Below are 223,969 nucleotides of genomic sequence, written 5' to 3'. Positions count from 1 at the left end.
GCCTCAAGTGGCAGTTGGCAGCATTGTACCGCCATGGTTGTTGAATGACAGTGCCATTTTGGAACTAAATGTGCGTGATATCCGCCCCAGGCGGACTTGGTGACTGAGGGAATACAGATGGTGCAAAATCTATCCAACTATATCAAATCAATGGAACTGGTTGAGACTACAGATCCAGATTTCCAGAGACCCTTGTACCGCAAGGAGGGATTCGACGGCATAGCCAGCTTCGGCGAGATCGACGCAAAACTGTCCGCATTCCTACAGTCCCAACGCTTAAAAACTAGTCTGACCCAGAGTGATTTCGCGACCCTGGCTGGTCTCGCTCGAGTGGTCTACAGCCGCTACGAACTGAACATTTCGCGACTGACCGTCTCTCGAATGATTCACCTTTCCGAGCTCCTTGGGTTCCTGCCGATGCAGATGATTCATGCCGCAGCACCTCATCTCTACGGTAAAAATCCTGAAGAGGCCGATGATCGGGTTGAACTCTTCAGACTCATTCATGACCTCCCGCATGACACCATACGCAGTTTGATCGGTATAGTTGGCCAACTGACGCCTAAGGATGTTCTTGAAGCTCGGCAAAAAGCGGAAGCGGAGGCCGAAGCAAAAAGCTGAGGCCGAACGCCAACGACTGACTAGAAAAGCGGCGAGAGTCAGCAGGAAAGGCCGTCCCCCCGGCCGGCCACCAGGTCGAAAATCATCCAAGGTCGATACCCCGACAGACGATTGAAGAACGGAAAGGGCCGTCAAGTGATGGCCATTTAGGAACGCGTCGTCCCTCACCCCGTTTTCCGATCGCTGTTCGCATTTGCACGCATCAGCGACATCAGCATCGGTCCCAGTCCGAACTCCCCTCCCCTCGCCCGGCGCGTGAGATCGCGGAGATATCCACCTGCCGAATTGATATGCCCTGCCCTCTCCAATATTGCAGCCATGGCAACCGCCGCGTTCTCCGGCCCCATCACCTCGCAAGCCTCCTGGTAAGCCGACGGGCTAACACCAAGCATTGATCGTACCACCACCGCGGCGCCCATCAGGTCGCGCCAATGGGAGATCGCGCCGCCGGGCCCGTAGTCCGAAATCTGCGGGCAGGCTTTCAGGACCATCGACAGCGGGAACGCCTTCATCTGTTCCGGCTTTGCCAACGGCTGAGCAACCGCTTTGGGTGCTACTTCCAGCTCGACGGCTCCGCCCTGCTCTTTTCCAGAGCTAGGTTCAAATTCATAGATGGATTCGGGTTTTGAATTCTGTATGTGGCAGCCATTTTGAACAGCATTGCCGTTCATATTTTGAGAATCTAACTGATTTTCCAGAAGGTTGAGGATTTCGGTGCGCAAAAGCTGCATCTCGTCGAGGATTGCCTCCACCTGGTGACGGTCAGGATTGCGGGGAAGTCGGCTGACAATGCCGACATACATGTCTTCGATGGCTTCCCAGTCGCCGTCGGCCCCCTCCTCCATCGCTGCTGAAATCAGCTTGCGCACATCACGCCGGCAGATAGTAAGTGCCTCTTTGGCTCGCCTGAACTGCAGGCGTTGGGCAGCGACTTCCTGTGCCAGGATTGCAAGTTCCGCAGCACGAGCCAAAAGTGGAGAAAGATCGAACCCAAAGGCTTGCTCGATATCGCCACCCTTGTCCCGGTGAGCGTAGCGCTTGCCGTTCGGACTATCCTTGCGCTGGATGAGCCCGGCTTCGACCAAGGCAGCCAAATGCCGCCGCAAGGTCGTTCCGGTAATGCCGTGCGCTCTGACAGACAGCTGGGCATTGGATGGAAAGACCACCAATCCACTATCGCAGTTGAGCTCGCTCTCTGGATAAAACGTCAGCAATGCGTCCAGCACAGTCAGCGCCCTGTCCTGGAGGCCAAGGCGTTCACGGGCCTCACAGGCGTCGCGAAACACTTTCCATTTTTCGACCGGGCGGTTTGGTTTCGTCTCGCACGTCTGGAGCTGCCTCTTTACAAGAGCAAGCACAGCCGGCCGCCGCCCAAAGGGCGTCGTCACATTTCCTGTCTGCATATTCCTTCACCTTTCTTCAGGCAAAAGAAATCCGCTCACCAAAACGATGCCAAAGACTCTTGACTGGGATTCATGGAAATGCGATTCTCATTCTTGCTTAGGGAATACGAGAAGGGCTTCCACGACTTCGGTCGTTTGGGGGCCTTTTTCTTTTTGCCGATTACTCTCCTTGTTGATCCAATTTGTTCCGGTAGGCTTGGTACAAGTCTCCCAGGCTGTCAGCGATGAAATCCCCGAAGCCCGCGGCATCCCGCGCTTTTAGGGCGAAGGTGTACGTTTTTGCGTCCGCCTTGATATAGGCTGATACGGCTTTGTCTTCTGACGACCACTTTTGGGTCCGAATCGCCTTAGGACTGCCCTGCTTCCCGACTGCCTTCAAGAAAGCCAGTAATGCATTGAAACGGTCGTCGCCGCCGTTTGCTTTGAAGTCGGCGGTCTCAATGAAGTGCAGTGCTTTCTCAAGAGTCGATGGACGCTCTAACAGGTTCTTGAGTTCGTACCAGCGATCCCTCCCGATGCCCTTGGCTGCACCGACGGCATCAAGCACCAGTTTGGGAATCGTCGAGACGGCCAGCATCTTCGAGAGCGTGGCCCGGTCTATAGACAAGGCGGAAAGCACAATCGCGTTGTCGCCATCGAACTGACGACGAGCAATCTCTGCAGCGAAGATTGCCTTCTCGATAAACGACAGGTTCGCCCGTGCGGAGTTCTCTTGACCCTGGGCGACCAGGTGATCGCTGTCTTTAAGATCTTTGACGACCGCACGCACTTTTCGTTCGAGCGCCTTGGCCGCACGAAGGCGTCTGTGCCCGAATACCACCATGTACCGCCCCGTGGCTGACGGGTGCGGCCGCACAAGGATAGGAGTGTCCTGCCCGCGATCTCGAATTGCTGACAGGAGCTCGTCGAAATCTGCCGGGTCGTCTTCGAGGCGGTCCCGAATGAACGAATCGTCGATTATAGCGGGATCCAGCTCGACAACAGTCTCTCCTTCTAGAAAGCGATCTGCTTGCGCGGCCATCTCGTCTAGAGAATGGATAAGCGACTTCGAGGCACCCTTGTTCGTATATTCGAGGATAGCCTTGGAGTTATCCGGCGCTTCCTCGCTCATGACGTTCATAAATGGGTTCTTCCGCGCCATCTTGTTATCCTCGGATCGTTAAGCGGTTGATTCGATAAAGAACCTTCTGGATTTTGACGGCGGTCAACACGTTACATTCTCCCCCATGCTCGATGGATAAGCCCCTGAATTTCGAAATTCACGGCATCCATACACTCGATGGCGCGGTCGTAAGTCCCCCGGGTAAAGTTAGATCGTTCTAACTCGTAAAGACTCCGCTTGGTCAATCCGGCGTCAGAGATCGCAGTCGTCTTTACCATCGGCGTCTTCAAAATTTCCTCGGCGAGCATTGATTGCATGAAGCCAAGCATTTGAACCTGAGGCACGTCTTGCGGCTCAAAACGGGTGATCAGGTAGCGTAGCCAGTCAAGCCTTACGTCAGCACCAGCCGCCTTGATGGTCTTCGTGATGTTGCCGAGCATCAGCAAAAACTGGCTCATGGACATCAAATCCAGCATTTGTGGGTGGACGGTAATCAGAACCGATGTTGAGGCGGTGAGGGCAGTCAACGAGAGATATCCTAGCTGCGGCGGACAATCGATGACCACAACATCGTAACGATCATCGACGTCCATGAGGGCCTTGCCAAGTCGAGTAAAAAACCGCTTCCCCTCGCTGCCGGCCTGCATCGCGAGCGGGGTATCGTATTCGTACTCCTGCAGCTCGAGATTCGCCGGGATGATGTCGAGGCCAGGGAAATTGGTTGGTAAGATCACATCAGCAATCGGCTTCCGCTCGTCGTATCGGATCGTATCGTAGAGCGACGGGTTTTGATCGAGTTCGGGCTGAAAGCCATGCAAAGCCGAAAGCGAAGCCTGCGGATCGAGGTCGATGGCAAGAACTCGATGGCCCGTAAGCGCAAGATGCTGGGCTAGGTGGGCAGCAGTCGTCGTTTTGCCGCTACCGCCCTTGAAGTTCACGACGGCAATGACCTGAAGCTTGTCGCCCGGCTTGCGCTGTGGGAGGTATCTCTTGGCTTCGCTCTTCCCCGTTTCCGCGAGGTACTGCCGCAGCTCCAACATCTGCTCAGCTGTGTAGTACTTCCTATTCCCCGACATTGTGGTCGGGACCGGTCCCTTACCGTCCAAATAAAGCCGTTTCAGATTGCTTGGCGTAACGCCGAGGTAGTGGGCGACCTCACCCACAGAAAACTGCCGCAAGGTTTTCTTCGCGCTCGGCGGGAAATTCTCCAGCCGCAGCTGGTTGAGCCTGCGAGAGATTTCCGCACCTTGCATCAGTATCTTGTCGTCAAATTCGAACGAAGGAAGTGAGAACGCGTTCATAGAGTCGTTGACCATTCTGTCGGTAAAATTACCGAAACTGAGGATATGCCGTCATTATCCCCGATTCTCTGATTCCAGCAAGGAAAATTAAGTTAACAAAACCTTAAGGCCCATGAGGGGTCAAAGACGCGATGTTTTGGCGACGCGCGGACAGCGAGTGAAGCATTTCGCCATCGGTTGACTGCCGTCAAAACTCTTAATTCTGTAGTGACGACAACAAGTTACGCACTATAGATGCTACCCACCCGCGCACGGGCTAACTACGGTCGCTGGGATCGCCAAGAAGACTGCCGCCCATGGTCGGTGTTTGCTGTTCCATTCGACGAGCGCAGCGGAAATATGCCGCCGTTAGCACTGACTTCGTTGACATCGCGGCCGCTTGATGGGGCAGGGGAGTTCCGGCACTGAGACCCTTGCCATCTTTTCGAAACCTTTGGAGTGGCGCAGACCGCGCCGGCCAGAGTATAGGGCCGAACCACCCCTCCTGCTCGATCTGCCAGGTTTCACCGCTACAGTAGACTGAGCAGGAAGAGAGCCCTAGGGGAGGGGGCGAGCTCCCATCGAGCGACCCGCGCCCGCTGGATTGGCAGGGATCGCAATCGTCTGTACGGCGACTAGGCCTTCAGAACCAGCCCCGTAAAACCACTAAAATGCTGTCAGCGCACCAAAGGTAGGCTTCCTCCAGTCGGCGGCACTGCCGCCGAACATGGCGTCGCCTCGGCCGGAAAACTCCATGACTGCAAAAATCTGCTCATTCATGTGGGGATCCTCTGTTCTCCGGGGCTGATCAAGCGGCGCTGTCGCCGCTGATCGATCTCAAGACGCATTTGGCCGCATAGCGTCCGGCCTCGTTCAAGTTGCGCTGCCAAGCCCCCTGCGCAGGGGACCAGCGGAACCCGTGAGATTTCAGGGTGCGCCGCGTCTGTTCGTCCGGCTTGCCGGGAAACAGCAACTGAATGCGGGCCATGTCGGTATTTTCCTTGACCGTGACGGCTCCTGCCTCCGTCTCGACGTCCTCGGCGCGGTCGCCGCGCTTCTTCATCGCAGCAAGCGATGCAAGGCGGGTTTGCATGCGGCGCAGTTCGGCGCGGGTGTTGGTGGTGGAAAAGCCGCGTCGGTTCTGCCACGGGGCAAGGGTAACGCCACGCGATGCCCTCTCCTCGTCCATGCCGGTTTCGGCCACCACACGGGCCAGAATGTCGGCTTCGCTCGCCTGATCCTTCTCCATCCGGCGAATGATGACATTCGCCCGTTTCATCCGGTCGATGGACAGTGCCAGGTCTTCGATCCGCGAGGCGATGCGCTGCATGGCTGCCGGATCGCCGGAGCGGATCGGCTCGTCATCGGTCCCGTGGGGAAACGCCTTGCGCTTCACTGCTTTTTTCGCAGTCGCGATATGGGCTGAGATGTCAGCACGGCGGGCGTCTGAAACTCGCATCCGCTTTTCATTGCGGGCGACGGGAAAACGGGCAGGTCCGGTGATAAACCAGTTCATGTAACGGCCTTCCGCTGCCCAATACTTGGCGGTGATCTCGACATGACGGCGGGCAAAGGCCTCCAATTCAGCGTCCGGCAGGGGCAGTTTTGCTTGCTCCCACAGCTCTACCATGTAGGCGGCAAAGCCGTTCAGGCGCTCTGCCAGCCATTCCAGTTCGGAAAGGGTGCGCCGCTCCGGAAAATGAGTAAGGGCATGGAAGCTATGTTCGATGTCCTTTGCCGCGATGGTCGCGGCAAAGGTTCCGGCGAGAATGGACAGGGTGCGGTCCTCGACAACAGCGATGATCATCGGACTACCCCCGCCATGACGGTTGGGTGAATGCGGGTGATGCGGGTCTGGAACCCGATCAAAGCGCCGCCCAGAACGACCCCATTGGGGGAATGCTCGTCTGCCTTGGCAAAGACCGGATCAAGAACCGGCTTGCAGACGTTCAGGCGGGCCGCTGCTTCCTCAATGCTGATCTGCGGCGGTAGGACATGCGAGCCGTCCAGACTGGCAAGAACCATCTTTCCAGCCAATGGCTGCGGGTAGCCATCAAAGACAGTGAAAGCGGTCAAGCCGTCCCGCAAACCCTCCTCATCGACGATAAGAACGTGGTTCGTGTCGAATGGCACCACCTCGACAAGCTGGCATCCAATCAGCCCGTAGGTCTGAGAGAACGCGCTTGGCGCGGCGACCTCTGCGGCTTGAATGGTCCCGGCTTCCGGGTCCAGCAGATAAACAGTTGCGGTTGTGGTCATAGTCTAGCCCTTTCTCCTATTCCGCGAAGCGGTCTTCTCATGCCCCTCGTGGGCAGGAGCCCCGCTCCTGCTCCCGAGCTCGCGCGGAGCAGCGGGGGAGAGGGTGGCAAGGGGATAAAAACGGAGGGGGTTCTCCCGCCCGAGGCAAAGCCGAAGGGGCGCCGCGTTAGCGGCGATCCTGCACGAAAGCGCGGCCTTAAGGCTGCGCGAAGGAAGGACGGGGAGACCGTTTTTTCCCCTTGTGAGGGAGAGGGGGCGGCGCTCCTCTTTCCCTCATCGATGAGATTGACAGGACGCCTCCGGCGTCACTGCTTCATGGTGACGTAGACCGTACAAATCATCCAGATGCTGGTCACTGTGAAGAGCTTTAGGAGAGCGGAGAGGCCGCCCCGATCAGGCGGGACGGCCTCCGTAGGCACATGACAGATAAGGGCTAGAGATCTGCCATGACCTGACCTGATCAGCCGGCAATATGGGTCGATCGGGCGAGGCTGTAAATGTTCCGAACCAATTTTTGCCCAAGATGCATGTGATTGAAGGCGAAGCCGCAGCGCAACCGATCGTCACCCGAATGGGCGGAGACAGCGGCCGCTGGCTCCGTGCAGAAGGCATAGAGCGGGGTCGCCAAGCGATGCGCCAAAGCAGCTATCCAGGGTAGACTTTCGAGGCACCATCTTTGATTGTCCCGGAGGAACAACGATGAAATTCCAGTATGGTTGGCGGCAATGGCAGGTTTCGGACTTGAGCAGTGGGTGAGTGATCTCGGACTTGAACGCGTTGACGACCCCAGCAGAGATCATTCGATCTATCGCAAACGGCTCGACGGAAAGATCATCGACCTCAAGGAACTGGATCTGCTTGTCGCGCGAAGGCTGCGTGACCTGCGAACCGATCGACAACTTGCGCAAGCCAAAGTCGCGACTCTCCTGGGCGTAAAGGAGGCAACCTACGCCCGCTATGAAAACGCCTCATCCTTGATGACCGTCGGACGCCTGCTCCACGTATTCGAGGTCCTCGATATTACTCCGGAAGAGTTCTTCGATCCTTTCATCAAAGAACGCCCCCCTCAATCCGAAGGCAACTCACAGGAAGCAGAGAGAAACAAGCTGATGGAAGAAACGGTGGGCCACCTGCAGAAGCTCGACGAAACGGCCTTGAAGATGGTGCATGACCTTGTGCTTGCCATGGAGCCCCGGACGATCGAGAAGCAGAAAGGGAATGGCGCGGCGAAAGCCGCGCCATAACTTGCACTCAATGGGTTGGCTCTGCTTTCCGCCGCGCGCCGGCCGCCATTGGCGAATAGCCGGCGCTCATGCGGCGTCCTTCCCCCCGTCTGGCGAAGCCATCGCTCGGATCGATCGGCGCCAGTCCGAGATCCGAGAAGGACAATGAAGAACATCGGAGCTTTCAGCATAGCGCCGCCCCTCCTTCAGGGGCGGGAAAGCGGGAATTCTCGACACGGTTTTGACGGAAGAAGGGAAGCCGCAGGAGGCTTAGCATAGCGCCGCGAAGCGGAAGCCGGGACCGACTCCCCCCGGCAAAACCGTTCCGCATCACCAGGCCAAAAGCAATGTCTAACCATCGGATGTGTGCCGGACCTGACTGCATTCAGTGAAGCGTCGGGGCAGGGTCCGACAGGAGCTTCACCGCGTTCTTCACGACCTTGCGAAGCTTTCGCCAATCAGGAAGGTCGCCTTCATTGACGCGTTCCTCGATCGCCGTCAGGATCCAGCCAACGCAGGCGATATCTTCGACAGCGCGGTATTTATCCGAGCGATGGAAGCAAGCGACAATACGAGGCCGGGCGCCTTCGTCGGTTTTGGGGATCTGCGCAACCAGGTCCTGCGCTTCGCGATAAGCATTGACTACTCTCTTACGTTCATCAGGACCGGCTTGCGTGATCATTCCGACAGTCCAAACCAGCGTTTTCGAAAGATCGACTACTTCGTCTATCATGGCGTGATCATCCTTCCCGTTGCAACGGATTCAGAAGGGTACCATCCTCTTACTAGACGCGCAAAGAGCAGATCTGCAGCTTTTGATCGCGTCGCTTGACGCCTTCATCTGGGAAAGTCCTGATTTGCCGACGGGCTCGTTCTGCGCTATATTCTTTCCTTAGGAGACCGCAAATGCTCTTGAAGAAGTTTGACGAGAACAAGGAAGCCCTGAAGCAGATCGGCCGCGAAGCGATTGCCGAGAGCCGTCGCTTGGGACTGCCGATCTCCGCTCGTGACCTCCAGAATGAGGCCGAGGATCAGGCAACATTTGAGCAGAGAAAGCGCATTTCTGCCGCCTGAGGTCGTCACTCTTTGTCCCAGCCAACCTGTATCGTTCTCGGCGGTCCCAACGGATCGGGCAAGTCATCGGCGTATGCCAAGCTGCAGCTCGACGGTGCTTGGGTCAACGCTGATGAGATTGCCAAACAGCTCACAGGATCCAGGGATGGCCGGGCAGCCGCCATGGCAGCGGGGAGGGCGGCTCTCATGAAGATCCGTGAGATGATCGAGACCCGGCAGTCGTTCGTCTTTGAGACCACCTTGAGCAGCCAACAGTCAATCAATCTGATGAGCCGAGCCCAGGCGACTGGGTACTATGTCGGCCTCTACTACGTCGCCCTGGATTCAGTTGAACTCAACATCGAACGTGTTCAGCGTCGGGTAGAGAAGGGCGGCCACGACATTCCGGAAGACATCATCCGACGGCGCCATGAAGGATCGCTGCGGATGCTGTCTAGCGCCCTCAGATACGCTGATGAGGCGCTGCTGATAGACAACAGCGGTATCGAGCCCCGGGAGATTTTCCGCGTCTGTGCTGGCGTGATCGTCGGGTCTGACGTTGATCGTCGCAATCCGCTGCACAGGCTTTTCGAAGGTCGGGTTATGGAAGCCTATGACGTCGTAAGGGTAGGGGAGACGTACCGTCTTCGAACCGCGATCGAGTAGGGGCTGGTGCCCTGGATGAAGGGTACCGTGTAACAGCGCAATAATACCCAACGCGCCGGCATTGGAAAGAGCCGCCCTAGTGGGGCGGCTCGGCGCTGATCAGCGCATCGAATGCGGCCTCTTCTTCGGCAAGCTTCGCTTTGGCCGCCGCCAGCTCGGCTGCGATCTGCTGACGCTCGGCCTGGTCGATGGACGCTGCAAGCTCGGCGCGCAGTTCGTTGATGTGGTCGTAAGTGGTCATCGTCAGCTCCTTTGAATGAAAACAAAGGTGCGGGACCGACAAGGGAGGGTTTGGGTCAGTGACCGCCGGAGGGGGCCTGCGGGGCGGGGGGGAGCCGATTTCGTAGTGCAGCGGCGAAATTGGGGGGACCGCGCATCATTGACGCGAACCCTCGCTTGTCGGTGTAATTGGATGATGTTGAGAGAGAATATACCTCTCCGTATGGCACCATCCTGTCCGGAACCAGTTGCACAACCCGTCGTTTTGGCGACGGAGGTTTCGGATGGCAGACCAAAGCAAGTTTTTCAGGCAGCTCGCTTCGAGTGACATGGTGCGCAAGGCAGCGCAGAGGCATGAGAGGCTTCAGCCGATACCGGACGACGATCGGATCCAGTCGCTACTTGAGCGGCTGTCTGAAGCCGAAAAGCGTTCGTCGACAAGCAGCGCGCAGGACCAGAATGCGCAGTGATCAGCTTGCAGGCCGCCGATCGGTTCACCATATAGAATCTTGATTGACACAGCGGGTCCTCCCAGCCGCCGCGTCGATCGTTCCCCTCTGGAGGCTTAGACCTTCACACCTCAAGGGCCGCGGCTTCCGCTGGCCCTTTTTCTTTGGCGACAGATAAATCAGCCGCAGGTGGCCCGAGTGACCAGTCCCGTGGCGGGATCAGTCTCGATCGTCACCCGATCCTCTCTGAAGTCCTGGGTTACCATGTCGCCGGGTTGGATCTGGCGAACAGTCTTTGCGCCAATCAGCTGCATCGCCTCGGCGTCTGTCGGCTTTTCCTTGCCGACCAACCCTTGCGCGGCTTCCGCTTTGCACGGACCTGCTGCCGAGGATGAAGCTCCATCCGCACTGCAACCAGATGAGGCCAAAGCCACACAGGCGGCGACCATAGGGAAGGAATAGAACGGCGACTTCATCGGGAACCTCCTTGCTCTGAAGCTCCTACAAGGAGTTCAGGATTGGCTTTTTCGTGTCGCTGCCATCATAGCGAGATGAGTTCACCTCCCGGCCGACACGGTAAAACTCGAGCTGGCTGTCGATCTGGTTTTCAAGGAGGAAAGCTTTCGCTTCAGCACCCTGAACACAGGCATCCAACCAGGTCTCATAGGCCGATGGATCCAGCATAACGGGCATTCGCGTATGAATGTGCGCAATGTGGTCGACGGCTGGCGCTGTGATGATCGTGCAGCTGGTGACGCCTAGCTTGTCGTTATGCGCCCATAGTCCGGCGAACGAGAAAGGCTTCCCCTCGGGGAGTTGCAACAGCCATGGATCTTTCTTGCCGTCCTCTTCGCTTGTGGTCCATTCGAAATAGCCATCAGCCGGGATGAGGCAGCGCTTCGACTTGAAGGGTTCGCGGAATGCCCCTGAAGAGTCAACGGTCTCGATCCTCGCATTGAACATTGCGGCCTTCGGCAACTCCTTGGCGAAGAACGGCACGAGCCACCAGCGCCCGCAGTCGATTTCGAGGTCACCGGCTTTGTCCTTGTGGGCGAAATGGACGTTCTGTGTCGGCGCGATGTTGTAGCGCGCCGGCATGTTCGACGGAGGCGGGGCCTCAGCGTGGATATTGTAAAGGGCGTGGATTTCGGCCCAGGTCATCGTATTCGTGAGGCGGCCACACATGCCACTGTCCCTTGCTGCTGATATCGACGCCGACGGCGTTGTAGCACATACAGCTATAACGCTTGGTGCCCACAATTGCGGTGAGAGGAGCAAATTTCAATGGGTGAAGCATGGACCATAGAGGTTCAAGAGCTGGCCTCATGAGTGGCCAGATTTAATTTAATCCACATCCATATACGGGCTTCAGGTTAAGTGGAGAAAGGGCTCAACCCGCAAATGTGAAAGTCAATTTTCTCTTTTATATCAATACGTTAGTAAAAATCGCATAAGCTAAATTATGGAACTTCGACACCGTCGAGAAGCACGTTGATTTCGCCATACTCCGAGAAGTCGACTCGATCCTGTGGGTGACTGACCTGCCACTGAACTTCCATCCAGCAGCGATTAGTGCCTCGGCAGTTGGATACGCCAAGTGGCGCCGTGGGAGCAACCGGTGGAAACGTCTAGCTTTCACATTGCGCAGTGTGAGAACGGGTTGCGGCGATGGTCCGGCTTAGGCAGCCAGGGTCTGACATTCGAGCGACGAATGCGGACGAAACGTGTTGTAGTCCTCCGCCCATTCGGCAATCGTGCTGCGGGCAGGATCAAGACGCAAGAAAAGGCCTTGGTGGAGCACTCATCGCGCATGCGGTCGTTGAAAATCTCGACATGGCCGTTTGCATAGACTCGTCCGGCGCGATGCAGTGCCATACGACATTGTGGTCTTTAGACCAAGCCAGGATCGCAAAAGACGTGAGTTCAGCGCCATTGTTGGAGACGATCATGCTGGGTTGCCGAGCCTCAGCCTCGACCTGATCTATTTCGTCCGCAGCGAGGGCCAGCAGTGGCTGTAAGTGACGTCAGAGGCGAAACGGACCCCTGAAACGAAAACGGGGCCACGATGATCGTGACCCCAAGTCTTTCGTGCGGACCCCGGCTTCGCTTGCGGTCAAGCCGCGCGACGGGTTCCAGAACCCGTCTTCAATCCGGTCTTGAACTGCGCCATCAGGTGATCCAGCGTGGTGGCCTCTTGGACGAGTTGTTGGATCGCAGCGCTTGACTCCTCAACCATCGCAGCATTCCTCTGCGTGTTCTTGTCGATGTGTCCGACGGCCTGATCGATCTCGGCCAGACCCTCTGCCTGTCTCTTGGCACCGTCGATAATCTTGCAGATCTCGCGGCTGATCGCCTGAACCTCGCCCGCGATCGTGCTCAAAGCCTCGCCAGCCTGGTCGACCAGCGACACCCCGTTTCGCACTTCTTGTCCGGACGCGTTGATAAGGGTCTTGATCTCTTTCGCGGCACTGGCGGATCGTTGAGCGAGTTCGCGGACCTCCTGTGCGACGACAGCGAAGCCCTTACCAGCCTCACCGGCACGCGCCGCTTCGACGCCGGCGTTCAGCGCCAGAAGATTGGTCTGGAAGGCAATCTCGTCGATGACGCCGATGATGTTTGAAATCGACTGCGACGACTGCTCGATACGGCTCATGGCAGAGACCGCGTCGGTTACGATCGTGCCGGATCGTTCCGCGCCCGTCCTCGCTTGGTTAACCAGCTTTCCGACCGAATCCGCAACAGACGCGGTTTCCTTCACGGTGGCCATCACGCTGGATAGCGCGCTTGCGGTTTCCTCGACCGACGCGGCCTGACGCTCGCTGCGAGCCGAGAGATCGTTGTTGGCCCGGCCGATCTGGCCCGTACCGTTGCGCAGAACTGAAGCCACCTGACCGACCTGAGAAACGACCACTTCGAGCTTCTGCACCGACGTGTTGAAGGACGTGCGCAACTCATCAAGCGGGCCAGAGAAGACGCTGTCGATGCGATAGGAGAGGTCCCCCTCCGCCAGCTTTTGCAGCGATTTGGCCAGTTCGGAAACGGCGTAGTCCACTGCCTCGGCTTCGCGCGCCTTTTCCGCTTCCCGATTGCGGCGGTCGGCCTCTGCAGCGGCATCGGTTCGCTTGACGTGATCGGCCATCTCCACGGCCTCGCGCTCGGCGGCAACCGCGTCGGCAACAGCCTGGTCGGACACATCGAATGCCTTGACGACAGCCGAGGTCAGAGCAATCAGGACGACGCTCTGGACGATCAGCACCACCGCATGCAGGACGACACGGGAGAAGTCTGAATCCCCCGGGAAGACCGCCAGCGGCATCGCAACATACAGAAGCAGATGGTGGACAGCGACGAGCGCGGCGTAGCCTATAATCGCCCTCCAATCGATCCAGGCGGCACAGATCGCCAGACTCGCGAAGAAATACATGTGGGTGTCGATCTGGAGCGGGGACCCCTGAAAGGCGAAGACGAGGATGGCCACTGTCGCCGCATTCGCCATTGAGGTCACCATCCGGGTGGTCGCGCCGGTCCGATCCCTTGTCCACAAGAGTGTGGCCGGCACCAACAGGGCGAGAGTGGCCAGGATCATGGTCCAGTCGACACCCTGCTCGCGGACGAGATTGCGGATAACGATCAGCGCAAAGTTGATCCAGAGCAGTCCGACGATGCCGTAGGAGATCCTGTCTCTGAGCTTCTTCAGTTCATTCATGTGCTCATTCCTTGCAGGCAACCAAGCGCCAGATCATGGTTGATGACGAGCAAAGCGCCCGCATCGAGAAGCCGCTCCGGAAAATCCGGAGCCTGCGAATAAGCGACCGACATCCAGGGGACGCTTCCAGCCCAGACAAACGCACCGTCAGCCCGGTCGATGACTGCCATCGAACCCGCCGCATGTGCTGCTGGTGAGGTTACAACGAGGACGAAGGGGCCGGACGGCCTTGCCGCTATGACAGCGACAACCGCAACCGCCAGCGAGAAGTAGACAGTGGGAATGAGTGACTTCATGGTGCCTACGTATGTTCGCGGTCGAGCGCTCAGGAAGCGCTCTCCCCGGCGTGTTCTCAGAACATCAGCTAAATCATATACATCTCTAAAATATAATTAACTGAAGGGCGAAACCCCCTCATTTTATGAGTAATTCCGGCCTGGCATAAGTCAATCAAAGCCCTCTGCGTCATCAGATGAAGCGAGGGGCTGATCAACCAACCAACCTTATTGTCTCACAAAACACTTGGCCACCAGACCGATTGCGATATGCCGTAGTCAATTCATTGCTGAGGACGACAAGACAGGTGTCAGGGACCATGGAGCAACGACTATATCGCGGTTCGCTTCTGGGAGACGCACTCGGCGCACAAAGCGAGCAGCACGAGGCCAATTCTCGGGAGGATTCACATTTCGATCAGCGAGAAACAACAGTGCTGAGCGTTCTCGGGGGTGGGCGAGTTACCGACACACCTCGGATGCGCACCTCGATCTCGGCGCGCATCCGGGAGAAGCTTACGGCTAGACGTCAGGCTGCTGATGGTCCCGGATCATCAAATCCGCCAGCCACAACGGAACTCATGCAGCGATGCCTATCAAGTCCGCCAGATATGACGCGCAGCATTGGTTTTCGCCCAGCCGTAAGCTCTTCTTGACCTAGCGCCTCTCGTTCACGCCGCGACGCTTCTGGCTGATACTCTACCTTTTCGAGCACAATCTTCTCCGTGACGCCGTTCATATTGACCAATGACATCGCCTGACCTTCGCGCAGTCCAAGAAGCGCCAGACCACGAAGCGTCGTGATGGGCAGGAACATGCCCACCGGCCCATGAGTCTGTCCGGTTGAGATAACACGCGTATCACTCTCGCCAGCTGCGACGCGGAAGCGTACCCGGCTGTTGATGCTTGCAATGTCACCCGGCAGGTCTTCTCGGAATACGACGATGGCCTTCTTCATCTTGTTCCGGATCAGGGGCATCAGCAGGCCAGTTTGGTCATGGTGGCGGTCACGCAGGACCTCCAGGATGGTGAAATCCTTGGTCGTCAGGATGATATTGTCGTTCGACATTTCGCAGTTCTCCGTCGCTCACCTTTGAGCGAATACATCGACAAGAATGGGAGATCCCCTGCGCGCATTCCGCGCAGGGTTGACTATCCTGCGATTAGGGAGCCTCCATTGATGGAGAGACGACGGAGCGCGTGAGCCATCATGCCACCTTGCTTGCTGCAAGGTTCTCCACGTGCTCGACATGAAGACGATGCACACGGCCGTCGCGTGCGACCCAGTCGATGGACTGGCCGGCAGAGAGACCAATGAGCGCAGCGCCAATTGGTGTGAGGATGGAAATCCTGCCAGCGGCAATATCGGCTTCTCCAGGAAACACGAGTGTCACCGTACGATCCTCGCCAAGATCACTGGTAAAGCGGACAGTCGATCCCATACGCACGACATTGGAGGCAATCTTGTAATTTTGCACGACGCGCGCACGATCGAGCTCGACCATAAGCTCCTCGGAGACTTCTGGATTGCGCAAAGCATGAGCTTCTGCGAGCCGCAAAAGCCTCTCGTAGTCTGTTTTTGTCAGGACGATCGCAGGCTTGCGATGACGCTTCGTGTCAGTGACCATAGTCTTGTTTCCTGTAAACAAGCGCAGCCGGGCGTTTGCCGCACAGCCGTAATTTAGATTATTGATGAATTATGCTTTGACGCCTGCTCCCGCTATGGGGGACGCGACCTATGCCCCACGACCTGGTCGTGACGCAACCGGGTCGGGGGTTACCTGCCTGCGATCAGGCACATCCGTTTGCGGATGATATGGTAGCAATTTGTCAGCATATCCCTAAGATGGGCGCAACGGATTCCGAAGTCAGGCAATGCCAGCAGTTCGCCCCAGAAACAGGCAAATAGTCGCTATCCGTAGGGTCGAGCCAAGCAGCAGGTGGCGCGCAGCTTTCTGATTCGATTGCTGAGGTTGCTATTCGTGACACATACCTATAGGCTCACTGAGTGGGCCAAGACCTCCCAGTTGACGGCATCCCCAGGCGCGTCAGTCGCTTCCTAGCCACGGTATCTGCCGTGGCGTTTTTTTGTTCGGGCCATCTCACGCTACAGCCAGAAATCCGGCTTAAGCCCCACCATAAAACGGCCTGTGCGCTATTCGTTCACGCAGATGGTCTGCCCCCTGAAAAGTGATCCTTCTTGAAGTATGGCTATTGAGCCGAGGAAGGACATTGAAATGGCAGGGAAAAGACACAAGGCAGAAGAGATCGTCACGAAGCTCCGTCAGGTTGACGTGTTGAATGCGCATGGAAAATCGATGGCGGAGGCGATCCGGTCGATAGGCGTGACGGAAGTTACATACTACCGGTGGCGGTCTGAATACGGCGGCTTGAAGGGTGACCAGGTGAAGCGGTTGAGAGACCTGTTGACCGGCCATGACCACCGCCGACGGCGCGCTGCGCTACGCATGGCTACGCGCGCCGCCGGCTATGTTAGAGCAAGATTCCCGATGTGCTACGGGCCGGAGTTCATCGCCAAGGCATTGCGGGAATGGATCGCGGCGGTGGGTGCCAAGACCGCCTACATCATGCCGGGCAGTCCGTGGGAAAACGGCTATTGCGAGAGCTTCAATTCGAAGCTCCGTGACGAACTGCTCAACGGTGAAATCTTCTACACGCTCAAGGAGGCAAAGATCGTCATCGAAAACTGGCGACGTCACTACAACACCGTGCGGCCGCACTCATCGCTGGGCTACAGGCCACCGTCTCCCGAAGCCTCTGTTTGGCCTCGCCAAAACGGACCGGCATCAACGCCAGCGGTGGCCAGCAGGCCAAGCATGCACTAACATTCCAACCGGATCACCCCATGGGGGCAGGCCAGGTTCCCGATGAGACGGATTTTAACCCTGATTTTGCACAGGTTTTCCGGCGCACCCTTGGCGGCGTGCGCCGGAATATCAGTGGTTGTGCCGCGGCGGCGTCTTCGAAATCTGACGGAATTCGTCCGCGTCCCTGATGGTCGCGCCGTCGGCGAGCTGGGTCACCGTCTGGCGATAGAGCCGCTGCCAGGGCGTCGGCTCGTACCAGGAAGCCGACGGCCTCAGGACGTGCTGGCGCCTGGCAAGCTGGTTCCAGGCATCGCGAGCACAGATCGCCTGACGGACAGGCGGCGATTCTCAGGCAAACGCTAACACGGCCTGCCATTTTCGCCGCGTGTATCAATCCAATGAGCCCGGTCCATTTGCAACACTTCGCGATCGGGAAACTCGCGGTTCCGTCGCCAGCTACTGCAATAAAGGTACTCCTCACTGACCACATCGAATGACCAGGCTGCCTGATCTGAGCATTCTAGCGCCCGTCGCTACCCTTCCTCTAGGCGCAGCAAACGAGCAGCATCGTCCCTAAGCCGTTTCAGCGCAATGACAACGTGCCCTTTCGTTGCAATTCTTTAGAGATGGCTTGCGCTGATCTCGATATCCAGCATTGGCTGACCAAACCCCGTCATCCCCGGACCAACGGTTAGATACAGGTCTTCTGCCCTGCTCTCCCTTTCCATTCATCTCGGTCGCACTAGGACCAGCGGCGTCGACAGTGGTGAAGTGGTCTATCTCAGCGGTGATCGGTCGATGCCCTGAGGGCTCGACTGAGGGCTGCGAAAATCGACGAAGACAGTGTCTTCAGGGCTGTTGATCGGTGGAGGAATGTTTCGCGTCGGCAGCTGGACCCCAAGGCGATCAATGACGCCCTCAAGCGGCGCGCCGAATTAGCTGGTTCAAGTCCGGGGGAATTTTTCCGCAATGACGTACGCTCTGGTTATCTGACCGAAGCGGCGAACTGCGGCATTCCTCTCCTTGAGGCCCTGGAGCAGTCGCGGCATCGATCCGTTCAGCGGGAGTCATAATACTACAACCACGCCCCACGAAGCATAGGGCGTGGTACCAGGCTAATCGAATAGCGACCTCCAGGCACGGCTTACCAGATGAGTAAATTGCAAGACCGCATCGCCGAACGATTGGCGGCCCTCGACCGTTCGCAGCTGGCTGGCCTCGATCTAGACAAGCGGGAAAAGTTCATAAAGACGGCAATTGGTCTGCTCTACGCCTGCGGCTGGCGGGCAGCCGAGCCCAAGGCAGTCGTCACCATGACAGATGACTGCAACAGAAGCGACGTGGCAGACGCCTCTATCATTCTATTAGACTGTTCTTATTTTCCCACTAAGATGCATAGGCGTGGGAAATTTAGCGCTGCTCCACACTGGCATGCCGTAAACCTGTTTTAAATCTCACTGATATATAACCCGACAATGACAAGAAGTCGGGCCATGCTGCGAGTGTACCTTTGACGGCAGACAATAAACGGGGCAAATCTATGCGTTTATCTCCATCAAAGCGTGAAGTCTCTGGATCGGACGAAAACAAATTCTCTCGATGAAAATCGCCAGTCTCCTCAATCAGCTCGGGATATCCATCGACCCGGCACGACAGCAGGCAATGGTGGATGCCTATATCCCCATCCTGCGACCAATCCTGATGCCCGCCTGCGGCTACTATCTCTTCGTCACCTGGGAGCACTGGCAGACGCAGACCGGCCCTATTCTGGTCGCGTTCTCCCTCATCAGTACGACGACGGCTCTCGGCTTTTACCTGTTTAACAAGCTTCTAGCAAACAACCGGACAATGTCCCTGGCCAAGCTCGAATTGCATAACCTGGCCATGCATCTGTTCATGTACCTCAACCTCGTTAGCTACCTGCTCGTCTACAATGAGGAGACGCGCTACATATACTTCGTGTTGCTCGCCTTCATTTTTGCAATCACCGGCGCCACGACACGCACGGTCATGATCAGCGTTCCCCTGACATTGGCCACCCTTTACTGGTTCTCCACATCTCTCCCTAAGGACCTCTACGCGGAGTATGTTTCCATTGTCGTTGCGACTGCCTTCGCTTCGGTGAGCATGACGGGGTTGCTCAGGCATGCGATCATTCGCCAAATCGACGCACGATTGCTGGCCGATGATCTAACGATCAAGGCGCGGGCCATAGCGGATGCCGATATGCTGACCGGGATCCCGAACAGACGCGCCATCTTCGAAAAGATCGACCGGCTGATCGAGGAGCGTACGCCATTCTGGCTTGGCATATTCGATCTCGACGGCTTCAAGGGCATCAACGATGTGTACGGCCACTCGATGGGCGACCGCCTGTTGCGCGCCTGCGTCGCGCGGGCTACGGAGCTACATTTCGAAGGGGCTATGATTGGCCGGATCGGTGGTGACGAGTTTGCCGTCGTCCTGATCGGCAACATCAAGGAATCGGAGGTCAGGGCGCTTGCAACCAGTTGGCTAAAGGCGATCACCGCCCCCTATATCATCGATAACCAGGAACTATCGGTCGGAGCTTCCGCGGGCTTCTCGCATTATCCAAACCTGGGAACGGCGAGCACACAGCTATACGAGCAGGCCGACTTCGCTCTTTACAAAGCTAAAGCCCGGTTCCGCGGCCAGTGCATCATTTTCGATACCACCGACAGCAAGGTGATGGAGGACGCGATCGCCATTGAACGGGAATTGCGCGAAGGCGACCTCGAGCAGGAGCTATTCCTGCTGTTCCAGCCACAATACTCGCCAACCAGACAGCGTGTCGTCAGCTTTGAAGCACTTGCCCGCTGGCAAAATCCAAGGCTCGGACTTGTCCGTCCAGACGATTTCATCCGCGTCGCCGAACGCTCTGGCTTCATTCAGAAGGTCACCGCCATCCTGTTCCGCAAGGGCCTGACAGAGTTGAAAAATTGGCCAGACGACATCAGTCTGTCCTTCAACCTGTCAGCACGGGACATTTCGGACCAGACCTTCGTTCTCTGGCTGCTCAGTCACATCATGAAGGAAGAAGTTTCGCCGAGCCGTCTGGAGTTCGAGATCACCGAAACTGCGGTAATGTCTGATCTGACGACGTCCAGCACTGTTCTCGCCAGGTTGAGAAGCAGCGGCTGCCGGGTGGCACTCGATGATTTCGGATCTGGCTATTCGAGCTTCCAGTACCTCGATCAGCTTCCGCTCGACAAGGTCAAGATCGACAGAAGCTTCATCCGCAAGGTCGGCCACAGCCTCACATCGCGCGAAATCGTTGCCGCGATCATTGCCCTATGCACCAAGCTCAACTTGCGCTGCGTGCTCGAAGGCGTCGAGACTGCAGAGGAGATGGCCGTGCTTGCGCCCCTCAAACCGGATCTCGTTCAAGGATACCTCTATGGCCGGCCGATGATCGCTGAGGATGCACGACAGCTTCTACAGAAACAGGATTCGGAGAATTTTGAAACCGCGAGTCAGGCTCAATAATTTCGAACTTGCTGCGGACAATACTCGAGGGCTATCTCAAATTGGCGTTCATCCTTTCACCACTTGCCCACCGCAGTGTCCCTTCCTTGATGACTACCTGTTCTGAACCTCCATCCAGCAGCGTTTCCTGCCTCGGCGGTGTGATATCCTAAGTAGCGCGATGGGCGCAATCGGTGGAAACGCGTAGTCCTCACATTTGAGCAGTCTGGAACCGGTCGTGGTTATGGTCCCGGCATTGGCAAGAGACTGGTATCCGAACCTCGAGTGTGAGTGACGTCAGAGGCGGGACGGAACCCTGAAACGAAAACGGGGCCACGATGATCGTGACCCCAAGTCTTTCGTGCGGACCCCGGCTTCGCTTGCGGTCAAGCCGCGCGACGGGTTCCAGAACCCGTCTTCAATCCGGTCTTGAACTGCGCCATTAGGTGATCCAGCGTGGTGGCCTTTTGGACGAGTTGTTGGATCGCAGCGCTTGACTCCTCAACCATCGCAGCATTCCTCTGCGTGTTCTTGTCGATGTGTCCGACGGCCTGATCGATCTCGGCCAGACCCTCTGCCTGTCTCTTGGCACCGTCGATAATCTTGCAGATCTCGCGGCTGATCGCCTGAACCTCGCCCGCGATCGTGCTCAAAGCCTCGCCAGCCTGGTCGACCAGCGACACCCCGTTTCGCACTTCTTGTCCGGACGCGTTGATAAGGGTCTTGATCTCTTTCACGGCACTGGCGGATCGTTGAGCGAGTTCGCGGACCTCCTGTGCGACGACAGCGAAGCCCTTACCAGCCTCACCGGCACGCGCCGCTTCGACGCCGGCGTTCAGCGCCAGAAGATTGGTCTGGAAGGCAATCTCATCGATGACGCCGATGATGTTTGAAATGGACTGCGACGACTGCTCAATACGGCTCATGGCAGATACCGCGTCAGTGACGATGGTGCCGGAACGCTCCGCGCCTGACCTTGCCTAGAGCACCGGGCTTACGCTGCACCACCGCCAGATAGTGACGCCAGTCATAGATGGTCTGTCCTGGCCGATCATGGGAGCCATCGATGACGCGACGGTGCTCGCAGACGATCTGGCCTTCTGCCGCGACGACAACCCGATCCGGGTAGACCCGGAGGCTTACCGGGCGATTGGCGAAGGATGCCGGAACGCTGTAGCGATTGCGCTCCAGATGCACGAGGCAGGTAGGCGTGACCCGTTTCGTATATTCGACGAACCCGTCGAACGGCCTGGAGAGCGGCATGAGAGCTGGGACTTCCTCGGCCCATATGTCGGCAATAGTGCCACGCATCTGACCGTGGGGCGTCTTGGCCCAGAACTACTTGCAACGCTGCTCGAGCCAGTCGTTCAGGGCCTCCAGTGATGGAAAGCGTGGGATCGGTTGAAAGAAGCGATGACGCGCATCCTGTACGTTCTTCTCTACCTGTCCCTTCTCCCAGCCGGAAGCCGGATTGCAGAACTCGGGCTCGAACACATAATGGCTGGCCATCGCCATGAAGCGGACGTTGAGGTCGCGCTCCTTGCCACGACCGACCTTGTCGATCGCCGTGCGCATGTTGTCGTATATGCCGCGACCAGGAATGCCACCGAAGACACGGAAGGCATGGTTATGGGCATCGAACAGCATCTCGTGCGTCTGCAGGAGGTATGACCGGACGATGAAGGCCCTGGAGTAGCTCAGCTTCGTGTGGGCGATCTGCAGCTTGGTGCGCTCATTGCCAATGATCGCCCAATCTTCCGACCAGTCGAACTGGAAGGCCTCGCCTGGTTCGAACGCCAAGGGCACAAATGTCCCGCGGCCCGTCGTCTGCAATTCCCTCTGACGATCATCGCGCCATTCCCGCGCAAAGGCAGCCACACGATTGTACGACCCCTCGTAGCCGAGGCTGACAAGATCAGCGTGTAGCTGCTTCATCGTCCGCTTCTGCTTGCGGCCTTTCTTAGACTCCGTCTTCAGCCAGGCCGATAGACGATCTGCAAACGGATCAAGCTTGCTCGGCCTCTCCGGCACGTTGAACTTCGGCTCCACGTCGCCGGCGCGCAGATATTTGCGGATGGTATTCCGGGACAAGCCGGTCCTGCGGCAAATCTCCCGGATCGATAGATGCTCTCGAAAATGCCAGCGTCGGATTACGCTCAGTAACGCCATGTCGATCACTCCAGAGCCCCCGCTGAAAACATGCGAGGGACGGTTGAAACATGGGTCAATTCTCAATGGAAATATCGGGCTGCGCCGGGTCAGCTCTCAGTGGAAATCAACACTAGGCGCACGTTATGGACTTCGTAGTCTCCGCTTCGTCGGTTGGAGGTTGTACACTGGAGAGATGATCTTAAAGAGACTGAGTTCAGTTCTGGCGCTGGTTAGAAGCTGTCGATCCGGACGACGGCATCGATCCACCTACTTTCGGTCCGCGTTATTCAAAGGCTTGTGCTTGCGCGGAGGTGCGCCGAACAAGGCTGCGTATTCGCGGCTGAACTGCGAAGCACTTTCATAGCCAACCGCAAAGGCGACGCTTGAGACTGTCCGCGCATCAAGAAGGAGCCTGCGTGCCTCGTGAAGCCGGACCATCTTGTGGTAGGCGCCGGGACTGAGATTGGTCACGGCTTTGAAGCGCCTGTGAAATGTCGTAACTCCCATACCCGCAATATCTGCCATTCTATCGATGCTTATCTTTTCACGGAAGTTGGCCTTGATCCAGTCGATGGCACGCTGAACCTGCACAGTCTGGCCGCCTATACGCAGCGCATCTCGCAGAAGATGGCCCTGCGGACCTTGGCCTATGCGATATAGCAGTTCCCGGGTGTACAGAGGGGCAAGATGCGTTGCATCTGCCGGCGTGTCCATCAAAGCGGTCAGACGCGTCAGGACATCGACACTCGCCCCTGACAGGGAGCCCACGGCGAAGGCAGGGTCCGCTTCCACCGGTAACGCGGGACGCATCTCAAGGGGGCCTTCACGGGCGAGGTCTGGTGACAGCCTGATCTCGATCCCAAGAAAGGGCTCTTCATTCGACGCCTGCAAAACCCGAGCATTCACCGGGACGTCCACCGACAGAATGAGAAAGTGCGCTGCGCCATAGGTGAGCGTTTTGCGGCCAATAGAGAGCTGCTTTTCTCCCTGAAGCACGAAATAGATCATCGGCTCATACATCAGCGCCTCGTAACCGGTCGTTCGCTCGGCCCTGCGAAGAGCGAGGTTCGGGATGAGGTTCGGGAATACCGCGTTTTTGCTTAGCCGGTCAGTTAAATTGCGCAGTTCTGGTAGGCTCATAGCGATGACTAATCACGGAAGATGAATAACAACGGCAGAATTGGCAGGATCGGGCAAGACGATGGCAGGATCTGGCTCATAGGTGCTTCCACATGCCCCCACATCCGTCGGTGTTACCACTGAAGGAGATGAACACCATGACCCATGTTGTTGAAACCCCCGCTTCGGACGAAACACCAAAAATTCTCAAAGGAATTGCCGCACAGATCGGCTACCCGATCCGTGCACCCCTGCTCAAGAGCCCAGAGGACTATGGTCTCAAGTATGACAGGGTTTCCTTTCTCTCGCTTGACGGAGTGCCGCTTGAGGCCTGGTTCATCCCATGCGAGGGATCAGACAAACTCATCATCGCCAATCACCCCCTTTGGTTCAACCGCTATGGTCTGCCTGCCCACCTCGAACCTTGGAAATCGATCGGCGGCCCTCTCAACGCATTCGAGGTAAACTACGTCCCGGACTACAAGATCCTGCACGACGAAGGATATAACGTGCTCGCCTATGACATGCGAAATCTCGGACAGAGCGGCAGCGCCAATGGTGGCATCAGCAGCGGAGGCCGTCTCGAAGCGCGAGATGTTTTGGGATCGATCCAGTATGCCCGAACGGATGCACGACTCAAAGGTATGACCATTGGGCTGTTCAGTCGCTGCCAAGGTTGCAATGCAACGATCTACGCCATGGCAGAGTCTCCTGATACGTTTGAAGGAATTCGCTGCATGGTGGCCCCACAGCCTCTGTCCGTACGCGTGGCCATCGAACAGCTTCTTGCAGCGATGGGACTGGATGAGCACATTGGGATCGTTGAGCAGGAGCTGATGGCGATCAACAGCTTCAGGCTGGACGAGATGTCTCCGGTACCATTCGCAAAACACGTCCGTATCCCAACACTTCTCTATCAGGTGAAGGACGACGCCTTGACAAGGCCGGCCGACATCCAGGGCATGTTTGACAACATCCCCATTCCGGAGAAGGAACTGATATGGATTGAGGGAACTTCGTCACGCTGGGACGGCTACCTATACTTCCAGCGGCAGCCCGACCGCATGATCGAATGGTTCAATCAGCACATGCAGTAAGCGACGTCTGAAGTCTGGCATGCTCCAGCCAGGATCCTGATTGCAAACGGCGCCTAAATGGCCTATCCGCATTATATACAGTCAAGCTGTATATAATGCGGAACCTTGGAGGTCGACAATGTCTGATGAAAACAAGGAAGTGGTTCGCCGCTTCAACATCGAAGTGATCCAAAATGGAAGCGAGGCGGCATTTCACGCCCTGATGTCTCCTGACTTCATAAATCACGCCGCTCCCCCAGGCATGCCGCAGGGTCCTGAGAGCATGTGGAACACGTTTGAGAAGGTGTTGCGTCCTGCGTTGTCGAACCTGAAGGTCGTGATCCATGAGCAGATTGCCGAGGCAGACAAGGTCACCACCCGAAAGACCATTAGCGGAATTCACTCTGGCACTCTGCTCGGCGTTCCGGCGACAGGACGAGAGCTGACTATCAGCGTCATCGACATCGTGCGCATTGAAGGCGGCAGATATGCGGAGCATTGGGGCTTGAACACACTGTCGAACGTGATCGCCACCCTGTCCAAAGGTTGATCGGTCCCGTTAGCACAGCCGCTCGATGATACGGATGGCCGCGTCGAGCGTTTGCCTGTCCTCTTCAGATAGACGCTCCTCGATCCGTTCGGCGATCTGCGCCGTTCGGGCTTGACGGGCGCGGGATAGTCGCGCGCGCCCCTGCTCAGTCAGGAAAAGAAGCTCGCTGCGCCGGTCCGCCGGATTGGGCATCTTACCGACTAGGCTCTCCGTGACTAGCTGACCGACAACCAGCCGCATGCTTTGGTGGCGGACGTTACGAAAGTCGGCCAGTTGCGCAACGCTCAGTGGCCCCTCCCGATCCAAGAGCGAAAGTGTTTCAGACTGCGAGGTTGTCGGTGTCTGTGCCCCGGATCTTATGCCTCGAATGAAGCTGCCGAGCGTGTGGCGGAGAGTTTCGGCAAGCACATGCGCATCTATCGGGTAATCGACGTTCGATTTCTTCATTTTCATTTTGTTGATCCGACTATTCGACAGACTCCCCAACCCTCTGCGACGCACGTGATGATTGCCTGAAGTGGACACTATAGGAACTAACGATTTCTGAGAAGGAACGCAGCCGATCAAAACGCCTTCCGCGACGGTTCACGGATATCTCTGGGCGTGAACTGCTGCGGATAGGGCGCTGGACAGCTCCAGATCTTCGTCACCAATTTTATCATTCCAATTTTCATGGTCTGCACGTTGCAGAAGCGGGAGATTGGTCTTCTGATCTAAGTGACGGTCGTTGATTTTCACTGAGAAGTGACCCGGTGGGGGTGCGGATAAAAAGTTGGACTGCTTCATAAGTTCAGGCCGAGGCTCTGACGATACTCGACCGGGCTGAGCGAGCCTAGCGATATCTTGATGCGCTTCTCGTTGTACCAGCGGATGTAAGCATCCACCTCGGTGACGAACTGTTCGATCGTGATGGTTTTCCAATCTCGTGGATAGAAGAGTTCCGTTTTCAACCGGCCGAAGAAGCCTTCGCATGCAGCGTTGTCTTGTGAGCAGCCCTTCCGGGACATTGAGCGAACCATCTGCGCGTTGCTGATCCGTGTTAGCCAGCCGGGCCAACGATAATGAGCTCCGCGATCGGAATGTATGATTGGCCGGTCCTCCCTGTTGGTCACGGTCCTGATGGCTGCATCCAGCATGGTATTGACGAGACCCGCATCTGGTTGCGTTCCAATCGCGAACTGATTACCATGCCGTCGAAGCAGTCGATGATGGGCGAGAGGCACACCTTCCCGGCCGGGATCTGGAACTCGGTGATATCCGTCAGCCATTTTACGTTCGGCGCTTTTGCATGGAAGTCGCGATTGATCAGGTTCTCGGGCGCCGGGCTGATTTCTCCCAGATATGATCCAAACCGCCGTCGACGCGGCCTGGCGACGACCAACTGCTCTTGCTTCATCAAACGCTGCACAACCTTTTCCGAGATTGTCACGTTCTGCCTGGCCAGCGACGCCTGCAATCGGCGATAGCCGTAGCAGCGACGGTTTGCTTCGAAGATTTCCGCAAGGCTGTGACGAATGGCGGCATACTTGTCTGCCAGACACATGCGGGCACGATGGTAGAAGTAGGAGCTTCGCGCAATTCGAAGCTGGGTCAGCAGTTCTGGCAAGCGATAAACTTCTTTAAGGGCGTCAACCAGCTGTGTCTTCTCCCGATTACTCAGGATCTGCAGATCGACGCCCAGGCCTTTTTTTAGGAGTTCATTAGCCTTCTTCAGGAGATCATGTTCGAGTTGCAACTGGCGGACATCACGCTGGAGGACTTCAAGCTCTCGCTCGAGCTCTTCACGTTCAGCCACCTTGGAGTTTGCTTTGCGGCGTTTCATGGATGATGGGGCCTCATGACCGAGAAGCTGGTTCTTCCAGCTGTACAAGGTCGGCCTTGAGACGCCCAGCCGGTCAGCTACCTGTTGAGCAGTTTCATCTCCACCGCATAGCCCGACGACACCAGCTTGCCGCACACCCTCGCTATAGCCCGGATGCCATGACCGACCGACCATCGATGTTCGCGTCTCCGGAAACGCCTCACGAACCCAAGCGGTCAGTGTTCCTCTTCCAGGATAGCCGAGCGCCCTCATCGTCGCGGAGATGCAACGATCATGGGTGCGAAAGTGCTCGAGTGCGGCCTGCTTTTGGGCCTCCGAGAATTTCGGTGCTCGAGCCACCGCCTGAACACGCAAGTCGCGGTTCTCGACGTACTCCCGGTACCAGCCCTTCAGGGCATTCTTGGTCGGATATCCCAGCTGGCGAATGGTCGCGTTCAGTCGCTTGCCCAGCCTGAGATACAGCTCGACCGCTCGAAGTCTGTCTGCGTGGGAATACATGAACTACCTCCTTGGTGGTCCAAGTTTTCGTCCGCACCCCCGGTATTTCCACCGAGATTTGACCCGCCTTTTAGATATGTTTCGGGTCTTGTGATTTGGTCAAGTCGCTGTTTTTCTCCTTTGTATTTTTTGGTTCGTGGGCGGAGCTGTTTTTGAAGCGAAAGCTATCGTTTCCGGTTTCGAGGATGTGGCAATGATGAGTGAGCCGGTCGAGCAGCGCGGTTGTCATCTTGGCGTCGCCGAATGGCCTGCCCCCATGGGGTGATCCGGTTGGAATGTTAGTGCATGCTTGGCCTGCTGGCCACCGCTGGCGTTGATGCCGGTCCGTTTTGGCGAGGCCAAACAGAGGCTTCGGGAGACGGTGGCCTGTAGCCCAGCGATGAGTGCGGCCGCACGGTGTTGTAGTGACGTCGCCAGTTTTCGATGACGATCTTTGCCTCCTTGAGCGTGTAGAAGATTTCACCGTTGAGCAGTTCGTCACGGAGCTTCGAATTGAAGCTCTCGCAATAGCCGTTTTCCCACGGACTGCCCGGCATGATGTAGGCGGTCTTGGCACCCACCGCCGCGATCCATTCCCGCAATGCCTTGGCGATGAACTCCGGCCCGTAGCATGTTGGGAATAACGTGCAATTGAAGGTTATGGCCGCCTGCGCAGCCCCAATTTGCGCAGCAGGTGGCCATAACCGGGTCTCAGGTCTCTATGGTGGTTTTGCGAACCACACCACAGAGGAGACCGGCTATGGCCAAGGTTGAGCATACTTTGGATGCCCGTGTTCTGGTAGGCATCGACATTTCCAAACACCGGCACGAGATACTGATCGCGGTTCCGGGCAAGATGCGTCGACGGCGCCTGACGATCACCAATAGCACCGATGACTTCCAACGGCTGATTGGGATCTTGCGGGAATACAACATGCCCGTCCGGGTCGGCTTTGAGGCGACCGGCAACTATCATCGCGTCCTGATGTATCACCTCGGTATTGCCGGGTTCGACCTGAAGCTCGTGTCCTCGATTGCTCTAGCCCGTACACGTGAAGCCCTGCACAACAGTTGGGACAAGAACGACCCGAAAGATGCCCAGGTCATTTTGCACATGCTGCAGATCGGCGCAGTGCAGATCTTCCAGGATCCGATGGTGGCCGGCACCAACGACATACAGGAATTGTCCAAGACACACGACGCCGTGTCACGAGCAAAGACCGAACTATGGCACCGCATCCTGACCCACTACCTGCCACTCTATTTCCCGGAAGCCGACCGGTTCCATCGCAGCTCACGAACAGATTGGTTCCTGGCGTTTCTCGAGATGTTCCCTTCTCCGCACATGATCAGCGCCATGACCAAGGAGCAGTTTATCCAGTCCGCTTGGGATGTGGTTGGACGCAAGGTGGAGAAGTCACTCATGTTATCAGATATTTACGAGACAGCGAAAGTGTCTGCCGGGTTGCCTGTGTCGCCGGATTCAGACGCAATCCGTATGTTCCGCATGATGCTGGCCGAGGGGAGAAGCCTGATCCGTCAGCGTAATTCCATCGAAGATCGTGCTGTCGAACTGCTCGGTCATCGACCCGATTATCAGTTGCTGCGCACCATCCCTGGCATCGGCCCAATCAATGCGCTCACCATCCTAGCCGAGACGGGCGATCTGCGCCGGTTCCGTCACCATCGTCAGTTTCTGAAGTTCTGTGGCATGGACCTGGCCACCGTCCAGTCCGGTATGTTTCGTGGTCGAAGCAAGATTTCCAAATATGGTAATGCCCGCTTGCGCCGCACTTTGTGGCTGGCAGGGCAGACTGCGGTCCTGAAGAAGGCCAACAGCTTCCGGGACAAATTCGAGCGCTACATCGCTCAGGATCGCCACAACCCGGATTTACGCCGCAAGGCTTATACGGCCATCGCCGCGAAGATGGCCCGCACCGTTCACGCCGTGATCAAATCCGGCGAACCCTATCGCCCCTTCTTTGAAGGGACGAGCCCAGGCGGAAGGACCCCTCTCTGTAGAGCCGTGGAGGCAGGTTCCTGACCTCGTAGATAATGTTCGGGCCTTCCGCTTGGGATTTAGGATCTCGTCTTAAGGACGGTGAGGGCGGCAACAAGACCGACCCTGTATTTGCTATGGAAGAGACCACATCTTGACGGCGGAGCCCGCCTGGGCAACTATTTTAAGGGTATCCGGTCGCTCGGATGCCCCGTGACCTGACGCCCCGAACTGCGTTTTGTTCCCAAGCTAGGACGTTGTCGGACCGAATATGCGTCGCGACGCCGCGCAGGATGAACAGGTCGGAAAGAACGTCGATGACATCGACGGCCTTCAGCTTTCTCTCGACCCTGATGGCAATGCATTCGCGCGTGAACTCGTCGATCACATTGAGCATGCGGATTTTCCTGCCATTGTGTGTGCGATCCTCGACGAAGTCGTAGGACCAGACATGGTTTGGATATTCCGGCCGAAGCCGGACACACGAGCTGTCGTTCAACCACAGCCGACCGCGTTTGGGTTGCCTGTGCGGCTCCTTCAGCCCCTCCCGCCGCCAGATGCGTTCGACCCGCTTGACGTTCACGATCCAGCCAGCCTGGTGCAGCATCGCAGTGATGCGACGATAACCATAGCGGCCATACTGGAGAGCGAGCGCCGTGATGTCGGCGGTCAACGCTGCTTCGTCATCCGGGGTCTTGGCGATCTTGCGCTGCGTCGAACGATGCTGACCGAGAACTCGGCAGGCCCGTCTCTCGGACACGCCCAGTTCCTCGATGACATGATCCACGCAGGCGCGGCGGCGGGCGGGGCTTAGAAGTTTCCCTTGGCGGCCTCGGCAAGGATCATCTTGTCCAGCGTGAGATCGGAAACGGCACGCCGGAGCCGGGCATTCTCGGCCTCCAGCTCTCTCAACCGCTTCACCTGGTCACCCTTCAAGCCGCCGTATTCAGACCGCCACCGGTAGTATGTAACTTCCGTCACGCCTATCGACCGGATCGCCTCCGCCATCGATTTTCCCTGCGCATTCAACACGTCAACCTGACGGAGCTTCGTGACGATCTCTTCTGCCTTGTGTCTTTTCCCTGCCATTTCAATGTCCTTCCTCGGCTCAATAGCCATACTTCAAGAAGGATCACTTTTCAGGGGGCAGACCAGGTGGAGACCTTGGTTACATAAGCATCTTGTCTCGGCGGGGTGAAGCTTTGGAGGGTGATACGCCGCTTTGCCAGCGGTCACGCGTATGCAAAATTTCCAAGTCATCAGATGGCGGCGGCTCGCGGAACTGGAAGGCGATGACGTCCTCGATCGAACCATGAAGCCAGCGGTCGTATTCGTCCGGATTGAGCAAAACCGGCATCCGGTCATTGAACGGCCTGATCTTCTCGTTGGCGGTCATGGTCATGCCGGCGAACACGGGGCCGAAGTCCGGGGTGTTCTTGCAGAAACCCGCCCAGGCCATCAGAGGCTGCCGGTTCCTCGAAAACCACGATCGGGTTTTTGACCCTTTGACACCGTCGGGATTTGCAAAATGCGTCAAGGGTATGAGGCACCGGTATCTTGGATCGACGACGATTCGATCCCAGAGCGGATTGGTGAGATCGGCAACGAGGCCTATTCGGCTCGGGGGCTCGCCCTCACGCCGCATGTCACGAGTTTGCCGCGGAAAGCCCCAAGGGATCGACTTCAACAGCCTTAACCCATCTTTCTCAAGGACGATTAGTCCGGGAGTGCCTTCGACAGTTTCGCTCGGCACCTCAATAGCCGGCGCCATGTCGACCGCGAAATGGGCAACAATCTCGTCCAGGCTTTTGGTGACTGCAAACAGGCGCGACACACAGGTCTCCTCAGTGGAAGTTTCTGGATTTGATTTTTAGATTATCGATATGGAGATCGGGGATATAGATCTCGCGCGCTTGCACGACGGGCTTGGGATTGTCCCGTGGATCCGGTCCTCCTCCGTGCTTGACCTGATCGCCACGACCATGGGGAAGCGGAAAGTCGCCGAGGCCGCCGTCGCGGTTCCCCACGCTTGCCAGGTCGGAGGAGAAATCGAACAGGCGCTGGGCAACAAGGTGAACAACCTCGCCTTCCCGTTGAATGCGTCCGTTGATGGCCATCATGCTCGCCGTCATTAGGACCCGCCGCTGACGTTCGAACAACGATGGCCAGACGACGGCATTGACGATGCCCGTCTCGTCTTCCAGCGTGAGGAACATGACGCCCTTCGCCGATCCCGGCCGCTGTCGCACGAGAACAAGGCCGGCCGTCCAAAGCCATCTCCCATCACGTTGTCCCATCGCCTCAGCGCAGGTGACGATCCCCTTGCGGTCGAGATCCTTTCGGAGAAACGATACCGGGTGGGCTCGCAGGGTGAGACCGGTGTGTGAGTAGTCCTCGACCACTTTCCTGCCCTCGGTCATCGACTTCAACGCTACTTCAGGCTCCTGCATCTCGGCGATCACCTTGGCTTCGCGCTCAGCGGCGGCCGCCCAGAGTTCCAGGGGTTCATCCCGAAGCGCCTTGATATCCCAAAGAGCCTGCCGCCGTTCCAATTGCAGCGACGGCAGAAAAGCATCAGCTTCGGCCAGCTTGACCAACGAAGACGGAGATACGCCGGAACGCCGCCACATGTCATCGGCCGAGACGAACGGCTGTTCGGCTCGCGCCAGGATAATGCGTGCGGCGTCGTTGGTCGGCAGGCCCTTGACGACGCGCATGCCGAGACGAACAGCAAACCGGTCGGAATTGCCGATCCGCTCCATCGTGCAGTCCCAACGCGAGCGGTTCACACAGACGGGTCGGACTTCCACACCATGGTTTCGAGCATCCTGGACGATCTGCGCAACACTGTAGAAACCCATCGGCTGGCTATTGAGCAACGCAGCACAAAAGACATCGGGGTGATGACATTTCACCCAAGAGCTCGCATAGGCGATCAGCGCAAAGCTTGCGGCGTGGCTTTCCGGAAAGCCATAGGAGCCAAAGCCTTCGAGCTGCGTGAATGTTTTTTCCGCGAATTCGCGGGTGTAGCCGTTCTTGACCATGCCCTCGACGAGCTTGTCCTTGAACTTCGACACCCCGCCCGTGAACTTGAACGTCGCCATCGCGCGCCTGAGCTGGTCGGCCTCGCCTGCCGTGAATCCGGCGCAGGTCATTGCGACCTTCATTGCGCTCTCCTGAAACAGCGGTACGCCGAGCGTCTTGCCAAGGACGGCCTCAAGCTCGGGCGTCGGGTACTCTACCTTCTCCTTGCCTTCGCGCCGCCTCAAATACGGATGCACCATATCCCCCTGGATGGGTCCCGGCCGAACGATGGCCACCTGCACGACGAGATCATAAAACGTCCGAGGTTTCAGGCGGGGCAGCATCGCCATCTGGGCGCGGCTTTCGATCTGGAACGTGCCGAGCGTATCGGCCTTGCGGATCATCGCGTAGGTGGCCGGGTCCTCCTGCTCGATATCCGCCAAGCCCATGGGGATATTCTTATGATCCCGCAGCAGTTCGAACGACTTCGCCATGCAGGTCAGCATGCCGAGCGCGAGCACGTCGACCTTCATGAATTTCAGCGCCTCGATGTCGTCCTTGTCCCATTCCACCACCTGGCGGTCCTTCATGGTCGCCGGTTCGATCGGCACCAGATCATCGAGCCGATCCTGGGTCAGAACGAAACCGCCCGGATGCTGGCCGAGGTGCCGGGGCGCTCCCATCAGTTGAGCAGACAGATCCAGCGCCAGCTTCAGGCGGTAGTCGGCCGTATTCATGTTGTTGTCTATGAGCTGTTTTTCGCCGACACCTTCCGACCAGCCCCAGACGCCCGACGAAAGCTGCGTGATCAGGTCTTCCGGCAGTCCCAAGGCTTTACCGACATCACGCAGCGCGCCCTTGGCCCGGTAGCGGGTGACGGTGGAACAGAGCGCCGAGCGGGACCGTCCATAGGTCTCGTAGATCCACTGGATGACCTCCTCGCGGCGGGCATGCTCGAAGTCGACGTCGATATCGGGCGGCTCGTCCCGCTCCATCGAAACGAACCGCTCGAACAGCAGGTCACCGGTTTCCGGGTTGATGCTGGTGATGCCGAGGCAGTAGCAGACCGCCGAATTGGCCGCCGATCCCCGGCCCTGGCAGAGAATGCCTTTCGACCGTGCAAACCGGACGATGCTATAGACGGTCAGGAAGTACGGGGCGTATTTCATCACCCGGATGAGTTCGAGCTCATGCAGGATCGCCTTGCGGACCTTGTCGGGGATCCCCTCGGGGTATCGGCTTGCAGCGCCCTCCCAGGCGAATTTCGTCAGTGACTGCTGCGCATCGAGCCCTAGCACAAGGGCCTCTTCCGGGTACTGATATTGCAGCTCGCTCATGTCGAAACGACAGCGGTCGACGATTTCGCGCGTTCGTGCCAACGCTTCGGGGTACTCGGAAAACAGCCGGTGCATTTCTTCCGGCGCTTTCAGAAAACGATCGGCATGCCGCTCGCGATCGAAGCCGACGCTGTCGATCGTGGTGCGGTTGCGGATGCAGGTGACGATGTCCTGCAGCTGCCGGCGGCTGGGGTCATGAAACAAAACGTCGTTGGTGATGACCGTCTTTACCTTGTGGCGAATGGCGAGGTTAGACAGATTGTGAAGCCGCAATCGATCGTTCGGGCGACGGCGCAGGCAGAGTGAGACATAGGCCCTGTCGCCGAAAATCGCAGCGATTTTCCTGAGCTGACCTGCAGTGGTCTCGTCTGCCTCATCCGGGACAAGAATCGCAATCAGGCCGCCGCTATAGGCTTCCACGTCCGACAGATCGAGGATGCACTTGCCCTTGCCGCCCCGGCTCTTGCCAAGCGATAGCAGGCGGGTCAGCCGCGAATAGGCTGGCCGATCGGTGGGGTAGACCAGGATAGACATACCGTCGGAGAGATCGAGTCGACAGCCGACGACCAATCTCACGCCTGTGGTCTTTGCCGCCTCCCATGCCCGCACGATCCCGGCAAGCGAATTGCGATCGACCACACCCAAAGCGTCAATGCCAAGCGCGGCCGCGGTGGCAAACAGTTCCTCCGCGGAACTGGCACCGCGTAGAAACGAGAAATGCGTGGTGACCTGAAGCTCGGCATATCTCATCCGAACACCCCATGCAGGAACCACAGGTGCGAGCCGGTGTCGGCGTCCACCCCTTCGCCGGCGCGGTAGACCCAGTAGCGTTCACCCACCTCGTCCTCGACGACGAAGTAATCCCGCACAGCAGCGTGTTCTCTCGGACGAAGCCACCACTCGACGAATATCCGCTCCGGCCCGTCCGCGCGCTTCACCCGACGGCGCTTTCCGCGCCAGGTGAAGACGGCCGGCGGCTGGTCGGGAAGTAGAGCGGTGACGTCGATCCGTTCCGGGTTCGCCAGTAACCGCGACGGCCTCGGCCATCTGGCAGCCCATGTCGCTCCGGTTTCGTCGGCCGTCGGGCCGATGCGCATCACCGACCGTTCGGGAACGTCGGAGGCAACGGGCGTAACCCTGTATAGACGCTGACCGCGGTTGCCGAGAATGTCGACAAGCGGTGTCACGTCAACCACGGCTTCTTCGATCAGAGAGGATGCGGCCTGCCGCTCCTCGAGTGGCTCTGCCATGATGGCGACAAGCACCAGGCGTTCGATGCCGAAACCCGGGTCGATCTTTTCGATGCGGTCGCAGAGCAGCTTTGACAGCCGGGCGGGGTCACGCACCGGTTTTGCCAATCCGGCTCGAATGCACTGGCGGGTGTTGTCGACACGATGGATGACGAGATCAGAACGCCTGACGCCGAGCCCGCGTGTCTCAAGCTTGGCGGTGAGTTCCGCGACCAGTCGGCGCACATATTTGGCGATCGTCTCCGCCGCGCCGATCGGCTCCTGAAAGTTCTTCGCTGCCTCGACAAGCTCCGGAGTGCGCAACGGTTCGATGGGTTCCGCCATTCGCCCAAAGAGCTGATCCAGCCGCCGGCCAACCTCGGGACCGTATCGCAGCGTCACGGGCGCGCGCGGCATTGCGGAGAGTTCACCGACCGTCTCGACGCCCATCACCCGCATTCCATGGATGGTGTCTGGTGGAAGACGCAGACAGTGGATCGGCAAGCCAGTCACCGCTTTCGCAACACCGCCGACTGGAACAACCGTCGTTTCCGCCGACGTCAAGCGGGTGATCGCATGCGCTGCTCCCCATGTATCGGCAACGGCGGCACGTGCGGTAAGGCCCCGTGCTCGCAAGCCGTTGACCAACCCCGAGATCAGCAGATGTTCGCCACCCTGAAGGTGATCGGCGCCTTCCGTGTCCATGACGATCCCGTCAGTGCCGTCGACGGCAACGACAGGGCTGTATTGCCGCAGCGCCCACAGCGCGAGGCGCTCAAGGGCAGCGGCGTCGGCGGCAGGATCGGCATCGATCATCGTTAGATTGGCGACGATGGCTTGGGCTTTGCTCGCCGGCATGCCGAGCTTGAGGCCGAGTTTGCGGGCGGCGGTATCCGCCGCCGAGATCCAGCGCTTCGAGCCCGATTTTGAAATGACGACGAGCGGCTGATCAGCTGGCACGGCTCCCCCTCCATGTCGCCGTATCCGGTCTGTTGACAGAGTGGGGAAGTAGACACACACGACCCTTGGCATCACAGGCTCCTATTTCAAACTCAGCACACTCGCCTGCTTTCACGCGCATCAATTCCAACAGCCATCGAGCACGGCCGACCCCTGCCACTGGCAGTTCCTCCGACGGAAGCACGCTCACCCTCCACCGTGTCGTCGAGGCCGTCGGATTGCCGAAGTCCGACGCTTCCGTCTGCCGCCGCCACCTGCGGACAACGAGCCCCATGGTTCCTGTCTTTTCGGCAGCCAACTGCAGCCGCCGGGATGCCACCATCGGCAATCGCACCAGCTCCCCGACCACGGCCGCCAGTCCGCCGAAGGAAAGCCCTTCTTCCATGGAAGCCAGCACATCCTCCTCCTTGTCGCCTTCGCAGTAGATCACGCGGTCGGGATGTAGGCCGGCCTGGGCGATGGCGGGGAAAAACAGGTCAGGTCTCGTCAGGCACCAGAGCACCTTGCCTTTCGAGCGCGCGGCAATGCCGGCGGCGAACAACGCGGCCGCCGCGCCGTCCACAGTGCCAGAACCGCCGCCGGCGACCTCGTGAAGAGCGCCATATGATAGCCCACCGCCAGGCAATCGCTCGTCCATCTCGCGAACGCCGAAGGGCAGCACAATGGCTTTCTTCGCCGCACTGCCCTCCAGGTAGGCGATGCGGTCTCTCAGCTCCTCGATGACCCGAGGATTATGGGCGCGCGACATCGTTCACGGACCTCCTCAGCTCGCGTTGCACGGGACTTCATGTCCCCGGAAAATTGTTGGTGTTCTTCTTTTGTTCCGTATCCGTGAAGGAGTCAAGCCGGTCTTATCGAGCTTATTTAGGCTCCGCTAAAGCGCTGCGGGCGAAATGATGAAACGAATCAGGAGCCTAGGCTGCGGGAGCCAAGTGACTCCACCGCCTCATTTTTTTCCGCGTTTTGCACAAGGACCTGAAACATGCCGCGGCTTGATAGCGGCCCAAACGAAAAAGCCTGCCGCGGGAGGAGGTGCGGCAGGCTTTCCGAAAATAACCGAACAGCAACTGGGAGGACGAGTGTTGCTGTTCCCGCAAACGCCCTTGGGAGGAGGAGTAGGACGTCTGCCTATCGAACCGACGCGGGAGGAGGTGCATCGCTTCGATAGACACATCATACGCGTTAGAGCCGCCTATTAAATAGACTTTGATGCACCGCAGTTATGCCAAGAGCGCATATCACTCCCGTCGAGGCCCGGTCAGTCATTCAGAGTCGAACGCGCTCCTTGGCCAACTCCATGGAACAAAACGACAATCTGGGGCCTCTTGCCTCTTGAGTCGCGTACTGTGTCAACCGGACGTGACAGGAGGCGGATTTGTACCGGGGACTGCCATGGCCAACGACAAGCTCTCGACATACAAGCAAAAGCGCGATTTTCAGAAGACGCAGGAGCCGAGCGGCGCAGCGAAGCTGAAGCCATCGAACCGCAGGCGCTTCGTCATCCAGAAACACGATGCCACGCGGCTGCATTATGATTTGCGGCTCGAACTCGATGGTGTCTTCAAGTCGTGGGCGGTGACGAAGGGGCCTTCGCTCGATCCGCACGACAAGCGGTTGGCCGTCGAGGTCGAGGACCACCCGCTCGACTACGGTGATTTCGAGGGCACTATCCCGAAGGGACAGTATGGCGGCGGCACGGTGATGCTCTGGGACCGCGGCTACTGGGAGCCCGAAGGCAGCAAGACGCCGGAGCAGGCTCTCGCCAAAGGCGATTTCAAATTCACCCTGGAAGGCGAGCGGCTGCATGGTAGCTTCGTGCTGGTGCGGATGCGCAACGACCGTGACGGCGGCAAGCGGACCAATTGGCTGCTGATCAAGCATCACGACGATTTCTCGGTCGAGGAAAATGGCGCGGCTGTCCTCGAGGACAACGCAACGTCGGTCGCCTCCGGTCGAACCATGGAGGCGATCGCCGCCGGCAAGGGCCGGAAGCCGAAGCCGTTTATGGCCCAGAGCGGCGACGTTCAGGCGGATGCCGTCTGGGACAGCAACCACGGCCTTGCTGCGGACGAACGCAAAGCCGAAACCAAAACGAAAGGGAAATCAGGCCCAGCCAAAGCTGCCAAGCCAACGAAGTCCGCAATGCCCGACTTCATCGCCCCGCAGCTGTGCGCAACGCTGGAACGGCCGCCCTCGACCGACGGCTGGATCCACGAGATCAAGTTCGACGGCTATCGCATCCAGGCCCGCATCGAAAACGGCGAGGTGACGCTCAAGACCAGAAAGGGCTTGGACTGGACGGCAAAATATCCAGCGATCGCGACATCGTTTGCAAACCTGCCGGATGCCATGATCGACGGCGAGATCTGCGCCCTCGACGAAAACGGTGCCCCGGACTTCGCCGCACTTCAGGCGGCTCTCTCCGAAGGAAAGACCGACGCGCTGGTCTACTTTGCTTTCGACCTGCTGTTTCAGGGCGATGAAGACCTGCGGCAACTGCCGCTGACCGAGCGGAAGGAACGGCTGCAGAAATTACTGGATGATGCCGGCGAGGATCCACGCCTGCGTTTCGTCGAGCATTTCGAGACCGGTGGCGACGCCGTCCTGAAGTCGGCATGCAAGCTCTCGCTGGAAGGTATCGTCTCGAAGCAGGCGGACGCCCCTTATCAATCGGGCCGCACCGAGACCTGGGCGAAGTCCAAATGCCGCGCCGGCCATGAAGTCGTCATCGGTGCCTATGCCACGACCAACGGCAAGTTCCGCTCGTTGCTGGTCGGCGTCAACCGCGGCAGCCATTTTGTCTATGTCGGCCGTGTCGGCACGGGCTACGGCGCTGGTAAGGTCGGTGTGCTGCTTCCCAAACTGCGCGCGCTGGAAACGGCCAAGTCCCCGTTTACGGGGATTGGGGCGCCGAAAAACGATCCCAACGTCGTCTGGGTGAAGCCGGAACTGGTCGCGGAGATTGAGTTCGCCGGTTGGACAGCGGATGGGTTGGTGCGTCAGGCGGCCTTCAAGGGATTGCGCGAGGACAAGCCGGCGGCCGAAGTCGAGGCGGAAAATCCGGCATCGCCGGCAAGAACCGACACCCCGACGCCGGCCGCGACAAAGCCATCAAGGCCGGCGCGCGGCAAGAACGCCAAGGCCGAGGTGATGGGCGTGATGATCTCCAGCCCGGACAAGCCCCTCTGGCCGGACGCCAATGACGGAGAGCCGGTTACCAAGGAAGATCTGGCCCGCTATCATGAAGCCGTCGGTCCATGGCTGATCGACCATATCAAGGGGCGGCCATGCTCGATCATCCGAACGCCGGATGGCATTGGCGGCGAGCAATTCTTCCAGCGGCATGCGATGCCAGGAACATCGAACTTGCTCGAACTGGTGAAAGTGTTCGGCGACAAGAAACCCTATCTGCAGATCGATCGGGTTGAGGGCCTCGCCGCCATCGCCCAGATCGGCGGCGTCGAGCTGCATCCCTGGAATTGCGAACCCGGCCAACCGGAAGTGCCCGGTCGCCTCGTCTTCGACCTTGATCCCGGTCCGGACGTCCCCTTCTCCACCGTGGTCGAAGCCGCCCGCGAGATGCGTGACCGGCTGGAGGAAGTTGGGCTCGTCAGCTTTTGCAAGACCACCGGTGGCAAGGGTCTGCACGTCGTCACGCCGCTGGCGGTAGCGAAGGGGAAGAAGCTGACCTGGCCGGAGGCAAAAGGGTTTGCCCACGATGTCTGCCTGCAGATGGCCCGCGAGAACCCTGAGCTTTATCTGATCAAGATGGCCAAGAACCAGCGCAACGGCCGGATCTTCCTCGACTACCTCCGCAACGATCGGATGGCGACTGCCGTCGCTCCACTGTCGCCGCGTGCCCGTCCCGGCGCCACCGTATCAATGCCGCTCACCTGGAGCCAGGTGAAGACGGATCTCGATCCGAAACGCTTCACCATCCGCACCGTGCCGGCACTGCTGGCGAAGACGAGCGCCTGGCAGGATTACTGTGACGGACAGCGCTCGCTGGAGCAGGCGATTAAACGCCTGGCAAAGTCGATGAAACAGGCCGCATAAGATCGCCGGGACCTAAGAACCGTAGCGCCGATCAAGTTCTCTGAAGGCAGCCTGAATCTCGTCGATGGAAACGGGCTCCGGTGTTCCAGGCAGATGGCGGAATGCCGGCTTCGAGTCGATCGCATAGAAGTCAGAAGCCCATGCCGCCAGGACGGCCCGTTTGTCGTCCATGGAGAGTGCGGCCGCTTTCACCACGTCGACCGGTCGCTCAATCTGCATGCCCTGCAGCAGGATCGTCGGACCAGTCGCAGCGGCACAACTTGCGGCCTGCTGCAACATCTCGTGCATGTCGGCCTCCTTAGCGAACGTGCGGCTCTTTGTCGTGCCTACGACGGCAGGCGACGACCACGTCGGTTTCCGGCGCAAGCAGATCGTGTTTCGCAGCAAAGGCAGCGAACAGGCCGCGCGCGGTCTCGGCTTCAATCTCTCCGCGAAGGGCCGCCTGACATGCCTTCAGGGCAATGGAATGCGCCGTGTCCCCAGATGAGGCCGGCCAATCGGCAAGGTGCCGGTAGGCGTCCATGACGGTGTGCACCTTGGTCGGAAAGCCAAGGCCGACGAGGATAGTAACAGGTTGTCTGAACATGTCGGGTTTCATCGCTCTCTCCTTCCCAACCCGGAATGCCGACGGGCGCCAGCGCGGTGGCGCCCTGATCTATTGAACAGGCCTGGAAATCAGGCGGCTTTCTGCGCTTCGATCTGCGCCGGGGCGATCTTTTGCGAGAGAGCCGGGTTGGTCTGTATGTCGATCTTGCGCGGTTTCAAAGCCTCGGGAATTTCACGCACGAGATCGATCGATAGCAGTCCGTTCTGCAGATCGGCGCCGTTCACCCGGACATGGTCGGCAAGTTCGAAACGGTGCTCGAACGGCCGGCCGGCAATGCCACGATGCAGGTAGGCGTCATTGGCGGTCTCCTGCTTCTTGCCGGTGACGGTCAGAAGGTTGGACTGGAAGGTGACGTCGAGATCTTCCTGAGAAAAGCCGGCAACCGCGATCGAGATGCGGTAGCTATCGTCACCAGTCTTGACGATGTCATAAGGCGGCCAGTCACTGATCGAACGGGCCCGCTGGGCGTTTTCGAGAAGATTGAAGACCCGGTCGAAGCCGACGGTCGAGCGGAACAGGGGTGCGTAGTCATAAGATGTTGCCATAGCCATATCCTCCTTGAAGCAACATGGGTACGGAAGCGCCGAAAGACGGCGCTCCCAGCAAGGCCAGCCCTGTCTTCAGCAGCTGGCGGCAATCGATTTGGTTTTCGAGAATTTCGGATTCAAGAGAGCCGGCGGAAAAATTTAATGCCTGGCTGACCGGTCAGTCGAGCTCGTAGACCGCAGCATTGTCCTGGATCTCACGCAGCCCTTTGTAGGATGCATGTCGCAGATTGCCGTCGTCGGTCCAGCCGCGGAATTCAATCTCGGCGATCAGCGTCGGCTGCGCGAAGACGTAATTCTTGCCTTTGAGCGGAACGACCGGCGTCCTCGTCTTCAGCGTGTCGAGCGTCTTCTTCAGATACGCCGCGTCCTTTTCCTTGAAGCCCGTGCCGACTTCGCCGACATAGATCCAGTCGTGGCCGCGCCGGGCGGCAAGCAGCAGGCTGCCGATCCCGCCTCGGGCGGTGGCGGAGTGCTCGTAGCCGACGATCATGAAGCTCTCACTCTGAATACATTTGATCTTCAGCCAGTCGCCAGTCCTGCCCGAGCGGTATGGACGGTCGCGGTGCTTGGCGATGATACCTTCCAAGCCGAGCGTGCGGGCGTTCTCCAGGAGCTCGGCCCCATCACCCTGCACCTCCTCGGAAAGCTGTATCGCGCCAACGGCTCCGTCGAGCAGGTCGGTCAGGAGGTGGCGGCGGACCGACAGTTCGGTATTCGTCAGATCGTGCCCGTCGAAGTATAAGAGGTCGAAGGCGAAGAGGATGGATTCGTCTGAAGCGCGCTTGCCGCCGCGCCCGCCGAGCGAGCGCTGCAAAGCTCCGAAGTCGGATCGTCCTTCACTGTTCAGCACAACAGCTTCGCCATCCAGAATTGCGGTCCCGACCCCGAGCTCTCTGGCAGCTGCCGCAATCGCGGGAAACCGATGCGTCCAGTCATGGCCGCCGCGCGTGATGATCCGCACACCTTTCGGCTCGATGTGGATCGCGAGCCTATAGCCATCCCACTTGATCTCGTAGGCCCAATCCGGTCCGACCGGTGGCGTCGATTTCAGTAAGGCCAGGCATGGCTCGACCCGGTGTGGCATTGGATCGAACGGAAGGTTCGGCTGGGCCGGGTCGCGCTTTCGGCGCGGCTGCGATTTGGCGGTAAGACTGTTGTCCTGCAGCAGTGGCTTCGCGGGTCTTTTCATTTGCTGGACCGGGTCTCGGCCGCGACCGACTTCTTCAAAGCATCCATGATGTTGATGACGTTGTTCGGTGCGGGCGCCGAGGCCGGTGCTTTCGCCTTGGTCCTTGAGGTCTTCTTCAGCGCCTTCTTCTTGTCCGCAATGATGTCGAGCAACCGATCCTGCACGGGATCGATGACCATCTTGGGGTTCCAGTGCTGGGTCTGTTTTTTGATCAATTGCTGCACAAGGGGCATCATTTCGCTGTCCGCTGTCTCGTCGTCGTCGATCCCGGCAAAATAGGCATCCTCGTCACGGACTTCATCCCCATAGCGTAGCGTCCAGAGGACGATACCCTTTCCACGTGGCTCCAGCATGACGGCGCGTTCCCGGCGAGAAATTACCAGCCGTGAAATGCCGGCCATGTCCTGCGCCTCCATCGCATCGCGGATGACGGAGAAGGCCTCCTGCCCGACGGGATCGTTGGGCGACAGGTAATAGGGGGTGTCGAGCCAGATCCATTCGACACTGTCTCGCGGTGTAAAGGTCGAGATGTCGATCGTCTTGGTGCTGTCGAGCGCGACGTTCTCCAGCTCGTCGTCTTCCAAGATGATGTAGTCGTTCTCACCACGCTGGTAACCCTTGACCTCGTCCTCGTCTTTCACCTCCTTGCCGGTGACAGAATCCACATAGTGGCTGACGACGCGGTTCTGGGTCTCGCGGTTGAGTGTGTGAAAGCGAACTTTTTCGCTCTCGGAGGTCGCCGGCATCATCTGCACCGGGCAGGTGACGAGCGAGAGCTTCAGATAGCCTTTCCAATAGGGGCGAACTGCCATGGTCTCCTCCGATCAACCAGCGCGGCGGGCTTGCGACGCCGTGGACTTGGTTTTGGCAGCGGCGGGCTTTGCCGCCTTCTGACGCGACGTGCCCTCGTTGGCGTTGGCCGCCGTCCGCTTCGGTTCGGCCTTATTTCCACCAATGCCAGCGCTCTCCCGAAGCGCCTGCAGGAGGTCGCTAGGTTTCGAGGCGGGTGGCGCCTTCTTCTTCGGAAGCGCCCTGCCCTCGATCTTGGCCTTCACCAGTTCGGCGACGGCAGCTTCGTAGCGATCGTCGAAGGTGCTGGCGTCGAAGCTGCCCTTCTTGGTGCCGATGATGTGCTCTGCGAGCTCAAGCATTTCGCCTTCGATCTTCAGGTCTGGCAGTTCCTCGAACGCCTCTTCGGAGGAGCGCACCTCGTAGTCGAAGTTGAGGGTGGTGGCGATCAGCCCTTTGCCGTGCGGCCGGATGAGAACTGTACGCACACGGCGGAAGAGGACCGTGCGAGCGATCGCGGCAACCTTGGCTTTTTTCATGCCGTCGCGCAAAAGCACAAAGGCATCCGTGCCCATCTTGTCCGGCGCCAGATAGTACGGCTTGTCGAAATAGACCCCATCGATCTCGTTGCAGGGGATGAAAGCATCGATCTTCAGCGTCTTGTCGCTGTCGGGAACCGCGGCCGCCACTTCCTCGGGCTCGAGGATGATGTATTGGCCGTTTTCGATCTCGTAGCCCTTGACCTGATCGTCCCGTTCGACGGGATCGCCGGTCTCGCTGTCGACGAACTCACGCCTCACCCGGTTGCCCGTCTTGCGGTTCAACGTGTTGAAGGCGATGCGTTCCGAAGAGGAGGCCGCGGTATAGAGCGCCACCGGGCACGACACCTCTCCGAATTTGATGAAGCCTTTCCAATTCGCTCTTGGGGCAACCATGACGCAAAACTCCTCACGCAACTTAAGCGATTCAAGCGAATCAGAATGTAATTGTTCCGAGTCGAAACGAATCATTTTTCAAGGACTTAGAACAATTCGCGCCGCTCGTTTTGCGAGTCCGGGTTAGGCTATTAATTCCGGTGCATCTTTTCGTGGCCAAGCGCGTTTCTTCCTGGAACAACCCTGAAGGAGTCCTGACATGAGCAAGCGCGAACTGATCGATACCGGAACCGACAAGCGGTATGTCCGCCGTGACAAGGAAGGAAAGTTCAAGGAGAGCGTCGACGTCTCGCGGTCGCTGTCCGCTGACGCTCGCCACGACGCCAAGCATGATGCCAAACCCGGTCAGGGCGACAAGGGTGATCGCAAGCACTGACGGAAGCGCTTAGTGAAGCTCGCCACCTATAACGTCAACGGCATCAACGGCCGGCTCGACGTCCTGCTGCGGTGGCTCGCCGAGGCGAAGCCTGATGTCGTGTGCCTGCAGGAGCTGAAGGCGCCGGACGAGAAGTTTCCGCGCCGTGAGATCGAGCGCGCCGGCTATGGCGCCATCTGGCACGGTCAAAAATCCTGGAATGGCGTTGCTATCCTTGCCCGAGATCAGGAGCCGCGCGAGACCCGTCGTGGGCTTCCGGGCGATCCTGATGATAGCCATAGCCGTTATATCGAGGCTGCCATCGACGGGATCGTCGTCGGCTGCCTTTATCTTCCGAACGGCAATCCGGCACCAGGGCCGAAGTTCGACTACAAACTCCGCTGGTTCGAGCGGCTGCATTCCTATGCGGCAGAGCTGTTCGAACTCGATGTGCCGGTCGCCCTGGTCGGAGACTTCAACGTCATGCCGACCGATCTCGATGTCTACAAGCCGGAGCGTTGGCGCGACGATGCCCTGTTTCGGCCGGAAGTACGGGCAGCCTATGGCGAGCTGATTGCCATGGGCTGGACGGACGCTGTTCGGCTGCTGCATCCGGAAGAGCGGATCTATACGTTCTGGAAGTATTTCCGTAATGCCTTCACCCGCGATGCCGGCCTTCGTATCGACCATTTCCTGCTCAGTCCCTCGCTACGGGAGCGACTGCAGACCTGCGGCGTCGACAAGTTCGCGCGCGCATGGGAGCACACCAGCGACCATGCCCCAGTCTGGATTGAACTGGATGATGGATAGCATATCTCAGAGATACGAGGCGCCGTTACCCGGCGCACCATTCTAGGTGATAGCCGTTGGCGAAAAAATGGGAGAGTCGTGATGCCCGGTCAATCAGAATTCGACGCCGTAGAGTTCGCGGATCGCTTGGGGGCGATGACGGACGAGGAAGTGTTTGCAATGATGCAGAAGCTTGAAGAGGCAAGCGAGAGCATCGCTCTCTAAAATCGCGACGGCAGCGATGTATTCGCTCAGATCGCGATGGTGGAGACGGCTATAGAGGAACGCTTCCCCGGCCAGCTGCTGGCACCGTATAGGGACTGGAAGCAACGCCGGATTGGTGCCTGATCGAGAGGGCTGTTCATGACCGCGAAAAGTCCGGAACGACTGTTTCAGCTACTGGATGATGTTGTCGCTGAGATCATCGATCGTTTCGCAAGTGAGGGCTATGGAACGGCACGTGTCATAGAGACGCTGCATGACGTTCTGGCAAAGCGACAACTCGCCTATGATCGTGATCCTGATCCGGCGGACGAACCGATAGAGGAGCCTTCCAACGATTGGCCCGGCGCCGATAGGACATCAAACAGAGGCGAAGGGCCGTGACCATGCAAAACACGGTAGACCATCCGGCGGCCGGGGAGATGCTACGTAGCCTCACGCGGACGCAAGAAGAAGCGCTGAGAGCAATCGCATTTTTTCGGCGGCAAAGAAATGTCGGCCGCGGTTGGCTCGTGGGTGACAAGCGGCTGTCGGAGAAGCTCGTCGAGCGGCTGGAAAAGATGGAGCTGGTCGAGGAAAGCTTCATCCGCGGCGAACCGGTGCTGTAGTTGACCATTGTCGGACAGGCGATCAAGGCGCAGCTGCTTCAATAATCTACATGCTCTGGGACTGTGCATCGGCACGCGCTCCCGCTCGTGTAAATCGGCCGATCGAATTCGCCGCGCCAGAAGGTGATGGTGCCATTATTGACCGAGAAATTGGAACGATATTCAGCCATACTTTCATCGACTGTGACATTGACGGAAGAAAGCGTTGACAAAGTATGCTATTTTTATCTTGCAAAACAATGTCATAGCTTGGCCCGCGAAAAAAGGCTTTTGGCTATCATGTACGTAAGTTATTAATAGCGCTGTGTGACAGCGAGATTTCCCTGTGAGTGATGCAGTTCTGGACTATCTGTCGGCTCATGGCCCCTCGCTTACAAGCGATGTGGCACAATTCCTGATCGACAACCACGGTTTGAAACCGGATGCCGCGAGGCAGCGCGTTTCCCGAACACGGACCGCAGTAAAACGTCTCGCGTATATCACCTTCCCCCGAAAGGCCCGCTTTATCTATCTGCAGCAGCATTACGGATCCCCGCAATATTGGGAAAATCTCGTCGAGGCATTGATCAGAACACGGTCAGCATACGGGTTGGCCCTCGAGGCGATCTTGCAACGTGGCGGGCTGCTTCCCACAAAGCATTTTGCGATCGCGTGTGGCGCTCCAATGATGCAGGCACGGCATTTATCACCCGATACGATCTTCAACCGGCTGAAGCAGGCGCAACTGCTGGATAAGGTTCTTGTCAGCGGCATTGGGGAATGCATCGTGTTCAGCCAGTACGACGGCCGTTACGAATCCTTGGCGCAAGATGTTCGAGCGAGGCTGATTACAGAGTCCGTACTGCTCAAGGCCATCAGTGATTGGAGCAGGAAACTCGGTCTCGTCAGTTATGAAAAGGTGTCCACACGCGATGGAGAGACGCTGCCAAGGGTCGGCACGTTTGCGTGGGACCTCACGGCGCCATCTTATTTGAGCTTTCTGACGAAGGGTGACGACGGCAAACAGAAGCCGGGATTTCTTGCCTGCGATATTCTTCTCGGCGAAGAGGTCGGAGTCGGGGGAATTCGGCCGTTTCTTCAAAAATGCCATTCGCTGCGTGCACTTCGTAACGTCGGGGCTACCATCCAGATGTTCGTCGCCGATTCCTATTCGCATGACGCGTTCATGCTTGCCAAGCAGAACGGGATTATAGCGGCAACACCGGGAAATCTGTTTGGAGACGAAATCGCCGCTGGGCTGAAGGAGCTGACCACGTTCTGCGTCAAGCTGCAACATCTGCAATCGACCCTGCGAGGTTCGACGAACTTTTCAGCAAGCTTGGTAAGATCGAAGGGGCGTCCACACAACTTCGCGGTACGCTGTTCGAATACCTCGCAGCCGATATAGTCCGGAAAACTATCTCGTGGGATATCAAGATGAACCGCATCTTCAAGAATGATGCGAAGCAGGCCGAGGTGGATGTCGTGGCGATTTATGGCAATGCCTCAATTCACCTCTTCGAGTGCAAAGGCTACAGTCCCTACGGCGAAATCCCCGACAATGAATTCAAGCGATGGTTACAGCACAACGTGCCGACGGCCTTCAGCGCCATCAAAAACCATCCAGATTGGAAAAACCTGAAAGTCCACTTTGAATTCTGGGCCACCGGATCACTGTCTGCAGCAGCTTTAGAAATGTTCGACGTCGCGAAGAAAACCGTCAAACCAAGCCGATATACGCTTGGGTTAAAACTCGCCCCAGCTATTCATGCCATGTGCAAGGAGACGAACGACAAGGGTCTGACCACCGCCTTTCAAAAGCACTACATGAAGGCGTGAGATATGCGATTACTGACCAATTTTTGTATCTAAATATTGGTCATTTGTGAACCTATTGCGCCTTGTGACCAAAATTTGTATATAATCTTTGGTCAAAAAGTAGGATGATTATGCCGGATCCCACGTCGGACACTCTGGAACGCATTCACCAAAGGATCGCAGGTGCGGCACCTTCGGGCGTTTGGTCCCGTTCCGATTTTCTCGACATTGCAACGCCTAATGCCGTCGAAAAGGCCCTGCAGAGGTTGACCAATCGCGGCGACATCCGCCGCCCTCATCGTGGTCTTTACGACAAACCAACTATCAGCCAACTGACCGGCAAGATGGTATTTCCGCCACGCGCCTCATTCATCGATGCCATCGCACGACGTGACAAGCTTCGTGTTTGCGTCGATGGCATGACGGCTGCCAATGATCTTGGCCTGACGACGGCCGTCCCCGCCAGGTCTACAATCTATGCGGACGCATATCCCCGAACCATCGAGATCGAGGCCAATGCCGGCGATACCGAGGCCACGAAGCCCGTGATCTACATCTTGGACTTCAAGCGCATTTCGGCAAAGACTGCGTTTTGGGCGGGCCGGCCGGCAATGCGAGTGATCCAGGCCCTCCATTGGTTTCGCGACGAGCGCGCCAATCTGGAGGCAGTTGTCGATGGTATCGTACGCTACCTGGCACGAAGCCCCCATAGGCAGCCGATCGTCGAGGATCTTCGCGAAAACATCCACGCCATCCCAGCCTGGATGTACCAGGCGGTGGAGACCATAACCGCCGATCCGCCGCCCCAGGAAGACGGAAGCACTCCGCCGGGCCGCGAGGGAATAGATGAACATGCGTCAGAGTTTCGTTGATATCCTTCGCTCGAGCGCTGACGAGCGGAGAGCACTATTCTCCGCCGCTGCGTCAGACCTGGAAACGCGTGCCGAGAACATCGAGAAGGATCTGTATGTCTGCTGGGTGCTGGACTTCTTGTTCAACCGGCGCAAGGATGATGCGATCGGCCTTTACTTCAAAGGCGGCACCAGCCTCAGCAAAGCATATAGCCTGATAAAGCGTTTCTCCGAAGACATCGACATCGGCATCTACAAAGCAGATTTAAAAGTTCCGCTGGAGGCAGATATCGCAGCCCTTCCCTCCGTCAATCAGCAGCAGAAGGCTCTTGCCGAGCAGGTCGACGAGGCAGCACGCCATTACATGTCCGGACCGCTCAAGCGTTCGCTCGATGAGGAAATCGCCGCGGTCGAGGGAGAGGCCGGGCAATCGGGACATTTCTCGCTCGACTTCGGATACGATCTCTACCGAAAGAAGGAGGCGCTCGATGTGCTGGTTCTTGGATACAAAAGTGTGTTTGACACCAGCGGCGGTTATGTCGAGGCGGCAGTGCGCATCGAAGGCGGGGCACGCCCAGATCCCGTTCCGGCCGAGAGGCGAGAGATCATTCCATACGTTGCTTCGGAAATGAGAAAGGGCACTGACCTGACGGTGCACAATGTAACGACCGTCAAGCCGGAGCGCACTTTTTGGGAGAAAGTGCTGATCCTTCACGCGATGACGGAGATGACGGAAAAACGAAGCATACAGGATAGTCCTGAGCTGAAAGTCCCAGACCTCAATCGATACTCGCGCCACTACTATGATGTTCATCAAATTTGGACGAATCCTGACTACGGCAAGGCCACTGCATCGATGCTCGATCTCGCTGAGGCTTGCCGCCGGCATAAAGAGCTAATGTTTCGCGCACCGGACCATCGATATGATCGAGCCGTGCCCGGTAGTTTTCGGCTGGTGCCCACGCCCGAGATGCGTAACAAACTCAAAGCCGACTACGAGAGAATGTCTGCCATGATATTTGGGACGCCGCCTGAATTTGTGTCGGTCATGACCAGTATTCAGGAGTTGGAGGCTCATCTCAACTCAACCGCGGATAAGCCTTCACTTTGATGGCAACCGCGAAGGATCCAGACGTTCACCGGAGCCGAACCATGACCGGCATCACAGCGGATAAGCTAAACGCTGCGCTGGGACTTATCGATCGCTTCGAGAATGGCGAACAACCTCTGGCGCCTCAGGATGCTGAGCAGCTCGTCAGAAGGATATTTGACGCCTGCGGCTACGAAGTAACCCAATCTGGTTTCGTTGGCGGCGATCAAGGCGTCGACTGTTACTTTAGCGGGTTGATCGACGGAAGAAATCAAACAGTCGCCGTTGAGGTAAGGGTTGGAAGAAGACCCGCGGACATCAAATGTGTTCAGCAGGCCTTCGCCATCATCGCTTGAAGGGGCGGTCGAGCTCCGCCTGGGCGAAATAAGCAGACGCCTTGCGCAATATCTCGTTGGCTTGACGAAGCTCGCGGTTCTCACGCTCCAGAGCCTTCATCTTCTCGGCCACGTCGCTCGGCAGGCCTGCTCGTTTGCCGGTGTCGACCTCGGTCTTCTTCACCCATTCATGCAGCGTGGCGGGCGAGCAGCCGATCTTGGCCGCAATAGATGAAACGGCAGCCCACCGCGAAGGGTGCTCGGCTTCGTGATCCAGCACCATACGAATGGCACGTTGACGGACTTCAGGTGAAAACTTATTCGTTGTCTTGCTCATAATGGCTCCACTTTCTCAGAAGTTGGAGCCTCCGGCAAACCCGGTGCGGTTCAAAGCGCTGATCGGCTGAAGTTGAAGTTTAGCGCCTTCAAGAGTGTCGCCACGTCGCCGGACCTGTCGTCGATAACCTTGGTCTTCGGGATCAACGATCGCCGAAAAAAGACGCCGCCCATTCCGACGCAAGGTCGGAATAGATGGCGCGTGCGGGATTTGCTCGAGGAGCGATGCCGCCCGCTCGGCGAACTGATGCGTGCCGCCGAGGTAAGCAGCCGGCAAGGAACCAGGCCGGATGCTGGTGAACTGAGTAATCTCATTCATTGTCTTGGATCATATTGTCTGCCAGGTAGCCGCTGCCTGCCAGGCCTGGGGTGTGGCGATGAGCCACTTGGGATTGCAGATGGGGAGAGACGCCGATCAAAGCCCGTCATTGCCGCCTCACGGCCGCAGCCACCCGTTGCAGGGGCATGCCGGGAGGGAGACTTGCCGGCAATTTCTAAGAATTACTTTGGCCGCCTGCTGCCGCCGCTTTACTCAATGTCAATCATGAAACGCTAATTTTAAAGACCCGCGTATGAAAGGCGGCGCCTTCCCGCTTCCGCCTGATGTTTGGCCCAGGAGTGGGGTTTTCCGAGCAAGTCCTGATGACACGCCCCAAAATAAAGACTGCACTTACAATTGCATTTGCGACCATTGGCTTCATTTTCGTCGGCTTTGCCGCTTTTACCCTTTCGAAAATGGTAGAGATCAACAGAAGCACCGAGGACATTGCCGGCAACTGGATGCCAAGTCTCGGTTTGGCAAAAACAGCTGACAACGCATTTACGGATATGCGGCTCGCTTGGAGAGGGCATGTCATCGCCAGCACCAAGGCCGCACAAGACCTGGCGGAGGCCGACGTCCAGAACGCTCGTTCAGCGTATTTGCAGGCACTTACAGATTATGAAAGGCTTGCGGTCACTCCGGCTGAACTCGAAGTGGTTAAGAACCTTCGCACTACCTTTGCCCAATATGATAAGTTGGCGGAGCAGTTGCGTGCGGCTTCATTGGCCGGAGACGATCTCACAGCTGAACGGATGGTCTTTGTTGACCTGAAACCCTTCGCCGTAAGCATCAACGAAGGATTGAGTAAGCTCATCGGTATCAACGAGAGAGGCGCGAGCCAATCTTTCGCCGATGGTCAGGAAGACTTCAACACGTCGCTGTACGTAGCACTTGCGCTTCTGGTTTTTGCCGCTGTGTGCATAAGCGGATCCATTTGGTTTGCGATCGCAGGCATTGCCAAGCCAATCCAGACTATCACCGACGCAATGAAAAACCTCGCTTCGGGCGATGTGCACACGCCGATCCCATACGAAGGTCGCGCCGATGAAATTGGTGACATGGCTGCTGCCGTGGATGTTTTCCGCAGGAACGCCATTGAGACAAAGCGACTTGAGGGTGAGGCACAAAGCCAGCGCCACCTGACCGAAGAGCAGCAACGTCGGACTGCCGAGCAGGATCGCATTCGGGCTGAAGAAATGAGCCAGGCCACTCAGAGCCTCGCTGAAGGCCTGAAGGAACTGGCATCGGGAAATCTGTCTGTCCAGCTCAGTCAATCATTTGCACAGGACTTTGAAGGCTTGCGCAAGGACTTCAACCTCGCCATCGAACAGCTGCGGCAGACCCTATCGACAGTGGCTCAGGCGACGCACGCTATTGACGGCGGATCGAGAGAGATCAGTGCAAGCGCGGATGACTTGTCCAAACGCACCGAGCAACAGGCGGCATCACTTGAGGAAACGGCTGCCGCCTTGGACCAGATCACGACCAATGTCGCGAACTCCACAAAACGAGCAGAAGAGGCACGCGCTGTCGCCGTGCAGGCAAACGAAGGAGCACGCCAATCGGGTGGTGTTGTGGCCAACGCCGTGAATGCAATGGGTCGGATTGAAGAATCGTCGGGCCAGATCTCCAATATCATCGGCGTAATCGACGATATCGCCTTCCAGACGAATCTCCTCGCCCTGAACGCAGGTGTGGAAGCCGCTCGCGCTGGTGAGGCAGGGAAAGGTTTTGCTGTCGTCGCCCAGGAAGTGCGCGAACTTGCACAACGGTCGGCTCAGGCCGCTCGGGAAATCAAGAGCCTCATCAGCAAGTCCACGGTTGAGGTCGAGACCGGTGTTAAGCTGGTAAGCGAAACAGGCGAGGCCCTGAAGAAAATCGAGGGCTATATCGTGACCATCAACCAACATATGGATGCCATAGCAACGTCTGCACGCGAGCAATCTGTCGGACTTTCGGAGGTGAACCGGGCAGTCAATCAGATGGATCAGGTGACGCAGCAAAATGCGGCCATGGTGGAGGAAGCCAGTGCCGCCGGGGCGACACTAGCCAATGAAGCAAACCGTATGCGTGAGCTGGTGTCTCATTTCAAGTTGGGCACATCGCCGAGCGATGCAACCGGCTCGCACAGACCAGCGTTGATTGGCACTGCATCGGCCAATGCTTCTGTGCCTTCGGCGCCAAGATCCATGGTCAGCAAGATTTCCAGGGCTTTTGGTGGACGTGGCGTGGCGGCAACCGCAGCTGCGGTTAAAGACGATTGGCAGGAGTTCTGAGCTTGGACAGATAAAGGAAAACAAGACAGAAGGCTGCCAATCGGCGGCCTTTTCAATGGTCTGCGAGAGCGACCGCGCGCCGATGGTTGGCACTTTGGCCACGGCCCTGATTGAACGGTAGTGCTATAAGACCGGGCTTGTCTTCTGCAGGAACGAAAAGATCAGCCGCATGAGGCCGAAGATCGGGTCCAGGCGGTCGTGGCTTGGCACGATGGTGACGCATGTGCCGGCATAGCTACCCTGCTGCAGTATTGCGGACACTTCCGCTCCCAGGTGGCGCCATCCTCGGTCGATGAGGCGGGCGTTCAGGGGATGGACACCCAAACATCCGCGACGAATAATGCCATGAAGCAGCACTAGGAGCTGATTAAACCTACAGTTACTAAATCGAAGTCAGCCCAGAATTCGCCGAGTTTCAGCATCGCCTGCGCCTTGCTTGGTCTGCCAGCGGTGATTAGTTCCACATATGCGCCAGTGAGGCCGCCGCATGCCAAGTTTGCAAAGACCAGGGCGGCCACGACGGGACTGCCGAGAAACGTTCAAGGAGAAGACGATGACTGACAGTGCAATGGACGCACGTGCTGCCTTTGAGGGCGCAATCCGGGCCAGGGCAGCGACGGACCCGGCGTTCCGGGCTCAGCTCTCGGAACAACCGATTCAAGCCATTAAGGCGGCCTTCGGATTCGACATGCCGTCTGAACTCAAGCTGCAAATCGTCACGGAAAAGCCGGGCGAAATGGTGGTGGTCCTGCCTAGTCCAAGCGGAGAACTGTTAGAAGATGAACTCGATGCAGTCTCGGGTGGGTTCTCTTTAAACCACTTGCTCACACTTATTAAGCCCATTGCAGGAAGCGTCGTACTGAAAAAAAATCTACCGTGATATCAAGCTCAACGGCAATGCGGGTGGGCCATCCGAGTTGCCGAATCAAGTATTGTCAGTGGTGCAGCTCTTGATCCACCGGCGCGCCGACTTACTAACGGGCGCACTGTTGACGTAAGGGCGCCTTTGAGCCAAGCAGCGCAGATAGGGCAATACCGGCGACCTTATTGTGCCAGCATCTACTTAATCTGGGCAGACAACTGCTTTTCCAGACAGCGGACGGTGAATTCGAATTGGCCGAATTGCTGCATCTAGCCCCGTGAACAATTCCAGCGATCTGGTGCTGATGATGGATGCGTCGCGTTGTACGTGAGCGTCGCAAATACCTAGCCGGTAACGGATCATGATCTGAGGGCGCCGGCACCGGTCACCAACGCCCGCTCTGCGACTTACCGCTTTGTCAGCACTGCGGTGTTTTTTGCTGGCTTGCCGTTGTTGCCCATGCCTGCAGCTGTAATGCGAGCCTTGCTTTCGCCCTGCATCGTCATTGTCGCTTTCCAGCCGTTGTTGTCATCGAGGCTGACGCTATTCCCTTTTGCGGTTCCGGTTGCCTTGGGACGAGCAAAACCGTTGTTAGTCCAGTATGTGACTTTTCCGCCGGCAATCTTTACTGTAGTCCGTCCACCTGCGCTGCTCATCCCGGACCACGTGCCGTCCCAGGCGCTTGCTTGAGACTGCGTCTTCTTCTGAGCAGCTACCGCCGGCGTCAACGACACACCAATTGCGGCTGCAACTGCAAGCATGAAAGCGAGTATGACATTGCGCATAAAATCTCCTCTAAGTTGACGCGCGACTCTAGCCCCGATTCTTCTTCGCTGTCATCACTCAGATGGGTGAGCTGGATAGATGATGGGGCGCTTGGCCAAGATCCGCCCCTTGTGACGCACGTTGCGCAGTGGTGTTCCTGCCGGTATCGGCGGCTACTAATCTTAGCCCACCAATTTTGGTTTAGGTCGACACGTAGTGCGAACGCTGAGTGAACAGGCCATGAACGTATTGATACTCACTATGCTAAAGTCAGGTGTCGTTCATCGTCCTGCCTTCCTGTTAATTAACCATTAACTAAGATTGACGCTGACAATGCCTCAAAGAAATTGCACAACGCGGGGTATGTCCACGTTCCGCACCTGTCTTGCCATTTTGATCGTGTCGCTGTTCGCTCTTGTATTTGTCGGACTGCCGCTAGTCTCTCTGTGCCTGTCGGCGCATAGCGCGCTGACCGGCTCCGTAAGCGCGCTTCACGTGTGCGCATGGATACACCTTGTTTTGCTGACCCTGTCAGCGTATTACTTTTACGACTTCTTTGACTGGCCACGCCGTAGGTGACGTTGCCGTTTCCTTATGGACAGTTCGGCACCGCCGCGTCAGGATGCAGTGCCGATGTTCGGTCGGCACGGGATCGCCGTGAGTTTATCTAACGCCCCCCACACGGCGGTCCCATCCCTTCTTCGTGGGAAGATCATGATCCTGCGTCAGTCCACAAGCGTGTGATGACTGCTGCAACAATCTTTACGGAACCTTTGGCTGATATGCCTGTTCGTCAACAAGAAACAGGCCGTAGATCATGCCACAGTTCTTCCTGCACCTTATCGTACCGGACGGCGTCGTCCACGATTCCGAGGGTTCAAGTTATCCTGACCTTACAAGCGCGAAGACGGTCGCCATCAGAGCCCTACGCGAGATCGTCAGTGAGCGCCTTATGAATGGGCTCGATCTCGACGTTGACGGCATCCAGATTGCGGGCGCCGACGGCGAACTTCTCGTGACAGTCACTGTCCTGGAGGCGGTTGCCCCGACCATAACGGCTGAGATGTTTCAAGGCAGCGAGGATCATTAGTCGGCGCACAGTCAGCTTGGTGTTTTGCCTTGATGACCATATCCTCGGCTGGCTCCGGAACCTTGGCTTGGTCCGGTGATGCCTCAGGCCAGTCCGCGTTATCATGCAGCGAAACGATCGGCTGCGGCAAGATCGTCATGGCAGGATACGGTGGTGAGGGGCAGGCCAAGTTTTTCAGCCATATGGCTGACAAAGCGGGTCTTGCCGCAGCCTGTCGGCCCCTTGAGGAGGAGCGGTAATTGCCGCGTCCAGGCGGTCTCAAATACAAGGCATTCGTTGCCCAGAGGGGAATAGGCCGGGATTTCAGGTTCAAGATTGCGGGCGATGATATTCATGGGACTGATCCTTGCATGGTCGGAGAAAGCCCCGCCGCCTCAGGAAAGGCAGGCGGGGCAGAAACGTCACTCGGCAGGTTCGGCATAGCCGCCAAATGCAGGAGCCTTTTCCTTGCCCGGCATCAAGACCGCCCAGACAAATATCAGGGCAGAGACCAGCACAACCACGCCGGAGCCGAGACGCACCCAGTAGAACAGAGCCAACTGGTCCTGCACCGCCATGTAGCTTTCACCCAGCACGCGCTGCAGATGCACCTGCAGCACACCGGCAAAGGTAAGCGCGAAGGTCATCACCGACACCGCCATGCACATCATCCAGAAGCTGATGATCGAGAGCCACTGATTGTAGGGCTGGCGGCCCCGCATTTCCGGAATGGCATAGGCCATGATCGCGAGGTTGAGCATCACATAGGCGCCAAAGAAAGCGAGTGTTGATTTGCACTGAGAGCTGACCCGGGATCGCGGGATAGGGGGTGCGGACGAAAGCTTGGACCACCAAGGAGGTAGTTCATGTATTCCTACGCAGACAGACTTCGAGCGGTCGAGCTGTATCTCAGGCTGGGCAAGCGACTTAACGCGACCATTCGGCAGTTGGGTTATCCTACAAAGAATGCGCTGAAGGGCTGGTACCGGGAGTACGTCGAGAACCGCGACTTGCGTGTTCAGGCGGTAGCTCGAGCACCGAAATTCTCCGAGGCCCAAAAGCAGGCCGCACTTGAGCACTTTCGCACCCATGATCGTTGCATCTCCGCGACGATGAGGGCGCTCGGCTATCCTGGAAGAGGAACACTGACCGCTTGGGTTCGTGAGGCGTTTCCGGAGACGCAAACATCGATGGTCGGTCGGTCATGGCATCCGGGTTATAGCGAGGATGTTCGGCAGGCTGGTGTCATCGGGCTATACGGTGGAGATGAAACCGCACAACAGGTAGCTGACCGACTGGGCGTCTCAAGGCCGACCTTGTACAGCTGGAAGGACCAGCTTCTCGGTCATGAGGCCCCATCATCCATGAAACGCCGCAAAGCGAACTCCAAGGTGCCTGAACGTGATGAACTCGAGCGACAGCTTGAAGTCCTGCAGCGTGATATCCGCCAGTTGCAACTTGAGCATGATCTCCTGAAGAAGGCCAACGAACTCATAAAAAAAGACCTGGGCGTCGATCTGCAGATCCTGAGCAATCGGGAGAAGACACAGCTGATTGACGCCCTGAAGGAAGTTTATCGCTTGCCAGAGCTGCTGGCCCAGCTCCGAATTGCCCGGAGCTCCTACTTTTACCATCGCACACGCATGTGTCTGGCAGACAAGTATGCCGCCATTCGTCACAGCCTTGCGGAAATCTTCGAAGCAAACCGTCGCTGCTACGGCTATCGCCGATTGCAGGCGTCGCTGGCCAGGCAGAACGTGACAATCTCGGAAAAGGTTGTGCAGCGTTTGATGAAGCAAGAGCAGTTGGTCGTCGCCAGGCCGCGTCGACGGCGGTTTGGATCATATCTGGGAGAAATCAGCCCGGCGCCCGAGAACCTGATCAATCGCGACTTCCATGCAAAAGCGCCGAACGTAAAATGGCTGACGGATATCACCGAGTTCCAGATCCCGGCCGGGAAGGTGTGCCTCTCGCCCATCATCGACTGCTTCGACGGCATGGTAATCAGTTCGCGATTGGAACGCAACCAGATGCGGGTCTCGTCAATACCATGCTGGATGCAGCCATCAGGACCGTGACCAACAGGGAGGACCGGCCAATCATACATTCCGATCGCGGAGCTCATTATCGTTGGCCCGGCTGGCTAACACGGATCAGCAACGCGCAGATGGTTCGCTCAATGTCCCGGAAGGGCTGCTCACAAGACAACGCTGCATGCGAAGGCTTCTTCGGCCGGTTGAAAACGGAACTCTTCTATCCACGAGATTGGAAAACCATCACGATCGAACAGTTCGTCACCGAGGTGGATGCTTACATCCGCTGGTACAACGAGAAGCGCATCAAGATATCGCTAGGCTCGCTCAGCCCGGTCGAGTATCGTCAGAGCCTCGGCCTGAACTTATGAAGCAGTCCAACTTTTTATCCGCACCCCCCCGGGTCAGTTCTCAGCGCAAATCAACAAACCAATACAGGCGGAGGCCACCGCCTCAACAGAGGAGTGAAGTTATGGTCCCCGAAAAGATCGACATATTGGCGGCGGTCGACAGGCAGATCGCGATGGTCTTCGATCCGCATGTCGTCGCCGACGTCAACGACGCGCAGGTCAAGGTCGCCAAGTTCGGCGCGGAGTTCGACTGGCACTCCCATGCGCGCGAGGACGAAGCGTTCCTGGTAATCCGCGGGCGCATCGCCATCGATTTTCGCGACGGCGTGGTTGAACTCGGCGAGGGGGAGTTCCTGGTCGTGCCCCGCGGGGTCGAGCACCGGCCGCGATCGCTGAGCCTGGAACCGGTGGTGCTGATGTTCGAACCGGCCTCCACCCTAAACACCGGCGAAAGCGTCAGCGATCGGACCGTGTCGAACCTGAAGCGCCTAGGTGCCTAAACGGGCTCGCACGCTTGACGACGCGAGGGTGAAGGGTGAAACGAATGAACTGCCTAATCTCGGATGAGTTTCCTCTCCGCGCGACTCAGAGTTTGCGTTACGATCTCCTCGAGCTCTTAACCGAGGAAGACCTACAGTTCCGGCTTCCGGGAGACAACCTGACGTTAGGCGCACTATGCGAGGAGCACGGCCAGATCCAATTCGTTTACATCCGGTCGTTCGTGACGTTTCGCATCGACTGGTCGCTCCGTTACAGCGATCCCAGAACCGCTTGTACGGTCGCCAAGCTGCAACGTTGGTGGACGGAGCTCGACGATGTCAATGCCGCGTGAATTTTCCCCAGAAGTGCCGAAGTAAAATTCCCCAATTATGCCGATGTGGGCGCCAGGGAGAATTGAGGATTTTTCGGCGGCCGCCCTCGTGGTTTTTGAGGTGGGGCGAAGGCCGGAGGTGCGATGAGGGCTTTGGATCGGACATGTTCCGGCATCAGCTCTGCGTGCTGCCGGAGCCGATAGCTTGATCCTTCTATCTGCACGACGACGGCATGGTGAAGCAGTCTGTCGAGCAGTGCCGTTGCGACAACGGGATCGCCGAAGACATCGCCCCATTCTGCAAAGCCGCGATTTGACGTCAGGATCATGGCACCACGTTCATACCGGGCGTTGACGAGCTGGAAGAATAGATTGCCGCCGCCCTGGACGACGGGCAGGTAGCCGATCTCATCGACGATCAGTAGGCTCGGCCTGCAGAAGAAGCGGATACGCTCCTGGAGTCGACCTTCGCGTTCGGAACGGGCAAGCGAACCAATCAGGTCAGCGAGGGTCGTGAAGTATACGCTCTTTCCAGCTTTGACGGCTTCAACGCCGAGCGCCGTGGCAAGATGGCTTTTTCCAGTTCCAGGCGGGCCAAGGAAATGCACAGCCTCGTGCCGATCAACGAAGCCGAGCTGCGCCAGGGTGAAGATGCGATCTCGGTCGAGTGAAGGCTGGAAGGTGAAGTCGAAGCCAGCGAGTGTCTTGATCGTAGCGAGCCTGCCCATGCGCAGCGCCGTCTTGATGCGGCTGTTCTCACGCAGGGTCAGTTCCTCCGAAAGGAGGATGTCGATGGCCTCAAGTGCAGATAGCTCGCCGTGTTCGAGGCGGCGCACGACATGGTCAAGCGCTTCCAATGCGCGCGGCATCTTCAGGCCGACGAGATCATGCCGAATACGGTCAATCATGGACGGAATGGCATCGAGGGTGGCGCTCATGGCCTGTTCTCCTGCGCCAGGACCTTGCCGACGGCATCATAGAAGGCGAGCGACCGCTGCAGCACGGTGTCGCCGACAGGTTTGACGATGTGGGACTCATCCCGTGTCCTGGGCCGGTGTTGTGGCTGAATAGGTCGCCGATGATCCGGATGAACCCGGCGCTGTTTGCGGCCCTCCAGAACGGGATGAGCTGCGATCAGCGTGCCGCTCTCGAATATGCGGACCTCGTCAGCGAGAGAATGGACTTCGACCATCCGGCTTCGCGTAGCATCCGGAACGCTGTAGGTGTTGCCGCCAACGCTGACCATGCCCTCACGCGACACCCGGCGTTCCAGCTTCAGGACGGCTCTGAACGGTGCCAGCGGCAATGGTCGCAGGTGCGGCCGCTCCTCTGCGAAAGCTTCATTGACGACGCGAAGGGTAGTGGCATGCTTTCTTGGATTGGCGACGGTGTCCAGCCAGTGCTGGAGTTGAGCATTCAGGTCGTCGAGATTGCGGAACGTGCGAGCCAGGAAGAAGTCCTCGCGGATATAGCGGAACGGTCGCTCGACCTTGCCCTTGGTCTTCGCCCGGTAAGGCTTACATGCCTTCGGGTGGAAGCCGTAATGACGGGCCAGGTCGATGAGAGCACGGTTATAGACGATGCCCTCGGTCTGACCTTCGCCAATGACGGCCGTCTTCATCCGGTCGTAAAGCACCTCGCTGGGAGCGCCACCAAGAGCTTCGAAGGCGGCGATGTGGCAGCGCAGGACAGTCGGCAGGTTTTGATGCATGACGAAGCGCGCCCAGATGAGGCGGCTGTGCCCCAGCACCATGGAAAACAGCCAGACGATCCTCGGCGTCATGGGTTCGTCGGTGAAGACGACGTGGAGCTGGGCGAAATCAACCTGAGCCTGCTCGCCGGGTGGCGTCTCGAAACGAACCTCATAGCCCAGAGCTGTCGGAGGTCGCACATCGCGGAGAAAATCCGTCACTGCCGTGTAGCCTCCAGTATAGCCGCGCTCCCGCAGCTCTCGCAGCAGTCGACTGCCAGTGAGGCCTGGATAGGTCTTCACCCGTTCCCGCAGGTAGGCGGCAAACGGATCGATCACCGTCGTACGCGGCTTTCGTGGGCCATAGGCTGGAGCCTCAAGTCCCCGTTCGATGTATTTGCGCACCGTTTTGCGGTCGATGCCCGTTTGTCTGGAAATGGCCGACACTGTCAGGCCCTCCTGATGCAGTTCCAGGATCATGATCGTCTCCCTCAGCTTGATCACCAAAATCCCCCTTCCGACCATCGAAAGGAGTATTGGCGATGACGCGCCGCCGGTCTTCCGGCGCGCGCCCCGGAAGACCGGCGGCCACAGCACCTGGGGAAGATTCAAACGGCACTATTGGGGAGTATTGCTCCGGTACTGACAGACGACGAGTTCGAGCAGGTTGTGGGGCGCTACTCGGACCTTGACCTGAACACACGGACCATTGATCGGGGCCACTGGGCGCCGACGGCTTTCGTCCAATTCCAGATCTACCGCGAGGCGGTGCTGATTTTTCTCGGCAAGGCGGTGATCTACCTCAAGGCGATGCAGAAGCCGCTTTCAGCGCAGTGGTGCGAGCAGATCGGCTGATTATCTGCGCCGAGCCACGGACAGCGACAACCGGCACAACGGTCATGGCACACCAGCCTTGGAGCCCCAAGAGAGCTGCGTTGCAGGCGTGTTCGCCTAGAATGGGTTCGAACCAGCGCCCGATCATCCAGCCACCCCCCCGGGTCAGTTCTCAGCGCAAATCAACAATCAGCAAAGTAGCGCGATGGCGTGGTCCCAAGTGCCTTTCGGAACATCACGATGAAGGCCGTTGTGGATTCGTACCCTAGATCACCTGCGACCCGCTGAACTGTTGCACCGCCTGCAAGTTCCCGCAGCGCGATGACCAAATGCAGCTGGCGCCGCCAACGGCCGAAGCTCAATCCCGTCTTTTGGACCATAAGCCTCTTCAACGTTCGCTCACTGATGGCGACATGCTCGGCCCACTGGGCGAGGGTACGCCGATCACTCGGGTTTGCCAAAAGCGCTGTAGCGATCAAGGCAATCTTTGGATGGTCGGATACAGGCAGCTCCAGCCTCTCACGCGGCATCAATGCCAGCTCATCGAGCATGACACGCGCGAGGCGATCGACATGAGCGTCGGGCACATCCCTTTCCGCTAGGTCCGCAATCCGGTGTATCATCTCCCGAAGCATCGGCGATACCGAAAGGGTGCAGCATTCACCCGGAAGTGCGGCCGCGCCGGGCTCGACAAACAGGTATGTCAGACGAGCATTGGGTGTGACCTTATTGCTGTGAGGAACGCCGCCTGGTACCCACAGTCCACAGTCGGGTGGAACGACCCACATCCCACTTTCCGCGGTGCACGTAACCGCGCCATGGAGCGCTAGGATCAGTTGACCCTGCGGGTGCTGGTGCTGCACCCCCTCTGCTTCATACTCGGCGAAGTCCACTCTGAAGGCCATCGCCGGCCCATGCGAGAGGCTCAGATCTATCGTGGTACCGCAAAGCGGCTTATTCGAAGGTTGGCCCAATTTCGAGATCATATGGCATTATCTCCACTTTTTCCCATAAGACAATGCTGTAAGAATTGGCTCAGCAAACTGTAGGAGATGAGCCATGCGCATTGCTGTGGTTGGGGCGACCGGCAGGATCGGTGCCCGACTTACCGAAAACCTCTTGGCCAAAGGCCATTCAGTCAAAGCTCTTTCGAGAGGAGGGCCTGCCCTTGATGCGCTTGTCGCGAAAGGGGCAGAACCGTTCATTGGCAGCTTCGACACGGGCGATGGTGAGCTTGGCAGGTTCTTCGAAGACGCCGACGCCGCCTTCCTGATGGTCAAAACCCTTTGGGGGGCAGAGGACTTTCACGGACACTACCCTGCGGTCGCGCTTCGGTTTTTCGACGCACTTCGGGATTCCCCGGTGAAGTTTGCCGTGAGCCTGACCGCAATGGGATCCGAACTCAGTGGAAACACAGGCCATTTTCAGGGCTTCCATATCCTGGACCAAATCCTCAACCGGCTACGCGATATAACCCTGGTGCACCTGCAGGGTGGCTGGTTCATGGAGGACCTGTCCAGGTGGGCGGATGCAATCGCGCAGCACGATAGGATTGGCTTTACGCTAGCCCCCGATGTCAAAGCGCCCTGGGTTTCCATTCATGACCTCGCTGATTTCGCGGCGAAGGAGTTTGAAACGCCGACTGACGAGCACCGGTCCGTAGAGCAACTGGGCATCGATTACACGATGACCGAGATCGCCGCGACGATCGGTCGGGCGCTCGGCAAAGAGGTGGATTATCGCTTTGTCGATCCGAGCGATCCCGAGGTCGAAACGATATTTCGGGAAAAGTTTGGAACGCTCGATCGTTGGGTCTATGACAAGAACACCGCGGCGGCTATTAACGATGGGCGGGTCAAGTTCCTCAATGATCGTCCAGCGCTGCCCACAACCATGGAAGAGTTCGCCAAGGACACCCTGAGACCGCTGATCGAGAAGGCGCAGACGGACAGCGCCAAACCAGAGAGCTTTTTGACGTGGTGCTCAAAGCGAGAATAGCGAGTAGATAGGGGATCCCCAGCGTCGCGATCGCTCCAACCCCGTAGGGGAACGCCCGCGGCTGGTATGAATGGAGACCTACCAGTTCACGGCCAGCATCGAGAACGGCTTAAACATGCTGCACGATCGCTTGTTCCCGTTAGTTCACGCATTAGGTGCGGGTTATAAGTTGCTGGAGAGCTTATGCTGACAGCAAATGGGAATTGGGAAGGCAATTTCTACCGCGTGAACTTTCCTTGATCGGGGGCGTTCATCGAGTTTCGACGTCCAAGCCGTATTAAAAAAATCGATGCGAAATTGCCAGAAGCCGTGGAGGTGGTCGTAATGGCACCGGAAATCATGATCATTCTGACGACACTTGGCCTCTATGCCATGGCCGTAGTCAGTCCCGGCCCGAACTTCGCATTGATTTCGCGGCTTGCTTTGGCTGGCTCTCGACAAGCGGCTGTTGGTGCGACGATCGGACTGGCCCTTTCCGCAACATTCTATGCAATCCTGACGATTGCGGGACTTTCTGCGCTTCTGACCCGCATTGGTTGGCTTTCCGGCCTGGTTCAAATCGCTGGCGGATGTTATCTCGTTTATCTGGGATTTAAAACTTGGCTGGAGGCCAAGCCTAGGCAGTCGGGTGAACGGAGCTTCCCCACAAAGAATACCGCGGGGCGCGGCCTCCGGATGGGAATTATTGTCAATCTTTCCAACCCGAAGGTCGTAACCTTCTTTTTGAGTCTTTACGCCGTCACAATGCCCGCCGACGCGCAGCTCGGGACGAAACTTGCAGTACTGTTTGGCGGTTTCCTGCTCGAGATCGCGTGGTATGGGCTCGTTATCGTGCTTCTCTCTACCCCGCCGGCTCGTGCGGCATACGATCGCGCCGGCCACTGGATTGAAAGAGCGGTCGGTACCGCCCTCACTGTATTCGGTCTGAAACTGATTACAGAAAAGCTCTGGTCTCGCGGAACGGTCTAGCGCGAAGATGCTCTAACCGCGCGGAGCGGCCATCAGCCTATACACGAGTGGGTTGCGTGGTCCGGCCGGGATCCTCGACTCGTTCAATACACGGGGAAGCCGCTGTGTATAACAGCGACCTCACTAATTCTGGTCAGATAACCTGACCGCCGGAAACTTCGATGCGTTGTGCAGTGATCCAGCGGTTTTCAGGGCCGAGCAAACTTGCGACCATCGGCCCGACATCGTCGGGAACACCGACCCGACCCAAAGCAGTCATGGCCGCGAACTGCGCATTGAGGTCCGGCATGTCGCGCACCGCGCCGCCGAGGAAGTCGGTCTCGATAGCGCCGGGCGCTACCGTGTTGGCGGTAATGCCACGAGCCGCCAGTTCTTTGGCCATGTAGAGGGTCAGGATTTCCACCGCGCCCTTCGCGGCGGAGTAAGCCGAGAAGCCGGCGGCCGAGACGCGCGTCAGGCCCGATGAAAAATTGACGATGCGTCCGCCGTCGGCAAGCAGTGGCAGGAGCGTCTGCGTGAGGAAGAAAACGCCCTTCACATGGGTGTTGAAGAGTGCATCAAACTGCGCTTCGGTTGTCTCAGCGAAGCTTGCCATTTCGCCCTGGCCCGCGTTGTTGACCAGATGGTCGAACGTATCGCGGTTCCACGTGGCAGTCAGAGCCTGCTTTACAGTGCCGGAAAATTTCTGAAACGAAGAAACATCCGTCACGTCAAGCTGCAGGGCGATCGCCTTCCGACCGAGAGCTTCGATCTCGGCCACAACGGCGTCCGCCTGTTCGGCGCCATTTCGATAGGTCAGGATGACATCGCCGCCGTGACGGGCAATGCTGATTGCGGTGTTACGGCCGAGACCGCGGCTGCCGCCGGTGACGATGGAAACGGTGTTCATATCTGATCTCCTGTGATCTGGTGGACCCGGTTGGTGACAAGGCTGTTATGTCAGAGGTCGCAAACACGCTGTTGCTGGATCCTCTTCGAGACTTGCCTAATTCTCCAAACTCCGGGATTTGATCTTGAGTATCTGATCGACCATCCGCGCTGCGGAGCCAAGATAGTTGGCGGGATCGGTGAGCGATCGGAGACGCTCGCGTCCAAGCGGAACCACCACATCCTGTGCCTCCACCAGCACATCAAAGAGCGGCCTGTCCGTTTCCAGAGCATGGCGGCAGGCGGCGTAAACAAGGTCATGGGCTGTCTGGCGGCCGGTCAAAGGCGCGAGTGCCATCATGACCGCTTCGGCAACGATCAACCCCTTCGATAGTCCGAGGTTCGCCAGCATCCTGTCCGGATAGACCACGAGCCCTGAGAGCATGAAGCTGGCCTGGACGAGCGCACCGGAGGTCAGCGCAAAGCTCTCCGGGATCGCCGCCCATTCGACGTGCCATGCGCCTGTGGCGCGCTCAAAGTCATGCACCATAGCGTCGAGCATTAGCCCGGCATGCTGTCTGACCATCTTGGCAGCAGCAATGATCAACTCACAGGAGATTGGATTTCGCTTCTGCGGCATGGTGCTGGAGGCGCCGCGATGACGCGTATAGGGCTCCGATACCTCACCCAGTTCCGTAGTCATCATAACAGAGATATCGAAGGCAATCTTGGCAAGGCTGCCGCAGACAAGCGCCAAGACCTGTACGACCTCGGCCATCCCGTCGCGCGCCGAATGCCAGGTGATGGTTGGCGTTGCGAGACCAAGGATGTGCGCCAGCTCCGCCTGAACCGCAAGCCCCTCGTCGCCGAGCGAGGCCAGCGTTCCCGAAGCACCGGAGAACTGAACGACGAGAACGCGCGGGTTTAACTGCTCCAGACGTTCATGATGTCGCTCGAGCGCGCTGAGCCAAACGGCTGCCTTGTAGCCGAATGTGATCGGCAGTGCATGTTGCAAATGGGTACGTCCGGCCATCGGCGTGTCGCGATGCTCGGCGGCGAGGCGGCGCAAAGCTTCGATGGTGTCCACCAGCCGCTGCTCGATCAAGATAAGCGCTGCACGGATCTGCAGGACGGTGGCCGTGTCCATGATATCCTGGGTCGTCGCACCCCAGTGGAGGTAGCGCCCGGCCTCGCCGCAGGCGTCGGCGAGTTGCTCTACGATCGGCAAAATCGGATAGCCGACGAGCTCAGTCTCCCGCGTGAGGCGGGACTGGTCGAAGCGGATCGTCCGAGCGGCAACGGCGATAGCCTCTGCCGCAGTTTCCGGGACGATGTCGAGACGGGCCTGCGCCTTTGCAAGGGCAACTTCGGTTTCGACGCAGCGGCTCACGAAGGCGTCGCTTTCGAACACCGTACCCATGTCGGCATCGACAAAACTGCCGCCGAACAGGGGTGAGTCGATGAGGGAAAGACTGCTCATGGCTGGTCTCCTTTCGGTGCCATGCGGAAAAGGGCAGGAGGCGGCGCGCAACCATTCCGTCTTCCCGATGGACCTCGCTAGATAAGGTTGACGTGCTTGGTGATGGTGTAGGGCTCAAGTATCTCGATGCCACCTTCCGTGCCGATGCCGCTGTCTTTCCAGCCTCCGAGCGGGGCCTCAGGCAGGTGTGTAAGACTGCTGTTGACCGACACCGCGCCATATTGGAGCGCATCGACGAGACGGCGCTGACGCCTGCCGTCATGGGTGAACACGTAGGCAGACAGGCCAAATTCCAGGCCGTTCGCAGCTCGCAGCATTGCCTCCTCGTCCCTGAACGGCAGGATTGGGGCAACCGGTCCAAAGGGCTCCTCATGAAGGAGGCCTGCATCGTCGGAGACGTCCGTCAGAACCGTGGGTGCATAGAAGTAGCCGTGATTGCCGAGACGATTGCCGCCGGCAAGAACCCGCGCACCCCGGTCCCGCGCGTCGTCAACCAGGCGGGCGATTGCCTGGACCCGGCGCTCATTGGCAAGGGGACCGACCTCGGTGGCGGGATCCATACCGTCTCCCACCTTCAGATTTGCCGCGATCTCCGCAAAGCGGGCCGCAAACCTTTCGGCAATGCTTTCCTCGACAAAAAAGCGAGACGGGCAGAGGCAGATCTGGCCGGCATTGGTGAACTTGGCGCGGACCAGCAGTTCCGCCGTTGCCTCCGGATCTACGTCGCTGCAGACAACAGCAGGGGCATGGCCACCGAGCTCCATCGTCACCGGCTTCATATGCAGGCCCGCCGCTGCGGCCAGGCGTTTGCCGATGGGGATCGAGCCTGTGAACGTAATCTTCGAGATCACCGGCGAACCGATCAGTTGCATCGACACCTGGTTGGCGTCGCCGAAAACGACGGCGAGAGCTGCGGGGTGGACCCCCGCTTCCACCAGAGCCTCGGCCAGGGCTAGCACGCAGCCCGGCGTTTCCTGGGAGGGTTTGCAGATGATGGCGCATCCGGCAGCCAGCGCGCCTGCAAACTTCTTCGCAGCAAGTGCCATGGGAAAATTCCAGGGCGTGAGCGCTGCGACAACCCCGATCGGATGTGGCTGGACCTCGATGCGCTGGCCCGCCTGTCGGCCCGGTATAATACGGCCGGCGATCCGGCGGGCCTGTTCTCCGCCCCATTCGATAAAGTCCGCGGCACGATGAACCTCGTCACGTGCCTGAGCAAGGATCTTGCCTTGCTCCAGCGTCAGCATCGCGGCAATGCGGTCGATGTCGCGCCGGATGATCCCGGCAGCCTCTTTCAGGATACGTCCGCGCTCCCAAGCCGGCACTGCCTGCCAGGATTGGAGCCCGCGCCGCGCGGTCTCAATGGCCTCGTCAATATCGGCCGGCGACCCGTAGGCCACCTTGCCGATGCTCTCACCCGTCGCCGGATTGATGACATCAACCGCGACACCATCCGAACCTTCGCGGCCCTTGCCGTTGATCAGAAGCTGGAATTTGCTGCTCATGGCGATCTCCTATAGCTATCGGCCGAGATAATGTGTCCTTGCGCTCACTTCTGAAGGGCCGCGACGATCGCCCGGTTGAAGGCCGGGATATCGGACGGCATGCGGCTGGTAATGATGTTGCCATCCACCACGACCTCTTCGTCGACAACGGTAGCGCCCGCATTCTTGAGGTCGGTCCGGATCGAGTACCAGGCCGTGGCTCGGCGACCGCGCAAGACGTCGGCTTCGACCAGCAGCCAGGGGCCATGACAGATGGATGCGACAGGCTTGCCTGCGGCGACGAAGTCCCTGACCAAGGCGATGGCTTTCGGATCGAGCCGCAGCTTGTCGGGATTGACAACACCGCCCGGCAGGACCAGCGCGTCGAACTGATCGGCTTCAACATCGGTGATCAGCCGGTCAGGCATGATCGTCTCCTCGGAAGGATCGGAATTGCCTGTTTCCACATTGTAGATGCAGCCACGGATCTGTTCATGCCGTGGCGATGCGAGCGTGACCTGGGCGCCGGTATCGAGCAGCGCCGAACGTGGGCTATAGAGTTCAGCATCCTCGAAGCCATCGGTGGCGAGGATCAGGATACGGCAGTTTGCAAGATTGTTCATGACGGTCTCCTCGGTTGAACAGTGGATGCCACGTCGGCTCCAACTGACTGACCGTTTATCCCTCGTCCTGCCGGCCGCGTGTTGCCGGAAACTCCTGCTTTCTTGCCTAATCGGCCAAGCCATCTTGCCTGGAAGCCCGGTTCGCGCTTTATTGCACTCATCGATCCTGAGCATCGGATGATACATTGTGAACAGCACCCTCCTTGAATGCGTCCGCCGTTATGCGGATGCCAATGCCGACAGGTACGGCGTCGCGCAGACACCGATTCCGGGCCTGTTTGCGATGCGCGCGACGTCTCCGAGCGAAATGCACTACGCGATTTCGAAGCCGCTTGTGGCGTTGGTCCTGCAGGGAGCCAAGCGCGTGACAATGGGCAGCAGGACCTTCGATTTCGGCGCGGGCGACTCCCTTCTGATTGCAGCCGATGTACCGAACGTCAGCCAGATCACGCGCGCCAATGCCGCGGTACCCTATTATTCCCTGGTCCTCGACATCGATCCGGCGGTCACGCAGTCGCTTGTTCTGGAGATCGGCGTTGCACAGACGGAGGCGGCTGTTCCCATTCGTGTCGACCAGACCGAAGCGGAAGTGGCTGACACAGCGCTCCGGCTTATGCGTCTCCTTGATCGCCCCGATTCGATCCCTATTCTTCAGGCCCAGTTGGTGCGGGAAATGCACTATTGGTTGCTCAGCGGCCGTCATGGAGTGGGCATCCGTGCACTTGGTTTCGCCGACAGCCATGCCAACCGGATCGCACGGGCCGTGGCCGTCATCAGAGCCGAATATGCCGAGACGCTCCCGGTGGAGCATCTGGCTGAAGCTGCCGGTATGAGCATTTCGTCATTCCACCAGCACTTCCGCGCGGTGACCTCGCTCTCGCCCTTGCAATTTCAAAAGCAGCTTCGCCTCATCGAGGCCCGGCGAATGATGATCTCCGAGGGTGCCGCGATCAGCAATGCGGCCTATGCGGTCGGCTATGAAAGCATTCCCCAGTTCACACGCGAATACGGCCGATTGTTCGGCTCGCCTCCGGCCAGGGATGTACGCGAGAGTGCTGGGAAAACCCAGATCGCCGCTTGACCGGATGACACGTCACACATCGAGGCGAGCAGCCTATCCCCGGGATGTCACCCAGACACCCACCAAGGTAACCGCCAAGCCGGCACACATCGCAACGGTCAAAGGCTCCGAAAACAACATCCATGCCCAAAGCATCGTCACGGGTGGGCTGAGGTATATGGCTGCACTGACTTTGGCAGCAGGAAACAGCCGCAGACTGGCATAGTAGACCGTATAGGCGAGGAACGTGGCGAACAGGACCAGCCAGACCATCCCGATTGCAAAGTCACGAGTCATGGGTGGGGCAAGACTGCCCTGCGTCCATGCGCAGAGGCCGAAGAGAACCGAACCCATCAGCGTCTGGATGCAAAGGCTTTGGTGAACGGGCATATGCCGCATTGTGCGCCTCTTGTGCAGGACCGAGGCGACGGCGAACACCAGCATCGAACCGACCGTCAAGCCATAAGCCCAGACCGGAGCTGTGCCGAGGCTGAGGCTGTCAAAGGACACGATCAACACCCCAACCACGGCAATCGCGGTGCCCACCCACTGCTGCTTCGTTAGCCGTTCACCGAGGAAAGGTTGCGAAAGCGCCGCGATGGCCAGCGGAAGTAGGTCGGAGATCAGCGCGACGAGCCCGGTGGGCACCCTTTGCTCGATGGCGAGCGCGAAGCCTCCCAGATAGAGGAAGACCGCCATGATGCCGAACAGCGCCTGATCCCGGATTGCGCGCATCGAAATCCTTGGCCCGATGGCCAAGGCGAATGGCAGAAGGATCAGACCTGACAGCAAAGTCCGCCAGAACAGGAGGAGCATGACGCTCGCCTCCTGGTTGGCATACCGAATACCGACGAAGCCCGAACTCCATCCGATAATCAGGAGTGTGGCGAGCAATGGCCATAACAGCGGATGGCGGCGGGTTGAGGCGCAGGCAGGCGAGGTGTGGGTCATCGTGGCGCTCTATCGTGGGGGAATACGATCTAGCGGTATGGGGAAAACGCAGAAACCGCACATGACAAATATCGATAGACACATGAAATTCTTAAGGCTTATGTCATGCTTGTTCAGTTCGTGATAGTTTTCGTTTCAGGACAAACTGACGGATATGGCCATGAACCAACTGAATAGTCGTCGCCTCGAAATCGATGCTTTGCGGGCGCTGTCCGCGATCCGCCACCATGGCGGCATTACCAGAGCAGCCGCTGCACTTGGTCTCTCCCAGTCCGCGGTCAGCCACAAAATCAAGCGGCTGGAAATCAGCCTCGACTGCGAGTTGCTCGGGCGAAAATCGGGAGGACCAATGTTCACGGCTGCGGGCGAAGACCTGCTGGACTACGCTGGCCGCATTCTGGGGCTGCATGACGAGGCTTTGTTAAGCTTGTCCAAGACGCCGCTTGCCGGGAGACTTCTGCTTGGGCTGACGGAAGACACGGCATGCACCGATCTGGCTCGCATCCTTGGCCGTTTCAAGCGTCTTCATCCGAATGTTGCGGTCCGTACCAAGGTTCGCATGAGCTTGGTGCTGCGCGGCATGCTCAAGCGCGGCGAGCTTGATGCCGCAATCGTCCAAATCTTTCATCACGAGGTCCGACCAAACGATGTGGTGCTCTACAGAGAGGACCTTCACTGGGTGAAGCATCCCGAACTGATGATACGACAGGGTGAACCGATCCCGTTCTTGTCGTTTGATGACGAATGCTTTTACCGGCAATGGGCGCTGGACATCGGCCAGGAAAATGCAGTTCTCGAGACCGTCTTTGAGTGTTCAAGCGCCGCTGGGATTGTGTCCGCCGTCAACGCCACAATGGGTGTGGCATTGCTGAGCGACCGCCACATCCGAGGGGAGATGCAGATAATGACCGATCGTTTGCCTGCTCCGCCATCCTTGGCTTACGTGATCCGGCGGGCACGTAAGGTAAGAAATCCGGCTCTCGATAGCCTGGTCGTGGAAATTAGGAGGGAAATCGGGCGTCAGGGTGGCTTGGCACTGACTGCCTGATAGGTCGAACGCTCTTGAACAGATACGAACCTGCGACCTTCTATTTGAGAAGGGGCCGTCTCGTCGCGGTGCACGATGACCAGCGGAGCACGGAAGCGGACTCCGGGCCGGAACAGGACGTGCCGTTTCAAAGATCAACTCGGAGCGGTGAGTTGATCGGTAAGCCCACCTAACGGGCGAAGATCTATGTCTGTGCACCGACTGGGCCGTTGGCGTGGATCGCAATTTTGATGGCGCGTTGCGCCATTTCGATTGCGTCTCATTGAACTTATGATGACGAGTGGTTCTTCTGATTGGGAGATATCCATTTGGTCAGTTCAAGGTTCGTGCACTTTCGCTCCTTAAACTCCAAGAAACGCGAGCCAAAGAGAACAAGTTCAATACCGAGGTGGAGATAGTCGCCATGAATGGGATGCCAGCTGACCGATGCAAGATGCCGCAGGCATTCTGGCGCGCTTTTGCAGAAGCTGGGGTGAAGCCCGCCGCCATCTTGCGGCATGCACGCCTCCCGGCGACGCTCCATTTGAACCCGCACGTACTATTGTCCACCGCACAGATCTTTGCTGTATACAGAGCGGTGGAAGAACTCGCCGATGACCCTGGCTTCGCAATCAAGCTTGTCAATGCATTCGATAGGTCCGGTCATCAGCCGGCGTTTTTGGCTGCGTGCTACGCAGCGGACTATCGCGACGCTTTGGGTCGTATCGACCGCTTTAAGCGACTCAGCACCTGCGAGAAGTTTCTCATCACCGAAAAGGGTGGCGAATTCTCTATAACGAAAGAATGGCCTTATTCGATGCAATCGGAGCCGGCTTTGTCGATCGACCTCTCATTCGCGTTCATTGTGGAACTGGGGCGTAAGGGGACCGGCCAGCATATCACGCCCGTGCGGATTGATCTCGCCCGCGCGGGCTCCCGTAGCCTCGAGCACGAAACGTTCTTCGGATGTCCGATACGCTACGACGCGCCGCGCAACCTCCTCGTGATGAGGTCCAGTGACCTTGATCGACCGTTCCCCGGCCATAACTCCGAGTTCCTGGAGCTTCTGACGCCGGCACTTGCAGCCGCCCGGAGTGACCTTGAAGCTGAAAGCACTATTTCAGAGCAGGTGAAGGTTGTTCTAAAGCGCAGTCTCGCGAGCGGTAGACCCGACGTTTCGAACGTCGCGCGAGACTTGGGCACGAGTGAACGTACTTTGCAGCGTCGTATCACGGAAGACGGCACGACTTTCCGGCAGCTGCTGGCTGAAGCGCGGCAGGAATTGGGAGAGAATCTCCTCGTGGATCAGACTATCAGCATCGATGAGGTGGCTATTCTGCTGGGCTACCAAGATACAAGCTCGTTTTATCGGGCATTTAAGGAATGGCAGGGCGTAACACCGCAGAACTGGCGAGCCCAAGCTGTAGAACGGGCGCCCTTGCACTGAGGCGTTCCAGATTCGATACATCAATTCGAGCTTTGATCGGAGGCCCCTGCCCCCCTTTTAAAGGATCTCAAAGACCTTCGCGAACATGCCAAGCCACGCTCACTGATGCGACGGGCAGTTTGGCGTCAACTGCAACTCCAGTGGCGTAGTTGGTGAATGCTTCTGCCGGTGCCACTGACTACTTTCGCTCCATCATGAACGTCTGCAGAAGGAGCTTAGTCATGCAGTATCGTAGTCTTGGAAAGACCGGCATCAAGGTATCCCCCTATTGCATCGGCGCAATGATGTTTGGTGCTGCAGGCAATCCCGATCACGACGATTGCATTCGCATCACGCACAAGGCGCTGGATGCCGGAATCAATTTCATTGACACCGCCGATGGTTACAGCCGCGGTGAATCCGAGGAGATTGTCGGAAAAGCCCTGAAAGGTCGGCGCGAGAACATCGTCCTCGCCACCAAAGCGCATATGCCGATGGGCGAAGATCCAAACCAGCGGGGCAACTCGCGCCGTTGGCTTGTACAGGAAGTCGAGCATTCGCTTCGTCGTCTGCAAACCGACTACATCGATGTTTATCAGGTCCATCGCCCGTCGCCCGATACTGACATCGAAGAGACACTGTCGGCTCTCACAGATCTAATGCGCGCCGGCAAAGTCCGTGCCATTGGAACGTCGTCCTTCCCCGTTTCGGAGATTGTCGAGGCCCAGTGGGTTGCAGAGCGGCGCGCCTTAGCACGATTTCGCACAGAACAGCCGCCTTACTCCATCCTCAACCGCAGTATCGAGCGGGAAGTATTGCCGATCTGCGAGAAATACGGAATGGGCACCATGGTCTGGAGCCCTCTGGCTATGGGAATGCTGACGGGCCGTTATCGAAAGGGCCAGGCACAGCCTGACAGTGGCCGTGCGCGTCGTTTCCCCAAGCAGATGTCGGACGAGCGCAGGCTCGACGCGGTTGAGCAGCTTATTCCGGTAGCGGAGGAAGCCGGTCTGTCACTGACGCATATGTCCATGGCTTTCGTTCTGGCTCACCCTGGGGTCACCGCAGCCCTGATCGGTCCGCGTAAGATGGAGCACCTTGACGACCTTCTGAATGGCATGGAAGTTGGTCTGTCTGATGAAATCCTTGATCGGATAGATGAGATCTGCCCTCCAGGGACCGATGTAGGCCCACTCGATGCAGCGTATGACCCGCCGGCCATCGGAATCGCGCTTCTCCGCAGGCGTCCCGCGACCGATCGCCTCGCTGCCTAAGCGATTGTCGGGCACGCGATAGCGCGACACCATCCATCGTGTTTCGGCTTTGGCAATATCCGCGTCATCAGTCACCACGCCGGCCAACGCCGGCGTGGTGGTAGGCTTTGAATATTGGAGGAATGAGGCAGACGCTAATCCCCTGCCCGGCCGGTTCAGTGGATCTCCGAAAACCTGCCAGTTTTTGTCCAACCGTATTCGCGGCCGTCAACGGAAAGGCGTGAGCGTCCGTTGAACGAGTTCCAACCCTTTCCGAGCACTGTTCGATTGGCACGCGGTTTCCGATCCCAGAGATGGAAAAAAACAGTGAAATAACGAAGCTTCTTCGGACCGTTCGAATAAGGTCGTGCCATGCCGCTTCATTTTTGCCACACGAAGAAATCGCGTTATCCACTCTTCGACAGGCGGCGTATCAGTCTGGCAAGGGAATGCGGGCGATGACCTTAATTTCGAAATCGAACCCGGCGAGCCAGGTCACACCGACTGCTGTCCAATTGGGATATGGCGCGGAAGGGAAGACGCTGTTCTTGACTTCCATGATCGCTCCAAACTGCTGTTCCGGGTCGGTGTGAAATGTCGTCACGTCTATGATATCGTCCATGCCAGCGCCGGCAGCTTCCAGCACGGATTCGAGATTGGCGAAGGCACGTTCGACCTGGGCCTTAAAATCTGGCTCGGGAGTCCCGTCTTCGCGGCTGCCGACCTGGCCTGAGACGAACAGGAGGTCACCGGAACGGATAGCGGCAGAATAGCCATGCTGTTCGTAAAGGGCGTGGCGATTCGGTGGGAAAATAGGTTCGCGTGTTGTCATGATCTGAGCTTTCTCTGCGATTGGTAATTGCGCACTTGGGAGTGTGACTTCCAAGTCTCGGCCGAATTTGATATACGGCTCGTATGCAGAATGTTCGCATACACTGCGTATGTCAAGTCCAGATACGCTGCGTATCTGAATTATGGGGTCTCACGTGGCTGGAAAACGTCTCGAAAAAATGGAGGAGAACCGCGCAAAGCTCATCGCTGCTGCGCGCAAGGCCTTTGCGGAAAAAGGCTATGCGCAGGCATCGATGGACGAACTAACGGCTGATGCCGGCCTGACGCGTGGCGCGCTGTATCATAATTTCGGCGACAAGCGCGGTCTTCTGGCGGCGGTCGTCGATCAACTCGACGGAGAAATGGCGGCTCGTGCACGCGAGATCGGAGCCAAGAGGGCCGGCAAGAATGACGGTGATATCTGGCCGGCCCTGCTGGCCGAAGGTACCGCCTATATCGAAATGGCGCTCGATCCGGAAATCCAGCGGATCGTGCTGCTCGACGGTCCGGCTGTGCTTGGCGATCCGTCGCAATGGCCAAGCCAGAACAGCTGCCTTGCTGAGACGCGTAAGAGCGTTCGATTGCTGGTCGAGAGCGGGGTCATGAAACCCGTCGATATCGAGGCTGCCTCGCGGCTTCTCAATGGTGCGGCCCTCAATGCTGCTCTCTGGGTAGCGGCAAGCAACAATCCGGCCGAGGTGCTGCCGAAAGCAATCGAGGCATTCTCGCTGATGGCCTCCGGTTTGAAGGTGAAGCCGTGAAGATAGCAAGAACCTCCGCGGCGATCCGAAGGCTGAAAGCATTTTTAAGACTGGCAACGTTCCGCGCTAGCCTGCTGCGGCGTCACATGTATTCTGCGCTCACGTGATCAGAGCCACATGTGAAGAGGCAGTTGAGCTGCCAACGTGGCCCACCTTTCGTCTTTTGGATAATAGCTGTTATGAAACGCCAATCTGATCAGACCACCGAAATCACGCGCTGGATTCTGGCGGAAGGCACAACGAGCCAAGACCCGAAAACTTTTGTGGCGGAACTTGGTGCGCTCATGGCCGCCATAATGCCATTGCGAACGCTTGAGATCAGTTTCCCGTCGCTTCACCCGCTTCATCAAGTGGTGACAACAACCTGGCGTGCAGATGACGGCGTGCATGTGCAGACAACGGGGCATGGTGATGCGGAGGACCTCGAACTCAAGCAATCCGCGATCCAACAGTTACTTGAGGAAGGCAAAGCAGGTGGACGATGGGACCTGCGAGACGGCGAAACGATAGCGTTCCCGCACCTCGTGTCTTTAGCCCGCCAAGGGCATACCGATTATGTCCTTCGGATTGTGCAATTCTCCGAAGCGTCTGTGATTTCGGGAACCGCGATATCGATTGCCACCACGCATCCCGAAGGATTCAGGGCGGACAATATCTCTTCATTCGACGCGATATTGCCGGCTCTCGGCCTGGCCATCCACCGGATGGTCGTTTCACGAATGGTGTCAGACGTATTGAGGTTTTATGTCGGCCCGCGAACGGCCAATCGTGTTCTGGCAGGAGAAATCGAGCGCGGGAAAGGCCAAGCAATTTATGCGGCAATTCTGTTAGCTGACCTGAAAAACTTTACACAGCTCAGCGAGAAGTATGCGCCGGGTGAAATCGTGCAATGGCTAAACGAACACTTTGAAGCGATCGGTTCTGCGGTCGAAGCTGAGGGCGGGGAGATACTGAAGCTTATCGGAGATAGCCTTTTGGCGATATTCCCAGTTCTATCCGCTGAAGATTCCGCGATCGCCGCCTGCCGTGCTGCGCTTGCGGCCGCCCAGCATGCAGCCGCCGCAACCGATACACTGAACCTGTCGCGTCTGCCTGACGAAGCGCCCCGGATTGACGTTGATTTGGTGCTCCACCTTGGCGAGGTCTATTACGGCAATATTGGCGCCGCCCAGCGTCTCGACTTCACCGTGATCGGCCGTGTCGTCAACGAAGCGTCGCGCCTTGAGGCTCTTTGCGACCGGCTCGAACGGCAGCTTCTTCTCTCGGAGAGCTTTGCCAAGCAATGTGAAGCTCCGACGGAGCATCTCGGAAACTTCCAACTCAAAGGCGTGTCTCAACCACAAGCCGTCTACGGGCTCAGCGGAAACATCCGAGGACGCTGAGACCAAGCCGTCTAACAGTCAGATCTGCGACGGCCCTTTTGCGCGACTCCTCGCGCTTGCTGACCCTCACTGTCCCCAGCGCTGATTTGCGTTGATGCGCGGACGATTGAATTTGTGGCCTTTTGCCTCTGACCCACACGCGCTGGGGCGGCGCCCCCCAGCCAAACTTCCTGCAAAAAACAACTGGCCAAACCGCGTTCTCTCCGACGCCGGAAAGCCGTTGAGTTTTCGAACCTGCGTTGCTCATCACGTGGCGGACTGGCGTTTCGGTCCCAGCATCGACGCAAACTGCGATCTGTTTGGCGGCGTCTGCAACAATGATGGCGTAACATGCCAATGCCGGACGGGAGATCGGGGGGTAGGTTTATCAGGCGATGCAGGACGAAGGTCATCCACAAGTTCGAGACTAGCGCCATTTGCACCGCGTCAACCACTGGCAATTGCCCGAAGCCGATCGCAGCGGGCCCTTCTGACAGGAGAGACTCATGAACAGCGATATCGACACGGAGCAATGCAAAGAAAGCCTCGGCGACAGCCATCTCAAGCTTAGTCGGCGCGGCATCATGACCGCCTGCGCCACGCTAGCCGTCGCCGCGTTTGCCGACGGTCGTCTGAACTCGACCTTTGCAGAAGATAACAAAGAGGAGAAACATTCCATGAGCAATCCCATCAACGAAGCTGACTACATCCCGGTGAGCGCGCCGACACAATTCATGTCCGTCAGCCCGATCACCTTCACCGTGCCAGGCCGCCAAACCGAGCTGCAGATCAAGGTTTCGGCTCCGGTCACTGGACGTGAACTGCCGGTGATCCTGTTATCCCACGGCCACGGTCAGTCGACCTATCTGTCGTCCCTGCGAGGTTACAATCCGCTTGCCGAATTCTATGCCGCGCATGGCTTCGTCGTCATCCAGCCCACACACCAGGACTCAAAGGCGCTCGGTCTCGATCCAAACGGGCCCGAAGGTCCCCTGTTCTGGCTGTCACGTGCGCAGGATATGCATTTTATCCTCGATCACCTCGAAGAGATCTTCGCCGCCGTCCCAGGCCTTGCGGATCGCACCGACGCTGATCGGATCGCGGCTGTGGGCCATTCGATGGGTGGCCACACCGTAGGCATGCTGGCGGGCATGCGGGTCAAAGACCCGGTTGATGGAAAGGAATGGAGCCTGCCTGCTGCACGGGTCAAGGCAGGGGTTTTATTGGCCCCTCCAGGCAACGGAAGTGATCTGGCGCCGTTCGCGTCGGAACATTACAAAGTGCTGCGCAACACTGTCTACACAGAGATGACGGCTCCCGCACTTGTCGTCGCTGGCGATCTTGATCAGACCGAGCATTTCGCAATTCGGAAAGATTGGCGCTCGGACGCATATACCTTCAGCCCCGGACCAAAGACCCTTCTGACGATGTTCGGTGCAAAGCATGCGCTTGGCGGCGTGTCCGGCTATGACGTCGCGGAGTCCCAGGACCAGGACCCCGAAAGGCTTGGCCTTGTGCAGCGGCTCACCTGGGCCTATCTGCGCTCGGCTCTTTACCCGGGTGATACATCCTGGTCCGAGGCATCTGCAGCACTCGCCAGCAGAGCCAACCCTACGGCGTCAATCCAGACAAAGTAGAGCCCGACCGAGCTGATGCAGCTCAGGTCAAGGATCCAGCCTCCTCCGGACCTCGCATGGGCCGCAGTTTTTATGGCCTGCAGAGGTGCTCTGCACACAGCTGAAGCAGACCGAGCACATGAAGATGTGCTCGGTATTTGAGCGGTCCCGGGAGTGCAGTCCAAGCCTTCGAAATGGTCAGATGGCTGTCGCCGGACCTCATGTTCTACCGTTTCCGCCGGCATTTACTCGTTCCATGCGGCGCCGATGCCAAGGGGTTGCGATAATCCCGGCGACCAATTTACTTGCAGGAGGCCATGATGCATTCGGTTGAACTTTTCGAGCTTGTCGTTGGGATGTTTGTGGCGATTGTCGCGCTGCATTATCTGGCTCTCCGTCTGTCTCTCCCACCATCTGTCACCTTGCTTGCAGGAGGCGGTGCGCTGGCATTCATTCCGGGCCTGCCTGTGATTGAACTCGATCCGGAGCTCATGCTAGTCATTTTCCTGCCACCTCTCCTTGCCGACAGCGCATGGTTCACAGCGCTTGCTTCGTTCCGCCGACATTTCGCCGGAATTATCTCGCTTGCCGTTGGCGCAGTTCTGTTCACAACTGTTGTCGTTGCCGTCGTGACGAAATTGCTCGTGCCAAATCTCCCTTGGGCGGCCTGTGCAGCCCTTGGTGCTATTGTATCGCCGCCTGACGCAGTCTCAGCGCGTGCGGCCCTCCAGCATGTCAGGTTGCCGCGGCGGCTAGCCACTTTGCTCGAGGGCGAAAGCCTGCTCAACGACGCAACCGGCTTGGTCCTTGTACGCTTTGCAGTCGGGGCAGTTCTAACCGGTGTGTTTAGCATCCAAGGAGCCATAGTCAGCTTCTCATATCTGCTTGCAGGCGGGATCGCTGTCGGTGCTGCGATCGCTGTAGCATGGGTCTCACTGGTGCCGGGACTTCAAGACGATCGACTAAGATCGCCGCCTCAACTCTCGTGTGTTGGGTCGCCTATCTCGCGGGCGAACGGCTGCATGTTTCCGGTGTGATCGCGACTGTGACTGCAGGCTTGATTTGCGGTTGGTATCAGCACGTCATTTTCAAAGGCCCTACCCGGATCAGAGGGACTGCCTCTTGGCAGTCCCTCACTTTCTTACTTGAGGCGGCTGTGTTTATCCTCATCGGCTTCTCGTTGCGTGGCGTTCTTGAGCGTGCTGGAGGGCTAGCCACAATTGTTGATGAAATGGGGATTTTCGTTCTTGCGATCGTCGCGGCTGTCACGGTTGCCAGATTCACCTGGATCTTCGGTTCGGACCTCGTTCTAAAGCTGCTAAGGCGGGCGGGATTGGCCTCCGTGGAGCCCATGGGGCCGCGTGCAGCTCTCGTCTTGGGTTGGGCCGGTATGCGCGGGGTCGTGACACTTGCATTTGCGCTCACGTTGCCAGAGGAGATGCCAGGTCGGGATCTGATGCTGGTGACGGCATTCGCTGTCATCCTCGCTACAGTTCTAATACAGGGCACAACGCTCGGTCTGGTGATCCGATTGCTACGCCCGGGCGAGGATCAGAGAACACGGCCGCCGCTGGATCTTGTCGGTGCTGAGGCGTTTGTCGTCCAGGCGCAGTATGCCGGCGTGCAATCCCATGCCTACGCCGCCGACGGCACATTGTTGCATCCCCGGCTACTGGAAACCTATCGCCGACGTGCGACACTATCAGCGAGTTTCAAGGGGACGGACAGTGAACGCGATCGAGATATAGCAGCGCATTTCGACGTGATCCTTGCCGGCGTCGCTGCGGGCCGGTCCGCATTGATTAGACTACACCGCCTTGACCAGATCGACGACGAGACACTTCACGATCTTGAGCGTGATCTCGATCTCGAGGAGTTCAGCGCCATTTCTGCCAAAGGGTATGGCAGTGTGCCTCAGTAACAATGATCCAATCCAAATCCCTGGTACCTCGAAGTCGTGTCGGAATGCCCGTTAAGATGGGGCCCGGCAAAAACAACTGTGCTCGCCCCTGCTGCATGCGACAAACAAACAGAACGAGCTCCGAATGATTTTGGATTTTCGCCCGGCCCTGCTCTGTGGCAAGAGTGCAGGGAACTTCGACGCTGAAAGAGCGAACAAATGAAAGTCAAAGAGGCTGCGCTGGGACAGGAGGGAACGTCACCCGTCATTGCGGAGCGACTACGCTCCACCGTTGGACGGTTCGTTCGCAGCGTAAGGACGCAGGTGGATACGCCCACGACGTCACAGTCCGAAACGTTGCTAGTTCTCGAGCAAAACGGTCCGCTCAGTATCGCCGACATGGCCACACTCCGCAACGTCCGGCATCAGAGCATGCGCTTGGTGAGCGCCCAGCTTGAGGCAGAGGGCTTGGTCAGCAGGATGCCCAATCCCACTGACCGGCGCAGCCAACTGCTGTCGATTACAGAGAAAGGGCGGGAGAGGCTGTCCCAGTCCCGTGAAGCTCGGACATTGAAGATCGCGACCCTGATCGAAGAACGCCTCACCGATGAGGAGAGGCGCGTGCTGGAGGCGGCGATCCAGATCATTGATCGCCTGTGCTGACCGGACACTTATGGCTTTGAAAGCTCAGCCAGAACCGTTGGCAATGTGTTCAGCCCCCAATGTTCGGCATAGCGTCCCTCCTCAACCCTCACAATATCGATGACAGAAATGGACACCTCTCGTCCTGTCGCGGGAATACCAAGCAGTGAGCCTGTGTGCGTGCCCGTGATAGTCTTACGGGTCGTCACTTTGTCCCCCTCGGCGATCTGGTCATGAATATTGACGGTCAGCCCGGATAGTGCGGGACGCAGGATGTTCTGGAATGTGTTCCACATGCTTTCCGGACCATTAGGCGCTCCGTGTGGGGCTGCGTGATTGACGAAATCCGTCGCCATCAGTTCTCGGAAAGCAGCTTCGCTTCCCTCCTGGATAACCTCTATATTGAACCGGCGGACAACCGCCTTCGGCTCGACAGCCATGTCAAATCCTCATAAAACAGATATACAGTCTACCTGTATATATTTAACAGTGCCGTCGCATTCGTTCAAGGGCATGAAGGGCGAATGTTGTGCGCCCCACGCTGGCAAAAGCCTAGAGGGGGTATTGAGACATAAGGAAACCAGTCCCGACATCAGCGACCGGTAAAGCGTAACTTCGCTGCCTCCGTGACGGGTGTGTAGAGCGCGACGCGCGTGCCCTCCGGATCAGAAAATTGGACAGTGCGATTTCCCCACGGAAGATCCTTCGGTTCGTGCACCACTTCGATCTGGTCCTTCAGTCGCGCGAATTCCCGGTCAACATCCTCCACCATGAACTCGAGGATTGCCGTCCTGTTGACTCCTGGCTCTGCGCTTCCCGCCTTGAACAGCGCGACGGTCTCCGCACTGCCGATCGCCAAAGCTGCTCCAGGCGTAACGATTTCGGCGAAGACTGGAGCAAGCCAATCGGCGCGATAGCCTGTGACCAGCTCATAGAAGGCCACAAGGCTTTTGATGTCTTCCGCCACGAGACGGGTAGATGCGAATTTCATGATCGTTCTCCTCTAAAGGAAGTCGCTATCTACCGGATTTGTGACACAGTCCTGCTGCCAACGTTGTGGCAGCAGGAGTCAGCACGGATGCGAAAAGCGGAGCGTCTTTTTCAGATCATTCAAATCCTTCGGCGGTCGAGCCGCCCCGTCACCTCGGCTCGGATTGCGGCGGAACTTGAGGTGGCGCGACGGACGGTCTATCGCGATATCGCCCATCTGATCGGCCAACGCGTGCCGATCGATGGAGAAGCAGGATTAGGCTACGTGCTGGATCCACAATACGACATGCCGCCGCTTATGCTGACGGCGGAGGAGATCGAGGCGGTACTGCTTGGTGCGCAAATGGTGGCAAGGCTCGGCGATCCTGCCATTACGACCGCCGCCCGAGATGTCATCTCCAAAATCTCCTCCTCCGTTCCAGCGCATTTGCTTTCGCTAATCGCGGAGCCCACGGTCAGCCTGAAGCCTGACGGCATGACCGAAAAGGCTTTATGGGACAGTCGCCCCTTCAGGCGGGCTATCAGGGAAGGGAAAAAGATGCGGATTGAATATCGGGCTACTGATGGCAGTGAGAGCCATCGCGTCATCTGGCCGGTGCTTCTTGGCTATGCGGATACTCACTCTCTATTGATCGCATGGTGTGAATCGAAACACGCCTTTCGCCACTTTCGAACAGAACGCGTGCTGAAAGCCGAGGTCCTGGAGGATGCAGTTGAAGTTTCCACGAAGACTTTACGACTGCAATGGCAGAAGTGGCGGGAAGCCGAACTGGCTCGCCCTCTATCCAAGAGGTGAACACATGGGTAATCTGCAGAGGCGATGGTGCACTGGGCGTGGATTCAGGACTGCGTTGTTTGCGATGATTTCGCGGTAGCAGACGTAATCCTCAATCTCCGGATGACTTGCTGGCCTGACGCGAACAACTTACTCCGCCTCTACCATCAAGGCTTCAGCGTCGCGTCCGGCGGCGAGGCGAAATGGCGAGGATGGATCCGTCGCACATCGCCAGATCGCCGCAGCGACGTCCGAAGGATGTGTTAAAGGTTCTGACTGGTTGCGCATATGCGCAACCATACGCTCGATCATCGGCCCATAATCGGCGTTGTCGCGACCCCGCAGATGCGGAATGCCGTTGTCACCGAACCGGGTTTCCGGTGCGCTCCCAGGTATCACAAGATGAGCGCGCACGCCAAACTCCCGAGCCTCCACGGCCAGCGTCTCGGTTATGGAATTCACCGCCGCCTTGCTGGCCCGGTACACGCCAACCATCGGCTGCGACTTGAGTGTCGTCGACGACGAAACGTTGATAACAACACCGGACCGGCGTTCACGAAATGACGGGAGCACCGCTTGGATCATCGCGAGCGTGCCCAGCGTATTGGTCTCAAACATCGCACGCGCCACGTTGGGTTCGGTCAGTTCGATGGGCGACGGCACCCCGAAACCGGCATTGTTGACCAGAACGTCGATCGGACCAGCGTCAGCGACAGCACGGCCGACACTGGCCGGATCGGTGACGTCGAGTTGCAGCATGCGCAGCCTCTCGCACGCAGGGATTATCTTGGTGTCAAGCGTCCGCATGGTGGCCACTACATCCCACCCACGATCAAGAAACAGCTGTGATGTCTCCAGCCCGAAGCCAGAAGAGCAGCCCGTGATGAGGATTGCTGGCATTGAAAACCTCCGCTTGTCGATATAGACGCAACATAGCCGTGCCAGACAAGACGTGATATTGTTGATCGTATCAATATCTTTAGAGATAGTCCTGAATGGCAACCGATCCTCTCGCTGAAGTCGTGACACTGCTCCAGCCAGAAGCCCGCTTCTCCAAGCTCATTGAATGCGCCGGCTCCTGGAAATTCCACCGCAAGGGGACGGGAGATCCCTTTTATTGCGCGGTGCTGGAGGGTCAATGTCGTGTGACAGTGGACGGGGAACCACCTCTGATCTTGCAGGCGGGGGATTTTCTGCTGGTTCCAGCTATGCGCAACTTGACCAAGGAAAGTGTCGACTTGCCGCAGGACTATACGACAGGAGATCCGATCGAGATAAGCGCGGGCTTTTTTCGTGTCGGCTCGGAAGGCGACCCACCGAATCTCTCTATCCGCATTGGGCATTGTTCATTCGGTTCGCCGGATGTGGCTTTGCTCGTGCCGCTGCTTCCACAGGTCGTCCTTGCGCGCGGGGAGTCGCGGCTCACGACGCTGACGCAATTGGTGGACGAAGAGACTCGTGCGCGGCGTCCGGCACGCGAACTCGTGCTCGAAAGACTATTGGAAGTACTTCTGATCGAGGCATTGCGATGCGGTAGTGAGATGCAGGATGCGCCACCGGGGCTGGCTCGCGGTCTGGCAGATGAACGTGTTGCGGCCTCGCTACGCGCCTTCCACGCGCGCCCGGAGTCTCCCTGGACGATTGCTGGACTGGCCCTAGAAGCGTCTTTGTCACGCTCGGCCTTCTTCGCCCGCTTCAGTCGAACAGTGGGCATGCCGCCCATGGAATACCTTTCGGCATGGCGCATGGCTTTGGCCGGACGGCTGCTTCGCGGACAGGAGCTTTGTCTGGATGAAGTCGCTCAACGCGTGGGTTACAGTTCATCCAGTAGTTTCAGCGTTGCCTTTGCCCGATACGCGGGTATCTCTCCGTCTCGCTACGGTCGTACCTTCTGATCGAACGTTGGTTGCGAGCGTTTCAGTTGAGACGGCAGCAGCTTGCGCGAGCTCGGCGAGTCACGCGCCGGGTATGTCGCGAGCCTGCGCGTCGAAGACAATCCATGATACAGCGCCGCTGATGGAGTTTTCACCCACCTGGGGCCGGCGGCAGGGTGCGTGTATTCGCCTTGAAGGGATCCGAACCGACGACCCTTTTTGATCGCTCGACGACAAGGGCTTATCTAGCACGCGCGCAGGGGTTCCTCCCGTCGTGGAAACATCACTCGTTTAGACGGTCAGCCAAACGCCTCATAAGATCCATTCGTTCGTGAAGAATCGCTACGATGAGAGCGGGCGCATGTTCTCGAGGCAGACAGAAGATGTAGTGGTGCTGGCATCGCGCCATCCGCAGCGCCGGATAGAGTGCGCTCAGATCCTTGAAGGGAACTTTGCCCGCGGCAATGTTCTCCATTCCTCGCTCCAAAGCCGAGACGTAGTGACGTACCTGAGCGGCACTCCATTGTGCCCGTGTGTAACGGATTACCGAGCGAAGATCGGACTCTGCCTCTGCGGTCAGGATGTAAGCCGTCAAGCGCGACCTTCGCCAATCTCCTCGTCGAGGATCTCACCTACGGTTTTGGTCGACAGTTTTCCGGCGAGCCCCTCAGTGATGCGCGTATTCATCAACGTCTTTAACTCTTCCCAGGCCCGTTCTCCCTCGACGTCCCCGGGAAACAGGCGCTCAAGTGCGTACTGCTTGATTGTCTTGCCCTGCAGTGCGGCTAGCGCTTTGAGGCTTTTATGTTGTTTATCCGTTATGTCGATCGTCAAGCGGCTCATCTCAAGTACTCCCGAAGTGACGGACCCACATTAGCACATATGTGTTTCAGTTGCCACCATTGCAACGTTACCGTAAGACCTCGCTTGCGGTGTTCCGTCATGTCGAGCAATCGCCAATCGGCATCTATTTACCACTGCCAGCACCAACCCTAGGCGATTCAATTTGCGGGTACGTGCGTACAGTCGTGGGGTTAAATATCCGCAAGCTTGGTGGATCATCCAAGCCACTGAAGAGACAAATCTGGCGTAATGTTAAATTATGGAACTCTAATGCTAGATGAACGTAGAGGCGAAAGCGCTTCGAGCCCAGCTCAGCCCCATATCTTTGCTGTTATTCAACAAATATTAAATTCATTTTGTCAGCGTTCAGAGAAACACCAACCCTTTATCAGGAATCATATCTGTAGGGCAGATGCGCGTGGTACATGGAGCGCAATGAACACTCGGAACGCCCCACTTCGCTTTAAGCGGTTCGGATACTTTATTCCAGCTATCGCTGCGACAGTGGCAGTAGTGATCGCCGCTTTTCTCGCCGATGCGCAAAAGCGCCGACTTGAGGAAGAATACCGCCGCTCTTTCACCACCGAACAGCTCGGCCTTCTGCGCTCACGCTTGCAAGGCAATATTCTCGGCAACATCAAACTAGTCCAAGGGTTGGTCGCTACGATCGAAATTGAGCCGAACATGGCCCCTGCCCGCTTTGAGGATCTTGCAAGCCGCATCTTCGAAGATGACCACCAGCTTCGCAGTCTCGCCATCGCTTCGGATTTCGTCGTTAGCCGCGTCTATCCTCTGCACGGCAACGAGGCGAGCCTTGGGCTGGATTACCGCAAGAACGAACGCCAGCGCGCAGCAGCGATGCAGGTCAAGGCGCAAGACAGACTGATCGTTACCGGCCCGGTGGATCTTGTTCAGGGCGGTCGGGCAGTGATCGCGCGGTATCCTATCCATTCCGGCCCTGATGACAGTTTCTTCGGCATTGCCTCTGCGGTGATCGATCTCGACCAGCTCCTTGAAAGCAGCGGGTTTCAGTCAGATCTCGAGGTCGCTGTTTCGATTTCCAGCCGCCCACATGATGGCGGGGAGACGAAACCTGTCTTCAAAACCAACGCCGCTATCGACGTCGACCCGGTGGTTATGTCTATTGATATTGGACACGAAGCCTGGACCCTGTCAGCGTCACCGATACATGGCTGGGGCCAGCGATCTGATAATCTTAGCCTCTTCCGCGCCGGATTGGCGCTTCTTTCCACAATCATCGTCCTGCCCATGTTCTGGGCCGGGTACCTGATGCGGGACAGGCATCGGCACATCGTCATCCTTCAGGACCGAGAGGACAGGCTCGAAACGGTCTCACAGCGCCTGCAACTGGCTTTGGATGCCTCAAAGGTGGGCGTATGGGAATACGACTGCGAGACAAAGACGCTGTCCTGGGACGCGCGCATGCGCGAACTCTACAATGTCGCACCGGAGCAGACGATCTGCCGATATGAGGATTGGCGTGACGCACTCCACCCCCGCGATCTCGAGGGTGCTGAGCGGGTTTTTTCCAAGGCTCTCGAGGCGGAAGAACCATACATTACCGATTTCCGTGTATTGGGGCGCGATGGCCGCATTCGCTACATCCGCGCCCACGGGATGACTTATCGCACGTCAGCTGGTAACAAACGTATCGTTGGGGCCAATTGGGATGTTACTGAAGACGTGCAGCTTCAGGACGAGCTACTTCAATCCAAACTCACTGCCGAGGCTCAAAACAGGGAGCTTGAAGATGCCCGCTCGGTCGTAGAACACAATTCTTTGCACGACTCACTGACAAGCCTTCCAAACAGGCGCTACCTTGATCATCAGCTTGCACTTACCCGCTCAAGTGACGACCACCGGCCTTTGAGCCTGCTACACATCGACCTCGACCGCTTCAAGGATATCAACGACACTCTCGGACATGCGGCAGGGGACGAAGTGCTCAAGCACGTGGCTATGGTACTACGCACTGAGGTGCCCGCTGAGGACTTCATAGCTCGGATTGGCGGCGACGAATTCGTATTGCTGTCGCGTCGCGATCCAGCACTGGCCAATTTCCCTCTCCTGTCGTCTCAACTCATTGAGGCGATCTCCAGGCCGATAGCAATTGAGGGCCATGACTGCCGCATCGGCGCCAGCGTCGGCTTCGCAATACGTCATCGTAGCGACGAGACGCCTGAGCAGTTGCTCGTAAACGCCGATATCGCTCTATATGAAGCAAAGCGCCGCGGGCGCAACCGCGTCGAGGCGTTCAACGGCGAACTGCGTCTGCGCACGGTAGAAGTTAAACGGCTCAGTGACGAAATCCTTCGCGGGCTCGAACGCGGCGAGTTCATCCCCTTTTTCCAGCCCCAATTTGATGCCGAGACGTTGGAGATCGTCGGCGTGGAGGCTCTTGCCAGATGGGAGCATCCGACACGCGGCATCTTGACGCCGGATGTTTTCTTGCCTGTCGCAGAGAGCCTCAATGTCGTTGCCCGGCTCGATGAGGCGATCCTCCAGCAGGCTCTTTTCCAAGCCACGCGTTGGGAAGGCCAAGGACTGGACATGCCATGTGTGTCGGTGAACGTTTCCTGTCAGCGCTTGCGAGAGGAAAACCTTATCGACAAATTGAGGGCGATGAGAATCCGGCCAGGCGCGTTGACTTTCGAACTCCTGGAATCAATCTCATTCGATACGGCGGACGAAGGGCTGAAGCAGGCGATCGATAATATCAAAGCGCTCGGCATCGACATTGAACTCGACGACTTTGGCACCGGGCATGCCTCCATCATAAGCCTTCTCGAACTCTCGCCCAAACGGCTGAAAATTGACAGGCGTCTCGTGCGGCCGCTTCTGGAATCCCCAGCACAGCAGAGCCTGGTGCGCTCCATAATTGATATCGGCAAAGTCCAAGGTATCGAAACGGTCGCAGAGGGTGTCGAAACGTTGGCCCATGCGGAGTTGCTACGACGCTTAGGTTGCCATGTACTGCAAGGGTACGCTTTTGCCAAGCCGATGGCTGCAGAGGACTTTCTCGTCTTCGCCAAAGCACGCACATGGACGGCAGAGCGACAGCGCGAGCAAAGGGCGCGCACTTGAGGCACCTTTATGCGGATGGTGCCTTCTTTTCCCAGGCGATAGGTGCCCTCGCGAACCTCTGTAAAAACCTACCTCACGCTTGCGGGTTTGAGCGAAGGATCATCACAACTATGTAAGTTATCGATCGTATGGGATCCTCCCGAAGTACAGGGATATTTGGATACCTACTCTCTATTGATCGGATGGTGCAAGACGAAACGCGCCATTCGCCACTCTCTAACAGAGCGCGTGCTCAACGCCGAAGTTGTTGATGACGCCATTTCAGTTTAAAGAAAAACTATAAGACTGCAATGGCAGAAGTGGCGGCAAAGCGGTGACGTCTGAAGTGGGCGGGCGAGATCTTGGTCATTAAAGCCCGATATCCACAAGCTAAAACACTCGGTTTGAGCGACGCCACCCGCCTACCTTTACCTTCGTGTTAATGATGATGAGGCGCGATTTCTGTCGGCCCACCCGGGCCATGCGGATGCTCTGCGCTGTAAGAGTGGGTTGCCTTGGGTTCACTGGGAAACGGAGCAACCCCGCTTACTCCATAAAATGCCAGATGCAGTCCCCAGTAAGCGGTGCAGAAAACGATCAAGGCACCAGATAATCCCAGTGGCACATTGCTAAGCTTACGTTTGAATTTCGTCATAAGGTCGACGCCGGACCTTTGTTCAGCAGCAACAGCAATCAAGATTGCCATGATAAGACCGTGACCGATCAAATCGATCCGGCCAAAGGGCCAAACTGCCGCTGTAAAGATCACGAGCAAAGCAATTGCCGAAAGCCTACGGATCAAAGGTGTCCACAGGAGACCGAAGCCAAGGGTAAATTCTGTGACGCCCGCCATTGGAATGAATACATCTCTTGGCATTCCGAAGGTGAGGAATGGCTTTTCCAAAACAAGAGGATAGAACCAGCTGGGGAATGCGAACTTCTCAAGGCTTGACCACATTAGCGCCACGGCAAGTCCCCATCGCAAGGCCTCGAAGCGGCGGGCACGCAGTGCTTCGTTTTTTTGTGGTTCGAGGATCAGGTATGCGGCAACGCCCAAACCCAAAGCAAGATAGTCGAACAGATGGAACAGCTCGTAATCTCGTAGGGCAAACAGCCACAACGCAATAATACCAATGCCTGCCAACCGCATCGTCGCCCGCCAGAAAATGCAACATGCAATGACAAGCTGCAACCATGACACCCATTCGTTCGGGGTCTTAAGATCAGGCGTAAGGTAGACGTTGCCAACGGCAAATATAGCGATAAAGAATGCGGCTATGATCGACCGGATATAGTCGTCTTGACGCAGCCACACCGGGCGCGTTGCGCGATTGAGAGCAACGATTGCTATCTCGCCCCACTTGCCCTTCTCAACCACGCGCGTAAGAAGAAAAAAGGCGATCACCAGACCGATACCGAACCAAAACCATATATTGCCGAGCGTTTCTGACACGGGTTCCGGTGGAGCTCCAACAATGTAAGGCGCAAACCACTTGACGTGTGCGAATGCGGTTGCGGGTAAAAGTACAAGCGGTATGGTTAAACCAGTGGCGCGTTTGAGGGTGTCAAACATGACATTTTCTTTCGTTGCGCATAGTCGGGCGGGCTTGTCCCGCCCTCGTTCGTCTGGGGCTTAAGCCGCAAGAAGTTCGTCAGACGGTCCGAAGAATTCAAAATGGATCCGTTCTGCATCCACCCCGGCCTTCCAAAGGCCTGTCACGAGTGACTTGAGAAATGGCTTGGGACCACACAGGTAGAAATCGCCTGTCGCGAACGGCGTGTTGTGCTTTAACCAGTCGACGCTAATAAAACCGTCGTAGTCATGCGTCAGGCCGGCTGCATCAGTAGAAGCGGGCTCGCTGTAGAAGGTGGCAACAGAAATACGCCCGTGGTTCCTTGCAATGGCTCTTACATGGCGATCCATTGCATGGGTGGAGCTGTTTAAAGCTGCATGCACGTAATGCGCCTGTACTTCAGGATAGTTGGCCCCGATCGTCTCAATCATGCTAACCATCGGAGTAAGCCCGACGCCCGCGGAAAGAAGTACGACCGGTCGAACAGGTTCGTCAGGAAGGAAAAAGTCACCTGCTGGGGGCGTCACTTCAAACGTGGCACCGACTTGGGCAGAGTCATGCAAAAAGCGTGATCCGCCTGCTCCACTTGCCTCCCGTTTGACTGAGATGCGGTAGTGACTATCGTTCGGCGAACTGGAGATTGAATAATTCCGTTTGACGCTTGAGCCGTCGGGTAGAGCCAAGTTCAACGTCAGATATTGCCCCGGCTTATGTCTTATGACGCGACCGCCGTCTGCAGGCTTGAGGATAAAGGTCGTAATGACGCTGCTTTCTTGGGTTTTTTCAGCGATAACGAAAGGACGCCAACCCTTCCATCCTCCAGCTTCCGCTTCAAGCGTCTCTCGAATGTCAGCTTCGCGCGCCATCAAAAGATTGGCGAGAAACCAATAGGCTTCACCCCAAGCCTGTAGAAGTTCTGGCGTTGCGGCATCACCCAAAACATCTTTGATCGCGTCAAGCAGTGCATTGGCAACATAAGGATAATGCTCGGGCAGGATGTGATAGCCGATGTGCTTATGAGCGATCCGCTCGACCACCGGGACAACAGGCGTCAGATTATCAATATTCTGAGCATAGGCCAGGATTGCCGCCGCCAGCGCATGAACCTGCGATCCGCCCTCACCCTGATTGGAGTGATTGAATAACGCCTTTATATGCTCATTCTGGAAAAGGCGGGCATACATTGCCGTAGTGATGGCTGTTCCGTGCACCGCAAGCGCCGGAACACTGCTTTTGACAAGCAGGATCGTAGATTCACTGAGAGATGTAGTCATGGGAAAGTTCCTTGATGTTGGGTACTCAAAAAATGCTCGGCTATCGCGGTCGAGACATTCAAGATGAAAGCGAACGGGATGGAGCCCCGCCAGACAGCGCGCGGATCTGGAGCCCGCTGTGAATTGGGCGTATCTTCATCGCAATTCGATCGCCGATCATGTGAAACATGGCCCCGAGCTGCTTTGGGCCTGTTCTCCATCTTTTTCAGAGATTGGAACCGGCACCGCGTCGATTTCACCTAAGCTTTTCTGCCGCAATCGACCGTCATCTTCCGGCCGCCGCGCAACTATAACTGCCTCGGGCCCATGCATCGCCGTGTTAAGCCTCTCCGCAATCCGCGCGGCTTTGGTCTGCATTTCCCATGCGACGTCAGCTGACACCAATTCATTGGTCGTTTCCTCCCAAAGCTTGAGCCAGCGCACGAACATGTGCGGCTCGATCCGATCCGCATGGATGAGATGCATGGCAACAGGATTGCCCTTATACCGGCCGGTGGTCAGCATGAGCGATGACCAAAAATCTTCGAGCCGTTGGAGATGCTCGCTCCAGTCCTTCACCGCATCGTTAAACACTGGGCCGAGTTCGGCATCTCGCCGTGCTTTCGCATAAAAGCGAGACAGCACCAGCATAATGTCTTCTTGCATGAGAGTGATTTCGCCCATAACTCACCTAAAGATGCATTTGAATTGCATCTATTATTGATCCGAAAAAGATGCTATGTAAATGCATGTTTTCATTCGATGCCATTTTGTCGCAGGAGCGGCTATGAAACTTTCGACTTACAGCGATTACGCGATGCGGGTCATGATTCACCTTGCAGCGAAAGATGATCGGCTAGCATCGATCCGCCAGGTTGCCAGTATCTACGACATCTCGGAAAACCACCTCATGAAGGTCGTTCAAGACCTCGCAGGTGCAGGCTTCATCCAAGCGATCCGAGGACGCAACGGCGGTATTCGTCTGGCAAAGCCTGCGGATCAGATCAACCTTGGATCCATTTTGAGGCATACCGAAAAGCTGACAGATCTCTTTGTTTGTGACGGTTGCATCATTGCTCCTGCTTGTGGGTTGCCAAATGTTTTACGGGAAGCAACAGCTGCATTCGTAGCGGTTTTCGATCGCTACACTCTTGCTGATGTAGCTCAGAAAAAGTCAGATTTGGCTGCACTCTTATCGATCATATCCGCGTCAGACACCTCGCCTAAGCGGCGTGACCAATCCTCTACCTGACCTGTTTCCAGCCTTCGCAAGGCGTACCGTCTCCAGCCGTCAGCTAATTGAGGAAGGTTAGCGATACCTCCAAGCTCTCGGTAATCCAGTGTGTTCACATAGAAGGCATGCCATATCCGGGAGAGTGTCCAGTCCGCTTGCTTTCGATCTGTCAGTACCAGTCTGTCTTCGGGCCGGACAGCACCAGTCTCCAGCACACGGTAGTACCAGCCCGTGCGACCTGTTCGCTGAACTTGCTTGGCCATAGTTGCAAGACCGAAGCGGACGTTGAGGCGCCAACAGGGTTGCCGCCCCTGACTAACCTCGATTATCGAAGTTCCAAGTCTGAACACATCGCCAATGGCAACCGTCTCCTCCGTCAGACCGATCGTCGTCAGATTTTCCCCGAAGGCACCGGGCTTCGTCAGTAACGAATGACCGCCAAGTTCATTTCGCCAAACAGCATAATGGTCAAACGGATAGTGATGCACCGCTTTCTCTGGTCCGCCATGTTTAGACGTATCACCCTGTCTATCGCCTTCAAAACCGCACAGCGACAGGTTGACCGTTTGATCGACCGGGGTTTTATCAATACCGCTCAATACCCCCTCGATACCAAGCTGTGAAAGGCCGCCAATTTGCAAGGCAAGCAGGTTAAAATCTTGCCCGATCAAAGAACTGTACTTTGATGGGGCGTCGCATCAGCTTTCGTTCCGACCGCGATCAGAACTGTGGACGGGAGCCGAAGTTTACCGTCTACGGCTTTGGATTGACTGAGACGAACCACTTCTTCATCAACCAGTAGCTTATCTTCAGGAGAAAGCATGACATAAGGCGGCATGTAGCTATGTAGCGCGCGCAACTGTTCCAGATATGCCTCCCCCGCTGGCCCTTCCCAGTAACATTCGATCTCCTCTACAGACACATCCTGAAATCCAGCCGCTTCCATTTCGGCAATCAGATGATCTGGCTCACTAAGACGAACAAAAGCTTCCGGCTTGAATGCAGGCGAACGGTCTGGCAGCGCCCTGCCAATGGATGCAGCCATAATTTGGAACGGTCCTCCGCCGGACGGATCGCGCCAAGTCACCACACAACCTCTTCCGCCCGATCGCGTAACACGGCACTGTTCGGTTAAGCCTTTCCGCCAGTCCGTAAAAACTATCACGCCAAAGATCGAAAAAGTCAGATCAAAGGCTCCATCGGGAAAATCCATACGAGCCCCGTCCATCTCCAAAGCTTCCGCATTTGGAAATGACCCAATTTTACTCGCCAAACGCCTGACCATGCCCGGTGCAATATCAATAGCCGTGACATTGGCACCCATCTCAGCGGCAGGAATGGTCAAAGCGCCGGTTCCGGCAGCGATGTCCAGTATGCGGTGGCCAGGTTCAATATTACCGGTGTACTTCAATGCAGCGCGTGAAGCCTGACCGGTAATTCTCTCGCCGGTTTCCTCGTAGACACGGGCGAATGCGTCGGTCATGAAGGGATTAACGGGCTGCGATGAAGCATCTTTCATATTTAAATCCTTTTATGCGTGGATATTGTATCTAGATGCTCCCCGGACCTTCACACAGGGCCGGACAGTTTTTCAGGGCTAGGCCACTGACCTGCGCAAGATTGGCTCTAGTCAGTCGACGTCAATTCAAGTCGCGGCACCCTTCGAGGAAATTCAAGCAATCGCTATTTTGACGAGTCGCACCAGGATTTGATCAATGAAGATCATGACCAATATCGCCAGGCCGCTGAGGGGAAACGCGAGAGAAAACAGAATAATCACGAGCCAAAGACCCACATGAATTGGATGTGAACGAGGTTTAGGAGGAACTCCCAAAGTTCCGGCGGGTCGTCGTTTCCACCACATAACAACGCTTGTGACACTCATGCCAATTATCAGAAGACAAGCGGTGAGCATCAAGAGTTGATTGACGCGCCCATACTCCTGCCCTTGATGTACACTGATACCCCATTCGATAGATTTGCCAAGGATGGGGTATTGCGCATAGGATAAGTCGACTAGCGGCTTTCCGGAATACTGGTCAAAATGGATCATGCGCTGTCCAGCAACCTGATCAGGATAAATGGCTGCCGAGTAGACACCGCTCGGATTTCTTGGCAGCGCGACATCGAAGCCGGGGCTGATCCCGCCAGCTTTTGCCTGCTCCACGATTGTATCCAGCCCTACTGGCGGCTTTGCTTCAAGCACGGCTGCATCCGATAGTGGAACGGGAGCTTGCTCGACTGCCCATCCGACCTTGGGCAAAATGTCTTTTGATACTTTGCTTGATTTTGGAACGTCATCCCACAACTGCGCAGGATATCCGAGACCTCTTTCGTTTGCCCAATTACTGAGGTTACTGCCCCAGAATCCTGACCAAGGCATTCCACTCAGTGCGAGGAAGAAGATAAACGCCCCCGCTGAAACTCCTGTTATCGCGTGGAGATCCCGCCAAAAAACGCGCTGTGAAGAGTTGCCTCTGACTGATATCACACCACCGGATTGTCGGCGAGGCCACCAGAGATATATGCCTGTTACAACAAGCACCATTGTGAACCCGCCAGCGATCTCAATAAGCTTATTGGCCCAACTGCCGAAAAATGCCCAGCTGTGTATGCGCTTAACAATGTAATTGAATTCGCTTTCTACACTTACCTTATCCAGGATTTTGCCAGTGTATGGATTGACGAAAACAAGGGTCGATACATTGTCGTGTAAGACTGTGACTATAGCGGATTGCGTCACTGACGCAGGGTTTTTGTAAGTAGTTGCAGTAGACCCAGGAATGGCTGCCACTGCTTTCTCGACAATAGTTTCCGGGTTGAGTGCATCGCCGGAGGCTCTCACCGTATAGCGATAGGAAAAGACGGAATTATTGATCTCGTCCTTGAACAGATAGAGGGAGCCCGTAATCGCCAAATTGAGCAGTGCCGGGATCACCAACAGGCCCGCAAAGAAGTGCCAACGCCAAATGGCGCGATAGAGTGAAGCACCGACGGGGCCGACGCGATTTGTGGAAGTGATCATTATAGATCTCCCAATATGACCGCTCCGGAATTCTGCGGTCAAATGATGCTTTGCTAAGACCTGAACGGGTGGAAAGACCCAAATGCCAGAACATTCCGACGTCACGAACTACATCTGTCACCGCATGTTCAGTCGGTCGTTTCGTCGGCTCTCAAAGGCTTTTCGAGTACGACCAGAGCCAGATCATCCCGAAGCGGAATGCCTACGCTCGGATCGTCATAGGGGAATGGAACCTCTGCACCGGTTTTGCGGAAGCCGCGACGTTCATACCAGGCAATCAAGGGTTTGCGATGATTGATTACTGTTATGCGAAGGCAAGATGCGCCCTCGGCAGCAGCCTGTTTTTCAACTTCGTTGAGAATGGAGGCTCCAAGACCTCCCCTTTGATAAGTTGGCTTCACTGCGAGAAGCGAAATATACCAAGCATTGTCTTCCAGACCGGATATGTGAACGCAGCCAACGACTTCTTCTTCAGGGGCAGTGCGGGACAGTAAGAACCGCCCTGCTTCAAATTCCGATAGAATAGTTTGGGCGTCAATCCGTGGCCCTGAAATGACCTCTCGCTCATCAGTCCACCCCGGTGAGGAACTGGGCAGGCGGTAGGCTGAATTGATCAGCGATACGAGTTCCGATGCGTTCTCAATTGCAGCGTAGGAAAAGTTCATTTTATTCTCCAGCTAAACCGAGGCCACTGAATTCTGGGCCTGATCCAATCCCATTGCTAATTGCCTAACTCACGCTGGCAGTGTCGTGAGCAACCTCGATATGTTGCTATAGGCTGCGACGGTCGACGCTTTAATCCGATCCAGCAACGCTACCTTTTCGAGGTCTTTGGGATCGATGCCAGAAGCCATCATTGAGAAGCCGTCTAGCCGGGAGTTTTTGATCCAGTCTCTCACGGGCGGACTTGTTGCCTGTCGCAACCTGTTCTCGAGATCGACCTTCATTCCGCGAATATAATCGTCGACCGAAATGGGTACGGGAACGGGTGCAGCCAGTGCATTTTTCTCATCATCAGTGTCGAACTGAGCCTCAATAAATGCGATAAGCGCGCCGCTGAACGGGATTTGTGGAAAGCGAACTGCTTGTATAACGATCCGCCCGTCTTGAAAGATTGGTAAGCCCGGCTTTTGGCACACAGCAGAAGCACTACAATCGATATAAAGCGTGTCCGGACGCGCCGAGACACTCCGGGACGACATATCAAGCCGGTCATCTGCAAGATGGCGGACCTTACCCATCCTGATGACGTCTCTGATCGATGATAGCGCCTCGACTTCACCCTCTGACATGAAGGCAGCGCGAAACACCGTCGGCTCAACATTCTTGTCGACACGCAACCAGAACCCGGCTTCCTCGTGTCGACAGGCGAGATCTCTGGCGGAGGTGGCGAGCGCGATGTCCTCCCGCGCCTGAGCAATGCCCGAGAAGACCTCAGTGAAAAACTCAGGCGCGGGTTGGATTTTCGCCCGATTAACGAACCATTGATCGCGAGATACAACCCATCTTATCCGTTCCGGAGCAACACCCCGAGACAGGAGCCACAGGCAGGTGTCTGTTGCGGTTTTTCCCGCTCCAATCACGGCATAGTAATCAAACTCGTGGGCCACTCTTGGAAGGTCATTTGGCACGATACGCCTCACGCCGGGACCAGTTGTAAAGGTGCGCTTGTGCGTCAGGGGGATTGAATTGGTATAGTAGCTCGCGTCCACAAGCTTTCGTCTGATCCGGATCTGCTGAACCTTGCCGGACAATAGCTGTCTTACCCTGTCTCCAGTTTCATAGCTGCTCATCGGTAAATACGAGACGCGGCCACTTGCCAGCAGTCGATCCCTCATCACGGCATGGCAATAGGCGATAATTTCCGGTGCATCCGCCAGGCGGGCGAAGCCCTTGTTATAACCGTCACTATCAATTCTTTCGTCGCCTAAAGGGGTGGATTCAACTCCGTAAAAGCTGCTGGGCTGGTGCAGCCGCACGAATGGGTAGGCGTCGTTCCAATGACCACCAGGCGCGTCACGTTTATCCACGATGGTAACATGGGCATCTGTTCGCCGGGTCAATTCGTCGGCGAAGGCGAGACCTGAAAGGCCAGCGCCAATCACCAGATAATCAGTTTCAATCATATCGGAATTCCGCAGGAGCTGGCGCGTATCAAGCGGGCTTGCCGCTGCGCATTTCAGTATGCTCCGGTCAACCGACTGTCATCCTCCCGCAAAAGAGTCTGAATGGCATGACCAAGAGCTCGCTCAGGAAGCGGTAAGGAAACGGAGGAAGTTAGAGAATGACGAATTTTATATGAGTCTAATAGGAGGCTTCTATCAATTCAAATTCCATCTGCTGAGTGATGCGACACGTCTCTTGCATTTAAATAGGATTCCTATACATATTGCGTGACTATAGTTCCTGAGCTGAGTTCGAGTTGAATCGCATCATAAGAGGATACTGTGTTATGCCTGGTTCAAACCATATCACCCTCGCACCCGAACTGGCCGTCAGCCAGTGGTTCAACACCAAGGTGCCTCTGACACTCGCCAATCTAAGAGGAAAGCCGATCTGGCTGCACGCTTTCCAGCTGCTTTGCCCGGGCTGCGTCTCAGACGCAATTCCGCAAATGAAGCGGGTGGAAAGGATCTTTGCTAGATCCGATTTGCAAATCATCGGTCTTCACACCGTCTTTGAGCATCATCAGGCGATGAGCCCGATTACTCTTGAAGCATTCCTCCACGAATACCGGATCACCTCCCCTGTTGGCGTTGATCTTGCAGACCCTCGATCAGATACCCCAATCACAATGCAGCGATATGGGTTCCGCGGAACTCCCTCGTCTGTTCTAATCGGGCGTGATGGAGCGATCATTCATGCTGCCTTTGGCGTGGAAGACGATATTGCGCTTGGAGCACGCATCGCCATGGCACTCGCCGCCTCACAGGAAGAGCCACAGGTAGAGACTGCGCAGTATGAACCAAACGGCTGCGCTAACGGGCGATGCAGTGTCGAACATCAATCTAGATGATCGTTACCGGACAGTACCCATAAAGCTTAAATCAGAGAGGAAATCCAATGAACATCTCCAGACGCGCGTTACTTGCCGCGGGCGGCGCAGTTGCACTATCCTCAACGCTTTCGTCACCAAAGGTTGCTCGAGCAGCAACACCGTTTTCGCAGCCGCCATTGCCTTACAATCAAAGCGCTCTTGCTCCTGTAATATCAGAACGGACTGTTGGTCTCCATTACAGCAAGCATCACAGTGCCTACTTTAAAAATCTGAATGCTCTTGCGCAGGGCACGCGCTACGAGGCGATGTCACTTGAAGAGGTTGTGAAAAGCACATCCGGCTCAAGCGGCAATGACCGCAAAATATTCAACAATGCGGCACAGGCCTGGAACCATAATGCCTATTGGGAGCAATTCGCACCTGGCGGCTCAGAGCGACCGGCAGGCAAAGTTGCAGCTGAAATTGATGCAGCGTTTGGCAACTGGGACGAGTTTGTCAAAAAGAGCGTGACCGTGTCAGACAGCGTCTTCGGCACAGGCTGGATTTGGTTGACCCGTGGAGATCAAGGCAAACTGGAATTTGTTGGTTATGAAGATGCAAACAACCCAATGGCAACAGGCAAACCTGCCTATCTCGGGATCGATATCTGGGAGCACGCATATTACCTCGATTACGAAAATCGGAAGGCAGATCATATTCGAGCGATATTGGAGAAACTGGTAAATTGGCAGGTAGTCGGCCAGCGCATGGGCGTATAACAATTCAACAGCACTGAGGAAAAGCATCAGTTGCTCCGCAGTGCTTTTCCTTTTTTCGTTTGTAGTGTCCGCTGAATTTTTGGAACCTTTTTCACATCATGGAAACACCTAAAGATCCCCATTCAATCAACTATCGGATCCGCGAAGGGCTGGCACGCATTGCCACAATCATGCGGGTCGATGAGTGGAACCGGGCCAAAACGCTGGGGCTCAACCCGACCCAGTTGGCGATCTTGACGGTGCTCGACGGCCGCGTTTCTGGCCTTGGCGTAAAGGACGTTGCCGCTCACCTCGGCATTTCCCAACCAACCGCAACAGATTCCTTGAACGCTCTCGAGAAGAAGGCACTTGTTGAGAGGCGCGCCAGCGCCGAAGATCGACGCGCGGTGCGGATACACCTGACTGCGTCCGGCGCCGATATACTCCAATCTCACCATCAGGACAGTTTAGCTGAACGGGCCGTCGGAGCACTGGCTAGCTGTGAACAAGAAGATCTGTTGCTGCTTCTAATCACAATGATCCGCGAATTGCAGGAACAGAACAAGATCCCCGAGCAGCGCATGTGCGTGACATGTCGTTACTTCGCACCCTTCGAACATAGTAATCCCTCACATCCACACCATTGCCGGTTCGTGGATGCCGCATTCGGGCAGAGTGAGTTGCGGATTGATTGTCGTGACCAACTACCATCGGATACGCAAAAACGCGCCGCCGACTGGGAAAAATTCCAGGCCGACGGCGCTTCTCTATAGCCAAAAACATCGCCTAGTCAGGTCGCCAGCGTCGTCCTCTGTCAGCTACCGCATGCTAAAAGGTCCGTATCAGGACATCTTCTCAATCTTGCCGCAAGCGATTGGGATGGTCACATGTGATGGCACAGTTCCCAAGGAGCCGACGGACGAGGGAAGGTGGGAGTCGCTGGGAATGCCGTGCACGTAGATAACACGCTTATCCAGATCGATCGTCCCGCCGGAGTAGGTCCGGCCGAAGGTCTCGGCAAGTTGCTTCAACGGTACGGTTTTCGTGTACTCGAAATCTCCCTTGGCAGAAGCGTGTGGATAGGTGTTCGTGGGAATCACCATCTCCTCGGGCTTGTCGTTGAAGGGCACCATTGTCGTACCAGAAGGCTTTTCAGTTTCACCCAGATCGATATAGCCATCCTTATTGGTATCCATGTTCTGGGTAACACAGGAAGCATTGCGTCCATCGGGGAAGCCATGGAAGTGCTCCCAATGTTCTATATTGGCCGGAACGCCACTCATCTTGATGTGAACTTCGAGATTATCGCCTTTGATCGTAAAAAGTGCCTCACCTACCGAGGTTGATCCGATTTTGTCCGCGTTCAAGGCGGTAAGGCGGGCACGATAGCTTTCCGTCTCGGCGGCCTGCGCTTGAAGGTTTGCAGAAATTGTCGCCAAAATGGCCAGAATTAAAATCTTGCTGCGCATCGTTCTTCTCCTGAAGAATAGGTTGATAGCGAATGGGCAAACAGGAACGGGCCGCAGAAGCGGCCCGTTCAAGCAGTATGTTTCAAGCGGCGCGGGTGAGCTTCACACCCGGGAAATCAACCGGTACATCGAGAGCGACATTGATGTAGTTGGTGAAAAGGTTGAGCGCGACATGGGCGACGATCTCAACGATTTCTTCGTCGTCAAAGCCTGCTGCACGCAGTGCATCGACATCCGCATCGTGCAGGTCTGCTCGACGCTCAACGACCTTGGTGACGAAAGCAAGAGCTGCCGCTGTGCGTGGATCGTTAGAACGACCCGCTTGCGCTTCAGACATTTCTTCCGGCGTAGCGCCAGCCCGGCGGCCGAGCAAGGTATGCGCCGCGAGGCAATAATTGCAATTGTTGCGATCGGCAATTGCAACGGCGATCTGCTCGCCAAGCTTGGCACCCAGACGGCCACCGCCCAGTGCTCCAAACGCACCCCACATGCTATTCAAAGCAGAGGGAGAATTGGCGACAGCCTTGAACATATTTGGCACAACACCAAATGCGCCTTTGATTTGTTGAAGCTGGGCCGCAACCTCAGATCTTGCAGTAGAGGGGTCAACGAGGGTAACTCTAGTCATAGTCTTTCTCTCTTTAGCCTGGGGGGAAGATATGCCGGTTCGTCGATGGCAGTCGGCGAGCCGGCGCTCGGTAATTACTTGGTGGCCTGAACTTTGCCGGGCAGGCTTAGATCGCCTGACGCAACCTTGAACACGTTGGCCACACACAACAGGGGAGCGTGCAGATTGCCGTTCACCTTCAGGCCTGCCGTTACGCCATCGAACGAAGCGCCTTTAATGCCGTTAATGAGCTTAAGCGGGATCTGCACATCAACCTTATCGCCCGTAAATGTCGTTGGATATTCAGGGCTATCGATCAGCAGAGGTACGCCCGGCCAGGTCTCAGGCACTTTTGGAGTTGTACCTTTTGGAATGTCGACGACCTTGAGGCCAGCACCGCAAGCCTGATCTTTCGTCAACACCACCCAATGCGGATGCCAGATGTGGCGGTTCTTCGCACCTTTGGCGGCATCATCAAAATCGGGGTGGAATGTGACAGCAAGCGCAACAATGCCTTGCTTCTTGTCAAAGCCTATCTCGCCACTATCGAGGCTTGTGGGCCAGACATAGGCGTAGACTTGCGATCCTTCAAATTTGCCCGTCGCATCAGGCTTATCCTTGCCAGCTTCGCCACGAACACGAGTGGAAAAGATTGCGTTCTCGCCCTTTGTTGTAATTGTTGTTTCAACGATGTCGAAAGACGCCGTGACATCATCCTTGGCTTTGGCCGTAATTGGCCCTGCATTAGCAATTGTCAGGCATAGCAATGCCGTTCCGGCGGCTGCAGCGCCGGTGGAATATTTCAGATTCATGGACCTTGTTCCTTCTCTCTGCCTGGGGTTGGAGGCAATCCCTGGTTTAAGCTTTCCAGGTGGCAGCCTGGTCAGCGGGATTGACTGACTATGTTGGCAAGCGGCTCACATCCGTTCGTAACCTGCCGATGCACTATTTATATAGGACTCCTATATACATTCAACTCTTTTCTTTTGCGTTTCGATTTTTTCTTCCTGGAGTGCTGGCGGCAGCGAAGCGCGAAGAAGAGCGACACCGCGTTCAAGCTCGGCATCGTCAAGGGCAGCAAACCCCAAACGGAATGCTTCAGGCGCATTGTTGACATCGAGAGAGAAGTGCACGCCTGGCAATACAGCAAGGCCCACCCGCGTAGCACTCGCGGCCCAAGTCTCAGCACTAATGCCCGGACGGAGCCTTAGCCACATCGCCAGACCACCGGACGGCATGTCAAAATCAGCGTAATCGCTTAATTGGGCGCGCAATAGGCCAGCGAGTTTATCTCGCCTCTGATGATAAATGTGGCATGCTTTGCGAGCATGCCGACGTACAGTGCCATCAGCAATCAGATCAGCTAACGCTTGCTCCAAGGCAATATCGCCTTGACGATCTATCGCTTCGCGAAAATCAGCCATACGCCGCAATATCCGTGGACTGGCAACCGCATAGCCAAGCCGAATACCGGGACTGATAAGCTTGGACAGAGAGCCAATATAGACGAAGTTGAGATCGCCCTGACACTGGGAAGCCAAAGGCAGAACGGGGCGTCCTCCGAACCGATACTCGTTGTCGTAGTCATCTTCGATAACGGCCAGGTCATACTTGCGAGCGATCTCTAGAAGACGAAGTCTGCGCGCATGGCTTAATGGCACTGTTGTCGGATACTGATGGTGCGGCGTAACATAGACCGCTCTGACACGCCTATCGGTCCTCGCCAAATCCTCCAGAGCATCCACATCGATGCCTTCCTGATCTACCGGAACGCCCACCACTTCAGCGCCACTTGCGCGAAACGCTGCCCATGCCAGTGAATAGCCGGGCGTTTCCACAGCGATGCGCAAACACTGGTCTCCAACCGCACTGGCCGCGAGGAAAAGCGCCATTTGGCTTCCTCGGGTAATAAAGATGTGGTCGGCAGAAACATTCAGGCCCCGATCGTCTTTCAGATAAAAAGCCAGAGCCTCTCGCAGAAAAGGGTTACCGCGCGGATCGCCATAAGTGTCTCCAGACATGAAAATTGGTGACGTCACTGCCCTGCGGAAAGCTTGCCCAAGCGCTACAGTCGGCGCCAGACGCGTATCTGGAACACCGTCGGAGAAGCGGATCGAGGGGCGATGCGAAGCCAGGCCGTAAATATTTCTCTCGGATGCACGCGCAACTCTGGGAGCATCCCTGAGATCGGGGAGATTTCTTGCAACATAGGTGCCGCGAGATGGCGCAGCTTTCAGCCAGCCTTGCGTTAGCAGCTCCTGATAGGCGGCATCGACGGTGTTGCGGTTAAGGCCCAGGGATTTTGCCATAGATCGAGTGCCTGGCAAAGGTTCGCCGGGAGCCAGCCGTCCGCGCTCTATCTCCGCGATGATCGACCGTGCCAATGCAAGAAAAATAGGCTCCCGCTCTTTCGGAACGACTTCAAGTGCCAGGACTGTGCCTTTTCCCATTTCAGCCTCTCACGCAAAAATTCTCCAGCCACACACTTGCTCAAACTTCGATTTGAGGCGGCAACTTGGAAGTTGTCGACGCAGGCCCGCGGCCTAAAGACATTACTGCCGCTTCGGCAATCCAAAACGAACAGGGTTGCAAGTGACTTTTTGGTTCACTGCAATATACGCAAAAATTTTCCCGTCTTACTGAATCCGCAGAACGCAACGCGAAGAGTCTTCTTGAAGATGTCCAAGTCATCTCAGAGATGGACACTCATTTTTGTCCCTTATTGCTGTGAGCATAGCGTGGTGCGATGAAAATCACTTACATCGCCTGGAACTAAATAAGACGGGCCGGTTGTATAATTAGTGGTAGGCCACCAGGGGTCAACCATCCGGCTGCAAGGCCGTGGAACAACCGGCTCTACCCACCCTCAAACAACGTCAAGATAGATGATGGAGGTGATCTTCCTATCAGAAGGGACTGGCAATGTTGAAAACGGCAATTGCACTGCGGCACGTCCACTTCGAGAACCTGGGAATATTCGAGGCGATAGTCCATCAAGCGGGCTACAAACTTCACTATTTTGATGTTGCCAGCCATGACCTAAAATCTTTCGACCCGACAGAGCCTGACCTGCTGTTCATACTCGGCGGGCCTGTCGGAGTTTACGAAGATGCAAATTATCCGTTTCTACTTGAAGAACGCAAAATCATCTCGGCGCGGCTCAACGCGCGTCGAATGACAGTTGGCATTTGCCTTGGAGCGCAGCAAATCGCAGCTGCTTTAGGAGCGAAAGTTACGCCGACAGGAACAAAAGAAATCGGGTTTGCGCCGTTGATGCTCAATGCAAATGGGCGCAATAGCCCACTTCGGCACCTTTGGGGCATCCCTGTTTTGCATTGGCATGGTGATATGTTCGAGGTGCCTTCGGAAGGCATTAATCTTGCTTCAACGCCGCCGTGCCCAACTCAGGCTTTTGTCATTGATGACTTCGTGCTGGCACTTCAGTTCCATCCCGAGGTGGATGCCTCCTGTGGTATGGAAGATTGGCTTGTGGGCCATGCTTTCGAGCTGGCGAATGCCGGGATCCCTCCTCAAACCATCCGTGAAGATGCGAAGAAATACGGCCCACGTTTGCGGGATGCAGGACGGCGAATGTTTGCCGAATGGCTCACAAATGCAAGCTCGTAATTTTTACCGAAGCGGTAGAGCTTAACCGATATTGATCAGAGCTACCGTTGCCCGCTGCGCGAGTTGTCTTCCGGCCCAGGCCACATCGCAAACCCGGCACACCGCTTGCTCCCGGCTGGCGCTTATGATGCTGCACACATCTCCATCATAAGACATAGAGACATCGATGAACTTTTCTGGCTTGTCACTTCGTGACCTCGAATACATCGTATGCGTAGCCGATCTTGCAAACTTCGGGCGAGCGGCCGATCAATGCGGTGTCTCTCAACCAGCGCTATCAGTTCAGGTACGTAAGGTGGAACGCTGGCTTGAAGTCGACATTTTTGAACGCAGCACCCGACGCGTCTACGTAACATCTCAAGGTGCAAAGATCGTAACCCAAGCGCGCAAGGTTTTGAAGGAAGCTTCGGTTCTTGCCGATCTCGGGCGAAGTAAAGAAAAGCCCTTCAGCGGAGAATTGAAACTCGGCGCAATTACGACACTTGGCCCCTATCTCTACCCACGCATCGTTACAGGACTAAGAGCGGCTTATCCAAATTCCACTCTTTTACTAAACGAGGGCATGAGCCGCGAGTTGATGGAAGCGCTAACAATCGGAGAGCTTGACGCGATTTTGATATCGCTGCCAGTCGGCAATAACACCTTGCAGTGGCAAAAGGTGTTTCATGAGGAATTTGTTCTAATCGGTCCGTTGGGCCATCCAGCAACTTTGCATGAGGGGCAGGCCTGGCACGAATTGCCATCCGAAGAACGCCTTGTTCTCAGTGAAGGTCATTGCCTACGCGAGCAGGCGCTGAAGGGATGCGGGGTAGCAGATACGAAAAAGCGGTTCGCGACGAGCATCTCGGCGCTGAAATACATGGTTAGCGCTGGCGAAGGTTGCACACTCCTTCCAGCCTTGGCGCTTTCGGAGATTGATGAGCTGACAGTTGCAGCTGTTCCACAGCCACATATCGGTCGCGATATAGCGTTGGTATGGCGCAAGCGAGATACGCGAGAAGAAGAATTCGAAGGATTGGCTACGCTCATTGCGGCGCTTGTGCCAAGCCATCAACTGGTCATGTCCCGGCAACTGGCCCTAGTCGATTGATAAGAAAAACCTAATAAGACTGATAGGGCATTTATCTTTCACCTATCATCTTACTCACACTAGGCTTCCCATAAACCTGCAGAGGCGGGTTGAAAGGGAGACGGATTATGGCGAAATTAACAACAGCATTTGGTGCGCCGGTTGCTGATGACAACAATACGTTGACGGCTGGCCCGCGCGGTCCGGCACTGCTTCAAGACGTATGGTTTCTTGAAAAACTGGCCCACTTCGACCGAGAAGTTATTCCCGAAAGGCGAATGCATGCAAAAGGCGCAGGTGCGTTTGGCGCATTCACCGTTACACACGACATCACCCGCTATACGCGCGCAAAAATTTTCTCGGAGATCGGCAAGCAGACGGAGATGTTTGTGAGATTCTCCTCCGTTGCCGGTGAAAGGGGTGCAGCGGATGCAGAGCGCGATATCCGCGGATTCGCCATGAAGTTTTATACCGAGGAAGGAAATTGGGACCTTGTTGGAAACAATACGCCTGTTTTCTTCATCAGAGACCCGCTGAAGTTTCCTGATCTCAATCATGCAGTGAAACGCGATCCACGCACCGGCATGCGCAGTGTCAACAACAATTGGGACTACTGGACGTTGTTACCGGAAGCTCTGCATCAGGTTACCATAGTAATGAGCGAGCGGGGCATCCCGAAATCGTGGCGGCATATGCATGGGTTCGGCAGCCACACCTTCAGCTTTATCAATGCCCAGAATGAGCGGCACTGGGTCAAATTCCATCTTCGTACGCAGCAGGGTATCGAAAACCTCTCTAACGAGGAGGCATCGGCCATCATCGGCGAAGATCGCGAAAATCATCAAAGAGATCTGTTCGAAAGCATCGAGAGTGGAAAGTATCCGCGCTGGACTATGTTCGTCCAAATTATGAGTGAAGAGGAGGCAGATGCATGCCACTTCAATCCGTTCGATCTCACGAAGATCTGGCCCAAAAAGGAATTTCCGCTCATTGAGGTGGGATATTTCGAGCTTAATCGAAACCCGGAGAACTTCTTCCAAGATGTAGAGCAAGCAGCTTTTTCCCCGGCAAACATAGTTCCGGGCATCGGATTTTCACCCGATAAGATGCTTCAGGGGAGGCTGTTCTCTTACGGCGATACGCAACGTTATCGGCTGGGTGTCAATCATGCGCAGATCCCCGTGAATGCCCCACGATGCCCTGTCCATTCCTATCATCGCGATGGCACCATGCGGGTAGATGGCAATGGTGGTCGCAGCACGCATTATTCTCCAAATAGCTTTGGAGCACTGCAGGAACAGCCCGATTTCTCGGAGCCGCCTTTGAGAAATACAGGTGCCGCCGCACGTTGGAACCATCGAGAGGATGACGACTATTTCAGTCAGCCGGGCAATCTTTTCAGACTGATGTCACCAAGACAAAAGGCCATCTTGTTTGAAAACACGGCAAGAGCAATCAAGGGTGCCGACCAGGCGATTATCGAACGGCACATCGTTCATTGTACCATGGCTGATCCCCATTATGGCGCAGGTGTTGCAAATGCAATTGCAAGCCTCTCGGCGGATCAGGCGGCACATTCCGCATTTGAGCCGGCAGCGGAATAACCACTTTAATTAAAGGCACCGAGGCGGAACACGCCTATCCGCCTCGGCATGTCACGGACCTTTTGCTGATCCAAGCGAACCCGCTGGATTGGCCAAATCAATAAGGGCAGATTGATCATATCTCACACCTGCCACGACAAGTGAGATCGTAATTCAAAACGAGGAACTTGAAGATGACGGCGCCAAGATCAGTACTAGTGCTGGGGGCCACAAGGCAACAAGGCGAGGCTGTGGCCCGATGGCTTCTGAAGTCAGGCTGAAATGTTGGGGACTGGCACGAGATGTCTTATCTTCCAGGGCACAGGCACTCGCTGAACAGCGTGTTTAAATTTGTATCGGTGATATGGCCGATGCAAATTCTATCGAACGCGCCATGACAGGTGTTAATGCTGTTTTCAGCATTCTGCCTAGTTTAGGTCAAGGCGAAACTTACCGCGTCACGGATGAGCAGGAGGTCCTTTAGGGCAACACGGTGGCTGACATTGCCAAAGCAACAGATGTGCGCCATTTCACTTATTCCTCTGCCATTGCTGTGGACAAGGGCAGGACAGGCATCGGACATTTTGATAGCAAAAGCGCCATTGAGGCGCATATCCGAGAGCTTGAAATCGGATACACAATCATCCGTCCCAGCACGTTTATGGAGATCCTGGTATTACCCGGTATGGGTCTGGAGTTGGGCAAGCTCAACTTCTTCATGCACCCGAACCAAGCAATGCAGTTCATTGTGGTAGATGATATTGGAAAGATCGTTAGCCAAATTCTTCAGACGCCATCCACGTAAATTGGCCATACGCTGGATATTGCGGGGGATGAACGTCCGGACACGCAGATAGTTGGACAGCTCAGAAATATCCTTCTGAAATCAGCGCCTCGATGATTAGTTTTTCTCAAGAAAATGGGCACCGCAAGAACGTGAAAGCCCGGTACCACGTCCGGTGCTGCAGTCGCGGCAAGACTCAGCACGAACGGCAGCCTCGGAAACGGCCGCCTCCATGCATCTACTCCGAACCGGCCTGCACATCCACACAAATCCGGCCCGTGAGCATTTCCCCATATGCCGCTAGCTCTGTCTCCGTACGCGCTCCGGCGCGGCTTCGATCAAAGGAGAATTCTGATGATAGCTTCTCTTAGTCAAACTCTAATTCTTTCACTCTGTAGCTTCGCCTGTATGGCTGGCGTTGGACTGCGGGAAGCTGGCGCTGCGGATTCTCAGAGCATTGTCCAGGCCCTCAAGGCGGTGGCAGGCAATCCTCCTGGCGTTCGTGCAGCATTTGCGAAGGGCCAATGTGTGCATGGATCCTATACTCCTTCGCCAGACGCGACGAAGGTCACGAACTCGGAAAGTTTCATCCGTCCCTGGCCGATCGTCGGCCGGTTCTCGATCAGCGGGGGCAATCCGAAAGTTGCCGATACATCGAAAGTCAACCTGCGTGGGTTTTCGGTCAAGCTCCTCTCAGGCAGCAGCGAAACACATCTTCTTCTGGAAAACGCGCCGGTGCATTTTGCAAAAACGCTGGACCAGATGCTGGCCTTCCTGCGAGTCCGTGCTCCCGGCACTGATGGAAAACCGAATCAGGAGGCAATCATCGAGTTCACCAAGGCCAATCCGGAGACGACCCGCCAAGCCGAATACGTAAAAGGAAAGCCGCTGCCCGGCAGCTATGCAGGCGTTGTCTACTGGGGTGTTCATTCTTTCACTGGGATCAACGCCACCGGCCACAAGGTGCCTTTCAAGTTTAAGCTCGTTCCACATGCTGGCGAGATCGGCCTGACTGACGAGGAGGCAAAAAGCAAGGCACCGGGCTTTCTGTTCGAAGAACTGACGCAGCGCCTAAAGAAGGATCCGGTACGGTTCGACGTTGTGGCTCTGCTCGCAGAGCCGGGCGACGATCTAAGCCATGATGTGACTTTGCGGTGGAAGAACGAGGACAAAAGACTCACAATCACGCTCGGCACGGTCGCAATCACGGGGTTAGAACCGAACGAAACCTGCGACGACACGATCTTTGACCCCGGCCTTATCGCCGACGGCATTGAGCCACCGGCGGACGAGATATTCGAAGCGCGCAAAACCGCCTACGCCATCTCTTTAGGGTTGCGTTCGAAGTGACGACTACGATTATCGCCGGCGTGGCACTCCTACGCACTGCCGGCGATGCGTAACAAACTGGCGAGGTCCGTCGCCAATCAAATGATGCCCGATGCCGGAATCTACGCGCAGAAGATCAATTTCCCGGCCGTGTGAGAGGGGCCAAGTGCTTGCGTGTTACACCACATCCGCCACACATCGAACCCGACGAGAACACCTTGTTCACAGCGGTGGCAAGGGTTCGGCGACGTCTGCCGTATCGCTGTGAGATAGACGTCCCGCCGCGTATAGAGCAGGAAGTACGCCAATGACAGGTAAATTAAGATCGATCAACGGCAGGAGCTTTTGCCTGAAAGGACCATCTCTACTATTCGATTTTCTGCGATCAAAACGTCTAGAACTTTCATCTCCGGCCTATTTTGGAGCGATGTTGCCCGGCGCGTCGCCTATTGCTGTCGTCAGCCACAGTGCCGCAGTCTGGCTAGTTGGGCAGATAATGCAGGCTGACTGATGCCAAGGCGGCGGGACGCACGCGTCACATTTTTCTCATCAAGGAGAATGCTGAGCGACACCAGCAAGTTCAAATTATGCCCGGATATATCCATGGAGATTATACCATCTATATCAACTATCGATTTTGATTATGTCACGGTCATGGGTAGTGATCAACACGAGCGAAGACAAGCGCTTTAATTGAGGCGCAGATCATCTTTGATGAATTAGGGAGGAATGCACCATGTGCAGGTTCCGCTTTGGCGATGTGAGCATTGAAAAAGTTACAGAAGGACCCGGATTTGCCCCTGAGTTTCTCTTTCCCCATTGGGATCCTGCGGTGCTTGCGCAAAATCGCGATCTGATGGTGCCGGAATGCTTCGATGAAGTGCAGGGGAAGTTTATCGCCAGCGTTCATACATGGGTGCTGAGGACGAGGCATCATACGATCTTGATCGACAGTTGTGCCGGCAACCACAAAGAGCGACCAAGCTTGCCACGCTTTCATCAGTTGAATCTGCCCTTTCTGACAAGGCTGGATGAGGCAGGCGTTCACCCCGAAGAAGTCGATTACGTCATGTGTACGCATTTGCACGCAGATCACTGCGGTTGGAATACGCAATTGGTGGACGGACGGTGGATACCAACCTTTCCAAATGCGAAGTACGTCTTTTCAAAGAACGAGCACGATCATTGGCAAGGTCCTGCGGGGCGTGAAGGTTTCCACGCGAATGTTTTCGAAGACAGCGTCCTTCCAGTCATCGCAGCCGGTCAAGCCCTCATCGTCGATGGTGAAGCATCGGTTGGGGAGGGATTGATTTTCCGCCCAACACCCGGTCACAGCCCTGGGCACGTCGCTATTACTCTCGACTACGGTGGCCACAAAGGTGTCTTTGGCGGCGATATCATGCATCAACCACTGCAAGTTTTGAGGCCGGACTGGAACAGTGCGTTCTGCGAGAACCAAGACCATGCAAGGGCATCTCGGCGCTGGCTGCTGGAATATGCTGCCGAGCAGGATGCGACGGTCTTCACAGCGCATTTTGCAAGCAGTTCTGCTGGAAAAGTCTGCGCGAAGGGCAGGGATTTCGCCTGGCGTTTCGTTACAGGAAAGGGAAATTGATATGAACCCGGTCGTAACGGAAGAGTTCTTTATCCCGAGTGACTCGGAGAACCTTAACCTGTTCGTGCGCAATAAGCGGTTGAAAGACCACGACACGTTCCGCGCCGAGAAAGCAATTTTATTTGTTGCTGGCGCGGCTTACCCGGCGTCAACGACTTTTGACCTTGCTCTTGGCGGCACATCTTGGATGGATCACCTCGCTAGGACTGGATATGATACTTACCTCGTTGATGTTCGCGGTTATGGCCGCTCCGACCGTCCTGCCGAGATGGACGAGCCCGCTCAGAACAACTTACCCATAGTTCGCACGGAAGTCGCGGTCGGCGACGTCAAGTCGGCGATAGACTTCATATGCCGTAAGCGAGCCATTAGCGCTCTTAATCTGATAGGATGGTCATGGGGAACATCGCTGATGGCGCGCTATACCATTGCGAACGTTCAGACGGTGAACAAGCTGGTTCTTGTAGCACCACAATGGCTCCGTATGACACCAAGCCTGGCTGACGACGGGGGTACTCTCGGCGCGTATCGCTTGGTTACACGGTCCTCGACGAAAGGTCGGTGGCTTAACGGGGTTCCTGAACACAAACGCGAGAAAATTCTTCCAACAGACTGGTTTGATGCCTGGGCGGACGCAACGTTCCAGACAGAACCCCAGGGAGACAGGACAGGCTATAAGACACTACGTGCACCAAATGGTACGGTGGCCGATAGCCGTGAGTTCTGGGCCTCCGGAAAACCGCTCTACAATCCTTCCGATATCACCGTGCCGGTCATGATTATTCATGGAGAATGGGATCAGGACTGCCCACTAGATATGTCCCGTGCAGTGTTCTCAAAACTCAAAGCAGCGCCTTACAAGCGATGGGTCGAAGTGGGAGAAGCGACCCATTGTCTCTTTATGGAAAGCGGTCGTTGGCAAGTCTTCAACTCGGTCAGAAGCTTCTTTGATGAAGTTCCGCCCGACGGAATATGAAGCCGAGGGCCCTTGCATTAACTGGCAAGGGTTGCAGCAAGGCGCATCCTTGGTGTAGAAGCCCCAAACGGCAGTGCCTGGGGCATTTTTTAAATCGCTGTTGTTTTTCGCCTGCATTCACGTGCCGCAGTGGAAGAGCGTTCGGAAAGTACGGGACGAACTCACCACCGACGATCTCTATGGCCTCCTGATGACGGATCCGAACGATCTCGTCACTTGTCCGGTTCTGGGGACTACTGCGCAGCAAGCTGCCCGCTAATTCCCCTGATAGGCAGAGTCCACCTCCTCCGCTTGCAACCCCATTGTGGTCATTCGGACGACGGCCCCTGTCGCCGAAAGCTGACGCCTGTGGGGGCGCTTTGCAAATCGCGCGCCCCCAGCTTGCATTAGCGCAAGGATATCGGCGCATCGCCTGCGATCAATGCCGCCTGGAGAAGCGGTCGACCAGGCCCATTCAGCCAGTCATCGAAACTTGTCAGCTTGCCGAATTCGGCTCTTAAAGCAGCAAGATCGGCATTTCCCGCCAGTCGGCCGTCATCGAACAGGGCAGCAAGTCGGCCAAGGAAAGGGCTTTCCTCCAGCAGGCTGTCCGGGAACCGATGATAAGTGATCGGTCGTGCTGCCGCCCTGCTCAGACTGTCCTGCAGGCCAGCACCCGTTATTTCGTCTCCGGCGATCTCGATCGTTCGCCCGACAAAGCGGTCGGGAGAGGCGAAGATCGTTGCGACGATCGTGCCAATATCCTGCACTGCAATGATCTGCGCGCGCTGCTCGGTGCGGACGAATGAGGTAAAGACGCCCCTTTCGAGACCCATGCCTGGTAGCATCAGCAGTTCCATGAAGGCGGCGGGACGCACGATGGTAGCCAACAGATCGAGGTCGCGAACATAGGCTTCGATCTCGGCCTTGCTGTCGAAGTGACCCATGCCTGTTTTCTCAGTGCCCACAGCATTAACTGAGGTGTAGACAAGATGTTGTACACCGCTCTCTACGGCAATGTCGGCAATGGCCTTGCCATAACGAATTTCATCCGCGTCGGTGACGTTGTAGGCAGCGCCTTGCCCTGAGCTGGGTTGGACGCTGAAGACGCCGTAGACACCCGTCATGGCGTTTCGCATCGAGGCCCTATCGGAGAGGTCGCCTTGAACGACGGCAATGCCCTTGCCTGCCAAGGCCTTGACGCGCTCGGAGTCAGGGTTGCGCACCAAGGCGCGCACGGCCCAACCTTGTTCGCGCAGCGCCGTGGCGACGGCTCCGCCCTGTTGCCCTGTGGCGCCGAAAACGAGAACGATCCGATCGTTGTTAGATGTATTTTGGGTGGGCATTGAAGCCTCCTTGTTGCTGGAGGCCGTATAGGTATACATATTAAACTTGGACGCAATTACGCACCTGAAAGCTACCAGGTAGCTTGGAGTATCCTACAATGGCCAACTTCACACAGGAAGATCTCGAACTCAATCGAGTCGTGCTTGAAGAAATTACAACCAAGTGGTCGCTGCTGGTTCTGGGTCACCTGTGTGGTGGCGCCATGCGCTTCAATGCTTTACGACGAGCAAATGAAGGGATCACTCAAAAGGCGCTGACCCAGTGTCTGCGAAGGCTGGAGGCCAACGGGTTCATCAAACGCACCGTTGTCAGCACCGCACCTGTCGCGGTCGTTTATGAAGTCTCGACCCTTGGCCGTTCCCTCGAGCCGCATCTGCGCGCCATTTTGAAGTGGACGCAAGAGCACCGAGAAGAAGTCATGGCCGCTCAACGGGCATTTTCTCTCACCGCCGACGGCAAGGCGTAGGCTTCGTGGGGAATCAATGCCCACTTTCCGGCGGTCCACTCTAGAAGCTTTAATTCCGCTTCCCACCCCACTTAGGCAGAAGCACCGATCAAAGAAGAAGATCTGCTTTCGATATTCGGCCAAGGCCTTGTAAAGGGCTAAAATGAAAGCGCGAAACGGTCGTTACGCACGAGCCGCATATAGCTAGGCCTATTCGCCTTGATGGGTTCCGAACCGACGGCCTGTTAATCGAAGTTCTGACCACTCCACGGATTAATCACTTTCAATCCAGCTGCCTTGAACGGGCTTATGTCTCTCGATGCCACAACTAGGCCCCTCTCTGCGGCTGTGGCCGCAATCAATCCATCGGCCATACCGATTGCTTTACCGGATACTCGCGCGTCTGCCATCAATTCAGAGTAGATGCGCGAGGTGCTTAGGGTGAAGGGCAGAATACGCTCAACAAAATGCGGTAGCACGTCATCCTCAAGGCGGGTGCGGAGGATGTATTGACGTCGCCCGACAGGCATTGATGCGATGCCAAACCGTAGCTCCGCAACTGATATCGCAGAGATAAAGAGTGTTTCGATTGCCTGGGCATCCAACCAAGCCACAACCTCTGCAGCAGGGGCCGGCTTCCATGGCTCGGATATCACGTTGGTGTCAATCAAGATCATTCGAAAGTCATTGGCTCAGCTGGCGCCTTGTTTCGCTCTTGTAGAACTTCAACATCGTCGCCTGACAGGTCGGCCTCCCGACCTATGTCTACGAGCAATGACCCGAGCATTACGCGCTCAGACGGGCGAACAGCGGCCTCGAGGATATCACGAATTTCCGCCTCAGTACTTCGGCCGTGATGAGCTGCTCTCACACGCAACGCGCGGTGGGTTTCAGCAGAAAGATTCCGAATGGTGACTGCCGGCATCCTCATGACCTCATCTAGCCATCAACAATGATATCAACTTAATCCCCTTGATATCATTGTTCAAGTGACTCTCGGAGAGGCAGGAGGGAAATCGACCGAGCTTGGTCTCCTACCAAAGCTTGGAGAAGCGAGCTCATCGTGGCATATCGTTGAATTATGGAACACAGAAGACCATCATTCTGCGGCCTCCAGCCGAGCCCCTGGGAACAATTCGACAAGGAGTTCCACCTGGTCTACGTCCTCCAGAAGGCATGCTGTCGTCGAGAGCGCGTCCGCAACCGCCGCCGTGGGCGCAGAAATCGATACAGTGCGCCACATCGGCGATGCTGGTGTTCCGCTCGCGGGATCAAGAATGTGCCCGTGCCGCCCTGCAGCGTCGAATGTCGTTCCAAGCGGCGACGATGTGGCGAGAGCGCGCTGCCGCAAACCGACAGACCCGCCAGCTTCGAGCCGAATAGACCAGTCAGCCCCGCTGGGATTGCCGCCCAGAGCGCGGAATTCTCCAGTGTCGATTAGAATGTCCGACAGGCCTTCTGCCTCCAGCAATGCCGCCACCCGATCCGCAACATAGCCTTGGCCAATACCGTTCAACGTGAGTGCCATGCCCGGCCGAAGATCGAGTCTCGCCGAATCCAGTTCGACCTTGTCCCACCCGACCAACGCTTTCGCCGCAGCGAGCGCTTGCGCATCCGGCTGGCCCCCGCGCGCGGCGGCTTCGGCCCAGACCGCCCACAACGGTTGCACGGTCGGATCAAACCTCCCCCCGCTGGCGTGGTTCACCGCGCCGGCGATCGACAAGCATTCAAGCAGTTCGAACGGTGGCTCGGTCAGGAAGCCCTGCCGGTTGAGCCGCGCCAGCGCACTATCCGGGCGATAGAGGCTCAGAATACCCTCCAGCCGTTTAATTTCAGCCAATACGCGGGCGACAACAGCCTCAGCGTCAGGATGGTCGATCCGAATAGAAGCTCGCGCTCCAAGTGCCTGCCCGGTCCATAATTTCAAGCCTTGGGGCGCGGCTCGTGTCACCGCAGGCAAAAGGGCAAAGGCAGCGGAAATGGTGATCAGGCGGCGGCGTGTTAGTGGCATGGCTCAGCCTCCCGCACTTTTTGGCATGGCGCGCAGGCGGTTCTCGAACTCGGCATCCTCACCGTGCAGGTGAGGGTCGGCACCGTCTTCCACCGGCGTCAACACCATGTCGTCAGTGATCTCTGCGAAGGATAAGACACGGCCGCCTTCTCCGCGTGCGAACTCCTCGGCTTTTTGGCGACTCGAAAAGGGGATAGTTTCCGGCGCACCCATGCCACCTTCGCGGTGCGATCCCACGACGAATACTGCTTTGTCTATAGCGACCCAATTGCCATCGCCTGGCTTATCCCAAGTAGCCCCCGCCGCCCCCATATCGTTCACATAAACGATGAGAATTGGAGCCATCTGCTCAGGCCCCCGCATGTAGGCGATGGCATCTCGCACTTGGCTGAAGAACAACGGGGCCGGCATGCCCTCGAGAAATACCTGACCCTTAGGTCCCGGATGCTCAAGCAGGTTCATCTGGCAATAGTGGCCGAGCGTTTCGGCAGTCATGTCCTGAGGTGTCAAGTCTTGAGCGGTCCTTTCCTGGCAGGCAGCGAGCAGTGCCAGAAGACCGACGATCAGGAAGGAGCGGAGCGGATTTCGCATATGCCGTCTCATGGGGTTACCTTTCGAAAAGCGGCGAGTGCTAGGGTGATGGCCAGCAACGGCGAGAGGAACAGCGAGGCAGCCGATTGCCACAGCGGAATTGCTCCCGCTGCCCCGCCAATGCCGCCGGCGGCTGCAACAGCCTGACCGGCTGACAGATTGAAAACGCGAAACGCATCGGCGGGGTTGGCGAGCAGAGCGATGGGTAAGGCTTGCGTGGTGAAGGCGCCACCTTGATCAGTGACGATCAATGCCAGAAGCGCAAGGTCGTAAAGCACCACGGCGACGAGCCAGAGCGCGATCGCAAGTCCCGCAGCACCAGAGGGGCGCCGCGCCAGTGCCGAAAGTGCATATCCGGCGCCAAGAAAGGTGGCGCCCAGCAGAACGGAGGACCAGATCAGCCGCACCAGGGCAGTAATGCCCATAATCGCGCTTGGATCAGACCACACCGCCACCACGAGTGCCGCGCCATAGCCGAGGGTTACCGCGAGTGCAAGGATCGCAATATGTGCCAGTAGCTTGCCCACCAGGATCTGCAGGCGTGACACTGGATAGGTGAGAAGCAGAGTCAGCGTGCCACGCTCCACCTCCCCCGCTATGGCGTCGAAACTCATCAAAAGCGCAAGAAGCGGCACGAGATAGACGGCCAGTGACGTCAGCGAGGCAACCGTGACTGACAACCTATCCACGCCGACATCGCCCGTAGGCGCGGATCCGGCAGCCGCCAACACGAGCGCAAACAGCACCATCATGCCGGTGGCAATTAGCACCCAGCGATTGCGGAAGGCGATGCGGAACTCGCTGATGGCGGTGGCAAGGATTTGGCTCATTGCCCGTCCCTCCTACTGAAATAGCTGTAGATGTCCTCAAGGCTCGGTGGGATCACATCAAGGTCTGCGACTTGCGGTCCCCACGCTGTGATCCGGGCGAGGAGCGGCAACTTCTCTCCTTGTGCACAAGGTATGCGCAGCAGCCCATCGGCGCCGACGCATGCCTCCGGAAAGGCGGCCACGAGCGCTTCTGCGTGGCCCTCTGCTGGGCGGACAAGGAGCATGATCGGCAGGGCAGCGCGGGTGCGGAGATCGGCAAGCGAGCCCTCCGCCACCAATTGCCCGCCAGACAGTATAAGAATGCTGTCGGTGCGTGCTTCGACCTCGGTCAGCGCGTGCGAAGACAACAGGATCGCCGTTCCATCGGCCGAAAGACCATCCAGCAGGTCGTAGAAATCTCGCCGCGACACCGGATCGAGACCAGAGGTGGGCTCATCGAGAACAAGAAGGCGGGGACGACCGATCAAGGTCTGGGCGAGGCCGACACGCTGACGCATGCCCTTGGAATAGGTGCCGATTCGCCTGCGCGCCGCATGCGCAAGCCCTACGCGGGCCAAAAGCTCCGGTGCGATACGGGGATTTTCACCACGCAGCGCCAGGTAGTGACTGATCTGTTCCTCGCCAGTAAGCGCGGGATGAAAGGCAACGTTTTCCGGCAGATAGGCCACCTGCCTGCGCGCAGCGGCCGATCCCGGCGTTTCGCCACACACTGAGACTTCACCTCTGTCGAATGGGATCAGCCCCAGGATGATCTTCATCATTGTAGACTTGCCGGCGCCATTGTGTCCCAGCAGCGCGGCACGCCTTCCGGGCTGCAGGGTCAGCGAGACCTGCTTCAGCGCTTCAACGGACTGGAAGCGCTTAGTGAGCTGAGAAATTGTCAGGGTCGGTGTCATCAAAATTTCCTGTCGCCCATCGGCCGGCGGCCTGAGCTTCGTAGCGGAGAATGTCTTCCGGCACCGGGAGCGTCAGCGGGCGCATCAAGGGAGCGCTGTCTCGAACCCCTCCGGGCAGTGTCGCGGGGAAGTCCCGCTGGCTCCAGCGGACCAGTTGTATGGCCGGCGATCCGATCAGAAGGCTCGCCGCAGGCTGCGACCATAGAACCTGGTCCATCACGTCGTTCGGGCGGTAGAAGCCGTCGGCGATGCCGTCGCCATTTAGATCGAAAGCGGGATGATCTGACCAGAAATTTCCCCGGCCCTCATGGCTCCATTCCATGTTGCGGGTCCCGACATATTTGACCTGTTCACGATTGGCGATGAAGGCATTGCCGCTCAGTACATTCTTCTCCGAACCGGCGGTGAAGTGAATGCCGATGCCGCAGCCCTCGAAGCGGTTGTTCCAGATCAGGTTCTTGTGGGCATTGTAGATAAACAAGCACTTTTTCGTGCCCCCACGCACCAGATTGCCGGTGACGTCGGCATTGTTGGCATAGTTCAGCATCAGCCCGTGCTCGCGGTCGCCGAGGCTCAAGTTGTCCAGGATTTTCGCCTGGTTCGAGAACATGATGGCAAAGCCGAGATGGTTCCCGATAGAGGTGTTTCCGGAAACCTCGGTATTGCGGGTGTACATAAAATGTACGGCAAAACGCAGGTCGCGCATAACATTGCCGCGATAGATGCTGTTGGAGCTGGCATTGGAGAAGATGCCGTCGCGACCAAAACGGATGACATTGTTCTCTAGCAGCGTGCCCGGGCTGTTCCACACATAGATGCCATTGCCGCGCTCGTTCATGCGCGGACTGTCGGTGCCGGTGATTTCGTTGCCAGTCACCACCGCGTCGCGGCCCCCATGCACGTCGATACCATGCATGTTTCCCGTGACGCTCAGCTTTTCGATACGACTGCGGTCGGCCCCTTTTTCGATTTTGACGCCAGCGTCCAGGTTCTGGTTGATCCGGCCCGAGCCGGTCACGGTGAACCCGCTCAGGTGAACATCGGGCGCGGTAATCGTCATCACGCTGCCTGAGCCCTGGCCATCAACGACTGCGCGACGCGGGCCGATGATGGCCAGGGGCCGGTCAATGGTGACGGGGCCGAGATAGGCCCCGTCGGTCAGTTTCAAGACATCGCCAGGTGCTGCTGCGGCGATGGCGGCTGCGAGAGTGCCCGTGCCCGGCGCGACTATGCGCTCCCCAGCCGCAAGCGGCGAGGAGAGAACAAGAGCGATGAGGACAACGGGCAGCCGCATGGTTCAGGCGCCCTTCGGCTCAACGAACATGCGTCCGCGCATTTCCATGTGCAGAGCATGGCAGAACCACTGGCAGTAGTACCAGTAGACGCCCGGATTGGCGGCGACGAAGGTGACCGAACTCGTCTGTTGCGGGCCGATCTCCATGGCCACGCCGTGGTTACCCATGGTGAAGCCATGTGTCAGATCGTCAATGTCGTCGAGATTGGTGACGATGACAGTCACCTCGTCCCCCTCCTTGACCGTGAAGCTCTCCTGGCTGAAAGCTGGCGCGACCGAGGTCATGTAGACGCGCACCTTATTGCCATCACGGATCACCGCATCGGTCCACTCGTCGATGTTGACGCCATCAGCTTCGGCCTGCTTCCGAGTTTCGGCCCACATCAGGTCGTTGCGGTCCCATGTCGAGCGGATGTTGGGCAGGATCGACGGTGCGACCGCGATCGCGTCGTGCGGCTCGGCGAATGTCGGGCCATCATGCACGAGCTTCATCTTGTCGCCGGAGATATCGATCAACTGATCGTTCTCGGGCTTCAACGGCCCGACGTTCAGGAAACGGTCCTTGGAGAACTTGCACAGGCAAACCATCCAGTCATTTGAAGCGTCGAGCGTTTCACCCATGACCGTCTTCAAGTGACCCGGCTGGTACTGGACGTCGATTTTGTCCTTGATCGGATTGATCTTCTCGCCGGCATAGGCCTTGATCGCGTCTTCGATGTTCCACTTCGCCACCTGGCTGTCGAGGAAGAGGGACGTATAGGCGTTGCCGCGACCGTCAAACGCCGTGTGCAGAGGCCCAAGACCAAGTTCCGGTTCGGCGACGACCGCGCTGCGCGGCTCGGCGTTGTCGTAAAACAGCGCGTCGAACTTGGTCACGTCCAGCACGGTAACGGTCGGTGAAAGCTTGCCGCCGATGCAGAGGTGCTTCTTATCCGGTGCCATATTGCAGCCATGCGGATTGTTGGCGATCGGGATATAGCGGGTAAAGAGCGATTTGGCTTCCTTGCGGCCGTCGAGGACCTTGACGCCGTTCACCTCCTCATACTGCCCAGCGGCAATGGCCTTTTCGATCTCGGCAATATTGAAGACAACGACGTGGTCCATCTCGGACTTGGTCATTCCCTCGAGGGTCATCCCCATTTCGGAGTTGTAGCTGGTCGAGAAGGCCCACTTTCCTTCGTAGTCTGCGTCACAGTTGTCGAGGTTGCCGGAGACCTTGACCTGCCAAGCGACGTCCCACTTTTCGGCGTCAACAGCCGTAAAGATGTTCACATAGGTCGAGACGTCCGTCATCGTCGAGCCGTCGTTGTTGAGCGGCGCTTCGTCTTCGCCATTGCAGAAGACATAATTGGTCTTCGGCCATTTCTGCGGGCGCATGCCATGGATGCCCTTGGCATTCGGGATCTCCAGAATGGCGTCGGTCTTCATCACATCGCAGCGGACGCGGGCAACTCGGGTGTTGGCCTTGTCGTTCATGAACAGGTAGCGGCCGTCATACTTGCCCTCGGTGAAGGACATGTGGACATGGTGCAAGTCGCCATTGTCATGGATCTTCTTTCCATTTGCGGCGAGCTGCTTCTTTGTCTTCTCGGACATGGTCCGCTGATGGACCCGGATGGACTCATTGGTCTGGCCCCAGCCGGTGGCTGAGCAGCGGTTGAACACCGGAACGCGCATCAGCTCGCGCATCGAGGGGATGCCGAGAATGCGCATCTCACCGGTCTGGCCCGAGGACCAGAAACCGTAATAATCATCAAGCTTGCCTGGTGCTACGGAGCCGTCGCCTTCGGCGGCGGCGAGCGCCGGCGTCGCTATGACGGCGGCGCCGAGGCCAAGCGCGCCGGGCCCTATGCTTCCGGCCAGTACAGCGGTGCCGGCCGTGGCGCTAAACAGCTCTCGCCGGCTCAGGCCCTTCTTTTCTTTCGTTTCCATCATCGATGTCCTTCTTCGGTTAGACTTTGGCTGCGGATTGGTGGATCGGCGCTCCGCCCGGGCTTGCCGCAAGCTTGGCCCGCGACTTCATCTTCTTGATCACGACCGGACAGACGGTTTCGGACTGGTAGAGCACCTGACAGTGCAGGCAGTTGATGCACTCGTTCGGATTGATCTCGCCGGTCTTGTGGATGGCCTGCACCGGGCATTGGTTCGAGCAGGTCTGGCAGGGGTTTCCGCACTCGTGATAGCGCTTCAGCCAGTCGAACATGCGCATGCGAGCCGGGATCGCGAGTGCCGCACCAAGCGGGCAGAGATAGCGGCAATAGAAGCGCTCGACGAACAGCCCGGCGACAAGAAGGGCGACGGCATAGGCGACGAACGGCCAGGCGCGGATGAACTTGAGGATGATGGCCGTCTTGAACGGCTCGATCTCGGCCAGATGCTCGGCCTGCTCGACGCTCATCAGGGAGACCCCGAATAGGCCGAGGAAGATCATGTACTTGAGCGGCCAGAGGCGCTCATGCAGCCCCCAGGGCAGGGTCCACTGCGGGATGTGCAACTTGCGGGCGATCTGGTTGGTCAGTTCCTGCAGCGCCCCGAATGGGCAGAGCCAGCCGCAATAGGCGCCCCGCCCCCAGAACAACAGCGCCGCAGCCACCGAGAACCAGAGGATGAAGGTCAGCGGGTCGAGCAGGAAGGCCTGCCAGGAAAAGCCGGTGACCAGGCTGCCGAACAAGGCCATCAGGTTGACCACGGAGAGCTGGGCATTGGCATACCAGCCGAGGAAAACCAAGGTCACCGTGAGGAAGACGATGCGGAAGATGTAAAAGTTCCGGGCGTTTCGGACCACATAGGTCTGGAAGAAGAATGCCGCCGTCAGCACGAACAGCATGGTGCCAAGAACCGCGATCTCCAGCGTCTTTTCACGCCAGATGCGCTTCCATAGATCCGCCTGGGCGGAACCCTCGTCGCGATCGGCGACGGCGGCGACCTCGACGGGAGGAGCGGCAACGGGCTTCAGGTATTTCTGCGGCAGTTGGTAGCCGAGGTCGAAGGTATGGAACACCTTCTCGATCGGCCCGACCTCGCGATGCGCCAGAAGCTGGATGCGGAACGGCTTGGCCGGATCGAAGCCGACATTGGCGGGTATGCGAAAAAGGTCCATCTCGGTGAAATCGGGCGCGCCGGAGAGCGCGATGTCCCCAAGTCGGCGATGATCGCGGTCGCGGAAACGTACCGACACGTCGTCCTGGATCAGCACGATGCGGTCGAAAATGCCGCCGCGCACATAGCCGGAACCCTTGAACGAATAGAGCCCCCTGCCGACGATGGCGATGGCGCTTTCGCCGTCCTTCAGCCAAGCCGTCAGATTGGCCTGCTCGGCCGGCCCCAGCAGGGCCTTGCCAATGACCGGCACCGAGACCAGCGCCGCATGCATGTCGATGAAGGTCGTTTCCGGCGGCTCGGTCAGCGCACGCTCGCGGGCACGCGCATCGGCATGTTCGGCAAAGGCCGCATTGACTTGAGCGACATCGAGCGACAGTCGCCGGATTGTGCCGTCCCCTTCTGCTTCCATCCATTCGGCCGGCGCGGCGGCCTCCGCATCCAGCGTAAAACGCGTGCCCGCCTGTTCGCTTTCGGGGGTCAGTCCGCCAAGCCCAAGCGCCCGCGCCACCTTTAAGCCGGAGCGGACAATTGAGTCGTCGATAACCATGACGGTGACAGTGGCTCCGGAGATGATATCCACCTCATGTGCGGTGCCCCCGGATTTCGCTTCAGCAACAAGGTCAAGCCCGGTATAGCCTGAAACCAGCGCCTTAACCTTGGCTTCCGGTATCCCGATCAGGACGATCGGCTCGGAATGCTTGACTAGCTGCACACCGATGATCTTCGCGTCCAGACCTACTGCCACCAGTGTGTGGATGGGTTTGCCTGAATAGCCCGTGGTGCCGACGAAATCTGAAGTGGCGAACACCCAGGCAACCGTCTCCGAGCCCCTCAATACCGGGGCAACGGCCAGATCTGCGCGAACAGGCCCGAAGCTGTCTGCACCTGGCACGAGTTCGGACGCTTTTGTGGCAGGCAAATAGTGCTGCAGCACCGGTGCAGCACTGGCCGAGACCGAGAGGCAGAGGGAGGCACACAACAGAAGAACCAGACGGAAGAGTTTCATCCCAACATTCCCGCAAATCGTGCAGGAGCATTGGCGGCTTCTGGAAGAAGGATCGTTGCGCTAGATCAACCAGATGGACGTTTCCTGAAGGATGCTGCTGTCTCAGCCGCTAAAGTCACAGAGGGATTGCGGAACCACACAGCCCGTTGACGTTTTGACTTCTATCAAGTTCACGGTAACGCTGGTTGCCGATCATCGGCAACGAATCGCGTGGGGCGATCCTTCACCCGTATGCGGGTCCAACAGCGCGGTCAGACATTTTGAGTTCATTCATCGATATGGCAATTCCAAGATCGAACACCAGCCACCAAGTCACCGCCGTCGGCGCCTATGCGGCCGCGATTGCCGGAACAGCGGTCATCTGCGCGGTTCCACTGTTGCTGATCGACAACGCCGCTCTTCCAACAGCGTGTCTCTTTCTTCTCATTCCAGTTCTCGCCGCCGCCCTTATGGGCGGTACGGGGCCAGCATTGGCCGCCGCCCTTCTGGGCTTCTCGCTTGTGATACTGAGCAACCACGACAAAGTGTTGGAAGGGCTTTCCCTCGCGACGGGCGCGACCGCTGTGGCAGTCCTCCTCGCCATCCTCCTTGCAAGGTCGCGGGACCGGGTTCTTCGGGAGCTTGATGAGCAAAGAGAGGCTCTTGAGGATCGAGAAGCGCGGCTGACGTCGATCCTCGATACCGTTCTCGATGCGACCATTGTCAGCGACGAGAACGGGGTCATCATTTCGTTCAATTCCGCGGCCGTACGCCAGTTCGGTTATTCAGAGGCTGAGGCCATCGGTCAAAACCTCAAACTGCTAATGCCTCAACCCTACCGAAAAGAACATGACGGCTACATGCATCGTTACATGCAGACCGGGGAGAAGAGGATCATCGGGGTTGACCGAGTGGTCGTCGGACAGCGGAAAGACGGCTCAACCTTCCCCATGAAACTTGCCGTCGGAGAAATCAGACGGGGAGACAGACGTTTCTTCACCGGCTTTGTGCGGGATCTGACGGAGCGTGAGGAATCGGCCGCACGGCTTCAGGAGGTTCAAGCTGAACTCGCACGACTGGCGCGCCTCAATGAAATGGGCGAGATGGCATCGACACTTGCTCACGAGCTCAATCAGCCGCTTTCTGCAATAGCAAATTATGTTCATGGCTGCGCCCGTCTGATGCAGGACGCAACAAGCGAGCGGGATCTCCAGATCAAGGACGCGCTGAAGGATGCCGGCGAGCAAAGCGTTCGCGCCGGCCAGATTATCCGCCACCTTCGCGAATTCGTCACGAAAGGCGAAACGCATAAAACATCCGAGAGCCTCAGACAGCTTGTCGAAGAGGCAGGTGCTCTTGCACTCGTGGGTTCGCGAGAAAAAGGCGTTCGGACGATCTTCAACTTCGCTCCCGGCGACGACCGCGTGCTTGTTGACCGGATCCAGATCCAGCAGGTCCTGACGAACCTGATGCGCAACGCCATCGAAGCGATGAAGGAGACAGCTGCAAAGGAGATCCGCGTGAGCGTGGCACACGCGTCGGGACAAACCCTGTCTGTTACCGTCGAAGATTCTGGGCCAGGTATTTCACCAGAGATCGCCGGCAATATTTTCAAGCCATTCACAACGACGAAAGCCGGAGGCATGGGGATCGGATTGTCCATCTCGCGGCGGATCGTGGAAGCGCATGGCGGGGAAATGACGGTTTCGAGAAGCGAGTTGGGCGGAGCGTGTTTCAGCTTCATCCTGCCCCAAGACGACGAGGATTAAGATGCACACTGATGACTTCACCGTACACATCGTCGACGATGAGGATGCCGTTCGAAAGTCGCTGGGCTTCATGCTGACGGTGAACGGTTTTGCCGTGCGGCTGCATCCCTCGGCAACTCAGTTCACCGAAGTGGCACCGGGTCTGCGCGACGCCGTTCTGATCACCGACATGCGAATGCCAGATATGAGCGGCCTTGATCTGATCCAAAGACTGTCTTCTATTGCCCCCACCATTCCGTCGATCGTCATTACGGGGCATGGGGACATTCCGATGGCCGTGGAAGCGATGAAGGCTGGAGCCTGCGACTTCATCGAGAAACCGTTCGAAGATGCGACCATCATCGAAGCCATACGGCGAGCCGCTCAACGTCTGGGCGATGCTGCAGCCGGGACAGTCAGCGCAGATGACATCCGTAGTCGATTGGCGAGCCTGAGCGACCGAGAGCGACAGATCCTCACAGCCGTTGTCGCCGGCCAGCCCAACAAGGCGATCGCTTTCAACCTTGATATCAGTCCGCGCACCGTGGAGGTCCATCGGGCCAATGTCATGACCAAAATGAAGGCCCGGAGCCTTCCTGACCTCGTGCGCATGTCATTGCTGGTCGGCGTTTAGGATATCGGCATAATCTGCCTTCCCGTTGATTTAGGACAAGGCCTTGAAGATGAGAAAGTGGCAAGCGTGGTGAGAGTTAAGCTTGAATTTCTGGTGTCGTCTTGTCCGATTCTTCCACTGTCGTTGCCATCGTCAAAGATCCGGCGCTGCTCCGGTCGATCGGCTTTGCTCTCAACGCGCATGGACAGGTCGTCGAAGAGTTCAGCGACTGGGCCGCTGCTGCGGCGGCACTGAAACGTGCGTACTGCGTGATCATTGACGCCTGCTTGCCCCAGGCGAACGTGAGGGACGGTTTCAAGCTGACGCAGCACGGCGTCAAACTGGTCATTTTGGCCGAGGACGATACGGATTATGGCGCCGACGCCAGTGTTCGTGTGCTGTCAAAACCACTCACGGGCTCTGATATTGCCAACGCCGTCGAAGCTCTACGTGAACACACGTAGTGGAACGACCCAATAGCGGCACCACCCCTTGGTGGGCATGATAACCCCATCAAAAGGGGAACTTCCAATGCCAGCAACCGCCGCACTCAAGCACGACGCCTACAGACCGACCTCGGCCCGCAGTGCAGGCGCGCCTCACCTACGCCCGGTCACCTTCCACGCGCCAGAAACTGTCATTTACGCGCAGGGCGATGATGCCCGATTGCTTTACCGCATTCAGTACGGAGCCGTTCGCGTGTTTCGGCTTCTCGCAGATGGGCGACGGCAGATTGTCGCCTTCTATCTGACGGGTGAGACCTTCGGCTTCGAGATTGGCGCTGTCCACGGTTTCTACGCCGAGGCAATGGTGAACACAGGTTTGACAGCGGTGGGGCGTTGCTCAGCTGGAACACTGCCTAGCGAACTGGTGGAAATAGCGCTGAAAGCCATGATCCGCGCCCAGGAGCACCTGCTTGTCGTCGGGCGCCAAAGCTCGCTTGAGAAAATGGCAGTGTTCCTGCTCGACCTCGCCAAGCGCCAAGAATGCGAAGCCGTCATTGACCTGCCGATGAGCCGCGCAGACATAGGCGACTACCTCGGCCTCACCATTGAGACAGTATCGCGCACGATCTCAAAGCTACGTGCAGCGGGGATCATCCGGCTGCATAGCGCCCGCAGTCTTGAGATCGTCAAGCCTGACAGGCTCCGGATGATGAGCGTCTAGCATTGCAGGCCTCGGGAGGCTGTTGAACGCCATCGGCAGGTTCGCGTATCGCGCCCAGATAGGGAACTGGCGAGGGAGTCGTCAGTTAGGTGGCGATGAGTCATAATTCGTCTGTGATCGGACCCTCCATGTGCGCGACCAACAGCACTTTCTCGAACTTAGCTACTATCGGTGCCTTGTCAGTGCTTTTGACCGTTGTGGGCACGGGATCAACAACTTCTGCGCAGGAAAATGCGCACCCAGCACCGGCATCGGCGCAGACTCCGTCGGATGACGTCATTCGCGAGAATGCTAGCAGAGCGCAGGGTAAAGAAGCCTTTATCCGCGTCATAGAACCCGGCAGCTGGCTTAGTGAAAGCCTTAAAGGCAAAGAGGTGGTGACAGTTGAGGGCGATGCCGCTGGCACTGTGTCCGATGTGCTTATCGGGCCTGACGGCCAGATAGACGGACTTGTGCTCAGTCGGGGAGGCCTGTTTGGGATTGGATCCGCCACATTTGCCATTGATGTGGGCTTTTTCGAGCTCTTGCCAGGCGCGTCGCAAGCTCAAGCCGATCGCATCTCGCAAACTCATCCAGCAACCGCGCCGGCACCGGCACCGACTGCCGATGGCACAAGCACCGAGCAGTCGCCCCATTCTGCCGCCAGTGGAGCAATTAAACTGGGACCTGATGGTCTTCCGCAGCACTTGGTCGTCCGGTTGTCCTTGAAGGAGTTGGACGGCGCCCCGTTGCTGGAAGGGCGCTAGTGATACGCCTCAAGAACATCGCGTTAATCAACTAATATTGACACCGTTGTGATCGTTTTGCAGACTGCTATGCACGGAGGAGGAGCGTCATTGGAAACGAACAATCAGCACAATCCGACGCTGTCGGCGACAGAGATTCGGTCCGCGCGCCGGGCAGAACTGACAACTTTCGTGATATTGGCTTTCGGAATCTGGCCAATCCTTGCGGTCGCAGCGGTCGGCAGCTTTGGTTTTCTGGTATGGATGTACCAGATTATTGCGGGCCCACCGGGTCCGCCTGCGTAGGGAGGACAGGATGGTGACCTCGCTCTCACGACGGGCCTTCCTTCGCGGGCGAGTGCGTGAAGAAGAACGCATCTATCCCCCAGGTCTCGTGCGTCCCATTGCAGAGATCTGCGAGCAATGCAGGGCATGTGTTAATCACTGTCCGACATCAATCATCTCGATGCAGGCTGGCTTGCCGGCGCTCGATTTTTCCCACGATGGATGCAATTTCTGCGGCGAGTGTCGCGATAACTGTCCACGTTCCGACGTCTTTTTCAGCGCCGAGCTTTCTTTCCCTTACAATGCGCAAGTCTTGTCGCACTGTCTGGCGCTCAACGGCGTCGACTGTCAATCATGTCGTGACCACTGTCCGACCGACGCTATCAGGTTTCGTCCGCGAGCCGGCGGGCCATGGCAGCCGGACGTTGCAGTAGACGACTGCACCGGCTGCGGCGCCTGTGTCGGCCGCTGTCCGACAAACGCAATTTCCATGTCGAGCGGGAGTGGACCAGATGCAGACGCGCAACCCTGAACGCTTCCATGTTTCAAGTGCCGTGATTCTAACCTCGCCGGCAACAGCTGGTGGCGTTCTAGAAGCATTGGCGGAGGTGCCGAACGTCGAGGTACATGCCGCCGAGCAAGGCAAGATCATCATCGTGATCGAAGGCAAGTCCAGCTGCGAAATGGGCGCGACATTGGCCGCAATATCAGGTCTTCCGGACGTCATGGCGGCAAACATGGTTTTCGAGCATGCAGAGAGTTTGGAGGAGGGTTCGATCAATGGACACAGAACTGACGCGGCGTAGTCTGCTCAAGGCCCATGCTGCCGCGATTGCGGCGGCCACTGCCGGCGTAAGCTTGCCGGCCAATGCACAGTCTGTTCCCGGCGGCGTCGAGTCGCTTGAGATCAAATGGTCCAAAGCGCCCTGCCGGTTCTGTGGGACCGGTTGCGGTGTCATGGTCGGCGTCAAGGAAGGACAAGTCGTCGCTACGCATGGCGATATGCAGGCGGAGGTGAACCGCGGCCTGAACTGCATCAAGGGCTACTTCCTCTCGAAGATCATGTATGGCGAGGACCGCCTGACCACACCACTCCTGCGCAAACGCAACGGGCAATTTGCCAAAGACGGCGAGTTCGAACCCGTCAGCTGGGACGAAGCATTCGACGTCATGGCCGAGCAGTGCAAGAAAGTGCTGCGCGAGAAGGGTCCCACTGCGGTCGGCATGTTCGGTTCCGGCCAGTGGACGATTTTCGAAGGCTATGCTGCGACGAAGCTCATGCGCGCCGGCTTCCGTTCCAATAACCTCGATCCTAATGCAAGGCACTGCATGGCATCGGCGGCTTACGCTTTCATGCGAACCTTCGGCATGGATGAACCGATGGGCTGTTACGATGACTTCGAGCACGCCGACGCCTTCGTGCTCTGGGGCTCGAACATGGCCGAGATGCACCCAATCCTCTGGACACGACTCGCAGACCGCCGACTGGGCCACGAACACGTAAAGGTTGCCGTGCTGTCGACCTTCACTCACCGCAGCATGGACTTGGCGGATATTCCCATCATCTTCACACCCAGCACAGATTTGGCGATCATGAACTACATCGCCAACCACATCATATCCACAGGTCGCGTGAACGAGGAGTTTGTTAAAGCACACACGACCTTCATGAAGGGTGTGGATGATATCGGCTATGGGCTTCGAGAGGATGATCCGCTTGAGGTGAAGGCGAAGAATGCCGGTGATCCAACAAAGATGGAGCCGATTGACTTCGACAGCTTCAAGGCCTTCGTTTCGGACTATACACTCGAGAAAGTGGCCGAACTGACAGGCGCTGATCCAGGCTTTCTGGAGCAGCTCGCCGAACTCTATGCCAATCCCGACACCAAGATCATGTCGCTTTGGACCATGGGCTTCAACCAGCACACGCGCGGTGTCTGGGCAAACCACATGATCTACAATTTGCACCTGCTGACGGGAAAAATCTCAGAGCCGGGCAATGGGCCGTTTTCGCTGACGGGCCAGCCATCCGCCTGCGGAACGGCGCGCGAAGTCGGCACTTTTGCGCATCGCCTGCCAGCGGACATGGTCGTGACCAATCCAGAGCACCGGCATCACGCAGAGGAGATATGGAAGCTGCCGGACGGCCTTCTTCCCGACAAGCCCGGATACCACGCCGTGCAACAAGACAGGATGCTGAAGGACGGGAAGCTGAATTTCTACTGGGTTCAGGTCAACAACAACGTTCAGGCGGCACCCAATAACAGCAATGAAACCTATCTGGGCTATCGGAACCCCGATAATTTCATTGTCGTCTCAGACGCCTACCCGACGATCACGGCCATGTCTGCGGATCTCATTTTGCCCGCAGCTATGTGGGTCGAGAAGGAAGGGGCCTATGGCAATGCGGAGCGGCGAACGCATGTCTGGCATCAACTGGTCAATGCGCCGGGTGAAGCACGCTCCGATCTCTGGCAACTGGTGGAGTTCTCCAAAAGATTCACCACGGACGAAGTCTGGACCGAGGAGGTCCTGACGCAAAACCCGGACTACCGCGGAAAGACGCTTTTCGACGTGCTGTTCGCCAATGGGAAGGTGGACCGGTACCCCCTGTCCGAAGTGGACGCCGATTATGCCAATCGCGAAGCCGAAGCGTTCGGATTCTACATCCAGAAGGGCCTTTTCGAGGAATATGCCGAGTTTGGTCGTGGGCATGGCCATGATCTGGCGCCCTATGACGTGTATCATCAGGAACGCGGTCTTCGTTGGCCGGTCGTTGATGGCAAGGAGACGAAGTGGCGCTACCGGGAGGGCTATGACCCCTACGTAAAGCCGGGTGAAGGTGTACGCTTCTACGGCAAGCCTGACGGACGGGCAGTCATCCTGGCTGTGCCCTATGAACCGCCGGCGGAGTCGCCGGATGAGGAATATGATTTCTGGTTGGTAACAGGCCGAGTGCTGGAGCACTGGCATTCCGGGTCGATGACGATGAGAGTGCCGGAACTGTACAAGGCCTTCCCCGGCGCCCGCTGTTTCATGAACGCCGATGATGCCCGAAAGCGCGGGATCAATCAGGGGGCGGAAATCACCATCGTCTCGCGTCGTGGCGAAATGCGAACCCGCGTCGAGACCCGGGGCCGCAACCGAATGCCACCCGGCGTAATCTTCGTTCCATGGTTCGATGCCAGCCAGCTGATCAACAAGGTGACGCTTGACGCCACCGATCCGATCTCCAAACAAACGGATTTCAAAAAATGCGCAGTCAAGATCGTTCCCGTGGCCTGACAAGAGGCCGACTTGGTGCCGTCGCTTTGCTGGCGGTCTGCCTCCTTGGTGGTGGCGTCGTCGCACAATCGGTTCCGCAATTGTCGGGTCCACCTCAACAGATGGAGAGCGTCCCGGCAAAGCCCTTGCCAAAATGGAATGTGGACGACGTGCGAAAGATGCGTGCCTACCCCGATCAACCGCCTGTCATTCCCCATTCCATCGAAGGCTACCAACTATCGGTCAACACGAATAGATGCCTCTCTTGCCACAAGCGCGAGTTCACTGAGGGCTCTGGTGCACCGATGATCAGCGTGACGCACTACATTACAAGGGAAGGACAGATGCTGGCGGATGTCTCGCCGCGTCGATACTTCTGCACGGCCTGCCATGTTCCCCAGGCAGAGACGAACCCTCTGGTCGGCAACACCTTTCGCGACATGAGCGACATGGGGGTGAAGCTGATGGGTGAGGAACATTAAAGATGCAGAGGCTCCGCAATCTGTTTGCCTGGATATGGCGCGTTCTCACGACACCGGCGGCGACGCTGAGCCTTGCCTTCTTGACGCTGGGCGGCTTTGTCGGGGGCGTGATGTTCTGGGGCGCCTTCAACACCGCACTCGAGCTCACCAACACGGAAACCTTCTGCGTTAGCTGTCACGAAATGAAAACCAACGTCTACGAGGAGATGACCAGAACCGTGCATTTTTCGAACCGATCCGGAGTGAGAGCATCTTGCCCAGATTGCCATGTGCCCCATGAATGGACGGACAAAATCGCCCGTAAGATGCAAGCCTCGAAGGAAGTTTGGGGCAAGATCTTCGGGACGATCGATACACGCCAGAAGTTCTTGGACCAGAGGTTGCGCCTTGCGCAGCATGAGTGGGCAAGGTTGAAGGCAAACGACAGTCTCGAATGCCGAAACTGCCATTCCTCGGCCGCCATGGACCTGTCGAAGCAGACAGAACGTGCGGCTGAGATCCACACTCGTTATCTCCTGAACGGCAAGGCAACGTGCATCGATTGCCATAAGGGCATCGCCCACGAGCTTCCAAATATGCAAGGGATCGATCCTGGCTGGAAAATGCCGGAGGAACTGGAAGGGAAGGAGCTGCCGACCGCATCGGCAGTTGACGAGCTACGCGACGCTATCAACCGCGCCCATAGCGGTCTCCTGGCCGACGGCGGCCATTGATACTGCTATCCGAGCACTTAAGACTTTCTCCAACGTCGACGCCGCCGGGGGATCAGCGACCCCGGCGGCGTCAGCCACAAAACCTGCAATAGTCCTGCGGCTTACTTGGCGGCAGCCACAGCCGCGTCGATGCGCTCGCGGGCCTTCTTGGGCAGCTTGGCGGCGTTGAAGGCTTCGAGGTTGGTGGCAGGGGCATCGCCGACCAGGACGGCCGCAACCATGCCCATTCCGACATGGGGTGCGCACTTGACGCCGTAGAGTCCGGGCACGTCGAAGGTTACCTTGATCTGCTCGCTCATCTTGCCCTTGAACTCGGCAGCGCCATCCGGAATCATGCCCTTGATGACTTCGGCATTGTGGCCCTTGTCGGTGGGCGTGAATGTTACGGTGTCGCCGGGCGCGATCTTGAGGCCTGCCGGCTCAAAGACCATGGCGCCATCAGCGCCCTTGTTCAGCATCTTAATTTCGAAATCGGCAGCGATTGAAAGAGCCGGAGCCGAGAGCAAGAGGACTGCCGCCATGGTCAAACTACGAAGTTTCATTTTCATCTCCTTACACGGAAACACCTCGTTCCGTTGGAAAAAAGATAGGCGGAGATTGCTTCGCCCTCTTTGCGCAATATCAAGTACGAGAGCGCTTCCTGCGCTCATCTCCGCTCCGGGAGCGATTCCGCCAAGGCTGCGAGTTCGGCAAGATCGCGAACAAGGAGTTTCTGTCGCCCACCTTCGATCAGCCCCCTGCTCTCCCAGGTACTGAAGATGCGTGATACCGTATGCACTGTCGTTCCCGTCATCTCGGCGATATCCTGCCTCGAGATTGGGAAATCGATTCGCATGCCCGCGGCCTCTGAACGGCCCGCTTTTTGAGCCAGTCGCAGCACGGTGTGCGCTACCCTCTTCTCGACTTCCTGCGTAGACATTTCCCGGATGCGGACATGCGCCTCCTCAAGCCTTTGTCCAATGGTCTCCATTGCGCTAACCGCAAGTCTTGGATTGCGTTCCACGAATTTCGGCCACAGCTCAGTCGGCCAGGAAAGAACGACGCTCTCCGCGGCAGCAAGAGCTGTTCCGGGATAGTCATTTCGTTGCAGCGCCTTTGCAAAGCCGAAGAGGTCGCCTGGATGGACAACGCGAACGATGATCTGTTGACCAGCGCTGGTCACCTGAGTGACTTTCAGACGACCGTGCAAGAGCAGAAAGAAGTGCGCGGCCGGCTGTCCTTGTTCGAATACCGACTCGCCGATCGGCAAGCGCCTAGACTGGGCAGGAACGAGCAAGGCATCCAACTCGTCATCAGTCATCTTGTCAAACAACGACAGGGACTTGATGATCGTTCGGTCAAGCTTCAAAACACGTCCCTCTCCTGCCACCAGCGCACATCAACAGCCTTTACCCAATTCCATAAAGGCTATCTTGTCGAGTGTCCAACGCGACAGGCGTATCTCCAATTACAAGATGCCGATCGAGGATAGGAATGGAGCGTACCAGCGGGTGTCCTTGACGAGGCGGAAGCCGACATGATCCGGCGGGACACCGACTGCACAGCCGCCGCTCTTCGGGTCGCGGATGAAGGAGCTCAGGGGCGCCCGGTGCTTGCCCGCAGCGATGTAGACGCCGCAGGTTTCGACGGCGCTTGCGGCTCCGTTGTTCGCCAGATCGACACGCCGGTTACAGGTGGACGTCCACTCCCAGACATTGCCGGCGAAATCGGCAAGGCCGTGGCCGTTTTCACCGAAACTGCCATAGGGCAGCGGTTGGGGATCGCGCGAGCGTTTTCGGGCTGCCTCGCGCTCGTAGTCCGCAAGCCAGCGCAGCGCCGGATTTCCGCTGTCGGCATCGACACCCAATGCGTCGTCTGGGAAGTCCTCGGCTGCGGCAAAGGCAAGTTCGCGGTCGTCCGGCAAGCGCCAGATCGAGCCGGTCTGGTCTGACAGCCACTTTGCATAGGCGGTAGCATCGTCGTGGCTGATACCTGTCGCCGGAAGGTCGGCTCGCGATGGCGTGGCCGATTCCCGCGCCGGGCAGGCTCCGTCGTCCGCGCACGCGTCGTAGTCCAGAGTGCTGACCTGGAACTTCATGATCGAGAGCGGGTGGGTGACCGTCTCTTGCGCCTTCGGACCATCGACGGCAAAGCCGCTTCGGTAAAACTCTCCCGGCTGGCGATAGAGGAACGCGCCTGCTTCCACTGTGATCACAGGCGGCTCCACAAGCGCGGGCGAACCGAAACGGATCATTCCGGACTGGATGACGACGGCAGCGGAAAGGGCCGCAATGAGCCCGACCGGTAGCAGTAGCGAACCGATGGCTTTTTGCGGGAGCGTTGCAGACATCGAGGCAAGCATGGAAGCGATCCACATCGAATAGGGGTAGACTTGCGGGAGGGCACTCCTCAGGAGCGCCCTCCCGCCGTTCGATCAGCTTTCCGGCTTGACCACCGCGGTCATCAGATCGTCGTTCCAGTCGCCGGTGACCTTGAAGTGGGCGGCAGCCCCCTTCTCGAAGGCCTCGATCAGGTTGTGGTTGACATAGGCGTAGATGCCCGGCTGCTGGAAGGTGTAGTAGGCGGCGCCTGCGGCACCTCCAGGAATGAACCAGGTTTCCTGATCGAGTTCCGGCGGATTGGCGAACTTGCCGGTTGCCCAGACATAATCTCCATGGCCTCCGATCAGGTGCGGCCGGGTGTCGCGATTGGCCTGCGAATGCAGGATCAGCACCCGGTCCCCGACTTCCGCCGTCATCGCATGGTCGCCGGTCAACGCGCCGACGGCACCGTTGAACACGATATGGCTCGGGGTCAGTGTATTCATGACTTCAAGCACATCGGCATAAGCATCACCGGCGCTCTCGTATTTCTTGTAGTTGCCGTCTTCGTCCTTCGGCACGTAGAAGTCCTGTTCGCCTACATAATAGGCCTTGTCATAGACGAGGTCATTGCCCTTGTGGTCCTTCAGACCCTCGCGCGGCAAAACCATGATCGCGCCATTCATGCCCGATGTTACGTGCCACGGGACCATGCCGGGAGGTGCGCAGTGGTAGACGAAGACGCCGGCCTTGGTGGCCTTGAAGCGCAGAACCGCGCTTTCCCCCGGATTGACCAGCGTCAGCGCCCCACCGCCAAGTGCACCGGTTGCCGAATGGAAATCAATATTGTGCTGCAAGCTGTTGGTGGCCGGATTGATGAGTGTCACCTCGACATAGTCACCTTCATGGACGACCATCATCGGGCCGGGGACAGAACCGTTGAAGGTCATGGCATGGACCTCGGTACCAGCGTCATCGACAATGATCTTCTTTTCTTCGATGGTCAGCGTGAATTCGACGACCTTCGGTTCACCTTCGGCCTTTTGACTATGCGCATGGATGAAGGGCGGCGTGACCAGATCAACCTTGACCCGTTGCAGCTTGGCAATGTCTGCTTCGACGGCTGCGGCGTTCGTTTTAATATCGCCGCCCTCGGCGCGGACCGCGGTTGCGGTGATCATCGGCATGAGAGCAGTCGCCAGAACCGCTCCGGCCAGCATCGTGCGTCTTGTTAATGTGAGGATCTGAGTCATGCTCTTATCTCCTTGTGAGCCAGTGAGCGTCCCGCTCGAACTGCTGGTACTGTTGTACTTCACCCTTCAAGGATTTAGTTGTGCTGGAGCAAGGATCTTAGCGTGGATACTGCGACATTCCGCCGCCAAAACAAATTCCTATTTGAAGAAATACTTTGACTTAGATCAATCGGGCCGATGGCGACAGGTCTGGGTCCCGTACGCAATGCAAGAGGACGAGGAAGAAAATGCAAGACGTCACCAAAACAGGAAGAAAAGCGATCCCGCGAGGACTTGGACAACATGGCCCTGTTTTACTGTCTTACGGATTCCGGCCATTCTTCCTCGGGGCAGGTATATGGGCCGTTGCTGCAGTCATAATTTGGATCGCCGTCTTCAATGGCTGGCTCGACGTTGCGGGTGGCTACGGGCAATCAACCTGGCATGCGCATGAGCTTCTATTCGGGTTTATGCCGGCGGTTCTGGTCGGCTACTTGATGACCACCGTGCCCAACTGGACCGGTCGCTTTCCCCTGTCCGGTAGACCGCTTGCGGGACTTGCCGTCATCTGGATCGCGGGTCGCATTTCAATGCTGATGGTCACAGACACATGTGCTCTCATCACCCTCCTGCTCGACTGGATCTTCCTTCCACTCTTCGCCTATCACTGCCTGAAAGAGGTCTGGGTCGCGGGGCGGGTCGCGGATGCGAAGCCAATCCTTTGCCTCACCTCTCTCGCCCTGATCAATGGCGGGTTCCACATCGGTGCCATGAACGGAGGCGATGTGGGGGCCTGGGCGCGGGCAGGTCTCTCCGTTTACATACTGTTGATCACGGCGACCGCGAGCAAGATCATCCCTAGCTTTACAAACAACTGGCTTGCCCAGACAGGCAGGTCACGCCTCGCGCCTACAAATCGTATGGTTGCTCGATTTGTCCTGATCGCCACTTTACTTGCAGCAATGATCTGGACCTTTGAACCGTTTGGGGCACTCACGGGCATCACGGCCCTTGTCGCAGCCAGCTTGCACCTCGTGCGCGCAGCAAGATGGTTCAGGCCAATCATCCTACGGTCGTCTATGATCACAGCGATGCAGCTGTCTTACGGCTTTATGGCTATCGGGATGTTGGGGATTGCAGCAACCGGGTTCGGCATGCTCGGCCCGCTCGCAGCCATTCATCTTCTTGCCATCGGTGCCGTGACGGGAATGATGCTTGCAATCATGATGCGTTCAATCGCGCTTCATACCGGGCAAAATGAAAAGCGGTCCTGGTTTCAGCGGCTGCCAGTTCCACTCCTCCTCATCGCTGCCTGCTTGCGCATAACGGCCGATCTCATTCCTGGATTCCATGCACCTTTTATCACGACGTCCGGACTGTTCTGGATTGCCGCTTTTGTTCTCTTTCTTAGCCACAACGCAAGACTGCTATGCCACGTTCAGCGGCAACCCGGTCGTCAACCTTCACCGCCCACTCGGATCAACATGCGATAAGCACGCTTTGACGTGTCGAGATTGCCGACCCACTGGTGACCACGCTTTTCCAGCTCCGCACCGAGAAAGCGCGATTCCTCTGAAAACACCGCGAACAGCACTTCGCCCGGCTCCATGAGTTCAATTAGCGAAAGAACCTTTTCCATAGGGGCCGGTGGCTCATGTTCAGTAAGGTCGACCCTCCACAAAGGATCAGGCCAGGCGGCCGCTTCCTCTGCACCCATGGAGTGAAAAACCTTCGTGCTTGTCTGAGAAACCGGAACGAACAGAACCTCCCACTCACCGCTGTCCAACTCCTTGACTTCGGCCGAATAGCCGCGCCGCGCCATGACGCTCAACAGTGGCACAGGACGAAACGTTGCAAACAGTTGCAGACCTTCGCCTGGCCGCAAGGACTGAACGGCGTCCATAATCGCGGGAAAGGGCTCGCCACCTCTGCGAAGGATGGGCCGTACGTCGAGTATCTTGAAGTTGGTCGCCGTCGACATTTCACCTCCCTATCTGCCACAACATGATTATTAGTGGTGATGCGTGGGCTTGGAGCGACCGGCGCTTACCGACCGCTCCCACAGACCTCAATGACCACCACCGCAGTTGCAGTTGCAGCCTTCGTGTTTCTTCCGGCGAATGCGAACTTCCCATATCTCCGGACCCCGCATCAAGTATTCCCACCCGAACATCCCATCATAATGCATTTCAAGATGGTAATAGAGCGGAACCGGATCATGATCGACGGTCAGGATCAGCTCATAGTCTGGGAGCAGTGAATTCAACATGCCGAATATGCGGGGATGCCGCTCCCAATGGGGAATCTCACGCACATCTAGTTTCAGTATATGATCTTCGACAACAGTCATTCGATTGCTTTCTTCCAATGGTCGGGCTTCAGTCGGGACAGCTCGGCTGCTCCACAGGACAATCGAATAGCCTATCGTCCGAAGCGTTCGTTGTGCTGTGACAAGCAAAACCGGGAAAGCCGCGCTCCTCTTTGCCTTTCGACAAGGAAGGCCTCGGGGCGGGCCTCTATCGTGACGGCATCAAACCGGAGCGATACAATGAATGCAGACATAATCCGCCGTTATGGCGAAAGCCGCTTGCCGCGTTACACGAGCTATCCGACAGCGCCCCGTTTTTCCACCAGCATAGGCGCGGGCACCTACCGCGACTGGTTGATGTCGATTCCGCAAAATGATCCGGTGTCGCTGTATCTGCATGTGCCTTTTTGTCGATCCATGTGCTGGTATTGCGGTTGCCACACCACGATCACCCAAAAGGACGCGCCGATCCTCGACTACCTGACCATCCTAAAGCAGGAAATTCGCTCAGTGGGAAAAGCGATGGGGGGACGACAGAGCGTCAGTGATATTCACTTCGGCGGCGGCACGCCGACCATCATGACGCCGACTGAATTTCTCGATCTGACAGCCACGCTGGCGGCCACCTTCGGCATTAGCAGCGCGACCGAAGTCGCGGTAGAAATCGATCCACGAACGTTGACCCTTGAAATGGCGGAGGCTCTCGGCGAGGCGGGAATCACAAGGGCCAGTCTCGGGGTGCAGAGTTTCGATCCGAAGGTGCAAAAGGCGATCAATCGCATCCAGTCGGCAGAGCAAACCGCAACGGCCCTTTATCATCTGCGCAAAGCAGGTGCAAAAAGCGTCAACTTCGACCTGATCTACGGTCTGCCCCATCAGACCGTGGAGTCTGCGATCGAAACTGCGCGTGTGGCTGCGGCCATGCGTCCGGACCGCTTCGCCGTGTTCGGCTACGCGCATGTGCCGAGCTTCAAGAAGCATCAGCGCCTAATCGACGCGGCAGCCCTTGGCGATGCGCATGAGCGACACGCACAGGCGGAAGCCATCGCAATAGCGCTGTGCGAAGCCGGTTACCGCCGCATCGGTCTCGATCATTTTGCGCTGCCCGAAGACACGCTTTCAATCGCAGCTGATAACCAGACACTGCATCGCAACTTCCAAGGATATACGACCGACAACGCATCTACGCTGATCGGATTCGGCTCCTCAGCGATCGGGCGTTTTGCTGAAGGCTACGCACAGAACGACGTCGCGATCGGCAGATATGCCAATCTCATCTCGTCCGGTGAACTCGCCACGTCAAAAGGCTACCGCCTGACACTGGAGGACCGCATCCGGGGCTGGATTATCGAGCGCCTGATGTGCGACTTCCAGGTTGACTTCGGAGCCATGCCGGAGGGCTTCGAGCTCTCCTACGAGAGCATGGGTGAAGCAAATTCGCGGCTTAGGACTTTGGTGGAGGAAGGGATCGTGAGCTGGCGTGGCGATGTGCTACGCGTCGAGACAGAGCACAGGTTCCTGGTTAGAACGGTGGCGTCGTGCTTCGATGCCTATCTCGGCGAGACGGGCAGAACCCACGCCACGGCGGCCTGACACAGGACGACGGAAAACGAGAAAGCCCGGACCGATCACTCGGTCCGGGCTTTCCTTTGCGCGATCGCGGATCAGCGGATGAGCGCGCGGTAGATTTGTGGCAAAGCGGCCGGCAGGCGGCGGATATCGGGCACGACAGCATAACCGTGGTGGCCGAAGACGGCAGGCACATAGGTCTTGGCATCCTGATCAACCGTGACGCCGAAGACATGGATGCCACGCCGCCTCGCTTCGCTCACGGCCCGACGCGTGTCTTCAAGCGCATAACGTCCCTCGTAGTGATCGACATCATTCGGCTTGCCGTCGGTCAAAACCAGCAGCAGGTGTTTCCTGTTTGGCCGTTCGGCAAGCTTGGCCGAGGCGTGGCGGATTGCTGCACCCATTCGGGTGTAATAGCCGGGTTTCAGAGCCGCGATCCGGTGGCGCACAACGGCGCTCATCGGCGAGTCGAAATCCTTCACTGTCTCAACACGGACCCAATCGCGCCGCCTGGACGTGAAGCTCAAGATGGAATGCAGGTCGCCGCAGGCGGCGAGTCCTTCGGCCAGCACCAGCAGGGCCTCTTTCTCCACATCGAGCACCCGGCGGTCATTGAACCAGGCATCGGTCGATAGCGAGACATCCACGAGGAGCGTCACCGCCAGATCATGAGCCTGTGGGCGGCTCGACAAATGGATGCGATCAGAGCATTCGCCGCTGGCGACGAGCTCCGTTCGGCTACGCACCACCGCATCAAGATCCAGATCGGCGCCATCGACCTGGGCGCGCAACATTTCATGGCGGGGACGCATCGCCTCGAACTGCCGCCGCACGCGACGGATCAGCGCCTTCATCTCCTCCGATGCGATCGGACTGGCCTCATCGCTCGGAGCAGGACCTGCCACCACGCGGCAATGATCCTTCAGGTAGACCCCGCGACGATAGTCCCATTCCGGATAGGTGAGATCGGCTTCGAGTGGGGAATGGTTCAGCGCCTCTGGCGGCAGGTCGAGGTCGAAGCGAAACTTCGCCGAGGGTCGGCCCTTGCGCTCGCCGAGCACCATCTCGTCGAGTTCATCGGCGGCCGACGCATCGTGATCGTCGCTGTCGTCGGCGGGGCGATCGACGTTTACCATCTCCGCCATGGCCAAGATCTTTTCAAAGCGGTTGAGGATGAAGGGGCTGCGCTCCCCCTTGGCGGAAGAGGCCTTTTCGCGTGTCGCCACGTGACGCCCGGCAGCTTGTGCATCCGCCTGACCCGAACCGACCGGCTGATCCATCTCCTGACGGCCGGTCCATTCTTCTCTGATGACCGCCCGAGGCCAAAGCGGCACCGGCAACATCGGCAGGTACCCCGCAGGTGCCCGGTCCGGCAATTCATCCCCAGCCGAAAGCGGAGCAAGGCCTGCGCCCCCGCGCAGGAGATCGATGATGCGGTCTTCCAAAATGCCTTCCACTCGCGGAAGCGAGCCGCGTCTGCGCTCCGCAAGAAGGGCGCGGCAAAGCCTGCGATAGCGATCGACGAGACCGGGAAAGGTTTTAAGGACCTCGGCTTCGAGGGTCGACGCCGCGTCGAGGAGGTCGAGATCTGCCCTGAGGGGATCGGTTTCGGACATCGGTCGAAGCGGCATCACCGCCATGGCAGCCGCGAGCCACACATAGAGGTCGAGATTGAGCGACTGCTCCGGCATGAGATCCAAGACTGGGGGCAACATCACGCTAGCTTCGTCCCGCGCCGGATGAATGAGCTTTTCTTCGCCCAGCCCCATGCGTTGGCGAAACTTCAACCGGTGTTGCAAGGTCTTGCCCCGTGCCGGCACCAGTTGCACCGTCCGTTCACCGCCAAAGCCGCGAAAGCAGACGGAGAGCACCGGAAGCACGTCTTCCAGCATGACGGCCGCTTCGGGATAGCGCGGCCAGGTGCGGGTGTCGCCTGCAAGCCTGTGCCAGGCGCGCCCGACTGTCTCCTCAAGCTCTAAGAAATCGAGCATGACATTCTCCTAGCGGATCACCGCCTGCGCCAGTTCCAGAAGCGCAGTGCGCACATCGGATTCGTCGGTCAGGGGCTCAATCATGGCGGCGCGAACGGCGTCGCGCGGCGACAGACCGGCGTCAATGAGGCTTGCACAATAGACGAGCAGACGCGTCGACACGCCTTCTTCCAGGTCATGCCCCTTCAGCGCCCGCAGCCGCCGAGCCAGTTCGACCAACGGCTCTACAGCCGAGGCAGACAGTCCGCTCTCTGCCGAGACAACCTCAATCTCTCGCGCTTTGGGCAGGAAGTCGAATTCGATGGCAACGAAACGCTGACGGGTCGAGGGCTTGAGGGCCTTGAGCAGGCTCTGGTAGCCGGGGTTGTAGGAGACGACGAGCATGAAGGCCGGCGGCGCTTCGAGCTCTTCGCCTGTGCGCTCCAAGGGCAGGATGCGCCGGTCGTCGGTCAGAGGATGCAGCACGACGGCGACGTCCTTGCGGGCCTCAACCACTTCGTCGAGATAGCAGACACCACCTTCTCGAACGGCCCTGGTCAGCGGTCCATCGGTCCAGACCGTCTCTCCGCCCTTAAGCAGAAATCGGCCGGTGAGATCGGCAGCAGCCAGATCGTCGTGGCAAGACACGGTGGTCAGCGGCAGACCGAGCTTCTGCGCCATATGGCTGACAAAACGGGTCTTGCCGCAGCCTGTCGGCCCTTTGAGGAGAAGCGGCAACTGCCGTGTCCAGGCGGTTTCGAACAGGGCACATTCGTTGCCGGCGGGGGAATAGGCCGGGATATCCGGCTGAATGTTACGCGCGATGATATTCATGATGCTGATCCTTCAAGATTGGAAGAGCCCCGCTGCTTTTATGACCAGCGGGGCCGCTGTATCATTCGGCAGGCTCGACATAGCCGCCAAAGGCAGGCTCTTTTTCCTTGCCTGGCACCAATACGGCCCAGACGAACATCAGAGCGGAGACCAGCACGACAGCACCGGAGCCGAGGCGCACCCAGTAGAACAGCGCCAACTGGTCTTGGACGGCCATGTAGCTTTCGCCGAGCACGCGCTGCAGATGCACCTGCAGGACACCGGCAAAGGTGAGCGCAAAGGTCATCACCGACATGGCGGTGCACATCATCCAGAAGCTCGTGATCGAAAGCCACTGATTATAGGGCTGCCGGCCGCGCATTTCAGGAATGGCATAGGCCATGATCGCAAGATTGAGCATAACATAGGCGCCGAAGAAGGCGAGGTGTCCGTGGGCTGCCGTCACCTGTGTGCCATGGGTGTAGTAATTGACCGACGACAGCGTGTGCAGGAAACCCCAGACGCCGGCACCGAAAAAGGCCATGACCGAGCAGCCGATCGACCAAAGAAGTGCCGCACGGTTCGGGTGCTTGCGGCCAGCTTTCCAGGTCATGACGAAGGTGAAGATGACCATGGTGAAGAAGGGCGCGACTTCAAGCGTCGAGAAGAGCGAGCCGATCCACTGCCAGTAGCCCGGCGCGCCGATCCAGTAATAGTGGTGACCCGTGCCGAGGATGCCGGAAAAAAGCGCCAGACCGATAATCACGTAGAGCCACTTCTCCACGACTTCGCGGTCAATGCCGTTGAGCTTGATCATCAGAAAGGCGAGCACCGATGCCATGATCAGCTCCCAGACGCCTTCGACCCAGAGATGGACGACATACCACCAGTACATCTTGTCGAGCGCGAGATTGGTCGGGTTGTAGAAGGCAAAGAGGAAGAAGATCGCCACGCCCCATAGCCCGAAGATCAGGATGTTGGTGACGACGGTCTTGCGGCCCTTCAGCGACGTCATGGTGACATTGAACAGCAGCATCAAAGCGACAATGACGATGCCGACCTTGATGATGAAGGGCTGCTCGAGAAACTCGCGGCCCTCATGGATGCCGAAGAGGTAACCGACGACGGCGGCGGCAGCGGCAACCAAAAAGACCCAGAACTGCGCGATGGCAAGCTTTGGACTGTAAAGCTCCGTCTCCGCCTCTTCCGGCAGCAAATAATACGTCGCGCCCATGAAGCCCATCAGCAACCAGACGATCAGGGCGTTGGTATGGATCATACGCACGATGTTGAAGGGCAGGAGCTCGGAGAGCGTATTGGGCAGGACGTAGATCGTGCCGGCCAGCACGCCGAAGAGAACCTGAGCGAGGAAGAGGCCGAGCGCGCCGTAGAAATACAGCATCGCGACCTTCTGGCTTTGATATTTCATGGGTTTGTCTCCTTGGGTCACGAAGGGCTCAGCCCGCCTCATTCGGCGGCCAGTTCTGCGTCTTGATCTTGCTGGTCCATTCGAGGAAGTCGGCGAGGTCGTTGATCTCTTCGTCGGTCAGGTTGAACTGCGGCATCTGCCGGCGGCCCTCGACGCCGGATGGCTGTGCGGCCATCCAGGCTCGAAGCGTCTCGCGGGCGCTGTCCCGGTCCTCCTGGCCACCCCACCGGGTCCAGACATTGCCGAGCTCGGGGGCAAAATAGGCGCCCTCGCCCAGGATCGAGTGGCAGTTGATACAGGAGTTCTTTTCCCAGATATGCTTGCCGCGGGCGACGCTGGCGGTCAGCGTCGTCTCGTCCGTAGAGGTGGTGCGCATGTAGTAATGGCTGTGGGCCGTGAGCCCGACGAAGATCGCAAAAAAGAAAATGGAGCCGCCATAAAAGACGTTGCGCGCTCCGGTCTTGGTCAGGCGCTCTGCCATACCCTTGTCCTTCCGTCTGCCGGGCAAGAGGCCCGACCTGGTTTGCCCGCTTCGAAGGCTCCGGCGATCCCCTCGCCAGCTTTGCGGGATGTTCTTTTCATACAGAGTGTCCGGCGTCGTTCTTTGCGCTTCGGCAAGCAACCGGGCGAATGTTCAAGCCAACAGAAGGACCACCAGCGACCGCGACAGTGCAGCGATCAGAATGATACTTAACCAGCAGATGAGCGCGATCCGCATGGGGTGATGCCCGCCCCTGAGTTCGAGGAAGTCGAGAATCACAAGCCGTCCCTTGGCAAACGCAATCCCAAGAACTGCGGCAATCGGTACGATGGTTGGACCTGCGAGCGCCGCAACAATTGCGCCGCCAATCGCGAAGGTCATCAGCATGGCGAGCACACCCACCAATTCCTCGTGCTGTCTGCGGGTCATGATGGCCTCACGCGAGATAGAGAATGGGAAAGATCACCAACCAGACGAGGTCGATCACGTGCCAGAGTGTGGCGATCAGAACCAGATTTTCCCGTGCCGGGCGCCAGGCGACCAGGAGAAGCGCGATGGCCCCGAAGGCGACATGCAGCAGATGGAAACCGGTGATGATGAAATAGAGCTCGAAAAAGGTATCGAGCGTCGCATCGGCAGCGAAGCGGACCTCACCCCAATATTCGAAGAGCTTGACCGCCACAAAGCAGAAGCCAAGCAGAGCTGCAATGACCAACGGCCGTTTCACCGCCTCAAGATCAAGCCGATTGCGCATCGCAACGGCGACAAAGTACCCGCTGACCAGCAGGACAAGCGTGTTCGCGCCGGCGATCCCCGGCCTCAAATGCAGACGCGCCAGTTCGAAGGCTTCTGCATCGAAGGTCGAGACGACGAGGAAGCCCAGGATCAGGATGCCGAAAGCGATCAACTCGCTCCACACCAGGATCCAGAGCAGCAGGTGGTCGTCCTTTGCCTCCTGCTGGAGGCTCGTTTCCATGGCCATCGTCAGTTCTCCCGTTTTGGGATCCTTTCTAGAGAAAAAACTGAAGCGCTCTTTGTGGGAGCGCAAAGAAGACTGACGAAAGACAAGGCAGAGTGCTTCCAGAACAGAAGGGCCAGAACAGAAGGGAATGACTGGAAATGACGGATGCACAGATCGGCCTTATCGTTGCGACACCTGTCATCATGGGCTTTGCCCTGATGCTGAAGCGCATGGGCGTACTGCAGGGCGGCGGCACGCTTGCTGCCGTGCTGGCTTCGCTTGTCATCGGCGTCGTCCTGTTTCTGGGCCAATGAGGAGGCAACCATGGAAACGATCGGATCCAGCTTGACGGCCACCGAGGTCAGGGCGCTTGAGGACAAGCACCGAGATCTTCTTATTCTCTGCTTGAGGCTGGAGGAACTGGCCACGGACTTCGACGCCGGCGAAATTCCGCGCGGCATCCAGAAGGTTGCCAAGCACATCGAACCGCTGGTCGCCGCCGCCCATACTCTGGAAGAGCAGAAGTTTTACCCCGACCTCGAGTTGCATGCCGGCTCCTGCTTCGGCTCCCTTCTTCTCGATCAGGTCAAGTCTGAACATCGCGTCGACCGCCGCGCGGCCCGTGAGCTATCCCTCACCTTGGCCGCTGTCGCTCGCAGACGGTGCAGACTGCGCCTGGAAACGGTGGCCCATATGGTTCGGGGTTTTCAGGAAGCTGTCCGGCGCCATATCACTGCGGAGCAGATGCTGCTGCAGCAGCTTCTAAACGTGGAACCCGAAACGCAGGTGTTCCCAACATGACCCAGATCGTTCTTGCGCTTGCAGCATTCTTGTTGTTGCATTCGGTGCCTGCCCTACCAACCATCCGCGGAAGGCTAACCGCAGCGCTTGGATTACGGCTCTACCTTCTAGTCTATTCGACAACATCCGTAGCACTCCTGATATGGGTCCTGCATGCCGCCTGGAGCACTGATTATGTAGAGATCTGGCGGCCGGATTCCCGGAGCATCCTCGCCAATCTCGTGTTGTCGCCACTCGGGCTCTTTCTGGTCACGGCAGGCCTCATCAGTCCCAATCCCGCATCTATCAGCTTCATGACAGGCACTACACCTGGCGCGATTACAACTCTCACCCGCCATCCGGTCTTGTGGGGATTTTTCCTCTGGTCTCTCGGCCACCTCGCAGCAAACGGTGATACCAGATCGCTCCTTATCTTCGGTGGCCTCGGTCTGTTTTCTGCTGTCAGCATCCTTGTCGCGGAAAAGCGCGCGAGACGCAGGATGGGAGAAGACTGGTTACCAGTCGAGAGATCAACATCCATATTTCCCTTGATCGCCCTGCTCTCGGGACGCGCCAAGCTGCGTCTGGATGGACATCTGGTAGCCGGGCTCGCCGTGACGCTGCTTGTCACACTTTGGCTGCTCGCGGGAGGCCATGCCGCCCTGTTTGGCGCAGACCCAATTCTCGCGCTCGACATCTGAGAACGATTCCAGCCGGCAATTCCATTCATTCCTTGCTCTACGTCAAACATCCCGCGCGCCGCCGGCGATAACATGAGTAGATAAATCAATTTTGGGAGAGCGGGATACCCAACACCATGAAACAGGTTTGCAGGACGGATATCATTGAAGCCGGCACGGCAGGCTACGCACCAACCCGTCGCACTTTATGCGCTGGCATTGCCGCGACCCTCGCCCTCCCCTTCCTAAACAAGCGAGCACGCGCTTCTTCACTTGACCAGCTCGTCCTCTACGGCCCACCTGCCGGGCCATCGATCACGCTTGCCTATGCTGTTGGCAAGGGCCTGCTGCGCGATGTCGCCAACAAAGTGGAGTTCAAGGTGTGGCGCACGCCGGATGAGATGCGGGCAGGTCTTGCATCCGGGTCGATGCAGGCCGTGGTCATGCCGACTACGGCGGCGGCAAATCTCCATACGCGCGGTCTTGGCCTGAAACTGGCCAGCGTAATGACCAACGGCCTTCTCTATATGGTCTCGCGCGATGAGAAGATCACCACTTTCGCCGATCTCGAAGGTCAAAGCGTGACCGTGCCATTTCCCAATGACACGCCGGAACTTGTCTTCGATGCGGCGCTTGCCCATCATCGGATGACCGGCAAGGTCAAGGTAGAGCGGGCCGGCACGCCAATCGAAGCTGTGCAGATGCTGCTCGCAGGGCGCATCGACACGGCGCTCCTACCCGAACCGGCGGTCTCTGCCGCCATCTTCAAGGCCAGTACCGGTGGTCAGGCGCTTCACCGCGTCATCGACATGCAGAAGGAATGGGGTACGGTCACGGCAAGTACGCCGGTCATGCCCCAGGCAGGTCTCGCCCTGACGCAAAGCTTCCTGGACGATCATCCGGAACAGGCGACCGCGCTTCTTGCGGGACTTGCGCGGGCAGCAGTCGAGGTGAACGCCAATCCGGCAGCGGCTGCGAGCCAAGCCGCATCGGCGCTTGAACTCCCATGGCCTGTGCTGGAGGCGTCGATCCCCTATTCGAACCTCGTCGCCATCGCCGCTCGGGACGCTCGCGGACCGATCGAGACCCTGCTCAAAGCCGTGGCACAGAGGCATCCCGAGATGGTGGGCGGTCGCATGCCAGACGCGTCACTTTATCTATAGGGCTGGATCATCATGGGCCTGGCTTATCGTGCGGGAAGGGTGGCGCGCTTCCTCTGGTCCGGCTGGGCGGGTTTCAGCGGCCTTGCCGTCTTTGCAGCCGTTTGGCAGCTCGGAGCCGAAGCCTATGGCAGCTTCGTGTTGCCAGCACCGGCCGAGACGATCCAGACCCTGTTCAAGCTAGCAGCAGACCCCGACAATCAGATGTTGGTGGTGTCGACGAGCCTGAGGGCGCTCGCCGGCTTTTCACTGGCCGCCGTGATTGGGACGATGGCAGGCGTGGTGGCCGGATACCATCCGGCGATCATGAGGCTTGCACGTCCGCAGGTAACCTTGCTGATCGGCGTCCCGCCAATCGCCTGGATCGTCCTTTTGATGATCTGGTTCGGCATGGGGGCAGGAACGGTCATTGCGACAGCTGCCATCGCCGCATTGCCGCTTGTCTTTGTTGGTGCAGCCGAGGGCATCCATACACGGGACCGGTCGTTGGAAGACATGGCCCGGATGGCCGGTCTGTCATGGCTGGCCCGCCTGTTTCAGATATCCCTACGGCAAATGCTTCATGCGGTATTTCCTGCTTTGGTCATGGCACTGGGCACGGCTTTCAAGGCAGCAGTCATGGCCGAGTTGCTGGCTAATGCCGGCGGTATAGGAGGCGCGCTCGCCAATGCCCGTTCCGCACTCGATGTGGAAGCTGCCCTTGCCTGGATCCTCCTGTCGGTCACTGCGCTGATCAGTGTCGAATATGGAATTGTTCAGCCACTGCGCGCCGAAGCCGAGGCATGGCGGGAAGCCGCCCAACCCTGGGGCGTACGCCGATGACCCTCCTCCAGCTCAAAGCCGTGGGGCACGTCTATCTCGGCCGCCCCGTTCTCGAACAGGTCACTCTGCAGGTCAACCAGGGGGAAATGGTCGCGCTGGTCGGACCATCCGGTTGCGGCAAGAGCACGCTTGCCCAGATCGCCGCCGGGCTGATTATCCCCCGCCACGGCCAAGTCGAGCGAGGCTATGCGCGCTGCGCTTTCGTCTTTCAGGAACCGCGCCTCCTCCCATGGGCGACGGTCGAAGCCAACGTGGCACTCGGCCTATCTGGCCTGCTCGTGGCGCGGTCCGAGCGAAGGGCAAGAATTGCAGCGGCCTGTGATCGCGTATCGCTGGAAGAGAGCGACTGGCAAAAGTTTCCATCGCAGTTGTCGGGTGGCATGCGCCAGCGCACGGCGCTTGCCCGTGCTCTCGTCGCCGACCCCGATTTCCTCTACTTCGACGAGCCCTTCACCGCGCTCGATGCCGCCTTGCGACGGCGGATGCAGGATCTCGTCGTCGCCACAGCCTCAGACAGCGGCAAGGGCGGGCTCTTCATCACCCATGACATCCATGAAGCGCTGCGGATCTGCCACCGGATCGCGGTCCTCGACCGCTACGGCCATGGAATTCTCGACTGCGTCTCTGTTCCCGAGACACCGGGGCATCGCAGTGAGGAGATGATTTTCGAGACGGCACGAAGGCTCATCTCCGACCACCCGCTGTTTGCCGTCGTTGAAGAACATGACGAGCGGAGGCTGGCATGAGTGTGCTTCCAGCGATACGCATGCTTCCCTCGGCCGATCTTGCCAGGGCCATGTCCGCCGAAGGCCTCAGACTGATGTTTCCACTTGCCGCCTTGCATGCGGCGCTGTGGCCGTTTCTTTGGATTGTGGTTTGGTCTCTTGATCTACCTTTTGCTGTCTCGTCCCTTCCCCGCCAATGGCACGCCCAAGAAATGCTGGTCGGCTCCTTCGGAGGCGCGCTTTTAGGCTTCCTGACCTCTGCCCTACCGGAATGGACGGACACGCAACGCCTCAGTGGACGCCCCCTGTTCTTGGCTGCAGGTCTCTGGGCAGGCGCCCGTGTGCTCGGTTTGCTCGCTGTCGAGAACGGTTGGCTTCTCGGCCTGCTCTTCGATATGTCTTGGATGCTGTTCCTGCTCGCCTATGCGCTGCGTCTGTCGTGGATCAAAAAAAACACCGATCTCCTGGGCTTCATGCTGTTCCTCACCGCCTTTGCCGGGGCTGCGGCCCTGCTACGAATTGCAATGGCTCTGGGAGAATATGATCTGTCGGAAAGCGCAATCAGAATGCTCGGGCTGTCGCTTCTCGGCCTGCTCGGCCTCGCACTTGCCCGCATCACCGTACCGGTGACCAACCTGATCCTCGATCCGACGGAAAAGACCTCGCCCTACAGACCGCATCCGGGCCGGGTCCATCTCTCGGCTGGATTGACCATGCTGGTGATCGTGGCAGAGGCAGCCACGCTGTCGGACGCCGTGCGCGGCTATCTGATGTTGGCCGCCGGTGCAGCCTTTCTCGATCGGGTCGGCGAGGGGTTCGTCGGTCGCGAAGGCTTTTCCTTCGAACTTGGCGGTCTTTGGCTGTCGAGTGCGCTGGCTGGCACCGGCCTTCTCATCTGCGGCCTTAACCTCATTGGCCTGCCTCTGCCCTGGCTGGGCGGGCTGCATCTGGCACTGATGGGGGGGCTGGGTCTCGGCGTCCTGCAGGTACTCTCGATTGCAGGCCTTCTGCATACCGGTCAACCGCTGCGCTTTTCAAAGACAACCCGGGTGGCGATCCTGCTTCTGGTCCTGTCGGTTCTTCTGCGGATCCTCCCGGAGTTCGCGCCGTCGCTCTCCCTGCCCTTCGGCGCTTACGGTCTCTCCTCTGCGCTGTTTTCGCTTTCCTTCCTCCTCTGGGCCAAGGCCTATATTCCTCTGCTCTGGTCGCCGCATACGGTTGACCAGGAAAGGTGCTGACATGACCACACTTTCCGGCCCCTCCATCCCAAAGCGTCTCTTGTCAGGCGGATTCCGCCTGTTCTTTCCGGGCAGCGCGCTTGTCGCCGCCCTATCCATCGCGATCTGGGTCCCCTGGTTCCTCGGCTTCATGCATGTGCCAACCCTTTTGCCGCCAGTGGCCTGGCACCAGCACGAGCTTCTCTTCGGCTTCGTCCCGGCCGTGATAGCAGGGTTTCTTCTCACCGCCGTGCCGAACTGGACCGGCAGGCCCGGTTTGAAGGGCATGCCTCTTCTGGCGCTGTTTCTTCTCTGGTTCGCCGGGCGTCTGACGATCAGCCTCTCGGAACTGACGGGCATGCTCGGCGCAATGCTCGTCGCGCTCACCTTCCTGCCGGTGCTCGCCATCTTCGTCCTGAAGGAACTGGTCGCTGCCTCGAACCGACGCAATTACAAGATCGTCGCCGTTCTGGCGCTGCTGAGCGCCGCCCAGGTTCTCTTCCATGTCGAGATTGAGCGCTATGGACGCGTCGAAATCGCCGACCGTCTGGCCCTGTCCGCGATCCTCGTCCTCATCTCCCTGGTCGCAGGGCGCATCATTCCGGCATTTACCGGCAACTGGCTAAAAGCGAACAATCCGGGACGGCTGCCGCAGAATTTCGCCCGTTTCGATCTGGCCGTCATGATCCTTGGGAGCCTTTCAATGGCGATGTGGATCGCTGTCGGCGGCGGTCTTGAAAGCCTCCAGTTTCCCACGGGGCTGCTGATGCTTGTCGCCAGCCTTGCTCATCTCGTGCGACAGGCAAGATGGTGCCCCGAGCGCACGCTTGGGGAGCCCCTCGTGACGATCCTGCATGTCGGCTATCTCTTCATTCCCTTAGGCTTTTTGCTGATCGGCCTCTCGATGCAGTTGGACCACTCCGGCTTCGCCTCGGCAGGCATCCATGCCTGGACGACAGGTGGGGTCGGGGTCGTAACGTTGGCGGTGATGACCCGCGCCACGAGAGGCCATACGGGTCAGGCGCTGACGTCGCCCCCCACGACAACCTGGCTCATCTATGCACCAATCATCCTCTCGGCACTGCTGAGGATTTCGGTCGCAATTTGGCCGCAGCATACCATGCTGTTATTGCCGATCGCAGGCATCGCGTGGATCGTGGCATTCATGGGTTACGTGGTCTTCTACATGCCGTTGATTGCGCGGAAGGGTTGAAATACAATGAGAGTATGCTTCCCGCCGAGTAGCGCGATCACGTCTCAGTGACTTCATTCCAGGGGTCTGGGAGCATGTAACCGCCTCGCCATCCACTCTGCCATCAGAGGACTGCTATCAGAAGCATATCGGTCTTCCAGCACTTCGGATTGTAAAATCCGGTCTGCCCGGAAATGGCGGTAGTCTTCGCGAAGCTCGCACCAGGCGGCGATCAAGGTCACATCGACATAGTAGACGGTAGCAATTGGCCAGATCGTGCGCCTTGATCGACGCTGTTGTTCGTCGATGTAGGTGATCTCGATTTTGCGACATGCTCGGATGGCATTACGCACGTCGAGCAGTTCAATCCCGTTGGGTCGCACAGCATCCCCCTCCGAGACATAGAACCGGGGTGATGCAAGATAGGAGCGCAGTTCCTTCGGGACGATATGCTGAAGCTTGCTCAGAACGCTTTCGGCCGCTTCCTGAAGTTTCGGGTCGCGGATGCGATGAACAAGATTTGCTCCGACTGTGATGGCTTCGATTTCCTCCATTGTGAACATAAGGGGTGGGAGATCAAAGCCCTTTCGTAGCAGGTAACCAAGCCCCGGCTCGCCCTCGATGGGGATTCGACGGGCCTGCAAGGTTGCGATGTCCCGATATATGGTGCGGGTCGTCACTTCCAGCATTTGCGCCAGCATGGCGGCCGTCGTCGGCTGCGTCTTGCCACGCAAGGCCTGAATGATATCGAAAAGACGATCGGCACGACGCACGAGCTACCTCCAAGACCACTGACAAAACGGTGTCAGTAGCATCGGGGTACAAAGCTCCAGATGCAAGGGGGCGACGATGCAAGACGATTATAACAAATGGCTCGGCACACTGCTGATTATCGGTTCCGCAGTCGCCTACAGCCTGTCCGGTTACTTCACTCGGCTCATCACGCTCGATGTCTGGACGCTCCTGTTCTGGCGCGGGATCTTCGGCGGGCTATTCATCGGCACTTACGTCGCCTGGCGTCATAGGAACGACCTTTTGGGCTCAGTCCGGGCTACGGGAATGGCTGGCTTAGGGGTGATGCTCCTTTCCACACTCGCCACGATCTGCTTCATCAATGCTCTGCGTCTAGCTCCCGTGGCAGACGTGATGACGATACACGCGGCGCTTCCATTTATGACCGCGATCCTAGCGCTGGTCTTCACAGGTGAACGAGAGCACTGGACGACGTGGGCGGCCAGCCTCGTAGCCCTCGTCGGCGTCATGATCATCGTGAACCCTCAAATCTCCGGCGGTCATTTGGCTGGCCATACCTTCGCGACAATGATGGCGTTATCATATGCCGCAATGATGGTCATAATCCGCCGACATCGGCATGTTTCCATGCTTCCGGCGGTCTGCCTATCCGCCTTTCTCTGCGCATTCGCGGTGCTACCTTTCGCCCAGCCTATGCAGGTATCGGCCCCGATCATGTTTGATCTTGTTTTGTTTGGAACCGTCCAGTTTGGTCTCGGCCTGCTGTTGATGACGGTCGGGACCCGGTTGATCTCGGCGACGCGTTCCGCCGTAATCGGCAGCTTGGAAAACCCGCTCGCACCGCTTTGGGTGTGGCTGGCTTTCGGGGAACTGCCTGCTTGGGCCACGTGGGTCGGTGGCGGATTGGTCATGGGCGCAGTGGTGCTTGATATTTTGATAAAGCCGAACAGCCGACCAAAAAGAGCCGGTGACTTGGATCAAGCTGCTAGCCCAGCTAAAACTGTCTAGGATGCAACGTAAAGTCACCGTGAACCGAGTCTGCGCGAAAAGCCAACCAAGCGCAACCAATCTCCCGCGAGCGACGTTCAAAGAACTGATGGCGGTCTCAGTACAATCACCCTCTCCACTCCGGTATCAAGGGTGCGTCCGTCAACCCGAGCAGATCCACGGCACGAGCCGCAATATGAGCGACGAGATCCTCTACGCTCGCTGGATTGCGGTAGAATGAGGGGACCGGCGGCATCACCACAGCCCCCATCTCGGTCACCGCCGCCATGTTGCGCAGGTGCCCGAGGTGAAGCGGCGTTTCGCGGGCAAGGAGAACCAGCCTGCGACGCTCCTTGAGCTGCACATCGGCGGCGCGAGTGAGAAGATTGTCGGTTATCCCGGTCGAGATCGCTGCAAGAGACCGCATCGAACAAGGGGCGACGATCATACCGGCCGTGCGGAATGATCCGCTGGCAATCGATGCACCGATATCGCTTTCCGAATGGAAATGAGCAGCGAGCCCGATTAGCCGCCCCAGCGCCTCGTTGCCCGCCTCATGTGCGATTGTCCGGCGCGCTGCTGACGTGACGACGAGATGCAGTTCAACATCATCCATGGCCGCCAGGAGCCGGCCGACCTGAAGACCGATCGCCGCCCCCGAAGCACCGGACATGCCGAGAATGACACGCCTCATCATGGCTCACCTTCCCTTGTCTTGAGGGATCCAAGTCCAAGTTCGCGCCAGATCGCATCGACGCGCGCCGAGACCTCCGGCGTCATTTGCAGCACGCGGCCCCATTCCCGATCGGTTTCTGCGCCAAGCTTGTTGGTGGCATCGAGACCGAGCTTTCCACCGAGCCCAGGCTTGGGAGAGGCAAAATCGAGGTAGTCGATGGGCGTGTTATCCACCACCACCAGATCGCGGGAGGCGTCGAACCGCGTGGAAAGCGCCCAGATGACGTCGCTCCAGTTTCTGACGTCAACATCGGCATCGACCACGATGATGAGCTTGGTGTAGCTGAACTGCGGCAGCATCGACCAAAGCCCGAGCATGATCCGGCGGGCTTGCCCCGGATAGCGCTTGTCGATCGACACGACGATCGCCCGGTAGGAGCACGCTTCAGGAGGCAAATAGAGATCGACGATCTCCGGAAACTGGCGCTTGACGAGGGGAAGGAAGAGGGCATTCATCGCCTCTCCAAGCACCGAAGGCTCGTCTGGCGGACGACCGGTGAAGGTCGAGAGGTAAACAGGATCCTGCCGCATCGTCATCGCGCTCAAGGTCATGAGGGGAAACGGTTCGACGGAATTGTAGTAGCCCGTGTGGTCGCCATAGGGGCCCTCAAGTGCGGTGTCCGCGATCGAAACGGCCCCCTCCAGAACAATTTCTGCAGTGGCTGGAATATCTAGCGGCTGGGTGAGCGCCCGCACCACATGGGCGCGCCTTCCTCTGAGCACACCGGCGAACGAAAGCTCGCTCATTGTCTCCGGCAGCGGCATGACGGCGGAGAGGATTGTCTGCGGATCAGCGCCGATTACGACCGCAATGGGCATGTCCCGCCCCACGGACTGCCACTGCCGGAAATGTTTTGCAGCACCACGATGGGCAAGCCAGCGCGTGATCAACCGCCTGCGGTCCAGGGCTTGCAGCCGGTAGACGCCGACATTGACATCCTTAGGGTCGGAGGGCGAGGCGGTGACGACAAGCCCCCAGGTGATTAGCGGTGCCGGTTCGCCGGGCCAGCACCACTGGATCGGCAGCCGACTGAGATCAACAGCCTCACCTTCGAACACGATGTCCTGGCATTCGGCGTGAGACATCCTGCGGCATCCCAGCGCCATGGCGGAGCGAAGCACAGGCAGTTTCTTCAAGGCATCCCGGAGCGACGCCGGCGGCCTCGGTTCGCGCAATTCGGCCAGAAGGTCCGCGAGATCGCCGATCTTGCCGCCAGGGATGCCATAGCCAAGTTCGATCCGCTCGCGCGTGCCGAACAGATTGGCAAGCAGCGGTATTTCTGACACTGCACCGTCTGCCCGGACCGGGCGCTCAAAGAGCAAGGCCGGGCCTACCTCTGCCAGAACCCGCCTGTGGATTTCCGTAATCTCATGGACAAGGCTCACCGGCCGCGAGACGCGGATAAGCCGTCCTCGCTTTTCCAGTTCGGTCATGAAAGCTTGAAGACCGTCGTAGCGACGAGGCGGTGCGTTCTGTGTCATGCGGACCGCTATGACCTGTGAATTCGGTTACGTCTTTGCGCTGGAGCAATCTGGATTGTCGGCCGTTCTCATAGGTTTGCGCCGGTTCAACCATCAAAATTGGCGCAATGCAGACAACATCCATTCTGGCTCTCCCGCTGAAAGCCGTGCCGCTCATGCCGCTCGTGCCAATTGAGCTCGTTGCACGTCGCCTTTTCAAGCTCCTGCTCCTAGCTCATGGCGATATGTTCGAGCGCCTTGGCACATACAAAAGCTGCCGCTTTTCGTTTGCTCCAACGGACCTACCCCTCGTCTTCCTCATCGAGCCTGGCGTCCCTCATCTCACTGTGTTGCGCAAAGGCGATACCTTCACAGCGGATGCGGGTGTCGAGGCCCCGCTGGTAACACTGCTGGCACTCCTTGAGGGGCGTTGTGATGCTGATGCCCTGTTCTTTTCCCGCGACTTGAAGGTGATCGGAGACATGGAGGCCATGCTTGCGATGAGAAACGCACTTGATGACTGCGATATCGACCTTCCGCGTGATCTCGCGCGGATCGGGGGACCGGCCGCCCCCGTCGTTCACAGGCTGGCCGTGGAAATCCGAAGCCGGTCGCTGAGGGAGATCCGGTGATGGAACTGATCTGTCCGGCGGGAACACCAGCCGCATTTCGTGAAGCCGTCGATGCAGGCGCTGATGCGGTCTATTGCGGCTTCCGCGACGAGACCAATGCCCGCAATTTTCCCGGCCTCAATTTCAGCCGAGATGAGCTGCGAGACGCGATTGTCTATGCCCGCAACAAAGGCTGCATGACATTTGTCGCCCTCAACACTTTCATGCGGGCTGGCGACGAAGAGATCTGGTATCGCGCGGCGGCCGACGCGGTAAGGCTCGGTGCCGATGCGCTGATCCTAGCCGATTTCGGCCTCATGGCCCATGTCAGGGAACACTATCCAGAGCAGCGCTTGCATGTTTCGGTCCAGGCGTCTGCTTCCAATCCCGAAGCGATCAATTTTCTCGTCGAAGCCTTCGACGCAAAACGGGTCGTGTTGCCGAGAACGCTGACGATCGGCGACATTGCCCGCATTGGTCGCAAGGTTAAATGCGAGATCGAGGTCTTTGTTTTCGGCGGGCTTTGCGTCATGGCCGAGGGACGCTGCTCGCTTTCATCCTACGCCACCGGCAAATCGCCCAATATGAACGGCGTCTGCTCCCCGGCGAGCCATGTGCGGTACCGACAGGACGGCTCCGACATGGTGTCAGAGCTCGGCACCTATACGATCAACCGCTTCAGCCAAGGCGAGGCCGCTGGTTATCCCACGCTTTGCAAGGGGCGTTTCGACATCGGCGATGCCCGTGGTTACGCCTTCGAAGACCCAGTGTCCCTCGACGTCATGGGCGAAATCGAAGCCTTGAAGGATGCCGGTGTCTGCGCCTTGAAAATTGAGGGACGCCAGCGCGGCAAAGCCTACGTGGCCGAGGTCGTATCGACGCTGCGCCAGGTGCTCGCAACCGCCCCCTCGGGGCGTGGCCCCTTGCTGACCCGGCTGAGAGCGCTGAGCGAAGGGCAGAAGACCACGGTCGGCGCCTATGAGAAGCGCTGGAGATGAGCATGACCGAACTGACACTGGGCCCCGTCTACTATCTATGGGACGGCCCGAAATGGCGAGATTTCTATTATCGGATCGCAGACGAAGCGCCCGTGGATCGCATTATCCTCGGCGAGACTGTCTGCTCAAAACGGCAGCATTTCATCGAGCCATACTTGGCAGATGTGGTGGAGCGCCTGGAACGGGCGGGAAAATCGGTGGCCTTCTCCTCGCTGGCGCTCGTCACCTTGGAGCGAGAAAGTCGGATGGTGAAAGAGCTGATCGAGACGTCGGACCACGCTATAGAGGTCAACGATCTCTCCGCAATCGGCCTGATCAATGGCCGCCGACACCTCGTTGGCCCCTTGATCAATGTCTATAACGGTCCAACGGCGCGCTTAATGGCACTACGCGGGGCAAACCGCATCTGTCTTCCGCCCGAACTTCCTTTCAGCTCGATTGCTAGGATCGCCGAAGATGCCTCTGATGTGGCTCTCGAAGTCATGGTGTTCGGTCGCATGCCGCTGGCCATATCGGCGCGCTGCGCCCATGCCCGTTCCAAGGGCCGGATCAAGGACAATTGTCAGTTCGTCTGTGGCGAAGAACCGGATGGTCTGCCAATCAAGACACTCGACCGCCAGTCTTTCCTGGTGCTCAATGGCGTGCAGACGATGTCGCACACGTGCCAACTCCTGCTCGGCGAACTGACCGACTTGCAGGAGGCCGGGGTCAATGCCTTCCGTCTCTCACCACAGGACTGCGACATGGCGCGCATCGCTACCATCTTTCGAGAATTGCTGTCCGGCAGCCTGGGACCTGAGGAAGCCGCCACGTTGATCGGGCATTGTTATCCCACGGCCAAGTTTTCCAACGGCTTTCATCATGCCCGAGAGGGGGCCGCCTGGGTATCGCGGGCGAAAAACACCGCCCACGCATCCTGAGCGCGAGGGAGAACAGCGCCCATCTTGTTTGCGAAAACGCAACGATCGGATCGGCATTCCCCGCCATAGTCGCGACCACAACGATAACGCATTGAAGCGCAAGCAAGGTGAACTCAATGGAACTCAACGCAAACCAGACGGTCGGGAAGATCGCCACCTCCCTCCCCGGTGCAGCGGCACTTTTCCGCCGTCATGGCATCAGCTTCTGCTGCGGTGGCTCTGACAGCATCGGGGCTGCGGCCGAAGCTGCAGGCCTCTCACCGGAGACACTGGTGGACGAATTGCAGGGCCTTGTCGACGCCGCATCGACTGAAGCACCGGATGGCACAGTCGATCTGATCAATCATCTCAGGACACGCTACCACGATACCCATCGTGCAGATCTCATCTCATTGATCCCGCTTGCCGCCAAGGTCGAGCGGGTGCATGGCGATCATCCCGATGCACCGATCGGCCTGGCAAATCTCCTTGAGCGTATCCAGAGCGATCTCCATAGCCATATGCACCGAGAGGAGCTTATGCTCTTCCCGCCTATGGAACGCGGCGACCATCAAGCACTGAGCATGCCCATCGAACAGATGCGCCATGAACATGACGTCGAGGCACAGCATCTGGCGGAACTGGAGCACGTGACAGGCGGATTTCATCTGCCGGACGGTGCCTGCAACTCATGGCGCGCGCTTTATACCGGCGTAAAGAAGTTTGCCGATGATCTCGTCCAGCACATGCATCTGGAAAATGAGGTCCTCTTTCCACGCTTCACCGTCGGAGCCTTCTAGAATAACAACTGTCGGGGACGAGGGATCATGCCGAAGAACCAGAAGCCTGACCAAGGTATAGATCGCGAAAGGATTGCTCCTCCGGCCGCTTTCGGGTCGCGGCGTGAGCGAGCCTGTGACACCGTCTGCGACATGCATGAATGTGTAATTAGTGGCATCGCCGGACCCGAGACGGTCGCTTATCTCATGGACCGGCTGCTGTCACTTGATCCTCGGTACGCAGGCGACAGGCGATGATCGGCCCTCCATGCCCTCATTATCGCCCTTGGAATTTGCGCGTACATGTGAAGGGCGCGGTTTGAACCTTCCCGCAGCCTGCGTTGGATTGACGCACGCTGGGGTTTGTTTGTTCGACGCTTGGCATTCGTCAAAGCGAGCCCGGACGCGTTAGACAACTTTTTACTTTACCACATCAATGCTCGCTAAAATTCACATCGTATCATGATGTTACGATATTCGGCATGATGCCCCAGCTCAGGAACAGCATGTAAGATGCGCATCACCGACTTTTCGATCAACAAGCGCCTCTGGCTTGCGATCATGTTTCCTCTGGTTGCAGCCCTTACCCTTGCGTCGATGGAGCTTCTCGACTCGTGGCGCTCCTACCGGCAGATGCAGACCGTCGCTAAGGTGAGTGAGAACATCACGGCCATTGGCGAGATGATCCACGTCCTCCAGAGCGAGCGGGGGCAGAGTGCGGGATACATCGGATCAAACGGCAGCGCAGACCGAACGCCGCTGTCAACGGCGCGCCAATCGACCGATGCGGGTCTGGTAAGGCTGCCAAAGCTCGCTGACGCCATAGCCAGTTTCGAAAACACGGAACTGAACCGCCGCTGGGCCTTGTCACAACAAGCGCTTCAAGAGCTGCCCGCCAAAAGGCAATCCATCGACAACTTGTCCTTCAACGGTAAGCAGTCCTTTGACTTCTACAGTGGCCTGATTGGTGAACTCTCGGCCCTTGTATCCGAACTTTCTCTACAAGGTGTTGGATCGAGTATCGCGGCCGAAATGATCGGCTATAACCTGCTCATGCAGGCAAAGGAGATTGCAGGCCAGGAGCGCGCAACCGGGAACGGGTTCATCACGTCGCGCGACGTTGACCCCGAGCTTGTTGCCCCCTTTGCCCGCATGGCAGGCGCTCAAAATAGCCTGATAGACAACTTCCTCGCTCTACAGCAGAAGGAACTACAATCCGCCTACACTTCGCAACTCTCCATTCCTGCATTGAAGGAGATCGAAGCCACGCGGTCGTCCTTGATTGGGACGGGTTCGACAGCGGCCAGTGACTTGAGCGCTGATCGCTGGTTTGCAGCCACCAGTCAGCGTATTGACGCAATGAAGGCTCTGGAAAGGGCAAGCCTCGAGCGTCTCGGCAACGAGGCACGCGCCATCGCCGCAAGTGCATTCACCCGGCTCGGAACGGTTCTGATCCTTTGCATCGCCGGGGCCATTCTGGTTATCGCCTTGTCGCTGTTTCTGGCAGGAACAATCAGCCGTCCGCTGAAAGCGCTCGTCAGTTCCATGCGCAGATTGGCAGAGGGTTACCTCGAACCGACCGGGCAATCTGCCAACCGTAAGGACGAAGTCGGAGACATGGTCAAAGCGGTAGAAGTCTTCCGCCTTTCTGCGATCCGAAATCGCGAACTGGAGCTGGAGGCAGAGCGCGCACGCGAACAGGCCGAACACGACCGAGTTGAGATGCAGATCGCAGCGGAGGCAGAGGCCGAAGCCCGCATGAACAAGGCAACCGGCACACTGGCCCAGGCCTTGAGAAAGCTTGCTGCCGGCGACCTTCTTTGCGAGGTGAACGAGGCCTTTGCACCGCAATTCGAAGACCTTCGCCATGACTTCAATCGCTCGGTGGTGCAGTTGCGGCAAGCACTGGTTGGCGTCGGCCAATCCGTCACGACCGTCACCGGCGGAGCATCCGAGGTTTCTTCGGCATCGGATGACCTGTCGAGGCGCACCGAGCAGCAGGCGGCCTCGCTTGAAGAAACGGCCGCTGCACTCGAACAGATCACAGCGAATGTCACGGCCACTTCAAAACGCTCGGATTTGGCCCGAAGCGTAACGAAGAGCGCACGCGAAAGAGCAAGTCGATCCGGTGAAGTGGTACGAAACGCCGTGGCAGCGATGGACAAGATCGAGCAGGCATCGAGCCAGATCAGTCAAATTATTGGTGTGATCGACCAGATTGCCTTCCAGACAAACCTGCTCGCCCTCAATGCGGGCGTGGAGGCAGCCCGCGCCGGCGAGGCCGGCAAGGGATTTGCCGTGGTTGCCCAGGAAGTCCGGGAGCTCGCCCAGCGTTCGGCGCAGGCAGCCCGGGAAATCTCGGGGCTGATCGGCAATTCTGAATTGGCAGTTCGCCAGGGCGTCGAACTGGTCTCGGAGACAGGCACCGGACTGGCCGAGATTGACGAGCTCGTGCAGGAAGCGGCAAGTCACGTGGACGCCATCGCGATCGCAGCGCAGGAACAGGCAGTCGGTCTTTCACAGGTCAATGTCGCGGTGAACCATCTAGATCAATCGACACAGCAGAACGCAGCAATGGTGGAAGAGATGAGCGCTGCTGGCGCTGCCTTGGCCAGCGAAAGTGTAACTCTCCAGGGTTTGCTCAACTCGTTCGTATTGACCTCATCTTCTAGCGGTCAAATCGTAGCTGAAAGAATGAGGGCATAAGTCGGAGTGGGTCGCATTTGCAGGATCTCCTCAGCTCTTGAGCGGAATCGAACCGACGACCCGACCCCTGCCCTTCTATCCCGCCTAACAGATTCAGTTGGTGAGGGAGAGACTTAGCCGAGAAGCGGACGTCATGATGAAGGCTACGCGGGGTGCTCCACTGCGTGTCTATCTGAGCCGTCTGTCAAAGCCTCGCCAACGGCGTTGATCAATTGTTGATGTATCGCCGTACGGGAGTGTCCACTACCGTCTGAGCAAATCGGCTCCTCCATACCATCTTAGTTTGCTCGCGCGGCCGCACCCGGCTTGCAAACTCCGAACATGCTGTAGTGGCTCGCGTCAGCAAGGACGGCAAAGCCGACGGGCGTTAATAGCACGGATCAACGAGTGCAGAGGGTTCCATAGTTTGACTAAAGTCAATTACATGGCGGAGTCTCGCACTATGTTCAGGATCACGAGCCCGTGGTGGTGAGCGGATCAATCTGTATCTGGACAAGATCGGACGCCTTTGAAGCGCCGCGGGCTCCTTGCTCGTCGGGAGTACAGGCTCCCCGGAAAGCACCGCAGTGAGACGTTGCAATGAAGGACAACGATATGTATCAATTCCAAGGAAGGCGCAGAGCTAATCTGTTCGCAGCGGGAAGCTTCCTGCTGGCGACAGCGGGCACGTTGGTGCCGTCAGGCGCATCAGCTCATGTGAAGTGGTTCGAAGCCTATGAGGTCGCGGCCAAGCCGGTCCCGATCCTGACTACCCTCTCCCTACCGTACTTCTGGCTGGGCCTGCTACTTGTGCTCGGCTTCTTCCTGGCCACAACGCTCCTGGAGCGCAGGCAGCCGGGCTTGCTCGCGCTCAAGAGCCTGGACGCTGCCACCTCGGGGCTGCGTACGCACGCCGACCACTTCCTGCTCAGCGTGCTGGCGGCGTTCTTCGTGTCGCTGTTCGCCGTCGGCGGGACCTACCTCACGCCGGACCTGAAAACGCAGTCGGAACTGGTTCCTTGGGCTCAGATCGTGATAGCGGCCCTGATCCCCATGCGCCGCACCCGACCGATCGCGGCGGTTGCGATCGTCGTCCTGTGGCTTTTCACGCTGCGCGACTACGACCTGTTCCACCTGTTCGACTATCTGGCGCTCGGACTTGGCCTCGCCGGCTACCTTCTCCTTTCGGGCTTGCCAGACGGCAAGTGGCATGACCGTCGCTTCGGCGTGTTGAGGTGGGGAATCGCCCTCGCCTTGACCTGGTCTAGCATGGAAAAGTTCATGTACCCCCAGTGGTTCATGCCGCTCCTCGAGGAGAAGCCGTTCCTGGCCTTCGGCATCCCATTCGGCCCCTATACGACGATGTCGGGCGTTGCCGAGTTCACTTTAGGTTTCGGCTTACTCTGGACACCGCTGGTCCGCCGGCTGTCGGCATTCGCTCTCTTCGCGCTGATGTTCGCGGCAGTCTATCCGTTCGGCCGGGTCGACATGATTGGCCACGCGACAATCTTGGCGTCGCTGCTGATCGTGGTCGCCGATCCTCAGCGCGCTAATGCGCTTGAGGTTGCGCCTAAAGGCCGTGCTGCCACCATCATGGTACCCGCCGGACTGGCTGCCGCGCTCGCCATCACCATGATATCCTACGCGGGGTTGCACAATGTGATCTACGACCGCGCCAGCGGCCAGATTGCAGCGCTGCTACGAGCTGAAACCATGGCTCCGGCCAAAACCATCGGAGCCGCCCCCGGCGCGTTCTGGCGCGGAAACGAGCACTATCATGGCGACGCCGGGACAAGCAGCGCACCGGGCGCAGGAGCGGCAGCTGCCATGATGGAGCAGATGAACGCCATGCACGAAGCCACCAGCCGCGTAAGTGTCTCAGGCGACGTAAGCCGCGACTTCGTTGCCCTGATGGTGCCGCACCACCAGGCCGCGATCGACATGGCACGTACCTATCTCGAAAGCGGAAGCGATCCGAAGCTGCGTCAGCTGGCGGAGCACATTATCGCAGATCAGGAAGCTGAAATCGCGCAGATGAAGGCCATGTTCCCTGCGGAAGCCGCCGCTATGCCCTCGCATCATTGATGCCGACCGACAGCGCGACCTGGTAAGTTGCGCTGTTCCTCTTTCGGATACCCGCTTGTGTCTGTCGCCCCGTATTTGCATGGAGGCAATGCCTCTTCATCGCCATCCCATTTATGTCAAACGCTGCTCGCTATGGCGCGACCTCGCTTGTGGACTACCTAGACGAGGCGTCCTCAACAGCGGCGGGAGCAAACACGCGATGCCAGTCTATTTACAAGCCGCTCGGCGACGACGGCTTGGCGTCTCCGCTCTCGTTGTCGGCGCGGCAATCGCGTTCTTCACTAAACTGCCTCAGCGCGTGATCGCATCGTGATGGCACTCGGCTAAGAAGTCTGATTTCGGCGGTTGCCTTCGAACTCATGGACGAGGCATTCGCGCGCGGCGGCTTTAACTCGACTGCTCTCTTTTTCGTGGCGGGCGCTGCCATATACAGAAACTAAAAGAGAATTGGCTAAATTTAGGCGGCCGCAAATGAAGCGCGGTGTTCGTTCGATTGCGTGGATGCTCGCTGCAATGACGACTCCAGGTGAGCTGTGCTGCCGGTGCTACACTTGCCAATGAAGCAGGAAAGCTGCGTGAGCTGGTGTCGCAGTTCCAGCTCGGCACGGCAGCAGGCTACACGACCGCTACCAACAGAGCAGCACCCGCCAGACCTGCTACCAACCAGGCACCTGTGGTTTCTGCTCCACGCTCCATGGTCGGTAAGATTGCAAAAGCCTTCAGCGGACGTGGCGGAGCGGCGACTGCTGCTGTTGCAGACGACTGGCAGAAGTTCTAGCAGCTCCGCCAGCACAACGAGATCAACAAGACGCCGCCTCCGGGCGGCCTTCTTGTGCTAAGGGACAAGAAAAAGGCTGCGCGCGGCGGGCTTTGCCGTATGGCCAAGAGGAGGGAGTAAGGAGGATCATCCGGCGTCCGATACAGTGCTGAGCGGGGCGTCGTGGCGAGGAATGTTCTCCCAACTTCCCCGCCCTCAGTCGAATATGAATCGACCGTGTTGGGCATGGAACACGTCCCCGCTATCGCCGCGATTGTTTCGTAGGCGAGAAGCTGAAAAGAGCTCCAGAAGGTCGGGCTTTTCTTGGCGTGAAGCTGAAGAGTAGGCCATCGCCATCCGCGAGTGTCGCCAACGGCGCGGGCGACGGCCTTTCAGCTCTTGAAAGGGATCGAACTAGCGCCCGATCGTTCAGACCATCTCGCCAAGCGTCAGAATTGAATTTAACGTCATAGGCAAAATCCTGTCTGCTTCATCAAGCCAAATGCTTTGCTTCGCTGCTGCTCAGGATAGGTTGGCCGCTTGGCGCTGGGGCGCTGGATGAAGCTATCGAACCACATCTGTAGCTTAGCGCACTCCAGAGGGATCGGCACATCGTAGAAATCTCTCGCGTATTGCAGCGTAGCCATCGCGACGCAGTCCGCTAGCGTAACGTGCTGACCGGCGATAAACGGTTCATCACCAATCAACGTTTCGATGAGCCGCAACTGCTCAAAATACCGCTCAGCGCAGATTTCCGCAACTTCGTGGCTGGAGCGTGCCGCGCCTTCCCCGAGTGCACTTCCGTGGCGAGCCCAAAGGCCGAAGAAAGTCAGGGCCTCATCGAACATCTGAACGAGTTGGTTGACCTTTGCCCGTGCAGCTGGTGTGTTCCCGCGCAGATTCGGACGGGGTATCTTGTCTTCAATGTAGTCGAGGATCGCCAGTGATTGCCCAATCACGGTGCCATCGGCATCCCTCAACATTGGGAACGATCCCATGGGATTGAGGGACCTGATCTCTGGCGGGGGTGAGTTAGTGAGCCTATCCGGCTCCGCATAGAGCTTTACGGCCACACCCCGAGGCTGCTTCTCTGCCAAGTAAATGTTGACCCGTTGGGGATAAGGCCCAAAGGAGAAATTGAGGATTTCGATCACGGCTTACTGTTCCTTGCTCTAAGGGCGCTACGTGGAACATCAGGCGACCATGACCCAGCCACGAAACGAAAGAGCAGCGTAGAACAAACTAGGTTTCCGGAAGCCCGCTTCGCGGAAGCAAGCTTCTTCCTGATGGGGCGAAAGCAGCGGCAGTCGCTCGGCCATCGCTCGGGCGGAGGCGGCGGCTTGGGCAGGCAGTAAACCCAAGCCTGCGGCAAATGTCGCAGACCGCGCCAACCAAGTTTGCGCTTGTCCATCGATTTCTGTGTGATGTGCGGCAACGAAAACACCGCCCGGTTTAAGTCGCCTGCGGATCTCCTGGAGCGTCTCCAGCCGCTCCCGCAAAGCTAAGAAATGCAGGGTCAGGAGGCACACTGCCCCATCGAAAGGACCGGCGGGTGCATCCACCGCCGTTCCGCAAACTAGGTGCGTCCGCTTCGCGAAACGCGATGTGGTTTGGCGGGCGATGTCCAGCATAGCGGGAGACGGATCAACACCGGTAAACCGCCAGTGCGGCCGGATCTCAGCCATGCCTCTGATTTCCAAACCGCCGCCAGCGCCCACAACGAGAACATTCGCCGCCCCAAGTGCCTGTTCGGCAATTAGCAGCGCTGCCATTTTGTGAAGGTCTGCAAGCCCGGGCACCTTACGCGGCGTCTCTGCGGCATAGTCGGCCACTGCCGCGGGATTGAGAAATGGGTTGGCGTCACCACTCATGACAACCTCTTCATGTATCAGTTGGAGCTACGTAACACGATTTGGCTTTTTGTATCAAGCGATGCTACATGACTTGCAGCGGATTAAGCACCTCATCAACCGGAGGGACTAGTGAACAAGGACACGAGGCTGTCAGATGTGCTACATGTGCTGTTGCATATGGCAAAGGTGAATGAGCCGGTCACCTCGGAGGTGCTGGCTCGGAGCATGGGCACAAATCCGGCCGTGTTTCGCAGAACCATGGCAGGCCTGCGGCGGGCAGGTCACGTCAAATCCGGCAAAGGGCATGGCGGCGGCTGGCAGTTAGCGCGACCCATTGAACAGATTACTCTGCTCTCCGTCTACGACGCACTTGAACAGCCGAACCTCTTTGCCATCGGTTCTCGCAACCGCCACCCCTCCTGTCTGATTGAGCAGAATGTCAACCTCGCACTCGCAGAAACGATGCTTCGAGCCGAAAAGCTGCTCCTCGACAGGTTTGGCCAAGTAACCTTGGATCAACTCATGCCCTCACAGGCAGAGCCAAAACCAATGGGCAACACAGATAAACCGCGTCCATCCCCATAAACAAGTCACGGCGCTCATCTTCTTTTGCTCATCAGACTGGGTCCGCAGTGGATTGTCGAAGCGGACCCAATCAATCGGTGGGTGATGTCATACACTTGCCGTGGGACGAACAACGATTTCGCTGGTGTCGACATCGTCAGGTTGGCTGATGACATGAAGGATTGCCTTGGCGATTGCGGCGGGCTTCAATGCTATTTGGCGATAGCTATTCATGGCTTCGGCTGCCACCGGATCTGTAATGCTGTCAGCCAGCTCGGACTCCACAACACCGGGATAAACGCAGGTGACACGGAGCTTTTCGTTCTCCTGGCGCAATCCATCTGAGATTGCCCGAACTGCGTATTTGGTGGCGCAGTAAACGGCGGCGGTCGGGGACACGGCAAGTCCGCCAATCGAGGAGACATTGATGATCTGGCCCGATCCCTGCTCATTCATCACCGGCAGCACGGCCGCGATGCCATACAGCACGCCTTTGATATTGACGTCGATCATCCGATCCCATTCTGCGACCTTCAACGACGCCATGGGCGAAAGCGGCATGATCCCCGCATTGTTGATGATGACATCGATCCGTCCAAAAGCCTTTAGGGCCGAGGCGGCGAAACTCTCAAAGCTGTCGCGGGAGGTGACGTCAAGGTCTTTGTAAATGGCCTTGCCGCCGGCTGCGATGATATCATTAGAAAGCTCTTCGAGACGATCAGTGCGCCGCGCACCAAGAACGACTGTGGCACCAGCGCTGGCTAGCACCCGAGCCGTTTCCTGGCCGATACCGCTGCTGGCACCGGTAATAAGGACGATCTTATCCTGCACATTCGTCATGACGTGCTCCTTTCTTACTGTTGGCTCTCACGGTAAACTCCCGAGGGCGTGTGGGGATGTCATTCCCTCCTACTTCAAGGAAGGTGGCGCCACTTCACCATCCGCGCCTTGAGGTCGAGGGTGCCATTGTCGACGACGAAGGTCCCATCCCCCCTATGATGCAGGGTTCGACGCTCTTTCCGGCTCTCATCGAGCCAGATCCGCTTCGCCTCGAGGATAAAGAGATTGTATGGCTCAGACAGCCGCTCGTCGAAGACGCGGCACTCAATATTGGCGAGGCAATCGCTCAACAATGGCGCGGCGACATCTGATGCAGGTCTCGTCTTGAGGCCAAATCGTTCGAATTTGTCGACCTGATCGCCCGAGCAGTTTCCGACATCGACGACCGTCTCTGCCAGATCCAGGCCGGGAATGGCGATCACACATTCACCTGTCTTGCGGAGGGCGCGATAGCTGTAGTCCCAGGGACCAATCACACAGCCGATCAATGCTGGATCATGCTGGATCATCATATGGAAACCCATCGTCATGACATTAGATTTGCCGTCATCGTGCGTCGACACCATAACGATTGGACCGGGTTCGAGCAGGCGATAAGCCTGCGATGCGGGTAATTCCTTCATTTTGTATCTCCCTTAAAAGGCCCCTGTGCACAGACAGGGGCCAGAGGGTGGTTCTTTACCATCCCTGTTCGACGGGCAGGACGAAGAGTTCCGCCACATCCACATGGGCTGGAGCCTGCGCAGCAAAGACGATCGTATCGCCGATATCTTCGCCCTGGAGGAAGGTCATCTGCGTGGACAACTCGTCCATCTGCTGGCGGTAGCCAGGATCCGTAATGTGATCATAAAGTTCCGTGGCGACTGCCCCCGGCTGGATACAGGTGACGCGGATGTTGTGCTTCGGACCTACCTCCATGCGCAGACCATCGGAGAAGGAGGCGACTGCGTGTTTGGTGGCGCAGTAGACAGACAATCCCTTGAACACCTTGCGACCCGCAATCGAGGACATGTTGAAGACGTGCCCGGAATGCTGCCTGATCATCTGAGGCAGGACAGCTGCAGTGGTGTTGAAGAGACCCTTTACATTGACGTCTACCATGCGGTGCCATTCATCGACCTTGAACTGGTCGATATCTGAAAGGGGCATGAGTCCCGCGTTATTGACGAGAATGTCGATCGCGCCATGCGCGTCGATCAGCTTCTTCACTGCAGCATCGATCGACGCCTGATCGACGACGTCCATTTCGAGTACCAGGGCTTCACCGCCCGCGGCATCGATCTTTGCCTTCAGTTCCTCCAGCTTATCGGTCCGACGCGCAGCGATGCCAACTTTAGCACCAGCTTCAGCAAGCTTGACAGCCGTTGCGGCGCCAATGCCACTGGAGGCGCCGGTCACGAGTGCGATTTTTCCATTCAACTTGCTCATTGTCTTCACTCCTTTTCTTGGGAAGCCGCGTAGAAGCGGTTTGTCGTGTTGACAATCTGGGATGTAGGCTCCGCTGGGTGGGCTTCTTTCGGAGTCTTGCTTGGCCTGTCGGGCTCTTGCTCAAAAGTCGCGATCTGCGCGCACATGGTGGCGCGATGCTCACGATCCTCAGCCCACATCTTGGCGAGGCCAGGCGAGCTTCAGCCTTGGCCGGGCAGCCGTGCGATGACCTTGATCTCGAAATCAAACCCGGCCAGCCAGTTGACGCCGATGGCAGTCCAGCTCGGATATGGAGGGTCCGGGAATATCTCGTTTTTTACAGCCATGATTACGTTGAACTGGTTTTCGGGGTCCGTGTGAAAGGTCGTCACGTCGACAACATCATCGAAGCTACAACCTCCAGCCGAGAGGGTGGTTTCGAGGTTTGCAAAGGCCAGTCGGACCTGCGCCGCGAAGTCGGGCTCTGGTGATCCGTCGGACCGGCTTCCAACCTGGCCAGAAACGAATAGAAGGTCACCGGAGGCGATGGCTGCCGAGTAGCCGTGCGCTTGATAGAGGGCGTGGCGATCGCGCGGGAAGATGGCGGTACGTGAATGCATTTTCTCTCTCCTTTAACTCGGCGGTCCGTAAACCGCCGTCGTCGAAAGGGAAGAAGCTAGGAGCCGATAGCGGCTCGTCTCGCGCGATCTTGCTTCGTGTGTTGGGCTTTTGCTGAAATTGACAGAGCAGCAGCCGGGACAGCAGGTTATCGGCCTAAGGCCTAAAGAAGAGGCCGCGACATGTCGCGCGATATGGCCTCACATCACCTGCCCGAAGTAGACTGGACGAATTGCGAAACCAGCTCCGCAATTTTCTCCGGCTGATCCTCCGGCGAGAAATGACCACAATTTTCCAAGATGGTCAGGATTGACCCAGGGATTGCATCATGAAGCTTTTGCCCCCACTCTGGGACCTGCCACTCGTCATTGGCGCCCCAGATCAGTTGCACAGGGAGGTTTTCCAGCTCACCAAGCCTATCAGCAACCTCCAACGTATGGACCGGGTCGTAGTGCTTGACCTGGTGCTCAAACAGGCTCGGCTGCCCTATCGGGCCCGAAATATAATCCAGATACGTCTCAAGCGGGCCTTCTTCGAACCTGTGTTTTTCGTATACAGCGCTAAGCAGCCAGTCCCGGAAATGCGCCCGATGGGTGGCCTCGGGCGCTTTCATCAGCGCCTCAAGCCCATTTTGCATTTGCTGCTTGGTCCTCCGTGACGGGTAGCTGTCGAAGCTGACGACGTCGATCATCGTTAGCGTCTTCAATCGATCGGGACTAGAAATGCCGAATCTTTGCGCTATTCCCCCGCCAATGTCGTGCGCCACCAAGTGAAAACTTTCAAGGCCCCAGTACTCCAGCATCTCTTCGAGAATTGGCACCTGCCCGGACATGGACGTGTCCACATTTCCTGCTTGCGGGCGTTCAGAAAGACCGAAGCCAAGGAGATCGAAAACGTGGATCTTGAACCCGGCCTTAATGAGGAGTGGCGTGACGTTCCGCCAGATATGCGATGAAGATGGGGTTCCATGGAGCAGAACCATGGGTTCACCGCTGCCATGAGTCCCGGCGGCAATGCGATAGTTCCTCACGATAACCTGCTGGTTGATCAGATCATTCCGCATTCGTATCTCCACTCTTCTAGAGGCCGGCAACAACGATGCCGCCGCGACACCTTTCGGCCCGAAGACGCCAATGCGCTCTCTCGTCAAATGGCGTCAAGATTGCACCTGAGGCAGTGAGACTACAGCGGCACTTGCTCCGGTGCTCATGACAAATATTGAGGTTCTTGAATGCGAAATCGATTGTGCGTGACCTGCGACGAGGCAGCCGCCGGCTATTTGAAGGCGAGCCAGGTATCAACGAGGTCACAAATCATACCCCTGCGCAGCAGTTTCATCAGGTCTCCTGTCATTGAATTGGATCTCGGCGACAGCGACAAACAACAAGCCTTTCCATCCATCCATCCGGCGGTGGAACAGATCTTGCAGCACTTGCGTGACGCCGATCAGGTGGAACTGTACATAGACCCCGACCCCAATAGCCAACTGCTGATGGTCTATCTATTGAGCCGTGCCCTTGCGGCGGACGTCGGCCACACAAAACTGTTGATCTTCCAGGGCATAACGCCGTGGGGACAACAGCCCCCTCAGACGCAGACCAGTTCGGTGGTGACGCCGATGTCGGTTGAAAATCAGCATCTGACCGCAGCCGCCGCAATATGGTTGGCCTACTCAGCTTCCACGCCCCATGCATGGCTTGGCCTAAGTTTAGACGAGCTGTCCCATTTTCCCTTTATGACCCAGACAAGAGAAGCGCTTCTTGATGATCTGCCGAGCGTCGAAACGGGCCTTGGCTCGTCCGAGCGCCTGGTACTGAAGACTGTCGCCGATGAAGGATGTACCGTCGGCGAGGTTGCCAGGGCCTTCGCCAGCGACCCATTGCATCTGCTTAGTTTACCTTTGGTCGTTGACCTCATTACAACGCTCGCGTCAGGCGTTTCGCCACTCATTGCCGGGCTGTCTGGACGCTTGAGGGCGACAGACTTTTTTGATGATGTCGACGCCTGGGACACGTATGTCGAAAGCCACCTTCGATTGACGGCTGACGGGCACAAGATCATCGCGGGCGAAATTGATTTCGTCGAGACGCATGGCGTTAATCGCTGGTGGGGCGGGACCCGATTGCTGGGGCACACATCCTGGCGGTGGGAGAAACAAACGCGTGTCCTGATACCGCCAGAACCTTGATGTGTGAGTACACCGGAAGACGACCCCGGATATGCGGCGTTCAGTTTTCACGTCTTGCGATAGTGGCTGGGCAAAAGTCCCGTCTCCCGTCTGAAGACTTGCGAGAAATGGCTCGGGCTGGTGTATCCGACAGCAATGCCTACTCGGATGATGCTGAGATCTGTCTCTTGTAGAAGTTGCTGGGCGCGCGCCATCCGTTGACGGATGAAGTGGCGAGAAGGTGACAGCCCTGTCGCTTTCTTGAACAAGCGGCTGAAGTGGAAAGGGCTCATCCCAGCCTTTTCCGCAAGCTCCGCCAGATTGAACGGTTCGGCCAAGTGTTCTTCCAGATGAGCGATCGCCCTTCTCAGCTTGTAGCCGGGCAATGCGGGTTGCCGATCATCATCGCCGCCGTTAGAGGCGTAGTTTCGTATTAGATGAACAGCAAGACACTGGGCTAGCCCTTCGACATACAACTGGCTCCCCCTACCTTGCGCCGTGAGCTCGTGGTGAATGAGAGCCAGGAAATGTGCGAGCCGTGGATCCTGACCTCCCGACACATCGCGCAATCGTGGAAGAGTGTCGCAGCCAAGAACATCGCCTGCCACCCGCTCGAACAGAGGGACAGAAATGTAGAGGTGCATCACCTGAAACGGATCAGATCCGAGAGCGCGCCATCGCATCTCATAAGGCCGGTCTGCTCGGGTCAAAAAGAAATCGCCAACGTTAACACGGGCAGTCTGCCACTCTCCATCGAGATCTCGCTCTTCGACGATGGCCTCACCCGACATAACCCAGACCACGAGCGGCTCGGCCACTGCCGGGACCAGAAACGGCTCCTGGTTCTGATGGCGTGAGTAGACTTGTACGAACAGATCACTCCAGGCCAGACCGTCTCCGCTCAACAAGGTTCGGCCTGCTATGAACTGCTCCAGCCCACGCGGTGACGTGCGATCGGGGACAGTTCGGTCCAGCATAGGTGCATCTGCGCCCGGCGGAAAATCCCCATCATCCTCTGGCGATAGAGGACCGGGATCAGGATGATCGGAGGTTGCGACTGTCTCTACCATGTGTTTCCTTGGGACTTGGTGCCTTCGCCGATAATCCGTTTCACTGACGCCCGCTATTGATGCCCGGGCAAAGGCGTGGTTCGCGGTCGCGCGACAGAGATGTCGGAAAGGGCCGGCATAGGCCGGCCGGATAACGTGACGCTACCAACCGACAGAGCCCTCGGGGGCAACAAATCGGCCAGAAACCGCATTGTCGTCGAGCAAAGCATATTGGACCGGAAGGCGGGCCCCCTCTTCCGGTGTCATGTAGCCATTGCCTCCCGTCAGGTCCGTCCTAACATAGCCTGGCGCGACCGAGTTCACGATGATGGAGGTGCCCTTGAGTTCGGCGGCCAGTTGCACCGTAAGCATATTCAACGCCGCCTTCGAGGCGTTGTAGCCAATCAGGCGTGCCTCGTAGTACGGAGAAGTAGGATCACCATTCACCGTGAGCGAGCCAAGCGTCGTCGCCAGATTGACGATCCGGCCAGCGCTCGACTTGTGCAAGAGCGGTAACATGGCCTGTGTAACGGCCAGCGTCCCGAGAAAGTTCGTCTCCATCAACCGTCTGGCCGCACCGACCGTTGCAACCGAAGGCGGCCCGTCCTCAGCGTCGACGACACCGGCATTGTTGACAAGAATATCGAGCCTGCCGTGGCGGGCCGAGATGGCTGCAGCTGCAACTCGGACTGTCTCCTCGCGATTAAGATCCAGCTCGATGGCTTCCACAGCCAATCCGGCCTGGGTCAGTTCCTTCGCAGCCGTGTCGCCGCGGGCATAGCTGCGGGCGCCCATGATTACAGTGACACCGGCCTCCGCCAATTGCTTTGCGATCTCCAAGCCGATGCCCTTGTTAGCGCCTGTGACGAGCGCGATTTTCTTTGTATCTGTCATTCATTCACCTTTGCATTTGGGAAGGATGCAACGGTAAATATATGAAGGATAGTTCGGATTTTGGATTCGCATATGGATGTGCCTCCCCCTCGCCACCTCAAGGCCCGGAAACAGCCGCGTCAGGCCCGCTCCGCCACTACGATCGACGCTATTTTCGAGGCGACTATTCAGGTTTTGATTACGGAGGGAACGCACCGGCTGACCACCACGCGTGTGGCTGAGCGCGCCGGCGTTTCGGTCGGTACGATGTACCAGTACTTTCCCCACAAGAAGTCCTTGCTCTACGCGCTCAACGAACGCTATCTCGACAAATTGGCGGAGCGCGTGGAGATGACCTGCCGTACACACCATGCTCGGTCGACCGACGAGATGGTCGAGGCGCTTATTACCACTTACTGGGAAGCAAAGACGGAGCGTAGCGATGTCACGCGCGCACTCTACAGCTCTGCGGTAGAACTGGATAATGAGGCGCTGATTGATGCTTTCGCCAAGCGTATGGATGTAGCGACGAGGGCGATGCTGCTGAGCGCTCCTGATGCTCGCTACGAAAACATCGATCTCGTCAACCTCACGCTTCTCTCCGTCATCTTCGGAACGGTCAGGAATGTTTTCGAGCGCAACCTGCCACCTTCGGAGCAGACTTCCATACGCGATGAGTTGAAGCGCATGTGTCTCGCCTACCTCGCTATGGCATCCGGTGAGGTGTGTGCGACAATCCGGCCGCCTGAGGAACGACATAGATGCTTCGAGACATGAGCGACACGCTAGCCTTCGTTGAAGTCGTCGAGCGGGGAAGCTTCACCGCTGCAGCGGAGAGCTTCAGAACATCGAAGGCGCGGATCAGCAAGAAGGTGCAGGACCTGGAGCAGAGGCTGGGGGTGAAGCTCCTTCACAGAACCACCCGCAACATACGTCTGACGGAGGCGGGATCGATCTATTTTGATCGTTGTCGCGATCTCGCGCGGCTTATCGGTGACGCGGAGAGCGCGGTCGAGCAGGTGCATGGCAAACCCTCTGGGTGGTTGAGGGTGACGGCGCCGCACTGGCTAGTCACCAAGGCCCTCGCCCCGCTCATGGTCGGGTTTCGAGAAGCCTATCCAGAGGTCAAACTGCAACTGCTTCTCGACCACGACGTCAAGAACATCGTGCAGGAGGATATCGATGTCGCCTGCCGCTTGTGGAACGGCCCCATGCCCGATTCCAACCTCGCCGCCCGTCGCTTGGCCAACGTTCAGACAGGCCTTTACGCGTCGAGGCAATACCTTCAGCAGCACGGAGTCCCACAACATCCGTCGCAGCTGAAAGACCATGCCTGCCTGGTGACGCAATTGTTTTACGGGAAGCCTCAGCACTCATGGCCTTTGACAAGGCAGAGTGAGGTAATGGATTTCCCGATCAACCCGGCGGTTGTCGCAACAGACCCGGAGGCCTTGTTCGAATTTCTGATCCGAGGACAGGGCATACAGCTCACCAATCCCCACCTCGCCCATCAAGCGGTGGAAACCGGCGACGTCGTCCGTATTCTCCCTGAATGGTCCGGACCCAGTGCCATATTGTATGCCGTCAGGGCCGGTGGACGCGTCCAGCCTCTCAAGGTCCGGTCCTTCATCGACTATCTGAGTGAGAACCTCGAAAACGTGCTGCAGCTGACCTGAGCAGTCTCACTGCTCGATCCCTTATTGTAATCAAATCGCTGACAGCGCGATCAAGGTTCGGTGCCTAATCGCCCGAACGACCACCACTTACTTTCATCCCGTAATCGCCGCGCGCATCGAATTGGTGCTGCTCGGTGACAATGGATGAAGGATTTATCATGAATAGCGTAACACGACGAAACGTCCTCAAGGGGGCGTCCATGTTAGCCACGGTCGCGGCCATTTCGGGAGCCCCTTCCCTTACTTTCGCGGCTGCCCCCAAGCAACACTTTCAGTCGCCCGGTTTCTACAGGATGGCTCTGGGCGATCTGGAAATCACGGCACTCTCCGATGGCACATTGCCGCTCCCTCTTCCAGAAATGTATCGTGACGTGACTGCAGAGCAAGCCGCTCGACTGCTGCGCGCAGCTTACCGTGACATTCCGACTGACACGTCGGTCAACGCCTTCCTCGTCAATGACGGTCAGCGTCTCGTCCTCATAGATGCCGGTAGTGGTAGCTACTTAGGCGCGGAGGCCGGGCATCTATTCGCCAACCTGGAAGCGTCCGGCTACAAGGCCTCTGAGATTGATCATGTCATTTTGACCCATGTCCACACGGATCATTCCGGTGGCCTGGTTCGGGACGGGAAGCTCGTCTTTGAAAACGCAACCCTGCATGTTCCCGCGCGTGAACTTGAATTCTGGCTGAAAACCCCGGCGGAGGCGCGACCGGAAGGCTTGAACCAGCAACTGTTTAAGGAGGCGGAGGAGTGCCTTCGGCCGTATCTTGAGCGGGGTCGGGTTGAAGTGTTCCAGGATGATGAGGAGGTGGTTTCGGGTTTCCAATCGATCCTGCGGCCTGGCCATACTCCGGGCCACAGCTCGATCGTGGTTGAAAGCGGCGGCAAGAAACTGGTGTTTTGGGGCGACATCACCCACGGCGATATCGTTCAGTTCGAGCAGCCTGAGGTGACCATCGAGTTCGACGTGGATCGTTCAGGCGCGGTGCGATCTCGGCGCGAAGCCTTCGTCGAAGCCGGCGCGGAAGGCTATCTCGTCGCCGGCGCGCACATCGCCTTTCCGGGGATCGGCAATGTCCTCAAAGAAGGCGAACACTTCGACTGGATGCCGGTGAACTATTCCGATGGTGAAGCTGGCATGGTGAGATGAGAACCTGATGGCGACGATGTAGGAGCTAGATCGTTCGTCGATGGGGGAATACATAGAGGGCACAGCAATGGGTCGCTTGTTACCCGCGTCGCCACTTATTCTCTGGTCCCATCGACGACAATTCTGATCGCGGCACGGGCTGGGTCATAGGGCCCGGCCCACATTCGGGTGGCGCCTGCCTCTCGGCACTGGGACTATATGAGCGGCGTTGGCAACGATGGTGGCATCAAGCCGAACCCAGTCGAACTTAGCCAATCAACGCCAGTCCTCCGTGACGCCCAACCTCGGCTTGTATTTCAGCGACGAGGCTATCAAGAGCCGGGTTCCGCGCCTTCCGTGCCCGCCGTACAACATAGGCAAGCGAAGGGGGCGCGGGTAAGCGATCGGTAATGAGGCGCATGTCGCGCCTGATATGACGATCGCTCAACAATGCGACTCCCATCCCGGCATTGACCGCAGAGACAATACCCGCCGAGCTGGAGCACTCAAAAACCGTTTCCAGAACGACATCATCCCGCCCTACATCAAGCGCCCACTTCCGATAAAAGCAGTCCTCATCGAAGGACAAGAACGGGACTGGCTCTTCGCGTCGCAGCTCTAGCTCGGGATGGCTTACCCAGCGAAGAGCTTCATTGTAGAGAACAACATCCGTCGGCCTCACTTCATGATCAAAAATCTGAACTATCGCGGCGTCCAACTCGGCTCGCTCCAGCATGCCGCGGAGGACAAGACTCATACGAACCTTCGTCTTAACAGCCACATGCGGGTGCAGTTTTTTGAAGCGTCCAAGTACGCGTGCAAGGTCGCTGCAAGCCGTATCCTCAGTAAAACCCAGCAGCAGTCGGCCAGCGAGTGGCGTCTTCGCGAGACTCCGCAAAGCCTCGTCGTGCAGGTCTAGTATCTTGTTCGCATAGTCCAGGAGCTCTTGACCAGCTGTGGTGAAAACTGGGCCGCCTGTTCGGCGCGAGAGCAACTCGCAGTCAAGATTCAGCTCAAGTCGCCGAATCTTGTGGCTGACGGCCGATTGCGAAAGTCCTAAGGCAGCCGCTGCCCTGGTGATTCCGCCGTGGTGCTTGATCGCGCGCATTGCCCGCAGTGCGTCAATTTCCAAACGGCGACTGTTGATCTCGATCATCCTGACATCCGCGTCAGTGTTGCAGGGCGATCCTAACAGTATGACAGATACAGAACGAATGTCATGGCATCATCGACATTTGTCATGCGGCATTGCGATGTCGGCTCGTTAATCCTGGAACGTAGCTGCATGTACGAGGCACAATGAATTTTTTCGAAAGCATTAAGGGCCAACATCACCGCCTTTGTTCGTGGCCGCTATTGGCCACCCTTCTGATCGTTGGCTGGAGCTCCGGGTTCGTGGGGATCCGATATGCGAATGAGGAGGCAAGCGTCATGCTGCTGCTCTTCTGGCGCACCCTGCTGGCCGGACTGGTCTTACTTCCGTTCGCGCTGGCCTTTGGTCCCAGAATGTCGCTAGCTGCAGTCAGGTATCAAGCGTTGCTCGGGTTCATGGCGGTTTTTCTGTACCTGGGCGGTTTCGCGCTCGCCATAGAGCAGAAAGTGCCAACCGGTTTGGTAGCACTCATCGCCGACCTCCTTCCGCTTGCTGTTGCTGCCCTCTCGCAACCCGTCCTCGGTGAGCGCTTGACGACACGACAGTGGCAAGGGACCGCAATCGCAGTCTCAGGTGTGTTGATCGTATCCTTTGACAGCCTCGGTATAGGCACCGCTCCGGCCTGGGCCTATATTCTCACGGTTGGATCAATGTTGATCCTCGCTCTCGCCTCTGTTGTGAACAGGAGGAACTCGACGAGCGGCATGCCGGTCCATCAAAGTCTCTGTGTCCAAATGCTGACGGGCGCGGTTCTGTTCGGGCTTTGCGCGTCCATGCAAGGCAGCCTTGTGCCTCCTCTCACGCAGAAATTCGCGCTCGCCATGGCCTGGCTGGTGCTGATCGCGACGTTCCTAGCCTACTCGGTGTATTACACCAGCCTTCGGCTCTTCCCAGCAGCAAAGGTCAGCGCGGCCATCTACCTCAGCCCGCCAGTTACAATGCTGTGGGCATGGATGCTGTTTTCGGAGCCTCTGACGTTGATGATGCTGAGCGGGCTGGTGATAACTCTAGTCGGCGTGTGGATGACGTCTAGGCCGTAAAGGATGCGCCTTGACGATATTCGAACCAGCAACCCGGTCGGTACTGGTCGGCCACGAAACTGCTAACACCTTACGGAAAAACACCAATCGCTAGTCGGCGCACGTGCCGAGGACCGGCAACATCAGCTTGATGTGGGCATCAACCCGGGCCAACACTTTATCGGGTAGAACAGCTCGTTCAGGCAAAGACCACCAAGACTGGTTGACGCGCTCCACCGTATCCATAACAGCCTTCAGCACAGCAGCTTCCGGCAGTCGCGCACGATGAGCGAAGACTTTCCATCGCTGGGCATTCATTGCCTTGAACGGCCTGTCACCGGCCAGCGACAGTGCCATGGCGTCCGACGGAATGTATGGGACGGTCGAGAGCACGTCATAGACTGGGGCGAGTGCAGGCTTGTCGCCCTTCCCATGATAAATCAGCGACCAATTCTTGAGGTGCATGTCGCCATTTCCTGTCAGCACAGCCAAAGCCAGTCGTCGCACGAACTCAAGGGCTGCCGCTGAAGAAACGGCGACCCCAAGAGCCGCAGCGATATCATGATAGGCGGCCCCCTCATATTTTCGAGACGGATAGACGCCGAATACCTGAGCGAAATCTTCGATATGGACGCGCTCACCACCGGCAATGCGATCGAAACGTTTGACGAGGAGGACTTTGCCGTCGGACAATGTCTCAAACTCCTCCGGGATATCCTCGAACTGCGATTGTTCTACAAGCTCGCGTTCCGGCACGTCCATACCTACCGCTTCGGCCAATGCAAGATTTGCAAATTCGTTTTCCGAGACACCGGGAAATGATGTCGATGGAAATTTGGCGATATAGGAACCCTGCCCGTCGCCTAAGGGGATGGTCAGACCGCCGCCCTTGCCTGTGTTCTTGATGACGGAAAGTTTCATCTGCACACCAGCGAGCGAAAACCGGGCCTTCGGTCTGGGGGTTGTCAACCCCTCATTACGAACAACGCTGCCTTCGCTCGGCACGATACGGACAGCCCCTGGAAGATCCGATCCAAGTGCCGCAAGCAAATCGAAATCATTTCCTGCTCGCACGCTGCCTGAATGGTGCTTCTCCATCGCCTCGCGCAGTTTATCCTCTGGAAGAAGGTTTGCAAAGAACGGTGGCAAAGCTCTCGCGACAGGCTTCGGGTCCTTCCGCAAACCCCCATGTGCGGCGCGAAATGACAAACTGAGCACTGGGAAACCACCCGTCTGTCGATAGCTCTCCTCAAAGCTGAACGCGTTGAAGTCTCCCGGCGTCCTCACGATCATGCCGACCTTCAGGTCATTCAGCAGTACGTCAAGTGAGGTTACAGATCTTGGATCAAGAGGCGCATCAGACATCGCCATCACCATCGGGGCTGGCGACGAAAGCAGGAAGATCATCTTCGGCGCCATCTGGCTGCAGCAAAGCTTCAACTGCTGGGACCATGGCCTGCGGGATGAGCATCAGTTCCAGACCAAGCGCACGCCCAATGTTGATCAGTGTGGTCGTGCGGGCAGCGCTGGCTCCGGCCTCAATCTCGCGGTACCGCGGACGCGATAGACCCGCCATATCCGCAACCTGCTCTTGGGTGAGGCCTAAAGTCTTGCGCGACGTCCTGAGTAACCGCCCTATCGCCTGAAGAGCCTCCGATTCCGACCTCATTCGATACCCCGCTGCTTCATCCTGCTCATTTAGAAATGTTTACATATCTCAAGGCCTCGAACCAAGTCGAGCAGAATGACCCAAATACGGATCATATTTTACAAAAAGATCTTTTTTCAGATCATCCACCGCGACACGAGCTCACCTGGGCATCGAAACTGGAAGCACCGCCGCAATGCACCTTTCTTTAATCGTCCACTCCTATTCCGCCGGCGCTCGGCACTGGTGCCGAGCGAACGGAATAAGAGCATGGCAAAACACGATCTTTCAATTCATCACTTTCAACGAAAAATCTCGGATTTCTGCGAGATACGCATCGCGCCAATCGCCTCTCAGCGAGTTCTGGAAAGCATTAGGCCCTATCTCGTTGGTCTTGTCATCCACCGCCGGCCACCGCCGATCGTTAGTGGCCGTATGGATTGGACGGCCATTGGCGAGGCATGCGGGATTGAAGGCGAGTTGACAGCGGAGTTGAAAAAGCAGCTGCGTCCAGGGTTGGACGCGATTATCCGCTGGCTCGGAGAACCGCCTGCCGCCGATGATATACAGCCGAGGAAAACACGCACGAGATCGCGCGATACCGCTCGGCGCAAGGTGGAAACTGCGACGCGCTCCAGATTGCAACAGGTCCTTTCCGACAAGACTCCGGCTACCTCTTCGTCAGAGCCAAGGGGACCAAAACCGAAACTCATCAGTCCATTCCCTGAGCCATTGTTTGAGGCGACCGATGATCCGGCGAGCTTTGACGATGCGCTCGTTTATCACATGCGCCGATTCGGCGAGAGCTACTGGCAACTCTTCCGTGCCGTCGTTCGCCTGGGCGAGACGTTCGATGACAAGACCCTGCTATCATGGGTTCAGGGAGAGCGCGTGCCGCGATCTCTGACGAGCTTCGAGATCCTTTCCCGTATCGAGCGGCGCTATCGATTGGAACCGGGCTATTTCAAGGCCAAGTTGCCCCACCAGTCCCGCTCCCTCTACGGCCATGATATGGGCGACATCAGCGCTGCGGAGCGGCGCCGCCTTGCATGGCATCTTCCGGACAATTTCAGCAGCTTGCCGTTCTCCAAACGGGAGGAAATCATCGAATGGGTGCGCAGGGTCATCATCTCGGGCTCGACTGATTATCGCCGATACCAGGCGGCAGCCACCAAACAACGTTATGCAATACGGTTTCCGGGGATCACCTATGGCGGAGGCGCGCTGTCTCCACGGCCACAAATGAACACGGACAGCACGAGCCACAATCCCGAAGCCTTTGAAGATCCTGATCTCCTGTCCGGCGTCGTCGATGCGCCGCCGCAACTGGCTATGGAGATGGCCGATCTGATCCGCTTCAAGACATCGACGCTGACCGCAATCGGCTTCCAACGAAATGGAGTTTGGGGAGAGGAAACCGCGTCCCAGAAGGTCGAGCATCTCGGGCTGATGTTCGGGGCGCTCGCTGCCTCGCCCGTCGGCATTGTCAAAGGCCGCGGTGTGCCGCTCAGCCAACTGACCTTTGGTCTATTGCTCTTCCCGGGCGTCTGGGACTGGTACCTCCAATGGCGGGAGCAGCGCCGCGGCTTCTACACAAAGTGGGAAGAAGACATGCTGATGGTGGCCCAAGCTCTCACGCGGGCGGAGGTGGGCTGGATCCGCCAGCATCCGGAGCTCCTGAAGAAGGTTCAGCCAATCGAAGGGCTGATCGCGCCGGAGGAGATAGAATTCGCAGCACGCGACTGGCACGGCGCCTGCGACGCATTCCACCGGCATGCCGCCAATCGCTCGAAGGAAATCCAGCGTGTCATGCGCGTGCACCGCGATCCGTTCGAGCCGATCATGGTGGTCCTTGAAGCAGACAGCCCACTGTCGGAATACCGCAAGATCACGGATGAGATCCTGAAGCGCATGCCGGATGAACATCGTTATCCTCGGGCAGCAGCCGAAGCGGTCCGCTCTTTCCTTTTGCTGCGCCTCGGCCTGCATCTTGGGCTTCGGCAAAAGAACCTTCGCCAGCTTCGCTTGTGCCCACGCGGGCATTTCCCGACTTCGGAGCGACGGCTGGAAGACATGAAATGCGGTGAATTGCGCTGGAGCGATCGTGAAAACGGATGGGAGGTTCTCATCCCATCAATCGCCTTCAAGAACTCAGGCTCATCATTCTTCGGACAAAAGCCATTTCGCCTGATCCTGCCGGATTTGCTCGACCTCTACAAATACCTTGAGGCCTATATCGATCGCCATCGCGGTGTGCTGCTCGGTTCAGCGAAAGATCCCGGTACACTGTTCGTCAAGACGATGAAGACAACCAGTCTGGACGCGGCATACGATTCCACCAAATTCTATGAAGCCTGGCGCACCGTGATCCAACGCTATGGCATCTACAACCCCTATACCGGCCGCGGCGCTATCAAGGGATTGCTGCCGCACGGACCGCATAATCTTCGGGATATTCTGGCAACGCATATCCTCAAGCAGACCGGATCGTATGAGCAGGCGAGTTATGCCATCCAAGATACACCGGATGTCGTTCAGCAGCATTACGGTCGCTTCCTGCCGCAGGACAAAGCGGCACTTGCAGCGAAAATCCTTAATCAGGTTTGGGAGGCTGCATAGCCACTCAGATCAATAGCTGATCCACATCGCCCATACAGATGCAAACCAAGCCCCGCATCTGTATGGGCCCTGCCGGTCGTCTCCGCCTTGAACGGAATCGAACCAAAGGTCGGCCGGCAACAAAATTTAAGCGTCTGAAGCATCAGGATTTTTGAATCCCGACTCAGTCCGCCGTGCTCACTAGAGATAGCCGATCCGCAAATGCTTAACAGACCAAAATCGCCTTCCGTTCACCGGTCCGGACGACCACTTCCAACTGCATCCCCGAACGCAGTGTAATGCACCCAAGCTTGCCAATTCACGAGCGACACTCCGAAACTCTGATCGGAGGCTAAGCCACGGCAGACTGCTACTGGCGTGATGAGATGAGTTTGGTCGGTGAACTACTCGAGACTCTGGGCACCATAGCTAGCAATAGTCGTCGATTGACTCTCCGCCTTCCCAAGGCAGTCCCTGGGCCAAGGTAAACTGCTTTTCGGCGCCATTGCGCTCGAAGAACGTCCCTTTACTCTCGTGAACGAAGTATCCGTCTTCGAATGTAATTTTCATCAGTGACCAGCGTTTGATCGCACCTTCGCCGAAATCGCCGAGAATAAGGATGCTGTTGCCGTCAGGGTGCAAGGTGACGTCGTCTATCATCGTTTCCCCGTACGGTCCGTCTACCGCAATGTCTCCAATATACAGCGCTTCAAAATACGTTTTAATAGGCGCCTCTACCGACGTCGAAGGGCATAGGGGGAACAGGGCAGGAACCTTCCAGTTCCGCTGTAACGCTCCGGGCGTGTGAGACATAACGAGGGGGCGTGTGTCCGCGGAATCCATGCAACATCCTTTCGAGCATGCCTCGGAATCGTCGATGCTTCGCCCTGAAAAGTAAAGCCTGAGATCGGTCGCATCAGCCCACTACTCTGGTTTTGCGTCCTGAAGCCCGCACCATACGCCGCTTGCCGGGACTATGGTGGGCCGAGGGGTCGGGAGCACTTCATACCGCTCAAATATGCGGCGGGTGATGCAAGCCGCGATGGCATGGCGGGCACTGTCGCGCGCGGTTGCATCAATTCCGGCCCAGGCTCTTGCCTGCGCATCCGGTACGTCCTGCAAAACCGCTTCAATGTGACGGGCGACGCGGGAGAGGATAACAGTGGCGCCATCTTTTTGGAATGTCTGTGAGGCGGTGATGTCGCGGGCCACAGTCGCCGCCATTGACGGGATCAGATACAGGTCGCGGCGGCGGCTTTGCCCGCAACCGGCAAAACCCTTGACGGTGGTGCGCCGGAGGCACCCGAGGGCAATGCCGACATGAAGTTCCAGGATCTTTATCGTGTCGTCCTGCATGGGAATGTCTGCCTTTGCTGGCGGTGAGTGCGGAATACGTTCCTATTATGTTCTCGTGTGCTGCAAGGTCAATATGCAGATCCGCCACAGTCGCCGCCGGGAACGCGTGCCACCCGCTTGCTAAGGGTGAGCTGCGGGGGCACGCTTCCGCCATGTTCCGACTACCCGCCGATCTGAAAGCCAAGGGCGAAGAGGCTGAAGCCTCATTCCGCGCGTGGCTGAACCAGTCCGGGGTGGCGTTCCTCTATGTCGAGCAGTCGCCGCTGAACGTGCCGGACCGGCTGCGGGGTAGGATCAAACGACCAGATTACCTGGTCGGCATTCCCCATGCCGGAATGATGGCCTTCGATGTGAAAGCCAAGTCCACCTATAACGACCATCTGCTGTTCGAGGTGGGCGAGGTGGACAAGCTCGCGTGCTTTGAGGCGTTCTTCCACATGACCGTGAACTTTGCCTGTCTGGACTTGAACGATCCGGAGCATTTCTACTGGGTGCCGCTGCGCGCCCTGATCGGGCGCCAGGCGGAGCGACGGGGCAGGGCACGCGTGTTGGCTTTCCCGATTGCGGAGGCTCTGCAGGTGACCATGGGCGAGGGGTTCCTCGATGCCTATGGGCGTTTCAGCCAGCGGTCACTGGGGCTTTGAGTCCAAGGGCGGATACGGTGATTCACTTCCAGCTAGGGCCGTGTGTTAATTCAGCGCCACCCATCCGCCAGCTATTGAATACGATAGTTTAATCTGTGAGAAATACACGCGAAACGCGTCACTTCGGACGGAAGATCAATCTTTTCATTGCGAAAGCCAATTCATGAAGCCTTATACCCGCTCGATTGTTGAACTGTTCGATGGCAAGAAACGTTACCTGATCCCTCTCTATCAACGCCAATATGCATGGCGGGTAACGCCACAGCTTGAGCTTCTCTGGGAAGACATCGAGCGTGCGATTGACCGGCTTAATTCCGACCGTTCGACGCTGACGCCTCATTTCATGGGAGCGATGGTAATCAATCAACTCAAGACCTTCGGGAAACAGGTTCAGGCCTATGAGATTATTGATGGGCAGCAGCGTTTGACAACGTTCCAGCTTCTCTTGTCGGCTATTCGGGATGTCGCTCGTGCCCACGGCTCAAAGTATGCTGATGAGCTTCAGAAATATCTGCTCAACGACGGGGTCATGGAACATGGAGAGGTTGAGCGCTACAAACTCTGGCCGTCGCTGACCGATCGGCGGTCCTTTGTTTCAATTGTCGATCCGGGCGTCGATGCAGATGCGATCACCGTGAAGCCAACCGACGAGGACGGGTTTGTCCGCAGATCTGTGGCCGCACACGCTTTTTTCCGCGAAAAGGTTGAAGAACACGCGACGATTGACGGCGTCTTCGACGAATTGAAGCTGGAGCTGCTGTTCGAAGCCCTCAAAGAGGGTTTGGCTGTCGTGTCGATCGAACTCGAAGGCGGTGATGATCCTCAAACCATCTTCGAAACCCTCAACAGTCGCGGCGTTGATTTGACCCCGGCGGACCTCATGCGGAACTTCATCTTCCAGCGTGCTAAGGGAATGGGCCAAGAGCACGGATCTCTCAAAGTCGATCAGCTTTATGAAAAGCATTGGCTGCCGTTGGATCGGGCATTCTGGAGCCAGGTCGCGTCACGTGGTCGTCAGACGCGCCAGCGTCTGGACTGGATGCTGACAGACCATCTCTCGATGCACCTGTCCGATATCGTATCTGTGGAAACCCTCTTCGAGGGATACCGTCGTTGGGTACTAAATGAGCGTCCGTTTGCTTCTGTGGTTGCTGAGCTTGAGTCCATCACTGCGACGGCTTCAGTAGAAAAACGGCTTTTCGACCAGGACAAGGATGATCCGCTGGGCCAGTTCGGCCGTTTCGCCGATGCGTTTGACGTCTCAACAGCGATGCCCTTGGTCGTTTATCTGGCGACGGCGCCAGAGGTTGGCGACGCTCTTTCCGACGCGCTGCAGGTTCTCGAAAGCTATATTTTGCGCCGTGATATCTGTGGCTTGTCCACCAAAGGGTACAATCGTTTATTTGTCGGGATCATCGAAAAATTGCGGGCCGCTGGCCCGGATAAAGTCGCAGCTTTGATCGAGTACCTTTCGCAGAGGCAGGCTGATACCGAAAGGTGGCCTACCGACATCGAATGGCAGGCCGGTTGGATCGATCGGGACCAATACCAAGGCACACGTCAACCTCGGCTCCGCTACATATTGGAAGCCATCGAGCGTGCAAAGAGGTCAGCTCGGAATGAAGATATCGAGATCAAATCACAGCTGAGCGTTGAGCATATCATGCCCCAAAAGTGGCAAGCTCATTGGCCCGTCCCGGGGTTCGATCATATCGAAGACGAGAATGACGCTGACCTCATTTTCCGGCGGCTTCAACGGCAGATGTCTGTGAACAAGCTTGGCAATCTAACTCTGCTTACTCAGTCGCTGAATACGGCCGTCTCACATGGCCCATTTTCAGTAAAGATGCCTGCCGTTCGCTCTCATTCAAGCCTCGCTTTGAACCGAGATCTGAATAATTACGACGTCTGGGATGAGGAGACGATCGCCGCCCGAGGCTTGGAACTATTCGGTGTTGCGCGCCAAATCTGGGTCAGCCCCACAGCCTAAATCGTCCACCGCTAGAAATTATCGAATCCCAGGCGGATACAGCTTCCTGGGATTTGATTCCGTATCTTACCTAGACGTTATATGCCGCCTTTATCCCGTCAAAATCGCCTAATTCCGTGGGAGATTCTGGCTGATTTGCGGGGGGCATCATGGCGAAGGTGGATGACAGTGTCATAGTGTACGAGTTTGCGGATGGCTGGTATGTGGTCGAGCTTTTGACCCACTATGACTACCTCCGTGAGGGAGGTCTCATGGGCAACTGTGTCGCCAAGTACTTCGACAGCGAGGACACGGTCTATTCGCTGCGGAGCGATCGGCATGAACCCCATGCCAGTATGCTCTACCGTGGCAAGATGATGATTGAGATCTGCGGGCGCTTCAATTCCTCGCTCAAGCCCGAGTATAGGGAGCGCGTGGAGCAGTTCCTGCGCGACTGCCATTTCCCGATGCACCCGCTGGCCTACGATATCACCGATATGCGGCGGCAAACGCAGTGGGTCACCGTGTCCCGCTAGCCTTGTGGGATTCGCCGTATTGCGCAACCTGAGGGCGGCACTATGTTCACGTTATGCGTGAAAGGAGTGCCTGAAAATGCATAAAGACCAGATTCCGGAGTTCATCGAGGAGATCATTGCCACCGGCTGCCCGATCACTGCGGTGGGCCACGATATGTATGTTTTCGCGGAGATTGATGCGCCCGAGGAGGATGTTGACCGCATCGGCGAAGAGGTCCAGGCTATCTGCGACCGCTATGGACCGCGTGATCATCTACTGCTTGAAATCGTGGCGCACTTGCGCAGCCTGGGGCGGTTCTACGACCCGAAGGCTGAGACCTTACATTGAGTCAATCCTAACAAGAATTGTTAGGATTTGTGAGGTGTGCTATAAGGGTGAGAAATGAAAGCTACGACCATGCGCACCCTTACCGTATCCCTCACCCCGCATCAGGCGGCAATGATGCAGGCTGCCGTTGAAACCGGCGGCTATGCCTCGAACAGCGAAATCGTACGCGACGCTCTCCGCCTGTGGGAGCAGCGTGAGGAAGTGCGCCAGCTTGAGCTGGCACGCCTGAAGCAGGCTTATGAGGAAGGCATGGCCAGCGGCGAAGGGCGCCCGCTGGATGGCAAGCAGTTACTGGGTGAGCTGAAGGCGGAAGCCCGCAAGCGTGGCTAAGGCAGTCTTCAGTCCGCGTGCGGAAGCCGACATGCGTGACATCTGGCGAACGATCGCTCTGGATAACGAGCCCGCAGCCGACGCGCTTCTGCTTCGCATCATCGAACGTGCCGAACTGGCAGCGACCCAGCCGCACATGGGTGCAGCCCGCCCCGAACTGAGTGCCACGGCGCGGGTTCTGGTTGAGGGGCGCTACATCATCATCTATGAGCCACAGGACTACGGGGTCTTTGTCGCGGCTATCGTTTACGGTGCGCGTGATGTGTCGAACTGGCTGACGTGAATGAGGTCAGGGGCGCAGTGCGCCGGTCATACGGAACGCCCGGCCGGAGGCAGTCGGTCCCGCCTCTCCCTATGGGTCGCTATGCTGAGGCTCCTGCGGCTACCTTTTCAACCGGTCCTAGGCGTGTCGAGAATTCCCGCTTTCCCGCCCTGCGGTCGGCGCGATGCTGAAAGCTCCGATGTTCTTCATAGCTTGCCCCGGATCTCGCACGGGTGCGGCTCTGATCCGGAAGAAAACCTAAGGGGCGTTGCCCCTCGCGCAGGCAAGGGGGCGGTCTCCCGAGGCTCCGCGCAGGCTTGTGCGCCCGCCGTCTGAAACCCTTGCCCTTGCTACCCCCAGACCTCGCCGGTCAGGCAGGGTTGCAGAAGCTGCAACCTGCATTCCCAAAGGTAAAGATCGAATTAAATGGAAAAGGCCCCGTGAGGGGCCTTAATCCACTGCGACCAGCGCTTGGCGCTGACCCCGGAGCGTTGCTCTGATCAGAAAGTGGCCGAGCGGCAATCAAATTGCAACCAAGAACGTTGCTCCTGTAGTCAAATATCGTTGTAAGCCCCCGTACGTCCCTGCTCAGCAAACGGCGGGAGCATGTCTTTTATTCCTTTCCGCGCCCGGCAATAGCGTCACCTTTTGGTAACTGCATCCTCGTGCCGTTCAGGCGGTTACGCCGAAATAAATTGTCAGATTGCAGAAAATGTGCATTTGATGACGGTAAACAGGATTGTCACCCCAGATGCTACTTGATTTCCGCTTTACCAACTTCCGTTCGTTCCGGGACCAAGCCATCTTCAGCATGGCTGCCAGCTCGGACCCGACCTTGGAGCGCACCCATACCCGTCCGAGTGGTTTGGATAAGGTCAAGCGTATCCTCAATAGCGCTGCGATCTACGGTGCCAATGCGAGCGGTAAATCCAATGTCATCCGCGCCCTGCAGTTTATGCAGTTGATGGTGATGACCTCCAATCAAATCCAGCCAGACCAGGAAAGCAACCTTGCCCCTTTCCGTATGCGTCCTGACCATACGGATCACCCCACGCGGTTCGAGGTCACGTTTTTGATTGGCGGGGTCCGCCATCAGTATGGCTTCGAGATCAACCGTCGCCAGGTACTGAGCGAATGGCTGCTGGTCTATGAGAAGACCAAACCGCAGGTCTGGTTCTCCCGCACGTTCAACGAGAAGAAGAAAAAGTACGAGTACACCTACAGCGACTATTTCGTGGGCCAAAAGAAGGTCTGGGAAGCCTCGACCCGTAAGGAAGTACTTTTCCTCACCACGGCGGTTCAGCTCAATAATGAGCAGCTAAAGCCTCTCTATCAGCGGTTCGCGGAGGACTTGGTGATACTGCCAGACGGACCAGGCATCGGGTTTGGGTTTACGGCGGGCTATGTCCAGACTGCAGGTAATCGCGAGCGCGTCCAATCCATTATGGCAGCCGCAGATACGGGGATCTCGACTGTCTCGGTTGACAAGCGGATGGGGCGCCAATTCCACGTCAGTTTCCCGGGCGGGGCGCCCGAAGTCCAGGATGCAGAATTCGATATCCCGCAGTTCGGTCATATGGCGGAAGGTGAACTCTATAAATTTGATATCGGCGAAGAGTCTGCCGGAACCCAAATCCTCTTCGAGCTGGCGGGGCCTATCCTAGACATCCTGCAAAAGGGTCGGACATTGATAGTGGACGAGCTGGACCGTAGCCTGCACCCCCTGCTTGTCTTGAAGATCGTGCAGATGTTTAATGACCCTGAGTTGAATCGGAACGGAGCCCAGTTGATTTTCTCAACCCATGACGTGTCGCTGCTCGATGGCGGAAAGCTTCGGCGCGACCAGGTGTGGTTCACTGAGAAAGACAATGACCAAGGCTCCCACCTGTTCCCGCTGTTGGACTTTTCTCCTCGGAAGGGGGAAGCCCTTGAAAAGGGATACCTTGGCGGGCGCTACGGTGGCATTCCGATACTGGGGTAAGGGAAGAGCAGTTTTTGGCAAAACATCACCGCTTTGAGCGACAAGAAGACCGCATCGCGCGAAAAGCCGGGCGAAAGCGGCCTTACGATCGTATGCTGATCGTGTGTGAGGGCGCGAAAACTGAGGTCAACTATTTCACCGCTATTCGTCGCGAGAAACGGCTGCCCAACGCGGATATTGCCATTGTCCCATCGGATTATGGGACGGCGCCACTGCAAATCGTTGAGTATGCGATCGACCGGTTCGAGGAGACCAGAGCTTTTGATCGGGTCTATGTCGTCTTCGACCGTGATGATCATGCCAGCTACCACAATGCGTTAGCGAAAGCCGAAGCGACTGATCAGGCACTGAAGAATGACCTGCAGGCCAAGGTGCTGTTCAAAGCCATCCCATCGGTGCCCAACTTCGAGCTGTGGGTGCTGCTGCATTTTAGGGACGTGTTGGCGCCCATCCACCGCGACACTGTATATGCCGAGCTGAAGAAGCCGGCGGCGTATCCGGGCTATGCCAAGAACAGTCTGACTGTTTTCCGGGATACGAACGACCGGATTCCTGAGGCGACGGCAAGGGCAGAGAGCCTCAGGGCTAGATTTACACCGCATGATGGCAATGAACCTTACACGGATATCGATGTGCTGACCGGTGAGCTACTGAAAATAGCTGACCGATTTAATTGAATGGCTTTGGATAATGATGCTCTTTAACCCCAAGACGATTTCTCGCAACGTCGGCCCAGTGCAACCGGTTCCGGAACCCCATCGTCGACTCCTCGAAGAGTGGGCCGAGATGGTGCGGTCGGGCCGCATTTTGAGAGAGAAAGAAACGGCCCTCCACGGAAGTTTTAAAGCTAACATCGTTGAGGCTGTTCTCGGTTACACCGGTGTGGTCACAAGTGCCGAGCACACTGTCACGGCCGAGAAAGCGATTTTAGGTGGTTCTGTCGACTTGGCACTCGGACATTTTGGCCCGACAAAATCACAAATCATCGCTCCCTTCGAGCTTAAAGGCGCCAAGACCAAAGACCTGGACGCAATCATGCCCGGTCGCGCCAAGAGTCCGGTACAACAGGCATGGGAATATGCGACCAAGGCACCCGGCGTGAAGTGGGTACTGGTTTCCAACTATGTGGAACTGCGGCTGTATGGTTTCGGTGAGGGTACATCTTCGTATGAGAAATTCGAATTCGCTCGGCTGACCGAGCCCGCCGAATACGCCCGCTTTATGTTGCTTCTGAGCGCCGATAATCTCTTGTCAGGCCGCACCCTTGCCCTTTTGGCTGAAAGCCGGAAGGAAGATAAAGACATCACCAACGAGCTGTATCGAGACTACAAGGCACTTCGTAGCAGCCTTATCGCAGCGGTTCAGAAGGCAGCGCCCTCGGTACACCCTCTCGATGCCATTAGTGCCGCGCAGACAATCTTAGACCGGGTATTGTTCACGGCTTTTGCCGAAGACACTGGTCTTTTGCCGAAACGGATACTGGAAAAGGCGTTCGAAAACGCCGACCCGTTTAATCCGCGCCCAGTATGGGACAACTTCAAGGGCCTATTCGCCGCCATCGACAAGGGTAACGCCCGCCTGGACGTTCCGCCCTATAATGGCGGCCTGTTTGCGCCCGACCCGATTGTGGACGGCATCACCATCCCTGACGAGGTCTGCGAAGGCTTCAAAAAGATTGGTGACTACGACTTTGCCTCGCAGGTCTCCGTTACGGTCCTAGGTCATATTTTCGAGCAGTCGATTGCCGACGTCGAGCGGCTTCAGGCGGAAGCCCGTGGCGAAGAGGTTGAGGAGGCCAAGAGCAGCGGCACATCCGGTCGCCGTAAACGTGACGGTGTGGTGTACACGCCGGACTATATTGCCCGCTTTATCGTCCAGCAGACCCTTGGGGCCCATCTGAAGGATATTTTCGCGGAGGTTCTGGCAGTCTATGCCAAGAAGGGCGCGACCGCCGATGACGAGGAAATCCAGTGGAAGCGCAAGGGCGCTGAGCTTGAGGCCTGGGAAGCCTACCGCGACCGTCTGAAAACCTTGCGTATTGTTGATCCAGCCTGCGGTTCCGGGGTGTTTTTGGTGTTGGCCTTCGATTTCATGAAGGCCGAGCTGACCCGTGTAAATGAGAAGATTGCTGACCTGAAGGGTGGCGCACTTGGGCTCTTCGACCCGGACAGTGAGATTCTGACCAACAATCTGTTTGGCGTCGATGTGAACGCCGAGAGCGTGGAGATTGCCAAGCTATCGCTGTGGGTGAAGACGGCGCGGCGTGGCAAGATGCTCGACAGTCTCGATGACAATCTGAAGGTTGGTGACAGCCTGATTGAAGATTCGAGCTTTGCATACCTGGAGCACGGCTTCAGCTGGCGAACCGCCTTCCCCGAGGTGTTTGCAGATGGCGGCTTTGATGTCGTGCTCGGCAATCCACCCTATGTGCGGATGGAACTACTGAAGGCCATGAAGCCCTATCTGGAGACCCGCTTCGAAGTCGTCTCAGACCGGGCTGACCTATACTGCTACTTTTTCGAGCGCGGTCTGAAGCTGTTGAAGCCCGGTGGTCGTCTGGGCTACATCTCATCATCGACTTTCTTCAAAACCGGTTCCGGTCGGCCACTTCGGAACTTTTTGCGTGCCCAGGCGACACTTGAAACCGTAGTCGATTTTGGTGACCTTCAAGTATTCGAGGGCGTGACCACCTACCCTGCTATTCTGACCATGCGTCGGGAAGAGCCTGCCAAGACGCACGCTTTGCGTTTTTGGAAGGTGGAAGACTTGCCGGAAACGAATTTCACCGTGACCTTTGACAAGAAGGCCGAGGCCTATCCGCAGGCGGCTTTGTCAGCAGATTCGTGGGAACTGGAAAACGCGGCGCTCAAGGCCTTGAGGGATAAGATACGCAAGGGAAAGAGAACACTGAAGGAAGTCTATGGTTCACCCCTGTACGGTATCAAGACAGGGTTGAACGACGCTTTTGTTATCGATTCAGCGACTAAAGAACGCTTGTGTGCCCAAGATCCAAAATCGGCCGATCTACTGAAGCCGTTCCTGGAAGGGAAAGATCTGAAGCGGTGGCGCGCTGAGCCTCGCGGACTATGGATTATCTATATCCCGAAAAACCGCATTAACATCGAGGATTATCCGGCCATCCGAGATTGGTTACTGCCGTTCAAGGATCAGCTAGAAAAACGGGCAACTAAGCAGGAATGGTTTGAGCTTCAACAGGCACAGGAGGCTTATGCCGAACCGTTCAGTAAGCCAAAGATTTCATATCCGCATTTCTCTCAAGGCCGCAAATTTTCATACGATGAAACGGGATTCTTTTCGAACGATAAGACATATTTCCACCCAAGCGGGCATTGGGATTTGCTTGCTTTACTTAATTCAACGGTGATTTGGTTCTATCTGCGTAGCATTTGCAGCGCGATGCGCGGCGGAGAATGGCGATTAGAGCTGCGCGTTCAGTACGTTGAAACCATTCCGATCCCGTCGATAATGCCCGCTCAGAAAGCCGAACTATCCGTACTGGCACAAGCTAGTCAGAAGGCCGCGGAAGCACGGTACCGATTACAGCATGCGTTGACACGGCGTATCCCCGATCTTGCCCCAGCCGGAACAGAGGCGAAACTATCGACTAAGCTTACTGAATGGTGGGATATGCCTGACTTTTCGGCCTTCCGGGCAGAGGTCAAGAAGGTGTTCAAGGCAGATATCCCACTGGCAGAGCGCACGGCGTGGGAGGATTGGATTAGGCGTGACAAAACCGAAATCGCCCGCCTGTCAGTTGAAATAAAGGAGAACGAAGACCGCATTAATACGCTCGTTTATGAACTATTCGAGCTCACAGCAGATGAGATAAAGCTTCTTGAGGAGAGTGTATGAGTCTTTCAGACCACCTCCCTGAGCTTATTCATTTTGCCCCCCAGGCGCGAGACGTGACCGCCCTCCCTGCCATCCAGCCCGTGCATATCGCCGTCTGGACTAAGTGGAGCGAGTTCTGTTTCGACCGATGACGACATTCCCCGCACCCATGATCCGCCACCTTCGCACCGAGATCGCCAACGCGATTTCCGACCACAAGGCCTATGACGTTCCGGGCATATGCGTGCGCCTGGGGTTGGAGAGTGGAGATAGTTCGGAAGCCTTTGGCAGCAAATTTAAGTACGCGATGAATCGCCTAGCTTCCGTGCCGGCGGAGGATCTTTTGCCTATGGCAAAAAAACTCCTGCAGGAGGTTGCCAGCTATCGGTTGTCCGAGCAGGTTGCCAAGATCGAGGAGTTTGGGCAGCCGGGTATCACAGAGATCACGCGGCGTCGGCTTTTATCGGCGCTTAAAACCAGGCCACTTGCGACCGAAATGGAAGAAGTCGAATTGATCCAGCGGGCATGGCCGCTGGACGAAATTCCCTCACCTTACGGCACGTCGAAGGGTCTTCTGGAGGACATCTACCAGCACACAGTTCGAAACTACGATTGGGAAACCGACGAGCTGTTGACTCATCTTGGTTTTCTGACCTGCTCGCAAGCGCAACTGTTTCGCTTTCTGGAAGAGATCGTGGCGCCTGTCGTCCAGACGCTGGAGGCGCAGGCCTCCCTCGTTGCCGATCTGAACGGTCACCTGCAGCATGACGGCTATCGCCTGGCGATGGTCGGGAAGGTCTCAGGCTCCCCGGTCTACAAGATTCAGCGCGCCATTCTTGGCAGCCCCTCCGACCAGGGTATTAGCGCGGCGCTGCACGCCTTCGACCCGGCCGACGTTCATGCCCGCTGGATTGCAGCGGTGGAACGACGGGTTGATGATCCGCGCGGGGCGATCACCCTGGCGCGTACCCTGCTGGAAGACGTCTGCAAATGGATTTTGGACGAAGCGCAGGCCGATTATGCTGACAATGCCGATCTGCCGGTTCTTTACCGGAAACTGGCCAAGGTCCTACGTCTGGCGCCTGACGATCATACCGAACAGACCTTCAAGCAGCTGCTTGGTAGTTGCCAGCAGATCGTCGAGCTGTTGGGGTCGCTGCGGAGTAAGCTGGGGGATGCCCACAGTGCAGGTCCTAAGAAAGCCAAGCCCCAGCCTCGCCATGCCGAGTTGGCAGTAAACTTATCCGGGACTATGGCCACGTTCCTGGTTGAGACATGGAAAGCACGAAAAGCCGAGGCAGCCCTTCCCTCAGCCGGAGGGCGTGGGGACGTCGAAGGCTGATCGGGCGCGTTTTCTCCTCACTCGGATGATTCAGGAGACTGACGGATGCGTTCGAAAAACGACCGTTTTCCTTACATATGTCCCCACCCAGCTCGCAGCCCGCCAGTTCGGCGGGCTTTTTGTAAGGAAAATATGTCAGGAAATCATTTGACAGGAAAAGGCTATAGTCGCACTATCCTTACATGAAAATTGGATATGCCCGCGTCTCGACCGCCGATCAGAATCTCGACATGCAGCGAGACGCCCTTACTCGTGCCGGGTGCGAGAAGATCTTCGAGGAGAAGAAGTCCGGCAAGGCAGGCAGTAAACGGCCGGAGCTGGAAGCCGCCCTCGCCTATCTCCGTCCCGAGGACGTGCTCGTGGTGTGGAAGCTGGACCGGTTAGGCCGCTCCCTGGTGGAAATGATGCGGACGATCGACAAGCTCCGCGCAGATGGCATCAAGTTCCGCAGCCTCACCGAAGATCTGGACAGTGAAAGCGCGCAAGGCCGCTTCTTCCTGCAGATCCACGGCGCTATGGCGGAATACTTTCTGGACCTGAATCGTGAGCGCACCATGGAAGGCCTGAAAGCCGCCCTCGCCCGTGGGCGCAAGGGTGGCCGTCGCCCGAAGCTCACCGAAGACGACAAGAAAGCGGCACGTGCGATGCTCGCGGCCGGGGACATCTCGATCGCGGAGATTGCCCGGCAATTGGGGATCAGCCGTGTGACCTTCTACGATTATTTCCCGCAAGCGCGGGCCAAGGCGCAGCAACGCAGCGGACAGTAGAGTTCTGCCATCACGCCGGACCGGCTACGGCTGCTTTCCGTCGCTTCCATTCCGCACGATTTGGTCGCGAGCACGTCGCATCAACAAAGGCGTCGGGGTTATTCCGGGCGAAGTCCCGGACAGCAATGCGACCGCGTTCGAGATAGCGCGGCTGGCCAGTGAGCTGATCCACAGTGGTGTGAACCCCATCGCCCTCAGCCTTGTCCCAAAACCCCAGATGTTTGGCCGCTTTGCGCAGATGTTGCTCGCTCCAGGAAACACCTTTCCAAAGCGCAGCATCGATATCGGCTTTGAGCGCACGGGCGGCTGGCCTCGGCAGCATCGGTTTGCGCGGGTCTTTATCGGAATAACTGGTGAGGTTGATACGCCCCTTGATCTCATAGGCAGGTGCCCCGCCGTCCTCCACGAGTTTGGCGCGGTCAATGACGTTCAGACTTCTCGCTGCGTCGTCCGGTAGGTAGAGGGTCACGTTGTCGCCCGGACTTGTGAAGTTTGAGAAATCTGCCACAGACACCCGGTCGAACCCAATCGAACGCGCGCGATCAAAGATGCTAAGGATGGCTTGCTGAACTGCCTGATCCCTTTTCTCTAGCATTTGGCGAAACTCGTCGCTGGAAGCGCACTCTGTTTTACCTCCGCGCCGGTTATAAATCACCCCGGGCTGCAAGACCGTTTTATTTTTGGCCGCGATAGTTTGGCACTCCTTCACCGCAATTACCGGCGGCTTGCTCATGGCCATTACGCGGACGACCACCAGCGTTTTTCCCTCAATCTCATGATCCTCGATGAGCACATCGGGAACTGGGGACAGATATTTCCGGAGAAAGTCATCGAAAGCTGCCTCATCCGGAAATGTGGCTGGATCAACACCGACGACGTGACGAGGACTATCGGAGATCCCGAAAACAATCCGGCCACCACCATTGTTCGCAAAGGCCGCTATGGTCTTGAGGCAGCTTCGACGAGTGTTCTCGTCGCATGTCTCTTTAAACTCAAGGTCACGTCTCTCTCGGGAGTTAACTTTCAAAGCACCGTCTGCTTTCAGGTCGAGCCCGATTATTTTCTCAATGGTCTCCGTCGTCATGTTTATGCGCTACAGTCTCGTTCCATCTTTAGTTGAAGAAGATTATCACGCCAATGAACGCGTTGTCTCGGTTGCCAATTGGTTCTCAGATACTCTACACCTGAAAAAGCTGTGGTTTAGCCGCCAATCTTCACTTTCATCCGACCCGACGACTGCCATCCTGGAGAGTTACCGTGAGGGGTTTGAATCAAGCGAAAACCGTCAACCGCGAAGATCTCTACCGCCAGGTATGGGAAACTCCCATGAGCAAGCTTGCTGCCGAGTACGGGATCTCCGGCAATGGGCTGGCAAAAGTCTGCAATCGGCTGAACGTGCCCTACCCTCCTCGCGGTTACTGGGCTAAGAAAGCCGCAGGGAAACCCGTGGTGACGCTCCGGCTTCCGAAGCAGAAGGACGGCGCCCCGACCTCTACGGTCATCTGGCGTCCTCCTCCGCCCGCTCCTCCACCTGTGCTGCCGCCCGAGGTTGAGCAGAAAATCGCCAAGCTCACAGCCACCAAAGATACCGTGGTCGTGAGTGACCGCCTGTTGCGTCCGCACAAGTTAGTTCAGAAATGGCTGGATGACCGCGAGGAACGGCGAAGAACGGCGAAACGTCAGCCGGAACCCCGGCTGCGCGCGATCATGGACCCAGGCGAATGGACCCCTGCCGAGAGACGCATTCACCGTTTATGTGATGCACTGATAAAAGCTTTGGAGCGCCATGGCGGCAAGGTTCAAGAAAACCAGCGTCGGGAGCTTGAGGTCACGTTCGGTGACATCACCATCGAGTTTCAGCTTCGCGAAAAGCTGAAACAGGTCAGGCGCCCACTGACCCAAGACGAGATGCGATACCGCTCACCAGGCGAGCGAGGCTGGCGTCAGGAACTTGAGCCGACAGGCTTGCTGGTCTTCGCGTTCAAGTCATGGCTTCCGACCGGATTCAAGTCGGAACGGCTTGAACCTGAGCCGGGTGCCATGGAAGGTATGCTGCAGGAGATCCTGATCTCGTTCCTGACGATCGCGCCGCTCCTGCAAGAGCGCAAGCGCCAGGAGCAGGAAGAAGCCCGCCAGCGCATGATCGCTGAACACCAACGCTTTGAAGAGCGGCAGCGCCAAAAGGCGGATGCGAAGCGCTGGCAGACCTTCATGGACATGGCGGAAACCGTGCGTCGCATCGAGGACGCGAAACGGTTCGCCGACATGCTCAGGACCATGCCCTTCGATCCTGACGAGGTTGTGGAGGGGCGGCCTGTATCAGACTGGCTGGCGTGGGTTGACGAGCACCTGCGGGTGGGTGATCCGCGCGCTGGCGGCGTGGCGGCACTGTTCCTGAAAATTGGCCGCACCAATGAATGGTCGCTGTGATGGCTGCACTTGCGGCACCGACCAAACGTTTTGCGTCCATCATTTGCTAACCAACCGTGCGGAAGTCTGACATGCCGAAAATGCCGCAGCCCAAACCTCACGAAACGGTTGAATCCAGTCTTTCTCCGGATCTGCTCGCCAAGCGTGACGCCTACCTGAAGGTGCTTCAGGGCGAGGATTTGATGGGGGTTGTGATCCGTGCTCACATCTACATCGAACATCAGTTAAACGACCTCTTGGATGCTGCTGTAGCGGATGCCCGTGCCCTCAAGGGACTCAACCTCGATTACAACGGGAAGGTCATTCTTGCGACGGCTTTGGGATTGGATCCCAGTTATCGCCCGATGCTGTCGTGCGTCGGGAAACTGCGCAACAGCTTTGCCCATAACCTCGACGCCGACGTAGGGACCCAGCAAATATCCGACCTCAAGACGGCGATGGGGCGACACTAAGACGTTGCGCAACAGTCCTTGGCATTCACGGACAAGAAGATGGGTAATCCTCCTCGCAGGCTCAGTTCACTGGATGCGCGCGAACATCTTGTCTTGATGCTGGTTACCATCTGGTCGGCGATTGCCACCCAGACCGTCCGCCACATTGAGCTGGTGGCATCCTATTCATAAGGAGGGTGGTATGACGCGAGATATGGACGTTATCCGTGTCCTGCTTCTGAAACTGGAGAGCCGTTACAAGGGTGTCGGTACGTTGAGCTTCGGCTATGGCGACGAAGAGCTGGCGATCGAGGGTGTCGACACTCTGGCCATCCTTTACAATCTTGGCCTGCTCGTGGACGCCCGATTCGTTAAAGGGCGGGTTACGGCAACAGGGGAATTCATGATGGAAGGCATGACCTGGGCGGGTCATGACTTCCTCGATAGCGTCCGCGATGAGGAGATCTGGCGCAGAACCAAGGAAGGCGTGAGCGCCGCAGGCGGATTTACCTTCGACCTTGTCAAAGCTTTGGCCAAGGGGTTCTTGCAGAAGAAGGTTGAGGGGCTGACGGGAATCGATCTTGCGCTTTAGCCCGAGGTGATCTGGCACTCCAGATATCGGTCATTGGTCGCGACCACGATAATGCGCGCTTGTCCGGCTCTGGCGACGTCACGCTTCCCGGTGAAGTGCATGGTGAACACATGCTCCACTGCAGGGGCCGCGATGCTGAGATCCACCCCTCCGGCGTGTGCCAGCACAACCGAACAGACGGCCTTATGATCCTCAAGAGATCACCTCTGGTTCGGCCCTGCGCCGGAGGCGTCGCGGAACTAATGACTTTGGATTTGACCGCTGCAGCGACGTGTCCGAACATCAGGCTTTGCAGGATGTTTACGTTCGGGCAGCACGAACGGCATCTCCGGCCCACGATGAGATCGTTGATGGTGGTAATGATAAGCGAAACGGGCACGTTCGTGCTTAGATAATTCCCCATGCCCGAAACCTCCCCCTCCCCGTCATCTCCCTCAAGCCCAGTTCCAACACGATCCGCCGCGCGCCTTGCGGCGTCACCTCGAGCGTCTTCGACACCATGCCGGCCGAGATCAGCGGCCGCGCCATGACCAGGTCGACCAACTCAGGCAGCCTGGACGACGTCCGCCGCCCCTCCAGTTTGCGCATCATCATCTGCCGCGCCAGCACCAGCCGGTCGTGTTCCTTCAGCCCCGTTTCCGCGGCAATCGTCAGCGCCCTTGCTATTGCCAGCAACCGCGTCTCCCGATCTCGATGCCGGCGCCGATCGACAGGGATCGCTTTGAGCCCAACATTGATCGCCGCGAGATGGGTGCCGGTGGTAACGCCGCCCTCGCGCAGGGCCGAGGCGGCCAGCAGCCGGCCGAGCCAGGGCGCGTGCTGGAGCACGGCAATCTCATTCCAGGCGTCGAGCGCCACAATGGCCTGAAGCACCGGCGGCAGATCCTGGGCGCGCGCCAACACGGCCTGCCACTCCGCCAGCCGCTCGTCTTCATCCCAGTCGAGATCGTAGACGAACGGATCCTTCTCCGGAGCGCTTTTGGCCCGCCCCGGCTTCCTCGCCTGTTCGATCGCGACCTCGGACCGCGCGAGCACCGCATCGATCGCGGCAAACGCATCGCCCAGACCGTCACTGTCGGGGTTCTCCGGCTCCCCTACCCCAGCAGCGTCCAGCACTTCAACACTCCCATCCGGCACGCCCTCCCCGTCGCCACCCAATAATGCAGCGGGCCGCGCCCGCCCGCGCAGCGAAGCGAGGCCGGGGCTTGAGAGCGCCCAACCAGGAGGATGGGCGGCGATGCGACGGCGGGTTTTCAGGATGTCGCGGGCGATGGTGAGTTCGTGGGTGGGGGCACGGATGTCGCGAAGCGCATCATGCAGGACGAGGTCCTCGAGATGGACGAGTTCGCCATCGACCCAGAGCGAGGCGTGCGCATCGAGGAAATGCGCGCGCTCGAGAAAGCCCTCGCCCACGGCAGAACGCACGATGCGCTCATCGAGGCGGGCAAGCGCGACGGCGGCGTCGGAGATTGGCCGCAGCAGGCTCTGGATGGGCAATTTGGCGAGATCGTAAGACATTGAATTTATCGTAAATGATTCGTTAATAGAAAGCTATATTCCCAATACGGTTCCGTAGTCCTCATTAATGTGTCCGGGATCGCTGACCCCCGATAAGTAACCCTTATCGGAGGTGATTGATTTGGCACCGTTGAAGGCTTAAAGTCGTGCCAAATCACGGCGAACATCACAGCGGGAAGCGTAGATCTTGATGACGAACAACAGGATGAAGAGCAGCTCAGTCGCTGCGAATGGTCGCCTTGTGCCGCTGGCTTCTCGCGAGCTCAACGAACCGGCGCTTCACCTCTTCAAAGAGTGCCGGAGGTAGCGGCCCGTGATACCCGCTCTCGCTATCGACAGGCCGAACGTCGGGCCCCGGCCAGACGAAACGATTGCTTTCGGTAAGCACGATCCACGACCGCTCGTCATCGAGACCCAGGCGGCGCTTGGTGGCCGGCGGGATTTCGATTGCTTCGCTGGGATCGGACGGCGGGGAATGGGTGATCGGCAGGACACGAACCGCAGGTGTCCCGTCCTCAAGCATCGCAACAATGGCCAGCACGAGAGCCGGGCGATCCTTGTCCCCCTCCTCTCGTCCGTCCAGATGCTGCCAGTGCCAGAGATAGGAATAGCGAAAGACCTAGCCGACCTTGGGTTCAGTCGGCAGCATTCTTGTCCATCAGCAGTTCGGCATTGAGATGATCCAGGGCAGGCTCCATCGTCGAAGCCTCGATCGCGGAAAGCTCGTCGTCACTGATCGCAGCCGTCAGATCGACCCTACGGTCCCGCTTGGCGAGGCGAAGGTAATCTTCATAGGCCATGAGCACTGTGCGCGGCCGGCCGTTCTTGGTGATGATCACCGGCTCTCGCACGGCCACGTCCTGGTAGGCGCCGAAATTCTTCGAAACCGCAGCTGCTGTCACAATCGACGTCATGGCAGATCTCCTTGTTCCGGAATATACGGGCTTTCCGGAACATTTGCAAACGCTCCAAAGAATCTGAAAGTACAAGATGACGAGGAAAGCTCCAAACGCCCTTTCCAGCAGCGACACACTCGCGCGCCGCGTGGAAGAGCTCGATACCATCGCGTCCGTCTTGCCGATGGAGCGGCGTGACGAACTCGCCGAGCTGCTGACGGATCAAGATATCGAGACGCTGCGGCATCTCGTCAACGAAGGCATGGGTGCTAATACGCTTCGCGCATTGACCTCCGATCTGGCCTATCTTCAGGCCTGGTCGCTGGCAGCCATCGGTCGATCTCCTCCCTGGCCTGCGCCAGAAGCACTTCTGCTAAAGTTTGTCGCCCATCACCTGTGGGATCCTCAGAAACGCCTGACAGATCCGGACCACGGCATGCCGCCGGACGTGGAGAACAAGCTTCGTCTCCAGGGCTTTCTTCGATCATCTGGTCCCCATGCGCCTGACACCGTACGCCGGCGCCTTGCCACCTGGTCGACGCTGACCAAATGGCGTGGGCTGCAGGGTTCATTCACCTCCCCTGCCCTTAAATCCGCCATCCGGCTTGCGGTGCGTGCGACGCCGCGACCGAGGAAGCGCAAAAGCGCGAAGTCCGTGACAGGCGATGTCCTGCAGAAGCTGATTGGTACCTGCCGGACCGACAGCCTGCGCGATGTCCGGGATAAGGCAATCCTGATGGTTGCCTTTGCCTCGGGCGGCCGGCGGCGCAGCGAAATCGCGGGCCTCAAGATAGAGCAGCTGCAGCCGGAAGAGCCGGTCCAGATTGACGAGGCCCCTCCCCTGCTCTCTCGTTCTATTCATCTCGGTCGCACGAAGACCAGCGGCGCCGACGGTGATGAAGTGGTCTACATCAGCGGTCGACCGGTCGATGCGCTGAACGCATGGCTTGCGGCTGCAAAAATCGACAAGGGCAGTGTCTTCAGGGCGATTGATCGGTGGGGCAATGTTTCGCGGCGATCGCTGGACCCGAAGGCAATCAATGACATCGTCAAGCATCGCGCTGACCTAGCTGGCCTCGATCCGGCGGAGTTTTCGGCTCACGGGCTGCGATCCGGCTACCTGACAGAAGCCGCCAATCGTGGGATTCCTTTGCCCGAAGCGATGGAGCAGTCAAGGCATCGATCCGTTCAGCAGGCATCGCGATACTACAACAGTGCCCAACGGCGCAGCGGCCGCGCTGCTCGGTTGATGGATTAGCCATGTGGATGAGGGAGCATAGATGAGTGAATTGCAAAACCGCATCGTAGAACGCTTGGGAGCGCTGGACCCTTTGCGGGAGGTGGCCCTCACCCCGGACAAGCGGGAGAGGCTTATGACGGCAGCAATCGGCCTGTTCTACGCCGCAGGAGGAGATGCAGACGATCTAAAGGAAATTGTTCTCAAGGCCGATGATCGCAACCGCCGTGACGTGGCAGATGCCGTGGCCCAAATGGTCGTCGCAACTGCAGCGGTCAGTTACGCATCCGACCTCGACCTGGTCCAGGCGGCCTATAACTGGATTGACAACACACCGGTCTCGCTCTCCGACTGAGCTGTCTGGATTTCCGTTGATCTTTATGTTCCGTCTCGTTAGCTGTGTTCAGAATTCATCAACCGGACCACATCGGGAGGATGGGAGGTGACAACAGGCGAATCTACCCGATCTGTGTCGAAGGTCGCAGCGGTTGCCACCGCGGCGGCTCTGGTCGCGCTATTGTCCATACTCGGTACATGGGCCGCACAATCCTATTTTGCAACGATCAACCGGGCCGAAGAGCGCGCCGTTGCATCTGTAAAAATCGTCGCAAGCCATGTGTCTTGGATCCATCAGATGGGTACGCAGACGGCTCGCCGGATTGACGATGCACTTCGCCTAACGGATCTGAGGTTCGACGGCAATATCCGTGATATGGACGTGGCGAGCCAAGGATTGCCGAGCGGCGTTCAGGCCTATGTTGTCGATGCTGAAGGCCGAACGCTTTATTCGACCGACCCCGAGATCAAGCCCTTCGACATCACGGATCGGGACTACTTCACAGCCGTCAGGGATGGACAGACAGAGTATGTTTCCTCCCTCCTCATCAGCCGTCTCAACGGCGACCAAATTTTTGTATTCAGTCGACGCATCGTGCGAGAAGGTAGATTCATGGGCGCCATCATGGTGTCCGTTCCTGCGAGCATCACGCGGCCAATATGGGAAACAGTGGATCTCGGCGGCGACTATGCCATCAGTTTTGTTCGCGATGACGGCATGCTGGTGGCGCGCTACCCTCTGCCCGCAACGACTTTGGACATGTCCGGCTACATCCTCTTCACAAAGTATCTGAAGGAAGCGCCGGCAGGGACGTATCGTGCAGAGACGTCACCAATGGACGGAGTGAGGCGCGTAGTCGCCTATCGTCGGGTGGAAGGGACTCCCTTCATAGCCGTAGCCGCAGCAGACTACGAGTTCCTCATTCAACCGTTCCGGCAGACGCTGCTGATGCTCGGTGTAGTCGCGTTCATAATCATCGGCGGTGCTGCCATTGCTGGGTGGTGGATCCTGCACCTCCTGAGGGCTCAAGAACTGCAATCGGCGGAACTCGCCGAAGCGCTCGAAACTAACGAGATGCTTCTGCGCGAAATCCATCACCGAGTGAAGAACAACCTGCAATCCGTGATGTCACTGGTCCGACTCCAAATGCGGGGATCAGAAGGGTTTGAAGCGCTCAGCAGCCGGATCAAGTCGATGATCGCGGTTCACGAGCAGATCTACAAGCACGACGCATATGCTGAGATCGATGCCGCAGAGCTCATCCGCGCTGTGGTCTGCAGCGCGATTTCGGCCCATGATGCAAAGTTTCATGTCGATTTTGAACTGCAGTCTGCGCCAGTTTCAGCAGACAAGGCGACAGCACTGGCCTTGCTGGTGAACGAAGTTGTGACGAATGCGATCAAGTACGCCTACCCTGAGAGTGATGAGGGTCGTTTGTTGGTCGCTCTAACCCCATCAGAGGAACCTGGAAAAAGTCTCCTGACCATAAGTGACGAGGGTGTGGGCTTCGACGCCAGCGCGGTTTCGTCTGGAACGGGCACGCGTCTGATAGACGGATCAGTTCGCCAACTAGATGGGACCTATAAATTTCAGTCTCAGGCCGGTACGCAGTTCTCGGCGACCGTGACACTGGTTTGAAGAGGAACTTCAGAAGATGGGTGTGTGGCAGGCCCTATTCGTGGTCGAAAAGGTTTTAAGCCGGCTTCTTCACGCGCTCTTCAGCTAGCCTCTGAAACCCGACGCGGTCTCGCCCGGCATCCTTCGCCTGATAGAGTGCAAGATCAGCCCGTGCTACGAGTTCGGCGGGGTTACTCACCCTCGAATCCGACGTAAAGACGGTAGCACCAAGGCTGGCGGTCACGATGCCATACTCGCTGCCTTCGTGCACCAAACCGAGGTCCCGGATGGACGATCTGATCTTCTCAGCAATCGTGATCGCCGTGTCGCCGTCGGTATCGGGTAACACGATTGCAAACTCCTCGCCACCGAACCGAGCTGCGATGTCGCCAGAGCGCCGGACTGCAGCCGCGATGGCCCCCGCGACTGATTTGAGGCAGCTGTCACCTTCAAGATGACCGTAACGGTCGTTATACGCCTTGAACCTGTCGACATCGACCAGAAGCACAGACAAAGGTCGGTCGGTCTGCCTGGCTGCCTCGAATTCACGTAACAGGCCTTCATCGAAGGACCGCCGATTTGCAAGGCTTGTCAACGCGTCTGTTTCGGCCAGGCCTTTCATCCGCTCCGCAAAGTTCTTGAGCGAAAGCTCAGACTCCTTCATCGCAGTGATATCGGACACAAGTGCCAGCACGTGTTGGTCCTCAGTCACCCGCGTTCTCAAGGACAACCAGCGACCATCTGCGTGTGGGATGACTTCGTCCTTATTGATGAAGAGCGTTTGGCCAGCAGCTTGGATGCTATCTTCGTCGAGATCGATGGGCATATCCTGGCGCTCACCATTGCGCACGCTTGCTCTGACGATTTCGGTGATGTGTGCACCTTCCTTGCGGGCGTAAGCTGATCTCGGGAACAGTGCGCGGTAGTGATCGTTGCAGAACACCACTCTCCCATCCGGTCCGAACATCGCGAGCCCATCGGACATTTCGGCCATGGCTTGAGCCATGATGTTTCTGCTGGATCGCAGTTCCTGCTCGAGCAACTTTTTCTCAGTGATGTCGACCGTGACGCCGGCCAGACCGACCATGTCGCCTTGTCGGTTTCTCAAGGGGACTTTCGAGGTCGAGTACCATCGGGGCGGCTTACCTTCTTCGACGAGGAACTCCTCGAAATGGTCCAGCGGCTGGCCGGTTTGCAGGATACCTGCCTCTGCTGCGATCAACTGCTCGGCTCTCGTTCTCGGCGCGAGGTCATAGTCCGTCAGCCCGACCATCTCGGAAGACCGCGATCGCCCATTGTGGCGAGCAACATTAAGGTTCGCGACGACGAAACGGTGGTTGAGGTCTTTGACGTAATGGTAATCAGGAGCCTGCGTAAGCGCCGCATACAGAATGTCGCGCTCGAGCGTGAACCGACGGAAATACGCCAGAAAAAAGCCAATAGCAGCGGTCATCGTAAAATTCAGGACGACGATTGGCAGACCGACTTGTGCTACCGCCCTCTGGAAGTCCGCCTGAGGAAGCAACGCAAGGACCGCAATCGAAAGACAGCCTGCAAGCACAGCGGCACTCAGGATCGACGGCGCATGGCTCAGCGGCTTGCGGCCGCCGAAGAACCAGAGCGAGCTTCCGAGAACGAAAACAATGGCGATCGCGGTCAGCCCAGGCGCTACCCCTGCCCCACCAAGGTAGAAGCGGAAACCCGCTGCCATTATGGCTGTGATCAGTGCAGCTCCAGGTCCACCGAATACCGCGGCGGATTCGATAATCGCAAGCCGAAGGTCGAATATGACCCCGACTCCGAAGCGCACCGAGAGTAGCATTGAGCCTATCGCTGCGAGGCCCATCGTGACCCCGAGGCCGGCGCAGCGCAGCTTGGGAGGCAATTGGTAGAAGCGATAGGAAAGATGTGTCCAGATCGAGACGATCAATGCCACTGCAGCGAGATTGCCAGCGAGAACTTTCCAGACATCATCCATTCTCAATCACCGTCACGCCACGCCTCGAACACTCAACCGGAAGAGACGACGCTACGCTTTCGATCGCCCCAGGGGACGCAGTGATAAGCCCAAACCGCCAACACAGTTGATACTCACTATCTGCCAAAAACCTAAAGCAGCAGTTTATGGACAGCGATCTTCGCCTAAAGTCTCAGTCCGTCCGATCAGAGGATACAGCAGCCTGTCGCCAATGGCCTGACAGGATGCAGCTTGTTGCCCGGACGCATGGCGATTAAGGTCGGCGTCTCAATCACCAACAGAGGTACACATGGCGACCGGAACAGTAAAATTCTTTGCTCAGGACAAGGGCTTCGGCTTCATCACCCCGGATGATGGCGGTCAGGACGTCTTTGTGCACATCTCCGCGGTCGGCTTCGGCGAGGCACTTAAAGACGGTCAGAAGGTTCGCTATGAAGTAGGTCAGGACCGCAAGACGGGTAAATCCAAGGCCGAGAACGTTTCAGTGATCTGAGCCGTCGCTTACAACATCCAGCGCGGCGATTCGGTGATACATCAGTCGCCGCGCTTGCTTTATTTGTCAGCAAGACAAACAATATTGCCATTCATGTCATGGCAGTGCCGTCTGGATTTCCGGTCTCGCTCAATCGGCAGCGCACTCAGGGCCCCTGAACATTAAAGGGGCACAGATATACGGTAGGCCAGATACAAGAAAATGAGGACTTTCAGCAACTGAAAGAAACGCTACTGTCGCGCGACGATAGGATAGACGGATATCTCCTTGATTGCCGCAGCGCACGCTACATACAGCGTCGCTGCTGTCACTATCTGACAGCAAGGCTAACTGATATAATCGGGACATGTCACGTTCTGAACGCCTTTTCGATCTTCTGCAGGTCTTGCGCCAGCACCGTCGCCCCGTCAGCGGGATGGTCTTGGCTGAGCAAATCGGTGTCAGCATCCGCACACTTTATCGCGACATTGCCAGCCTTCAATCGATGGGGGCAATGGTGGATGGGGAGCCAGGAATTGGATATGTCCTGAAGCCCGGTTTCATGCTTCCCCCGTTGATGTTTACCCCAGAGGAAATCGAAGCGATTGTGCTTGGATCACGGTGGGTCGCTGAACGGACGGATAGCGGCCTGGGCAATGCAGCCCGTAGCGCGTTGACCCGCATAGCGTCGGTTTTACCATCCGAACTCCGAGATGACCTTGAGGCATCTACTTTGGTAATAGGCCCCAGCACAGCAATTCCTACCGATACCGTCGATGTGGGCTTGTTGCGCAAGGCCATTCGGGCTGAACGAAAGCTGACGCTCATCTATCGCGATGCGACCGGCACAGCATCCGAACGGATTATCTGGCCATTTGCTCTTTCCTTCTTTGACTCCGTACGAATGCTGCTGGGCTGGTGCGAAATGCGCCAGGGTTTCCGGCATTTTCGCACAGATCGGATTGTTTCGGCTCAAATGAGCGAGACGCGCTATCCTGAGCGTCGACAGGCCCTTTTCAGAAAATGGCGCGAAGCCGAGGGCATTACGAAAAGATTCGATTGATCACGTTGATACTGCCATAAACTGACAGTATGGTTCGCTAAAACCGCTTTAGTCCAATTCCGGATCGGAGCTTAAAGATGACCAATTCCAATAGCCTTCTCCTCTATGTCGCTGATGTCCCCAATAGCGTTCAGTTTTATTCTAATCTGCTGGGCCGCGCGCCAGTTGAAGCGAGCCTGACTTTCGCGCTTTTCAATTTACCTTCAGGTCTGGCGATGGGGTTGTGGGGGAAAGCTGGGGTTGTGCCGGCACCGACTGCAGCTGCCGGCGGCAGCGAACTTGGGTTCAAGATCGATGATGTGACCGAAGTCGACCGCATCCATGCCGACTGGCAATCCAAGGGTGCAACAATTGCCCTGCAGCCAACGGACCTCGACTTCGGGCGCAGCTTCGTTGCACTGGATCCCGATGGTCACCGTCTGCGCGTTTATGCGGTGGTGGAAGAATAATGACTGCTAGCACCCGTCACTGGATCGCCGTTGCGTCGGCCGAGCATGTTGCGCTCGGTCGCTCCCTCGGGTTCATGCAAGTCTGCCACGGAAAGGTCGCGCCTCTGCGCCGCCTTTTACCGGGAGACCGTGTGATCTATTATTCGCCCACAGCCAGTTTCGCAGGCAAGGATCGCCTGCAGGCATTTACTGCAGTAGGTACTGTGCATGAAGGACAGCTTTATCAGGTCGAAATGACTGCTACGTTCAATCCGTGGCGGCGAAACGTCGATTGGATTGAATCTCGCGAAGTGCCGATCAGGCCGTTGCTCGATCGGTTGTCCTTTACCCAAGGCGGTGGAAGCTGGGGTTATAAGTTCAGATTCGGGTTGTTTGAGATCGAAGAAAGGGACGCCAATATAATCACAAGCGCCATGAGCCTGAACTACAAACCGTCAGCGGGTTTGACGGGAGAGTAATTTTTCTCCATCCCGTCTGATCTGCCCGTCAGGTGTGACGTAGCGGTATAATGTCTGCCTTGTGATGCCGAGTTCGGCACAGAGATCGGCCACTTTGGTTTCCGGCTTCCCCATCGCGGCTTGAGCAAGGCGCAGTTTCGCAGGCGTCATCTTGAACGGCGCTCCGCCATTGCGACCTCTTGCACGGGCGGCGGCGAGGCCTGCTCTGGTCCGCTCGACGATCAACGCTCGCTCGAACTCGGCGAGAGCGGCGAATATGCCAAACACCAGCCGGCCGTTCGCCGTCGAGGTGTCGATTGACGCGCCTTCGCCCGCTGGTCTGCCCCCTGAAAAGTGATCCTTCTTGAAGTATGGCTATTGAGCCGAGGAAGGACATTGAAATGGCAGGGAAAAGACACAAGGCAGAAGAGATCGTCACGAAGCTCCGTCAGGTTGACGTGTTGAATGCGCAGGGAAAATCGATGGCGGAGGCGATCCGGTCGATAGGCGTGACGGAAGTTACATACTACCGGTGGCGGTCTGAATACGGCGGCTTGAAGGGAGACCAGGTGAAGCGGTTGAGAGAGCTGGAGGCCGAGAATGCCCGGCTCCGGCGTGCCGTTTCCGATCTCACGCTGGGCAAGATGATCCTTGCCGAGGCCGCCAAGGGAAACTTCTAAGCCCCGCCCGCCGCCGCGCCTGCGTGGATCATGTCATCGAGGAACTGGGCGTGTCCGAGAGACGGGCCTGCCGGGTTCTCGGTCAGCATCGTTCGACGCAGCGCAAGATCGCCAAGACCCCGGATGACGAAGCAGCGTTGACCGCCGACATCACGGCGCTCGCTCTCCAGTATGGCCGCTATGGCTATCGTCGCATCACTGCGATGCTGCACCAGGCTGGCTGGATCGTGAACGTCAAGCGGGTCGAACGCATCTGGCGGCGGGAGGGGCTGAAGGTGCCGCACAGGCAACCCAAACGCGGTCGGCTGTGGTTGAACGACAGCTCGTGTGTCCGGCTTCGGCCGGAATATCCAAACCATGTCTGGTCCTACGACTTCGTCGAGGATCGCACACACAATGGCAGGAAAATCCGCATGCTCAATGTGATCGACGAGTTCACGCGCGAATGCATTGCCATCAGGGTCGAGAGAAAGCTGAAGGCCGTCGATGTCATCGACGTGCTTTCCGACCTGTTCATCCTGCGCGGGTGACCTGCTGGAAGCACGTCCTCAACTGTACCCGGAAAAGCCGTGAGCTTTACCTCCGGACCCGGCAAACAGAAGAAGCAGCTCCACGTTCCGTTGAGCAATTGTTAACTACCCATCGTCATCCGTCAGCAAGGGGCTGCGTTTAACCAACGCGTTCAACTCTTCTTCGCTGCGAAAACCGGATTTGAAGAGGGCTACCAGCTCCTTCGCGAGGCTGAGCTTTTCATCTTCATCCAGATCGCCGGCCTCACCCCGAAACAGGTTGGCGAGCACCTTCCGCAACATGGCCAGCCCCTGCGGGTTGATCTCCTGTTCATCATCGAAGAAAGTCCCACCCATCCGCCAGCCTTCTCCCCAAGTGCCATGCTTCGCCACGCTTTGATGATGACACCAGCTCGGAACGGTTCGCAACACATTCTCCGCTGACATCGTAGTCTATCCAGCTACATTCCGCTTAAGAACTCGTTGTCTCCATCGACTCTGTTGCGGAACCAGCGACACCTGACTTCTCGACCCCTAAGTCATCCTGATCAGTTGGGTATACCTATTGAGACAATCTCCGTGAGACGCAAATCAGTGTATCATTTGGGTTGATTTTACGATTATGAGACGCTACCCATTGAAGGTCCAGAACCTAATGAGACGTTTCATGGCAATTTACGGGTATGCGCGGGTCAGCACCATCGATCAGGATTTGGCGATTCAAGAGGCGGCTCTGAAGGCGGCCGGGTGCACGGTCATCCAGGCGGAAAAGAAATCCGGAGCGACCAAGCAGGATCGGAAGGAGCTTAACACGCTTCTGGAATTCATGCGCGACGGCGACAGCCTGGTCGTGACGCGGGTCGATCGGCTGGCCCGATCAGTTGGGGATCTGCAGGACATCGTACGGCTGCTCAAGCAAAAAGGGGTGACGCTGAAGGCGACGGAACAGCCGATCGACACCAGCTCAGCGGCCGGCAAAGCTTTCCTTGATATGCTCGGCGTGTTTGCTGAGTTCGAGACGAACCTTCGTAGAGAACGACAGATGGAAGGCATCGCCGCAGCAAAAAGCAGAGGGGTCTACAAAGGCAGGAAGCCCCATGTTGATGTTGCTGAGATCCGCCGACTGAAATCCGACGGGATGGGACCAACAGACATTGCTAAGGCGCTGAACATAGGCCGGGCGAGCGTGTATCGCGCCCTTAGAGATGCCGCATCATCGTAGGGCAAGATGGCGGCTTCGCGACAATAGCGGACACTACCTGATCGGCGGTCGATAAACGTGGAGCCACCTTTTGAGGACAAGGCCGTGTTTGGCCACAGCGCCCTTCGCAGTCCACGCGGCTCTACACTACAGCTTGATCCTATCACGTATGGTCTCGACTGAACTTTTTATTGCTCGCACCGTCTCGGCCTCCATTCCCACGGCTTCCTCAATACAGCGCCCTACGTCTGCAGCATTTGTTCTGAGGTCGATTGCTTTTTGCGTCAGATGAATCAGAACCTCGCGCTCATCCCTTGGATTGCGGGTCCTGGTGATTAGACCCGCCGCATCCAGGCGCTTAAGCAGCGGCGTGAGCGTGCTAGAGTCCAGGTAAAGTGTCTTCCCTAGCTCCTTTACGGTCTGGCCGTCCCGATGCCAGAGCGTCATCATGACCAGATATTGCGGATAGGTCAGCCCGAGCTTGTCCAGCAGTGGCCTGTAGAGCTGGGTGAAAGCATGGCTCGCCGAGTAGAGTGAAAAGCAGAGCAATTCAGTGACATCGGGGCTTTTCTCAGAGGCGTCAGTCGGTTTGGCAATCATGGCAATCTCCTTTCGCTCAAAATAATTTGCGCGCGATTTAATTGCAAGCGGTTGACAGGCGCAAAAGCAGCAGGCATATAGACCGTGCACAAACGAATCGCGCACAACTTACCGCCACGGAGGGCAACATGTCGATCTTCACCACCACCGACGGTACCAACCTCTTCTACAAGGACTGGGGAACTGGCCAACCGATCCTCTTCGCCCATGGCTGGCCGCTATCGTCGGACGCCTGGGACCAGCAGATGCTGTTCTTCAGCCAGAATGGCTTCCGGGTCATTGCTCATGACCGTCGCAGCCATGGTCGTTCCGACCAGACCTTCAATGGCAACAACATGGATCAGTATGCTGACGATCTGGCCGAACTGATCGAGGCGCTCGACCTCTCCGACCTGATCCTGGTTGGCCATTCTACCGGCGGCGGTGAAGTCTCCCATTACATCGGCCGCCATGGCACCGCACGCGTTGCCAAAGTGGTTCTCGTCGGCGCGGTTCCGCCGCTGATGCTGAAGACGGCAGACAATCCCCACGGCACGCCCATGGAAGTGTTCGACAATATCCGCGAGAACACCGCCAAGAACCGTTCCCAGTTCTTCTTCGATCTGACCATCCCCTTCTACGGCTTCAACCGGGAAGGCGTCACTACCAACGAAGGTCTGCGGGAGAACTTCCGCCACATGGGTCTGCAGGGCGGGATCAAGGGTCAGTACGACTGCATCCGCGAGTTCTCAGAGGTCGACTACACTGAAGATCTCAAGAGCATCGACCGCCCGACGCTGATCATCCATGGCGATGACGACCAGATCGTGCCGATCGAGGCATCGGCCCACCTGGCTGCTGAAATCGTCGCTGATGCCACCCTCAAGATCTATGCGGGCGGTTCTCACGGACTGGCAGAGACTGAGGCCGATCGCTTCAACGCTGACGTTCTCGCGTTCATCCGTACCTGACCATTCACCCTTCACCACCCCCCCAATCCCCAGCACTCATCTTCAAAACCCTCACACTGAGAGAAGGAAAAATCATGTCCAAGTTTGTTGCAAGCCTTGCTGTTGCCGGCGCTCTGGTCTCGGGTCACGCATCTGCTCAACCTGCCAAGCCCACCATCGTTCTCGTGCATGGAGCCTTTGCCGACTCCTCCAGCTGGAATGGCGTCACAAAGATCCTGCAGAAGGACGGCTACCGCGTCGTTGCCGCCGCCAATCCCCTGCGCAGCGTCTCAACCGATGCTGCCTATGTCTCCGATATCGTCGCAAGCATCGAAGGCCAGGTCGTACTTGTCGGCCATTCCTATGGTGGGCAGGTCATCACCACGGCGGCTAACGGCCGCGATAACGTCAAGTCGCTGGTTTATGTAGCCGCTTTCGCCCCGGATGAAGGTGAGGCCGCAGCTGATCTGGCCGGCAAGTTCCCCGGCGGCACACTCGGCCAAGCCCTTGCGGCGCCGGTAAAGCTTGCCGATGGCAACGTCGACCTCTCCATCGATCAGGAGAAGTTCCATGAACAGTTTGCCCATGACGTCAGCCTGGATGACGCCGCACTCATGGCAGCCGGTCAGCGGCCGATCACCGAGGCTGCTCTGACAGAAAAGTCTGGCAAGCCGGCCTGGAAGGCGCTGCCCTCCTACTTCATCTACGGCGATGGCGACAAGAACATCCCGGCTCAGGCACTTGGCTTCATGGCCGAGCGAGCCGGATCGAAGAACACCGTCGTCGTGCCTGCCGCCTCGCACGTGGTCATGGTCTCGCAGCCACAGGCCGTGGCTGACCTCATCGAGGAAGCCGCGCAGTAATTCGAACAGCAATGGGCCGATCGCTCCAGGGCGATCGGCCGTTCGCCATTTTGAAGGAAAGACCCCACCTGAAGGGGTAATCCGAACCATTTTTAAGGCGGAAGCTTCGGCAGCTATGCGCCAACAGGAGACATGAACTGCTTCAAGGTTTGCGGCTGGAATGGGGCCGGGAGCGGACTGTCGGCAATTGAAGTGGGAAATGGAGAAGCGGACATGCGCCCATCGCAAAGATTTTATCTTCCGCAGCGGTCCAGCTAACGTTGTATTCACGGTCCTCTTATCACGCGGCGTTAAAGTTCCGCAGGTTCTCCTTCAGAAAGTCCGCGAAAACCCTGACTTTGGTAGGCAAGTAGGATCTGCTTGGATAAACTAGCCAGGCCGCTGTTTCAAAAGTAGTTGCGGTCACCCGGTGACTGGGGAACGGGCTTACAAGATCGCCCCTGGCGATTTCTTCATCCACAAGCCAGTTTGGCAGCAAGGCGGGCCCCATCCCCAAGAGGGCGGCTGAAAGCAGCGAGCCGGCTGGCGCAAGCGTGATGTCGCCAGCGATCGGTATGCGTTCTTCTCGCCCTTCATCATCGCGAAACAACCAGCTCGTGCGAAAGGCTCGAAGGCTAAACAGCAGTACTCTGTGGTGCTGTAAATCAGCCGGCACTCTCAAGGGTGGATGCGTGCTGAGATAGCGTGGGCTGGCGACGACCCGATAGCGCGTGTCCATCAACTTGGCCGCGATCAGATCCCCCTCCACCACCGGCGCAAGGCGGACCGCGACGTCAATGCGCTCGCTGACGAGGTCTAAGGTCTCGTCGGTGAATACGAATTCGATCCTGATGTCGGGAAAGTGCGCTCGAAAAGCGGGCAGCAGTGGCAAAATACGCATCTGGCCGAATGTCACGGAGGCCGTCGCCCGCAGCAGACCGTGCGGGGCACCAGATACTTGGCTCGCAGCATCCCGCGCATGGCTGAGTTCCTCGATCAATGGCTCGATGCGGCTGAGATAGAGATGACCGGCCTCAGTCAAGGCCATCGAACGCGTCGTGCGTTGTAACAGCCTGAGGCCTAGCTCGGCCTCAAGGTCGCTGATTGCCCGCGAGATCGAAGAGGGATCGACATCGAACTCCTTGGCAACAGCGGCAAAAGAGCCTTTGCGAGCCACCGCGACGAAAAGTTGAAGGGCTTTGATTTCCATTCATGCACATTGCGCATGAATATCGTGTTCTTCAAGCGATTTATCTGGCCTTCCTTCGGCAATACAGAGTTCGGGCGGATTTACCGCAGAGATTTTTTAGAGGATAGCTGACATGATCACCTTCACTTCCCATACCATCGACACGGCACCTGAAGCTTCGCGCGCAAAGCTCGCCGAGGTTCAGAAGGCTTGGGGGTTTGTGCCGAAGCTGCATGGTAATCTTGCCGAAAGCCCGCTTGCCCTGGAAGCCTATGACACGCTCTTCGGTCTGGTTGCAGCAAAGGCGACGCTGTCCCCCGTAGAGGTGCAGGTTGTCTATCAGGCGATCAATGTGTTCCATGAATGCGAGTATTGCACGGCGGGTCACACCTACCTCTCTCGCATGGTGAAGATGGATGAGGCCGTGATCGCCGCTCTGCGCAACGGAGATCCGATTGCCGATGCGCGCCTTCAGGCTTTGCGTCTTTTCGCAGAAACAGTGATCCGTGTCCGTGGGCGTGTGAGCGACGTTGCTGTCGACGATTTCCTGGCAGCCGGCTTTACAAAGGAGAATGTGCTGGAGGTCGTAACGATCGCGGCTACCAAGACGATTTCCAATTACACCAACCACATCACGAAGACGGAGAAAGAGGCTTTCATGGCTGATCCGGACCTCGCATGGGTTTCACCCACAAACCGCGCAAAGGTTGCGTGACCACGTGAGAGAGCCCGCACGATGCGCGCTTCCTATTTGTTATCAATAGAGGGTCGGAATATGCCAAAAATAGCTCTGCTCGGATTGGGTGCCATGGGCTCGCGAATGGCCGTGAACCTCATCAACACAGGTCACAGCGTCACCGTTTGGAACCGTGACAGCAAGAAGACAATCGCACTGCGCGATCTCGGTGCGCATGTCGCAACAACACCGAGGGACGCGGCACTTCACGCGGACTTCGTTTTCACAGTGTTGACGGACGACTTGGCCACGCGTGCAGTTTGGACCGACCCTGCATCCGGCGCGTTGGATGGCTTGAAAGAAGGCGCAACAGCCATTGAGTGTTCCACCACGACGCCCGCCTGGGCGCTTGAGTTGGGTCGTCTGGTTGATGCAAAGGGCGCCAGTTTTCTCGATGCACCTATGTCTGGGTCACGCCCTCAAGCGGAGAGCCGGCAGTTGGTCTTCATGGTTGGCGGTGCGCCGGCCTGTTTCGAAACTGCAAGACCCGTTCTTGAGTGCATGGCCGCCAAGGTCATGCATGTCGGACCGCAGGGAAGTGGTTCCCTGCTGAAGCTTTCGATCAATGCGCTCTTTGCCGCCCAATTGGCGAGCATTGCCGAGTTGCTGGGTGTTCTGTCACGCAACGGCTTTAATGTGACGCGGGCGGCAGAGTTGTTCGGCCAGTTCCCGATCGTTGCGCCGCCGATCGCGGGGGCGGCGAGGATGATGGCGGCGGGCGACAACGATCCGCTTTTCACCATTGACCTGATGAGCAAGGACCTAGCCTACTTGATCGAGACAGCCACGACTTCCCTCGCGGCGGTCCCGAGCGCCGAAACAGCGCTGGCCGCATTTCAAACGGCACAGAAGCAGGGACTTGGTGGGGCCAACATCACGGCCATGGCTGCCCTCTACAATTGAGTAGATTTAGGGCCAGTGTGTCTGCTGCGGACAAGAGTTCTTCTGGCTTCAGTCTGCCTACCTCACGCGCCACGAATAAGCAGAGGATCTGCTGACGGCCGCCGAATTAAGGCACCCGAACAGTCTGGTTACATAGAAAGTTGACAGGCTTCGCTCGCCGTCTGGAGGGTCGCTTTGGGAAATCACCACTGGCGGCCTTTCCCTTTGCCCCGACAAAGTCGGATAATTGACTCGTAGTGCCGACAGTCGCTTTCCGATTTTCCTTAAAGTAGGCTCGACGACTGAAATCAAGGCGCAAAGCTGCGCCATCGAATTCGGCCACCAATGACCGGTTTGGGCCGAAAGGCGACCTTCGCCGAGTGCGCTAGTAGGATTGAGAAAGGCGGCGGCCCTGTCGCGAAGTGCTGATACCCTCCATCTAGGGATTCAGGAGGATATTCTTCTGATGAGCGATCGGACGGTAGCGCATGGAGCGCTGTTTTGCGGGTTCAGCATTGAGCGGCACGTCCCGACGAACCATCTTCTTCGGGCTATCGAGCGTTCCGTTAATGTATGACCAGTACCTCTAGAGCCCGACCGCATTCCCACTCCAGCTATTATCGCTCGAGCCCATTGTCTTTAGCCTTCTGCATCGCCCCTTGCGTCGACCAATCCCTCTGAACTTCCGCAGCAGTGGTGTTCCTCACAAGGCTCACCACAGATCGAATGGTCTCGGCATGTTGAGCCAGACCTGGGTCCTCTTTGACCCGCGTGGCGATCTCGCCCAAGTCTTCGGAGCCAAATCTGTTACTAATCGCACTCCACACTTTCTTTGCCTCTTCGAGAGCAGCGCGTCCATCTTTCGTCGCACTTAGGCTATTGATCCAGCGATGCGGGTCACTGGTCTCAACGTCGCGGACGCCAGCGATGAGAGAAGCGCTCCGTGGGCTTAGATTCGGGACCTCGATACAGTCTCTATTTTCACGCTGCCAGCGTTCTGATCTCTCCTCCTGAACGACGCGTCGCTGCCATTGCTCACCGGCAGCACCTACATGCTTTGCAATGATCGACGCAGACTGCCGTGCTTCAATGCGTTCCTTGTTGTCACCAAGGATGCCAGTCTTGCCGCGAAGCTCACCGAACTGCTCCGGCCTTCTGTTCAAGGCCTGTTCGATACCTGCACTGTCGCCATCCCGTTCGACCAGTGAGGCCAGGATCTTACTCGAAGCTTCCTGCGGATCCCGAAACACCTGGCGCACGATCCTCTCCACCCCGTTCCAGCTCGGGCCGAACGTCGCCATTGTCTTCTGCCGCGCCACGTCCTCAACGCTACGGTCATGGTGAATCTTTGCCGGCACAAGCGGTGTTCGAATTTCAAAGCCGCTTGCCTGCGACTGTTCGTCCCGCAAAACCGAGCGATCCGCGCCAGTGGAACTACAGCTCGTGTGACCCACGTTCGCTGTCTGCGTTTCATTTTGGCCGGGCCGCCCCGCTGGCTCTGTGAGCCGGACCTCAATCTCACTACTGACGCCAAACTGCTGAGCGATCCCCCGCCTTTCGGCAAAATCGCGGGCATAATCGAGCGTCGTTTCCTTAACGCCGGAGCGAGACAACCGATGTTCAAGCTGCGCATAGGCGAGTTCATCGGTACCCAGCACCTTCCAACCATTGCGGCTCGCCTCGTGCCCGTTGGGCAGACGCACAGCCTCTGCGCCAGTGTGCTGCAGCCCAATCGTCGCGCCCATCTCCGGAGACGCTTCCGCAATTGCCTGCTGCAGACCCACACCCCAGACCGTATGACGCTCGCCCTTGGCGGTCTCCAGCGTCACGAAGTAGCTGTCGCGATTGCCGGCCTTGTGCTCATAGGGTGCAGCACCATGCTCCACGAGCTTGCCTTGCGTCACCACCTGGTCGCTCCTGCGCGAAGCGAACTCTTGGGCATCCGCATAAAGCTGCACGTCATGGCGATGCCGGCTCATGGCAACATAGGTGAGATGCCGATCCATCGTGCCGGACGCCAGGACAAAGGCCTGGTCCACTGTCGCGCCCTGGTTCTTGTGGATCGTGGTGGCATAGCCGTGATCAACCGACCGGTAGTCGTTCATCGGCACTCTGACCATCCGGGCATCAGCCGCTCGACCAGAAGCACCGTCGAGCGCAACATAGATAGCGTCCTGCTCGACAGCCTTCACGTCGCCGAGCATGCCGTTCTTCACACCAAGGTCACGGCTGTTCTCAAGGAACACAAGCCGGTCCCCTGGCGCAAAGCTGCGCACGCCGTCATTGGTCTGGAAGCTGAACTCGCCAGCCTCCTCGCCTTTGGCAAGCTCACCCCTCTCCTGAAGCTCAGCACGGATCCCCTCGTTGATGGCGCGGACATCGACCCGTCGATGGGCCATGGCGACGCGGCTAGCCTCCGGATGCAGGTCGCGATCGGCAAGATAATCCCGCACCACCGCGGCGCGCGCTTCATCGCGTCCAGAAGCAAAGTGGATGTTGCCCTTGTCCCGGTAAGCAGCCAGCCCTTCGGCTGCACGATGGGACGCGAACGCAACCGACGCCTCTTGCTGCCACGGCTCCTGCTGTCGCTTGATCTCACCAAGCGATGCATGCCCGATACGCTCGGAGATGGCGCGGAAAGGAGCCCCTGCCCCGATCGCCTGAAGCTGCTCGTGATCTCCCACCAACACGATCTTCGCGCCACACTTCTCCGCCTCACTCACAAACGAGGCAAGCTGACGGCTACCGACCATGCCGGCTTCATCGATTACGAACACATCCCCGCGCCCAAGCTGATGCTTCTCGTTCTCCCAACTGCGAGACCAAGACGCCAAGGTGCGGCTCTTGATCCCGGAACTCTCCTCCAAGCCCTCGGCAGCTTTGCCAGAGAGTGCTGCGCCATGAACCGTGTAGCCCTGCCGCTCCCACGCCTGAGCAGCTGCAGCCAGCATGGTCGACTTGCCAGCACCGGCAAGACCAACTACGGCCGCAATTCGCTCCGGCCCGGTTACATGGCTGATCGCGTGCCGCTGCTCATCGGAAAGCCGCAATTCTCCATTGCCGGTCTTAAGCCGGATCGCCTCGTCCATCTCCTCCATGGCTTTGACGACATGCCGGCGATCTACATAATGATTGTGCGCCTGGTGCAACCGCTCGGCGGCATCCGCCATGCCATGCTCGATCTCCACCATCTCCCGGGTCGAATAACGCGCAAGTTCCACCTCGCCCGTCGCTTCGTCCACCCGTTCCGGCCGAAGCTCTGTCAGTGCCGAAGAAGCCATGACAGAGGCAAATCCGTTCTGGAACGCCTGGGCATCGTCATTGATGTAGCGATGTAGCGTTCGAGCAATATCATGCCGGTCAAAGACGCTCTTCTCAGACGTGATGATCGACAGAACCTGTTCCGGCTTCTCCCGGATCACATCTGCATTGCGTTGACCAGCATCGCCAGCCAACCGGGAGCGATCAACAAGACCGCCTCGACGACGCAGATTTGTGGCACCGACACCCATATGCTCGGTCGGCTCGATTTCCAGACCACGCTCGGCATGGGAGCGGTGGTCAATGCGGATATCGAACCCCTCCCTTGCCAGATGATCGTTCGCCATTCCCTCCCACGACCGTCTGATATCGACGAGCTGCATCTGCGTCGGTGGCAACCCCTTCGGCAACAGATCCTTATTCGCCAACTCGATATAGGTCTTCGCCCCCAGCCCCTCGCCCGTCACCTGCCGCGTCGTCATCAGGACATGCGCATGATGATTGCGAACGTCACCCTGGATACCAGGCCTGTGAATGGCAAAATCGACACCAGCTCCATAGCGGTTCGCCAGATCCTGAGCGAACGCCCGCGTGAGCGATACCCGCCCCTCCTCTGAGAGCTCATGCGGAAGCGCGATCACGAACTCGCGCGCCACCCTTGCATCCTTGCGGTTCTCAATCCGTTCAGCGGCATTCCAAAGCGCCGACCTGTCCCGCGCCCAATCCGCGTCGACACCTTCGGGGAGCAGAACCTCTGAATGACCAACACCCTCGCGTCGGCTGTAGTCATGGACAAGCCCGTCGCGCTGGTTGGTGAGAAGCTTGGCCGCACGATAAGCAGCGGCCGCAACAGCGCTGCGTCCAGTGGTACGAGAGACAACAGACATCTGGCAGTAGAAGATCGCCAAGACTGTTCCTCTCCCCGACATCCGCGACGCAGGACGAGGATAGCCGAGCGTGGGTTGAGCATCAACCCGTATATGCGCCCTTGTAACTTCATCTCGCTTCGCTCAATCAGCTACGGTGTGACGAATGCCGCAGAGGCTGCGACCGCTTGGCTGATGCTTTGAGTCGATGTCGAGCACGGGCAAACGACGGATTTGATCGCCTCGGTGTGACATCATTTGCCTATCGGGCTAGTATGGGTCAGTAGTTTTATCCTGGAGGAGCGAGTGGTGAACAAGACACCAGACCGCAGCTTGAACCCCAGCGCTGTCAAGCGTGCTCGAGAGAGCGCTCAGACACGGCCATGGCAATTGCTGATGCTGAGCAATGGCTCGCCAACCCATATCCTTCAGCGAGTTTAGACGGTATCAATCGCTGA

The 223,969-nt window shown here is 57.6% G+C and carries 215 protein-coding genes and 17 pseudogenes; 118 read left to right on the top strand and 114 right to left on the bottom strand.

Annotated elements, in window-relative coordinates; all coding sequences use genetic code 11:
- Positions 1 to 117 precede the first annotated feature (117 nt).
- Entirely contained in the window at positions 118 to 621 is a 504-nt protein-coding gene (locus QTJ18_RS01390) for a helix-turn-helix domain-containing protein (RefSeq protein ID WP_252755501.1), read from the top strand.
- A gap of 164 nt (positions 622 to 785) precedes the next feature.
- Here the strand turns inward: QTJ18_RS01390 and repC are convergent, their stop codons facing one another.
- The 5 genes from repC to QTJ18_RS01365 all read right to left on the bottom strand — a co-directional run bounded on the left by repC (position 786) and on the right by QTJ18_RS01365 (position 6,665).
- Positions 786 to 2,024 (bottom strand): plasmid replication protein RepC, encoded by a 1,239-nt coding sequence (gene repC / locus QTJ18_RS01385; protein WP_252755500.1) that lies wholly within the window; start codon positions 2,022 to 2,024, stop codon positions 786 to 788.
- A gap of 160 nt (positions 2,025 to 2,184) precedes the next feature.
- The gene (repB, locus tag QTJ18_RS01380) at positions 2,185 to 3,165 is read right to left on the bottom strand and encodes a plasmid partitioning protein RepB (RefSeq protein WP_142523864.1); all 981 of its coding nucleotides are present in this window, start codon (positions 3,163 to 3,165) and stop codon (positions 2,185 to 2,187) included.
- A 71-nt stretch (positions 3,166 to 3,236) separates the two neighbouring features.
- Positions 3,237 to 4,427 carry a plasmid partitioning protein RepA gene (repA, locus tag QTJ18_RS01375; protein ID WP_142523863.1) on the bottom strand — a complete coding sequence of 397 codons (1,191 nt, stop codon included), beginning with the start codon at positions 4,425 to 4,427 and terminating at the stop codon, positions 3,237 to 3,239.
- A gap of 787 nt (positions 4,428 to 5,214) precedes the next feature.
- Entirely contained in the window at positions 5,215 to 6,213 is a 999-nt protein-coding gene (locus QTJ18_RS01370; RefSeq protein WP_252755499.1) for a DUF8626 domain-containing protein, read from the bottom strand.
- Positions 6,210 to 6,665 (bottom strand): DUF3846 domain-containing protein, encoded by a 456-nt coding sequence (locus tag QTJ18_RS01365; RefSeq protein WP_252755498.1) that lies wholly within the window; start codon positions 6,663 to 6,665, stop codon positions 6,210 to 6,212. Before QTJ18_RS01365 ends, QTJ18_RS01370 begins: the two co-directional genes overlap by 4 nt.
- A 725-nt stretch (positions 6,666 to 7,390) precedes the next feature.
- Here QTJ18_RS01365 and QTJ18_RS01360 point away from each other — a divergent pair.
- Entirely contained in the window at positions 7,391 to 7,909 is a 519-nt protein-coding gene (locus QTJ18_RS01360; RefSeq protein ID WP_174047072.1) for a helix-turn-helix domain-containing protein, read from the top strand.
- A 364-nt stretch (positions 7,910 to 8,273) separates the two neighbouring features.
- Here QTJ18_RS01360 and QTJ18_RS01355 read toward each other — a convergent pair whose 3' ends face one another.
- Positions 8,274 to 8,570, bottom strand: a complete 297-nt coding sequence (locus tag QTJ18_RS01355; protein ID WP_252755497.1) for a hypothetical protein — start codon at positions 8,568 to 8,570, stop codon at positions 8,274 to 8,276.
- 224 nt (positions 8,571 to 8,794) lie between these two features.
- Here QTJ18_RS01355 and QTJ18_RS01350 point away from each other — a divergent pair, with 224 nt between their 5' ends.
- Positions 8,795 to 8,962 carry a hypothetical protein gene (locus tag QTJ18_RS01350; RefSeq protein ID WP_165222187.1) on the top strand — a complete coding sequence of 56 codons (168 nt, stop codon included), beginning with the start codon at positions 8,795 to 8,797 and terminating at the stop codon, positions 8,960 to 8,962.
- A gap of 12 nt (positions 8,963 to 8,974) precedes the next feature.
- On the top strand, positions 8,975 to 9,607 hold the full coding sequence (locus QTJ18_RS01345; protein WP_152508047.1) for an ATPase: 633 nt from the start codon (positions 8,975 to 8,977) through the stop codon (positions 9,605 to 9,607).
- Between the two features lie 76 nt (positions 9,608 to 9,683).
- On the opposite strand, the gene QTJ18_RS01340 is transcribed toward QTJ18_RS01345, so the two are convergent.
- From QTJ18_RS01340 to rnk, 8 genes and pseudogenes are all read right to left on the bottom strand, one after another.
- Positions 9,684 to 9,848 carry a hypothetical protein gene (locus QTJ18_RS01340; protein ID WP_173014038.1) on the bottom strand — a complete coding sequence of 55 codons (165 nt, stop codon included), beginning with the start codon at positions 9,846 to 9,848 and terminating at the stop codon, positions 9,684 to 9,686.
- Positions 9,849 to 10,454: 606 nt separating this feature from the next.
- Positions 10,455 to 10,751: an I78 family peptidase inhibitor gene (locus tag QTJ18_RS01335; RefSeq protein ID WP_252755496.1), complete on the bottom strand. Its 297-nt coding sequence runs from the start codon at positions 10,749 to 10,751 to the stop codon at positions 10,455 to 10,457.
- Positions 10,752 to 10,776: 25 nt separating this feature from the next.
- Positions 10,777 to 11,460 carry an SOS response-associated peptidase gene (locus tag QTJ18_RS01330; protein ID WP_252755495.1) on the bottom strand — a complete coding sequence of 228 codons (684 nt, stop codon included), beginning with the start codon at positions 11,458 to 11,460 and terminating at the stop codon, positions 10,777 to 10,779.
- A 373-nt stretch (positions 11,461 to 11,833) separates the two neighbouring features.
- Positions 11,834 to 12,230, bottom strand: a pseudogene (locus QTJ18_RS01325) (integrase core domain-containing protein); the annotation flags it as partial.
- A gap of 158 nt (positions 12,231 to 12,388) precedes the next feature.
- The gene (locus QTJ18_RS01320) at positions 12,389 to 13,861 is read right to left on the bottom strand and encodes a methyl-accepting chemotaxis protein (RefSeq protein WP_301557738.1); all 1,473 of its coding nucleotides are present in this window, start codon (positions 13,859 to 13,861) and stop codon (positions 12,389 to 12,391) included.
- 116 nt (positions 13,862 to 13,977) lie between these two features.
- On the bottom strand, positions 13,978 to 14,277 hold the full coding sequence (locus tag QTJ18_RS01315) for a hypothetical protein (RefSeq protein WP_252755589.1): 300 nt from the start codon (positions 14,275 to 14,277) through the stop codon (positions 13,978 to 13,980).
- A 508-nt stretch (positions 14,278 to 14,785) separates the two neighbouring features.
- Positions 14,786 to 15,325 (bottom strand): GreA/GreB family elongation factor, encoded by a 540-nt coding sequence (locus QTJ18_RS01310; RefSeq protein WP_252755590.1) that lies wholly within the window; start codon positions 15,323 to 15,325, stop codon positions 14,786 to 14,788.
- Between the two features lie 139 nt (positions 15,326 to 15,464).
- Positions 15,465 to 15,884: a nucleoside diphosphate kinase regulator gene (rnk, locus tag QTJ18_RS01305; RefSeq protein ID WP_113460735.1), complete on the bottom strand. Its 420-nt coding sequence runs from the start codon at positions 15,882 to 15,884 to the stop codon at positions 15,465 to 15,467.
- A 609-nt stretch (positions 15,885 to 16,493) separates the two neighbouring features.
- Here rnk and QTJ18_RS01300 point away from each other — a divergent pair.
- The 4 genes and pseudogenes from QTJ18_RS01300 (at position 16,494) to QTJ18_RS01285 (ending at position 20,591) form a co-directional block, all read left to right on the top strand.
- Entirely contained in the window at positions 16,494 to 17,102 is a 609-nt protein-coding gene (locus tag QTJ18_RS01300) for an integrase core domain-containing protein (protein ID WP_301557737.1), read from the top strand.
- Between the two features lie 569 nt (positions 17,103 to 17,671).
- A pseudogene (locus QTJ18_RS01295) lies at positions 17,672 to 17,776 on the top strand (IS481 family transposase); the annotation flags it as partial.
- Between the two features lie 16 nt (positions 17,777 to 17,792).
- Positions 17,793 to 18,157 (top strand): annotated as a pseudogene (locus tag QTJ18_RS01290) (site-specific integrase); the annotation flags it as partial.
- A gap of 526 nt (positions 18,158 to 18,683) precedes the next feature.
- The gene (locus tag QTJ18_RS01285; protein WP_252755592.1) at positions 18,684 to 20,591 is read left to right on the top strand and encodes a putative bifunctional diguanylate cyclase/phosphodiesterase; all 1,908 of its coding nucleotides are present in this window, start codon (positions 18,684 to 18,686) and stop codon (positions 20,589 to 20,591) included.
- Positions 20,592 to 20,956: 365 nt separating this feature from the next.
- Here QTJ18_RS01285 and QTJ18_RS01280 read toward each other — a convergent pair.
- From QTJ18_RS01280 to QTJ18_RS01270, 3 genes and pseudogenes are all read right to left on the bottom strand, one after another.
- Positions 20,957 to 21,547: pseudogene (locus QTJ18_RS01280) on the bottom strand (methyl-accepting chemotaxis protein); the annotation flags it as partial.
- Positions 21,531 to 22,739, bottom strand: a pseudogene (istA, locus tag QTJ18_RS01275) (IS21 family transposase); the annotation flags it as partial. The pseudogenes QTJ18_RS01280 and istA (QTJ18_RS01275), both read right to left, overlap by 17 nt.
- A gap of 249 nt (positions 22,740 to 22,988) precedes the next feature.
- Positions 22,989 to 23,861 (bottom strand): AraC family transcriptional regulator, encoded by an 873-nt coding sequence (locus QTJ18_RS01270; protein ID WP_252755593.1) that lies wholly within the window; start codon positions 23,859 to 23,861, stop codon positions 22,989 to 22,991.
- A 137-nt stretch (positions 23,862 to 23,998) separates the two neighbouring features.
- Here QTJ18_RS01270 and QTJ18_RS01265 point away from each other — a divergent pair, with 137 nt between their 5' ends.
- Positions 23,999 to 24,937 carry an alpha/beta hydrolase family protein gene (locus QTJ18_RS01265; protein WP_252755594.1) on the top strand — a complete coding sequence of 313 codons (939 nt, stop codon included), beginning with the start codon at positions 23,999 to 24,001 and terminating at the stop codon, positions 24,935 to 24,937.
- 118 nt (positions 24,938 to 25,055) lie between these two features.
- Entirely contained in the window at positions 25,056 to 25,466 is a 411-nt protein-coding gene (locus QTJ18_RS01260; protein WP_252755595.1) for an ester cyclase, read from the top strand.
- Positions 25,467 to 25,475: 9 nt separating this feature from the next.
- Here the strand turns inward: QTJ18_RS01260 and QTJ18_RS01255 are convergent, their stop codons facing one another.
- From QTJ18_RS01255 to QTJ18_RS01240, 4 genes and pseudogenes are all read right to left on the bottom strand, one after another.
- Complete coding sequence (locus tag QTJ18_RS01255) at positions 25,476 to 25,919, bottom strand: MarR family winged helix-turn-helix transcriptional regulator (RefSeq protein WP_252755596.1); 444 nt, start codon at positions 25,917 to 25,919, stop codon at positions 25,476 to 25,478.
- 329 nt (positions 25,920 to 26,248) lie between these two features.
- Positions 26,249 to 27,786 (bottom strand): IS3 family transposase gene (locus tag QTJ18_RS01250; protein WP_301557736.1). Its coding sequence is split into 2 segments (ribosomal slippage): positions 26,249 to 26,643 and positions 26,643 to 27,786, totalling 1,539 coding nucleotides; the frame shifts between segments, so codons are not numbered across the junction.
- A gap of 70 nt (positions 27,787 to 27,856) precedes the next feature.
- Positions 27,857 to 28,030, bottom strand: a pseudogene (locus tag QTJ18_RS01245) (ATP-binding protein); the annotation flags it as partial.
- Between the two features lie 34 nt (positions 28,031 to 28,064).
- Positions 28,065 to 28,391, bottom strand: a pseudogene (locus QTJ18_RS01240) (integrase core domain-containing protein); the annotation flags it as partial.
- Positions 28,392 to 28,525: 134 nt separating this feature from the next.
- Here QTJ18_RS01240 and QTJ18_RS01235 point away from each other — a divergent pair.
- A complete protein-coding gene (locus tag QTJ18_RS01235; protein ID WP_252755603.1) occupies positions 28,526 to 29,809 on the top strand; it encodes an IS110 family RNA-guided transposase in 1,284 nt (427 codons plus the stop codon).
- 211 nt (positions 29,810 to 30,020) lie between these two features.
- Here the strand turns inward: QTJ18_RS01235 and QTJ18_RS01230 are convergent.
- From QTJ18_RS01230 to QTJ18_RS01210, 5 genes and pseudogenes are all read right to left on the bottom strand, one after another.
- Positions 30,021 to 30,853, bottom strand: a pseudogene (locus QTJ18_RS01230) (IS3 family transposase); the annotation flags it as partial.
- 79 nt (positions 30,854 to 30,932) lie between these two features.
- Positions 30,933 to 31,598, bottom strand: coding sequence for an SOS response-associated peptidase family protein (locus tag QTJ18_RS01225; protein ID WP_252755513.1), 666 nt, complete (start codon positions 31,596 to 31,598; stop codon positions 30,933 to 30,935).
- A gap of 10 nt (positions 31,599 to 31,608) precedes the next feature.
- Complete coding sequence (locus QTJ18_RS01220; RefSeq protein ID WP_252755514.1) at positions 31,609 to 34,875, bottom strand: error-prone DNA polymerase; 3,267 nt, start codon at positions 34,873 to 34,875, stop codon at positions 31,609 to 31,611.
- Positions 34,872 to 36,386 (bottom strand): Y-family DNA polymerase, encoded by a 1,515-nt coding sequence (locus QTJ18_RS01215; RefSeq protein ID WP_252755515.1) that lies wholly within the window; start codon positions 36,384 to 36,386, stop codon positions 34,872 to 34,874. Before QTJ18_RS01215 ends, QTJ18_RS01220 begins: the two co-directional genes overlap by 4 nt.
- Complete coding sequence (locus tag QTJ18_RS01210; protein WP_252755516.1) at positions 36,304 to 37,062, bottom strand: ImuA family protein; 759 nt, start codon at positions 37,060 to 37,062, stop codon at positions 36,304 to 36,306. Before QTJ18_RS01210 ends, QTJ18_RS01215 begins: the two co-directional genes overlap by 83 nt.
- Before the next feature lie 644 nt (positions 37,063 to 37,706).
- Between QTJ18_RS01210 and ligD (QTJ18_RS01205) the strand changes: the two genes are divergently transcribed.
- A complete protein-coding gene (gene ligD / locus QTJ18_RS01205; protein ID WP_252755517.1) occupies positions 37,707 to 40,370 on the top strand; it encodes a DNA ligase D in 2,664 nt (887 codons plus the stop codon).
- A gap of 12 nt (positions 40,371 to 40,382) precedes the next feature.
- On the opposite strand, the gene QTJ18_RS01200 is transcribed toward ligD (QTJ18_RS01205), so the two are convergent.
- The 6 genes from QTJ18_RS01200 to ku (QTJ18_RS01175) all read right to left on the bottom strand — a co-directional run bounded on the left by QTJ18_RS01200 (position 40,383) and on the right by ku (QTJ18_RS01175) (position 44,438).
- The gene (locus QTJ18_RS01200) at positions 40,383 to 40,658 is read right to left on the bottom strand and encodes a hypothetical protein (RefSeq protein ID WP_252755518.1); all 276 of its coding nucleotides are present in this window, start codon (positions 40,656 to 40,658) and stop codon (positions 40,383 to 40,385) included.
- A 10-nt stretch (positions 40,659 to 40,668) separates the two neighbouring features.
- Entirely contained in the window at positions 40,669 to 40,968 is a 300-nt protein-coding gene (locus QTJ18_RS01195; protein ID WP_252755519.1) for a DUF982 domain-containing protein, read from the bottom strand.
- Positions 40,969 to 41,045: 77 nt separating this feature from the next.
- Positions 41,046 to 41,522 carry an Hsp20 family protein gene (locus QTJ18_RS01190; protein WP_252755520.1) on the bottom strand — a complete coding sequence of 159 codons (477 nt, stop codon included), beginning with the start codon at positions 41,520 to 41,522 and terminating at the stop codon, positions 41,046 to 41,048.
- Positions 41,523 to 41,682: 160 nt separating this feature from the next.
- On the bottom strand, positions 41,683 to 42,714 hold the full coding sequence (gene ligD / locus QTJ18_RS01185) for a non-homologous end-joining DNA ligase (RefSeq protein ID WP_252755521.1): 1,032 nt from the start codon (positions 42,712 to 42,714) through the stop codon (positions 41,683 to 41,685).
- On the bottom strand, positions 42,711 to 43,526 hold the full coding sequence (gene ku, locus QTJ18_RS01180; RefSeq protein ID WP_252755522.1) for a non-homologous end joining protein Ku: 816 nt from the start codon (positions 43,524 to 43,526) through the stop codon (positions 42,711 to 42,713). The genes ligD (QTJ18_RS01185) and ku (QTJ18_RS01180) overlap by 4 nt, the downstream gene beginning before the upstream one ends.
- Positions 43,527 to 43,538: 12 nt before the next feature.
- Positions 43,539 to 44,438, bottom strand: a complete 900-nt coding sequence (ku, locus tag QTJ18_RS01175) for a non-homologous end joining protein Ku (protein ID WP_252755523.1) — start codon at positions 44,436 to 44,438, stop codon at positions 43,539 to 43,541.
- Positions 44,439 to 44,637: 199 nt separating this feature from the next.
- Here ku (QTJ18_RS01175) and QTJ18_RS01170 point away from each other — a divergent pair, with 199 nt between their 5' ends.
- The 10 genes from QTJ18_RS01170 (at position 44,638) to QTJ18_RS01125 (ending at position 50,506) form a co-directional block, all read left to right on the top strand.
- On the top strand, positions 44,638 to 44,814 hold the full coding sequence (locus tag QTJ18_RS01170; RefSeq protein ID WP_010974312.1) for a hypothetical protein: 177 nt from the start codon (positions 44,638 to 44,640) through the stop codon (positions 44,812 to 44,814).
- A 12-nt stretch (positions 44,815 to 44,826) separates the two neighbouring features.
- Positions 44,827 to 45,603: an exodeoxyribonuclease III gene (gene xth / locus QTJ18_RS01165; protein ID WP_252755524.1), complete on the top strand. Its 777-nt coding sequence runs from the start codon at positions 44,827 to 44,829 to the stop codon at positions 45,601 to 45,603.
- Between the two features lie 81 nt (positions 45,604 to 45,684).
- A complete protein-coding gene (locus QTJ18_RS25525) occupies positions 45,685 to 45,807 on the top strand; it encodes a hypothetical protein (protein WP_354669094.1) in 123 nt (40 codons plus the stop codon).
- Positions 45,808 to 45,945: 138 nt separating this feature from the next.
- Complete coding sequence (locus QTJ18_RS01155) at positions 45,946 to 46,188, top strand: hypothetical protein (RefSeq protein WP_252755525.1); 243 nt, start codon at positions 45,946 to 45,948, stop codon at positions 46,186 to 46,188.
- A 2-nt stretch (positions 46,189 to 46,190) separates the two neighbouring features.
- On the top strand, positions 46,191 to 46,412 hold the full coding sequence (locus QTJ18_RS01150) for a hypothetical protein (RefSeq protein ID WP_252755535.1): 222 nt from the start codon (positions 46,191 to 46,193) through the stop codon (positions 46,410 to 46,412).
- 325 nt (positions 46,413 to 46,737) lie between these two features.
- Positions 46,738 to 47,799 carry a hypothetical protein gene (locus QTJ18_RS01145; protein ID WP_252755526.1) on the top strand — a complete coding sequence of 354 codons (1,062 nt, stop codon included), beginning with the start codon at positions 46,738 to 46,740 and terminating at the stop codon, positions 47,797 to 47,799.
- Positions 47,694 to 48,230: an NERD domain-containing protein gene (locus QTJ18_RS01140; RefSeq protein WP_367318031.1), complete on the top strand. Its 537-nt coding sequence runs from the start codon at positions 47,694 to 47,696 to the stop codon at positions 48,228 to 48,230. The genes QTJ18_RS01145 and QTJ18_RS01140 overlap by 106 nt, the downstream gene beginning before the upstream one ends.
- 110 nt (positions 48,231 to 48,340) lie before the next feature.
- Positions 48,341 to 49,081 carry a DUF6088 family protein gene (locus QTJ18_RS01135; protein WP_252755536.1) on the top strand — a complete coding sequence of 247 codons (741 nt, stop codon included), beginning with the start codon at positions 48,341 to 48,343 and terminating at the stop codon, positions 49,079 to 49,081.
- Entirely contained in the window at positions 49,062 to 50,171 is a 1,110-nt protein-coding gene (locus tag QTJ18_RS01130; RefSeq protein WP_252755537.1) for a nucleotidyl transferase AbiEii/AbiGii toxin family protein, read from the top strand. The genes QTJ18_RS01135 and QTJ18_RS01130 overlap by 20 nt, the downstream gene beginning before the upstream one ends.
- Positions 50,171 to 50,506, top strand: coding sequence for a restriction endonuclease (locus QTJ18_RS01125; RefSeq protein ID WP_367318029.1), 336 nt, complete (start codon positions 50,171 to 50,173; stop codon positions 50,504 to 50,506). The genes QTJ18_RS01130 and QTJ18_RS01125 overlap by 1 nt, the downstream gene beginning before the upstream one ends.
- Here QTJ18_RS01125 and QTJ18_RS01120 read toward each other — a convergent pair.
- Together QTJ18_RS01120 and QTJ18_RS01115 are read right to left on the bottom strand one after the other, a co-directional pair.
- Positions 50,491 to 50,822 (bottom strand): annotated as a pseudogene (locus tag QTJ18_RS01120) (transposase); the annotation flags it as partial. The gene QTJ18_RS01125 and the pseudogene QTJ18_RS01120 overlap by 16 nt on opposite strands.
- 15 nt (positions 50,823 to 50,837) lie before the next feature.
- The gene (locus QTJ18_RS01115; protein ID WP_252755529.1) at positions 50,838 to 51,140 is read right to left on the bottom strand and encodes a hypothetical protein; all 303 of its coding nucleotides are present in this window, start codon (positions 51,138 to 51,140) and stop codon (positions 50,838 to 50,840) included.
- 323 nt (positions 51,141 to 51,463) lie between these two features.
- Between QTJ18_RS01115 and QTJ18_RS01110 the strand changes: the two genes are divergently transcribed.
- Positions 51,464 to 53,419, top strand: a complete 1,956-nt coding sequence (locus QTJ18_RS01110; RefSeq protein ID WP_252755530.1) for a methyl-accepting chemotaxis protein — start codon at positions 51,464 to 51,466, stop codon at positions 53,417 to 53,419.
- A 123-nt stretch (positions 53,420 to 53,542) separates the two neighbouring features.
- Here the strand turns inward: QTJ18_RS01110 and QTJ18_RS01105 are convergent, their stop codons facing one another.
- Complete coding sequence (locus QTJ18_RS01105; protein WP_252755531.1) at positions 53,543 to 53,680, bottom strand: hypothetical protein; 138 nt, start codon at positions 53,678 to 53,680, stop codon at positions 53,543 to 53,545.
- A gap of 292 nt (positions 53,681 to 53,972) precedes the next feature.
- On the opposite strand from QTJ18_RS01105, the gene QTJ18_RS01100 reads away from it, so the two are divergent.
- Positions 53,973 to 54,299, top strand: a complete 327-nt coding sequence (locus QTJ18_RS01100) for an NHLP leader peptide family RiPP precursor (protein ID WP_252755532.1) — start codon at positions 53,973 to 53,975, stop codon at positions 54,297 to 54,299.
- Between the two features lie 389 nt (positions 54,300 to 54,688).
- Here QTJ18_RS01100 and QTJ18_RS01095 read toward each other — a convergent pair whose 3' ends face one another.
- A complete protein-coding gene (locus tag QTJ18_RS01095; protein WP_252755533.1) occupies positions 54,689 to 55,066 on the bottom strand; it encodes a hypothetical protein in 378 nt (125 codons plus the stop codon).
- 797 nt (positions 55,067 to 55,863) lie between these two features.
- Between QTJ18_RS01095 and QTJ18_RS01090 the strand changes: the two genes are divergently transcribed.
- Positions 55,864 to 56,136, top strand: coding sequence for a DUF6894 family protein (locus QTJ18_RS01090; RefSeq protein WP_252755534.1), 273 nt, complete (start codon positions 55,864 to 55,866; stop codon positions 56,134 to 56,136).
- 116 nt (positions 56,137 to 56,252) lie between these two features.
- Here QTJ18_RS01090 and QTJ18_RS01085 read toward each other — a convergent pair.
- Positions 56,253 to 56,471 (bottom strand): annotated as a pseudogene (locus QTJ18_RS01085) (AAA family ATPase); the annotation flags it as partial.
- Between the two features lie 66 nt (positions 56,472 to 56,537).
- Positions 56,538 to 56,900 (bottom strand): annotated as a pseudogene (locus QTJ18_RS01080) (cbb3-type cytochrome c oxidase subunit I); the annotation flags it as partial.
- An 81-nt stretch (positions 56,901 to 56,981) separates the two neighbouring features.
- On the opposite strand from QTJ18_RS01080, the gene QTJ18_RS01075 reads away from it, so the two are divergent.
- A protein-coding gene (locus tag QTJ18_RS01075) for an IS3 family transposase (protein ID WP_301557735.1) occupies positions 56,982 to 58,519 on the top strand; the annotation gives its coding sequence in 2 pieces (ribosomal slippage) (positions 56,982 to 58,125 and positions 58,125 to 58,519; 1,539 coding nt in all).
- A 101-nt stretch (positions 58,520 to 58,620) separates the two neighbouring features.
- Entirely contained in the window at positions 58,621 to 58,998 is a 378-nt protein-coding gene (locus QTJ18_RS01070; RefSeq protein WP_252755039.1) for a cupin domain-containing protein, read from the top strand.
- 367 nt (positions 58,999 to 59,365) lie between these two features.
- On the opposite strand, the gene istB is transcribed toward QTJ18_RS01070, so the two are convergent.
- Together istB and istA (QTJ18_RS01060) are read right to left on the bottom strand one after the other, a co-directional pair.
- Complete coding sequence (gene istB / locus QTJ18_RS01065; protein WP_252755040.1) at positions 59,366 to 60,247, bottom strand: IS21-like element ISRel3 family helper ATPase IstB; 882 nt, start codon at positions 60,245 to 60,247, stop codon at positions 59,366 to 59,368.
- Positions 60,244 to 61,503, bottom strand: a complete 1,260-nt coding sequence (gene istA / locus QTJ18_RS01060) for an IS21 family transposase (protein ID WP_252755041.1) — start codon at positions 61,501 to 61,503, stop codon at positions 60,244 to 60,246. Before istA (QTJ18_RS01060) ends, istB begins: the two co-directional genes overlap by 4 nt.
- A gap of 117 nt (positions 61,504 to 61,620) precedes the next feature.
- On the opposite strand from istA (QTJ18_RS01060), the gene QTJ18_RS01055 reads away from it, so the two are divergent.
- A complete protein-coding gene (locus tag QTJ18_RS01055; protein WP_252755042.1) occupies positions 61,621 to 61,854 on the top strand; it encodes a hypothetical protein in 234 nt (77 codons plus the stop codon).
- Between the two features lie 161 nt (positions 61,855 to 62,015).
- On the opposite strand, the gene QTJ18_RS01050 is transcribed toward QTJ18_RS01055, so the two are convergent.
- A complete protein-coding gene (locus QTJ18_RS01050) occupies positions 62,016 to 62,819 on the bottom strand; it encodes an AraC family transcriptional regulator (RefSeq protein ID WP_252755043.1) in 804 nt (267 codons plus the stop codon).
- Between the two features lie 73 nt (positions 62,820 to 62,892).
- Here QTJ18_RS01050 and QTJ18_RS01045 point away from each other — a divergent pair, with 73 nt between their 5' ends.
- Positions 62,893 to 63,831 carry an NmrA family NAD(P)-binding protein gene (locus tag QTJ18_RS01045; RefSeq protein WP_252755044.1) on the top strand — a complete coding sequence of 313 codons (939 nt, stop codon included), beginning with the start codon at positions 62,893 to 62,895 and terminating at the stop codon, positions 63,829 to 63,831.
- A gap of 324 nt (positions 63,832 to 64,155) precedes the next feature.
- Positions 64,156 to 64,800 (top strand): LysE family translocator, encoded by a 645-nt coding sequence (locus QTJ18_RS01040; protein WP_252755045.1) that lies wholly within the window; start codon positions 64,156 to 64,158, stop codon positions 64,798 to 64,800.
- Between the two features lie 133 nt (positions 64,801 to 64,933).
- On the opposite strand, the gene QTJ18_RS01035 is transcribed toward QTJ18_RS01040, so the two are convergent.
- The 4 genes from QTJ18_RS01035 to QTJ18_RS01020 form a co-directional block, all read right to left on the bottom strand.
- Positions 64,934 to 65,689: an SDR family NAD(P)-dependent oxidoreductase gene (locus tag QTJ18_RS01035; RefSeq protein ID WP_252755046.1), complete on the bottom strand. Its 756-nt coding sequence runs from the start codon at positions 65,687 to 65,689 to the stop codon at positions 64,934 to 64,936.
- A 96-nt stretch (positions 65,690 to 65,785) separates the two neighbouring features.
- On the bottom strand, positions 65,786 to 67,147 hold the full coding sequence (locus QTJ18_RS01030) for a class-II fumarase/aspartase family protein (protein ID WP_252755169.1): 1,362 nt from the start codon (positions 67,145 to 67,147) through the stop codon (positions 65,786 to 65,788).
- Between the two features lie 77 nt (positions 67,148 to 67,224).
- Positions 67,225 to 68,652, bottom strand: a complete 1,428-nt coding sequence (locus tag QTJ18_RS01025; protein WP_252755047.1) for an NAD-dependent succinate-semialdehyde dehydrogenase — start codon at positions 68,650 to 68,652, stop codon at positions 67,225 to 67,227.
- A gap of 44 nt (positions 68,653 to 68,696) precedes the next feature.
- Entirely contained in the window at positions 68,697 to 69,254 is a 558-nt protein-coding gene (locus QTJ18_RS01020; protein ID WP_252755048.1) for a type 1 glutamine amidotransferase domain-containing protein, read from the bottom strand.
- Between the two features lie 187 nt (positions 69,255 to 69,441).
- Between QTJ18_RS01020 and QTJ18_RS01015 the strand changes: the two genes are divergently transcribed.
- Entirely contained in the window at positions 69,442 to 70,335 is an 894-nt protein-coding gene (locus QTJ18_RS01015; protein ID WP_252755049.1) for an AraC family transcriptional regulator, read from the top strand.
- 33 nt (positions 70,336 to 70,368) lie between these two features.
- On the opposite strand, the gene QTJ18_RS01010 is transcribed toward QTJ18_RS01015, so the two are convergent.
- Positions 70,369 to 71,265 (bottom strand): DMT family transporter, encoded by an 897-nt coding sequence (locus QTJ18_RS01010; RefSeq protein WP_252755050.1) that lies wholly within the window; start codon positions 71,263 to 71,265, stop codon positions 70,369 to 70,371.
- Positions 71,266 to 71,425: 160 nt separating this feature from the next.
- On the opposite strand from QTJ18_RS01010, the gene QTJ18_RS01005 reads away from it, so the two are divergent.
- From QTJ18_RS01005 to QTJ18_RS00995, 3 genes are all read left to right on the top strand, one after another.
- Positions 71,426 to 72,313 (top strand): LysR family transcriptional regulator, encoded by an 888-nt coding sequence (locus QTJ18_RS01005; protein WP_252755051.1) that lies wholly within the window; start codon positions 71,426 to 71,428, stop codon positions 72,311 to 72,313.
- 280 nt (positions 72,314 to 72,593) lie between these two features.
- Complete coding sequence (locus QTJ18_RS01000) at positions 72,594 to 73,739, top strand: AraC family transcriptional regulator (RefSeq protein WP_252755052.1); 1,146 nt, start codon at positions 72,594 to 72,596, stop codon at positions 73,737 to 73,739.
- Between the two features lie 221 nt (positions 73,740 to 73,960).
- A complete protein-coding gene (locus QTJ18_RS00995; RefSeq protein ID WP_252755053.1) occupies positions 73,961 to 74,992 on the top strand; it encodes an aldo/keto reductase in 1,032 nt (343 codons plus the stop codon).
- 412 nt (positions 74,993 to 75,404) lie between these two features.
- Here the strand turns inward: QTJ18_RS00995 and QTJ18_RS00990 are convergent, their stop codons facing one another.
- A complete protein-coding gene (locus QTJ18_RS00990) occupies positions 75,405 to 75,803 on the bottom strand; it encodes a RidA family protein (protein ID WP_252755054.1) in 399 nt (132 codons plus the stop codon).
- A 154-nt stretch (positions 75,804 to 75,957) separates the two neighbouring features.
- Between QTJ18_RS00990 and QTJ18_RS00985 the strand changes: the two genes are divergently transcribed.
- The 5 genes and pseudogenes from QTJ18_RS00985 (at position 75,958) to QTJ18_RS00965 (ending at position 82,103) form a co-directional block, all read left to right on the top strand.
- On the top strand, positions 75,958 to 76,563 hold the full coding sequence (locus tag QTJ18_RS00985) for a TetR/AcrR family transcriptional regulator (RefSeq protein WP_252755055.1): 606 nt from the start codon (positions 75,958 to 75,960) through the stop codon (positions 76,561 to 76,563).
- Between the two features lie 179 nt (positions 76,564 to 76,742).
- Positions 76,743 to 77,945 carry an adenylate/guanylate cyclase domain-containing protein gene (locus QTJ18_RS00980; RefSeq protein ID WP_252755056.1) on the top strand — a complete coding sequence of 401 codons (1,203 nt, stop codon included), beginning with the start codon at positions 76,743 to 76,745 and terminating at the stop codon, positions 77,943 to 77,945.
- A 656-nt stretch (positions 77,946 to 78,601) separates the two neighbouring features.
- On the top strand, positions 78,602 to 79,561 hold the full coding sequence (locus QTJ18_RS00975) for an alpha/beta hydrolase family protein (protein ID WP_301557743.1): 960 nt from the start codon (positions 78,602 to 78,604) through the stop codon (positions 79,559 to 79,561).
- Positions 79,562 to 79,860: 299 nt separating this feature from the next.
- Positions 79,861 to 81,461 (top strand): annotated as a pseudogene (locus QTJ18_RS00970) (cation:proton antiporter).
- Between the two features lie 198 nt (positions 81,462 to 81,659).
- Entirely contained in the window at positions 81,660 to 82,103 is a 444-nt protein-coding gene (locus QTJ18_RS00965) for a MarR family transcriptional regulator (RefSeq protein ID WP_252755058.1), read from the top strand.
- An 8-nt stretch (positions 82,104 to 82,111) separates the two neighbouring features.
- Here QTJ18_RS00965 and QTJ18_RS00960 read toward each other — a convergent pair whose 3' ends face one another.
- Entirely contained in the window at positions 82,112 to 82,522 is a 411-nt protein-coding gene (locus QTJ18_RS00960) for an ester cyclase (RefSeq protein ID WP_252755059.1), read from the bottom strand.
- A gap of 152 nt (positions 82,523 to 82,674) precedes the next feature.
- On the bottom strand, positions 82,675 to 83,073 hold the full coding sequence (locus tag QTJ18_RS00955; RefSeq protein ID WP_252755060.1) for a VOC family protein: 399 nt from the start codon (positions 83,071 to 83,073) through the stop codon (positions 82,675 to 82,677).
- A gap of 87 nt (positions 83,074 to 83,160) precedes the next feature.
- On the opposite strand from QTJ18_RS00955, the gene QTJ18_RS00950 reads away from it, so the two are divergent.
- Positions 83,161 to 83,868, top strand: a complete 708-nt coding sequence (locus QTJ18_RS00950) for a helix-turn-helix transcriptional regulator (RefSeq protein ID WP_252755061.1) — start codon at positions 83,161 to 83,163, stop codon at positions 83,866 to 83,868.
- 129 nt (positions 83,869 to 83,997) lie between these two features.
- Here QTJ18_RS00950 and QTJ18_RS00945 read toward each other — a convergent pair whose 3' ends face one another.
- Entirely contained in the window at positions 83,998 to 84,747 is a 750-nt protein-coding gene (locus QTJ18_RS00945) for an SDR family oxidoreductase (RefSeq protein WP_252755062.1), read from the bottom strand.
- 95 nt (positions 84,748 to 84,842) lie between these two features.
- Between QTJ18_RS00945 and QTJ18_RS00940 the strand changes: the two genes are divergently transcribed.
- Positions 84,843 to 85,742: an AraC family transcriptional regulator gene (locus QTJ18_RS00940; RefSeq protein ID WP_252755063.1), complete on the top strand. Its 900-nt coding sequence runs from the start codon at positions 84,843 to 84,845 to the stop codon at positions 85,740 to 85,742.
- Positions 85,743 to 86,004: 262 nt separating this feature from the next.
- Here QTJ18_RS00940 and QTJ18_RS00935 read toward each other — a convergent pair whose 3' ends face one another.
- A complete protein-coding gene (locus QTJ18_RS00935) occupies positions 86,005 to 86,316 on the bottom strand; it encodes a type II toxin-antitoxin system RelE/ParE family toxin (RefSeq protein WP_252755064.1) in 312 nt (103 codons plus the stop codon).
- Positions 86,313 to 86,564 (bottom strand): antitoxin, encoded by a 252-nt coding sequence (locus tag QTJ18_RS00930; RefSeq protein ID WP_252755065.1) that lies wholly within the window; start codon positions 86,562 to 86,564, stop codon positions 86,313 to 86,315. Before QTJ18_RS00930 ends, QTJ18_RS00935 begins: the two co-directional genes overlap by 4 nt.
- 435 nt (positions 86,565 to 86,999) lie before the next feature.
- Between QTJ18_RS00930 and QTJ18_RS00925 the strand changes: the two genes are divergently transcribed.
- Positions 87,000 to 89,669 carry a bifunctional diguanylate cyclase/phosphodiesterase gene (locus QTJ18_RS00925; RefSeq protein WP_252755066.1) on the top strand — a complete coding sequence of 890 codons (2,670 nt, stop codon included), beginning with the start codon at positions 87,000 to 87,002 and terminating at the stop codon, positions 89,667 to 89,669.
- A gap of 418 nt (positions 89,670 to 90,087) precedes the next feature.
- Here the strand turns inward: QTJ18_RS00925 and QTJ18_RS00920 are convergent, their stop codons facing one another.
- The 3 genes from QTJ18_RS00920 to QTJ18_RS00910 all read right to left on the bottom strand — a co-directional run bounded on the left by QTJ18_RS00920 (position 90,088) and on the right by QTJ18_RS00910 (position 93,159).
- Positions 90,088 to 91,221, bottom strand: coding sequence for a hypothetical protein (locus tag QTJ18_RS00920; RefSeq protein WP_252755067.1), 1,134 nt, complete (start codon positions 91,219 to 91,221; stop codon positions 90,088 to 90,090).
- Positions 91,222 to 91,281: 60 nt separating this feature from the next.
- Positions 91,282 to 92,496 (bottom strand): NO-inducible flavohemoprotein, encoded by a 1,215-nt coding sequence (gene hmpA / locus QTJ18_RS00915; protein WP_252755068.1) that lies wholly within the window; start codon positions 92,494 to 92,496, stop codon positions 91,282 to 91,284.
- A 156-nt stretch (positions 92,497 to 92,652) separates the two neighbouring features.
- Positions 92,653 to 93,159 (bottom strand): group III truncated hemoglobin, encoded by a 507-nt coding sequence (locus QTJ18_RS00910; RefSeq protein WP_252755069.1) that lies wholly within the window; start codon positions 93,157 to 93,159, stop codon positions 92,653 to 92,655.
- Between the two features lie 103 nt (positions 93,160 to 93,262).
- Between QTJ18_RS00910 and QTJ18_RS00905 the strand changes: the two genes are divergently transcribed.
- On the top strand, positions 93,263 to 93,727 hold the full coding sequence (locus QTJ18_RS00905; protein WP_252755070.1) for an Rrf2 family transcriptional regulator: 465 nt from the start codon (positions 93,263 to 93,265) through the stop codon (positions 93,725 to 93,727).
- Here QTJ18_RS00905 and QTJ18_RS00900 read toward each other — a convergent pair.
- From QTJ18_RS00900 to QTJ18_RS00880, 5 genes are all read right to left on the bottom strand, one after another.
- Positions 93,640 to 94,377, bottom strand: coding sequence for an MOSC domain-containing protein (locus QTJ18_RS00900; protein WP_489672073.1), 738 nt, complete (start codon positions 94,375 to 94,377; stop codon positions 93,640 to 93,642). The genes QTJ18_RS00905 and QTJ18_RS00900 overlap by 88 nt on opposite strands.
- Positions 94,377 to 95,228 (bottom strand): class I SAM-dependent methyltransferase, encoded by an 852-nt coding sequence (locus QTJ18_RS00895; RefSeq protein ID WP_252755071.1) that lies wholly within the window; start codon positions 95,226 to 95,228, stop codon positions 94,377 to 94,379. The genes QTJ18_RS00900 and QTJ18_RS00895 overlap by 1 nt, the downstream gene beginning before the upstream one ends.
- Positions 95,229 to 95,381: 153 nt before the next feature.
- Complete coding sequence (locus QTJ18_RS00890) at positions 95,382 to 96,734, bottom strand: PepSY-associated TM helix domain-containing protein (RefSeq protein WP_252755072.1); 1,353 nt, start codon at positions 96,732 to 96,734, stop codon at positions 95,382 to 95,384.
- Between the two features lie 128 nt (positions 96,735 to 96,862).
- On the bottom strand, positions 96,863 to 97,399 hold the full coding sequence (locus tag QTJ18_RS00885; RefSeq protein WP_252755073.1) for a GNAT family N-acetyltransferase: 537 nt from the start codon (positions 97,397 to 97,399) through the stop codon (positions 96,863 to 96,865).
- A gap of 69 nt (positions 97,400 to 97,468) precedes the next feature.
- Positions 97,469 to 98,860, bottom strand: coding sequence for an NAD(P)-binding protein (locus QTJ18_RS00880; RefSeq protein WP_252755074.1), 1,392 nt, complete (start codon positions 98,858 to 98,860; stop codon positions 97,469 to 97,471).
- A 326-nt stretch (positions 98,861 to 99,186) separates the two neighbouring features.
- On the opposite strand from QTJ18_RS00880, the gene QTJ18_RS00875 reads away from it, so the two are divergent.
- From QTJ18_RS00875 to QTJ18_RS00865, 3 genes are all read left to right on the top strand, one after another.
- Positions 99,187 to 99,750 (top strand): thioredoxin domain-containing protein, encoded by a 564-nt coding sequence (locus QTJ18_RS00875; protein ID WP_252755075.1) that lies wholly within the window; start codon positions 99,187 to 99,189, stop codon positions 99,748 to 99,750.
- 47 nt (positions 99,751 to 99,797) lie between these two features.
- Positions 99,798 to 100,490 carry a superoxide dismutase gene (locus QTJ18_RS00870; protein ID WP_252755076.1) on the top strand — a complete coding sequence of 231 codons (693 nt, stop codon included), beginning with the start codon at positions 99,798 to 99,800 and terminating at the stop codon, positions 100,488 to 100,490.
- A gap of 98 nt (positions 100,491 to 100,588) precedes the next feature.
- Positions 100,589 to 101,242, top strand: coding sequence for a MarR family winged helix-turn-helix transcriptional regulator (locus QTJ18_RS00865; RefSeq protein WP_252755077.1), 654 nt, complete (start codon positions 100,589 to 100,591; stop codon positions 101,240 to 101,242).
- A 69-nt stretch (positions 101,243 to 101,311) separates the two neighbouring features.
- Here the strand turns inward: QTJ18_RS00865 and QTJ18_RS00860 are convergent, their stop codons facing one another.
- The 4 genes from QTJ18_RS00860 to pdxR form a co-directional block, all read right to left on the bottom strand.
- Positions 101,312 to 101,938, bottom strand: coding sequence for a hypothetical protein (locus QTJ18_RS00860; RefSeq protein WP_252755078.1), 627 nt, complete (start codon positions 101,936 to 101,938; stop codon positions 101,312 to 101,314).
- Positions 101,939 to 102,020: 82 nt separating this feature from the next.
- Positions 102,021 to 102,566 carry a carboxymuconolactone decarboxylase family protein gene (locus QTJ18_RS00855; protein WP_252755079.1) on the bottom strand — a complete coding sequence of 182 codons (546 nt, stop codon included), beginning with the start codon at positions 102,564 to 102,566 and terminating at the stop codon, positions 102,021 to 102,023.
- A 74-nt stretch (positions 102,567 to 102,640) separates the two neighbouring features.
- Positions 102,641 to 103,357, bottom strand: a complete 717-nt coding sequence (locus tag QTJ18_RS00850; RefSeq protein ID WP_252755080.1) for a hypothetical protein — start codon at positions 103,355 to 103,357, stop codon at positions 102,641 to 102,643.
- Between the two features lie 150 nt (positions 103,358 to 103,507).
- On the bottom strand, positions 103,508 to 104,995 hold the full coding sequence (pdxR, locus tag QTJ18_RS00845; RefSeq protein ID WP_252755081.1) for a MocR-like pyridoxine biosynthesis transcription factor PdxR: 1,488 nt from the start codon (positions 104,993 to 104,995) through the stop codon (positions 103,508 to 103,510).
- A 472-nt stretch (positions 104,996 to 105,467) separates the two neighbouring features.
- On the opposite strand from pdxR, the gene QTJ18_RS00840 reads away from it, so the two are divergent.
- The 5 genes from QTJ18_RS00840 (at position 105,468) to QTJ18_RS00820 (ending at position 110,958) form a co-directional block, all read left to right on the top strand.
- Positions 105,468 to 106,172, top strand: coding sequence for a glutamine amidotransferase (locus QTJ18_RS00840; RefSeq protein ID WP_252755082.1), 705 nt, complete (start codon positions 105,468 to 105,470; stop codon positions 106,170 to 106,172).
- Between the two features lie 166 nt (positions 106,173 to 106,338).
- On the top strand, positions 106,339 to 107,262 hold the full coding sequence (locus QTJ18_RS00835) for a LysR substrate-binding domain-containing protein (protein ID WP_252755083.1): 924 nt from the start codon (positions 106,339 to 106,341) through the stop codon (positions 107,260 to 107,262).
- A gap of 107 nt (positions 107,263 to 107,369) precedes the next feature.
- Entirely contained in the window at positions 107,370 to 108,845 is a 1,476-nt protein-coding gene (locus QTJ18_RS00830; protein WP_252755084.1) for a catalase, read from the top strand.
- A gap of 472 nt (positions 108,846 to 109,317) precedes the next feature.
- Positions 109,318 to 109,629, top strand: a complete 312-nt coding sequence (locus QTJ18_RS00825; RefSeq protein WP_252755085.1) for an NmrA family NAD(P)-binding protein — start codon at positions 109,318 to 109,320, stop codon at positions 109,627 to 109,629.
- 333 nt (positions 109,630 to 109,962) lie between these two features.
- Positions 109,963 to 110,958 (top strand): catalase family peroxidase, encoded by a 996-nt coding sequence (locus tag QTJ18_RS00820; protein WP_252755086.1) that lies wholly within the window; start codon positions 109,963 to 109,965, stop codon positions 110,956 to 110,958.
- Between the two features lie 449 nt (positions 110,959 to 111,407).
- On the opposite strand, the pseudogene QTJ18_RS00815 reads toward QTJ18_RS00820, so the two are convergent.
- Positions 111,408 to 111,542, bottom strand: a pseudogene (locus tag QTJ18_RS00815) (helix-turn-helix domain-containing protein); the annotation flags it as partial.
- 131 nt (positions 111,543 to 111,673) lie between these two features.
- Here QTJ18_RS00815 and QTJ18_RS00810 point away from each other — a divergent pair.
- The 3 genes and pseudogenes from QTJ18_RS00810 to QTJ18_RS00800 form a co-directional block, all read left to right on the top strand.
- The gene (locus tag QTJ18_RS00810; protein WP_252755087.1) at positions 111,674 to 112,552 is read left to right on the top strand and encodes an MBL fold metallo-hydrolase; all 879 of its coding nucleotides are present in this window, start codon (positions 111,674 to 111,676) and stop codon (positions 112,550 to 112,552) included.
- A gap of 1 nt (position 112,553) precedes the next feature.
- Positions 112,554 to 113,528, top strand: a complete 975-nt coding sequence (locus QTJ18_RS00805; protein WP_252755088.1) for an alpha/beta hydrolase — start codon at positions 112,554 to 112,556, stop codon at positions 113,526 to 113,528.
- Between the two features lie 73 nt (positions 113,529 to 113,601).
- A pseudogene (locus tag QTJ18_RS00800) lies at positions 113,602 to 113,742 on the top strand (SOS response-associated peptidase); the annotation flags it as partial.
- Positions 113,743 to 113,914: 172 nt separating this feature from the next.
- Here the strand turns inward: QTJ18_RS00800 and QTJ18_RS00795 are convergent.
- Positions 113,915 to 114,853, bottom strand: coding sequence for an NmrA/HSCARG family protein (locus QTJ18_RS00795; protein ID WP_252755089.1), 939 nt, complete (start codon positions 114,851 to 114,853; stop codon positions 113,915 to 113,917).
- 98 nt (positions 114,854 to 114,951) lie between these two features.
- On the opposite strand from QTJ18_RS00795, the gene QTJ18_RS00790 reads away from it, so the two are divergent.
- Positions 114,952 to 115,320 (top strand): winged helix-turn-helix transcriptional regulator, encoded by a 369-nt coding sequence (locus QTJ18_RS00790; protein ID WP_252755090.1) that lies wholly within the window; start codon positions 114,952 to 114,954, stop codon positions 115,318 to 115,320.
- Positions 115,321 to 115,544: 224 nt separating this feature from the next.
- Here QTJ18_RS00790 and QTJ18_RS00785 read toward each other — a convergent pair whose 3' ends face one another.
- The 9 genes from QTJ18_RS00785 to QTJ18_RS00745 all read right to left on the bottom strand — a co-directional run bounded on the left by QTJ18_RS00785 (position 115,545) and on the right by QTJ18_RS00745 (position 125,029).
- Complete coding sequence (locus QTJ18_RS00785) at positions 115,545 to 115,976, bottom strand: type II toxin-antitoxin system VapC family toxin (protein WP_165130661.1); 432 nt, start codon at positions 115,974 to 115,976, stop codon at positions 115,545 to 115,547.
- Positions 115,973 to 116,224 (bottom strand): FitA-like ribbon-helix-helix domain-containing protein, encoded by a 252-nt coding sequence (locus QTJ18_RS00780; RefSeq protein ID WP_165130659.1) that lies wholly within the window; start codon positions 116,222 to 116,224, stop codon positions 115,973 to 115,975. Before QTJ18_RS00780 ends, QTJ18_RS00785 begins: the two co-directional genes overlap by 4 nt.
- Before the next feature lie 174 nt (positions 116,225 to 116,398).
- Positions 116,399 to 117,310, bottom strand: a complete 912-nt coding sequence (locus QTJ18_RS00775; RefSeq protein ID WP_252755091.1) for an FAD:protein FMN transferase — start codon at positions 117,308 to 117,310, stop codon at positions 116,399 to 116,401.
- A 3-nt stretch (positions 117,311 to 117,313) separates the two neighbouring features.
- Positions 117,314 to 117,901 (bottom strand): nitrous oxide reductase accessory protein NosL, encoded by a 588-nt coding sequence (locus tag QTJ18_RS00770; RefSeq protein ID WP_252755092.1) that lies wholly within the window; start codon positions 117,899 to 117,901, stop codon positions 117,314 to 117,316.
- Between the two features lie 8 nt (positions 117,902 to 117,909).
- A complete protein-coding gene (locus QTJ18_RS00765; RefSeq protein WP_252755093.1) occupies positions 117,910 to 118,731 on the bottom strand; it encodes an ABC transporter permease in 822 nt (273 codons plus the stop codon).
- Complete coding sequence (locus tag QTJ18_RS00760; RefSeq protein ID WP_252755094.1) at positions 118,728 to 119,627, bottom strand: ABC transporter ATP-binding protein; 900 nt, start codon at positions 119,625 to 119,627, stop codon at positions 118,728 to 118,730. Before QTJ18_RS00760 ends, QTJ18_RS00765 begins: the two co-directional genes overlap by 4 nt.
- Entirely contained in the window at positions 119,593 to 120,921 is a 1,329-nt protein-coding gene (locus QTJ18_RS00755; protein ID WP_252755095.1) for a nitrous oxide reductase family maturation protein NosD, read from the bottom strand. The genes QTJ18_RS00760 and QTJ18_RS00755 overlap by 35 nt, the downstream gene beginning before the upstream one ends.
- Before the next feature lie 3 nt (positions 120,922 to 120,924).
- Positions 120,925 to 122,853 carry a TAT-dependent nitrous-oxide reductase gene (gene nosZ, locus QTJ18_RS00750; protein ID WP_301557741.1) on the bottom strand — a complete coding sequence of 643 codons (1,929 nt, stop codon included), beginning with the start codon at positions 122,851 to 122,853 and terminating at the stop codon, positions 120,925 to 120,927.
- A 19-nt stretch (positions 122,854 to 122,872) separates the two neighbouring features.
- Positions 122,873 to 125,029, bottom strand: a complete 2,157-nt coding sequence (locus QTJ18_RS00745; RefSeq protein WP_252755097.1) for a NosR/NirI family protein — start codon at positions 125,027 to 125,029, stop codon at positions 122,873 to 122,875.
- 278 nt (positions 125,030 to 125,307) lie between these two features.
- Here QTJ18_RS00745 and QTJ18_RS00740 point away from each other — a divergent pair, with 278 nt between their 5' ends.
- The 11 genes from QTJ18_RS00740 (at position 125,308) to QTJ18_RS00690 (ending at position 134,005) form a co-directional block, all read left to right on the top strand.
- Positions 125,308 to 126,777 carry a PAS domain S-box protein gene (locus tag QTJ18_RS00740; RefSeq protein WP_289852211.1) on the top strand — a complete coding sequence of 490 codons (1,470 nt, stop codon included), beginning with the start codon at positions 125,308 to 125,310 and terminating at the stop codon, positions 126,775 to 126,777.
- 1 nt (position 126,778) lies between these two features.
- Positions 126,779 to 127,390 carry a response regulator FixJ gene (gene fixJ, locus QTJ18_RS00735; protein ID WP_252755098.1) on the top strand — a complete coding sequence of 204 codons (612 nt, stop codon included), beginning with the start codon at positions 126,779 to 126,781 and terminating at the stop codon, positions 127,388 to 127,390.
- A gap of 101 nt (positions 127,391 to 127,491) precedes the next feature.
- Entirely contained in the window at positions 127,492 to 127,833 is a 342-nt protein-coding gene (locus tag QTJ18_RS00730) for a hypothetical protein (protein WP_252755099.1), read from the top strand.
- Between the two features lie 67 nt (positions 127,834 to 127,900).
- Positions 127,901 to 128,536, top strand: coding sequence for a helix-turn-helix domain-containing protein (locus QTJ18_RS00725; protein ID WP_252755100.1), 636 nt, complete (start codon positions 127,901 to 127,903; stop codon positions 128,534 to 128,536).
- Positions 128,537 to 128,664: 128 nt separating this feature from the next.
- Complete coding sequence (locus tag QTJ18_RS00720) at positions 128,665 to 129,282, top strand: PRC-barrel domain-containing protein (protein ID WP_252755101.1); 618 nt, start codon at positions 128,665 to 128,667, stop codon at positions 129,280 to 129,282.
- 69 nt (positions 129,283 to 129,351) lie between these two features.
- Positions 129,352 to 129,567 (top strand): periplasmic nitrate reductase, NapE protein, encoded by a 216-nt coding sequence (napE, locus tag QTJ18_RS00715; protein ID WP_252755171.1) that lies wholly within the window; start codon positions 129,352 to 129,354, stop codon positions 129,565 to 129,567.
- Between the two features lie 10 nt (positions 129,568 to 129,577).
- A complete protein-coding gene (locus tag QTJ18_RS00710; RefSeq protein ID WP_289852207.1) occupies positions 129,578 to 130,078 on the top strand; it encodes a ferredoxin-type protein NapF in 501 nt (166 codons plus the stop codon).
- Positions 130,059 to 130,352 (top strand): chaperone NapD, encoded by a 294-nt coding sequence (locus tag QTJ18_RS00705; protein ID WP_252755102.1) that lies wholly within the window; start codon positions 130,059 to 130,061, stop codon positions 130,350 to 130,352. The genes QTJ18_RS00710 and QTJ18_RS00705 overlap by 20 nt, the downstream gene beginning before the upstream one ends.
- Complete coding sequence (gene napA, locus QTJ18_RS00700) at positions 130,327 to 132,831, top strand: periplasmic nitrate reductase subunit alpha (protein WP_176952467.1); 2,505 nt, start codon at positions 130,327 to 130,329, stop codon at positions 132,829 to 132,831. The genes QTJ18_RS00705 and napA overlap by 26 nt, the downstream gene beginning before the upstream one ends.
- A complete protein-coding gene (locus QTJ18_RS00695) occupies positions 132,801 to 133,292 on the top strand; it encodes a nitrate reductase cytochrome c-type subunit (RefSeq protein ID WP_252755103.1) in 492 nt (163 codons plus the stop codon). Before napA ends, QTJ18_RS00695 begins: the two co-directional genes overlap by 31 nt.
- A gap of 2 nt (positions 133,293 to 133,294) precedes the next feature.
- Positions 133,295 to 134,005, top strand: coding sequence for a NapC/NirT family cytochrome c (locus QTJ18_RS00690; RefSeq protein WP_252755104.1), 711 nt, complete (start codon positions 133,295 to 133,297; stop codon positions 134,003 to 134,005).
- Between the two features lie 101 nt (positions 134,006 to 134,106).
- Here QTJ18_RS00690 and QTJ18_RS00685 read toward each other — a convergent pair whose 3' ends face one another.
- From QTJ18_RS00685 to nirK, 4 genes are all read right to left on the bottom strand, one after another.
- Positions 134,107 to 134,553 (bottom strand): pseudoazurin, encoded by a 447-nt coding sequence (locus tag QTJ18_RS00685; protein WP_252755173.1) that lies wholly within the window; start codon positions 134,551 to 134,553, stop codon positions 134,107 to 134,109.
- A gap of 98 nt (positions 134,554 to 134,651) precedes the next feature.
- Complete coding sequence (locus tag QTJ18_RS00680) at positions 134,652 to 135,353, bottom strand: Crp/Fnr family transcriptional regulator (protein ID WP_252755105.1); 702 nt, start codon at positions 135,351 to 135,353, stop codon at positions 134,652 to 134,654.
- 99 nt (positions 135,354 to 135,452) lie between these two features.
- Positions 135,453 to 136,346 (bottom strand): SUMF1/EgtB/PvdO family nonheme iron enzyme, encoded by an 894-nt coding sequence (locus QTJ18_RS00675; RefSeq protein WP_252755106.1) that lies wholly within the window; start codon positions 136,344 to 136,346, stop codon positions 135,453 to 135,455.
- Between the two features lie 72 nt (positions 136,347 to 136,418).
- Positions 136,419 to 137,558, bottom strand: a complete 1,140-nt coding sequence (nirK, locus tag QTJ18_RS00670) for a copper-containing nitrite reductase (RefSeq protein WP_252755107.1) — start codon at positions 137,556 to 137,558, stop codon at positions 136,419 to 136,421.
- A 227-nt stretch (positions 137,559 to 137,785) separates the two neighbouring features.
- Between nirK and QTJ18_RS00665 the strand changes: the two genes are divergently transcribed.
- On the top strand, positions 137,786 to 139,030 hold the full coding sequence (locus tag QTJ18_RS00665) for an NnrS family protein (protein ID WP_252755108.1): 1,245 nt from the start codon (positions 137,786 to 137,788) through the stop codon (positions 139,028 to 139,030).
- On the opposite strand, the gene QTJ18_RS00660 is transcribed toward QTJ18_RS00665, so the two are convergent.
- Together QTJ18_RS00660 and QTJ18_RS00655 are read right to left on the bottom strand one after the other, a co-directional pair.
- Positions 138,994 to 139,518 (bottom strand): DUF2249 domain-containing protein, encoded by a 525-nt coding sequence (locus tag QTJ18_RS00660; protein ID WP_252755109.1) that lies wholly within the window; start codon positions 139,516 to 139,518, stop codon positions 138,994 to 138,996. The genes QTJ18_RS00665 and QTJ18_RS00660 overlap by 37 nt on opposite strands.
- 87 nt (positions 139,519 to 139,605) lie before the next feature.
- Positions 139,606 to 139,887, bottom strand: a complete 282-nt coding sequence (locus QTJ18_RS00655; RefSeq protein ID WP_252755110.1) for a DUF2249 domain-containing protein — start codon at positions 139,885 to 139,887, stop codon at positions 139,606 to 139,608.
- Positions 139,888 to 140,085: 198 nt separating this feature from the next.
- On the opposite strand from QTJ18_RS00655, the gene hemN reads away from it, so the two are divergent.
- Positions 140,086 to 141,438 carry an oxygen-independent coproporphyrinogen III oxidase gene (hemN, locus tag QTJ18_RS00650; RefSeq protein WP_252755111.1) on the top strand — a complete coding sequence of 451 codons (1,353 nt, stop codon included), beginning with the start codon at positions 140,086 to 140,088 and terminating at the stop codon, positions 141,436 to 141,438.
- Between the two features lie 71 nt (positions 141,439 to 141,509).
- Here hemN and QTJ18_RS00645 read toward each other — a convergent pair whose 3' ends face one another.
- The 6 genes from QTJ18_RS00645 to QTJ18_RS00620 form a co-directional block, all read right to left on the bottom strand.
- Entirely contained in the window at positions 141,510 to 143,408 is a 1,899-nt protein-coding gene (locus QTJ18_RS00645; protein WP_252755112.1) for a nitric oxide reductase activation protein NorD, read from the bottom strand.
- A gap of 9 nt (positions 143,409 to 143,417) precedes the next feature.
- Positions 143,418 to 144,221 carry a CbbQ/NirQ/NorQ/GpvN family protein gene (locus QTJ18_RS00640; protein WP_252755113.1) on the bottom strand — a complete coding sequence of 268 codons (804 nt, stop codon included), beginning with the start codon at positions 144,219 to 144,221 and terminating at the stop codon, positions 143,418 to 143,420.
- 61 nt (positions 144,222 to 144,282) lie between these two features.
- Complete coding sequence (locus tag QTJ18_RS00635) at positions 144,283 to 145,629, bottom strand: nitric-oxide reductase large subunit (RefSeq protein ID WP_252755114.1); 1,347 nt, start codon at positions 145,627 to 145,629, stop codon at positions 144,283 to 144,285.
- A gap of 28 nt (positions 145,630 to 145,657) precedes the next feature.
- The gene (locus tag QTJ18_RS00630) at positions 145,658 to 146,110 is read right to left on the bottom strand and encodes a c-type cytochrome (RefSeq protein WP_252755115.1); all 453 of its coding nucleotides are present in this window, start codon (positions 146,108 to 146,110) and stop codon (positions 145,658 to 145,660) included.
- Between the two features lie 153 nt (positions 146,111 to 146,263).
- Positions 146,264 to 146,539 (bottom strand): cytochrome C oxidase subunit IV family protein, encoded by a 276-nt coding sequence (locus QTJ18_RS00625; protein ID WP_176952449.1) that lies wholly within the window; start codon positions 146,537 to 146,539, stop codon positions 146,264 to 146,266.
- 7 nt (positions 146,540 to 146,546) lie between these two features.
- Positions 146,547 to 147,092: a cytochrome c oxidase subunit 3 gene (locus QTJ18_RS00620; RefSeq protein WP_176952448.1), complete on the bottom strand. Its 546-nt coding sequence runs from the start codon at positions 147,090 to 147,092 to the stop codon at positions 146,547 to 146,549.
- A gap of 137 nt (positions 147,093 to 147,229) precedes the next feature.
- Here QTJ18_RS00620 and QTJ18_RS00615 point away from each other — a divergent pair, with 137 nt between their 5' ends.
- The 8 genes from QTJ18_RS00615 (at position 147,230) to QTJ18_RS00580 (ending at position 153,668) form a co-directional block, all read left to right on the top strand.
- Complete coding sequence (locus QTJ18_RS00615) at positions 147,230 to 147,385, top strand: hypothetical protein (protein ID WP_176952447.1); 156 nt, start codon at positions 147,230 to 147,232, stop codon at positions 147,383 to 147,385.
- A 10-nt stretch (positions 147,386 to 147,395) separates the two neighbouring features.
- Positions 147,396 to 147,872, top strand: coding sequence for a hemerythrin domain-containing protein (locus QTJ18_RS00610; RefSeq protein ID WP_252755116.1), 477 nt, complete (start codon positions 147,396 to 147,398; stop codon positions 147,870 to 147,872).
- Positions 147,869 to 148,552: an NnrU family protein gene (locus QTJ18_RS00605; protein WP_252755117.1), complete on the top strand. Its 684-nt coding sequence runs from the start codon at positions 147,869 to 147,871 to the stop codon at positions 148,550 to 148,552. Before QTJ18_RS00610 ends, QTJ18_RS00605 begins: the two co-directional genes overlap by 4 nt.
- Before the next feature lie 116 nt (positions 148,553 to 148,668).
- On the top strand, positions 148,669 to 149,694 hold the full coding sequence (locus tag QTJ18_RS00600; protein WP_252755118.1) for an ABC transporter substrate-binding protein: 1,026 nt from the start codon (positions 148,669 to 148,671) through the stop codon (positions 149,692 to 149,694).
- Positions 149,695 to 149,706: 12 nt separating this feature from the next.
- Positions 149,707 to 150,513: an ABC transporter permease gene (locus QTJ18_RS00595; RefSeq protein ID WP_252755119.1), complete on the top strand. Its 807-nt coding sequence runs from the start codon at positions 149,707 to 149,709 to the stop codon at positions 150,511 to 150,513.
- Entirely contained in the window at positions 150,510 to 151,259 is a 750-nt protein-coding gene (locus tag QTJ18_RS00590; RefSeq protein WP_252755120.1) for an ABC transporter ATP-binding protein, read from the top strand. The genes QTJ18_RS00595 and QTJ18_RS00590 overlap by 4 nt, the downstream gene beginning before the upstream one ends.
- On the top strand, positions 151,256 to 152,476 hold the full coding sequence (locus tag QTJ18_RS00585; RefSeq protein WP_210270934.1) for an NnrS family protein: 1,221 nt from the start codon (positions 151,256 to 151,258) through the stop codon (positions 152,474 to 152,476). Before QTJ18_RS00590 ends, QTJ18_RS00585 begins: the two co-directional genes overlap by 4 nt.
- Position 152,477: 1 nt before the next feature.
- The gene (locus QTJ18_RS00580; RefSeq protein WP_252755121.1) at positions 152,478 to 153,668 is read left to right on the top strand and encodes an NnrS family protein; all 1,191 of its coding nucleotides are present in this window, start codon (positions 152,478 to 152,480) and stop codon (positions 153,666 to 153,668) included.
- A gap of 53 nt (positions 153,669 to 153,721) precedes the next feature.
- On the opposite strand, the gene QTJ18_RS00575 is transcribed toward QTJ18_RS00580, so the two are convergent.
- Entirely contained in the window at positions 153,722 to 154,420 is a 699-nt protein-coding gene (locus tag QTJ18_RS00575) for a helix-turn-helix transcriptional regulator (RefSeq protein ID WP_252755122.1), read from the bottom strand.
- A gap of 76 nt (positions 154,421 to 154,496) precedes the next feature.
- Here QTJ18_RS00575 and QTJ18_RS00570 point away from each other — a divergent pair, with 76 nt between their 5' ends.
- Positions 154,497 to 155,408, top strand: coding sequence for a DMT family transporter (locus QTJ18_RS00570; protein WP_252755123.1), 912 nt, complete (start codon positions 154,497 to 154,499; stop codon positions 155,406 to 155,408).
- Positions 155,409 to 155,514: 106 nt separating this feature from the next.
- Here QTJ18_RS00570 and QTJ18_RS00565 read toward each other — a convergent pair whose 3' ends face one another.
- Together QTJ18_RS00565 and QTJ18_RS00560 are read right to left on the bottom strand one after the other, a co-directional pair.
- Positions 155,515 to 156,084 carry a UbiX family flavin prenyltransferase gene (locus QTJ18_RS00565; RefSeq protein WP_156322792.1) on the bottom strand — a complete coding sequence of 190 codons (570 nt, stop codon included), beginning with the start codon at positions 156,082 to 156,084 and terminating at the stop codon, positions 155,515 to 155,517.
- A complete protein-coding gene (locus QTJ18_RS00560; RefSeq protein ID WP_252755124.1) occupies positions 156,081 to 157,604 on the bottom strand; it encodes a UbiD family decarboxylase in 1,524 nt (507 codons plus the stop codon). The genes QTJ18_RS00565 and QTJ18_RS00560 overlap by 4 nt, the downstream gene beginning before the upstream one ends.
- Before the next feature lie 107 nt (positions 157,605 to 157,711).
- Between QTJ18_RS00560 and ubiT the strand changes: the two genes are divergently transcribed.
- The 7 genes from ubiT to QTJ18_RS00525 all read left to right on the top strand — a co-directional run bounded on the left by ubiT (position 157,712) and on the right by QTJ18_RS00525 (position 166,682).
- The gene (ubiT, locus tag QTJ18_RS00555) at positions 157,712 to 158,215 is read left to right on the top strand and encodes a ubiquinone anaerobic biosynthesis accessory factor UbiT (protein WP_252755125.1); all 504 of its coding nucleotides are present in this window, start codon (positions 157,712 to 157,714) and stop codon (positions 158,213 to 158,215) included.
- Positions 158,215 to 159,192, top strand: a complete 978-nt coding sequence (ubiU, locus tag QTJ18_RS00550) for a ubiquinone anaerobic biosynthesis protein UbiU (protein WP_252755126.1) — start codon at positions 158,215 to 158,217, stop codon at positions 159,190 to 159,192. The genes ubiT and ubiU overlap by 1 nt, the downstream gene beginning before the upstream one ends.
- Positions 159,189 to 160,112, top strand: coding sequence for a ubiquinone anaerobic biosynthesis protein UbiV (gene ubiV / locus QTJ18_RS00545; protein ID WP_252755127.1), 924 nt, complete (start codon positions 159,189 to 159,191; stop codon positions 160,110 to 160,112). Before ubiU ends, ubiV begins: the two co-directional genes overlap by 4 nt.
- A 116-nt stretch (positions 160,113 to 160,228) precedes the next feature.
- On the top strand, positions 160,229 to 160,891 hold the full coding sequence (gene ric / locus QTJ18_RS00540; RefSeq protein ID WP_252755128.1) for an iron-sulfur cluster repair di-iron protein: 663 nt from the start codon (positions 160,229 to 160,231) through the stop codon (positions 160,889 to 160,891).
- 492 nt (positions 160,892 to 161,383) lie between these two features.
- Complete coding sequence (locus QTJ18_RS00535) at positions 161,384 to 163,576, top strand: methyl-accepting chemotaxis protein (protein WP_252755129.1); 2,193 nt, start codon at positions 161,384 to 161,386, stop codon at positions 163,574 to 163,576.
- Positions 163,577 to 164,155: 579 nt separating this feature from the next.
- A complete protein-coding gene (locus tag QTJ18_RS00530) occupies positions 164,156 to 165,640 on the top strand; it encodes a DUF305 domain-containing protein (protein WP_244484682.1) in 1,485 nt (494 codons plus the stop codon).
- A 940-nt stretch (positions 165,641 to 166,580) separates the two neighbouring features.
- Positions 166,581 to 166,682 (top strand): hypothetical protein, encoded by a 102-nt coding sequence (locus QTJ18_RS00525; RefSeq protein ID WP_252755130.1) that lies wholly within the window; start codon positions 166,581 to 166,583, stop codon positions 166,680 to 166,682.
- Positions 166,683 to 166,864: 182 nt separating this feature from the next.
- Here the strand turns inward: QTJ18_RS00525 and QTJ18_RS00520 are convergent, their stop codons facing one another.
- Together QTJ18_RS00520 and QTJ18_RS00515 are read right to left on the bottom strand one after the other, a co-directional pair.
- Entirely contained in the window at positions 166,865 to 167,551 is a 687-nt protein-coding gene (locus tag QTJ18_RS00520) for a glutathione S-transferase family protein (RefSeq protein ID WP_252755131.1), read from the bottom strand.
- A gap of 39 nt (positions 167,552 to 167,590) precedes the next feature.
- Positions 167,591 to 168,268, bottom strand: coding sequence for a class I SAM-dependent methyltransferase (locus QTJ18_RS00515; RefSeq protein ID WP_252755132.1), 678 nt, complete (start codon positions 168,266 to 168,268; stop codon positions 167,591 to 167,593).
- 111 nt (positions 168,269 to 168,379) lie between these two features.
- Here QTJ18_RS00515 and QTJ18_RS00510 point away from each other — a divergent pair, with 111 nt between their 5' ends.
- A complete protein-coding gene (locus tag QTJ18_RS00510) occupies positions 168,380 to 168,835 on the top strand; it encodes an Rrf2 family transcriptional regulator (RefSeq protein WP_112967577.1) in 456 nt (151 codons plus the stop codon).
- Between the two features lie 87 nt (positions 168,836 to 168,922).
- Here QTJ18_RS00510 and QTJ18_RS00505 read toward each other — a convergent pair whose 3' ends face one another.
- From QTJ18_RS00505 to QTJ18_RS00485, 5 genes are all read right to left on the bottom strand, one after another.
- Positions 168,923 to 169,654 carry an SDR family oxidoreductase gene (locus tag QTJ18_RS00505; protein WP_252755133.1) on the bottom strand — a complete coding sequence of 244 codons (732 nt, stop codon included), beginning with the start codon at positions 169,652 to 169,654 and terminating at the stop codon, positions 168,923 to 168,925.
- 74 nt (positions 169,655 to 169,728) lie between these two features.
- Positions 169,729 to 170,277 carry a flavin reductase family protein gene (locus QTJ18_RS00500; RefSeq protein WP_252755134.1) on the bottom strand — a complete coding sequence of 183 codons (549 nt, stop codon included), beginning with the start codon at positions 170,275 to 170,277 and terminating at the stop codon, positions 169,729 to 169,731.
- A gap of 55 nt (positions 170,278 to 170,332) precedes the next feature.
- Positions 170,333 to 171,082: an SDR family oxidoreductase gene (locus QTJ18_RS00495; protein WP_252755135.1), complete on the bottom strand. Its 750-nt coding sequence runs from the start codon at positions 171,080 to 171,082 to the stop codon at positions 170,333 to 170,335.
- A gap of 200 nt (positions 171,083 to 171,282) precedes the next feature.
- Positions 171,283 to 171,681 carry a RidA family protein gene (locus tag QTJ18_RS00490; protein WP_252755136.1) on the bottom strand — a complete coding sequence of 133 codons (399 nt, stop codon included), beginning with the start codon at positions 171,679 to 171,681 and terminating at the stop codon, positions 171,283 to 171,285.
- 203 nt (positions 171,682 to 171,884) lie between these two features.
- Positions 171,885 to 172,742 (bottom strand): alpha/beta fold hydrolase, encoded by an 858-nt coding sequence (locus QTJ18_RS00485; protein WP_252755137.1) that lies wholly within the window; start codon positions 172,740 to 172,742, stop codon positions 171,885 to 171,887.
- A 168-nt stretch (positions 172,743 to 172,910) separates the two neighbouring features.
- Here QTJ18_RS00485 and QTJ18_RS00480 point away from each other — a divergent pair, with 168 nt between their 5' ends.
- Entirely contained in the window at positions 172,911 to 173,867 is a 957-nt protein-coding gene (locus tag QTJ18_RS00480; RefSeq protein ID WP_301557740.1) for a hypothetical protein, read from the top strand.
- 47 nt (positions 173,868 to 173,914) lie between these two features.
- Here QTJ18_RS00480 and QTJ18_RS00475 read toward each other — a convergent pair whose 3' ends face one another.
- A complete protein-coding gene (locus QTJ18_RS00475) occupies positions 173,915 to 174,823 on the bottom strand; it encodes a helix-turn-helix domain-containing protein (protein WP_252755174.1) in 909 nt (302 codons plus the stop codon).
- A gap of 234 nt (positions 174,824 to 175,057) precedes the next feature.
- The gene (locus QTJ18_RS00470; RefSeq protein ID WP_252755139.1) at positions 175,058 to 175,789 is read right to left on the bottom strand and encodes an SDR family oxidoreductase; all 732 of its coding nucleotides are present in this window, start codon (positions 175,787 to 175,789) and stop codon (positions 175,058 to 175,060) included.
- A 60-nt stretch (positions 175,790 to 175,849) separates the two neighbouring features.
- On the opposite strand from QTJ18_RS00470, the gene QTJ18_RS00465 reads away from it, so the two are divergent.
- The 3 genes from QTJ18_RS00465 to QTJ18_RS00455 all read left to right on the top strand — a co-directional run bounded on the left by QTJ18_RS00465 (position 175,850) and on the right by QTJ18_RS00455 (position 178,595).
- Positions 175,850 to 176,545 carry a TetR/AcrR family transcriptional regulator gene (locus tag QTJ18_RS00465; RefSeq protein ID WP_252755140.1) on the top strand — a complete coding sequence of 232 codons (696 nt, stop codon included), beginning with the start codon at positions 175,850 to 175,852 and terminating at the stop codon, positions 176,543 to 176,545.
- Positions 176,542 to 177,444: a LysR family transcriptional regulator gene (locus tag QTJ18_RS00460; RefSeq protein WP_223565049.1), complete on the top strand. Its 903-nt coding sequence runs from the start codon at positions 176,542 to 176,544 to the stop codon at positions 177,442 to 177,444. Before QTJ18_RS00465 ends, QTJ18_RS00460 begins: the two co-directional genes overlap by 4 nt.
- Before the next feature lie 200 nt (positions 177,445 to 177,644).
- Positions 177,645 to 178,595: an MBL fold metallo-hydrolase gene (locus QTJ18_RS00455; RefSeq protein ID WP_252755141.1), complete on the top strand. Its 951-nt coding sequence runs from the start codon at positions 177,645 to 177,647 to the stop codon at positions 178,593 to 178,595.
- A 247-nt stretch (positions 178,596 to 178,842) separates the two neighbouring features.
- Here QTJ18_RS00455 and QTJ18_RS00450 read toward each other — a convergent pair whose 3' ends face one another.
- Positions 178,843 to 179,730 carry a LysR family transcriptional regulator gene (locus tag QTJ18_RS00450; RefSeq protein ID WP_252755142.1) on the bottom strand — a complete coding sequence of 296 codons (888 nt, stop codon included), beginning with the start codon at positions 179,728 to 179,730 and terminating at the stop codon, positions 178,843 to 178,845.
- Between the two features lie 143 nt (positions 179,731 to 179,873).
- On the opposite strand from QTJ18_RS00450, the gene QTJ18_RS00445 reads away from it, so the two are divergent.
- Complete coding sequence (locus QTJ18_RS00445) at positions 179,874 to 180,767, top strand: DMT family transporter (protein WP_252755143.1); 894 nt, start codon at positions 179,874 to 179,876, stop codon at positions 180,765 to 180,767.
- A 90-nt stretch (positions 180,768 to 180,857) separates the two neighbouring features.
- Here the strand turns inward: QTJ18_RS00445 and QTJ18_RS00440 are convergent, their stop codons facing one another.
- On the bottom strand, positions 180,858 to 182,111 hold the full coding sequence (locus QTJ18_RS00440) for a type II toxin-antitoxin system HipA family toxin (RefSeq protein WP_252755175.1): 1,254 nt from the start codon (positions 182,109 to 182,111) through the stop codon (positions 180,858 to 180,860).
- Complete coding sequence (locus QTJ18_RS00435) at positions 182,104 to 182,415, bottom strand: helix-turn-helix domain-containing protein (RefSeq protein ID WP_252755144.1); 312 nt, start codon at positions 182,413 to 182,415, stop codon at positions 182,104 to 182,106. Before QTJ18_RS00435 ends, QTJ18_RS00440 begins: the two co-directional genes overlap by 8 nt.
- 249 nt (positions 182,416 to 182,664) lie before the next feature.
- Here QTJ18_RS00435 and QTJ18_RS00430 point away from each other — a divergent pair, with 249 nt between their 5' ends.
- A complete protein-coding gene (locus QTJ18_RS00430) occupies positions 182,665 to 185,013 on the top strand; it encodes a hypothetical protein (protein ID WP_252755145.1) in 2,349 nt (782 codons plus the stop codon).
- A gap of 408 nt (positions 185,014 to 185,421) precedes the next feature.
- Here QTJ18_RS00430 and QTJ18_RS00425 read toward each other — a convergent pair whose 3' ends face one another.
- Positions 185,422 to 185,835, bottom strand: a complete 414-nt coding sequence (locus tag QTJ18_RS00425; protein ID WP_252755146.1) for a hypothetical protein — start codon at positions 185,833 to 185,835, stop codon at positions 185,422 to 185,424.
- Positions 185,836 to 185,916: 81 nt separating this feature from the next.
- Positions 185,917 to 186,348, bottom strand: coding sequence for a hypothetical protein (locus QTJ18_RS00420; RefSeq protein WP_252755147.1), 432 nt, complete (start codon positions 186,346 to 186,348; stop codon positions 185,917 to 185,919).
- Positions 186,349 to 186,500: 152 nt separating this feature from the next.
- On the opposite strand from QTJ18_RS00420, the gene QTJ18_RS00415 reads away from it, so the two are divergent.
- The 11 genes from QTJ18_RS00415 to QTJ18_RS00365 all read left to right on the top strand — a co-directional run bounded on the left by QTJ18_RS00415 (position 186,501) and on the right by QTJ18_RS00365 (position 198,359).
- Positions 186,501 to 186,992 (top strand): hypothetical protein, encoded by a 492-nt coding sequence (locus QTJ18_RS00415; RefSeq protein WP_252755148.1) that lies wholly within the window; start codon positions 186,501 to 186,503, stop codon positions 186,990 to 186,992.
- 163 nt (positions 186,993 to 187,155) lie between these two features.
- Positions 187,156 to 188,982: a DUF262 domain-containing protein gene (locus QTJ18_RS00410; RefSeq protein WP_252755149.1), complete on the top strand. Its 1,827-nt coding sequence runs from the start codon at positions 187,156 to 187,158 to the stop codon at positions 188,980 to 188,982.
- A 149-nt stretch (positions 188,983 to 189,131) separates the two neighbouring features.
- A complete protein-coding gene (locus QTJ18_RS00405; protein ID WP_252755150.1) occupies positions 189,132 to 189,497 on the top strand; it encodes a hypothetical protein in 366 nt (121 codons plus the stop codon).
- Between the two features lie 76 nt (positions 189,498 to 189,573).
- Positions 189,574 to 189,825 carry a hypothetical protein gene (locus QTJ18_RS00400; protein ID WP_252755151.1) on the top strand — a complete coding sequence of 84 codons (252 nt, stop codon included), beginning with the start codon at positions 189,574 to 189,576 and terminating at the stop codon, positions 189,823 to 189,825.
- Between the two features lie 54 nt (positions 189,826 to 189,879).
- On the top strand, positions 189,880 to 190,155 hold the full coding sequence (locus tag QTJ18_RS00395) for a type II toxin-antitoxin system ParD family antitoxin (protein ID WP_489667270.1): 276 nt from the start codon (positions 189,880 to 189,882) through the stop codon (positions 190,153 to 190,155).
- Entirely contained in the window at positions 190,148 to 190,438 is a 291-nt protein-coding gene (locus QTJ18_RS00390; RefSeq protein WP_301557739.1) for a type II toxin-antitoxin system RelE/ParE family toxin, read from the top strand. Before QTJ18_RS00395 ends, QTJ18_RS00390 begins: the two co-directional genes overlap by 8 nt.
- A 730-nt stretch (positions 190,439 to 191,168) precedes the next feature.
- Positions 191,169 to 192,398 carry an AAA family ATPase gene (locus QTJ18_RS00385; RefSeq protein WP_252755153.1) on the top strand — a complete coding sequence of 410 codons (1,230 nt, stop codon included), beginning with the start codon at positions 191,169 to 191,171 and terminating at the stop codon, positions 192,396 to 192,398.
- 14 nt (positions 192,399 to 192,412) lie between these two features.
- Complete coding sequence (locus tag QTJ18_RS00380; RefSeq protein WP_252755154.1) at positions 192,413 to 193,075, top strand: RloB family protein; 663 nt, start codon at positions 192,413 to 192,415, stop codon at positions 193,073 to 193,075.
- 13 nt (positions 193,076 to 193,088) lie between these two features.
- A complete protein-coding gene (locus QTJ18_RS00375) occupies positions 193,089 to 196,271 on the top strand; it encodes an Eco57I restriction-modification methylase domain-containing protein (RefSeq protein WP_252755155.1) in 3,183 nt (1,060 codons plus the stop codon).
- Between the two features lie 127 nt (positions 196,272 to 196,398).
- A complete protein-coding gene (locus tag QTJ18_RS00370) occupies positions 196,399 to 197,592 on the top strand; it encodes an abortive infection family protein (RefSeq protein ID WP_252755156.1) in 1,194 nt (397 codons plus the stop codon).
- 182 nt (positions 197,593 to 197,774) lie between these two features.
- Positions 197,775 to 198,359 carry a recombinase family protein gene (locus QTJ18_RS00365; protein WP_252755157.1) on the top strand — a complete coding sequence of 195 codons (585 nt, stop codon included), beginning with the start codon at positions 197,775 to 197,777 and terminating at the stop codon, positions 198,357 to 198,359.
- A gap of 10 nt (positions 198,360 to 198,369) precedes the next feature.
- On the opposite strand, the gene QTJ18_RS00360 is transcribed toward QTJ18_RS00365, so the two are convergent.
- Complete coding sequence (locus QTJ18_RS00360) at positions 198,370 to 199,443, bottom strand: ATP-binding protein (protein ID WP_252755158.1); 1,074 nt, start codon at positions 199,441 to 199,443, stop codon at positions 198,370 to 198,372.
- A 242-nt stretch (positions 199,444 to 199,685) separates the two neighbouring features.
- On the opposite strand from QTJ18_RS00360, the gene QTJ18_RS00355 reads away from it, so the two are divergent.
- The 3 genes from QTJ18_RS00355 to QTJ18_RS00345 all read left to right on the top strand — a co-directional run bounded on the left by QTJ18_RS00355 (position 199,686) and on the right by QTJ18_RS00345 (position 201,812).
- Positions 199,686 to 200,789, top strand: a complete 1,104-nt coding sequence (locus QTJ18_RS00355) for a hypothetical protein (protein WP_252755159.1) — start codon at positions 199,686 to 199,688, stop codon at positions 200,787 to 200,789.
- 71 nt (positions 200,790 to 200,860) lie between these two features.
- The gene (locus tag QTJ18_RS00350) at positions 200,861 to 201,241 is read left to right on the top strand and encodes a hypothetical protein (RefSeq protein ID WP_252755160.1); all 381 of its coding nucleotides are present in this window, start codon (positions 200,861 to 200,863) and stop codon (positions 201,239 to 201,241) included.
- Positions 201,242 to 201,422: 181 nt separating this feature from the next.
- Complete coding sequence (locus QTJ18_RS00345) at positions 201,423 to 201,812, top strand: DUF2513 domain-containing protein (protein WP_252755161.1); 390 nt, start codon at positions 201,423 to 201,425, stop codon at positions 201,810 to 201,812.
- Between the two features lie 387 nt (positions 201,813 to 202,199).
- Here QTJ18_RS00345 and QTJ18_RS00340 read toward each other — a convergent pair whose 3' ends face one another.
- The 3 genes and pseudogenes from QTJ18_RS00340 to QTJ18_RS00330 form a co-directional block, all read right to left on the bottom strand.
- Entirely contained in the window at positions 202,200 to 203,330 is a 1,131-nt protein-coding gene (locus tag QTJ18_RS00340) for an RHE_PE00001 family protein (RefSeq protein WP_289852208.1), read from the bottom strand.
- A 217-nt stretch (positions 203,331 to 203,547) separates the two neighbouring features.
- Positions 203,548 to 203,979, bottom strand: a pseudogene (locus QTJ18_RS00335) (plasmid maintenance toxin (PemK-like)).
- Positions 203,966 to 204,244 (bottom strand): type II toxin-antitoxin system Phd/YefM family antitoxin, encoded by a 279-nt coding sequence (locus tag QTJ18_RS00330; RefSeq protein WP_183901425.1) that lies wholly within the window; start codon positions 204,242 to 204,244, stop codon positions 203,966 to 203,968. Before QTJ18_RS00330 ends, QTJ18_RS00335 begins: the two are co-directional and overlap by 14 nt.
- A gap of 76 nt (positions 204,245 to 204,320) precedes the next feature.
- Between QTJ18_RS00330 and QTJ18_RS00325 the strand changes: the two genes are divergently transcribed.
- From QTJ18_RS00325 to QTJ18_RS00315, 3 genes are all read left to right on the top strand, one after another.
- A complete protein-coding gene (locus QTJ18_RS00325; RefSeq protein WP_252755162.1) occupies positions 204,321 to 205,484 on the top strand; it encodes a site-specific integrase in 1,164 nt (387 codons plus the stop codon).
- 22 nt (positions 205,485 to 205,506) lie between these two features.
- The gene (locus QTJ18_RS00320) at positions 205,507 to 205,818 is read left to right on the top strand and encodes a hypothetical protein (protein ID WP_252755163.1); all 312 of its coding nucleotides are present in this window, start codon (positions 205,507 to 205,509) and stop codon (positions 205,816 to 205,818) included.
- 87 nt (positions 205,819 to 205,905) lie between these two features.
- Entirely contained in the window at positions 205,906 to 207,438 is a 1,533-nt protein-coding gene (locus QTJ18_RS00315; RefSeq protein ID WP_252755164.1) for a sensor histidine kinase, read from the top strand.
- Positions 207,439 to 207,493: 55 nt separating this feature from the next.
- Here the strand turns inward: QTJ18_RS00315 and QTJ18_RS00310 are convergent, their stop codons facing one another.
- Positions 207,494 to 209,395 carry a diguanylate cyclase gene (locus QTJ18_RS00310; protein ID WP_252755165.1) on the bottom strand — a complete coding sequence of 634 codons (1,902 nt, stop codon included), beginning with the start codon at positions 209,393 to 209,395 and terminating at the stop codon, positions 207,494 to 207,496.
- Positions 209,396 to 209,684: 289 nt separating this feature from the next.
- Between QTJ18_RS00310 and QTJ18_RS00305 the strand changes: the two genes are divergently transcribed.
- The 4 genes from QTJ18_RS00305 (at position 209,685) to QTJ18_RS00290 (ending at position 211,837) form a co-directional block, all read left to right on the top strand.
- Positions 209,685 to 209,888 (top strand): cold-shock protein, encoded by a 204-nt coding sequence (locus QTJ18_RS00305; protein ID WP_035227053.1) that lies wholly within the window; start codon positions 209,685 to 209,687, stop codon positions 209,886 to 209,888.
- A gap of 346 nt (positions 209,889 to 210,234) precedes the next feature.
- Positions 210,235 to 210,930 carry a helix-turn-helix transcriptional regulator gene (locus tag QTJ18_RS00300; protein WP_252755166.1) on the top strand — a complete coding sequence of 232 codons (696 nt, stop codon included), beginning with the start codon at positions 210,235 to 210,237 and terminating at the stop codon, positions 210,928 to 210,930.
- Positions 210,931 to 211,007: 77 nt separating this feature from the next.
- Complete coding sequence (locus QTJ18_RS00295) at positions 211,008 to 211,379, top strand: VOC family protein (protein WP_252755167.1); 372 nt, start codon at positions 211,008 to 211,010, stop codon at positions 211,377 to 211,379.
- A complete protein-coding gene (locus tag QTJ18_RS00290; protein ID WP_252755168.1) occupies positions 211,379 to 211,837 on the top strand; it encodes an EVE domain-containing protein in 459 nt (152 codons plus the stop codon). The genes QTJ18_RS00295 and QTJ18_RS00290 overlap by 1 nt, the downstream gene beginning before the upstream one ends.
- On the opposite strand, the pseudogene QTJ18_RS00285 reads toward QTJ18_RS00290, so the two are convergent.
- Positions 211,814 to 212,152: pseudogene (locus QTJ18_RS00285) on the bottom strand (helix-turn-helix domain-containing protein); the annotation flags it as partial. The gene QTJ18_RS00290 and the pseudogene QTJ18_RS00285 overlap by 24 nt on opposite strands.
- 65 nt (positions 212,153 to 212,217) lie before the next feature.
- On the opposite strand from QTJ18_RS00285, the pseudogene QTJ18_RS00280 reads away from it, so the two are divergent.
- Positions 212,218 to 213,023: pseudogene (locus QTJ18_RS00280) on the top strand (IS3 family transposase); the annotation flags it as partial.
- A gap of 108 nt (positions 213,024 to 213,131) precedes the next feature.
- Here QTJ18_RS00280 and QTJ18_RS00275 read toward each other — a convergent pair.
- Positions 213,132 to 213,452 carry a hypothetical protein gene (locus QTJ18_RS00275; protein ID WP_162760101.1) on the bottom strand — a complete coding sequence of 107 codons (321 nt, stop codon included), beginning with the start codon at positions 213,450 to 213,452 and terminating at the stop codon, positions 213,132 to 213,134.
- Positions 213,453 to 213,672: 220 nt separating this feature from the next.
- Here QTJ18_RS00275 and QTJ18_RS00270 point away from each other — a divergent pair, with 220 nt between their 5' ends.
- Positions 213,673 to 214,227, top strand: a complete 555-nt coding sequence (locus tag QTJ18_RS00270; protein ID WP_252755512.1) for a recombinase family protein — start codon at positions 213,673 to 213,675, stop codon at positions 214,225 to 214,227.
- A 126-nt stretch (positions 214,228 to 214,353) separates the two neighbouring features.
- Here QTJ18_RS00270 and QTJ18_RS00265 read toward each other — a convergent pair whose 3' ends face one another.
- A complete protein-coding gene (locus QTJ18_RS00265; protein ID WP_252755511.1) occupies positions 214,354 to 214,806 on the bottom strand; it encodes a MarR family winged helix-turn-helix transcriptional regulator in 453 nt (150 codons plus the stop codon).
- Between the two features lie 128 nt (positions 214,807 to 214,934).
- On the opposite strand from QTJ18_RS00265, the gene QTJ18_RS00260 reads away from it, so the two are divergent.
- Together QTJ18_RS00260 and QTJ18_RS00255 are read left to right on the top strand one after the other, a co-directional pair.
- Entirely contained in the window at positions 214,935 to 215,756 is an 822-nt protein-coding gene (locus tag QTJ18_RS00260; protein ID WP_252755510.1) for an alpha/beta fold hydrolase, read from the top strand.
- Between the two features lie 74 nt (positions 215,757 to 215,830).
- The gene (locus QTJ18_RS00255) at positions 215,831 to 216,598 is read left to right on the top strand and encodes an alpha/beta fold hydrolase (RefSeq protein WP_252755509.1); all 768 of its coding nucleotides are present in this window, start codon (positions 215,831 to 215,833) and stop codon (positions 216,596 to 216,598) included.
- A 280-nt stretch (positions 216,599 to 216,878) separates the two neighbouring features.
- Here the strand turns inward: QTJ18_RS00255 and QTJ18_RS00250 are convergent, their stop codons facing one another.
- Positions 216,879 to 217,787: a LysR family transcriptional regulator gene (locus QTJ18_RS00250; protein ID WP_252755508.1), complete on the bottom strand. Its 909-nt coding sequence runs from the start codon at positions 217,785 to 217,787 to the stop codon at positions 216,879 to 216,881.
- A gap of 112 nt (positions 217,788 to 217,899) precedes the next feature.
- Between QTJ18_RS00250 and QTJ18_RS00245 the strand changes: the two genes are divergently transcribed.
- Positions 217,900 to 218,481, top strand: coding sequence for a carboxymuconolactone decarboxylase family protein (locus QTJ18_RS00245; protein WP_252755507.1), 582 nt, complete (start codon positions 217,900 to 217,902; stop codon positions 218,479 to 218,481).
- A gap of 21 nt (positions 218,482 to 218,502) precedes the next feature.
- Positions 218,503 to 219,405: an NAD(P)-dependent oxidoreductase gene (locus tag QTJ18_RS00240; protein ID WP_252755506.1), complete on the top strand. Its 903-nt coding sequence runs from the start codon at positions 218,503 to 218,505 to the stop codon at positions 219,403 to 219,405.
- A 596-nt stretch (positions 219,406 to 220,001) separates the two neighbouring features.
- Here the strand turns inward: QTJ18_RS00240 and traA are convergent.
- Positions 220,002 to 223,553: a Ti-type conjugative transfer relaxase TraA gene (traA, locus tag QTJ18_RS00235; RefSeq protein WP_252755505.1), complete on the bottom strand. Its 3,552-nt coding sequence runs from the start codon at positions 223,551 to 223,553 to the stop codon at positions 220,002 to 220,004.
- Positions 223,554 to 223,969: the final 416 nt, after the last annotated feature.

This window comes from Rhizobium sp. SSA_523 (assembly GCF_030435705.1).
Lineage (GTDB): Bacteria > Pseudomonadota > Alphaproteobacteria > Rhizobiales > Rhizobiaceae > Neorhizobium.
Note: the sequence above shows the minus strand (reverse complement) of the source record. Positions and strands in the feature narration are given on the sequence as shown.

Excerpts from the sequence above, each read along its gene's own strand:
- QTJ18_RS01235 (WP_252755603.1), top strand. The coding sequence starts at position 28,526 with ATGGCCAAGGTTGAGCATACTTTGGATGCCCGTGTTCTGGTAGGCATC.
- QTJ18_RS01390 (WP_252755501.1), top strand. The coding sequence starts at position 118 with ATGGTGCAAAATCTATCCAACTATATCAAATCAATGGAACTGGTTGAG.
- QTJ18_RS00655 (WP_252755110.1), bottom strand. The coding sequence starts at position 139,887 with ATGACTGTTGTCGAAGATCATATACTGAAACTAGATGTGCGTGAGATT.
- QTJ18_RS00925 (WP_252755066.1), top strand. The coding sequence starts at position 87,000 with ATGAACACTCGGAACGCCCCACTTCGCTTTAAGCGGTTCGGATACTTT.
- QTJ18_RS00360 (WP_252755158.1), bottom strand. The coding sequence starts at position 199,443 with ATGACGACGGAGACCATTGAGAAAATAATCGGGCTCGACCTGAAAGCA.
- QTJ18_RS01285 (WP_252755592.1), top strand. The coding sequence starts at position 18,684 with ATGAAAATCGCCAGTCTCCTCAATCAGCTCGGGATATCCATCGACCCG.
- QTJ18_RS01330 (WP_252755495.1), bottom strand. The coding sequence starts at position 11,460 with ATGTGTGGCCGCCTCACGAATACGATGACCTGGGCCGAAATCCACGCC.
- QTJ18_RS00385 (WP_252755153.1), top strand. The coding sequence starts at position 191,169 with ATGCTACTTGATTTCCGCTTTACCAACTTCCGTTCGTTCCGGGACCAA.
- QTJ18_RS00830 (WP_252755084.1), top strand. The coding sequence starts at position 107,370 with ATGGCGAAATTAACAACAGCATTTGGTGCGCCGGTTGCTGATGACAAC.
- QTJ18_RS00310 (WP_252755165.1), bottom strand. The coding sequence starts at position 209,395 with ATGGATGATGTCTGGAAAGTTCTCGCTGGCAATCTCGCTGCAGTGGCA.
- ku (WP_252755522.1), bottom strand. The coding sequence starts at position 43,526 with ATGGCAGTTCGCCCCTATTGGAAAGGCTATCTGAAGCTCTCGCTCGTC.
- QTJ18_RS00415 (WP_252755148.1), top strand. The coding sequence starts at position 186,501 with ATGTTCCGACTACCCGCCGATCTGAAAGCCAAGGGCGAAGAGGCTGAA.
- QTJ18_RS01010 (WP_252755050.1), bottom strand. The coding sequence starts at position 71,265 with ATGACCCACACCTCGCCTGCCTGCGCCTCAACCCGCCGCCATCCGCTG.
- QTJ18_RS00950 (WP_252755061.1), top strand. The coding sequence starts at position 83,161 with ATGCGAAAAGCGGAGCGTCTTTTTCAGATCATTCAAATCCTTCGGCGG.
- QTJ18_RS01030 (WP_252755169.1), bottom strand. The coding sequence starts at position 67,147 with ATGAGCAGTCTTTCCCTCATCGACTCACCCCTGTTCGGCGGCAGTTTT.
- QTJ18_RS01025 (WP_252755047.1), bottom strand. The coding sequence starts at position 68,652 with ATGAGCAGCAAATTCCAGCTTCTGATCAACGGCAAGGGCCGCGAAGGT.
- QTJ18_RS01110 (WP_252755530.1), top strand. The coding sequence starts at position 51,464 with ATGACACGCCCCAAAATAAAGACTGCACTTACAATTGCATTTGCGACC.
- QTJ18_RS00910 (WP_252755069.1), bottom strand. The coding sequence starts at position 93,159 with ATGGGCGAAATCACTCTCATGCAAGAAGACATTATGCTGGTGCTGTCT.
- QTJ18_RS25525 (WP_354669094.1), top strand. The coding sequence starts at position 45,685 with ATGCCCGGTCAATCAGAATTCGACGCCGTAGAGTTCGCGGATCGCTTG.
- QTJ18_RS00870 (WP_252755076.1), top strand. The coding sequence starts at position 99,798 with ATGAACATCTCCAGACGCGCGTTACTTGCCGCGGGCGGCGCAGTTGCA.
- QTJ18_RS00325 (WP_252755162.1), top strand. The coding sequence starts at position 204,321 with ATGACGAGGAAAGCTCCAAACGCCCTTTCCAGCAGCGACACACTCGCG.
- QTJ18_RS00635 (WP_252755114.1), bottom strand. The coding sequence starts at position 145,629 with ATGAAATATCAAAGCCAGAAGGTCGCGATGCTGTATTTCTACGGCGCG.
- QTJ18_RS00485 (WP_252755137.1), bottom strand. The coding sequence starts at position 172,742 with ATGCGGAATGATCTGATCAACCAGCAGGTTATCGTGAGGAACTATCGC.
- pdxR (WP_252755081.1), bottom strand. The coding sequence starts at position 104,995 with ATGGGAAAAGGCACAGTCCTGGCACTTGAAGTCGTTCCGAAAGAGCGG.
- QTJ18_RS01300 (WP_301557737.1), top strand. The coding sequence starts at position 16,494 with ATGGCAGGGAAAAGACACAAGGCAGAAGAGATCGTCACGAAGCTCCGT.
- QTJ18_RS01020 (WP_252755048.1), bottom strand. The coding sequence starts at position 69,254 with ATGAACAATCTTGCAAACTGCCGTATCCTGATCCTCGCCACCGATGGC.
- QTJ18_RS00350 (WP_252755160.1), top strand. The coding sequence starts at position 200,861 with ATGCCGAAAATGCCGCAGCCCAAACCTCACGAAACGGTTGAATCCAGT.
- QTJ18_RS00240 (WP_252755506.1), top strand. The coding sequence starts at position 218,503 with ATGCGCGCTTCCTATTTGTTATCAATAGAGGGTCGGAATATGCCAAAA.
- QTJ18_RS00660 (WP_252755109.1), bottom strand. The coding sequence starts at position 139,518 with ATGTCGACGGCGACCAACTTCAAGATACTCGACGTACGGCCCATCCTT.
- QTJ18_RS00850 (WP_252755080.1), bottom strand. The coding sequence starts at position 103,357 with ATGAATCTGAAATATTCCACCGGCGCTGCAGCCGCCGGAACGGCATTG.
- QTJ18_RS00255 (WP_252755509.1), top strand. The coding sequence starts at position 215,831 with ATGTCCAAGTTTGTTGCAAGCCTTGCTGTTGCCGGCGCTCTGGTCTCG.
- QTJ18_RS01115 (WP_252755529.1), bottom strand. The coding sequence starts at position 51,140 with ATGAATGAGATTACTCAGTTCACCAGCATCCGGCCTGGTTCCTTGCCG.
- QTJ18_RS00710 (WP_289852207.1), top strand. The coding sequence starts at position 129,578 with ATGGTGACCTCGCTCTCACGACGGGCCTTCCTTCGCGGGCGAGTGCGT.
- QTJ18_RS01045 (WP_252755044.1), top strand. The coding sequence starts at position 62,893 with ATGCGCATTGCTGTGGTTGGGGCGACCGGCAGGATCGGTGCCCGACTT.
- QTJ18_RS01090 (WP_252755534.1), top strand. The coding sequence starts at position 55,864 with ATGCCACAGTTCTTCCTGCACCTTATCGTACCGGACGGCGTCGTCCAC.
- QTJ18_RS00645 (WP_252755112.1), bottom strand. The coding sequence starts at position 143,408 with ATGCTCGATTTCTTAGAGCTTGAGGAGACAGTCGGGCGCGCCTGGCAC.
- QTJ18_RS00420 (WP_252755147.1), bottom strand. The coding sequence starts at position 186,348 with ATGCAGGACGACACGATAAAGATCCTGGAACTTCATGTCGGCATTGCC.
- QTJ18_RS00685 (WP_252755173.1), bottom strand. The coding sequence starts at position 134,553 with ATGAAAATGAAACTTCGTAGTTTGACCATGGCGGCAGTCCTCTTGCTC.
- QTJ18_RS01315 (WP_252755589.1), bottom strand. The coding sequence starts at position 14,277 with ATGAAGTCACTCATTCCCACTGTCTACTTCTCGCTGGCGGTTGCGGTT.
- QTJ18_RS01195 (WP_252755519.1), bottom strand. The coding sequence starts at position 40,968 with ATGAAACCCGACATGTTCAGACAACCTGTTACTATCCTCGTCGGCCTT.
- QTJ18_RS00880 (WP_252755074.1), bottom strand. The coding sequence starts at position 98,860 with ATGATTGAAACTGATTATCTGGTGATTGGCGCTGGCCTTTCAGGTCTC.
- QTJ18_RS00250 (WP_252755508.1), bottom strand. The coding sequence starts at position 217,787 with ATGGAAATCAAAGCCCTTCAACTTTTCGTCGCGGTGGCTCGCAAAGGC.
- QTJ18_RS00245 (WP_252755507.1), top strand. The coding sequence starts at position 217,900 with ATGATCACCTTCACTTCCCATACCATCGACACGGCACCTGAAGCTTCG.
- QTJ18_RS00290 (WP_252755168.1), top strand. The coding sequence starts at position 211,379 with ATGACTGCTAGCACCCGTCACTGGATCGCCGTTGCGTCGGCCGAGCAT.
- QTJ18_RS00895 (WP_252755071.1), bottom strand. The coding sequence starts at position 95,228 with ATGAAAGATGCTTCATCGCAGCCCGTTAATCCCTTCATGACCGACGCA.
- QTJ18_RS00515 (WP_252755132.1), bottom strand. The coding sequence starts at position 168,268 with ATGAGTGGTGACGCCAACCCATTTCTCAATCCCGCGGCAGTGGCCGAC.
- QTJ18_RS01210 (WP_252755516.1), bottom strand. The coding sequence starts at position 37,062 with ATGTCGCGCGCCCATAATCCTCGGGTCATCGAGGAGCTGAGAGACCGC.
- QTJ18_RS01005 (WP_252755051.1), top strand. The coding sequence starts at position 71,426 with ATGAACCAACTGAATAGTCGTCGCCTCGAAATCGATGCTTTGCGGGCG.
- QTJ18_RS01340 (WP_173014038.1), bottom strand. The coding sequence starts at position 9,848 with ATGACCACTTACGACCACATCAACGAACTGCGCGCCGAGCTTGCAGCG.
- QTJ18_RS00965 (WP_252755058.1), top strand. The coding sequence starts at position 81,660 with ATGAAAGTCAAAGAGGCTGCGCTGGGACAGGAGGGAACGTCACCCGTC.
- QTJ18_RS01170 (WP_010974312.1), top strand. The coding sequence starts at position 44,638 with ATGAGCAAGCGCGAACTGATCGATACCGGAACCGACAAGCGGTATGTC.
- QTJ18_RS01335 (WP_252755496.1), bottom strand. The coding sequence starts at position 10,751 with ATGAAGTCGCCGTTCTATTCCTTCCCTATGGTCGCCGCCTGTGTGGCT.
- QTJ18_RS00615 (WP_176952447.1), top strand. The coding sequence starts at position 147,230 with ATGACGGATGCACAGATCGGCCTTATCGTTGCGACACCTGTCATCATG.
- ubiU (WP_252755126.1), top strand. The coding sequence starts at position 158,215 with ATGGAACTGATCTGTCCGGCGGGAACACCAGCCGCATTTCGTGAAGCC.
- QTJ18_RS00435 (WP_252755144.1), bottom strand. The coding sequence starts at position 182,415 with ATGAGGTCGGAATCGGAGGCTCTTCAGGCGATAGGGCGGTTACTCAGG.
- QTJ18_RS01040 (WP_252755045.1), top strand. The coding sequence starts at position 64,156 with ATGGCACCGGAAATCATGATCATTCTGACGACACTTGGCCTCTATGCC.
- QTJ18_RS00340 (WP_289852208.1), bottom strand. The coding sequence starts at position 203,330 with ATGTCTTACGATCTCGCCAAATTGCCCATCCAGAGCCTGCTGCGGCCA.
- QTJ18_RS00775 (WP_252755091.1), bottom strand. The coding sequence starts at position 117,310 with ATGCCACTAACACGCCGCCGCCTGATCACCATTTCCGCTGCCTTTGCC.
- napE (WP_252755171.1), top strand. The coding sequence starts at position 129,352 with ATGCACGGAGGAGGAGCGTCATTGGAAACGAACAATCAGCACAATCCG.
- QTJ18_RS00695 (WP_252755103.1), top strand. The coding sequence starts at position 132,801 with ATGCGCAGTCAAGATCGTTCCCGTGGCCTGACAAGAGGCCGACTTGGT.
- QTJ18_RS00270 (WP_252755512.1), top strand. The coding sequence starts at position 213,673 with ATGGCAATTTACGGGTATGCGCGGGTCAGCACCATCGATCAGGATTTG.
- QTJ18_RS01255 (WP_252755596.1), bottom strand. The coding sequence starts at position 25,919 with ATGAAAATGAAGAAATCGAACGTCGATTACCCGATAGATGCGCATGTG.
- QTJ18_RS00260 (WP_252755510.1), top strand. The coding sequence starts at position 214,935 with ATGTCGATCTTCACCACCACCGACGGTACCAACCTCTTCTACAAGGAC.
- QTJ18_RS00370 (WP_252755156.1), top strand. The coding sequence starts at position 196,399 with ATGACGACATTCCCCGCACCCATGATCCGCCACCTTCGCACCGAGATC.
- QTJ18_RS00930 (WP_252755065.1), bottom strand. The coding sequence starts at position 86,564 with ATGAGCCGCTTGACGATCGACATAACGGATAAACAACATAAAAGCCTC.
- napA (WP_176952467.1), top strand. The coding sequence starts at position 130,327 with ATGGACACAGAACTGACGCGGCGTAGTCTGCTCAAGGCCCATGCTGCC.
- QTJ18_RS00855 (WP_252755079.1), bottom strand. The coding sequence starts at position 102,566 with ATGACTAGAGTTACCCTCGTTGACCCCTCTACTGCAAGATCTGAGGTT.
- QTJ18_RS00665 (WP_252755108.1), top strand. The coding sequence starts at position 137,786 with ATGCAAGACGTCACCAAAACAGGAAGAAAAGCGATCCCGCGAGGACTT.
- QTJ18_RS01220 (WP_252755514.1), bottom strand. The coding sequence starts at position 34,875 with ATGAGATATGCCGAGCTTCAGGTCACCACGCATTTCTCGTTTCTACGC.
- QTJ18_RS00355 (WP_252755159.1), top strand. The coding sequence starts at position 199,686 with ATGAGCAAGCTTGCTGCCGAGTACGGGATCTCCGGCAATGGGCTGGCA.
- QTJ18_RS01125 (WP_367318029.1), top strand. The coding sequence starts at position 50,171 with ATGGCAACCGCGAAGGATCCAGACGTTCACCGGAGCCGAACCATGACC.
- QTJ18_RS00495 (WP_252755135.1), bottom strand. The coding sequence starts at position 171,082 with ATGAGCAAGTTGAATGGAAAAATCGCACTCGTGACCGGCGCCTCCAGT.
- ligD (WP_252755517.1), top strand. The coding sequence starts at position 37,707 with ATGGCCAACGACAAGCTCTCGACATACAAGCAAAAGCGCGATTTTCAG.
- QTJ18_RS00585 (WP_210270934.1), top strand. The coding sequence starts at position 151,256 with ATGAGTGTGCTTCCAGCGATACGCATGCTTCCCTCGGCCGATCTTGCC.
- QTJ18_RS00470 (WP_252755139.1), bottom strand. The coding sequence starts at position 175,789 with ATGACAGATACAAAGAAAATCGCGCTCGTCACAGGCGCTAACAAGGGC.
- QTJ18_RS00410 (WP_252755149.1), top strand. The coding sequence starts at position 187,156 with ATGAAGCCTTATACCCGCTCGATTGTTGAACTGTTCGATGGCAAGAAA.
- QTJ18_RS01320 (WP_301557738.1), bottom strand. The coding sequence starts at position 13,861 with ATGATCCTGGCCACTCTCGCCCTGTTGGTGCCGGCCACACTCTTGTGG.
- QTJ18_RS00580 (WP_252755121.1), top strand. The coding sequence starts at position 152,478 with ATGACCACACTTTCCGGCCCCTCCATCCCAAAGCGTCTCTTGTCAGGC.
- QTJ18_RS00375 (WP_252755155.1), top strand. The coding sequence starts at position 193,089 with ATGATGCTCTTTAACCCCAAGACGATTTCTCGCAACGTCGGCCCAGTG.
- QTJ18_RS00725 (WP_252755100.1), top strand. The coding sequence starts at position 127,901 with ATGCCAGCAACCGCCGCACTCAAGCACGACGCCTACAGACCGACCTCG.
- QTJ18_RS00720 (WP_252755101.1), top strand. The coding sequence starts at position 128,665 with ATGTGCGCGACCAACAGCACTTTCTCGAACTTAGCTACTATCGGTGCC.
- QTJ18_RS00425 (WP_252755146.1), bottom strand. The coding sequence starts at position 185,835 with ATGGATTCCGCGGACACACGCCCCCTCGTTATGTCTCACACGCCCGGA.
- QTJ18_RS00945 (WP_252755062.1), bottom strand. The coding sequence starts at position 84,747 with ATGCCAGCAATCCTCATCACGGGCTGCTCTTCTGGCTTCGGGCTGGAG.
- QTJ18_RS00760 (WP_252755094.1), bottom strand. The coding sequence starts at position 119,627 with ATGACACCGACCCTGACAATTTCTCAGCTCACTAAGCGCTTCCAGTCC.
- QTJ18_RS00795 (WP_252755089.1), bottom strand. The coding sequence starts at position 114,853 with ATGCCCACCCAAAATACATCTAACAACGATCGGATCGTTCTCGTTTTC.
- QTJ18_RS00320 (WP_252755163.1), top strand. The coding sequence starts at position 205,507 with ATGAGTGAATTGCAAAACCGCATCGTAGAACGCTTGGGAGCGCTGGAC.
- QTJ18_RS00990 (WP_252755054.1), bottom strand. The coding sequence starts at position 75,803 with ATGACAACACGCGAACCTATTTTCCCACCGAATCGCCACGCCCTTTAC.
- QTJ18_RS00570 (WP_252755123.1), top strand. The coding sequence starts at position 154,497 with ATGCAAGACGATTATAACAAATGGCTCGGCACACTGCTGATTATCGGT.
- ubiT (WP_252755125.1), top strand. The coding sequence starts at position 157,712 with ATGCAGACAACATCCATTCTGGCTCTCCCGCTGAAAGCCGTGCCGCTC.
- QTJ18_RS00365 (WP_252755157.1), top strand. The coding sequence starts at position 197,775 with ATGAAAATTGGATATGCCCGCGTCTCGACCGCCGATCAGAATCTCGAC.
- ubiV (WP_252755127.1), top strand. The coding sequence starts at position 159,189 with ATGAGCATGACCGAACTGACACTGGGCCCCGTCTACTATCTATGGGAC.
- QTJ18_RS01135 (WP_252755536.1), top strand. The coding sequence starts at position 48,341 with ATGCCGGATCCCACGTCGGACACTCTGGAACGCATTCACCAAAGGATC.
- QTJ18_RS00590 (WP_252755120.1), top strand. The coding sequence starts at position 150,510 with ATGACCCTCCTCCAGCTCAAAGCCGTGGGGCACGTCTATCTCGGCCGC.
- QTJ18_RS01200 (WP_252755518.1), bottom strand. The coding sequence starts at position 40,658 with ATGCACGAGATGTTGCAGCAGGCCGCAAGTTGTGCCGCTGCGACTGGT.
- QTJ18_RS01150 (WP_252755535.1), top strand. The coding sequence starts at position 46,191 with ATGCAAAACACGGTAGACCATCCGGCGGCCGGGGAGATGCTACGTAGC.
- ligD (WP_252755521.1), bottom strand. The coding sequence starts at position 42,714 with ATGAAAAGACCCGCGAAGCCACTGCTGCAGGACAACAGTCTTACCGCC.
- QTJ18_RS01370 (WP_252755499.1), bottom strand. The coding sequence starts at position 6,213 with ATGATCATCGCTGTTGTCGAGGACCGCACCCTGTCCATTCTCGCCGGA.
- QTJ18_RS00610 (WP_252755116.1), top strand. The coding sequence starts at position 147,396 with ATGGAAACGATCGGATCCAGCTTGACGGCCACCGAGGTCAGGGCGCTT.
- QTJ18_RS00905 (WP_252755070.1), top strand. The coding sequence starts at position 93,263 with ATGAAACTTTCGACTTACAGCGATTACGCGATGCGGGTCATGATTCAC.
- QTJ18_RS00345 (WP_252755161.1), top strand. The coding sequence starts at position 201,423 with ATGACGCGAGATATGGACGTTATCCGTGTCCTGCTTCTGAAACTGGAG.
- QTJ18_RS00475 (WP_252755174.1), bottom strand. The coding sequence starts at position 174,823 with ATGCTGGACCGAACTGTCCCCGATCGCACGTCACCGCGTGGGCTGGAG.
- QTJ18_RS00530 (WP_244484682.1), top strand. The coding sequence starts at position 164,156 with ATGAAGGACAACGATATGTATCAATTCCAAGGAAGGCGCAGAGCTAAT.
- QTJ18_RS00535 (WP_252755129.1), top strand. The coding sequence starts at position 161,384 with ATGCGCATCACCGACTTTTCGATCAACAAGCGCCTCTGGCTTGCGATC.
- QTJ18_RS00450 (WP_252755142.1), bottom strand. The coding sequence starts at position 179,730 with ATGATCGAGATCAACAGTCGCCGTTTGGAAATTGACGCACTGCGGGCA.
- QTJ18_RS00980 (WP_252755056.1), top strand. The coding sequence starts at position 76,743 with ATGAAACGCCAATCTGATCAGACCACCGAAATCACGCGCTGGATTCTG.
- ric (WP_252755128.1), top strand. The coding sequence starts at position 160,229 with ATGGAACTCAACGCAAACCAGACGGTCGGGAAGATCGCCACCTCCCTC.
- repA (WP_142523863.1), bottom strand. The coding sequence starts at position 4,427 with ATGAACGCGTTCTCACTTCCTTCGTTCGAATTTGACGACAAGATACTG.
- QTJ18_RS00790 (WP_252755090.1), top strand. The coding sequence starts at position 114,952 with ATGGCCAACTTCACACAGGAAGATCTCGAACTCAATCGAGTCGTGCTT.
- QTJ18_RS00995 (WP_252755053.1), top strand. The coding sequence starts at position 73,961 with ATGCAGTATCGTAGTCTTGGAAAGACCGGCATCAAGGTATCCCCCTAT.
- QTJ18_RS00630 (WP_252755115.1), bottom strand. The coding sequence starts at position 146,110 with ATGGCAGAGCGCCTGACCAAGACCGGAGCGCGCAACGTCTTTTATGGC.
- QTJ18_RS00455 (WP_252755141.1), top strand. The coding sequence starts at position 177,645 with ATGTTAGCCACGGTCGCGGCCATTTCGGGAGCCCCTTCCCTTACTTTC.
- QTJ18_RS00705 (WP_252755102.1), top strand. The coding sequence starts at position 130,059 with ATGCAGACGCGCAACCCTGAACGCTTCCATGTTTCAAGTGCCGTGATT.
- QTJ18_RS00305 (WP_035227053.1), top strand. The coding sequence starts at position 209,685 with ATGGCGACCGGAACAGTAAAATTCTTTGCTCAGGACAAGGGCTTCGGC.
- QTJ18_RS00505 (WP_252755133.1), bottom strand. The coding sequence starts at position 169,654 with ATGACGAATGTGCAGGATAAGATCGTCCTTATTACCGGTGCCAGCAGC.
- QTJ18_RS00640 (WP_252755113.1), bottom strand. The coding sequence starts at position 144,221 with ATGAATATCATCGCGCGTAACATTCAGCCGGATATCCCGGCCTATTCC.
- QTJ18_RS00595 (WP_252755119.1), top strand. The coding sequence starts at position 149,707 with ATGGGCCTGGCTTATCGTGCGGGAAGGGTGGCGCGCTTCCTCTGGTCC.
- QTJ18_RS01350 (WP_165222187.1), top strand. The coding sequence starts at position 8,795 with ATGCTCTTGAAGAAGTTTGACGAGAACAAGGAAGCCCTGAAGCAGATC.
- QTJ18_RS00480 (WP_301557740.1), top strand. The coding sequence starts at position 172,911 with ATGCGAAATCGATTGTGCGTGACCTGCGACGAGGCAGCCGCCGGCTAT.
- QTJ18_RS00600 (WP_252755118.1), top strand. The coding sequence starts at position 148,669 with ATGAAACAGGTTTGCAGGACGGATATCATTGAAGCCGGCACGGCAGGC.
- QTJ18_RS00560 (WP_252755124.1), bottom strand. The coding sequence starts at position 157,604 with ATGACACAGAACGCACCGCCTCGTCGCTACGACGGTCTTCAAGCTTTC.
- QTJ18_RS00330 (WP_183901425.1), bottom strand. The coding sequence starts at position 204,244 with ATGACGTCGATTGTGACAGCAGCTGCGGTTTCGAAGAATTTCGGCGCC.
- QTJ18_RS00835 (WP_252755083.1), top strand. The coding sequence starts at position 106,339 with ATGAACTTTTCTGGCTTGTCACTTCGTGACCTCGAATACATCGTATGC.
- QTJ18_RS01360 (WP_174047072.1), top strand. The coding sequence starts at position 7,391 with ATGGCAGGTTTCGGACTTGAGCAGTGGGTGAGTGATCTCGGACTTGAA.
- QTJ18_RS00675 (WP_252755106.1), bottom strand. The coding sequence starts at position 136,346 with ATGCTTGCCTCGATGTCTGCAACGCTCCCGCAAAAAGCCATCGGTTCG.
- QTJ18_RS01095 (WP_252755533.1), bottom strand. The coding sequence starts at position 55,066 with ATGCGCAATGTCATACTCGCTTTCATGCTTGCAGTTGCAGCCGCAATT.
- QTJ18_RS00565 (WP_156322792.1), bottom strand. The coding sequence starts at position 156,084 with ATGATGAGGCGTGTCATTCTCGGCATGTCCGGTGCTTCGGGGGCGGCG.
- QTJ18_RS00500 (WP_252755134.1), bottom strand. The coding sequence starts at position 170,277 with ATGAAGGAATTACCCGCATCGCAGGCTTATCGCCTGCTCGAACCCGGT.
- QTJ18_RS00440 (WP_252755175.1), bottom strand. The coding sequence starts at position 182,111 with ATGTCTGATGCGCCTCTTGATCCAAGATCTGTAACCTCACTTGACGTA.
- QTJ18_RS01355 (WP_252755497.1), bottom strand. The coding sequence starts at position 8,570 with ATGATCACGCAAGCCGGTCCTGATGAACGTAAGAGAGTAGTCAATGCT.
- QTJ18_RS00430 (WP_252755145.1), top strand. The coding sequence starts at position 182,665 with ATGGCAAAACACGATCTTTCAATTCATCACTTTCAACGAAAAATCTCG.
- istB (WP_252755040.1), bottom strand. The coding sequence starts at position 60,247 with ATGAGCGCCACCCTCGATGCCATTCCGTCCATGATTGACCGTATTCGG.
- QTJ18_RS01130 (WP_252755537.1), top strand. The coding sequence starts at position 49,062 with ATGCGTCAGAGTTTCGTTGATATCCTTCGCTCGAGCGCTGACGAGCGG.
- QTJ18_RS00840 (WP_252755082.1), top strand. The coding sequence starts at position 105,468 with ATGTTGAAAACGGCAATTGCACTGCGGCACGTCCACTTCGAGAACCTG.
- QTJ18_RS00975 (WP_301557743.1), top strand. The coding sequence starts at position 78,602 with ATGAGCAATCCCATCAACGAAGCTGACTACATCCCGGTGAGCGCGCCG.
- hemN (WP_252755111.1), top strand. The coding sequence starts at position 140,086 with ATGAATGCAGACATAATCCGCCGTTATGGCGAAAGCCGCTTGCCGCGT.
- QTJ18_RS00620 (WP_176952448.1), bottom strand. The coding sequence starts at position 147,092 with ATGGCCATGGAAACGAGCCTCCAGCAGGAGGCAAAGGACGACCACCTG.
- QTJ18_RS01265 (WP_252755594.1), top strand. The coding sequence starts at position 23,999 with ATGACCCATGTTGTTGAAACCCCCGCTTCGGACGAAACACCAAAAATT.
- QTJ18_RS00460 (WP_223565049.1), top strand. The coding sequence starts at position 176,542 with ATGAGCGACACGCTAGCCTTCGTTGAAGTCGTCGAGCGGGGAAGCTTC.
- QTJ18_RS00405 (WP_252755150.1), top strand. The coding sequence starts at position 189,132 with ATGGCGAAGGTGGATGACAGTGTCATAGTGTACGAGTTTGCGGATGGC.
- QTJ18_RS01270 (WP_252755593.1), bottom strand. The coding sequence starts at position 23,861 with ATGAGCCTACCAGAACTGCGCAATTTAACTGACCGGCTAAGCAAAAAC.
- QTJ18_RS00960 (WP_252755059.1), bottom strand. The coding sequence starts at position 82,522 with ATGGCTGTCGAGCCGAAGGCGGTTGTCCGCCGGTTCAATATAGAGGTT.
- QTJ18_RS00875 (WP_252755075.1), top strand. The coding sequence starts at position 99,187 with ATGCCTGGTTCAAACCATATCACCCTCGCACCCGAACTGGCCGTCAGC.
- QTJ18_RS00445 (WP_252755143.1), top strand. The coding sequence starts at position 179,874 with ATGAATTTTTTCGAAAGCATTAAGGGCCAACATCACCGCCTTTGTTCG.
- QTJ18_RS00395 (WP_489667270.1), top strand. The coding sequence starts at position 189,880 with ATGAAAGCTACGACCATGCGCACCCTTACCGTATCCCTCACCCCGCAT.
- ku (WP_252755523.1), bottom strand. The coding sequence starts at position 44,438 with ATGGTTGCCCCAAGAGCGAATTGGAAAGGCTTCATCAAATTCGGAGAG.
- QTJ18_RS00955 (WP_252755060.1), bottom strand. The coding sequence starts at position 83,073 with ATGAAATTCGCATCTACCCGTCTCGTGGCGGAAGACATCAAAAGCCTT.
- hmpA (WP_252755068.1), bottom strand. The coding sequence starts at position 92,496 with ATGACTACATCTCTCAGTGAATCTACGATCCTGCTTGTCAAAAGCAGT.
- QTJ18_RS00770 (WP_252755092.1), bottom strand. The coding sequence starts at position 117,901 with ATGCGAAATCCGCTCCGCTCCTTCCTGATCGTCGGTCTTCTGGCACTG.
- QTJ18_RS00865 (WP_252755077.1), top strand. The coding sequence starts at position 100,589 with ATGGAAACACCTAAAGATCCCCATTCAATCAACTATCGGATCCGCGAA.
- QTJ18_RS01215 (WP_252755515.1), bottom strand. The coding sequence starts at position 36,386 with ATGCCAAGGGTCGTGTGTGTCTACTTCCCCACTCTGTCAACAGACCGG.
- QTJ18_RS00295 (WP_252755167.1), top strand. The coding sequence starts at position 211,008 with ATGACCAATTCCAATAGCCTTCTCCTCTATGTCGCTGATGTCCCCAAT.
- nosZ (WP_301557741.1), bottom strand. The coding sequence starts at position 122,853 with ATGGAAACGAAAGAAAAGAAGGGCCTGAGCCGGCGAGAGCTGTTTAGC.
- QTJ18_RS00690 (WP_252755104.1), top strand. The coding sequence starts at position 133,295 with ATGCAGAGGCTCCGCAATCTGTTTGCCTGGATATGGCGCGTTCTCACG.
- QTJ18_RS00625 (WP_176952449.1), bottom strand. The coding sequence starts at position 146,539 with ATGACCCGCAGACAGCACGAGGAATTGGTGGGTGTGCTCGCCATGCTG.
- QTJ18_RS00755 (WP_252755095.1), bottom strand. The coding sequence starts at position 120,921 with ATGCGGCTGCCCGTTGTCCTCATCGCTCTTGTTCTCTCCTCGCCGCTT.
- QTJ18_RS01050 (WP_252755043.1), bottom strand. The coding sequence starts at position 62,819 with ATGATCTCGAAATTGGGCCAACCTTCGAATAAGCCGCTTTGCGGTACC.
- QTJ18_RS00780 (WP_165130659.1), bottom strand. The coding sequence starts at position 116,224 with ATGCCGGCAGTCACCATTCGGAATCTTTCTGCTGAAACCCACCGCGCG.
- QTJ18_RS00785 (WP_165130661.1), bottom strand. The coding sequence starts at position 115,976 with ATGATCTTGATTGACACCAACGTGATATCCGAGCCATGGAAGCCGGCC.
- QTJ18_RS00400 (WP_252755151.1), top strand. The coding sequence starts at position 189,574 with ATGCATAAAGACCAGATTCCGGAGTTCATCGAGGAGATCATTGCCACC.
- nirK (WP_252755107.1), bottom strand. The coding sequence starts at position 137,558 with ATGACTCAGATCCTCACATTAACAAGACGCACGATGCTGGCCGGAGCG.
- QTJ18_RS00275 (WP_162760101.1), bottom strand. The coding sequence starts at position 213,452 with ATGTCAGCGGAGAATGTGTTGCGAACCGTTCCGAGCTGGTGTCATCAT.
- QTJ18_RS00265 (WP_252755511.1), bottom strand. The coding sequence starts at position 214,806 with ATGATTGCCAAACCGACTGACGCCTCTGAGAAAAGCCCCGATGTCACT.
- QTJ18_RS00890 (WP_252755072.1), bottom strand. The coding sequence starts at position 96,734 with ATGATCACTTCCACAAATCGCGTCGGCCCCGTCGGTGCTTCACTCTAT.
- QTJ18_RS01260 (WP_252755595.1), top strand. The coding sequence starts at position 25,056 with ATGTCTGATGAAAACAAGGAAGTGGTTCGCCGCTTCAACATCGAAGTG.
- QTJ18_RS01100 (WP_252755532.1), top strand. The coding sequence starts at position 53,973 with ATGACTGACAGTGCAATGGACGCACGTGCTGCCTTTGAGGGCGCAATC.
- QTJ18_RS00605 (WP_252755117.1), top strand. The coding sequence starts at position 147,869 with ATGACCCAGATCGTTCTTGCGCTTGCAGCATTCTTGTTGTTGCATTCG.
- QTJ18_RS00885 (WP_252755073.1), bottom strand. The coding sequence starts at position 97,399 with ATGAACTTTTCCTACGCTGCAATTGAGAACGCATCGGAACTCGTATCG.
- QTJ18_RS01310 (WP_252755590.1), bottom strand. The coding sequence starts at position 15,325 with ATGTCGAACGACAATATCATCCTGACGACCAAGGATTTCACCATCCTG.
- QTJ18_RS00300 (WP_252755166.1), top strand. The coding sequence starts at position 210,235 with ATGTCACGTTCTGAACGCCTTTTCGATCTTCTGCAGGTCTTGCGCCAG.
- QTJ18_RS01070 (WP_252755039.1), top strand. The coding sequence starts at position 58,621 with ATGGTCCCCGAAAAGATCGACATATTGGCGGCGGTCGACAGGCAGATC.
- QTJ18_RS00820 (WP_252755086.1), top strand. The coding sequence starts at position 109,963 with ATGATAGCTTCTCTTAGTCAAACTCTAATTCTTTCACTCTGTAGCTTC.
- QTJ18_RS01365 (WP_252755498.1), bottom strand. The coding sequence starts at position 6,665 with ATGACCACAACCGCAACTGTTTATCTGCTGGACCCGGAAGCCGGGACC.
- fixJ (WP_252755098.1), top strand. The coding sequence starts at position 126,779 with ATGCACACTGATGACTTCACCGTACACATCGTCGACGATGAGGATGCC.
- QTJ18_RS00740 (WP_289852211.1), top strand. The coding sequence starts at position 125,308 with ATGGCAATTCCAAGATCGAACACCAGCCACCAAGTCACCGCCGTCGGC.
- QTJ18_RS01155 (WP_252755525.1), top strand. The coding sequence starts at position 45,946 with ATGACCGCGAAAAGTCCGGAACGACTGTTTCAGCTACTGGATGATGTT.
- QTJ18_RS00810 (WP_252755087.1), top strand. The coding sequence starts at position 111,674 with ATGTGCAGGTTCCGCTTTGGCGATGTGAGCATTGAAAAAGTTACAGAA.
- QTJ18_RS00765 (WP_252755093.1), bottom strand. The coding sequence starts at position 118,731 with ATGAGCCAAATCCTTGCCACCGCCATCAGCGAGTTCCGCATCGCCTTC.
- repB (WP_142523864.1), bottom strand. The coding sequence starts at position 3,165 with ATGGCGCGGAAGAACCCATTTATGAACGTCATGAGCGAGGAAGCGCCG.
- QTJ18_RS01035 (WP_252755046.1), bottom strand. The coding sequence starts at position 65,689 with ATGAACACCGTTTCCATCGTCACCGGCGGCAGCCGCGGTCTCGGCCGT.
- QTJ18_RS00745 (WP_252755097.1), bottom strand. The coding sequence starts at position 125,029 with ATGAAACTCTTCCGTCTGGTTCTTCTGTTGTGTGCCTCCCTCTGCCTC.
- repC (WP_252755500.1), bottom strand. The coding sequence starts at position 2,024 with ATGCAGACAGGAAATGTGACGACGCCCTTTGGGCGGCGGCCGGCTGTG.
- rnk (WP_113460735.1), bottom strand. The coding sequence starts at position 15,884 with ATGGTCACTGACACGAAGCGTCATCGCAAGCCTGCGATCGTCCTGACA.
- QTJ18_RS00490 (WP_252755136.1), bottom strand. The coding sequence starts at position 171,681 with ATGCATTCACGTACCGCCATCTTCCCGCGCGATCGCCACGCCCTCTAT.
- QTJ18_RS00920 (WP_252755067.1), bottom strand. The coding sequence starts at position 91,221 with ATGTTTGACACCCTCAAACGCGCCACTGGTTTAACCATACCGCTTGTA.
- QTJ18_RS00805 (WP_252755088.1), top strand. The coding sequence starts at position 112,554 with ATGAACCCGGTCGTAACGGAAGAGTTCTTTATCCCGAGTGACTCGGAG.
- QTJ18_RS00860 (WP_252755078.1), bottom strand. The coding sequence starts at position 101,938 with ATGCGCAGCAAGATTTTAATTCTGGCCATTTTGGCGACAATTTCTGCA.
- QTJ18_RS01190 (WP_252755520.1), bottom strand. The coding sequence starts at position 41,522 with ATGGCAACATCTTATGACTACGCACCCCTGTTCCGCTCGACCGTCGGC.
- QTJ18_RS00940 (WP_252755063.1), top strand. The coding sequence starts at position 84,843 with ATGGCAACCGATCCTCTCGCTGAAGTCGTGACACTGCTCCAGCCAGAA.